Origin of the sequence: Oceanobacillus senegalensis, from assembly GCF_900176885.1 — a bacterium.
Lineage (GTDB): Bacteria > Bacillota > Bacilli > Bacillales > Amphibacillaceae > Oceanobacillus > Oceanobacillus senegalensis.
Map to the genome: position 1 here is coordinate 1,294,419 of NZ_LT839648.1, position 230,686 is coordinate 1,525,104.

The window sequence follows — 230,686 nt, forward strand, 5'->3', positions numbered from 1 at the left end:
CAAATAGCTGCACATGAAGAAGTTATTCCAATTGAAGAACAATACCAAATTTGTGAATATGCACGGGAATTAACGTTAGATGAAAAATATATGGTAGGTCGTGTCATTGCAAGACCATTCATTGGTGAACCTGGAGCATTTGAACGGACGTCAAATCGACATGATTACGCACTTAAACCTTTTGGTAGGACGGTAATGAATGAATTAAAAGATAGTAATTATGATGTCATTGCTTTAGGGAAAATCTCAGATATTTATGATGGTGAAGGGGTAACCAAGGCAGTTCGCACGGTAGACAATGATGATGGAATGACTAAATTAGTAGAATCCTTAAAGAATGAATTTAGAGGCATCAGCTTTTTAAATTTGGTTGACTTTGATGCTAAATATGGGCATCGTCGGGATCCAGAAGGGTATGGAAAAGCACTAGAAGAATATGATAGGAGATTGCCTGAAGTATTAGGTTTACTTAAAGAGGATGATTTGTTAATGATAACTGCCGATCATGGAAATGATCCCGTTCATCACGGAACAGATCATACACGTGAATTCGTTCCACTACTCGTTCATCATCAAAATATGAAAGAGGGGAAAGAGCTTCCAATCAGAAAAACGTTTGCTGATGTTGGGGCAACCATTGCCGATAATTTTCAAGTGAAGATGCCTGATTACGGAACCAGCTTTCTTCACGATATTAATTAATATTTTTCAAAAAGCACAGAAGTTTTCTGTGCTTTTTTATTAGTTATACTAAGAAGGGTGTTATCTAAAATTTTCTTTCAATTTTATATTAAATGCAAAGGTAATTGCAAAAAAAGATAAATGTTTTATAGAGTATATTTCCTATTCAACATGGAAAAAATAAATGTATATTGATTGTTGGAGGTAAAATGATGAAAAAATTTATTGTATTGGTTAGCATCCTATTTTCATTTTTGTTGGTCACAACTCCAGTATTTGGGGAAGAAAAGAGGGACGGGGAGAGTGGTTCCGTCAATTTAGCTCCCGATGCAAAATCAGGAATTTTAATAGAAAGAGATACTGGATCTATCCTATATAATAAGAATGCCCATGAGAAGCTTCCACCTGCTAGTATGACAAAGCTTATGACTCTTTTGTTAATTATGGAAGCTATTGATCAGGGGGAACTCAAAAAGGATGAAATGATTCGTATTAGTGAACGAGCAGCATCCATGGGTGGTTCCCAAATATTTCTCGAAGCAGGAGAAGAAATGTCGGTAGATGATTTACTAAAGGGGATTGCTGTAGCTTCAGGTAATGATGCCAGTGTTGCTTTGGCAGAAAGGTTAGAAGGTAGTGAGGAAGCTTTTGTTAAAAAGATGAATGAAAAAGTGAAAGAACTTGGGTTGGAAAATACAAAGTTCGAAAATTCAACTGGCCTGCCTGTTGATGACCATTATAGTACAGCATATGATATGGCTATGATTGCGAAAGAGTTGTTAAAATATGAGGATATTACCAACTATACCTCTATTTATGAAGATTATTTAAGAAAAGGCCAGGAGAATGAATTTTGGTTAGTTAACACGAATAAATTAGTAAGATTTTATCCTGGTGTAGATGGATTAAAAACTGGTTTTACCAATGAAGCCAAATATTGCCTTACTGCAACTGCAGAAAAAAATGATATGCGAGTTGTAGCAGTTGTTATGGGAGCTGAGACAACCAAGGAAAGAAATGCAACAATCTCCAATATGTTAGACTATGCCTTTAATCAGTATGAAACCAATCAACTATTTGAAAAAGACGAAAAGGTTTCTACCTTAGAACTATTAAAAGCAGATAAACAATCAGTGGATGTAGTTGTATCTGAGTCCGTTAGTACATTACATAATAAAGGAGAGTCAACTGATAAGGTATCAACAGAAATTAGCATGAATTCGGATTTAGTATTGCCAATTAAAAAAGGAGATCAAGTAGGAGTATTAACGGTGAAAAATGGGGATGAAAAAGTATCCGAGGTTCCACTGACTGTCATGAGTGATGTTAAGGAAGCTTCTTATTTTACATTACTGAAGCGCACGCTGCGAGAAATGGCGAAATATTAATAACATCTTCTAGTTTCGGCGAAAAAGTACTTCTTTTGTCGCTTTGCAGGAATTGGCCCTAATGATAAAGAAAAGAATATAAAGAAGAATGTGAGGAGGAGATAGTTAATGGGGCTTCAATCAGAATTTGATGTAAAAGAAGATGTATTAATCGTTAGACTTTCTGGCGAATTGGATCACCATGAAGCAGAAAGCTTACGTGATAAATGGAAGGATATGATGTATACCAATCCAATAAAGCATGTCATTCTAAACCTAGAAAATATAGATTTTATGGATAGTTCTGGTTTAGGGGTTATTTTAGGAAGGTATAAAGAAGTATTACAGCTTGGTGGAGAGATGGTAGTATGTTCCATTTCTCCATCAATCAAACGTTTGTTTGAAATGTCGGGTTTATTTAAAATTGTTCGTTTAGAATCAAATGAAGCATTTGCGTTAGAAACTTTGGGGGTGGCTTCATGAAAAATGAAATGGTAGTTGAGTTTTCAAGTATAAGTGAGAATGAAGCTTTTGCTAGAGTGACAGTAGGTTCCTTTATTACTCAATTAGATCCGACAATGGACGAATTAACGGAAATTAAAACAGTAGTATCTGAAGCTGTAACAAATGCAATTATTCATGGTTATAATAATGAACCTGATCATAAGATTATGATTAAATGTGTAATCGATAACGGAGAAATCGAATTAACCATTAAAGATAATGGAATTGGGATTGGTGACATTGATCAAGCGCGACAACCACTATATACTTCCAAACCTGAACTTGAGCGATCCGGAATGGGCTTTACCATCATCGAGAATTTTATGGATTCTGTTAAGGTCACTTCTTCTCCTTCTGAAGGTACAACGTTATGTATGAAGAAGCAACTTGTAAATTCAAATACGGTTTATAATTAGGAATGTGCCAATGAATGTTAATGTAAAAAATAATAATAAGGGTGAAGAGACTTTAACAGATGAACAGGTGAAAGAATATATTTATCAGAGTCAACAAGGAAATAAGGATGCTCGTGATATTTTGGTGGAAAAAAATATTCGCCTTGTTTGGTCTGTAGTTCAGCGTTTTATCAATCGAGGATATGACCCAGATGACCTATTCCAAATAGGCAGTATTGGATTAATTAAGTCCATTGACAAGTTCGATTTATCTTATGATGTCAGGTTTTCCACATATGCTGTCCCAATGATTATTGGTGAAATACAACGTTTTATTAGAGATGATGGCAGTGTGAAGGTAAGTCGCTCATTAAAAGAAGTGGGCAATAAAATTCGAAAAAAGAAAGATGAACTAACGAAAGAATTAGGAAGGTCTCCAACCATTAATGAAATTGCGGAAGAACTTGAAATAACACCAGAGGAAGTTGTACATGCTCAAGAGGCAGCGAAATCACCGCATTCAATTCATGAAACAGTCTTTGAAAATGACGGAGATCCGATTACATTATTGGACCAGATAGCTGATCAAGATACTAAATGGTTTGATAAATTAACGTTGCAAGAAGCAATTAAAAATTTAAGTGAAAGAGAAAGGCTAATTATATATTTACGTTATTACAAGGACCAAACTCAGACAGAAGTTGCCGATAGATTAGGTATCTCACAGGTTCAAGTTTCTAGACTTGAGAAGAAAATATTAAAAGAGATGAAAGGTAATATGGATCTATAATGAAACCAATTCAAAAGACATCATCAACATGGTTGATGATGTCTTTTTTTTTATTATGGTTTTTCAGTAAAACTGATAAAAATTATCGTCTTGGTTCATACTAAGCTTACAGTAACATGATAAGGATGGGATGGCCTGTGACAAACCTCGTATACTTACGCATGAAAAAGAATGTAAATATCCAACAAATGCGTGAGCTTCTCTTGGAAGATATCGCCCATATATCGAGTTCGGATTCTAAGCTAAAACGTAAATTAGAGAAAACACCAATTTATCGTATCACCAACAAGGATAAAAACCTTGTAGTTATTGACAGTATGTTGATTATAGAGCATTTGAATAGGGTTTATCATTCAATTGAATTACAACTTATCGGTCCGAGCCAAACCATTGTAAGAGTAATTTCAAAAAAATCATCTACCCCCATCTTGATAGTTGCTTGTGTATGGTTACTTTTGTTTATAGGGACTGCGATGACAATAATGAATTTTCATTACGATGTAAGCATGCAGGAGGTACAACAAAAACTGCATCTTCTTTTGACAGGTAAGGAAAATGAATACCCATTATGGATTCAGGTACCATATTCCATTGGATTAGGACTTGGAACACTTGTTTTTTTTAACCACTGGTTTAATAAGCGATTTAATGAAGAGCCTAGCCCTTTAGAAGTAGAAATTTTTAACTATCAACAAGACCTCGATAATTATTTAAATCACCATGAAAACAAGTTTAATGATAGAAATCATTCTTCATAAACTCTTTCAAATAGTTATCGGATTTAGTGGAGGTCTTGCTGTGGGTGGTGGCTTTGTTGCATTTATTACTGTTTTGGGTATAATTCCAAGGTTAATTCAGTTAAGTAAGACTTATAAATTGGTCAAGGTATATACTGCTAGTATCATCATTGGATTATTGTTTGGCACATATCTCTCATTTGCAGATGTAAACTTGCATCAGCCTGTATTTTTATTGACAATATGGGGGTTATTCCATGGTATTTTTAATGGAATGCTCGCGGCTGCCTTAACAGAGGTACTTAATGTTTATCCTATTTTAACAAGAAGAATTCGATTAGAAAGAAGTCTTCTTATTTTACTAATGGCAATAACATTCGGGAAAATTTTTGGGTCCTTGTTTCAATGGACCATATTCGTTAAGCTGTAATGAAAATGGAGTGAAACATTTTGGCGAAAACAAATAATAAAGTACCTGTTTCAACAAATATAACGAAGAACCAAAAGTATATGGAGCAAAAAGTAGGACTTGATGTTTCTTTTGACGCGGGATTTCGAGAACTAGTTATACTTAAGAAAAAAGTACAATTATATTATGTTACAGGTCTATGTGATACTGCATTTATTCAGGAATTAATGGACAAATTAATTGAAATCAATGATTTCGAAAGTAATATGAGAAAACTACCAGAAATTATTGAGAACCGTTTAGTACATCAACAAGTCACCCCTGTAGAAACGATGGATGAAGTGGTTGACCAGATATTGTCTGGATTAGTTGCTGTTTTTGTAGACGGGGGAAAAAAAGCATATATTATTGATGTAAGAAGTTATCCCGGAAGAGCGCCACAGGAACCGGACACAGAAAAAGTTATCCGTGGTTCTAGAGACGGTTTTACTGAAAATATTATAGAGAATACCGCTTTAACAAGAAGACGTCTACGTGATGAGCGTCTACGTCTTGAAATGTTAAAGGTCGGTGAACGTTCTAAAACAGATGTATGTGTTAGTTATTTACAGGATGTTGCCGATGAGGGACTTGTTGAAGTGATCAAACAAAAAATTGAAGAAATTGAAGTTGATGGAGTAGCCATGGCGGATAAAACTGTTGACGAATTCTTTATCGAAAGAAAATGGAATCATTACCCGTTAGTGAGATATACAGAAAGACCAGATGTGGCTGCAAGTCATTTGTTAGAAGGTCATGTTATCATTATGGTTGATACTTCACCTAGTACCATCATATTACCGACCACGTTTTTTCACCACATGCAACATGCAGAGGAGTTTAGACAAGCACCATCAGTTGGAACATTTGTAAGGTTCATTCGGTTTTTGGGTGTATTTGTATCCATGTATTTATTACCACTTTGGTTGTTGTTTGTTCTAGATCCAACGATGCTGCCTAAAGATTTATCTTATATCGGTCCCAATGAGGAAGGCAACATTCCTATTATGGTTCAGATAGTTTTAGCAGAGTTAGGGATTGAATTTTTGCGAATGGCCGCAATTCATACACCAACCCCGTTGTCCACTTCGATGGGTTTAATTGCGGCTGTACTAATTGGTCAAATTGCCATTGATGTTGGTATGCTTAGTCCCGAAGTCATTTTATATGTTTCAATTAGTGCAATCGGCTCCTATGTAACACCAAGTTACGAGTTGAGTGTAGCGAATAAGTTAACGAATATCATCTTAATCATAGCGGTAGGTTTTTTCGGGCTAAAGGGTTTAGTAATTGGTTTTCTCATTCATATACTCTACTTAGTTCAGTTAAAGTCTCTCAAAACACCCTATCTATGGCCCTTTATCCCGTTTAACCCTAAAGCAATGCTTCATATACTATTTCGCATACCGATTCCATATGCAAATACTAGACCTAGCATTGTTCATCCGAAAAATAATTATAGACAACCTAAATCTAAATCGTAATCCGGACAGGCTATTTATTTTCGCAAGTTAGGGACAGTAATAGCCCCACTGATAGAAGATTCACTTTATTTTGATGTAATAATATTAGAGCTAACATTATGTTAGCTCTTTCGTTTTTATCTACTGTATGGTAAAGTATTTTTATTCATTTTATTAGAAAAATCGGGGGAATTTATATGATTATTGAAAATCATCCGTTTCCTGTCAATAAGAATGGGCATTTGGAAATAGGTGGGTTAGATACGATAAAGTTAGCGGAAAAATATGGAACACCACTATATGTATATGATGTGTCAATAATTAGAGAGAACGCTCGATCATTTGTCGAAACATTTGAAAAGTTGGGCGTATCTGCTAAGGTTGCATACGCAAGTAAGGCATTTTCTTCGATTGCTATGTTGCAAGTGGCAAAACAAGAAGGTTTATGTTTGGATGTTGTATCAGAAGGAGAATTATATACTGCATTACAAGCGGATTTTCCTACAAATAGAATTCACTTACACGGTAATAATAAGAGCCGAAATGAGATTGCGATGGCTTTTGAGTATAATATAGGATGTATTGTTGTAGACAATTTTCATGATATTGAGTTAATCGATAATGTAGCTCAGCAATATAATAAATCAATGGATGTGCTTATGCGTGTTACACCTGGCGTTGAATCACATACACACGAATATATAATGACTGGAAATGAAGATTCAAAGTTTGGTTTTGATCTGCAAAATGGACAAGCAGAGCAAGGATTTAAACAAATGCATGAGAGCGAATTTATTCAACTTAAAGGGCTTCATTGTCATATTGGATCACAGATTTTTGAGACGGAAGGGTTTAAAGTAGCTACTAGTATGCTCTTTAAGGAGCTTGCGAAATGGAAGGAGAACTATAATTATATTCCCAAAGTACTAAACCTTGGTGGCGGATTTGGAATTCGTTATACAAAAGAGGATAAGCCACTGCCACATCACGTATATGTTGAAAGTTTAATTGAAATAGTTAAACAGCAAGCAAACGTATTAGGCATACCTATGCCAGAGGTTTGGATTGAACCAGGAAGGTCTATCGTTGGGAATGCAGGAATCACATTATATACGGTAGGTGCAATGAAGGAAATTCCAGGTATTCGAAATTACGTCTCCGTTGATGGGGGAATGACAGATAATATTAGACCAGCATTGTATCATGCAAAGTATGAAGCTGTTATAGCTAATAAAGTAAATAAACCACTAAAGAATGAAGCATCTATAGCAGGAAAGGCTTGTGAGTCAGGGGATATGTTAATTTGGGATTTACCTGTTCCTGAGTTAGAACACGGAGATATCTTAGCCGTTTTTTCAACAGGGGCATACGGATATTCCATGGCAAGCCATTACAACCGTATTCCTAATCCTGCTGTCGTCTTTGTAGAGAATGGGATTGATAGAATAGTTGTCAAACGGGAAACTTACAAAGACGTAACACGAAACGATTTGTCATATGAGTGATTCATAAAGTAACAATACTATGAATTAAAACGATGAAATGATAAAATAAATATGATTTTAAAACGTTACAAAAGGAGAAATTAGTATGGCGAAAAAAGGATATATTTTAATGGAAAATGGAAATAAAATTGAATTTGATTTATTTCCAGAGGAAGCACCAGGAACAGTTGAGAACTTTGAAAAATTAGCAAATGAAAACTTTTATGATGGTTTAACCTTCCACCGTGTTATTCCGGGATTTGTTAGTCAAGGTGGCTGCCCAGTTGGAAATGGAACTGGAAATGCTGGATATACGATAAAATGTGAAACAGATAATAATCCTCATAAGCATCAAGAGGGATCATTATCAATGGCTCACGCAGGTAGAGATACTGGAAGTTGCCAATTTTTTATTGTTCATGAATCACAACCACATCTAGATGGTGTTCATACTGTATTTGGTCAAGTAACATCAGGGATTGAACATGCTAAGGCAATGAAAAATGGCGATGTAATGAAGGAAGTAAGGGTATATTCAGCATAATTTCCATCTTTACATAAGGAAATTAATTGGATGATTTATCTTTTACTATATTTAATTTTTATTGTTGCTCCTTTTAGTATATTTTTTCATGAAATAGGGCATGCAATAGGTGCAAGAACTAGGGGGGCAGATTTCATTCAATTGTCCATTGGCCAAGGAAAAAGATTAGTAACCCTTGGTGATCAGAATTTTCAGATCATTGTACATTTATTCTACTTCATGGGTGGGCTTACAATTAGTGAAAAAAGCCCATCCTATAAAACGAAAGATGTAATTATTCTTACATTGTTGGGACCTCTAGCAAATGGCATAATAGCTATTCTATTAATTCTGTTTTATAGAATGGGACCTTCGTTGTATATTGAACTAGCAATTTGGTTTAATTTATGGCTGATGATTGTTAATCTCCTACCTATTAAGTTGAAGGATAAATATACGGATGGTTATATTATCTTTAAACGAATATGTCGTCAATAAGTATAAATTAACTAGAACTGGTTATACTATTTTTCTAAACTGGTTGCTTTTATATATCGTTATTTGACAAACATGATAAATAATGTATAAATATATATATACTTCTATTAAGAAGTTAGAACTCGCTGTTTTATCCAGAAGAGTTATTCTAATAGTCTTATATTAAGAGGGGTCTTTATGTTAATTCGTTTTAAAAAGAATATGGAGAAGATTGCAATGGGATTACTGTCTTTTATGCCCGATGAAAAAAAAGACGTAAAAAAATTGCAGCAGACAATTAAGGAATACGAGACCAATCCTGATTGGCATCTTTTTTTGTGGAAAGAAGATGATGTACTAGGGGCAATTGGTGTCAGAATAGAAGACAATGTTGATGTTGTAATTCAGCATGTTTCCGTTAATCCGTCTCACCGAAATATGGGGATTGGCAAGAAAATGATAAATGAAATAAATCGACAATACCAGGATAAATATACTGTTAATGCAAGTGAGGAAGTACAGGAATTTTACCAAAAATGTAACTCGAAACATGATCAAAATGAAAACAGTAATAAAAAATAGCCAGCCCTAATTGAAGGGCTGGCTTTTAAATGGTAAAGCTTTGTTTATATGATCTTAGAACCAAGCAGCACCAACGATAATTAAAAGAATGAACAACACTACAATTAACGCAAATCCTCCGCTATATCCATGACTCATAAAGAATTCCTCCTTTTTCTTCTTTGAATAAATGTTTTATGGTAACATTTATCTTACGTTAATAACCTATGTAAGCATTCATCATGGTGTATAGGCGAATGTTACAATATAGATGATTTGCAAAAAAAGTGAAGCCTCAATCAACGGGGGTGTGTTTTAATCCCCATTGATGCGAAGGAACAAAGACCAAAAACGGCACATCACGTGGCAAATCGTTTGTGACTTACGTTCTGTAGGTTCAAACGTATCAGGAGTTTGCTGGCTTTTTGCCCCAAATTAAATTTCTTGAATATCTTGAAACCTTCTCGTTAAGGAGCTTACGACATCTAGGAAATGCTAGTGCCAACAACGCCGCAAAGGCTTTCGGTGGGACGAGTAACCGCAGTCTCTGGACGTGGTGTTTTTCTCGTCTGCCAGTAAATCACGTGATAAAGAGAGGAAGAAATTCAATGAATCAAGCCTATCAGGTTAAATTAGATGCTTTTGAAGGTCCGCTTGATTTATTACTCCACTTAATTAATAAATTTGAAATCGATATTTACGATATACCGATGGCCGAGCTTACAAAACAATACTTAGATTACATTCATACAATGAAACGTCTAGAATTAAATATTGCCAGTGAATATCTTGTTATGGCTTCGACACTTGTTGCAATTAAAAGTCAAATGTTATTGCCAAAACAAGACTTAGCTGATGAAGAAGCAGAAGAATATCAGGAAGACCCAAGAGAAGAATTAATGGGTAGATTGATTGAATACAGGAAATATAAAGAAGCAGCAAGTAAACTTAAAGCAAGAGAGGAAAAAGCAAATCAGATTTTTACCCGGTCACCAACTGTATTTAAAGAACTGCATCAAAAACAAAAAAATACAATGGTACCTGGTGAAGTATCTGTTTACGATATGTTAAATGCACTTGGTAAGATGTTTGAAAGGAAAAAGTGGAATGAACCACTTGATACAAAGGTTAGCCGTACAGAAATTCCAATTGAACAGCGAATGACAGATGTTTTGAAAATGGTAAGGAAAGCAAAAAAAGGTATCGCTTTTGATCAACTATTTCCATATCCTTCACGAACGCATATTGTTATTACCTTTATTGCCTTATTGGAGTTAATGAAGGATCGTGAGGTTTACTGTAAACAAGAACATCATTTTGACACATTGTATGTATTTAGTATGGAGGAATAATCGTGGAAGTCGCAGAGTTAAAGGCAATCATAGAAGGTTTACTTTTCGCAAGCGGTGATGAAGGAATCACTGTTAAACAGCTCCAAAAAGTTTTAGGTATATCAAAAGAGACTGTTGATCACTTGCTTGAAGAATTAAAATATGAGTATGAACGTAGAGATCGTGGCATTATGATAATGTCATCCAATGAAGTACTACATTTAACTACCAAACCGGAACACAGTGATTATTATAAAAAACTACTTGAAGTTCCTCAATCAAGTAGAATGTCACAGGCTGCACTAGAGACGTTAGCTATAATTGCTTATAGGCAGCCTATCACTAAAACAGAAATTGAGGACATAAGAGGTGTAAAAAGTGATCGACCTATTCAGACATTAGTCACAAGGTCACTCATTGAAGAAGTTGGTAGAAAAGAAAGTGTTGGAAAACCAATTTTGTTTGGAACGAGTAAAGAATTTCTAACTTATTTTGGTTTAACCTCACTAGATGAACTACCACCGCTACCAGATACAGACGAACCAGAAGATATTAATCAAGAAGCCGACCTTTTTTTTGAAAGGTTTAATGATGAGTTAGAATAGAATATGGATTTTCCTAAGTGGCAGCTTTTTAGTAGACTCACACAATGTGTATTATGTGAAGTAAAATACGCTCCGGAATTACACACCATTAATTTTGTGCTATACAAGTATTATGATGGTTGATTGGAATGGAGGGTATAGACTCCTTGAAAACATGTGACGCTGACGAATTCTTACTTATTGTGAGGGAATAGAAAGTGTCAAAAGACTTCAAAGCAGTGGATATTACGGAAGCTGAAGCAGTACCCTAATGTGCACTACTTCCGGAGCGAAAATCAACAAATGCAGAAATCGAGTTACGACCCAAACCCCATCTATTGCGAATGTAGAACTACAAAATAGAAGGGAAAAAAGTATCAAGAAACCTTGTATCTAAAATGATGCAAGGTTTTTTTATGTAAGATGAAGTAGCAATATTAGGGGTTCGTTTTTGCAATCACAATCGCTTTTGATAGGCATATGCTACGAAAAGGGGGTGTAGTAATGGAAACTCAACTAAACTATCTAAAGCAATTAGATGAATGGGGAGAGGCAGTAAAGGAGTCCATTTATTTAACAGAGTTAACAGAAAATGAACAATCTCGTTGGATGGAGCAAATTGTAGTATTTCAGGAAGAAATAAAAAACTGTTTAAATAAAAATAACGTAACTGACAGTGAATTAAGGATTCTACAGAATAAAGGGAAAAAGATTAATGATGGGTTGATGCATAATTATAATAATGAAAGTGTTTCTTATGGCAAGCATCAACTGCCGCCACTACCATATTCTTATGATGCATTAGAACCTTATATTAGTAAGGAGATTATGCGATTACATCATGATAATCATCATCAATCCTATGTTGATGGATTGAATAAGGCTGAGAAAGAAATATATGTGAAGAATGGTGAAAATAATCTTTTAAAACATTGGTTAAGAGAACAGGCTTTTCATGGTTCTGGCCATTATCTGCATACCATCTTCTGGAATAATATGACACCTGATTCTACGAAACATCCCATAAAGGAACTGAGGAATCAAATAAATCAAGACTTTGGATCCTATCAAAAATTTAAAAACTTATTTACAAAAGCCGCTACATCTGTAGAGGGAGTTGGTTGGGCAGTATTAGTGTGGAGTCCTAGAATGGCTAAGCTAGGCATACAATCCTTTGAAAAGCATCAACTCTTTCAAATTGCAGATACCATACCTTTACTTGTGCTCGATATGTGGGAGCATGCATACTATCTACAATACCAAACAGATAAAGAGAAATATGTAAAAAATTGGTGGAATGTTGTGAATTGGGAAAACGCTAATCAGCGTTTTCTAATGGCAAAGCAAGTGAAGTGGGAAAAATATTAAATATTTAGCAATCTAAGGTTCTCTCTAGATATGGTGTGGTATAGAAAATGCTCATATAGCATATAATCTTGCATATTATATAAAGACACCATATCTGTGGGAGGACAGCAGAAAATGAAAATGAGATATGTTTTTTTAATCGTATTACTAATATTTTCTCTATTTTTATCCCCTTCAAATGGACAAGCTGCACCTGGAGTATCTGCAAATAACGCGGTACTAATTGAGCAATCAACAGGTCGAGTATTGTTTGAGAAAAATGCTTATGATGAAGAGTCAATTGCTAGTATTACAAAAATAATGACTGCTATTATTGCGATTGAATCAGGGAAGATGGATGAAAAGGCAACAGCAAGTAGAAATGCCATCAATGCAGAAGGTTCATCTATTTATTTAGAGCAAGGGGAAAAAATGAAGATTGAAGATCTTGTGTATGGTCTAATGCTAAGGTCTGGAAATGATGCTGCAGTAGCTATAGCCGAACATGTAGGCGGGAGTGAGGAGGGCTTTGTGTTTATGATGAATGAAAAGGCCGAGTGGTTAGGCATGACGAATACACATTTTGATAATCCTCATGGGCTTGATTCGGACAATCATTATTCTAGTGCCTATGATATGGCTCTGCTTACACGTTATGCAATGGAAAATGAAAAGTTTCGAGAAATTACTGGTACGAAAATGTATAAATCAGATGATAGAACATATAGTTGGAAAAATAAGAATAAACTTTTAACACAATACTATGAATATAGTACAGGTGGTAAAACGGGCTTTACTAAAAAGACAGGAAGAACTCTTGTGAGTACTGCTAGTAAAGGTGGAATGGATTTAATAGTCGTTACTTTAAATGCACCTGATGATTGGAAAGATCATATGTCTTTGTTTAATTGGGCGTTTGAGAATTATAACATGGAGTCTATTAATGAAGAAGGAAAAGTAAAGTTTAATTTAATCAATCTTGATGAATCTATAATTGGATATGTTCGAGAAACAATACGTTACCCACTTACAGAAGAGGAACAAGGTAATTTAACTTTAAAGAATTTTATTTTAAAAGATTTTGAAGGAACAGAGTCATCCATTATTGGAAAAACAGAATATTATTTAGCAGATAAAAAAATATTTGAAACACCAATTTATGCAGATAAATCCAATGGGGATACCAATAGTTTTATCGATGATATGCTTTTATTCTATAAAAAATTAATAGGGATGTCAGAATATGGTTAATTTAATTTGGGCGTTTATGGCAATTGTAGGGATTGTTTTTGCAATGCTTAATGGAACAATAGATGAAGTAAATAAAGCGTTATTCGAAAGTGCTGATGAGGCTGTTAAACTATCAATAGGATTAATAAGTATTCTAGTATTTTGGTTAGGGATTATGAAAATCGCTGAAGAGGCCGGAATTTTAAGAATATTGACTCGTATGTTACGTCCTATAGTCATAAGGATTTTCCCTGACATACCTAAAGATCATCCTGCACTCGGTTATATTTTATCTAATTTCACAGCAAACATTTTTGGACTTGGTAATGCTGCAACACCTTTAGGAATTAAAGCGATGGAGCAGATGAAGGAATTGAGTGGTTCAGATACCGCTTCTAGGTCCATGATTACATTTCTAGCTATAAATACTGCAGGTATAACGATCATTCCGACAACTGTCATTTCTATACGAATGCAATATGATTCTGCTTCTCCTACAGAAATTGTTGGGACAACCATAATAGCTACGGGCACATCATTAGTTTTTGCACTATTAATTGATCGTTTTTTCTATTATCGAAGTCTTAGGAGGAAGGATTAATGGGAATAATTACTGCATTAAGCACTTGGATTATCCCCTCGTTTTTATTAATTGTCCTATTGACTGCAGTATGGAAAAGAATACCAGCGTATGAGTTATTTGTGGAAGGAGGAAAAGAAGGTGTTAAAATGGCATTTTCTTTACTTCCTTTTTTAGTTGGTATGCTTGTTTCTATCTCCATTTTAAGAAGTTCCGGTGCTTTAGAAGCCTTTATTAATTTTATATCACCATTTCTAACATGGATTGGAGTACCACCTGACATTATTCCATTAGCACTGGTTAGGCCTATATCAGGAAATGCAGCCCTTGGTGTTATGTCAGAATTAATTGCAACACATGGTCCGGACTCATTTATTGGTAGACTCGCTTCAACCATGCAGGGTAGTACAGATACTACATTATACATTTTAACTGTTTATTTTGGGGCAGTAGGAATAAAAAGGATGAGATATGCAGTAAAGGTTGGACTATTAGCAGATTTAGTTGGTATAATTGCATCAATCATAATTGTTACCCTTGTATTTGGGTAAAGCTAATAAGTAGCGTTAACAATATGTTAACGCTATTATTTATGTATAAAAATAAATTAGAGTATGGTGATAAAAATGACAAACAACTTGGAAAGACTTCAGAAAGTAATAGCACAAAGTGGTGTTACATCAAGAAGGAAAGCAGAAACACTAATTACTGACGGTAAAGTGAAGGTTAATGGAAAAGTCATTACAACTTTAGGAACCAAAGTGTCAAGGGATGATAAAGTGGAAGTGAATGGAGTCCCACTAGAAAAGGAAGAACCTGTTCACTATCTAATGTATAAACCTCGTGGTGTAATTTCAAGTGTAAAAGATGATAAAGGACGAAAAGTGGTAACAGATATACTAGGTGAAGAGGTAGAGGAGAGAGTATTTCCAGTAGGAAGGTTGGATTATGATACCTCTGGAATTTTATTGTTAACAAATGATGGAGAATTTGCTAATTTACTAATGCATCCAAGGTATAAGATGGATAAGATTTATGTTGCTAAGATCAAAGGATTACCTACAAAATCTGACTTAGCAAAGCTTAAAAAAGGAATTAAGTCGGGAGAAGATGTTTTAAAGGCAGTACGTTACCGGGTTTTATCTCAAGATAGAAAAGCGGGTACTACTATTTTAGAATTAACATTACATGAGGGAAAAAATAGACATGTAAGAAGAATGATGGAGGGTTTAGGATTTCCTGTTGCAAAACTAAAACGAGAACGATATGGATTATTAACATTAGATGGTCTTAAACCTGGTGAATATCGTCCATTAACACCAAAAGAAGTCAAACAGATGTATAATCAAGGACAGAAAATTGTTAAATAATCGTCATATTTGGTATTTTTTAACATGATATAATTGGTAAAGGAGTGTGACGAAATGAAGATAGAAAAGGCTAAAATTTCTAAGAGAAAGAAAAAAAGAAATCGATTAATATATCGTTCTGCCATATTAGCTATATTAGTTGGGGCAATTATTTTCGCCGTTGTTTCTAATTCACAAGCGGATAATTCAATTTACCGTGAAGGGGATATGGCACCAGACTTTCAATTAACTCAGGTTAATAATAATAACGAATTAGAAACCATCCGGCTTTCTGATCTAAGAGGAAAAGGAGTTATGCTGAATTTCTGGGGGACTTGGTGTAAGCCATGTGAAGCAGAAATGCCATATATGCAATCCTTATATCCTGAGTATAAGGAGAAAGGAATTGAAATCGTTGCCGTTAGTCTAGATAATACAGAATTAGTAATCCATAATTTTATTGATAAATATAATTTAACATTTCCTGTTCCACATGATACGACAGGGGAAGTGATGGATTTATATAAGGTTGGTCCTATTCCGAGTACCTTTTTCATAAATCCAGAAGGGGAGATTGAGGAGGTTGTTAATGGTGCCCTTACATTAGAAAGGCTGGAAGAATCACTTAAAAATATCTTACCAAAATGATATGCTCGAAATTTTGATACAACTGTGAGGGGATAACATGAAAGAAATAAAATGCGATTGTGGGCATGTGAATCCGTTAGGTACTGTGTTATGCGAATCTTGCGGTAAACCAATTGAAGGGAACCAGCATATTGATGGGAATCAGGATAAAAAACTATTGAATATGCGCTATGACGGAACTGCCCGACGTTCAAAAACTTATAATAAATCACTAATTGATAGAATTTGGAGTTTTTTCTCCTCCGTTAAGGTAGGGGTATGGTTAATTGTTTTAGCTTTAATTGCTTCCATGATTGGAACAATCCTTCCTCAAGAGATGTACATACCAGCTAATGCCCCAAATCGTGATCCGGCTGTCTTTTATCAGGAGCAATATGGAATCTTTGGTCGTATATTTTATCAATTTGGTTTTCATAACTTATATTCTTCGTTATGGTATTTGATTTTAATTGGTCTAATAGGTGTATCGTTAGTAATTTGTAGCTTGGATAGATTTGTTCCATTGTATAGAGCTTTGAAACATCAAAAGCCTAAGAAACATAAATCCTTTTTAAGTAGACAAAGGTTATACAGTGAAACCGAAAAAGTAACAGACGATGAAATAGAGGAAATTAAGTCAAAACTAAAAGCAAGACGTTATAAACTTACAGAGGAAAATGGACATATTTTAGCAGAAAAAGGCAGATTTTCGAGATGGGGACCTTACGTTAACCACATTGGACTGATTATTATTCTTTTAGCTGCCATTTTAAGAAGTACACCACTATTTTATATGGAGGAGTATGTTTGGGTTCGGGAAGGGGATACTATGGTACTCCCGGGGTCGGAAGGTGAATATTACGTCGAAAACAAGGATTTCATTTTGGAAACACATGATGATGAGAGATTTAAAGAAGCAATAGCCCAAGAAGGAATGGTAGCTAGTAACTTCCAAACTAATGTAGTTGTTTATAAAGCTGAGAGGCCAATACCAGGAGCTGAGCCAGAATTGGAACCAATTGTGGAAGATTCTATTCGTATGAATCAACCATTGGAATTTGATGGGTATGAACTGGTTCAATCTGGATATCAATTAAATGAATTCTCGAATATGACGTTTAAAATCCATGAAACAGAGGATGAAAGTGAGGAATCTTTAGGTACCTTTACTGTAGATTTAAGAGAACCAGAATCAGAATTTGTTTTAGACAATGGATTTAAAGTAGTGTTAGACCAGTATTATCCGGATTATTATCTAGATGATAACGGTATTCCTGCTTCTGAAACGAATTTCCCAAGGAACCCTGCTTTTGTGTTTTTTGTATATCCTCCCGGCAGTGACACACCGGAAGTAAGCTTCCTTGGTATAGGTAGAAATATTGATGCTACAGGTGAAAATGATTACAAACTAGGTATTCAAGATTTTGAAATGCATGATGTTAGTGGTTTAACATTTAAATATGATCGTTCATTACCTTTTTTTGGGATTGGAGCTACTATCTTTATGATAGGGGTTATTCAAGGAATGTACTGGCAGCACCGTAGAATATGGATTAACCGAACGAAAGATGGGAATGTGCTAATGGCTGCACATACAAATAAGAATTGGTTTGGTATCAAGAAAGATATTGAAAATGTAATAGAAAATACTAATCTCAATATGGTAGAAGATCAGCAGGAATTAGATGAAAAAGAGAAATAATGCGGATATACTGGCATGGTCGGGACAAACAAGGAGGATTTGTTTATGGATTTATTAAATATTAGTAGTACAGCGCTGTATACAGCGTTTGTACTCTATTTAATTGCAACCTTTTTCTTTGGAGCAACAATTAGAGATAAACGGACAGACAGTAAAAAAGGGAAAGCAGCAACAATAGGAATGGTATTAACGGTTATCGGATTACTTTCTCAACTTGTCTATTTTATTACGAGATGGATTGTGAGTGGACATGCCCCTGTTAGTAATATGTTTGAATTTCTAACGTTCTTAGGTATGGCACTTGTTCTTGGCTTTATTATACTTTATGCGTATTACAAGCTAAGCTTTCTAGGATTATTTGCTTTACCGATTGCAATGATTATCATTGCTTACGGAAGTATGTTTCCTACTGAAATAGCACCACTTGTACCTTCACTGCAAAGTCACTGGTTATATATCCATGTTACAACGGTGGCAATAGCACAAGGTATTCTAGGGATTAGCTTTGTGGTAGGTTTAATGTATCTTATCAAGCAGATTGATCAAACTGTACGCAGCAAAAAAACAAGTTGGCTAGAATTTGTCCTTTACATATTATTCGTATTTATTGGATTCGTTGTTATTACAACAGGATTTAATATAGCAAACTATAATGCAGTATTCGAATATCAATCGGGGACCCAAACAATCACAACTGAATACCATCTACCTGCTATAGCTGCTCCAACTGATGGAACATTGATGACAGATGGAGTTATGAAACCATTATTTGAAACTCCTAGTTGGTTTCAAGGAGAAGATGCTGGGAGAAAGTTTAATACTGTTATATGGTCATTTATTTCAGGGACCATTATCTATCTTTTTACCCGATTAGTTATTAGAAAACGAGTAGGGGCTGCTTTGCAACCTTTACTCCGTAATGTTAAAGCTGACTTACTTGATGAAATTGAATATCGTTCTGTCACTATCGGATTTCCAGTTTTTACATTAGGTGGCTTAATCTTTGCTGCAATATGGGCGGAAATTGCTTGGGGCAGATTTTGGGGCTGGGATCCAAAAGAAGTATGGGCTTTAGTTACTTGGTTGTTCTATGCTGCTTATTTACATTTGCGCCTTTCAAGAGGATGGCATGGAGAAAAGTCGGCATGGTTAGCTGTTATTGGATTTGGAATCATCATGTTCAATTTAATTGTAGTTAACCTTGTATTAGCGGGGTTACATTCTTACGCTTAACGAAAACATAAACGTGGAAGAGGTGCCATTTCGTTCATTAATCTTCTTGTTAGGTTATTGACGGAGTTAATATTAGTAGACGGGGTTATAAGAGTAAACTCTTACCTCGTCTTTTTCTTATACATTTTCTTATTTTTAGATTATACTTTTAAGTAGATAGAGAATGAGGAGGGGGATTTAATTGGATCAGGAAATAAAAATATTAGTTGTTGACGATGAAGAAAGAATTAGAAGACTCATCCGAATGTATCTAGAGCGAGAAGATTATATAGTTGAAGAAGCGGATAATGGGAAAGATGCTTTAGACATGGCTTTAAATGATAATTATGATGTTATAATCCTTGATATAATGATGCCAGAGATGGATGGTATTGAAGTGTGTCAGGCATTAAGAAAAGAAAAAACAACGCCGGTTATTATGTTAACTGCCAAAGGAGAGGAATCTAATCGAGTACAGGGTTTTGAAGTTGGTGCGGATGACTATATTGTGAAACCATTTAGCCCTAGGGAAGCGGTTTTAAGGGTAAAAGCATTACTTAGAAGAGTATCAGCATCCTCTTTCCATGATAAGGATGTAGCACCGAAAGACTTATTGGTTTACCCTCATATAACTATTGACTATGATGCGCATCGTGTGACTGCCGATGGTCAGGAAGTGAGTCTAACACCCAAAGAATATGAACTACTTTGCTTTTTAGCAAAATCCCCAGACAAAGTATTTAATAGGGAGTTACTTCTAAAAGAAGTGTGGCAATATGAATTTTTTGGGGATTTACGAACTGTTGATACCCATGTTAAAAGGTTGAGAGAGAAATTAAGCAAAGTTTCTAAAGAAGCAGCAAAAATGATTGTAACCGTTTGGGGAGTCGGTTACAAGTTTGAGGTAGATGATAAGTAATGTTTTGGCGAAGTGTTGTTGGAAAACTAGCAATAACTATTTTATTGCTAGTTTGTTTTGTACTATTTATCTTATCTATATTTTTACTTCAATTCTTTGAGAATTTCCATGTAAATAAGGCTGAAGAAGATATGATGCAGACAGCAACGAAGATTTCATATTTAATTGAGCAGCAGGAAGATGAATCACTCATCCATGAAACTGCAGATCTAATAAAGGATCCATCAAGTCGTGTAGCAATATTATATCCCGATGGTGAATTGTGGGTTTCACATAGTATTGATGATCGGTTAGAGAGTTTTGAAGAAGATTGGATACAAGAAGATCAAGATCTTTTAGAGGTCTTATCTGATAATCAAGAATTAAAAAAGGAAATGAAGTTACCGGATAATCATCTACAAGTAATGGTTGTTGGGAAGCCAATAAAAGATAATGGTGGGATATTTGTATACCAATCATTGGAAATAATAGACCAAACAAAGGTAGAAACTAGAAAGATAATTTATTTAGCAGCTGGTATTGCGCTTATCTTAACCACTTTTTTTGCAGTCTTTTTATCTACCCGTATTACTTCACCGCTTATTAAAATGAGAGAAGCAGCACATGAGTTAACAAGAGGAGAATTTAATACGAAAGTACCAATCTTAACACATGATGAAATTGGTGATTTAGCAATAGAATTCAATAGAATGGGGCGTCAGCTCAAATTTCATATCAATGCCTTGAGACAGGAAAAAGAGCAATTTTCAAGTATTGTCTCATCCATGGCTGATGGAGTTGTTACACTAAATCGTAATGGGGATATGATTGTAACGAATCCCCCAGCAGAAAAATTTTTGGATAACTGGTATTTTGATAACAATATTAACACCACGAATACTAAACAAAAGCTTCCAACAGAGCTTCAAGAAGTATTACAAGAAGTGATTGGGGGAGAAGATGAGGTATTACGTGAAATCAATATACAAGGAAGAAGTTATGTTATGTTAATGACCCCACTTTATGATGGAGAGCATGTTCGAGGTGCGGTTGCTGTTATCCGAGATATGACTGAAGAGCGCAGGTTAGATAAATTACGTAAAGATTTTATTGCGAATGTATCTCATGAATTACGTACACCTATTTCCATGCTACAAGGTTATAGTGAAGCAATCGTTGACGATATTGCTGAGAGTAAAGTGGAGAAAAATGAACTAGCTAAAATAATTCATGAAGAATCATTAAGGATGGGACGTTTGGTTAATGACCTTCTTGATTTAGCCAGAATGGAAGCTGGTCATATTCAACTAAATGAAGAAGAAGTTGAAATTGAAACTTATGTAGATCGTATTATGAGGAAGTTTCAAGGAATCGCACGAGAAAATAAAATCGAATTAGTGTTATCCAAAAGTATAACCAGGGAAACAGCCACACTTGATCCCGATCGTGTTGAACAGATTTTTACAAACTTAATTGACAATGCAATCCGACATACTCCTGAAAATGGATTCGTAAAGGTTAATGTGCGGAATAACGAAAAGGACTTTGAAGTAGCAATTGAAGATAATGGTAGTGGTATTCCTGAAGAAGATCTTCCTTTTGTATTTGAAAGATTTTATAAAGCAGATAAATCTAGAACAAGGAATAAAAAGAAAAAAGGAACTGGTTTAGGCCTCGCAATTGCTAAAAACATTGTAGACGCACATAAAGGTTATATAAGTGTTAAAAGTAAAATCAATCAAGGAACAACATTTAGTTTCAAAATCCCTCATAAATTAAAGAATTGATTTGTTTTTTATTACTTTTGTGATAAAATTTACGTGTCATTAAATTGAATAGGATTTATTTTTAAAGACGGTGCATGGATGCTTAAAAGGGAATCTAGTGAAGATCTAGAACTGTCCTCGCAACTGTAATTGATGTACGAAAAAAGCAATGACCACTGTATGGAAACATGTACGGGAAGGGGCTTTGAGTAGGCTAAAATCAAAAGTCAGTAGACCTGCCGTTTTTAATGTTTCTTAAGCTTCGAGGAAAAGCAATGGAGATATTCGAATACATAGGAGATTTATAATATTGTTCGTTTGTCAAAAAAGCTGACTCGATTTACGGGTTAGCTTTTTTGGATTACCTTAAAATTTTATGACAAAAATACATATAAAAGGAAGTGGCAAAAATGAAGAAATGGAATGGTCTAATCATCGTGTCAATTATGATTATTTCGATTGGCTTACTAGCAGGTTGTTCTTTTGGTGAAGAAACGGAGGATAACGGCGCTTCTACAAGTACGACAGATAGTACACATTCTACAGAGGTACCAGAGAATCATGTACGAATTACGGTTTCCATTAATCATGGAAATGAGTTCATTACGGAAGAAGAGATTCCTATTGAAGATGGGGATATTTTATTAGATGTGATGGAAGAAAACTTCTATGTTGAACAAAAAGGTGGCTTCATAACTTCTATTGAACGTGTGAAGGCAAGTGATGAAGAAAAAACTGCTTGGATGTATTATGTAAATGGTGAGATGCCTACTGTAGGTGCTTCGGAATATGAATTATCTTCCGGTGATAAAATTGTTTTTGATTTACAATCTTGGGAATGATAATCATTGAATACATATAAACTAACTCTTTTAGCCTTGCTTGCAACATTAGCAGTAGTTGGTCGGTATGTTTTTCAATTCTTACCGAATATACAGCCGGTAACCGCATTGATTATTATTTGTGGTTTTTTACTTGGGCCAATAGAAGCTATAATACTCGCCTTTCTCGTTACCTTTTTATCTAATATGCTGTTAGGACTTGGTATCTGGACGGTCTGGCAAATTATCGCATGGGCAATCATCGGTTTAATCAGTGGACTGTTTGGAAAGAAAAAGAAATCATTCTCGTTTCCTATATTAATAGTTATTGGTATCGTTAGTGGTTATTTTTATGGATTTATTATTTCACTAACTACTTATCAGATTACTGGTCAGTTTTGGCCTTATTATTTTGCAGGACTACCTTTTGATACAAGCCATGCCATTGGAAATGTCATTTTTATGATTTTCTTCTATCCAGTCATTTCTCATTTATATAAAAATTATGCCAAAAATCATTATTAGTGAACAGTAGAGGAATCGCCCTCATAGATAAAGAACACCAACAACCTGGTACCTGCGTATTTACTCGTCCCGACAAAAGGCCTTTGATTGGAATAGCGTCTAATATTTTAGCCTACTTACAAATACCGACTAGCTAATAGTTGGTATTTTTTTCAATTTCAATTATAGTAATAATGGATTCAAAACGAATTTGTTTTATTTTTGTAACCTTTTTGCAATATAAAACGACTAATGAACTGAACGGAGGTTCTTTATGAAAGCCGTCTTTGATAAGCTGTATGATGATTATCATCGGGATTTATACCAATTTATATTTTATATGGTTAAAGATAAGAATTTAGCAGAAGATCTCGTTCAAGATGTGTATGTAAAAGTATTAAAATCTTACTCCTCTTTTAAGGGGGAAAGTAGTGAAAAGACTTGGTTATTCTCTGTTGCAAAACATGTGACGTATGATTACTTTCGGAAAAAGAAGAGAAAGTCCCAGCGCATATTTGATTTCTTTGATTGGACTGAAAAAGGGGAGACGATTCAGGATCAAACCCCCCTACCAGAGGAAATTGCGGTTCAAAAAGATGAGATGAAAAGAATTTACACTCTATTAGATAAATGTACAATGGATCAAAAAAGCGTGATTATATTAAGGTTTATTCAATCTTTTTCCATTCAAGAAACTGCAGAAATTTTAAATTTTAGTATAAGTAAAGTAAAAACTGTACAGCATCGGGGACTTAAAGCATTGAAAAAGCATATCGAAAATGAAGAGAAAGGAGGAGGGACTAATGGATAAAAAACATAAAGAACTTCTTGATTCATTAAAAAATATGCCAAAAGTTGAGGACGACATGGATAAAAATGTGCTTTATCAAGAGATTACCTCTAAACTAAATAGGGATGATCAGCACGTGAAGTTTAATAAAAAGAATAAGTTAGTCCCCATTTTAGGATCTATTTTTGCAGTTATTTTAGTTATTTTTATACCTATTATAATGAACAATTCTTCTTTTCAAACTACCGACGAGAATGTTGAACAAAATTTTATGGTTCAGGAGGATTCGATGATTGAAAAAGAAGAAGAGCAAACAGAGGGCAACCAAGAATCGAACGATATAGATACACCTATTCAGGAAGATGAATTTCAGATTTATATGGACAGAGATCCCAAAAGCGATAAACTTGTAATAGATTCTGTTGAAGAGGACACAAATATTATTTATGCAGCAATTTCGGATGAACAATTTCAATATGCTATACCGATTTCTTTTATCGTATCTGATTCTGAAAATATAAATAATCATTATAATCGTCTAGAGGAATATCTTAATCAAAGTAATCTAACTACAACGGATTACTTATTAAAAGGTGTTAAATATAATTTTCAAGATACTTCTGGAGAAGTGGAGATAATATTACCAGAGAATTTTGAAATAGAAAGCTCTGCGCAAGCAAATATGTTTGAAAGAATGATTGAGACGATGTTTGCCCCCATTGGAGTGGAAAAAGCTACCTTTCACTCTGAAAACAATGAAGGTGTAGATTTAGGACCATTTGGTAAACTAAAAGAAATGCCTCTCGAAAAAGAAAGTAAAGCAAGCTATAAGCTTTACAAGGATCGATTTTTAGTACCAATACCACATGATCCAAACAGTACGGTTGAGGATGCATTAGTGGAAATGAAAAATAATCAAGAAGCATTTAACATGGTTCGGACCATACCAGAGAATATCCATTTTTCCGTTCAATCTTCTGAACAAGAATTAATCCTAAATTTTACAGACAAATCTTCCATAGGTCATAACCAGCAAACACAATATATGGTAGAAGCAATTCTAATGACAGCAAAAAGTTATGGATATGACTTTGTGAACTTTAATGAAATGCCAGTAGAACAGCTTGGGGATTATAATTTTAATGAGCCAATTAAGGTTCCAAATGCTATTAATCCGTATGATATCAAGAATGAGTAAATATATTTATAGTACTTGTAAGAACAGTGTATATGAAAAAATCCGCATGTATTTACTAATAGAATTGCGTTTTATCAATTAAATTATTTGCCAATATAAAAAAGGTGCTCTTGAAATTTATTTTCAATAGCACTTTTTTATTTCTTTTATGTAAAGTATAATATGATGTAGATTATTCATCGAATTTTAGAGGGTTACCATGAAAAGCGTACTTAGATATTTTTATGGAATCAGTGGGACAACCTTCAAACGCATCAAATACGTCATCCTCAAATTCATATGGAACGGAGTTAACACCTTGGTTGTTGTCAAGTTTAACAAACGAAATTCCTTCATCATCATAGTCGAATATTTCTGGTGATGCAACTCCACAAGCCCCACATGCAATACATGTTTCTTTATCCACAATTGTATAGATAGGCAATTTTACTTTCCTCCTATATGTGTGAACAACCTCTATTTAAAACAGCAGATTCCTAACATACTGTTCTTTACTTATTTTAATTTGAATTCATAGTTTATACAATGCATCACTATAGGATTTTATAGCATAAAGGAGAGGTGTATAACAATGATTTATGATTGGATCTTACTAACATGCTTTAAAAATATTAATGGCGAACGGACTTCTTCCAGCATTTATCATCTATTAAAGGGGAAACGCTCTATTCAAACGGTGCAGGATGCCCATTTGTTTAAACTGGATTCTTTTTATGGAATATATAAGCGATTAAAAAAAAATAGGTTTGACGCAAAAATTGAAGACCTAATGCAAAATCGGTTAATCGAATGCAATTATAATGAAAATGATATGACTTTTACAATTACAACCTCAGGTGAGTCATTTCTAAAAAATGCTCAAATACATAATAAATTTAATGGGCTTTTATACTACGAAAAGTCGGACATTTTTACACATCGGCTTTTATTACTTATTCAAACGTTAACGAATAGCAAAATGGGATTTTTTTCTTTTATCCCCGTCATTAACTTACCTGAAGTAGAACGATGGGTAAAAGTTCATTACAAGAAGATGAAGGGAAAAGAATCCAAACTACTTCAAAAAATATACGATGAGCTTACACAAGTACTCTGTCTGTTTACGGATAAAGAATCATCCATTTTTGTTCAAAGATTGACAGGGTATGAAAATTACGGTATGAGTGTTTACCAATTATCGGAAATTTATGATATGACAGAAGATGATGTGTATCTACTTCTAGAAAGTATGAATCATCAAATATTAAAAGAAGTTGAATCTAATCCAAACGGTTTTTCTTTTCTATGGTATGTGATTAAAGATTTATTGGCAAAAAACCATTTAACACAATCAGCAAATGAAACCTATCAATATCTAAAGAATGGCTTTACTGCCGAACAAATTGCATATAGAAGAAATTTAAAAGTAAATACGATTTATGATCATATCGTTGAAATTGCATTGTATACGGATTATTTTCCGATACGAGATTATGTAAGTGAAAAGGTGCAAAATGAGATAATGGAAGCTAGAATACAAGCAGATTCTAACAAATTAAAGGCTATTAAAAAAATCGTGAGTGCGTCTACTAGTTACTTTCAAATTAGATTAGTTCTTGCTATTGAAAATAAATTACAAAAATAGGGTGGTTAGATTGATTTCAGGTATTAATCTCGAAGAAGAATTACAGCGATATTTTCATTTTTCATCCTTTCGTAAAGGGCAGAAAGAGATTATTGAGGATGTTTTGCGAGGAAAAGATGTTTTAGGAATATTACCAACAGGCTCTGGAAAATCTATTTGTTACCAATTACCAGCCATTCTGTTAGAGGGATTAACCATTGTTGTATCCCCTTTAATATCATTAATGCTAGACCAGGTAAGGCAGTTAAAAGCAAATCATTTTAAAAAAGTTGTTGCATTAAATAGCTTTATGAATCCAAAAGAACGTCAGTTTGTCTATAGAAATCTACATCAATATAAATTACTTTTTATTTCACCAGAATTATTACAGCATAATGAAATTATGACACTATTAGAAAAACAAAAGGTTAGTTTATTTGTAGTAGATGAGGCGCATTGTATTTCACAGTGGGGTCATGAATTTAGGCCTGATTATTTAAAGCTAAGTACAATTATTGAAAAGTTAGGGAATCCTCCGACACTAGCATTGAGTGCAACTGCTACACCAGCCGTACAGGAGGACATTATTTCTTCATTAAAAAAACCTGAAATGGTAAAGCAAATTTATCCCATGGATAAACCTAATATTGCTTTTTGCGTAAAGAAATTGGAACATGACGAGGAAAAAAATCAAATAATGATAGATTTGCTATCTTCTTACCATGTACCAACGCTCATTTATTTTTCTAGTCGGAAAATGGCGGAAAAAATAATGAAATTGTTATCAGATAAACTTGAACACTTACGTATAGCCTTCTATCATGCAGGAATGGAGGCGATGGACCGAATTGCTATTCAACAGCAATTCATGAACGGACAATTAGATGTTATTTGTTGTACGAGTGCTTTTGGAATGGGCATAGACAAAAGTAATATTCGTTTAATCATTCATTATCATTTTCCATTACAGATTGAGTCTTATATTCAAGAAGTTGGTAGAGCCGGCAGGGACGGAAAATCAAGTGTTAGTCTACTGCTATTTTCTAAACAGGATATAAGTATGCCAAACAACATCATTAAGAATGAATTGCCTGATGAAAGTACTTTATCTCGAGTTTATCAATATCTATATACACTTTCTTTAGAGAGAAAGGATTTACCACAAGATGAGGTCCAGACAGAAAATATTCTACAAATAAATGAAATTCAATGGAGATTTTTAAGATATCAGCTAGAAAAAAATGGTATTATAAAAGGAAATGCGATATCCCCTTATAATGATAAGTGGAAAGGTATTTTTCAGAATATATTACAAGTCATTACAACACGTGTTAAACTAAAAGAAAGAAAACTTACTGAAATGCTACGATGGATACATGAAGAGGAATGTTTACGAGAAAACCTTTATAAAAACTTCCAAACTACGTGTAGTGAATCTATATTTCAATGCTGTAGTAATTGTGGATTTAAATGGTCTGATTGGTATCCTGAAGAAACGAACAATAGCATTACCCAAGAGATGAGTTGGAGAAAACAATTAAAGAAAATATTATTAATTGGTGACTTAGATGAAACAACGTGAGATTATTAAACAATTATCAGATAAGGAATTAAAAAAGCAATTATTTTTATCACAGGCTATATTATTGGGCATAGCCATTCTTTTAAGCCTGATTTTCTTTAACTCTTTTTCTGACTGGTTGGTATATATTGAGTGGAATGAAAAGGAAGTTCTTCTCTTTGGCATCATTCCTGGTTTAATCATCGTTATATTCGATTTATTTCTCATGAAAATATTCCCGAAGCATGCATTAGACGATGGAGGAATAAATGAGCGAATACTTCGTGGGCAGCCAATCGGTTTTATATTTTTATTATCTATTTTTGTATCTATTAGTGAGGAACTGTTGTTTAGAGGCGTTATTCAAACAACCTTTGGTTATATTGTTGCAAGTGTAATTTTTGCACTTGTCCATTTCCGTTACTTAACCAAGCCAATATTATTTGTCTCTATTGTTATGGTGAGTTTTATAATTGGTTACTTATTTGAAATTACAGAAAATATTCTAGTAACCATCTTTGCTCATTTTACCGTTGACTTTTTACTCGGATTAATTATTCGCTTTAAATAGTGAGGTGTATGAAAATGGAGAATGATCAAGCCAATGAATTAAGAAATTTGTTTGAAGAGATAATAAAAGAGGAATCAGCTCCAGAAAATATGCACATAGAAAAAGAAGAGCCTGATGTTTTAAATCTGCCTCCAAGAAAAGAAATCCATAAAAGTAGTAATCGTACACAAATTAAAGTAAAAAAACCTTTCATGCGATTTCTATTCGTTACCCTGGTTCTTTTCACCATAATATTGGTAACTTATTATTATGTAGGAGATACAATTGTCCAGTGGTAAGAAACTAGAAGGAACAAGTTAGGAAAAATTCCCAGCTAACAGATAAAACTATATAAGGAAGATGGATTGTGAAAAGATTTGGTTTCGTTACTGTTATAGTATTTCCTATATTATTATTTTACATGATTTATAAAGCACATCGTGATAAAATTAATTACCAGACAGTGATAGACGAGAAGTTGCCAACTGTCTTTGAAGGTTTTCGTATTTTTTTTATCTCCGATATACATAAGAGGCGAATTAAAAAAACAACATTAGAAAAAATTAGTGGGAATATAGATATTGTTGTTATTGGAGGCGATTTAACAGAAGGGAATGTTCCATTTAAACGTACAGAAGAAAATTTAGAACTCTTAAAAAGATGGAATGTCCCTGTTTTTTTTGTTTGGGGAAATAATGATTATGAAAAGGATTATAATCAGTTCCTTGCCTTACTTGAAAAAGTGGGAGTCACTGTTTTGTCCAATTCTAGCAAAAGTATTGTTAAAAATAATCAGGTTATGACGATTATTGGGTTGGATTGTTCTACATATCGAGATACTCGAATAGATTTGGCATCACATGAAACGGCTGGACAATATAATGTATTGCTGACGCATATGCCATCTTCCTATTTTCAACTAAACAATGGAGATAGGCTAAATATAAATATTGTATTAGCAGGACATACACATGGCGGACAAATTCGTATTTTTGATTTAGGTATTTATGAACCCGGGTCTATTATGAAGTATCAAAATGCATCTGTTTTAATAAGTGAGGGATATGGCTATACATTATTACCATTTAGACTAGGTACTAGCGCGGAATGTCATGTAGTCACCATTAGAACATACGTAGAAGATCCCTAATCGAAGGGAACTTGATGTCTTAAGGCGGCGGTTACTCTCATCACTGAAAATATTATTTGTCATAACGCCAGCACTAGTACGTCTTGTTCGTCAACGATACCTTGAGAGTGGATAATAAAGAAAAATTCAAGTATAAGGGGTTTTTGGCATATATTGTATCAAGTATGTTTTCTTACTTTAATAAGTGATTTGAGGAGGATACTAGTATGCGATTTGAACGTTTGTCTGATGATCAATTTACGATATTCTTACCATTTGATGATTTAGTGGAACGAGGGTTTACTACGAAGGACATATGGGATGATGCATCAAGTGTCCGTAATTTATTTAGTGATATGATGTATGAGGCTAGTTCTGAGTTGGGTTTCGAGTTGGGTGGAATGCTATTAGTACAGGTTCATCTAATGCAGGCACAAGGGATGCATGTAATCGTTACCCAAACTTCTGAAGATATAAGTTGGGATGAGGAGTTTGTAGAAATGAAGGTTACATTGGATGAAAGCCAAGAACTAATCTTTTCATTTGCAGACTTTGAACATATTATTGAAGTATCCTCTTATTTATCATCTATCAATATAAATGGTGGTCAAGTTTATAGCTTTGAAGACCGATATTATATGTTATTTACAGAAGAACATATTCAGGAACAAATAAGAGAAGATGTAATCGCGATATTATCTGAATATGCATCACCAAGTATTCTTACTTCCCATCGTATATTAGAATATGGTAAAACGATTTACTCAGAAAATGCCGTTAAACAAATAATCGATGTTTTTTATTAGCAACGAAGAGATTGTGGTATAGCTAACAGAGGAGTGCGTATTATGAAAATTGCTGTTTTTTATGGAGGAATATCTAAGGAAAGGGAAGTTTCTCTTTCATCGGGAAAAGGTATTATAAATGCTCTGACAAAAAAAGGTCATGAAGTAGTAGGAATTGACTTTCAACCAAACCAAATGAATGAAATATTAAAATTAGATGTTGATTTAGTATTTATCGGGTTGCATGGTAAGTTTGGTGAAGATGGAAGAGTTCAAGGATTATTAGACATGTTAGAAATTCCTTATGTCGGGTCGGGAGTTTTGGCATCCGCATTAGCCATGGATAAAGCTAAAGCGAAACAAATTTTTGAAATGAATAATATTCCTGTAGCAAAAAGTAAAACCTATAGGATGTTAGAAAAATGGAATGTTAAACAAATGGTTGCATCTATCAAGGAGGTTTTCAAACCTCCATTTGTAATTAAACCAAATCAAGAGGGGTCGACACTAGGGTTATCAATAATAAAAGAGATTGATGATATTGAAGAGGCGGTATCAAAAGCTTTAGAAAGTGATGATACGATTTTAGTTGAGGATTACATTCAAGGTAGAGAACTCACTGTTCCTGTATTAGGGAAACCAGGAAGTGAGAGGGCACTGCCAATTATCGAAATCATTCCTAAAAACCCTATTTATGATTATGAATCTAAGTATGCTCCAGGTGGAAGTGAACATATTGTGCCAGCGAAACTTAATGAGAAATTAACGAAAAAAATACAGGAATATGCTGTTTTAGCTCATCAGGTATTGGGATGCGAAACTTATTCGAGAGTAGATTTCATTCTTTCTGAAGATAATACACCTATAATATTAGAAGTGAATACATTACCAGGATTGACACCAACAAGTCTTTATCCGGATTCTGCAAAAGCAATCGGAATATCCTATGAAGATATGGTGCAGAAGTTTATTGATTTATCTGTTAATTGAATCGTTTTAAGAGGTTAGTTTCTTTTATTGCATAATTTAATTGAAAGTGTATACTAATCATTGAACAGAAAGTTTTAAAACATTTATGCATATTGTAGGAGGTAAATTCATGGTAGCCGATCAAGCCGCAGATTCTAGCAATATAAATCAAGAAAATATGGATGTTTTAGTGTCAACACGAACTGTCATTAAAGCTGCATTGGAGAAGTTAGGTTACCCAGAAGAAGTTTATGATTTATTAAAAGATCCGATGAGAATGATGACTGTTAGAATACCGGTAAGAATGGATGATGGATCCACCAAAGTATTTACTGGTTATCGTGCCCAGCATAATGATGCGGTTGGACCTACAAAAGGTGGAATACGCTTTCATCCAAAGGTAACCGAAAATGAAATTAAAGCGTTATCTATTTGGATGAGTTTGAAAGCAGGCATTGTTGATTTGCCTTATGGTGGAGCGAAGGGTGGTATTGTATGCGATCCTAGAGACATGTCTTTTCGAGAACTAGAGGGGTTAAGTCGTGGATATGTACGTGCTATTAGTCAAATTGTAGGTCCAACAAAAGATATTCCAGCACCGGATGTATTTACAAATTCCCAAATAATGGCTTGGATGATGGATGAATATAGTCGAATGGATGAATTTAATAATCCAGGGTTCATTACAGGAAAACCAATCGTTTTAGGTGGCTCACATGGTAGAGAAACTGCTACTGCAAAAGGAGTTACTATTGTACTTAATGAGGCCGCAAAGAAAAAAGGAATTGATATAAAAGATGCTAGAGTTATTGTACAAGGCTTTGGTAACGCAGGTAGTTATCTATCTAAGTTCTTACACGATTCGGGTGCGAAGGTTGTAGGAATTTCAGATGCTTATGGAGCCTTGTATGATCCAGAAGGTCTTGATATTGATTATTTATTAGACAGAAGAGATAGCTTTGGAACTGTTACGAAATTATTCAATAATACTATTTCTAATAAAGAGCTTTTAGAAGAAGACTGTGATATATTAGTTCCTGCAGCTGTAGAAAACCAAATTACGAAAGAAAATGCACATAGAATTAAAGCCAGTATTGTTGTGGAAGCTGCAAACGGACCGACAACAATGGAAGGTACAAAGATTTTGAGCGATAGAGGGGTTCTATTGGTTCCAGATGTATTAGCTTCTGCAGGTGGGGTTACGGTATCTTATTTTGAATGGGTACAAAATAATCAGGGTTATTATTGGTCAGAAGAAGAAATTGATCAGAAATTGAACCAAATTATGATTAAATCCTTTAATTCAATTTACAATACCGCCGAAACTAGACGAATAGATATGCGACTTGCTGCTTACATGGTTGGAGTAAGGAAAATGGCAGAGGCTTCACGTTTCCGTGGTTGGGTCTGATTGGACTATCCTTATCACCTGAAGATTATGCTTCTATCTAAACAAAAAATAAGACGAAAAAACTCTTATCGTATATAATAAGGTAGGAGTTTTTTTGTGTTGATAAGAAGAACTAACTTAAACTTAAATAGGAATAGTGTCGCGTACTTATAAAATGTGCATATACGCTTAAAATTTTTTGTTTAGATAACATATCTCTTATATATAAAGAAGAAGGAAGTGATTTTTTGCAACATGAGAAAATTATCATAATTGGTGGAGGGCCATGTGGAATGTCTTCTGCGATTGAACTACAGGAATATGGTTTTGATCCACTAATTATTGAAAAAGAAAATCTAGTCAATACCATTTATAATTTTCCAACCCACCAAACTTTTTTCAGTTCTAGTGATAAATTGGAGATTGGACAAGTACCTTTTATTACTGAAAACAAAAAGCCTGTTAGAAATCAGGCGTTAGCTTATTATCGTGAAGTTGCTACTAGAAAAAATCTCCGGATGAATACTTTTGAAAAAGTCCATCATGTGCGTGCTTTGGAAAATGGAGGGTTTCTGGTTCAGTCAGTAAATAAAGATAACAAAGAAGTATCATATTCTGCGGATAAAGTAGTGATTGCTACTGGTTATTATGATCAGCCTAATTATATGAATATCCCAGGAGAGAATTTAAAAAAAGTAATGCACTACTTTAAGGAAGCGCATCCTTTTTATAACAAAGATATCGTGGTTATCGGCGGGAAAAACTCAGCTGTTGACGCCACTTTAGAACTCCATAAAGCAGGAGCAAGAGTAACTGTTTTATATCGTGGAGAAACGTATTCGAAAAGCGTTAAGCCATGGATTTTACCAGAGTTAGATTCGTTGGTCCGCAAAGGTTTAGTTAATATGGTTTTTCGTTCTAGTGTAACAAATATAACAGAAAATACTGTTTCCTATGAAGTTGATGGTGAAACGTATACGATTTCAAATGATTTTGTATTTGCGATGACGGGTTATCGTCCAAATGTATCCCTTCTTAAAGAAATTGGTGTTCACGTAGACCCTAATAATGGTATACCTTCATTTAACGAAGATACTTATGAAACAAATATCCCAGGCATATATATTGCGGGAGTAGTAGCGAGTGGCTTTAATAACAATCAGATATTTATTGAAAATGGTCGTTTTCATGGGAAAGCCATTGCAGAATCAATTCGTAAAGAGATGCAATAAAAATAGTAGGATATCCTGCTATTTTTTTGCTTAAGAACTATAGTATAAAATCGTAGTAGCAAGATATGTCTTTCGCTACGGAGGGCCGACGCCGTTTTCTAAGGTCCCTATCCGTAGCGGAATTCAACATGTGCCAACATTAAGCTGAGTTACTGCGCAGCATATGGATTTAGTAACTAAGCGACAATATTATTATGTTATAAACATTTTTTTGATTAATTCTACATCTTTTGACATTTCTAATGCTATGATTAATTTAATTCTAGCCTTGGGTCCAGTAAGTCCATCCGCAAATATAATACCTAGCTCATTTAGCTGTTTTCCACCTCCGTCATATCCATAGGCTGGCTGGACATTTCCTTTAAAGCACCTGGATACTAGAACAACAGGTATTCTGTCTTGAATTATTTCTTTTAATGCTTGCACTGTATCTTTAGGTAAATTTCCTTGGCCAAGTGCCTCTATGACGATTCCACGTGGGTTTGATTTATGAACGGCTTTAAATAATTGTTCATTCATGCCACTATAGGCTTTTAAAAGTATCACATCGTCATTGGACATGTTATTTATTTTAAAAGTTGTATGGGATAAGCGCGTCCGATGAAAAATAATTTTTTCTTTTGTAAGTATACCAATTGGCCCAAATTGTGGACTTTGAAATGTAGCAACATTACTCGTTGAAGTTTTTGTAACATTTTCTGCCAAATGAATTTCATCATTCATGACAACAAGTACTCCTTTTTCTCTTGCCTCACCCTCTGATGCTACTCTTATGGAAGAGAGTAAATTATGCAACGCGTCAGACCCAATTTCATTCGAAGATCTCATAGCACCGGTTAGAATGACAGGTTTATTCGTTTTTAGAACTAGGTCAAGGAAATAGGCCGTTTCTTCTAATGTATCCGTTCCGTGTGTTACTATAAATCCATCATAGCTAGGAATTAATTTTTCGATTTCATTAGCCAATTTCAACATATGTTGAGGTGTGATTTGCGGGGAAGGTAAATCGAATAATACTTGTTCATCGATGATTAAACTATCAGTGAAATGCTTTGAAATATTTGATAATGGGTGTTCCTTAACAGGTCTTATTTCTCCTGTTTCTTTATTTTCAAGCATGGATATGGTTCCACCAGTATGTATAATTAAGATTTTTTTCAAAATCATCCCTCACTATCATTAAATGTATTTTCAATATTTCTACCCCATGATACGATTATAATATTGTATGGGAAAGAGGTAAATAATTATGATTGCTGTATTATCTGCAGGGTTAGCGCCAGCTTTTGCACTTATGTCTTATATATATTTGAAAGATCGTGTAACAGAGCCCCTTTCCTTAATTATAAGGAGCTTTATTTTAGGTGCGTTATTAGTTTTTCCAATAATGTTTATCCAATATGCATTAGCGAGTGAAGAGATAACGGTTAATCGGTTTATAGAAGCATTCATTTTTGTTGCATTACTAGAAGAATTTATTAAGTGGTTTATTTTTATGTTTTCCATTTACCATCATTCCGAGTTTGATGACCATTACGATGGAATTGTATATGCGGTGTCTATTAGCTTAGGCTTCGCATCTTTAGAAAATATACTTTATTTATTAACAAATGGATTAGAATACGCTTTTCTTCGAGCCTTTTTTCCTGTTTCATCTCATGCTCTGTTCGGAGTGATTATGGGATATTATTTTGGCAGAGCAAAAATGACAAGTCATCATACAAATAGTAATCGTTTATTTGCATTACTCATTCCATTTTTACTGCACGGATTATATAATTATATACTAGCAATAGTGGCCAATAATTGGATATACTACTTGTTCCCGTTTATGATTTTTCTATGGTATTTTGCTTTACATAGGATGAAAGCAGCTAAACATTCCTCCAGAATTTAATATAAAATTAAATTTTTTTAAAACCCTCTGTATGGAATTCCATACAGAGGGTTTTGTTATGAGGAAATATTTGAAGTAATTTTATCGCTGGTTAAGGGTTAGTAATACCTCCACTTTAAAAATAGAGGCTTATTCATTGTATGTATGCATAAAAAGGATATTTAATCAAAAAATAGATATCACAATACTAAGAGTATCAGGAGGAAAAATGATGATCTTTAAGCGAACATATTTGATGTTTATAATTTTTTGTTCTATGTTCATTGTTTTAGAAACTAGTCATCCAACACACGAGGTTCATGCATTCAGTAATCAGGTTATTCAACAGGGTGCAACTGGTGAAGATGTAATTGAATTGCAGGCTAGATTGCAATATATCGGATTCTATAATGGAGAGATTGATGGGGTTTTTGGTTGGGGAACATATTGGGCACTACGTAATTTCCAATATGAATTCGGAATAGATATAGATGGTTTAGCTGGTCAAAAAACGAAAGATAAATTAGTGGAAGTGACAAAATATGATAAGGGGTTTGTAAAGGAGCAAATTTCTAAAGGCAATAAATTTACTCATTATGGTGGGGTAGATAAGAAAAAGCAATCAGCACCACAACCAAAAAAACAGCCTAGTGGGAATAAAGGACAAGCTCAAAAACAAGAAGCTGATAAAGAACAACAGGACAACGGGCAGGCTCAGCAACAAAATGGTGAAACAGAAGGAGATGCTGAAGCAGAAGGACCAAGCGCTACAGCAGTAAATGTTCCACAAGGTTTTTCACAAAATGACATTCAATTAATGGCTAATGCCGTATATGGTGAGGCTAGAGGGGAGCCGTATGAAGGTCAGGTTGCCGTTGCAGCAGTGATCCTTAATAGGGTAGAAAGTCCATCATTTCCTAATACGGTTTCAGGGGTTATTTTTGAGCCAAGGGCTTTTACTGCGGTTGCAGATGGCCAAATTTGGCTTACACCAAATGAAAAAGCAAAGCAAGCTGTATTAGATGCTATCAATGGTTGGGATCCTACTGGTAACGCAATCTATTATTTCAATCCAGACACAGCTACATCTAGTTGGATATGGTCAAGACCACAAATTAAGCGTATTGGTAAACATATATTCTGTAAATAGGAAGGTGAATTAGAAATGGTTAGGTGGATAATAATAGCAGCTCTTAGCCTTGGAATTGCTGGAACAGCCTTTTGGGGCTATCAGGAACATCAAGAAAAAAATGCAATCCTTATACAAGCTGAAAATACGTATCAAGGTGCTTTCCATGAACTTGCCTACCATATGGATTTATTACATGATGAGATAGGTACAGCTTTAGCAATGAACTCAGATAAAAGCTTATCACCACAAATGGTGGAAATTTGGCGCTTAACTTCAGAAGCATCTTCCAATGTTGGTCAGCTACCTTTGGGGTTATTACCATTTAATAAAACGGAAGAATTTCTTTCTCAAATAGGTGACTTTACGTACCGCACAGCAGTAAGGAATCTAGATGATGAACCATTAAGCAAAGAGGAGACCGAAACATTACAAAACTTATATGAACAATCTGCAGAAATTGAACATGAATTAAGGAAAGTTCAACACCTTGCACTAGAAAATAACTTACGTTGGATGGATGTGCAATTAGCACTCGCAGATGAAGATCAACAAGTTGATAATACAATAATTGATGGATTAAAAACAGTTGAAAAATCGGTTGAAGGATTTTCAGAGTCAAATGTTGACTCCCCTATTATAGGAACCTCTTCAAAGGAACATAAGTATCTATTCTTAAGTGATAAAAAAGAAATATCTGAGTCTGAAGCAAGAAAAATTAGTCAGAAACTATTTAACTTAGAAGACGGTTCCAATATTAAAATAACAGAGAGTGGTGATGGGGCCGACTTACCAATGTATAGTGCATCTTATACGGATGGAGATTTTCATGCGTATATGGATTTATCCAAACAGGGTGGACACCCTATTTCTCTGTTGGTAAATAGGCCTATCGGGGAAAAGCAGATTAGTTTAAATGAAGGCATGGAAAAAGCAAAGCAATATATTGAAAAATTAGGGTATGAGGATATGGTGTTATTCCAAAGTAGTGAATACGGTAAAACAGGAGCCTACTCTTTCCTTCATAGTGAAGACGGTGTTCGTGTATACTCCGATGCACTAGAGGTAAAAGTAGCACTAGATAATGGCGAAATATTGGGTATAACAGCACGTAACTATTTAATGAATCATAAGGAAAGAGATATACCTGAACCAAAATTATCTGCATCAGAAGCAAAAGAAGTTGTGAATTCAAAAGTTGATATTAAAGAAGAATTTTTATCTATTATTGATAACGATTTAGGAGAAGAAGTATTAACTTATGAATTTTTAGGAGTTTATGGTGATGATACGTATCGAATATTCATTAATGCAATGGATGGTAAAGAAGAGAAAATCGATAAATTAGGTGGAAGTGAAGTTAATTATGCTATTAATTAGGGAAAGGGTTTAAGACCCTTTCCCTTTCTCTATATTTCTGTAATAATAGAAGTTGTTCAAATAATTCGGTGAAATTGACACAGTAATTTTTGCTGGTTTACTTGTAAAAAACGAACCTTTAAAAAATAATCGTAGTGCAAGTGCTAAATTTATAAAATATAATATAATAGACCTGTGTTAGTGATACTATATCTGGAAAAAGATAAGATGTCGTGAATACAACGGAGGGAGTTTGTAAGAATTGATGGATCTATTGATATTGCTATCCACAGTTTAATTCAAGAGTTTAAACCATTTACAACGGTTATTCATAATATTAGCGGTGGTGGACTACCTGTAATTGTTCCATCGTTTGAAGGGTTAACTATTGGGGATTATGGTTTTACCTATTAATTCCACTTTATACCATCATGTAAAAGCAAATTCTGAGATTGTTTTTCTTAAATCGCTTAAAATAATATTCAAACAGCTTCCTTAAAGTTTACAGATATAACGGATAAAGATAAGTAAAGTATAAGACGTTTCTGCATTATTAAACAACGTAAAGTCAGCAAGAACTGCAATAGGCTTAATACATTAGACCTTTAAATTCTATGTATGTTATTATTTAAATTAGATATGTTAAGGTATAAATAGCATATTCTATTATAATTTTTATAACTATGATTTGTTTTGATGAGAGGAATGAAGAGCATACATGAAAGATAAGAAAATAGCCATTGCTATTGATGGTCCCGCAGCTGCCGGGAAAAGTACCGTTGCGAAAATCGTTGCGGAAAAGCTTTCATATATTTACATCGATACAGGTGCCATGTACCGTGCACTAACTTTAAAGGCATTGAATCAAGCGGTAGAATTAAATGATGAAAAGAAAATATATGAATTATTATTACATACTAAAATCGAACTTAGTCAAGAGAATAAAAAGCAAATTGTACGATTAGATGGTGTTGATGTTACAGATGAAATTCGTACACAATTAGTTACCAATAATGTTTCTTATATAGCTAAACTACCAAGTGTCCGAAAAGAAATGGTTAAACGTCAACAGGAGCTAGCCAAAAGCCTTGGTGTTGTTATGGATGGAAGAGATATCGGAACGCATGTACTCCCAGATGCTGAAGTTAAAATATTTTTAATAGCTAGTGTTGAGGAACGTGCAAAGAGAAGATATGAGGAAAACATGTCTAGAGGTATTCACTCTGATTTAGGTGTTTTAAAGGAAGAAATAAAGAAAAGGGATGATATTGATTCAAAAAGAGAAGTATCTCCATTAATTAAGGCAGAGGATGCAATTGAAGTAAATACCACTTCTTTATCTATTGATGAGGTTGTGCAACAAATATTACATGCTGTTACAAATTACATAAAGCATAATGCTGAATAAAGAGGAGTTAGAAGATGCTTTATAAAGTTGCAAAGTCGCTTGTGTCTGTGATTTTATTCCCATTGTACCGTATTAAGGTAATTGGTAAAGATAACATCCCTAAAAATGGGCCAGTTCTTATTTGTTCTAATCATATTTCAAATTTTGATCCACCAGTTGTTGGTATTACTTCCCCAAGAGATATTTACTTTATGGCTAAAGGGGAATTATTTGAGAAACCTTTTTTGGGAAGATTATTAAAAGGAATTCATGCCTTCCCAGTAAAACGTGGTCTAGCCGATCGTAATGCTCTGAGGATGGGACTTCAAATTTTAAAAGAAGGAAATACATTAGGACTATTCCCTGAGGGGACAAGAAGTAAAACAGGAGAAATAGGTAACGCCTTAGCGGGCGCAGGTTTTTTTGCGCTTCGTTCAAAGGCAGATATAGTCCCATGCGCTATCGTGGGACCCTACAAGAAATTTCAACGTCTTACAGTTATATACGGTAAGCCCATTAACATTCAGGAATATCGTTCAAAAAAAGCTTCTGCACAAGAAGTAGCTGATTTAATTATGGATGAAATTAAAAAATTGAAGGAAAATTATCAGAATCAAACAACTTTACTTGACAAATAATTGTAATTATTAGAAGTTATAAAAAGAATAGGTTTTTTATTTATTTGTCATTGTAACTTAGGAGGCTATGGATATGAGTGAAGAGAGTAAAGAACTAAAAGAATTAAAGGTTGATGATACAGTTACAGGTACTGTTGTAAAATTAGAAGAAAAGCAAGTATTGGTCGATGTTGGGTATAAAACAGAAGGAATTCTGCCAATAAGTGAGCTATCTAATTTACATGTTGAATCAACGAAAGATGTAGTGAATGAAGGGGACGTATTAACACTAAAAGTAAAAAAAGTGGAAGACGATGAAGTGATTCTATCGAAAAGAGCAATTGACGCAGAAAAAGCTTGGGATGAATTAGAAGAGAAATATAATAATAACGAAGTATTTGAAACAGTGGTTAAAGAAGTTGTAAAAGGTGGGCTTGTTGTTGATGTAGGATTACGTGGTTTTATTCCGGCTTCCCTAGTAGAAACATACTATGTTGAGGATTTCTCCGATTACAAAGGGAAAACATTAACAGTTAAAATTGCTGACTTGGACAAAGAGCAAAATCGTATTATTTTATCCCACCGTGCTGTCATTGAGGAAGAATTAAACGAAAAGAAAAATGAAGTACTTCAATCTATTGAGCCTGGACAGGTATTAGAAGGGACGGTTCAACGACTAACCAATTTTGGAGCATTTGTTGATATTGGCGGTATAGATGGATTAGTTCATATCTCACAATTATCTCATGAACATGTTGAAAAAGCTTCTGATGTTGTATCAGAAGGTGATAAAATTAAAGTAGAAGTATTATCTGTTGATCGTGATAGTGAACGTATTTCATTATCTCACAAAAATACATTACCAGGACCATGGACAAATATAGATGAGCGCATTTCTAGCGGTGACATATTAGATGGTACGGTGAAACGTTTAGTTAACTTTGGCGCATTCGTAGAGGTATTACCAGGTGTTGAGGGACTGGTACATATTTCCCAAATTGCAAATCGCCATATCGGTACACCTCAAGAAGTATTAGAAGTAGGGCAAACAGTTAAAGTAAAAGTACTAGATGTCAATGAGAATGAGGAACGTATTTCACTAAGCATTAAGGAGCTTGAACAAGAACAAGAAGTAAAAGAAATCAAGCAATATGAGAAGGATGAAGATCAATCAGGATTCCATTTAGGTGATTTAATTGGTGATAAATTAGACAAGTATAAATAATATTAGAGGGTCTTTCTTGTATGGGAAAGGCCCCTTTTTTTATATATTTTTTAATGACAAACACAACATTGTATAGATTAAATAAAATCCTGTCATAATGCTTAATAGACAGGAGGCGTATGTTTTGGAGGAGGGTATGTTATTTTTTTGGTTTAGTTGGATATTTTGGATTCTTGTTACCTTTTTTATGAATAGAGGAAAATTACGCACTTATTTAGCTTATTGGATACTGCTGTCCATTATTGTTTCTCCTTTTTATGTAGTAATTGGTCAGTATTTCGTTCACCTTACTGTTATTATTCTTTTATTAGGAACAATGGTACTTATCGCGAAGCAGCCTCGTATACCATACTATTTATTTGCTTCCTTTACAGTCACCATCGGTTATACAGCTTTATTATTATGGGAGAAAATTTCTCCTATTTGGCTAATTATACCTAGAACTTTATTAATTGCAGTTATTATTGGATGTTTAGTAAGTATACTTTCTAGTTACTTTCATAGCCGGATTAGTATCTGTTTATTTGGTTTTTTAAGTGGTGAGATAATTTATAGTCTTATCTTGTATAGTTATGGGTTCCAAGAAGAAATTGGAGAAATGCAGTTTTTAGATACATTGCTTAGCACACTTTTATTATTGACGATTATAGACATACTATATAAAGGGAAAACGAAGCTGTCTAGATACGTAGCAAAATTACAAACAAAATTTGAGGTGGCAAAATGAATGAATATATTTATCCAATTATTTTTGGAGTAGCTATTGGTACCATTTCTCGAATATTGATGCTCAGAACTGATTACAGGCAGTATCCAACCTATTTACATGGTAAGACCATTCATGTTTCCCTAGGATTTATTGCTGCATCTTTGGGAGCCTTGATTGTTCCAGCAATAATGGAGGAACAGTATACGGCAGTAACCATACTCACAGTTGCAGCTACTCAATTTAGAGAGGTTCGAAACATGGAACGAAATACCTTAAAGGAAGTGGATGGCTTTGAACTTGTTTCACGAGGAAAGACGTATATTGAAGGGATTGCTTTGTCCTTTGAAAGTAGAAACTATTTAGTAATTGTAACGGCTTTTATTGTAACACTTGTATACATACTTAGTAATTTTATTTTTGCTGTAATAGCGGGAATTATTTCTTTTATTTTATCTAAGAGGTTGATGAGTGGCTCTACATTGAAGGATATAGTGGAAATTGAAAATCAAGAAGTCCATTTTGATGGCGCAGGTTTATATGTCGATAATATTTACATCATGAATATAGGACTGCCTGAAAGACAAGAGGAAATTCGTAAATATGGAATGGGGTTTGTTTTAACCCCTAAAGATATGAATACAATCACTACAATCGCCAATTTAGGCCAAAGACAAGCAATATTACATGATTTATCCGTTGCTTTAGGGGTATTTCGAGATTCAGGTACACCAGCATTAACCCCCTTAATTAAGCGAGATTTAGATGATGGTCGATTAGGTGTTTTCATATTACCTCAAGTAAGAGACGTTAATAAAGCGAAAGAAATATTAGGTGCTGTGCCAGTACTGGAGAGTGCGATTAGAATGCCTTCTGAATCAACAAAGCATAACAAGGAGGTGCACAACAAGTGAAAATTGAAAAGGCGATATTAGCCGTAATTACACTGAACCAATCTAAAGTAGATGGTGGTGCACCTATTTTTATCTGCGAAACAAAAGAGGAGTTAGAGTCAGTGGCAGCAAATTTAGAGGCAATCACTGACGGAATTGCCCATGCATTAAGTGAAGAATTGTTCATTATTGTAAAGCATTAAATATTAACAATACCCTATATTCATTGTTAATATTTTCTTCTTTTGCTAGAATATATTAAGTTAAAGTATGCGAAAGAGAAAGGAAACTCTTTTTATGAGGAAATCAGTAGTAGCAATTGTAGGAAGACCTAATGTAGGAAAATCAACAATATTTAATAGATTGGTTGGAGAGAGAATTTCTATTGTTGAGGATATACCTGGTGTAACTAGGGACCGGATATATTCAGAGGCAGAATGGCTTAATCACAAATTTAATCTGATTGATACAGGTGGGATTGAAATAGGTGATGAACCTTTGCTTGTTCAAATGCGTGAACAGGCGGAGATAGCTATTGATGAAGCAGATGTTATTATCTTCTTAGTAAATGGGAAGGAAGGGATTACCGCCGCAGACGATGAGGTGGCAAAGCTTCTTTATAAGTCTAATAAACCAATTGTTCTAGGAGTTAATAAAATAGATAATCCCGAAATGCGGGAAACCATTTATGAATATTATTCATTAGGATTTGGAGAACCATTTCCTATTTCAGGATCTCATGGTTTAGGATTAGGGGATTTATTAGATGAAGTTGTTAGCTATTTTCCAGAAAAAAATAATGAAGAAAAAGACAAAGATACCATATATTTTAGCTTAATTGGCAGGCCAAATGTAGGGAAATCCTCGTTGGTGAATGCGATTCTAAATGAAGAGCGTGTTATCGTCAGTGATATGGAGGGTACCACAAGAGATGCCATTGATACGCATTTGCATAAAGATGGACAAGATTTTGTCATAACGGATACAGCTGGTATGCGTAAACGAGGAAAAGTTTACGAATCAACAGAAAAATACAGTGTACTTCGTGCCCTAAAAGCAATAGAACGCTCCGACGTAGTTCTAGTTTTACTCGATGCTGAAACAGGAATTAGAGAACAAGATAAGAAAATTGCAGGATATGCTCATGAAGCAGGAAGAGCGATTGTAATAGTCGTAAACAAATGGGATACTGTGGATTCAAATGAAAAGGCGATGAAAGAATTTGAAACGAAAATCAGAGCTCATTTTCAATTTCTTGATTATGCTCCAATTGTTTTCTTATCTGCTAAAACGAAGAAGAGACTGCATACATTAATACCTGTTATTCAAACAGCTAGTGAAAATCATTCGAAACGTGTACCAACGAATGTCTTAAACGATGTAATTATGGATGCATTGGCAATGAATCCAACCCCGACTGTAAAAGGGAAAAGATTAAAAGTATTGTATACGACTCAAGTAGCCGTGAATCCACCAAGCTTTGTTGTCTTTGTTAATGATCCAGAATTAATGCATTTTTCATATAAACGCTTTTTAGAAAATAAAATAAGGGACGCATTTGGCTTTGAAGGGACTCCAATTAAAATATTTGCACGTAGACGTGGGTAGAGGAGGAGAAACATGGATAGAGTAGCGGTATTAGGTGCCGGAAGCTGGGGAACTGCATTAAGCATTGTACTTGCAGATAATGGGAATGACGTTCATTTATGGACTCATAAAAAGGAACACGCAGAAGAGATTAACCATTCCCTTATGAATAAGAAGTACCTTGACGTAGAGCTTCCCGAAAGGATTCAGGCCTATTATAATCTTGAAGAAGCAATACGTGATGTAAAAGCTGTTGTACTGGTTGTTCCGACAAAAGCCGTTCGTGAAGTTTGTCAAAAATTAAATCATCATATGGATTCATCCATTACTTTAATACATGCCTCAAAAGGAATCGAGCCTGGTTCGTTAAAAAGAGTCTCACAAATGATTGATGAAGAACTAAGCAATTATCATTATAATGATATTGTGGTTTTATCTGGACCTAGCCATGCAGAAGAAGTAGCATTGAGGCATCCGACTACGGTTACAGTTGCGTCTTTAAATGTAGATAATGCGAAAATTGCCCAGGATTTATTTATTAATGAATCCTTTCGTGTATATACATCAACCGATATTCTAGGAATTGAGCTTGGTGGTGCTTTAAAGAATATTATAGCATTGGGTGCAGGAATTTCCGATGGCCTGGGATATGGTGATAATGCTAAGGCTGCATTAATTACAAGAGGATTAGCTGAAATAGCAAGACTTGGAACTAAGTTAGGTGCTGACCCTCTAAGCTTTTTAGGATTATCAGGTGTCGGTGATTTAATCGTAACATGTACTAGTGTCCATAGTAGAAATTGGCGGGCAGGTAATTTATTAGGTAAGGGCCATCCTTTAGATGAAGTATTAGGGCAAATGGGTATGGTTGTAGAAGGGGTTCGGACTGTAAAAGCAGCCTACCAGTTTGCTAAGGAGCAATCAGTTGAAATGCCTATTACAATGGGGATATATCAAATTTTATTTGAAGGAAAAGACCCCAAAGATATTGTTGAGCAGCTAATGAGTCGTTCAAAACGAGAAGAAATGGATGATATTTCTCAATTACTTTATAAGCGCTATACAGAATAACACTAAAGTATACTTCTTGCATATACTATGTTGAATCAACATTGCTATGCAAGGAGGAAAGAGTGTGAATAATTTTCAAAAAGGACTATTTGATAAAATACAACAAAATGCCAATATTAACCCTGAAGAAGTTTTCAAAGTAGCGGAATCTGTGAAGAATGCGGATTTTTCGGATGAGCGTACTGTGCGTAATTTGGTTCGTCATCTAGCGAAAATGGCTAATAAGCCTTTATCAAAAGAGAAAGAAAACCGTATTGTTCAATCAATCGTTAATAATAAAATCCCAACAGATCCACAATCTTTAAATAATTTATTTAAAAAATAGCGATTCATGGGCAAGTGAGGATACATTAAGTCTTATACACGCATAAAATAAATCGCACAAGCATTCAAAGATAGAGCCTGCATGGAAATTTATTTAGTCAAATCCGAGATGGAGCTAGCCCCTTTCATCTCGGTTTTTTATTGTTTTTTTGGATGAGACCCTCTTTTTGTATAATTAGTTTTTTCGTTGCAATGAAAAGAATACGTTCATTCATTAAACTTCTGGGTGTTGATTTCCATTACGAACTGTAGCCTTATCCGTGAGCACGGTCATCCTTCGTAGCGGAAAAACGGATGCTTAACAGTAATCACGTACCAAATGTCATATCGTATTAAATTAATGAACATTATATAAATTTTATGCGAAACTATTAGAAAACCTCCAAGGTAATAAGTTGTTAACATACATTTTAATACGTGGAATAGGACTTGCTGTGTTATAATACGATTTGCATAGAAAAAAACAGGGGTGAAAAATATGTCGATTTCCATGCTTAAGATGTATATATCCTTTGCTGGAATGATTTTCTTATTTTTAGCAATGGGATTAATATACCTTGGTAGGCACAAGCTAAAGGGCTGGATTGCAAGGATCGTTTCATTATTAGCATACATTTGTTTAATTTTGGGTGGTTTTATCATTCTTTACATAGTATTTAGTGGTCCGACTAGATAAGCAAATCATATAAGAGGTCGTTCAAAGAAAGGAAGGCTTAACTTGAAAAAGCATACATATTTTTTTCTCTTCATCTTAGTCATGTGTATGACTGTTCTAAGTGGATGTTTATACCCGGATAATGAGCTCGCTAAAAATCAAGCTTCCTATGAGGAGCAAATAGAACGAGTCCAATCTGCAGTGGATCAGTACCGAGAAGTTACAAATGGATTAGTTCCAGTAAAAACAAAAGAAAATGAAACACCAATTTTTCGGAAGTATCTAATTGATTTCGTCCTGTTGAAAGAACGTGGTTTTTTATCGGAAATTCCAGGAAATGCCTTTGAAAATGGTGGGATTTATCAATATGCGCTTATAACTCCGGAGGATAATCCTAGAGTAAAACTAATTGATTTACAGCTCGCCGAAGCTATTCGTAGCGTGAATTTAAGGGTGAACACTTATCGGAATGAGCACCTATACCCTCCATTTGGTGAAAAGGTTGCAAAAGATGTCTATACTATTGATTACGAAAAAATAGGCTTAGACTCTATGCCTACTATAGAAAGCCCTTATTCACAGGAAATGCTTCCTATCATAATGGATGAGGATGGAAAACTATACATTGATTATCGCATTGATTTAAATCAAGCGTTACAAATGTATCAACACGAATACAAGGAAGGGGATGATATTCGCTATTTACTAGCTGAAAATACCCCATTTTTACCTGCGTATTCCCTGCCATACACTATTCAGGATGGAGAACCCATATTTTTATCAGAAGAAAATTAAATATTCATAATCCCTCCCTTGTGACATATATTGTTGCAAGGGATTTATTTTATTTATCATTCATTATTTTCTATCTTGGATTCCAATTTTACTTTTGCAATGATTTTTAAGTCATATTTTGATAGGACAACATCATAGACTTGTAATGTCAATTATTCGTAGTTTATTAAAGTTAGTATTCAAGATCGGGAGGGGATCTTTTGGAGAAAATTGATATTTTTAAAGATATTTCCAAGCGGACGAACGGGGATATTTATTTAGGTATTGTCGGGGCAGTTCGCAGTGGTAAATCAACATTCATAAAGAAGTTTATGGAATTAGTTGTATTACCAAATATTGAAGATGATGGGGAGAGAGAAAGAGCACAGGATGAACTTCCGCAAAGTGCAGCAGGAAAAACAATCATGACTACTGAACCAAAATTCATTCCGAACCAAGCTGTTTCTGTTAATGTCGAAGAAGGTTTGGATGTCAATGTTAGACTAGTAGATTGTGTGGGATATGCAGTTGAGGGGGCAAAAGGATTTGAAGATGAAAATGGACCAAGAATGATTAATACACCTTGGTATGAAGATCCTATCCCTTTTCACGATGCAGCCGAAATAGGTACGAGAAAGGTTATTCAAGAGCATTCCACAATAGGCGTGGTTGTTACTACTGATGGTACAATCGGTGAAATTCCTCGAACTGATTATATGGAGGCAGAAGCGAAGGTTGTAGAAGAACTCAAAGAAGTTGGTAAACCATTTATTATGGTTATCAATTCCACAAGACCATCAAGTCAGGAAACAGAGCTTCTTCGTACTCAATTATCAGAGGAATATGATATACCGGTTCTTGCTATTAATATTGAGTCCATGTCTGAGCATGATGTAAATAGCGTTTTACGTGAAGCCTTATATGAATTCCCAGTATTAGAAGTAAATGTAAACCTACCAAGCTGGGTCATGGTGCTAAAAGATAACCACTGGTTAAGAGAAAATTATCAAGAAGCAATTCAAACAACTGTAAAGGATATCAAGCGATTACGAGATGTTGATCAAATCGTCGGTAATTTTGATGAATATGATTATATTGAAAAGGCAAACCTCGCTGGTATGGAGATGGGAGATGGTGTAGCTGAGATTGATCTACATGCTCCTGATTATCTGTATGATGAGGTCTTAAAAGAAATTGTTGGTGAAGAGATTAGAGGAAAGGACCATCTTCTTGAACTAATGCAGGATTTCGCCCATGCGAAAAGAGAATATGATCAAGTAGCAGGTGCCTTACAGATGGTAAAACAAACAGGATATGGAATTGCTGCCCCAAGTTTAGAAGATATGGTATTGGATGAACCAGAGATTATTAGACAAGGACCTCGTTTTGGGGTTCGATTAAAAGCTGTAGCTCCATCTATTCATATGATTAAAGTTGAAGTAGAATCTGAATTTGCACCAATAATTGGTACAGAAAAGCAAAGTGAAGAGCTAGTTAGATATTTAATGCAAGACTTTGAAGAAGATCCATTATCTATTTGGGAATCTGATATCTTTGGAAGATCATTAAGCTCCATCGTTAGAGAAGGAATTCAAGGAAAAATCTCGTTAATGCCAGAAAATGCTAGGTATAAACTTAAAGATACATTAGAAAGAATTATTAACGAAGGCACAGGTAGTTTAATAGCCATCATTTTATAGCAGCTTATTATAGGCTGCTTTTTTGTTTTGTCTATTTTGTGGATCATCTTCTTTTGTTTCCTATATAATGGTTTATAATGGTTAAAATATCAAGAAACAAAGAAGGAATTCAATCGAATACGTCGTAAATATATAATGAAAGGTTTATAACAGCTGTAATTAGAAATAGACAGGAAAATATTAAATGTAATACAATCTTTTTCCATTAGATTAGAGATTTTTTGGTAATAAATATGCAAGAATTGGATACTTATTGTTGAATTTTAGCGCAATCTCAGTTATTATAAGCCTTGTCATCGAATCATTTTCGGTGACAAAACGTATAAAAACAGGCAAAATAGTGAACAAATGATGTTAGATTAGTTATTTTGTTCTGATTTCTATAGCACGAATCGGGAGGAGGTGAATGTCATGAATAAAACAGACTTAATAAATGCAGTAGCTGAAAAAAGCGAGCTTTCTAAAAAGGATGCAACAAAAGCTGTAGATGCAGTTTTTGAATCTGTCATGGATTCACTTAAAAACGGAGAAAAAGTACAACTAATTGGCTTTGGTAACTTTGAGGTACGTGAACGTTCAGCACGTAAAGGTCGTAATCCACAAACTGGTGAAGAAATCGAAATTCCTGCAAGTAAGGTTCCAGCATTCAAACCAGGTAAAGCCCTTAAAGATGTAGTAAAATAATAAATACATAGGGCAAAGGGTACGTTTCATAACGTACCCTTTTTCTTTTAACATCTTAGAAGCACAAATATTATCATGTAGTAGTTGGACAAGTAAAAATTGCAAACCTAGTATAATGAAAACGAATAGGACCTAACTAAAAGATATCATAGATGTTATAGTTAGAGTGTAAGAGTAAAAATTTTAAAGGCGGTGTTAAAATGAGTGAAAAAACATATAATCCTGATTTCTTTGTCATTAAGGCTCTAGAGGATGGAGTCAATGTTATTGGATTAACAAGAGGGACAGATACCAGATTTCATCATTCGGAGAAACTAGATAAAGGTGAAGTAATGATTGCTCAGTTTACAGAACATACATCAGCAGTGAAAGTTCGAGGAGATGCTCTTATACAAACTAGTCATGGTGAAATGAAGACATTATAAAATGAAATATAATTTAAAAGAAACATTTGGTTCATGTTAGAAATATGCTATAATAACTAGAGCAGTTAAAGAGTTGGAGAAAGGCTTTAGGTGATTTGTTTGAATACATCTAGCATGAATATTCGATACTTAAAAGAGCAGATAGAACAAAAATTAAACCAACCTTACATAGAGAAATTTATTGGCAAGCCAACTATTGATGAAAATAAGCTTATGGTACTAAAGGTGTTAATTGAAAATAAATCATCTTTATCAAAGTCAAAAAAAGAGCAATATATAATAACAACAATGCTTGTTCAAATTGCCTTAGATATACATGAACAGGTTCCTATCACATTTGAAGGGATTAGCACTGACAGTAAAATTGCTAATCAATTACGGGTTCTAGCGGGAGATTATTATAGTGGGCTCTACTATTTTTTACTTGCAGAAATAGATGAATATGATTTTATACATACATTAGCATCGGCTATTAAAGAAATAAATGAAAATAAAATGAAATTGTACCATCTAGAAGATATCAACTTGGAAGAGTTGATAGAACTAATTGGTCATTTAGAAGGACAACTTATTTTTTATGTTGCAGATTATGTGAAAGATACTTCATTAAATTCTCTAGCAAGTGAATGGTTAATAGTAAATAGGTTGATGAAAGAAAAACAGAATGCAAAGCACAAAATTGAATCAACGATTTTAAATAAATGGAGTCACTGTTTTGGTAGTTCCTCTACGTTTATTAATAAAGCAGATACGCTTATAGAAGAGAAAGCATATAAGATTAAAAATTTATTGAATGAATGTTCAGATCAGCATCAATCATTGAAGAATTTTATTAATGATCAGTTTAATAGAGAATTCAATTTAAAAACCTCAATCGTGGAAGAAGGATAGGAAATGCAAGAACAATCAAAAGAACAGCGAGTTCATCATGTATTTGAAAAAATTTATGACAACTATGATTCGATGAATTCCATTATTTCCTTTCAGATGCATAAATCATGGCGACAGGATGTTATGAACCGGATGAAAGTAGGGAAAGGTACTAAAGCACTTGATGTATGCTGTGGTACAGGTGATTGGTCTATTTCATTGGCTGAATCTGTTGGGGAGAGTGGAGAAGTAATAGGATTAGATTTCAGTAAAAATATGTTATCTGTTGCTGAACAAAAAAAACAGAATTTAAAAATGGATAATTTAGATTTAATTCATGGAAATGCCATGGATTTACCATTTGATGATAATTCTTTTGACTATGTAACTATCGGATTTGGTTTACGAAATGTTCCTGATTACATGACCGTTTTAAAGGAAATGCACCGAGTTGTAAAGCCTGGAGGGAAGGTGGTATGCTTAGAAACTTCACAGCCTACTGTAATTGGTTTTAAGCAATTATACTTCTTTTATTTCCGATTCATTATGCCGTTATTTGGTAGACTGTTTGCGAAAAGTTATAAAGAATATGCTTGGTTAAATGAATCAACAAGAAAATTCCCTGATAAAAACAGATTATATCAAATGTTTTTAGAAGCTGGATTCTCACATGTAGAACTAGAAAGTTATACAGGAGGAGTAGCAGCAATGCATATGGGGATTAAAGAGATATAACGATGTACACGTTCTAGTTTGTTAAGAATGTGTAACTTTAAGTGACTATAAAGGTGAAACACATGAGACTTCCAAAAACATATGGATATTTAAAAAAAGATTTAGACTTTATTGAAGCATCATTACATAAAACGATACAAGCTAAGCATTATATTTTGCGAAACGCTTCTACGGATTTATTAGATGCAGGAGGAAAAAGAATTCGTCCTGTATTTGTTTTGCTATCAAGTCAATTGGGTGAATTTGATATGGAGAAGGTGCAAAAAGTTGCAGTTTCATTAGAATTAATCCATATGGCAACATTAGTCCATGATGATGTTATTGACGAAGCAGAACTAAGAAGAGGGAAAACAACGATAAAAAAAATATATGGTAATCGTGTGGCCATGTATACTGGAGATTATATATTAGCAAGAGCCCTAGAGGAGATTTCATCTTTAAAAGATTCGAACGTACATCGTATATTATCAAAGTCGATTGTAGAGGTTTGTATCGGTGAAATCGAACAAATAAAAGATAAGTTTAATTGGAAGCAAAATCTACGAACTTATTTGCGGAGAATAAAAAGAAAAACCGCATTACTTATTGCTACCAGCTGCCAACTCGGTGGAGTTATCGCTGGTTTATCAGAAAAAGAATCCAAAAAATTATATCAGTATGGTTATAATATCGGAATGTCCTATCAAATCATCGATGATATTTTAGACTTCACTTCATCTGAAAAAGAGTTAGGAAAACCAGCTGGAAATGATTTGCTACAAGGAAATATAACATTACCAGTACTATTCGCTATGGAGGATGACGATTTTTCTTTGAAGTTGAAAGAAACATTTAATAGTGATGAAATAGATCCTCAAGATGAAATGAAAGATATCATTCAAGTATTACATGATACAGGTGCTATTCAAAAATCTTATCAATTAAGTAATTTATACTTGAAAAGGGCTCTACACACCCTAAAAGACCTTCCAAATCTTAGGGCAAGAAAAACATTAGAGGATATTGCAAAATATATAGGGAAAAGACGTTCCTAAACTATTGTTATTTTCTAATTAATTTGTTACGATTTAAAGGTCGGACTAGTATACATATTTGAAAATGGGGTGTAATAATGGAGAAAACATTTTTAATGGTCAAACCAGATGGGGTACAAAGAAATTTAGTAGGAGACATAGTTAGTCGCTTTGAGTCAAAAGGATTTAAGCTTGCTGGAGCGAAGCTTATGCAAATCTCAAAAGAGACAGCGGAAACGCATTACGGGGAACATAAAGAAAAGCCTTTCTTTGGTGAATTAGTAGATTTTATCACTTCTGGACCTGTTTTTGCAATGGTTTGGGAAGGGGAGAATGTAATCGCTACAGCACGTAATATGATGGGAAAAACAAACCCACAAGAAGCTTTACCAGGAACAGTACGTGGTGATTTTGGGCTTACAGTTGGAAAAAATGTTATCCATGGATCTGATTCCCCCGAAAGTGCAGAACGCGAAATTAATTTATTTTTTGAAAAAGAGGAAATCCTATCATATCAAAAACAAGATAGTGAATGGGTCTATTAGTTTCAAAGCAAGCCTCCGTTAATCTGACGGAGGTTTTTTAAACTTGAAAAGAGGAAAAAAATTGGTAGACGAATATTGTATGTTTATAAAGCAAATACATAAAAAACTAGGGATAGATTTAAGCAAATATAAGGAAAATCAGATGAAGAGGAGAATCACAACTCTTAGAGCTAAACGCGGTTTCTCAGATTTTAAAAGTTATTATGATAGTCTAATGAATGATAAGAATGCCTCATAAAAAAACTTACATCGATTGTTAAGAAAGAAATAATTCACTCATAGAATTCTAAATATTAAAATTTACTATATTTTTATCACAAATGAACAAAGTTATGCTATAGTAATTAGAAAATATCAAGCATTCTAAAATATATTGCGGTAAAGGAGAATATAAATGCGTTATTTAACAGCTGGAGAATCTCACGGTAAACAACTTACAACTATTATTGAAGGGATTCCGGCAAGAATGCCTATTACGAAAGATGATATAAATAAGTCTTTACGACGTAGACAGGGTGGTCATGGTCGAGGGAAAAGACAACAAATAGAAAAGGATTTAGTGAATATTACAGGTGGCATCAGGCATGGGTATACACTTGGATCACCTATTTCACTTGTAATTGAAAATGATGACTTTAAGCATTGGACAGATATTATGGGAGAAGACCCTATAGATGAAAATACTCAGGTAAGAAGAGTAGTTTCTAAACCAAGACCGGGACATGCTGACCTTAATGGTGCATTAAAGTATGGTCATCGGGACATGCGAAATGTTTTAGAGCGTTCTTCTGCTCGCGAAACAGCTGCGCGTGTTGCGGCTGGTGCTGTAGCAAAAACGTTGTTGAAACAACTTGGAATTGAGGTTTGCGGTTACGTAAAAGAAATTGCAGGTATACGTGCTAAGGAAATAGATGGTCTTTCCATTGACGAAAGAAGAGAAATTTCAACAAATTCTCCTGTGATGGTATTGGATAAAGATGTAGAAAAGCCTATGATGGACAAAATTGATCAAACAAAAAAAGAAGGCGATTCTATTGGCGGAGTTTGTGAGGTTTATGTTGAAGGGATGCCTGCAGGAATTGGATCATATGTTCATTACGACCGAAAAATAGATTCAAGAATTGCTGGTTCTGTTATTAGTATTAATGCCTTTAAAGGGGTAGAATTTGGGATAGGCTTTGAAGCTGCACAGAAATATGGAAGTGAAGTGCACGATGAAATAGCATGGAGCGAGGATAAAGGTTATTACCGAACTTCGAATCGTTTAGGTGGGCTTGAAGGTGGAATGACTACAGGCATGCCTATTGTTGTTAAAGGTGTCATGAAACCAATTCCAACATTGATGTTAAAACCACTTGAAAGTGTTGATATTGAAACAAAAGAACCATTCAAAGCTACCGTTGAGCGGTCTGATGCATGTGCTGTGCCCGCTGCTTCCGTAGTAATGGAACATATTGTTGCATTTGAATTGGCAAAGGCAATTACAGAACAATTTCCAAGTGATCAATTTTCGACTCTTAAAAAGGCAATAGATGATTATCGTGAAGAAATAAGGTGTTTCTAAATGGAAGAAATCACAGTTCAATCAAGTTCACATTCCTATCAGGTTGTTATAGGAGAAGGTGTTCGTTTTAATATAAGCGAATACTTGCCAAAGAATTATTCATCTATACTGATTATTACCGACGATAGAGTAGCGGGCATGTATTTGTCCGCTATAAAAAATAGTCTTCCTACTGAAAATGTATTTGAATCTATCATCTCTTCTGGAGAGCAATCAAAAAGTGTCGATGTTTTCTATCAGCTACATACGGATGCCATTCAATATGGCCTTGATCGAAATTCGTTAATTATTGCTCTTGGGGGCGGAGTAGTTGGTGATTTAGCAGGATTTGTCGCTTCTACATATATGCGTGGTATTGATTTTATTCAGGTCCCAACAACGATATTGGCACACGACTCAAGCGTTGGTGGGAAGGTTGCAATCAATCATGAACTCGGTAAAAATATGATTGGTAATTTTTATGCTCCTGTTGCTGTTATCTATGATGTAGAAACACTTCATTCACTTAGTGAAAAGGAAGTCCGCTCAGGGTTTACAGAGATAATAAAAGAAGCATTAATCTCTGATGAAACTACCTTTACACAACTGATGCATATAAACTTAAATGAAATCTCTAATCATCAATTACAAAAGTATCTATCTTATGGAATCATGGTTAAGGCTAAAATCGTAGAGGAAGATGAGAAGGAAAACGGAGTTCGTAAATATTTGAATTTAGGTCATACTCTTGGACATGCAATTGAAGCAGAGCTAGGTTATGGACAAATTACTCATGGGGAAGCTGTTGCTATTGGATTAATATTTGCTCTCTATGTTAGTAATGAAGTTTACTCAATAGATTTGCCTGTTGATACTCTTTATACATGGCTTAAAAAGAATAATTACCCACTTTCATTGAAGAATTTTAATATACAGAACTTCATTCAACGAATGAAGTCCGATAAAAAGACAACGAATAAGACTATTCAAATGGTTTTATTGGAAGAGATTGGAAGTCCTACAGTTTATGAAATTTCTGATGAGAGATTAGAGGAATATTTACAATCATTTTCTGAAAAGTTGGTGAAAAAATGACTAGAGGAATTCGTGGAGCCACTACTGTTACTCATAATGATGAAAAAGAAATATTAAAGCAAGCTAAGGATTTAATAGTAGAAATGATAGATATGAACAATGTACAAGCAACAGATGTATCGCATGTTTTTATTTCAGTTACAAAAGATTTAAATGCAACTTTTCCGGCTAAGGCCTTAAGAGAAATTGATGGATGGAAATATGTTCCTGTTATGTGCATGGCGGAAATTGATGTACCACATGGCCTTAAGCAATGCATTCGAGTAATGATGGTTACGAATACAAATAAATCGCAAGAAGAAATAAAACATATATTTAAAAATGAAGCAGTTAAATTGAGACCGGATTTAGTTAAGGGTGATTAGATTTGAAACGAAAAATTTTAATAGCAGGACTTGGACTTATTGGCGGATCATTAGCAAAGTGTGTCAATGAAGATGACAAATATCATCTAATTGGTTATGACGTGAATGAGGAGACTTTGGAATATGCATCCATACATGGTATGGTACAAGAGACATCGAACGATTTTGAGGATGCCGCAAAAAAGGCGGATATTATTTTTTTATCAGCTCCTATTTCAGAAACTATTCGTTTATTGAAACGGTTAGATACTATTGAATTAACCAAAGACGTAATTGTTTCTGATGTTGCATCTGTAAAAAGCTCCATTTTAGAAGTAGCAAGGAACCTATCTAATCCAAGGATTACGTTTATTGGTGGACATCCTATGGCTGGTTCCCATAAAAAAGGAATAGAAGCTGCTAAGGCTCACTTATTTGAAAGTGCTATATATGTATTAACACCAACTGCAAATGCTGATGAAGAAAAAGTTAATACATTAAAGGAGATTTTACAACATACTCAATCAAAATTCGTTGTTTTAAACTCTGATGAACATGATGAAATGACAGGAGTTGTTTCTCATTTTCCGCATTTAATTGCTTCTTCTCTAGTACACCAAGCTAAGAATTGGCAAGAGACCCACGCATTTTTACCTAATCTAGCAGCAGGTGGATTTCGCGATATTACTAGAATTGCCTCTAGTAGTCCAGAGATGTGGCAGGATATTTTTTACCATAACCGTGATAAATTATCGAAGCTATTGGAAGAATGGATTGACGAAATGCAGGGCCTGAAAGAGTTAATAGAGAATAACGAAAAGACAAAGCTAGTTACATATTTAACAAACGCAAAAAATTATCGAGATGGGTTGCCCGTTAAAGAAAAAGGTGCTATTCCTTCTTTTTATGACCTTTATGTGGATATCAGGGACCAACCTGGGGCAATTGGTTCGGTTGTCTTACTTTTAGCAAATAAAAAGATTAGTATTAAAAATATCGAGATATTGGAAATTAGAGAAGGGATTACAGGTGTATTGCGTTTAAGTTTCTCAGCCAAGGATACACAGCTGATTAGTTTGGATATCCTTATAAATCATGGTTATGAGGCTATGATTATGGAATAACAGTCAATAAAGGAAGTGGAAAAATGGGAGAGATAACGTTAAAACCTTACGAAAAGGAACTAAATGGCGAATTAGAAGTACCAGGAGACAAGTCTATTTCTCATCGTTCCGTTATTTTAGGATCGCTTTCTAGTGGGGTAACGAAGGTTACTAATTTTTTAGAGGGCGAAGATTGTATGAGAACAATAAAAGCCTTTCAATCCATGGGTGTTTCTATTCAAAAGGAGGGAACATCACTTACTATAAACGGACAAGGTGTTTCTGCTTTGAAAGAGCCCACAGTTCCACTTGATTTTGGAAATTCTGGAACGACAACAAGATTGATGCTCGGAATATTAGCTGGATTAGACTTTTTTACAACAATTTATGGTGATGCTTCATTATTGAAAAGGCCAATGGATCGAGTGGTTAATCCGTTACGAAAGATGAACGCATCCATAGATGGTAGGAATGATGGAAGACACCTTCCACTTTCAATCCGGGGTCAGGTATTAGAGGGAATTTATTATGAGTTGCCAGTAAAAAGTGCTCAGGTGAAATCGGCCATTTTACTAGCAGGACTTTTGGCAAATGGAAAAACCGTTGTTACGGAACAGGTACAAACAAGGGATCATACGGAGAATATGTTAGAGGCATTTGGTGCTGATATTTCAAGGGATGGTTTAACTACTACAATAACAAGTAACCAACCATTAAGAGCAACGGATGTACAAGTACCGGGGGATATTTCTTCTGCTGCTTTCTTTTTAGTTGCAGGTTGTATTGTTCCAAATAGTAGGGTTGTTTTAAGAAATGTTGGCTTAAATAAAACGAGAACAGGGATTATTGATGCGCTTCAAAAAATGGGAGCAACTATGAAAATAGAAAATGAAACAGTTACAAGCGGAGAAGCAATGGGTGATATTGTTGTTGAAGCTTCTTCTTTACATGGAACAGAAATTGAAGGAGAAATCATTCCTAGATTAATTGATGAAATACCGATTATTGCACTTTTAGCAACACAGGCAGAGGGGAAAACGATTATCAGGGATGCCGAAGAGCTTCGAGTAAAGGAGACAGATCGAATTGCTGCCGTGGTAGACGTACTATCCACTTTAGGTGCTAAAATCGAGGCTACAGAGGATGGCATGATTATTTATGGTAAAACACAGCTAACAGGTGGAAAAGTCTCCTCTTATGACGATCATAGAATAGCAATGATGGCTACCATAGCATCTTTAGTAGCAAAGGACGAAATTACCATTGATGACATTTCTTCTATAGCTATTTCATATCCTAGTTTTTTTGAACACTTACAATCTATAACAAGGAAATAAAGCTCAAGTGCCCATACAAGCTAAGATTGTGAAATTGATATAAGTACGTCTATATGTCGAGCAGGATGTGGCTATAACTTAATACAAGAAAATATTAACCGTAAATTTATAATTTCCAAAAGAAATGAAAAACCTGTCTAACAGCAGGTTTTTTCATTTCTTTTGGCATTTTGTTATAATAATAGAATAGCTTTATTAGGAAGATAGAATAGAAAGGATGTTCTAAAATGGACACCATTACAGAAATATATCAATTAATTGAATACGGTGAGACAGAAAAGGCATTAAAAAAATTACAACAAAAAGAAAAAACGGCAACGGATGATGAAACGTTCACGATTGCTCAAACATATATACAATTAGGTTTCTTAGAGGAAGCGCAGATTCTTCTTAAAGAATTACTAAAAAAATACCCAGAGGAAAGTGATTTAAAAATTACCCTTGCAGACATATATATAGAACTAGAACAGGATGAGGAAGCAATTGAATTACTACTAGAAATTGATGAAAACGATCCATCCTTTACTCAAGCTTTGGTTCAATTAGCTGATCTTTATCAAGCACAAGGACTATTCGAGGTCGCTGAACAAAAGTTATTAAAAGCGAAGCAAGTGGAACCGAATGAAGAAATCATTGATTTTGCTCTTGGTGAACTTTACTTTTCTATTGGTGAATATAAAAAAGCTATTCTGTATTATGAAAAGGTACAAAGAAAGACAAGTCAAGTAGCAAATGTTTCGATTAGTGAAAGGCTAGGAGAATCTTACTCTGCATCTGGGGAATATGAAAAAGCGTTGACTTATTTTACAGAAAACGAGAGCAACGACCCTGATAATTTATTTCGTTATGGAATTACTGCATACCAAGCGGACCGTGTCGATATAGCGATTAATGTATGGGAGAGGGTAATAGATCTAGACCCATACTACTACACTGTTTATTACCAATTGGCTTTAGCTTATGAAGAGGAAGGAAGATTGAACGAGGCGTACGAAACAGCGAAAAAAGGTGTCCAACTTGATGAATATAATAAGGAATTATATTTATTATCTGGTTCATTAGCACACAAACTAGATAAAGATAAAGAAAGTATTCAATTTGTAAAGGAAGCAGTCGCACTGGAACCAGATTATAAGGAAGCCATATTGTTCCTTGTTGAACTATATAAGGCAGTTGATGACCATGAAAATATAATTGATTTACTTAATGAAATAAAAAGTACAGGAGCGAGTGACTCTTTATACGAATGGGAATTGGCACGAGCATATAATGAAACAGAATCATATGATTATGCATTAAAACACTATAATGAAGCATATAATACTTTAAATCATGATAGCGACTTCGTGAAAGAGTATGGATATTTTCTAACAGAAGAAGGGAGAGTGGAAGAAGCAATACCTGTATTAGAATCCTATTTGTCTTTAGTACCATTAGATAATGATGTCGAAGAGTTTATTAATCGATTAAAATTAACAAGGCAGGATTTTTGAGCTGTTTGATCATGAAAAGGTAAGGAGGAAATAAAATGGAAACCCCCATCTCCTCAATAGACAAAAAGAATTTCATACAATGGTTTTTAAAACATTATCAGTTGAAGAAAAGGGAAAGTGTTTGGATATTAAATTACATTCTAAATCATAATCAATTATTGAAAAAAGTACATTTTGTTAGGGACGTTAAATTTTGTCCTAGAGGGATTGTTATTACCTCTCAATGTTCATCTGAAGTACCTTTTCGCTTCTACAAAAATCATTTAGTAACAACTGATGCAGAAAAGTCCTTTCACGATATACGATTAAACCAGGATGAAGATTTGTTTATTCAACTTAACTTTAATAAATCCCATCAGAATTCATTTTATGCTTCTGTTTTAGAGGAAAACCCTTATGTGCCCGATGATTATTTTGTGACTAAGAAAGATAAAATATTAGCAGAGAAGCTTCTGGATAAGACGGTTTTTGAATATAAAAAGAAAAAGTTACAAATGGAAATAGACCGAGCACTAGATGAATTGAATCAAGAGAGATTTATAAAACTGTCCAATAAATTAAATGAGTTAGAATCCTCCTATACTAATCAACCTAAATTGCAAAAGCAATAAGGTTGATTTTTTTTGCCTATTTAATATATTATCTATAGATGATGATAAGGAAAGGTGGGAAGAATATGCAATGGAGAAAAAAAGATATATCTCAATATTTAAAGGCAAAAGAATATATAGATACAGTAATTATTCCTTTAATGCCAATTCATATGTCAGATGATCAGGTGATAGAGAGGGATTCGTTTCAGAATGAAGTATTAACGGTGTTCACCAATGAATTGGAAAGAGAACTATCGGGCAGAACTATGTTAATCCCAAGTTATCATTACATAAAAAAAACGGAGATAGAAAATGAAAAAAATCGTCTAAATGGTTGGGTGGAGAATATGAAAGAACAGCCATTTACACAAATCTTTCTTATCACGTACGATTCAAGATGGAAAAAAATTGAGAGAGAACTGGATGGAACATTAATTTGGCTTCCTGCCATACAAACAGGAGATTTACAGTCTAAGGAACTACAGCAGATGATACGTGAACAAGTAAGTCAGATTGTAGAATTAATTCGTTCTTATTGGTAACCTAGTAAAAGAATAAAATTATATGTATAATTTCTATTTAATTAAATAGTGATTTTTTTTTACAAATTGTGTTAATTACTTAAGGTTATTTATTGAAATAATAAATAGATTGCGCTATCATTGGTATTGTCCTAGTAATCTGTTTATATGAGTATGTCTATGATAATGTAAAAGAGGGGGGAAAAATCATGAGTGACAAAAAGCAACAAGTATCCCGCAGACAGTTTCTAAATTATACGCTTACAGGTGTAGGGGGCTTTATGGCGGCAGGCTTATTAGTATCACCATTAAGAATGGCTATTGATCCTGTTCTAAAAGAATCTTCTGCTGGTGAGTTAGTGAATGTTGGTATATCAGTAGATGAAATTACAAATGACCCACAACGTGTGGATTGGACAATTGAACAAGTAGATGGATGGTATGAATCTGAACCAAGTCGTTCTGCATGGGTATATAAAGATGATAATGGAGACATTATCGCATTATCTCCAATATGTACACACCTTGGCTGTGTCGTTTCTTGGGAAGGTAGCGAAGACTACCCAAACCAATTCTATTGCCCATGTCACGATGGAAGGTATGAAAAAGATGGAACTAATGTGCCAGGAACTCCACCATTAGCTCCTTTACCATTCTACGAGCATGAGGTTCGTGATGGAATCTTGTTCTTAGGAAATACAATATCAAGAGAGGGGGCGTAATTACCTATGCTACAAAAATTTTATGATTGGATAGATGACCGTATAGATGTTACGCCTATTTGGCGCGATATTGCCGATCATGAAGTACCAGAACACGTTAATCCAGCACATCATTTTTCAGCATTTGTCTATTGTTTTGGTGGATTAACTTTCTTCGTTGTTGTTATTCAAATTCTTTCGGGAATGTTTTTAACTATGTATTATGTTCCCGATATTGAAAATGCTTGGAAGTCGGTATATTACTTACAAACAGAGGTTGCTCACGGTCAAATCGTACGAGGCATGCACCATTGGGGAGCAAGTGTTGTTATAGTAATGCTTTTATTACATACACTCAGAGTATTCTTCCAAGGAGCTTATAAAAAGCCACGTGAGTTAAACTGGATAGTCGGTGTATTGATTTTCTTTGTAATGCTAGGATTAGGTTTCACAGGTTACTTATTACCATGGGATAACAAAGCATTTTTCGCTACTCAAGTTGGTTTAGAGATGGCACAGCAAGTTCCATTTATAGGGGAACAATTAAAAATACTGTTAGCTGGTGATGCAAATATTGTTGGTGCGCAAACGTTAACACGGTTCTTTGCAATCCATGTATTCTTCTTACCAGGTGCATTATTTGCACTTCTTGCAGTACACTTTATCTTAATCCGTAGACAAGGAATTTCTGGACCACTATAAAAAGGAGGGAAAAGCGAATGCATAAGGGTAAAGGTATGAAATTTGTTGGAGACTCACGAATCTCTGCTGAAAAAACATCACAAGTACCAAAAGATTATTCTGAATATCCTGGTAGAACGGAAGCTTTTTGGCCCAACTTTTTATTAAAAGAATGGTTAGTAGGTGCAGTATTTTTGGTTGGTTTTCTTTGCTTAACATTAGCTCATCCATCACCATTAGAAGGTGTTGCTGATCCTACAGATGCTGCATACATACCACTACCAGACTGGTATTTCTTATTTTTATACGAACTATTAAAGTATGAATTTGCAAGTGGAGATTTTGTTCTTTTAGGTATGCTTGGGATACCAGGTCTTGCTTTCGGAGCACTTTTACTTGCGCCGTTTTTGGACAATGGTCCTGGACGTAGACCACATCAACGTCCTGTAGCAGTTGGTATGATGCTTCTTGCGTTAGTATCTGTTATTTGGTTAACATATACTTCTGCGTCTCATGTTGATTGGGAAGCACGTGCGGAGGCAAATAAACCAGTTCCAGAGTCTTCTGTTGAAGTGGATACATCACATGAAGGATATGAAGTATATCAAAATAGTTGTGCTTCCTGCCATGGAGGAGAATTGGAAGGCGGTGCAGCTGCACCAACATTAGTTGGTATAGAATATTCAGCAGAAGAAATTGCTGATATAGCTGTGAACGGTATGGGTGGAATGCCTGCGGGTATTTTCCAAGGTTCTGACGAGGAATTAGAACAGCTTTCAGATTTCATTATTACTGTGAATGAATCAGCAAAATAAATAGTAAAAACACCTTCGCTAAACTAATGGTGAAGGTGTTTTTTACTATCTAATAAGGAATGATTAAATTGATACGATACATATTGCTAGATAAGCGTTTCTTAATTTTATTGTTTGTAATTAACTTACTTGGAACTATTTATGGCTACATATGGTATGAGAGTCAGTTATCCGTTACACCAGGGATCTTTCTCATATTTGTACCAGATAGTCCAACGGCAAGTTTGTTTTTTACTATTTTTCTTTTATTTTTCATTTTCGGAAAACATGTTCCTTATATTGAAGCATTAGCAATTACGTCGTTATTTAAATATGGAATTTGGGCGGTTGTCATGAATGTCCTAACCTTACAAATTCAGGGTTCCATAGGTTGGCAAGGATATATGCTAATGGCATCTCATTTCGGTATGGCTCTCCAAGCTTTACTATATGCACCATACTATAAAATTAAGTTTCGTCATGTTGCAGTTGCAGCCATTTGGGTGTTACATAATGATATCATTGATTATGTTTTTGGAATGATGCCAACATATTCCTTATTAATAAATTACATAAACGAAATTGGATACTTTACATTCTGGTTAAGTATAGTCTCTATAGGGATAGCTTTTTGGATTATGAATAAGAATGCTAACAATCCTAGGTAATAGGGTTGGTTATATATTTGTACATTCAATCATACATTATGGAGTAAGACGTATGTATGTGAGGTGATCTCTATGGAAAACACAAAAAAGCTTCAAGTTTTATTGATATTCATCATCGTCATAGGGATGCTACTATTTTTTCAATTTGAAACTTATACAGTAAAAGCGAGTCCAGTAGAAACACCTGTTGAAACTAATTTTGATTGGTCTCCATTGATTTGGGCTACAATTATTATTGCTGGAAGTATAGGAATTACATTATCTTATGTTAGTTGGAGAAAATATAAAGGGGAGCAAAAAGAGCACAATAAAAGGAAGGACAAAATGATTGACTAGAAACGCATTTTTGACTAAAATTGACCTTAATAAAAGTTTTTAGAAAACACTGGAGGAATGCAAATGCTAGGGTACTTAATTTATTTTGCCCTTTTAATTCTTATCCCCTTATGGGCACAAGGCAGAGTAAAACGCACATATAAAAAGTATTCAAAACAACCAATCTCTTCTCATATGTCTGGAGCCGAAGTAGCTAGAAAGATACTAGATGACAATGGGTTGTACGATGTTCAAATCGAGGAAACTCGGGGAATGTTGTCAGACCATTATGATCCAAGAAAGAAAGTAGTACGTCTATCAACGGATAACTACCATGGTCGTTCGATGGCTGCCTCAGCAGTTGCAGCTCATGAAGTTGGTCATGCTATTCAGGACCAACAAGAATATGCTTTCTTGAAATTCCGTAGTGCTCTTGTACCTGTAGCTAATATTGGTTCTAATCTATCTATGATACTCATTATTGCTGGGATTATTTTTAGTGCAGCAAATTGGATTCTACTTGGTATCATTTTTATGTCAGCAGCAGTATTATTCCAACTAGTGACATTACCAGTGGAATTTGATGCCTCAAATCGAGCAATGGGGCAGATGGTTTCAACGGGTATTATCCGGAATAATGAAGAAAGAGAAACGAAAAAGGTTTTAAATGCAGCTGCTATGACTTACGTAGCTGCAGCGTTAGTGGCCGTAATGGAATTGGTTAGATTTGTATTATTATACATGGCTACAAGTGAAGATTAAAAAAAGGATGGCGATTGCCATCCTTTTTTAATCCACTTTAATAGGATTTTTATTTTCGTCCAGAGTGAATCCTTCCCCTAACACATCGTGTACGGTTGTTACAGCAACAAATGCATGTGGATCAATGCTATGAATAATATTTTTTAAGCGTACTATTTCATTTCTACCAATAATACAATATAAAACATTCCGTTTTTCACCAGAATAACTACCATGTCCGTTTAAAACGGTTACTCCACGATCCATTTTTTTCATAATTAAATTTGCAATTTCCTCACTGTGGTCAGAGATTATAGTTGTTCCCTTAGCTGAATAGGCGCCTTCCTGGAGAAAATCAATAACCCTAGCACCTACATAGACAGCAACTAATGTATACATTCCCTCATCCAATTCAAGTATTACAAAGATAGAGGTTGTTATTACCACTAAATCAAATAAAAACATGGTTCTCCCCATACTCCAACCGGCAAATTTATTTACAAGTCTAGCTATTATATCTACGCCACCGGTTGTTCCTCCATACCGAAATATAATCCCTAAACCGATACCTATAAATACTCCGGCAAATAGTGCAACTAAAAGCATATCTTCCTGTAAATTAATTTGGAATTGATATTTCTGAAACAATCCTAAGAAAATAGAAACAGATAACGTTCCGATAATGGTATATAAAAATGTATTTCGCCCCAAAAACTTCCATCCTATAAAAAATACGGGGATATTCAGTATAATATTAGATATTGCAGGATCAATCTGCCATAAAAAGAATAACAATAATGTTATCCCTGTAAAGCCTCCTTCTCCAAGGTTATGCTGCATATTAAAATGAACGATTCCAAAGGAGAAAATAGCGGCTCCTAGTAGGATAAAGATAATATTTTTAATTCTTAAACCATAGATCATTATTTTCATCTCCCTTATCTTACCATTTCCATTCTATAACAATCTTATTATTTTTATTAAAGGTTATAAAGTATATGATTTGTCAAAGTAAGCTCAATTCGCTAACATGAAAGAGATGATAAGTAAAGGGTGATTCATATTAGTAAACCAAATTACAATACAGAAGAAATGCAAAAAAGAGTAGATGATTATATATCTCAATTTAAAGAAGGATATTTCTCTCCTTTAAGCTTAATGGCTAGGTTGACAGAGGAAACCGGTGAACTAGCAAGAGAGATAAATCATTACTATGGTGAAAAACCGAAAAAGAATACAGAGCAGGAGAAGACGGTGGAAGAGGAGTTAGGAGATGTCATTTTTGTTCTGACTTGTTTTGCTAACTCACTCGATATTGACCTATCAGAAGCCTTTCATCTTGCAATGACAAAATTTGAAACACGAGATAAAGACCGATGGACACGAAAAGACTAATTAGAGGAGGTTCTTATATGATTAACGTAATAATTGCAGGCCCAAGAGGTAAAATGGGGAAAGAAGCGGTAAGTATGGTACATAACGAAGGAAGTTTTAGATTAGTTGCGTGTTTAGATCGCAAACATAATGGGGAAACATTGAAGGATGTACCTGGGTTACCTGATATAGATGTGCCTGTTTATGAAAATGTAACAGAATGCTTTCAGGAAGTGGAAGCAGATGTTCTGGTCGATTTAACCATTCCAGAAGTTGGTTATTTACATACAAAAACAGCATTAGAACATAATATACGACCTGTGGTAGGTACAACGGGATTCAGTAGCGAGCAAATTACTGAACTTAATCAATTAGCTAAAAGCAAAAACTTAGGAGCAATTATTGCACCAAATTTTGCGATTGGTGCTGTCCTTATGATGAAATTCTCACAAATGGCAGCAAAATACCTTCCAGATGTTGAAATCATTGAAAAGCATCATGATAATAAATTAGATGCACCATCTGGATCAGCTGTAAAAACAGCAGAAATGATTACAGAGTCTAGAGAAATGAAACATCAAGGACATCCAGATGAAAAAGAGACGATTAATGGAGCAAGAGGTGCTGAACTGGACGGGATGAGAATACATAGTGTACGTCTTCCAGGACTTGTTGCCCATCAGGAGGTTATATTTGGAGGTCCAGGCCAACTATTATCCATTAAACATGATTCCTTAAACAGAGCATCTTTCATGGACGGGGTGAAATTCTCAGTTGAAAAGGTAATGGAGTTAAATGAGCTCGTTTACGGGCTGGAAAATATTATTTAATGTATTAAAATGCGAGAATTCTTTGAAAAGGAAGAAATGACAATGAGAATAGGAATTACGTGTTATCCTACAGTAGGTGGTTCAGGGGTAATTGCTACTGAACTAGGAAAAATGCTAGCAGAAGAAGGAAATGAAATTCATTTTATTACCTCAAGTCTTCCTTTCCGTTTAGACAAATTGTATCCGAATATTTTTTACCATGGAGTGGAATTGGGACAATATCCTGTTTTCCAATATCCACCATATGATTTGGCATTGGCAACAAAAATGGCTGATGTCATTGATCAAGAAGAATTAGATATTCTTCATGTGCATTATGCGGTTCCACATGCAATCTGTGCAATTCTAGCAAAAGATATTGCAGAAAGAGATGTCAAAATTATTACGACACTTCATGGTACGGATATAACTGTTCTAGGTGTGGATCAGACATTTAAAAAGATGATCAAATATGGTATTGAACATTCAGATGCGGTGACAGCTGTGTCTAACAGTCTCGTTCAACAAACGAAAGAAATGATATCAACTGAGAAGGACATTTCTGTGATCTATAATTTTGTAAATGAACAAGAATATTTTCCTAGATATCATTCACCTCTAAAAGAACAATACGGAATAAAAGCGAATGAAAAGATAGTCATTCATATATCCAATTTCAGAAAGGTAAAACGAGTACATGATGTTGTATATACGTTTCAAAAGGTTGTACAATCGGTCGACAGTAAGTTGATTTTGGTTGGGGATGGTCCAGAATACGCTTCAACCCTCCAATTGGTTCGCGATTTAGGTATAGAAAATGATGTCTTATTTTTAGGTAAACAAAATAGTATAAGTGAAATTCTATCTATTTCGGATTTATTATTATTATTATCTGAAAAGGAAAGCTTTGGACTTGTATTATTAGAAGCCATGGCTTGTAAGGTACCCTGTATTGGAACGAATATCGGTGGAATACCTGAAGTTATTAAGCATAAAGAAACAGGATATATAGTAGATCTGGGAGATGTTGAACAAGCATCTGCTTATGCAATTCATTTATTAAAGGATAACTCCAGGTTAAAACGATTCTCAGAAAATGCTTATTCGTATATACAAGCTCAATTTAAATCAGAGCAAATTATTCAGCAATATATCGATTTATATCACGAAGTATTAGAAAATGGTGAACAGCATGCTAGATGAATTATTTAAACAGGCAAGATATATTATCGAAACAATAGAGAATCATCATCATCAAGCATATTTTGTTGGTGGTTGTGTACGGGACTTGTTGTTAAAACGCCCTATTGGAGATATTGATATAGCTACTTCCGCATCTCCTGAAATCATTCAAACCATTTTTGATAAGGTTATTCCTGTTGGTGTGGAACACGGGACTGTTGTTGTTGTTCATGAAAATGTAACTTACGAGGTGACAACCTTTCGTGTGGAGGGGGAGTACTCAGATAAAAGGCATCCGGATTCCGTCACGTTCATTGATCAAATTGATAAAGATCTGGAACGTCGTGATTTTACGATAAATGCCCTAGCAATGGATGCAGATGGAAATATCATCGATTTATTTGAAGGAAAAAAGGATTTAGAGAAAAGGATTATTCGTACGGTAGGCGATGGAATGGAACGGTTCCAAGAAGACCCACTTCGTATCATTCGAGCTTTAAGGTTTTCCAGTCAGTTAGGCTTTCAGATTGACGCGAAAACACTGGATCAAATGCAGACATTAAATCACGAGATTTCTAGTCTGGCTGTCGAAAGAATTATGAGAGAAATGGAGAAATTTTTCTCTGGAAACGATATTGAAAATGGGCTTGAATATCTTAAGATTACGGGGAGCTATAAATTCTTACCCGTATTTCATGAAAAACCATCTATTATTGATAAATTACCTTCTTCCATTACTCCTTTCATGTCATTTGGGGAAGTAATTGCATTATTTCATATGCTTGATGAAGATATTAGCATTTCAAAATGGGTCAAGGCATGGAAAGCGTCAAATCAAATGAAACGTGAAGCGACATCCATCGTTCAAGCTATTCATTATTATTTACAAAATGGTTTAGACCGATGGTTGCTTTATAAGTTAGATTCTTCTTACTATAGAGGGTTCGTACGAGTCCTAAATACCTTATGGACTGGAAGTGTTCAACTAAACAAATTGGAAAGAATGGCGAAAACTATTCCTATCCAATCTAGAAGGAATCTATCAATAAATGGGAATGATTTAATCTGTTGGTTTCCAGATAAAAGAAAAGGACCTTGGATTCAAGAAATGCTAACAACTATTGAAAAACAAGTTGTTTTTGGTAACGTAAAAAATCATAAATCTGATATAAAGGAGTGGATAAAAAATGGAATCCACCCGAAATAAATTGATAGAAATTCTTTCAAACAATAAAGATCAGTACATCTCCGGACAAGATTTATCGGAAAAACTGCAGATCTCTAGAAGTGCAATTTGGAAACATATGAATGAATTAAAAAAAGACGGATATGAAATTGAAGGAAAGTCTAAAAAGGGATACCGAATTATTCAGTTTCCTAATAAATTGAGTGAGAATACGATTAAATGGGGACTAAAAACCAATTGGTTAGGAAAAGAGGTAATACACCGTGAATCTGTTAACTCTACCCAAATTATTGCCCATGATGCTGCACGTGACGGGTTTCCAAATGGAACGATTGTTGTAGCTGACGAACAAACAAAGGGTAGGGGGAGAATAACTAGAAGCTGGCATTCTAGGAGAGATAAGGGAATGTGGCTAAGTATGGTTTTAAGACCAGAGATTGAGCCTAATTTAGCCCCGCAGTTAACATTGTTAACGGCAACCGTTTTAGCAGAAGTACTAGAGTCCTACACAAACATAAAGCCACAAATTAAATGGCCAAATGACATCTTGGTGAACAAACGAAAAGTGGCTGGTATTCTAACTGAGATGCAAGCTGAGCAGGATAGGATATGGTATGTGATTATTGGAGTTGGATTAAATGTGAACCACAATGAAAAGGAACTTTCTGAAGTTATTAAAAGAGAAGCAACATCATTAAAATTAGAGACCAATAAGGAATGGGCTTTAAAAGAAATTATTCAGGAATTTCTACATACATTTGAAAAAAGTTATGAATATTACTTAGAAAACGGATTTTCTAATATTAAGCGTAAATGGGAACATTACGGGTTTAAAATTGGTCAGGAGATATCCATAAAGACTTTTAATGAAGAATGGAATGCGCCTTTTTTGGGAATAAGCGAAGATGGTGCACTAGTAACTAAAACAATAGATGGTAATACAACAAAGCTATACTCTGCAGAAATTGACTGGTTTCGTTGAGTAGAAACAAGAAGGTAGAAGTTGACGTCACATCGTTTCCTGATATGATGAAGAAAATAGATGTAGTAAGCCATAAATTTTATTTTTAAAATGTATGACAATGAATAAAACAATGGAAAGTAGGAGCAACTATAATTAGGGCGATGTGATAGGGGATATACTATAATATTATTCATTTAGTGCCCTATATTTTTACTTCTTTAGGCTTTAGAAAGCTAGGTGGATGATTATGAAAAATAAATATGTTGTAATCGATTTGGAGACAACGGGCCATTCTCCTGCCAATGATGATAGAATTATTGAAGTAGGGCTTGTAGTGATTGAAGATGATCAAATAAAGGAAACAAAATCAACCTTTTTTAACCCGAATAAATCCATACCACCATTTATATCTAATCTAACCGGAATCTATGACTCGGATGTAAAAGATGCACCAGTATTTCATGATAAAGCGGATAATATTATGGAAGCTTTTGAAAATAGTTATTTGATTGCACATAATGTTCCATTTGATTTAGGTTTTTTAAATGCTGAATTAGAACTAAATGGAAGAGAAAAACTTACAAATCCAATTATCGATACAGTTGAACTCGCTCGTATATTATTTCCTCAAGCACCTAGTTATAAATTAGGACAACTGGCAGATTATTTGAATATTCATCACGATGATCCACATCGTGCTTTATCTGATGCAATTGTGACAGCAAAATTATTTTTGCGCTTAAAAGAAAAACTTTACACATTACCTTATGAAACAATCCATTATTTATTAAATCTAGAGAAAATGTTTAAATCTGACTTATATGCACTATTATATAAAAGACAACAGGATTTAGCTTTTTCAACGACTGATGAGAGACTGGAATCGTTTCATGGCTTAGCATTTAGAAAAACAGAGTCAATAGATGATATACCCCCTGCTGTTACTCAATCTTTTGGGGAGTATTTAGATGGGATTTACGAGGATAATGGAAAGTTAGAAATGTACAAGAATCATTATGAAAAAAGAAATGGTCAAAGAGAAATGTCAGAAATAATATATGATTCTTTCCAAGCGAAGGAACATGCTTTAATAGAAGCGGAAACTGGTACAGGAAAATCTTTAGCCTATTTGCTTCCAGCAATTTATGAGGCAGTCAAATCGAAACAACGAATAGTTATTAGTACATACACAACACAACTACAGTCACAATTAATGGATGAAGAAATTCCACTTATTGAGAAACTAGTAGACTTTCCGATAAAAGTTGCTATACTGAAGGGGAAAAATCACTATATTAGTTTAGAAAAATTTGCCCATGAATTGGTATCTAGCCAAGAGGATAATTATGATATTACACTAACGAAGGCAATGATTCTTGTTTGGTTAACGGAAACAGAGACTGGGGATATTGACGAAATCAATCTACCCTCCAGTGGTTATCTTTTTTATAAAAAGATTTCAACAGATGCAGAAGGGATGGTAGATCCTCATTCTCCTTGGTTTTCGAAATCCTATTATCAAAAGGCAAGAAAACGGGCACAGCATGCCAATATAATCATTACAAACCATGCATTACTTTGTACTGATATTTTTAATGATTATCAGTTTTTACCGAGCTATAAGAGAGTTATTATTGATGAAGCTCACCATTTTGAAGACACCGCATCACATCATTATGGACTGAAAATTGATTATATGAACATGCAATACGTATTAAATCAAATTGGTCATGCTGAGGATGACAAATCACTAGGAAAAATTTTAACGAATTATTCCATAGAACAAGACGAAATTTCATTAAAACAATGGGATGAAATGATTAATTCAGCAAAATATGAAGTGGAAGAGCTTTTTTCTACATTATCCCATTACGTGTTAAATAGACAAGAGAATGTTAAGTCGGTTAGTGATATAGGTAGAGTCCAATACCGGTTTGATGAAGAAAAAGAGGAAACAACAAAATGGAATGGTATTAAAGAAATTGTAACAAGATTAACGTTTTATTTCCGTGATTTAATATATTTTATTGCTGTGATTGAAAATTATTTAATCAAAACAAAACAAATTGATAAATATGACAAGGAAGATTTAACTGGTATCGCAGAGGTTTTACAGCATTTTATTGATAGCTTTGAAAAGTTATTCTTAATTGAGGGTTCTGTTCCACAAGTAAGATGGATTGAGATTGACAGGAAAGGAACGAATAATACCGTTTATTTATACTCAGAACCAACAGATATTTCGTTTTTACTAGCTGAGGAATTTTTTGAAAAAAAGGATAGTGTTATCTTAACTAGTGCAACATTAACAATAAATAAAGATTTTTCATTTATTCAAAAAAGATTAGGACTTCCTAGTAATCGTTTAGTAAATGAAAAAATTCATTCACCTTTTTCTTATAAGGACCAAGTACAATTAATGGTACCAAATGATTTTCCTGATATAAAATATGGAAATATGGATGACTATATATATGCAACATGTGAAGCAATTTTATCATTGGCTGATATTACGGATGGAAGAATGCTTGTATTGTTTACTTCCTATGATATGCTAAAAAAATCGTATAAATTATTAAAAGAAATGCTGGATACAAATAATTACATGCTTATAGGACAGGGTATAACTAGTGGTAGCAGAACAAGATTAAAGAAAAATTTTCAAACTTTTGATCAGGCAATTCTCTTAGGAACTAGCTCATTCTGGGAAGGGGTAGATATTCCGGGAGAAGACCTTTCATGTCTCATGATTGTAAGGCTTCCTTTCCAACCACCTGATCATCCTGTTTACCAAGCTAAGGCTAATTATATTAAAAAGAGTGGAAATAATCCCTTTATGGATTATTCCTTACCAAATGCAGTTATCCGATTTAAGCAAGGATTTGGTAGACTAATTAGATCTTCCAGTGACCGTGGAATTGTTTTTATCTGTGATGCGAGAATTAAAAAGGCTAGATATGGTAAATATTTCACAAATTCCATCCCTGAAGTACCTATAACCTACGATACAACCAATAGCCTTATGCAAAAAGCAAAAGAATGGTTTTAATAAGTAAAAAAAGGTTGTTCGTGACACAAAATATGTCTCTTCCCGCAGGATCCGTGTATATTTCCTCCGCTAGTGCTATAAGTTCTCCAATCTTAAAGGATAAGTTTTCTAGCTATCATGAGGGGAATTGAATTGACTCTTCCGGGAAATGCACGTATCCTGTAGGCCCTTTAGTGGCATCTACTTCAAGGAAACTAAAGTCATGCACTAAAGTGTGCGACTGCCTAATCAACGTGCACTATCAGAACGATAAAAAAACAAGGCAACAAAAATAGCAAAGAAAAAGTTAGCAAAAAAATTACTGATGCAATAACTGCATCAGTACAAGGAAGTAATAATGGTGTGGGCTGATATTTTTGTTGAAAGTATAAAATAAAGCAAATCATGCATAAAATTGGTATACTTTATTTGTGCTTCATCTTGTAATATCAACGTAATTATATTATTTGCATTTCTAAAAGGACTATGATTTACAAATTTTGATAATTGAAGCAATATTATCTGGAGGGGGAAATAATGGATAATCATAAGGTTGAAACATTATCAACAGTCAAACTCCAACATTCGTCAGAGCTTTATAAAATAGTCGATACGTTAAATCGTACATTAAAGGATGATGATTTAATGTTTGGCTTAGCATTGGATGATAAAAATGAAGAGCAAGCGATATTCACGATCTATCGGACATAAATGGTTACGGAGAAGTTTATGGTTGATAGTAGCTTTAATAATGATTAGTCTAATTTACGGAACCTATTTGTATAAAAATATTTATGATAAAAAAACAGATGGTTTTGAGCAAACCGAAAAGATTATTCTAGAACAAACTTCCATTACTGAAATTGATGACATAGATTTATTTTATGGAAACGAGGCATATCACATTGTGGTTGGTAAAAACGAAGAAAATGAAGAAAAAATGATCTTTTATCCATTGGAAGGAAAAGAAAAGAAAATCACCACTGTCGATACTTCAGAAATTATCCCTAAAGAGGATATAATAAATACATGGGAAAAAAATTGCGAGGGTTGTACTCTCGTTAAAATAACACCAGCTTTAATTGACGATAATATTTTATGGGAATTATCCTATCATGATGCAAAAAGCCGATATGTATTAGAATACGTATCCATATATAATGGTTCAAGCTTTGAGCAATATAGATTTGAAAGAATGTTTAACTAGAGGGGAGAACAATAAATTTATGCAATTATCAAAAAGAGTGGAGACATTAACACCGTCTTCAACATTAGCAATCACCGCAAAGGCGAAGGAACTAAAAAAACAAGGTCATGACGTGATCGGACTAGGTGCAGGTGAACCGGATTTCAATACACCTGAATATATTTTAGAAGCAGCTCAAGAAGCAATGAAGAATGGGTTGACGAAGTATACTCCCTCCGGTGGAACGGTGGAATTAAAGCAGGCTATTGTTAAAAAGTTTGAAAAAGATAATGAATTATCCTATCAGCCAGAACAAATTATAGTTACCTCAGGTGCCAAACATGCTTTATACACCTTATTTCAGGTTATTTTAAATGATGGTGATGAAGTGATTGTACCTGCTCCTTATTGGGTAAGTTATCCGGAACAAATTAAATTGGCTGGTGGAAAGCCTGTCATTCTTAAATCATTAGAAGAAAATGAATTTAAAATTACACCAGAAGAACTAAGAGCAGCAATTACACCGAATACGAAAGCAATAGTTATTAATTCACCTTCTAATCCAACAGGAATGATGTATACAAAAGAGGAGTTAGAAGCACTTGGTGACATTTGTTTAGAACATGGTATTTTAATCGTATCGGATGAAATTTATGAAAAATTAATTTACACTTCTGATCAGCATGTTTCTATTGCATCTATCTCGTCTGAGCTAAAAGAAAATACTGTAGTGATAAATGGTGTATCAAAATCACATTCCATGACAGGTTGGAGAATTGGATATGCAGCAGGTCCGCAGCTAATAATTAAGGCAATGACAAGTCTTGCTTCCCATTCAACGTCAAATCCAACATCAATTGCTCAATATGCTGCATTAGCGGCTTATGAAAATGATGACCAATCTCTTCAAGAAATGAATAAAGCTTTTGCTGAAAGATTAGATGCATTTTATGATTTAATTACAGATATACCAGGCATTACATGCATCAAACCTAAGGGTGCTTTTTATATCTTTCCTAACGTTTCAAAAGCTGTCGAAATGAATGGTTTTTCTAGTGTAGATGAGTGGGTTAATGCTATTCTTGAAGAGGAGAAGGTAGCTCTAGTTCCTGGTTCCGGATTTGGTTTTCCGGAGAATGTTCGTTTGTCCTATCCTCTTGCATTAGAAGACCTAGTTGAGGCAGCTAAGAGAATAAAACGATTTGTAATCAATCACCATTCCTAAGAAAAGGTAAGACGGAGGTATTATTTTTCAATGAAGACGACTATATCGCAAGTATCAAAACATCTAGAAGAAACAGTAACAATTGGTGCGTGGTTATCTAATAAACGTTCAAGTGGAAAAATTGCATTTTTACAGCTTCGCGATGGAACTGGATTCATGCAGGGTGTTGTAGTTAAAAATGACGTATCGGACGAAACATTTCAACGTGCCAAAAATCTAACACAGGAAACATCAATGTATGTAACTGGAAAAATTGTGGAAGACACGCGTTCACCTTTCGGCTATGAAATGCAGGTGAGTGACATTCAAGTTATTCATGAGGCTGTTGATTATCCGATTACACCTAAAGCTCATGGAACGGAATTTTTAATGGATCATCGTCATTTATGGCTACGCTCCAAAAAACAGCATGCGATCATGAAAGTTCGTAATGAAATTATTCGTGCAACCTACCAATTCTTTAATGATAATGGGTTTGTAAAGGTGGATCCGCCAATCCTTACAGGGTCGTCTGCGGAAGGGACTACTGAGTTATTCCATACGAAATATTTTGATGAAGAGGCATATTTGTCTCAAAGTGGACAGCTATATATGGAAGCTGCAGCAATGGCACTTGGAAAAGTCTTTTCCTTTGGTCCTACATTTAGGGCAGAAAAGTCGAAAACACGCAGACATTTAATTGAATTCTGGATGATTGAGCCGGAGATGGCATTTGTTGAACATGAGGAAAGCTTAGAAATTCAGGAAAACTATGTAAATTATGTTGTTCAATCCGTTTTGGAAAATTGTAAATTAGAATTAGGAGTACTAGAACGTGATACATCTGAACTTGAAAAAGTAAAAGCACCTTTCCCAAGAATAACCTATGATGATGCCATTAAACTTCTTAAAGAAAAAGGATTTGATGATATTGAATGGGGAGAGGACTTTGGTGCTCCGCATGAAACAGCAATTGCCGAAAGCTTTGATAAGCCGGTATTTATAACGAACTACCCTACAGAAATAAAAGCATTTTATATGCAACCACATCCGAATCGTCCTGAGGTAGTCTTATGTGCAGATTTAATTGCACCGGAAGGCTATGGAGAGATAATAGGTGGTTCGGAGCGTATTAATGATTTAGAATTAATGAAAGAGCGTTATGAACAACATGGTTTAACAGGGGAAGCCTATAAATGGTACTTAGAACTCTCTCAATATGGTAGTGTTCCACATTCAGGATTCGGTTTAGGCTTAGAAAGAACAGTTGCATGGATTTCAGGAGTAGACCATGTCAGAGAAACAATTCCATTCCCAAGATTATTAAATCGTTTGTATCCATAACATAAATAGGTAAATAATATATTGCTTATAATTTAATAAAATAAATCCCTTGCATATGCAAGGGATTTTCATTTGTACATTAAGAAAGACGTTCTAAGAGTTAAGAGAAATTTACTAGATTTTGTTATACTATGAATGAGGTGTCTATCCATGTCTAAATCAATTCCATATCAACAATTTTTTCTTGACCAACTACTTGTTCCTAATAAATTATTAACAACCTATAAGGAACTTGAATTGGATGAAAAGGAAGTTGTAGTTATTATTCAATTGTTATATTTCATAAAGGAGAATATCGACTTTCCGACTCCAAGTGACATTGCAAATCATATGACAATTGATGAAAAAGAATGTGCGCAAATCTTACGGAAGCTTGTACAAAAAAATGTTTTATCTATAGAACAGCTAGAAAATGAACAGCATATATTAAGTGAATCTTATTCACTAAATCCGCTTTTTGAAAGACTGTATTTCACAGAGGAAAAAAAGGATGAAGAAATTCAGGCAGATGGTAGTATTTTTATTCTATTTGAACAAGAATTCGGAAGGCCGTTATCCCCTTTTGAAATAGAGATGGTGAATAGCTGGCTTGATGAGGATAAAATTGAACCAGCACTTATCAAAGCTGGTTTACGTGAATCTGTGTTAATGGGAAAACTGAATTTTAAATATATAGACCGTATTCTTAGAGAGTGGAAGAAAAAAGGAATTCATACGGTTGAACAGGCTAGGAATGCTAGTAAGAACTTTCATCAAAATAAACAGGGGTTAGCCCCGAAACAGGAACCGACTAAAAAAAGAGACACATCCATTTATTATAACTGGTTAGAGGGGGAAGATTAATGTGTTAAACAAAAAGCAAATAAGATATTGTTTAGACCAAATGGCAGAGATGTTTCCAGATGCAAAAGGGGAATTGAATCATTCCAATCCGTTTGAATTAGTAATAGCGGTATTGCTTTCTGCACAGTGTACGGATAAGTTAGTTAATAAAGTAACAGCGGATTTATTTAAAAAGTACAAATCACCAGAAGATTATTTATCCGTTACATTAGAGGAATTGCAAAACGATATTAAATCAATTGGTTTATATCGAAATAAGGCAAAAAATATTCGAAAACTTTGTCAGGTTCTAATTGATGAATATGATGGGGAAGTACCAAGTAGTAAAAATGAGTTAATGAAATTAGCGGGGGTAGGAAGAAAAACAGCTAATGTAGTTGCTTCGATTGCGTTTAATGAACCAGCGATTGCAGTGGATACACATGTAGAACGCGTTTCAAAAAGGTTAGGGATTTGTAGATGGAAGGATTCTGTTATCGAAGTAGAGGAAACGTTAATGCGTAAAGTACCAAAGGATGAATGGAGTGTTACGCATCACCGGATGATATTCTTTGGGAGGTATCACTGTAAGGCAAGAAATCCTAATTGCCCAGAATGCCCATTATTGGATTTGTGTAGGGAAGGGCAAAAGCGAATGAAGAAAAGAGGAAAGCTGGAAAACGTAAAATAGGTCAACTCTTCTAAAAGAGTTGACCTATTTTTTATTCATCAGATTCTTCATTTTCCTGATTTTCTTGATTTTCGTTACGTGATCCCTCATTCTCTTCATTATTATCGTTTTCCGCATTACCATTATCAGAATCTTGTTCTTCTGTTGCAGGCTCTGCTTCATTTTCAGGATCAGGTACTTGATATTCGATTGTGCGTGTTTCACCTCTTATACCACTATTTGCTCCATTTTGCCCAACTGGTGTTACATGGATTGTATATGTTTCACCAGGTGTGACATTCGTTATTTCAATTCCTTGAGCTTCTACTAAGTTGGAATGCGACTGTCCATTTACTGTAACCTCAAACAGAGCGGGTGGACCATTATAGGACCAGTTCACATCGACTAGAGAACTTTCTTTTACAAATTGCGCTGTCAGTCCTTCGACAGCCTTAATATTCCCTTTGTTTTTATTATCCTCATTTTCATCAGAGACAGTTACAGTAGTAGAAGCAGGCTCACTCTGGCTGGAACCATTACTTACAATTACTTGTATCGTATGTTCACCGGGTTCTACTTCATTGATTTCCATCGATGTCTCCTCTGTTGAGGATAGCTCCTGCATTTCTCCACCGTCAACCGCAGAACGGACGGTAAAGCTAACATCTTCATCCGATTCGTAATCCCAGCTTACTTTAATTGCTTCTGATTCCTGATCATAGGAAGCTTTTAAGTCTGTTACTGGATCAAGCTGATCATATTTTTTAGAGACGCTATTAGGTTCTGTACCTTTTACAAATAATTCGGTTACGATTTCCGATGATGGAGTGTATTTACTTGGTTTTTTAGCCGGGTTAGAACCTTTTTCAACCTGCGCCTCTACAACAGAATCGGGCTTAGCGAAATCAGGTGTTTCCTTTCCTTCCGATATTTTTTTCATCGTATGTTTAAATAGTTGTTGTGATATTTTCGTGTATCCATTAGGTATGGGAGCCCTTGTCATCTTGTCATTCTCATCTACTTCATATCCTCCTGTCCAGGCTGCGATAGTATAGTTGGTCGTATAACCAGCAAACCATGCATCTGGAGAGCCAGATTTATTTTCCAAGTTAGTTGTACCTGTTTTACCAGCTATTGGTAATCCAGGTATATTTGCTGCGGTACCAGTACCACTTGTTACGACACTTTTCAGCATATCAGTGACCATATAAGCTGTGTAATCTTCCATCACTACTTCAGGTTCTGGAGTTAAATCCACGACTTCACCATCTGGGAATTCGACTTTCGTAACAGCATATGGCTCATTGTAAACACCCTCATTACCGAATGGACGATACGCACCAGCTAATTGAAGTGCATTGACATTCGTTCCTGAACCACCAATTGCATCTGTAAGAATAATTTGGTCCTCATGGAATTGGATCCCTAAACTTTCTGCAAAAGCTTGGACCTTATCGGCACCCACTTCTTCAAAAACTTTAATAGTTGGAACGTTAAGGGATTGCTGTAGTGCATATCGTGCTGTTATCCAACCAGCATGTGATCTGTTCCAGTTTCGAATGACTTGATTGGTTCCAGAAATTTCATACGGTTTATCGTCATTTATTTGGTGGTAGGTTGACATTTTATTGTATTCGATGGCCGGACCATAAGCCATTATCGGCTTAGCTGTTGATCCAAGTTGACTTCCATCTCCAATCGCATAATTATACAGCATTTGTCCATCTTCATCATTATTATTTCTCCGTCCACCAATGGCCTGGATTGCACCTGATTTCGTATCAAGTACAACCATCGCGGATTGAAGGTGTGGCATTTGTTCATTCGGATAGCTTATTGGATTTTCATCACTGTCAGATAATAGAAAATCTACATAATCCTGTGCATCACGATCTAATGTTGTGTGAATGACAAGTCCGTCTGTATCAATATCTGCTCCATCCAGTTTTTCTTTAACTTCTTTTCTAACTTGTTGAATGAAAGATTCATATGGTTCAGCATTAGGTTCTGATTCTATAAGCAGGGAGGCAATTTCAACTTCTCTAGCCTCATTTGCTTCTGCTTCCGTGATTTTACCATGTCTAACCATTAAATCTAATACCGTGTTCATTCTTTCCTTGGTAAGTTCAGGATTTTGAAATGGATTATAAGCAGTTGGACGCTGTGGTAATCCAGCTAAAATTGCTGCTTCTGGTAACGTTAACTCCTGTAAATCTTCTTTACCAAAGTATGTCTCCGCTGCTTGTGCGACACCATAAGAATTAGCACCGTAAAATATTTTATTTAAGTACATTTCTAAAATTTCTTCTTTGGAATACTGTCTTTCTAGTTTAAGTGCCATCCATTGTTCTTGTACCTTTAACTTCAGTTCTTTATCTGGGGTTAAAAATGATTTTTCAACCACTTGCTGTGTTATGGTACTTGCCCCCTCAGAACCAAAACCTTCCGTTATATTCGCAATGATAGCACCGCCAATTCTTTTAAGGTCGATACCAGGATGCTCAAAAAATCGTGCATCCTCTGTCGCAGTTACCGCATCAATTAAAACTTGGGGTAAATCTTCGTAATTTACTTTTTTCCGATTTGCACCCAATTCGGCAAACTTCTCCCCATCCTTATCTAATAGAACAGAAGCATAGGGGTCCTCTAACATAGCTGCATCGATATCAGGGGCAGTAGCTATCCAATAGGTTCCAACTGCTCCCGCACCAATTCCGATTGCTAATAATAAAAGTATTGTTGTTAATAAGATTTTTTTCCAAATAGGCTTATTGGTTGCTTTTTTTTGTTTTCGTCTTGCTGTACGAGTTTGGCCATTATCTGCCATAGCTCTTAACCTCCGTCTCTCTTTAATAAAACAATTTCAACATCATTTTTGAGTCTCATCCAAAATATAATTGATCAATAATAGACAAATAGTCCACCCGAGCTTGGTATTGAAAAGGTATGAGGAAACTAGTTTGTTTAATTTTTTCATAGGAGATAGATTTCTTTCCACCACTTAATTTGTCGCCCCAGAATTTAAAAAGTTTCTCTGCTTGCATGAGGAACGTTTCTTCTAAAGCTGAGAAACGTATAATAATAAAACAAATTCCCCCATGTTCCACAATGGATTTCATATGTTGTATTTGATGATTATGAATATTTGCTAGTGGAAAGGTTGTTTTATTTTTTGTTTCTTTTGCTTCAAAGTCTACATATTTTCCCCGATACAATCCATTATAATCGGTAGTAGAAGCTTGTTTAAAATATGCCTCTGTAATAACAGCAGCACTTCGCCTTGGATAGTTAACCTTTACGATTTGTACAGGTGTAGGCTTCTTGTGAATAATAGCTTTATCAATGTCTACATAGTATTGATTGGTTACATTAATATCTTCCTCCAAAGACATTCCACGATTACTAAAAATATTATTGGACCGTTTAGCAGACGATTCTTGGTTTTTGATTTTTTTCTGTCCATTTGGATAATTCATCAAAATATCCTCCTAATCAATACAGTATCATACCAAAAAAATGATGTATTGGTAACTTTAAACTTACTATCCCGACCAATCACCATTCTAGAAAGGATAAACTATACATTAATCCATTCTGTCTATATTATATAATAAAGTTAACAAATTCACATAATATAGACAATGAATATGAGTATTGATATAAAGATATCAATCGATGAAGGTATCTGTAGTAAATAACGAAAAAGGATTTGTTTTTACAACAAATCCTTTTTCGTTTAATATGGAAGCTTTGACTATCCACCATCATTAAGTAGATGGGCGATTAGGGCCGTTTAGCTTTTTATCCCCTTTTATGGCTTGATTAGCTTTCTTCTGCTGTTTTTCTTTCTTTAGAATTTCTTTACTTTTGTCCATTTAAAATACCTCCTTCCATTCTTATTGTGTCTAAATCCGTGAAAAAGATTAGGTTTTTCACTTCTTTTGTACGTTTTCTTCTAGTTTTGTCGAACGTGAAGGAGTTGTTATGGATATAGCGAAAATAATAATTAACAAATATGAAAATGAGGTGAGGATATGTCAATTGCAGCAAATAAGATAGAGACTTTTGTTGATGGTGTAGATAAGAAGCAATTCGAAGCATCCTTACATGACATTTCTGATCAAATCCGTTTGATGGATCAGAAGTTAATCATGAAGACGGAAACGGAAATTTCCAATCGGTACGAGAACCAGAAATACTCAATCGCAAAAACAAAGGAATGGATAAACCAGTTAAGATGATTATAGCTTTTTTATAGGTTAGTTTAGTATACTTTATAGCGTTTGTTGATGTAGTAGAAATAAATGTTCACCTTTAGAAAACAGCCTTTCTATAAAATATGTTAAAGTAGTAGTAACAGCATATAGATATATGCCTATTATGAAGTAGAAGGCGGAATCATAATGAATGTACAAGAACTGACCGTATCATTGCAACGAGATCTAGAACAATTAAAAAAGCGTTTCGATGAAGAAGAGCCACCAGAAAATATGAGAGATAAATCTTTCTTTCTAACCGTAAAGGAGCAAACGACTCCCATATTTGAACAGTTAGAAGACTGGGAAAGTAAGGCTCTAGCGATTGTTAAGAAAAGGAAGGTAACTATACATCCACAACAAGTTACCTCCACAAAAGAAAATATGGATTTACTTATCATGCATAGCTACTACAAAGACCTACGACGAAGAAGATATATGGAATACTATAAGTCGATTAAATACATTTTTGAACAATTATTAGCAGAAATGTCGTCAACATCTTGGACTGAAGAACAATAAGAAATAGAGAAGTAGGGAAGCTGAAATTCCAGTTTCCTTTTTTTACATAAAAATAAGTGGAGCTTGAATGGAATCCAGCATAACGTGTCGAAAAGTTCCCACGTAACATAGCGATACTTATGCTATAATAAAAGAATAAACAAACAAAAATATAAATAATTGGATCATATTTTTAGTGATTAACGATGAGGTGAATGAAATGAGTGTAAAAGGAGTTCGTTTAAACGGAAAAGATATTCTTGAAAAGGATTTTAAAACGGGAATGCGCGGTTATAATCAAGAAGAAGTTGATGAATTTTTAGATTTAATTATACAGGACTATGATGCTTTTCAACAAGAAATTGCTCGTTTACATCAAGAAATAGAAAAATTAAGGAAAACTTCTACAGAACAAACAACGAGATTACGATCTCCACAACAGCCGACACAGGTTAATTATGATATTCTTAAAAGACTATCTAATCTGGAAAAAGCTGTTTTTGGAAAGAAATTTGCTGATTCAGAAGGCTAAGTTTTTCCAACATGTACCATTGCATATTCACTATGTTCATGCTATGATAGGTACATAAATGAATTGTTAAATACTCAGGTAATCGCTGTATGACCTTTCATACAGAGGAAAGTCCATGCTCACACAAACTGAGATGTTTGTAGTGTTCGTGCTTGACGAATTCATAAGTCAAGGTAGTCTTTGGGCTAACGGCAGGAGAAGTTCCTAAGTCATTTGATATGGAATGATATCCTTGAAAGTGCCACAGTGACGATGCTAGGATGGAAACATTCTAGGTGGAACGAGGTAAACCCCACGAGTGAGCAACCCAAATAATGGTAGGGGCATCCTTTAGTAGGGAAATGAACCGAACGAGGGACAGGTCGTATGACTTGTAGATAGATGATTACACCCGGCGTACGAGGTTGACCGCCGCTTGCAGTACAAAGGGACAGAACATGGCTTATCGAGTATTTAATAGGTCACCATTAATTATAATAAGAAACAATAACGAAATCTTTTTTATAGTCTAGGCTATAGAAAAGGTTTTTTTATTTTATCGCGTCTTAACTAGCAGTTTACCCCCCACTTGGAGATGAATCGAAAATTTCAAGTGGGGGTAAACTGCCAATAAAGCCCTGATTCGTTCGACTAACATTCCGTGGAGGGATAGGATGCAGGTCTCTCTACTAAATGAATTTTCACTTTATCTATGGTAAACTATAATAACAAAATTGGAAATGAAAGGAATTATCTCATGCAAAATGTTACACTAATAGCCACTGCTGCAATGGGATTAGAATCTGTTGTAGCAAATGAAGTAAAAAATCTCGGATATGAAGTTCAAATAGAAAATGGAAAGGTTATTTTTAATGCTCCCATTTCAGCCATACCGAGATGTAATTTATGGCTACGGACTGCAGATAGAATAAAACTTCTTGTAGGTGAGTTTAAAGCAACTACATTTGATGAACTATTCGAATCAACAAAAAAACTACCTTGGGAAAAATATATCCCAGAGGACGGGCAATTCCCTGTTTCTGGTAAGTCCGTTAAATCAGAATTACTTAGTGTTCCTGATTGTCAGAAAATTGTTAAGAAGTCTATTGCTGAAAAACTAAAATTAAAACACGGTGTTGCTTATAAGATGCCTGAATCGGGTGCTATGTATAAAATCGAAGTTGCATTATTAAAGGATATAGCAACATTAACTATTGATACATCAGGGACAGGTTTACATAAAAGGGGTTATCGTGTTGGACAAGGAGAAGCACCTTTAAAAGAAACCATGGCGGCTGCATTAGTGCAATTAACGAACTGGAAACCCGACAATCCTTTAATAGACCCATTTTGCGGATCTGGAACAATAGCAATTGAGGCTGCATTAATCGGGCAGAATATTGCACCAGGCTTTAATCGCGATTTTGTATCAGAAGATTGGACGTTTATTAAAAGTAAATTATGGGATGAGGCCTTTGAAGAAGCGGAAGATAAAGCAAAATATGATCAACCATTATCCATAATTGGTTCTGATATAGACCATAAAATGATAAACATTGCTGAGAAAAATGCAATGGAAGCAGGTCTAGGAGATTTAGTCAGCTGGAAACAAATGCAAGTGAGAGATCTTTCTATCCGTGAAGATAATGGCTATATTATTGGAAACCCTCCTTATGGACAACGTTTAAGCGATAAGGAGACGGTTAAGGAATTGTATCAGGATCTTGGAACAATTATGAAACAGCATCCATCATGGAGTGTATATATTCTAACAGCTTATGAGCAATTTGAAAAAGAGTATGGGGAAAACGCAACGAAGAAACGAAAATTATTTAATGGATTTATTCAGACGAATTACTATCAATATTTCGGTAAAAAGATAAAGGGAGAGTAATAAATGGGGGAAATAAACCAACTTGAAGAATCTTTCTGGCAATATTTACGGGAAATGGATTCCTACCGTGAAATGCTAATGCTTACCTATTGGGATATGAGAACAAAGATACCAAAAAATGCTGTCGAACAGAGATCAGAAGTAGTAGGTTTTCTAGCAGAAAAACTGCATCATTTACAAACATCAGATCAAATGAAGCGATTTATAGATAAGCTAAAGTCATCGGAGAATGATCTTATTCAAAAGATAATTACTGAATGTGAAGAAATATATGATAAAAACCGCAAAATCCCTAATGAGGAGTACAAAGCATATGTCATGCTACAATCAAAATCAGAAGCGATATGGCAGAAGGCGCGAGAAAAGGCTGATTTTTCAATGTTTCAGCCTTATTTGGAAGAATTAGTGGAATACAATAAAAGATTTGCCAACTACTGGGGTTATGATAAAAATATTTATGATGCATTGCTACATAATTTTGAACCAGGTATCACTACGGAACTATTGGATGATGTTTTCCCAAAACTTCGTCATGCTATCATCAAGCTATTGGATAAAATAAATGCAAGCGATAATAAACCAAATGCTGCTGTACTTAAAGGGTATTTTCCAAAGACTAAGCAAAAAGAATTTACAATAAAGGTCTTAAAGGAGATTGGTTATAGCTTCGATAGTGGGAGGTTGGACGATACGATTCATCCATTTGAGATTACTCTAAATAGAAATGATGTTCGAATTACAACAAGATATGATGAAGAGGATTTTCGTATGGCTGTTTTTGGCACCATTCATGAAGCAGGACATGCCTTATATGAACAAAATATTAGTCCTAAATTAGATCGAACCCCACTAGCAACTGGTACATCCATGGGAATTCATGAATCACAATCCCTATTTTGGGAAAATATAATTAGTAGAAGTAAACCATTTTGGCAATATTATTATAAACAATTTAAAACCTATGCACCAGGAAACTTTCAGGATGTATCGATGGACGAATTCTATCGAGCGGTGAATGAAGTGAAACCTTCTTTTATTCGAATTGAAGCAGATGAGTTAACCTATCCATTGCATATTATGATTCGATATGAATTAGAGAAAGCATTAATGAATGACGAAATTAAAGTAGCGGATTTACCTCATTTATGGAATGAAAAGATGGTAGATTATTTAGGTATTGAACCACCAACAGACCGGGAAGGAGTGTTACAGGATATCCATTGGTCAAGTGGGGATTTTGGTTATTTCCCTTCCTATGCTCTAGGGTATATGTATGCTACCCAGTTCTATCATACGATGTCTAAGGAATTAGATGTGGAAGAGCTTGTGGCTACTGGAGAATTCGCACCTATCAATGAATGGCTATTAAGAAATATTCATCAATATGGTAAAACAAAAAAACCATTACAATTATTAGAAGAAATTACGAATGAGAAATTGAGTTCTGACTACTTAGTTGCTTACTTAACAAGGAAATATGTAGATATTTACCAAATACCTTAAGAGAAATATATACATCGTAGAAAGGTGAGCTTACTCCATGACTTATATCTGTTCAACTGGTATTAGTACACCAAAGTATAATATAAATCAACAAGACATCAAACATTTGGTTAAGGAAATTTTTCGTTATTCATCAAGACAGGTAGATAGATTACTACCCGTTTTTGATAATGCGGCGGTGAAAAACAGACAATTTGTTGTGGAGAAGTCATGGTTTCAAGAGGATCATTCTTTTGAGGAGAAAAACAGACTCTATGAGAAATTAGCTAAGGATTATTCATTAAAAGCTATTGATCATTGCTTACATAATCAGGACTTTTTAACAGACAAGATACCATATGAAGCAATTGATACCATTATTTTTGTATCTAGTTCCGGTATTGCAGCACCATCTATGGATGCTTATCTTATCAACGAACGCCCGTTCCGTTACGATATAAAGCGCATGCCTTTATGGGGGCTTGGTTGTGCAGGTGGCGCTATGGGACTATCAAAGGCATATGATTGGACGAATGCATATCCTGATAAGATTGCACTGGTTGTCTGTACTGAGCTTTGTAGTTTGACTTTTCAAAAGGGAGATATTAAAAAGAGTAATATTATTGGAACCGCTTTATTTGCGGATGGTATTAGTGCAACACTAGTTATTGGAAAAGATTCTCCTTACCGCTCCTATAGTAAGGGGCCTTCATTAAAAATTAAATCGACAAGTTCTTTATTAAAACCAAATAGTTCCTCTGTAATGGGATGGGAAGTCACAAATAAAGGGTTAGAGGTGATCTTTTCAAAGAGTATTCCATCGTTGGTTGAATCATTTTGGAAGGAACACGTGGAGTCCTTTTTAAAAGAGTTGGATATAAAAGAGGATGAAATCCATTCATATATTGCGCATCCAGGAGGAAAAAAAGTATTACAAGCAATGGAAGATGCATTACAATGCTCACGGGACAAACTAAAGCATTCTTATAAGGTTTTAAGTGAACATGGAAACATGTCTTCTGCAACCGTTTTATATGTTTTAAATGAATGGATGAAAGAAGGGATAAATGGAAATAATAAAAGCGTATTATCCGCATTAGGGCCTGGATTTAGCTCTGAATTACTATTATTGGAGTGGAATGAATGATGCAAATCTTTATGTGGCTTTTACTTGCTTTTATTATTTTACAACGGTTGGTTGAGCTGTTAATCGCTAGAAGAAATGAACAGTGGATGAGGGAACGGGGAGGAATAGAAATAGGATCAGAACATTACAAGTGGTTTTTCATTGTGCACAGTTGTTTCTTTATTTCTATCCTTCTAGAAGTATCACTACAAACAAATAGTGTGAGTGAACTAAATAACTATCTATTTGCTCTATTTCTTTTAACCCAACTAGCAAGAGTTTGGTGTATTCAATCATTAGGTAGGTTTTGGAATACAAAAATTATTGTTCTTCCTAATGTAGCTCTCGTTAAAAGGGGACCTTATAAATATATCAAGCATCCCAATTATGTGATTGTGGGCGTTGAGCTTTTTGTTATCCCACTATTGTTTGGAGCATACATGACGGCTGTATTGTTTCCACTATTTCATTTAATTTTATTGAAGATACGCATACCGGCAGAAGAAAAGGCATTGAAAAAAGTTAAAATGGGAAAATAAAAGGAGGACAGTACATAACTGTCCTTCTTTTATTTAATTATTACCGATTGGCCATGCAAATGGTGCTGATCCTGGTGGTGCATTTTGAATTATGTCTGCAATTGGTATAGTATAAGCAAATAGAATTAAAGCGATGGTTATACCAATCCATAATTTCCAGTTTTCTAACCACATAGGAGTTGGTTGCGCGTCTTTATCTTCCACTGCAATAGGGAACTCTTGATCTCCTTTAGGTGCAAAGAAGGCTAATTTGATAAAAATGTAAATCATGAGAATAATCGCGATAAAAAGGATGGAACCCCCGATTGCTTGAGCCATTTGATATGCTCCCCATTCTGCTACTTGTTCGGACCCATTATATGTTGAATAGGCTGAACGTCTAGGACCACCTAAAAGGCCCTGAATATGCATAGCACCAGACATGATGGTCATACCAACCGTCCAGAAAATTGTTTGTATAATACCTAGCCGGTTAATTGATTTTGTCAGTTTACGTCCAGTTAAATGAGGTACTAACCAGTACGTGATACCAAAAAAAGTAAGAATAACAGTTGTTGCCACTGTTAAATGAAAGTGACCAGTGACCCAAATGGTATTATGAATAACAGAATTTAATTGGTAAGAAGCATTAATAAGGCCTCCAGCTCCTCCAGGAATAAACGCTGCCATACCAATAAAAGGAGCTAGGAAACGCACATCTTTCCATGGCAGATGTTTAAGCCATCCAAATAATCCTCCATAACCTTTTTTACGACCGGTAATTTCAAACGTTGCAAACATAGAAAATGCTGTCATCAAACTTGGAATAACAACCATAAAGGTCAATGTTACTTGAATAAACTTCCAAGTTGTATCAAGCCCTGGTTCTGTCAATTGGTGATGAAGTCCAACTGGTATAGAGAAGAACAAAAATAATACAAAAGCTAATCGTGCTAGTGAATCACTAAATATTTTCCCTCCGATAATTTTTGGAATAATTGCATACCATGCCATGTATGCAGGTAATAACCAAAAATAAACTAATGGGTGACCGAAATACCAAAACAACGTACGGCTTAATAGAACATCTATGGTTGCAGCATATCCTAATGACCAAGGAATAAATTGGAATAAAACAGTTCCAGCTACTCCAAGTGTACATATAAACCACATGACCATGTTAATTACTACCATAAATGCTAGAAGCGGAGATTTTTCATTGGGATGTTTCTTTTTCCAAAGATATAGTTGTCTCCAATTAACGAAACATGAAATCCAACTTCCTACAATTACTAGAGCTAAACCGATATAAAAAGCAGGGTGCGCTTGTAATGGGGCATAGAATGTATAAAGTACGCTTGCTTTCCCATAAAGAACAGTAATTGCAGTTGTAAGTGTTCCAAATGTCATTACCCAAAAACCTAACCAAGCTACACGTTTCTGGGTTTCAGAGATACCCACTGTTTTTCCCATTAATGCATATTGGAATCCAATAATAAAGTATGTCGTTAGAACAAGCCCTAATATTACTCCGTGCACCGTTAATACCTGATAATAGTCAATTCCAGCTGGTAAGGTAAAATGACCTGAACGAACTAGTACTTGTAAAAGCCCCATTAATCCGCCGACAAATAATGCAATAAAGGCGAAGGTAATATAAGACATATAAAGTCTTTTTTCTGATTTTGATATAGTTAATGGAAATCTTGAGTCATTTCTAAAGTTTAATAATTTCTCAACGGCCATTATTCATACACCTCCACAGTAGCATACATCATATGATGGCCTACTCCACAGTATTCATTACATAGAAGTGTGTATTCTCCTGGGGTTTTCATTTCTACTTCCATACTGCTTATATATCCCGGCTCTACCATCATATTTGCATTGGTTCCAGCAATATTAAATCCATGGATAACATCAGGTGAGGTTGCTTGAATGAGAACAGTAGATCCTTTAGGAATTCTAATGTGTTTTACTGCATTTCCATCTTCGTCTTTTCCTAAATCATAATTAAAGGCACTAGCAACAACATTTAGGACATATTTCCCATCATCCACTTTCGTTAATCCAAGGTTCTCTGGTTTAAATGCTTCTTCCGCTTGAATGTTCTCTGGATCAATAGTAATTCCGTGACTTTGTGGATGTGTACCTAAATAAAATGCACCATATCCTAAAATGATTAAGAAAATTATTAATCCAGCAATACCAAAAGTGAGCCACCATTTTTCATATTTGTGTAAATGCATCTTATTCGTTCCCCCTTCAAACTAATTTTTTAACGCATCATCTTGAAAGAAATAACATAAATACGGCAACCCATGAAACAACAATAAACAATCCAACAAAAGTAACAGAAGTTAGGGTTCCTTTTAAATTCGGTTCTTTTTCTGAATGAGAATGATGTGGATGTTTCTTCGTACTCATTTTTTTCACTCCTTTGGTTCTAGGATTATCTATCTATTTCCATCATACACAATATAAGAATAGAATTTACAAGGTATGTAAACGTTTCACAATTTGTTCAATAACCTTTATTGGCCGTCTTATTGCAATTTTATTAACCTTTTAGTTAGAAAAGTATTTGAACATTTTGTGATAAAAAGAAAACATATGTTCGTTGTCGAGGCAAAAGTTACTATAGTTAGGAAAAGAGTCCATTGTTTAAGGAATTTATAGAAAATGGGGGAATGGATGTCTAGGGAAGAGCTTTTTCCCTAAAGAAATGCTGTGTTTCGCTTTACCATTAGTTGGCTTAGAAATAGACGGACCCCAATTACTATGCTTCATCTTTCGGTTCGTCAAACTAAGAAATGTATGATAATAGCTAGTATTATTTAAAAATAGGCACAAAAAAAGCGAAAACCTTTTAGATTTTCGCTTTTATATTATATAGTTGTTTATTTATTTTTTAGTAACATTTGCAGCTTGAGGTCCACGTTCACCTTCAACAATTTCAAAAGAAACTTCTTGACCTTCTTCTAAAGATTTGAATCCTTCTTCTTGAATTGCAGAATAGTGTACGAATACATCATTTCCTTCTTCTAGTTGAATGAAACCATAGCCCTTTTCTGCATTAAACCATTTTACTACTCCGTTTTGCATTTACATATCCTCCTAAAAACTTTCACGTAAAACGTGGTAATACAAAGTAGAGAAACAAAAACATTAATCTAAAAAGGCAACCTCCATTAGAAGTGTAGGATCACTATTACATCCACTTCTATAGGAAGTTGCCTGTCTATTAATGAATCCGTACATCTTCTTTGCTTATTCTTAATATAGTCCATTTGTAGACCATAGTCAAGAAAATACTACCATTTTTATGAAATTATCCGTATTATTTAAACATTAGTATGTAACTTTTAAAATGTGTTATATAATTTAGTCATTAAACAGTTTCAGGGGTGATTAAAATGAACGATAGGGAACAATTAAAGGCTATTAGACAGTATATTAAGAGTGTATTTAAGAATGATGTTTCTGGTCATGATTTTTATCATATGTCTAGAGTAGCGAAAAATGCTGTGCAGATAGCTGCATATGAAGATGCTGATTTATTTATTACGGAAGCGGCTGCCTGGTTACATGATGTAGGGGATCATAAATTGTTTGAAAATCCAAGTAAAGACATAGAGAAGATGAATGAATTCTTACGTACATTGGATATTTCCGAAGAACAAATCTCAGTCATTAACACTATTATTAATGAAATTTCATTTAGTAAAGGAAAAGTACCACAATCCTTAGAAGGAAAAATTGTACAAGATGCTGATCGCCTAGATGCAATTGGAGCAATCGGAATCGCTAGAACGTTTGCCTATGGGGGGTTTCATGGACAGTTAATTCACCACGATGAATTAAAAAACACATCCGTCCAACATTTTTATGATAAATTATTAACCCTAAAGGATACAATGAATACGAATAAAGCAAGGGCGATTGCCGAGGATAGACATGGGTTTATGGAAACATTTTTAAATCAGCTTGATAAGGAATGGTAGTTAAAAAGCCACATCCTTCTTTATGTATATACTTCCAAAGAAGAGTGGCTTTTTGATAAATTATTTTATTCTAATAAATTACAGTCGTCTTATCCGTAAGAGCAGCTCAATTATGGTTTGATTCGTTTAGCTCCTATATATTTTGACTCCCAGTAAGAGCTAATCATGTTACTGATGGTAACACCGGATGTGCTTCCAGCATGAATAAATTCTCCGCTTCCTTAGTAGATTCCTAGATGGGTTGGACCAGTTTTATAAGTTGTAAAAAACACGAAATCTCCTATAGAAGGGTTGGATACTTCATTTGTAGCATCCCATATCTCCCTAACTGCTTTTCTGAAGCTACTATTTTATTGGCTTCAGTTAATAGAAAAAATAGTATGATGGCTCGTCTCTCTTGTGTTACAATAAAGCAATATAAACTGAATAATAGTAGGGAATACATAGAAAATGGAGGGATTTCCCATGGCAGTAGGGGAACAAGCGTATTTAGACTTATGTCAATATATATTAGATAATGGGAATAAACGAGGGGATAGGACGAATACAGGAACATACTCTGTTTTTGGTCATCAAATGAGATTTGACTTGCAGAAAGGGTTTCCTTTATTAACAACAAAAAGGGTTCCGTTTACATTGATTGCATCCGAGATGCTGTGGTTTATAAAAGGCGATACGAATATTCGCTATTTACTACAACATAATAATAATATTTGGAATGAATGGGCTTTTGAAAAATGGGTTAATAGTAATGAATATCAAGGTCCAGATATGATAAATTTTGGTATTCGCTCCCAACAAGATGAAAAATTTAATGCTATCTATCAAGAGCAAATGAATCTTTTTAAGGATAAGATTTTAAAGGACGATGCATTTGCAAAAAAATATGGGGATCTCGGTTCTGTTTACGGAAAACAATGGAGAAAATGGGAGACATCACAAGGTGAAACCATTGACCAATTACAGCAAGTTATCCATGCCATTAAACATAATCCTACTTCCCGTAGACATATTGTAACGGCATGGAATCCTGAAGATATTCCGAATATGGCTTTACCTCCATGTCATACCATGTTCCAATTCTATGTTGCGGATGGAAAATTATCCTGTCAGCTTTATCAAAGAAGCGGAGATGTATTTTTGGGAGTGCCATTTAATATTGCTGGATACGCCTTATTGACACATTTAATTGCGCATGAATGCAATCTTGAAGTCGGTGAATTTGTTCATACTCTTGGTGATGCACATATCTATTCCAACCATGTAAAGCAAGTTAAAACACAACTAAGTCGTCATCCGAAGCCATTACCTCAGCTGAAGCTTAATCAAGAAAAGTCCTCTATTTTTGAATTTACTTTAGATGATTTTGAATTAGTCGGTTATGATCCACATCCGACGATAAAAGCACCGGTAGCAGTGTAAATAGATAGAGGGAGGATATTTTAGTGATTTCATTTTTAGTTGCTATGGATAGAAATCGTGTTATTGGTTTAAATAGTGATTTACCTTGGTATTTGCCGAGAGATTTAAAGTTTTTTAAAGAGAAGACAACTGGGCATACGATTATTATGGGAAGAAAAACATTTGATTCTATTGGTAAAGCACTTCCAAATCGGAAAAATATTGTTCTCACAAAACAAAACAAAAGTTTTCCCGAGGAGGTAGAAATCGTACAGAACCTATCTGATATAATTGATATGGAGAAAAAGAACCCGAATGAAGAGTATTTTGTAATTGGTGGAGGAAATCTCTTTTCTCAACTATTACAACATGCCGATCGAATGTATATAACTTTAATAGACGAAGAATTTAAAGGGGATACATATTTTCCTGATTTTCATGAAGAGGACTGGGTTCTATCCTCTAAAGAAAAGGGGACAAAGGATGAAAAAAATCCATATGATTATTACTTCCTTCAGTATGATCGTAGATAGTTATCGATTATTACTTGCCTATTGAAATATAAACTGTTAATATAAAAATAAATATGAACTAAAAGGTTTTCATTTATTTAATTACTAAATAAGAAGGTGTACATATGAGTCTAGCAGGAATTGGTGTACCAGGATTAATTCTTATTCTAATCATTGCTCTAGTTATTTTTGGACCAAAAAAGTTGCCAGAAATAGGAAAAGCTGCTGGTCAAACCTTAAAGGAATTTAAGAAATCTGCTAATGATTTAACCAGTGATGCAAAAGAAGAAATAAATGAAGCAAAAGAAATTGTTACTGATAAAGATACTAAATAATCTTTTGGAGTGTTGATTAATGAGCATTGGTTTTCCAGGCTTAATTTTAATTTTAATTGTTGCTTTGGTTATTTTTGGTCCTTCCAAGTTACCCGAAATTGGTAAAGCCTTTGGTTCTTCTTTAAAGGAGTTTAAAAAAGCAGCCCAAGGCATGAATGATGAAACGACAAGGAAATAAAGAATAGAGTGGAAGGTGTAGGGCTTTTGACCTTACATCTTCTTTTTTCGCTTAAAGGAGTTGTTCAAAAAAGTCCGGTAAAATGACACAGTGAATCAGGGAACCTTCGACTAGGTTTACGTCCTGTGACGAACGTCGAATTCACCACATCTAGTGGCAGCTCATAGGCTTGCTTTTCCGCATCTCATGTATCTTTTAATGTACACGGCACTCCTGGGAAAAGTAATACACTTATCCCGTGTGCGATGTAATACAGAGAAGCATTCCCTATGTTCAAAGCTTTTCCACCTCGAACTTCTTGGTCCTTTTTGAACACATACTTACATAAGGAGTGAATAATGTTGAGTGAAGGCAGTAAATCTCAAGAAAAAGAGATGGATGTTGTAGGGCATTTATCAGAACTAAGAAATAGAATTATTGTTACTGCTGTATTTTTTCTATTATTTTTTGTTGCTGGATTTATCTATGTAGAGGATATTTATTGGTTTTTTGCCAAGGACTTAGGATTTCAGCTTACTGCAATCAGTCCTGGTGAAATTCTTTGGTTATACTTTTCCATGGCAGGTCTTATTGCGATAGCCGGAACGATGCCAATTTTAGCTTTTCAATTTTGGTCTTTTGTGAAGCCAGGACTTACCCCTAGGGAGAGAAAAGTTTCCTTATCCTATATCCCTTTCATATTTATTTTGTTTATTATTGGATTAGTGTTTGGTTATTTTTTATTTACAGAGTTTATTATTCCTTTCTTATTGACTTTAAACAATGGCATGTTTGAAGTTATGTTTACCGTTGACCGATATTTCAAATTTTTACTTCGTGTTACATTACCATTAGCGATTTTATTTGAATTACCAATCATTGTCATGTTTTTAACAAATCTAGGAATCCTTACCCCGGATTTTTTGAAGAAAACAAGAAGGTATGCGTACTTTGTTTTAATTATAGTCAGTACAATGATTACACCACCTGACTTTATATTGCCGCTCCTTGTAGCGATTCCGTTAATTATAATATATGAAATCAGTATTGGATTATCGAAGCGAGTTTATCGAAAAAAATTGAAGCGGCATGAAGAATTTATGAGTGACAGTAATATCTAGCTATGGGGTGAAAAAGATGCGAACTTTTTACCAATTCTTAATGACTTTTCGAGGAAAAAATAAACCCGATGATCAAAGTAAGCTGGCTAATTGGGTATTCCATGACCATGATTTTCCTAAACACTCAACGGATTATTATGAAATAAGCAACTATTTAGAATGGAATAGTCCTTTTCCTAATGCATTAGTTGTGTTTGATGAAATTTGGGAAATGTATCATTTATAAAGGATACAAAAAAACTGTCTTGTTTTATTGCACAAGACAGTTTTTTTGTACTCTATTTTCTAAATTAAATGGGAAGTACTAAGCTTACAAAGAGTGTTTACATTATAGCGATAATCTTTTCAAAAGCAATATCCATTGTTGATCCATTTTCAAGTTGGAATAAAAGATGGGTATGAGTAGGGTGAGTTTTTTTGATTTTTCCTGTGTAATGATACTCTTTTGCATGGTCATAAATGGATATCGTAATCGTTTTATCATTCTCCAATGCATAAACTAAGCGATGGTTTATATCTTCCAACTGTTGTGGATCAAGTATCGGTTTAGAACGTTTCGTATCTTCTTCCCATAATTGATTTAATAATTCCACATGCTCAGGAAGCATTAAAGACGTCCATTTAATAGAACCTCTATCTCTTTGCATATAATCACCTCATAAATATTATAATCGAACATTTGTTCTTAATCAATATTGTTTAGTTATTAGGATATATTTTTCCAAAAAAATTTGTTATCCAACAAAGTTCTACAAACGCTTTTAGGAGAAATTGTAGGTTGTTGCGGTTCCCTGGGAAATGAAAGATTTACGTAATAAATTGCCGATAGATAGTAGGGGAAGACTTGAGCCTACACACATTAATGGAAAATACGTAAAATATGTTAAACCGTTTAATAAATTAATTCATGTGGAATGATTCTATAGATTGATATACAGTGTGTGTTCAATCGGAGGATAGACTAGACTTTTGAACAACCAACGTATACAGAAATAATCGAGGGGGGAGATAAAATGTTATTTCCAACTCAAAGGCCACACGAACGTTATCCGATGCGACAAAATAATTTTATGATGCCACAACAATCTCAACGAGTTCGAAATAATCCTTATTATAGGAATGGTGGGCAAAGGAGCGGTCATCAAGGTTTTCTTCAAAAAATGATTGGCATGCAACCAAATATTACTGAAGCTGCAAGTAAAGGAGTAGGGGGATTATCCAAAACACTAACAAACGTACAACAAGTATTGAATGTCGTGCAATCAACCGCACCGATTATTCAGGAATATGGACCAATGGTGAAAAACCTTCCTGCGATGTATCGAATGATGAAAGCATTTAAAGATATAGAGAAGATGGATGATCATAGTAATGAAACAGATTCACAAGAAACAACCACAAAGGATGATTCTTTTGAAAGTGAAAAATCAAATCAGTCTGACCATAATCCTACAGAGGGGAACAAAAAAAGATCATCTGGTCAGTCCCAACCTAAGTTGTATATTTAAAATGAAGCAGAGTACTTGATTTTTACAGTAAAAAAGGGAAAAATAGAACTAAATAATGCTGTAATGGAGGAATTAAAATGTCTTCAAATTTAGAAAAAGCAACATTTGCTGGTGGTTGCTTCTGGTGTATGGTTCAACCATTCGATACAAGACCAGGAGTTGAGAGTGTTATTTCAGGCTATACAGGTGGAGATGTTGAAAATCCTACGTATGAACAAGTCTGTTCCAATACAACTGGACATGTGGAAGCAGTTCAAATCACATTTGATCCTACTATCATGCCGTATGAAAAGCTTGTTGAAACGTTTTGGCAACAAATTGATCCAACTGATCCAGGCGGACAGTTTAATGACCGTGGGGAATCTTATCAAACGGTTATCTTTTACCATGATGAAACACAAAAGGAAATTGCCGAAAAGTCAAAACAAGATTTAGACAAAAGTGGGAAATTTTCAAAACCAATTGCAACAAAAATTTTACCTGCAAAAACTTTTTATCCAGCAGAAGAAAATCATCAGGATTATTACAAAAAGCAATCCTTCCATTATCGCTTATATAAGAAAGGTTCTGGGAGAGAAGATTTTATTAACAAGACTTGGGGTATGAAGGTAGACAAGGAATCCCTAAAAAAGAAATTATCCCCAATTCAATACCATGTTACACAGGAAAATGGTACAGAACGTCCTTTTCAAAACGAATATTGGAACAATGACAAAGAGGGTATCTATGTTGATATCATTTCTGGTGAGGTTTTATTTTCTTCCAGAGATCAATATGATGCTGGATGTGGCTGGCCAAGCTTCACGAAACCAGTTGACGGATATCAAGTAACAGAAAAGCTGGATCAATCACATGGTATGATTCGTACTGAAATTCGAAGCAGAAAATCTGACTCCCATCTTGGTCATGTTTTTGAGGATGGACCTAGAGAAGCAGGCGGACTCCGTTATTGCATGAATTCAGCAGCAATGAAATTTATCCCTAAAGAAGAAATGGAAGAAAAGGGATATGCAGAATATTTATATTTATTCCAAGAAAAAACAAAGTAGACGATAATATTATTATGTAAACTATAAATCGGAGTGATTCACTTATGATACATCTAAACTGGGAAAACAACGAAACGATTAAACAAGTGGAATGTGTCCACGCAAATGCTAAAAAATTTGTGGTCGATAATAAATTAACACCTGGTAAAACGTATGACGTAAAAAATGAAACAGATGAATTTTACTTTATTATAGATAACAGTAACCGTATTGGTGGATTTCTGAAGGATTATTTTAAAGAAATAAAATAACAGGGGACTGCCCCTGTTTTTTTTATAATACAAAGCATATTATAAAAATGATGGTTGTGCATAATTTTATATTAAGGAATGACCACGTCCACGACGCACGAAAACTATAGCGCATCCTGCTTCATTAGCATGACAATACAATAAATAAGGCACCAACACTGTTGTTTTCTATAGATATAAGTTAGCTAGCATGATTCCAAGGGTCTCCTCATAAATCTTTGAAAATTGACTGATAGGTAGAGGATTGATGCCTATCCCTAGTTCTATAGTAAAGCAAGGTTTCCGGAAGTCTTGAAAAAACCAATCTTTATAGCCTGCAAAACTATCTATATATCTTACTGGTCTATACCCACTAACTCTTGAATATTCATTTACAATGGTTTCTGATTCAGGTGGTTCCATACCTTGATAACCCCAAAAAATAACCTCTCCTTGTGTATGTAATGCATTCATCCTCTCAAAATTTCTATTCTGTGCCAGCCGTTCCATAGCAATTGCTTCTGGTTCTGATAATGGACTTTCTCCAGGAAAATCGCGAGGACCTGGAAATTCTGGTTTACGCGCTGCTTCTGTTTCCCATAATGCTGGATATTGATTGTTTAGATCGACTCCGTTTATATTTGCCTTCCAATTAGAAAAGTCTTCCCGTTGATTATTAATAGCTAGTACTTCTTCCTGTCGATTTTCCGCAGCAGAAGATCCATTTAGAACAAGATTTACTCCATCTGGATTTACCATGGGGACAAGGGACAGCCTTGTGCTCATAAAGAATGGATGCATATATAATCCCCGTGTTGGTGCATTATTTGAAAGCGCTAGAGCATATTGATTTAAAAATTTCATAATGACAGGAGTAGTAATCCATTCATTTGCGTGAAACGACCCATTGACATGAACTTGTTTTGTCCCTGTACCAATTTGTAATTCAACAAGGTTTTTTCCCAAGACCGAATTCCCAATAGTTTGATCAATAATAAATGGATAAATATAAAGAAGTTGTTGGATGTCATCTACCATTTTTTCATACGTATAGTTATTAACATCGTTTATAATTAAGTTTGTTACACGTTCTGGAATAACAAGTATTTGCCCAATTTGTAAATAGGCAGGCTGTATTCCCTGATTCATAAGCAGGAGCATGTCAAGGGGGATATTATAGGCCATTGCAATCGACCACAACGAGTCATTTGGCTTAACTGTATATGTACTAGCTATAAAACCTGGTATTTGAATTCTTTGGCCTACTAAAAGCTGTGTAGGGGAGATGGTTGGGTTCGAGGCTTCGATTAAGTATAAAGGAACTCTAAAAATTTGGCTGTAATGCCATAAAGAATCACCTGGACGGACGGTTATTTCCATAAGCTCACTCCCATTACTTCATTATACTAAATGTTATGAAATATCCCAAAAAAGATGATTCTTTTATTTTTTTTAGGAAATAAGTTATACTAAATTTTAGATAGATACTATTTTTTTATTTGTAGGAGGAGATTTCGTTGGCATTTATCATAACATCACCATGCAAAACAGAAAAAGCCGGAGAATGTGTAGAGGTTTGCCCAGTTGATTGTATTGAAGAGGGAGAAGATATGTTTTATATCGATCCTGATGTATGTATAGATTGCGGTGCATGTGAAGCTGTATGTCCTGTAGAAGCCATATACATGGAAGATGAAGTTCCGGAAGAAGAAGTTGGTTACATTGAATTAAACCGTAAATTTTTTGAAAACCGGTAAAAGGGAGCCACTATCATTTTTTGGTAGTTGGCTTTTTTGTCTATTTTCTACCAGATTGTTGTCTCAAATAATATATAGGTGTTCATAAGTTTGATGATAGTGATGCCGGCCGCCTTAAAGGTGCGCGTCGTGTATTTCTTAGGGTTTTAACGCACGATTACTATGAACAAACTGCTGCACATATTATTTCTACTGTGCCGGAGAAGGCAACAAAGTGTATATAAGCAGTCAATGTTTTACATATTTTTTCCTATTGTAGGTAATAATGAAGATAACTTATCAAGGGAAAGGATGATAATTGATTGACTGATAAAAATCTACCTCAATATACTGAAGCTTATTGGCGTGATTCGACTAACCTCGAGTCCTATTCCAGATTAACCGAATCTATTAAAGCAGATGTAGGAATTGTAGGTGGCGGGATTACGGGTATTACAACAGTATACTTTTGAAGGCCCCGCCAAAAAACCGTTATCAAGACGGAAATTAATTAAAAACAGCTCGTTTTAGGCTGTTTTTTATTTAAAATTATTAAGAAAAGTTTATACAAATTCAATAGAATTTCTAATTTACTAATTTTATACTATAATAGAGAATGTTATATATTTTATCAGGCTAATGGAGGGGAAAATATGAGAATTATTGTAGCAGGTGGAGATGGATTTTGCGGGTGGCCTACAGCATTATACTTATCAAAACAAGGCCATGAAGTAACCATCGTTGATAATTTAGTAAGAAGAAAGTATGATGATGAGCTACGTTCCAATTCTGTTACTCCAATCGCGTCATTAGAAGAACGTGTAAATAAATGGAAAGAAATGACTGGGAATGAAATAAAAACATTTATTGGTGATTTAAATCATTATGACTTTTTAAGTGAAGTATTCAGACAAACTGAACCAGAGGCATTTGTACATTTTGCAGAACAGCGATCTGCACCATATTCTATGATTGATAGAGAACATGCAGTGTATACCCAATCAAATAATGTGATTGGTAATTTAAATGTATTATATGCAATTAAAGAGCATGCTCCTGACTGTCATCTTATTAAATTGGGTACAATGGGTGAATATGGTACACCAAATATCGATATTGAAGAAGGATATATCGAAATCGAGCATAATGGGAGAAAAGATAAGCTTCCATATCCAAAACAGCCAGGTTCGTTCTACCATTTATCAAAAGTTCATGATAGTCATAACATTATGTTTGCTTGTAAAATTTGGGGAATTCGCGCAACTGATTTAAACCAAGGAATTGTATATGGTTTACATACAGATGAAACAGAATTACACCCTGTTTTGTTTAATCGAGTTGACTATGATGGAGTCTTTGGTACAGCATTAAATAGATTCTTGATTCAAGCTGCAATTGGTCATGACTTAACCGTATATGGCGAAGGTGGCCAAACAAGAGCGTTCTTAAATATTAAAGATACGGTTAGATGTATCGAAATTGCAGCAAATAATCCTGCTGATAAAGGTGAGTTTAGGGTATTTAACCAATTCACGGAATACTTCTCTGTAAAAGATCTTGCTGAACGCGTGAAACATGTAGCGAATGAATTAGATTTGTCTCCTGAGGTGGCTCATATTGAGAATCCAAGAGTAGAAGCAGAAAATCATTATTATCATGCTGTTAATACGAATTTAAGAGACCTAGGACTAGAGCCAAATCTATTAACAGATGACGTGTTAAAAGGTATTTTACAAGTTGCTTTAGAATACAAAAATCGTATTATTAAAGAAAATGTATTACCAACCGTATCATGGAAATAAGAGGGTGTTGGAAACGTTTTGAGAATTGCAATAGTCACAGAAACCTTTTTACCTTCTACAGATGGAGTCGTAACCCGCTTAACCCAGGCTATAAGATATTTTCGTAAAAATGGTCATGAGGTATTAGTGATTGCTCCAGACTTAGGTGTTACAGATTTTGAAGGGGCGAGAGTAGAAGGGATTAAACCAATAACATTACCATTTTATCGTTCTAAAAAATTTGCGATGCCGTCTAAAAAGGTGAAAGCATTGATAGAAGATTTTGAACCAGATGTCGTACATGCGGTGAATCCACTGCTAGTTGCGACATCGGCTGTCCGTTATGGAAATGAATTAAATCTTCCTTTAATTGCCTCCTATCACACCCATATACCAAAATATATGGATTATTACAAAATTTATAAACCAGCTAAACCAATTGTTTGGAAGTATATAAGGAAGCAACATAACGCAGCAGATATCAATCTATGTACCTCAGAAACGATAAAAAAAGAGCTCTTACAACAAAATATCAACAATTTATATGTATTACAGCGTGGTGTGGATGTGAAAAATCACCACCCAAGCTTTTACAGTGAAACGATGCGTAAACGTTTAACAAACAATGATCCCACGAAAAAATTACTCATATTTGTTGGTAGGCTTGCTATTGAAAAAGAAATACACAAAGTGAAGCCGCTTTTAGAAGCAAGAGATGATATTGCCCTAGCTATTATTGGCGATGGCCCAGAACGGGAAAATTTGATGCAGTTGTTTAAGGGATTAAATACTGTTTTTACAGGTTTTCTTCACGGTGAGGAATTATCACAAGCATTTGCATCAGCTGACGCTTTTATTTTTCCATCCGTCACAGAAACATTAGGATTAGTGATTTTAGAAGCGATGGCATCTGGTTTACCGGTAATCGCGGCAAAAAGCGGCCCAACTTTAGAGCAAATTAGAAACGAAGAAACCGGCTTGCTGTTTGAGAACGAAAACACAGAAAGCTTACTATCAGCAGTATCAGTGTTAGATCAGCAAGAAAAGCTTCATGAAATGAAACAACTTGCTCGTAATGAAGCTGAGAAATTCGCATGGGATAAAGCATCCAAAGAGTTATTAGACTATTATCAACATACAATTGAAGTACATCACAACCAGAGCTTTGCAATTTCGTAAAGCTCTGGTTTTATCTTTATAGAAGAGAAATTTCATGTGATTTTTTCACATATTAAAAGATCTAACGTAAATAAGATTAATGGGAAACTAATATTAATGATGCTGCTATTTATATTAGTTAGATCTAATGGATATGGAAGATGAAAAGATATAAATTGCAAAAAGTGCTAAACAGATAAATGTGCATTTAAATCGGATTTTTACGTGTAAGTAAATGAAAAGAACAAATGGATTAACGAATAATATAACATTACATTGCAAATCAACTGAACCACAATATACAATACAATGAATGATTGAAATGAACTTATTGATAAATTAATATATCGACATCCGAATTGAGTGTATAAGAAATTAAAAATCCCATTTTATCTCACTATCTAAAGTATACTTATGTTATGAGATTATTTTTTTACAACTTCCTATAATAAATATTATGTAAACTAGAAAAGAATTTTTTAAAAACCTACATTTAATAAAATCCCCTACCCTGTTTATTACTCTTAAAACGATATATTAACCCGTTTTGTTTATTTTTCAAAATGGGCTAATATATTTTACAACATTTATTTATGATTATAAGCAACTATAATAAATCGATGCTCATAGTTTAAAACATAGCCATTTGCTGTTAACTCTTTATAGGCATTTAATAATCGATCAAAGTTTTCCTTTACATTAAATGCTGGGAATTCCCACTCAATTACCTTTACATAGTAAATTAAGGCTTTCATATTAAAAAACTTTTGATATGGAAAATACTCATCAGCAAACATAATCTCAAAATCTCTTTTTTTAAGGTCACATAAAGTATTTCTCAAATTTAAATTTCTATATTGTGGTTGAAAATTTGGAATAAGCATATTTGATAAGCGGTTTCCATTTTCTCCACCAACCTGTTGCGTAATGAAAACACCGTTTGGTCTTAATACTCTTTTTATTTCATTAACATGAAATGATTCATGTCTATTAATTATAATATCGAAACTATTATCAACAAAGTCAATTATATCATCGTCAGCTATCGAAGCGAGTTTTATCCCTAAAGGAACTAATTTTCTTTTTAAAAGTTCAATATTTGGTTGCCAACCTTCTGTTACCGATGTTTTTTCATAAGGATGATTTAAGGACAGAAGAAATTCTCCACCTCCTGTACCCATATCAAGTAATTCTAAGTTTGAAGATAAATACTTATTTATAATTCTAGTAAAATCCCATGGGAGAGTTTCATTTTCCCAATCGTCCTTTATATGAGAAAAATCCCAACCTTCAAAGTTCACTTCTTCTTCGTATTTTAACCATTCCTTTTTTAACGCATTTATATTCATAATAATCATCCTCGACTTTTTATTTGTTATGCGGACGATACGATGCTTAGGTAAAGTTCGATACAGACTCCATCAGTAGTTAATTCGTTCCATTTAATAAGTTCCCTCCTTATGGAATAATCCATTAAACAAATTGCAAAAATTTCAAAATCATCTGTTCAATTTTAATATATCAAGCTTTAATTTAAAACTGCAATAAGTTCATTACAGAAAAAAGGCTACATCTTTTACGCAGTTAACCGACTCCAATGGCTCATACCTCGAATCGTTTTTTCGCATATACTATAAGTAAAAATGTATAACAAGAAGGTGATATAGTATGAAAGACAATCACTGTGAGAGCTGCAAGTCCTCCCCATGCAGTTGCCCTATTTATAAAAAGAATAAGATAGTAAATAATCCGTCCTATACAAATACGTTTAATCCAACGATTCACGTTCATCCAGTCGTAAGTTCATCGAATGAAAATATCGGCGAGCCTGCGTCTGTTGCGTCTGCGTTTAGAGCTAACAAAAGTGACAATCAACGTTATTCGACACCTGAAGATGATGTTGTGGTTTCTTTTGGAGTTGATCGGTTTGATTTGGAAAATGAATATAATAATCCAGTATTTACTCCAAATCAGGAAGGTGTCTACTCCATTAGTACAGAAGTAGGGTTCGTTCCCGATACGAATAACTATGATGCGGTACTAACTATAGAAGTCAATAATGAGATTGTTGCTTCTGATTTTCTGCGAAACGTAAGTGATATTCAAACCTTAAGTATATCCACAATTGAGGGATTGAATGCAGGAGATAATGTAAGCGTATTTTTTGAAGCTAGCGTAACCGGATATATTACACCCATTTTTAATATTGCATTTTTTGCAGCAGCGAGGTTCCCATTTGAGGGCTCCGTACCGCCGATATCCCCCACATCATCATCAACACTATTAAGTGATCATGAATCAAAACTACGCAAGATGAAGAAAAAACGATAGTTAAGGATAATAAGAAGTAAACATATTTCCGTTTTTAATATATGCAGCTGGTTTTAGAAAAATCGTATTCATTTACTCTCTTTTTCACATATATTTTTATAAAGGAGGAATGATTAACATGAGAAATGTAGATTGGTCTATGGTTATGTTTGTTATGGGCCCTATCTTGAACGATGCTTGGTTACTATGGGGGCTACCAAGAATATATTATTGGAATATGAAAAAAGAAAATAATACAGATGGCAATAATCATAATCGTGCAGCTTAAAGAAAGTAAGAAGATTCTTAATCGATTTTAAGATATCGATTAAGAATCTTCTTTGCCCGTTTTACGCATGAAAAGAAAACTAATGAAGTATAAGATGCTAGTGATTCCGGACCAAGCAAATATACTAGGAGTTAGCAGAAAATATATAGTTATTGGTAACGACCACAAAAAAGCAATAAACATGAAGTATACTTTATATGTTATGGTAGCAGCAATTGCTAAACAGCCAGGTAGAAATAACATAATAAATGTTCTTGCTATTGGTTCAAAATCACTTGTATTGAAGTAAGGATTATAAAAATTTAGTACAAACCACAGAATGATACTGGAGATTCCTGCAATTAATCCTAAAATTTGGGAAGTTTTTCTAACTTTACACCCTCCTTATCGATTAATACTTAAAATAATATTTCACTATTACCATTCCACTCGACTCGTACTTCTACTTCAAAATTCTTGATAATTTTAACATTGGTTGGATTTGCTCCATCATACCTTTTCAGAACACCAGCTTCATTCATGTATAGCCACTTCGCCAAAACCTCCTACATTAGTATCAACATCAGAAGTAATACTACAGGGGTTTCGAAGCATATTACATCTTATTATTTTAATATTTCTATAGTTAATGTACGAATACGAAATTCGCGTCATAAGAATCGATTTCTTTCCTCTGATGAGGGAATCATACATTTTTCTTTTTTGCCAAACCATCTATATCTATTTTTAGCAATTAAGTCATAGAACAAATCCCTAATAGGTCTAGGAATAAATCTAAAGAAGTATAATCCCTTCCATGGCCCCTTTAAGTACCTACAAACGCGGAGTGTGGCTTGATGATTTGACATAGTATTTGTAATCATCAATCAAGACAAAACTATCCATACCTTCAGGAGCATTATATTTATTCAATAGTTCTTTTCCAATATCGCTTTGTAATGAAGCGAACTTAAACGTTGCCTTAGGATCTCTTTTGATGATAAATTGAACACTCTTGTCACAAAAGTTACATTCTCCATCAAATAAAATGAGCATATCTAAACTAGTCCCCGCTTATTATCCATATGATCCCGTTTACTTTTTCTTTCCCGAACTGATACAATATGAGGATCTTCCCCATATTCTTTACGAAAGTTTTTTCTTGCTTCTGCAGGTGTTCTTGCATAGACGAACTTCATTTGATCTTCTCCATCTGTTTCTATTTGAACATGAAAACATTTTGCACCACATCTCAAGGGACTCCCTCCTCCCCATATAAATCTATACTATTTTATATCTATTCTATATCACTTTTGTAAAAACGAAAACAGTCTAGATCCATAATCAGACACGAGATTAATCCCAACGGAAGAACTTCTTTAAGTTTTTTAATTCAAATATTTATCTCAAACCATGATGTAGATAGTGAAAAAGGTATTAGGAAACTTGTCCTAATACCTTTTTCTTTAAAATAGTAACTCCCATTATTCTTTTGCAGACTTTTCTTCATCAGCGCCAATCACTTCATCATCCTGCTTTTCTTCATCCTCTTCGTTATCTTTTGATAAGAATTCACTTTTTTCAGGATAGAAATAATCGCTAGTATCAACAGGCTCCCAATGTTCATTCGGTGTATAGAAACGGAGTAAATCTCCATTTAGTACCTTATCGGATAATTCTAATTCATGATGAACGGTTTCTTTCAACTTTTTCATTTCTTCTGTTGGCTCGGTAATTTCTTCCTTCGTCTCATTATTATAAAAGATTCCATTTACATAGCTATATTCTTCTGTTATAAAGTCGCCATCCCTAAATGGAACATATTCCTTATGATCATCTGAGAACATATCTGTTCCGAATACAATATAATCTTGTGCATCTATACCAAGAATGTGAAGTAAGGTCGGCATGACGTCAATTTGTCCGGAATATTCATGGTTAATTCCTTGTCCATCCACTCCCGGTATACGTATCATAAAAGGAACACGCTGTAATTCTGCATTTTTTAATGGTGTAATTTCCTCACCAATAATCTCTTTCATCGCACGATTATGATTTTGCGATATACCGTAATGGTCACCGTAAATCATGATGATGGAATCTTCATATAAACCAGCTTCCTTTAGATCGTTAAAGAATTGCTCTAGTGATTCATCAAGATAACGCGCTGTCTGGAAGTAGCGATCCACTGAAGGATCTCCTGTTTCCGCTGGTTCAATAGTAGCCTCATCTTCATCAATGAGGTATGGATGATGATGTGTTAATGTCATCATATGCGCATAAAATGGTTGTTCCATGTTTTTCAGATATGGCATTGATTCTTTAAAGAACGGTTTATCCTTTAGCCCGTAGTTAATGACGTTTTCCTTACTCATATCATAGAAACTGTCATAATAAAATTCGTTGATTCCTAGACTCTTATAGACTTTGTCACGATTCCAGAAAGATTTTCCATCCCCGTGGAACACAGCACTTGTATATCCCTGGCGCTGATCTAAAATAGCAGGTAATGCTTGATAGGTATTACTTGCTTTCGTAGAAAATGCCGACCCCTGTGACAAACCATATAACGATGTGTCCATAATTAATTCAGCATCTGCTGTTTTTCCCTGTGCAGTTTGATGGAAGAAGTTATCAAAGTACGTGAAATCTTTACTTTCATCATGGACCAGTGAATTTAAGAACGGCGTTACCTCTTCCCCATGAAGTTTATAATCAATAAGAAAGGATTGGAATGATTCTAAGTGAATCTTAATAATGTTCTTACCTTCCCCAACTCCGAACAGCTCAGGATTTGGCTCAGCATATTTTGTCTTCGTGTAATTCTGTACCTCGGTTATATCATCACTATCCGCCAATACACGTTGTGTCGATGATTCAAAGCTTTGGATAGCATCATAAATAATAAAGTTATATGCTCCCAAATATTTAACCAAATAATTACGATCAAATGTACGCTCTAACAATTGTGGTCGGTCTTCTTCCGCTAAATAAAGGTTAATGGAGAATACCATCACACCTGTAAGCAATACTGCAAATGGTTGACGTAATTTTATCCGTTCGTTTGACCAATTTGATTTCATTTTATGATACAAGAAAATTAAAACGATGATATCTAGTGCATAAAAAATATCGTAAGGTGCCATTAGACTAATAATACTACTACCTAAACTCCCAAAGTTTTCTGTCTGCATCAAAGTTGCAATGGTAATGAAATCCATATTAAATCGATAAAATACGACATTAGCATACAGGATAAAGCCTAAAATAGCATCAATGATAATAATACGACGTCCAGCTTTTTTCCCTTGAGAAAATAATGCCAGTCCAATAAAGATTAAACCTGAGCTAAGTGGATTGAAAAATAGCAGGAATTCCTGCATGGCTCCACTAACTCCAAGTTCAAATTCTATTTTATAAATGGAATACGTTTTTAACCAAAATAGAAGTAGGGCAATCGCGAAGAATGCCATCCTCGTAGATATAATTTTCTTCAATTTTTTTCACCTCTAAGATTGCTGTTAAAATATATTGATTTTATTCTGTAACAAGATTAATAAAAACTAATTCTATAACACTAGCATTGGGGTGTCAATAGGCCTGTTAGTACAATTCCAAGGACATACTGAAAAATGAATAGCAGTAAAAACTCTCTGGCTTTTACTGCTATACTACTTCTATCATTCTACTACTTCCTATTATTCTTCGCCACTTTTATTTTCCTGTTTCATTTCAAAATACGTATCTAAAGCTCTTCTAGCGATATTGTGATGGGTTGGGTGACTAGTTCCCTTACCTGATAAAGGTACAATAACAGAAAAAGCTATTTCTGGATTATCATGTGGAGCATATCCGACCAAAATATGATTGGTTGTTTCTGCTAATAAACCACTACCATCCTCAGCGTATTTAGCTGTTTCCGCGGTTCCTGTTTTTCCAGCTGGTTTATAGTCTACCCCTCTAAAGTAGCTATATGCTGTGCCACCAGGTTCTTGGAATACTTGACGGAATCCCTCCTGTACGCGATCAATATAGCTCTCGTCCATCGTAACTTTATTCAGATATTCCGTCTTTACTGTTTGGAAAATAGGACCTAATTCTGTCTGTGATGGAATTGGCTCACGTACTTCCTTCAGAAAGTGTGGACGAACTCGATATCCGCCATTTGCAATAGTTGAAACATACTGTGCCAGCTGCATGCCAGTGTACTGATCAAACTGTCCAATTGCTTGGTACATCATCATACCAGATGTTAAATTTGTCCCTTGATATCCATTAGAATCATGTGGAAAATCAACTCCAGTTTTGACACCGAGACCGAACTGTTTAAAATAATTTCGAAATTCTCGAAAATCCTCGGTGCTAAAATTTTGCGGAATCCCTCCATCTGGAAATGGATATCTGTTTTCGCCCATCATTCGTAAAGCAGTGTAGAACATATATACGTTAGAAGATCTCTTTAATGCTGAAATATCATTCATAAGACCTAAACTACTCGTCCAGGATCTATAAACCGGTGAATATCGTGGCTGGAATGGCCGGTCAAAAAAGGTAGTACCCGGAGAAATGGCCCCGGATTCTAAACCAGCTAATATCGTAGCTCCCTTTACAACCGATCCAGGGGTATGTGAATCGGAAAATGCTCTAAATCCAGCGTTCTCATATTCTTTATCTTCTTTATCGTAATGTATGGCTGAAACGGATAACAATTCTCCTGTCTGAGGATTCATGAAAACAGCTATAGCATCTTGCAAATATCGATTTTCATAAGGATATTTTCTTTTTGCTGCCTGAAGTTCCTCTTTTACAATCTTATCTACCGCTTGTTGAAACTCCATATCAATTGTTAAAACAAGATCTTTTCCTCTTTGGCCTTCCACAACCGTTTCGGTACCTATAACCACTCCTTCTCTTGAAGTGGTGTATTGAATTTGCTCTTTTCTACCACGTAAAAGAGATTCATATTGTTGTTCGAGACCACTAGTTCCTACTCTATCATTTCTACTGTATCCTCTAGTAAGAAAATAGTCTTCCTTAGCTGCAGGAATTCCTTGTTCTTGTGTCGTAATTGATCCTAATATACTTCTGAGAGTAGAACCATATGGGTATTGACGATTCCAATCCGTTGTTGCATTTATACCTGGCAATTCACTCAGATGTTCAGATACTCTTGCATATTCTTCAGGAGTCACACCTTCATTTTTAACAATTTGTGGTGTCAAGGAATATGCCTTATCTAGCTCTCTTTTAATAGCAATAATTTCCTTATCTTCTAAAGTAAAATGACTAATCTCTTCTTCCGTTATCAAATCTAAGGTTTTATTATAAGCTTCTGCATTACTTAAATCTTCACGTTCTTCTGCTGATAATCTGCTGTCAGCTTCTTCTTTATTTAATAAATACCAATATTCCTTTAAATTTCTTTCTGTTAAAATATCATCGTAGTATGCCTCTGGGTCATCAACATCTTCCGGTACCATCGTAATGTATTTAGACAACTCTATAGCTACTTTTAGCCGTTCTTCTGCTTGCGTTCCCTTTTCCGGTGTATAAGTTATGGAATATACAGCATCATTGTCGACAATAAGATCATGATTCCTGTCATAAATTTTTCCTCGTGGAACCGGTATTTTTGTTACATCCTTAATGGTTCGATCTATCTCTTTTTGGAATTCTTCTCCATTTAGAATTTGAACAACACCCAGTTGTAGAATTAATACAGAAAACATAATAAATATGGCAAAGAACAATATATTAACCCGAATGGGAAGCTGTTTTTTCTTCCTTTGTTTCCTTTTTTTGCTCATTCCCCTTCTCCTTAATTTCATCGATTTCTTTTGGAATCTATTCTTTATATTAACATATTGATAGACTGAATAGTTATTTTAAAGTGTAGAAAAAGTAATCAATCGTCCCAGATTATTTGCAGTATAATAACCTTCATCAAATTCAATCCATAACATTTAGCGATAAACCAAAATGTATCCCCTCTTTAAACTTTCAAAGGGGTTTTCAATGATTGTTTTTATTTCTGCCTAGGTGGTTAATTGGCCTTTTATACATTATTTAGACCCCCAATTTACATGCTTTTTAGTGGAATCATTCCTATTTCCGTCTTAAAGTAATATAGAATGGCTGAATATAAATGGGATATTCACTACTTTTCTAGGGAAATTGGTTAAACTATACTTTGAATAGCATTGTAAAGGAGAATTTTATGAGGTATGTATATAGTGACATCATTCAATTTCGGGGAAGTCATTATGATTTTGGATATATGCAAGGGGAATTATTAAAGAATTCTCCGATTTTAGAGAACAGGAAGAAACAATGGAGTGCTAATAAGCGAAATTTTCATGTAGATGAAAAAATCGTAGTGGATACAATGAAGCGTTTTTCTCCAGCTATCATGGAAGAAATTAACGGACTCGCCGATTCATTAGCAATGAATACCAAACAGGCATTAATAGAATTTGGTGGATATTATTTAGAATATGGAAGAAGCGGCTGTTCTACCTTTTCTGGAGAAAACTTTCTAATAAGAAATTATGATAATGACCCTATCACATATGAAGGAAGGTATGTTGCTTATCAACCAACAGATGGAGGTTATGCAACCATTGGACCGACCATGCAAATCACCGGAAGAACAGATGGATTGAATGAAAAAGGCCTTGCTCTCGGATATAATTTTGTTCATCGTAAAAAATCCGATGATGGCTTCGTTTGTAACATGATTGGTCGGATTGTGTTAGAAAATTGCGCAAACACGAAGGAAGCGATTGATTTACTTCAAGAAGTCCCTCATAGGCATTCCTTTAATTATATACTATTGGATCACAGCGGGGAATCAACTGTTGTTGAGTGCTCTCCACGTAAAGTCACCTCTAGAAAATCGAATGCTTGTACCAACCATTTTGAAGTCTTAACTGATGAAAATCGGTACCGAATGGATGATTCCATTAAGCGAATGGAATCGATGCAAAAACAGGAAAGTGATATAACGGATGGATATAAAGCATTTCGTATGATGAATGATATCAATGGCGAGGTTTTTTCAACAAAATATGGAGCATGGGCAGGTACCATTCATACTACAGGCTATTTTCCAAAAGAATTAAAAGCATGGTTGTCTCTTGGTGGGGATCGACCACCATACATTGTTAATTTTAATGAATGGCTTCAGGGAAAAAACCTTCATGCAACAAAAGTAAAAGGTGAGCTTTATTCTCATTCTATCTTTGTAAATATGGAACGTCTGTGACCGTCACCTTTTTGACGTCCACAGACGTTTGGACATGATTAATACCATTCATATTCAAATACAACTAAAACATGCATGGTTTAATCCATATATTTTTTTAAGATTCGATCCACTGTGCCACCATAAATTTCACCGAAAAGATTTAAATGGACCAACAAATAATATAGTTGATATATATCTTTACGATCGTCATAGCTATCTGAAAGCGGGAAAGTAGCATGATAAGCTTGATAGAATTTCTTTGAAAAGCCTCCAAATAATTCCGTAAAGGCTATTTCAAATTCATGATCACCGTATAATATCGACGGGTCAATTAAATATGGGTTTCCATTATTGCCAACCATCCAATTCCCACCCCACAAATCACCGTGTAAGATGCTTGGTTTTGGATTCTTAGGAAGCCATTTATCTAACCTTTCCATTAGTTTCATTAAGTTTTTTTCTCTTTTTCCTGAAATTAAACCTTTATTACGCCCAATCTCGAGTTGACCTTTTAAACGATAATCACGATAGTAGTCGGTCCAAGAAGGAAGAATGGTATTTGCTTGTTTATGCTTGCCTATGTATGTAGTTTCTTCCCATCCAAATCCAGAAGCTTCGCTAAGGTGCAGTGTTGCTAATCTCTCTCCTAATAAGGAATCCGTATCATTATGTTTATTACCCTCAATCCATTCCAGCCACAACATGGGAATACCATCTTCTTCATATACCCCATATACGGCAGGTACATCAATCGTTTTCGTATCTTTTAACATAGAAAGACCTTTAGCTTCTATCGTAAAAAAAGATGGATCCACTTGTTTGTTTAGTTTCATGAAATATTCATTATTATTGGTTCGAATATAATAAGCTTCATTGATGTCTCCACCAGAAACAGGTTGAACATCAGTGAAGTTGTCGTTCCCTTCCATTTGATGTACTACTTTGTTCAATGTTTCTTTAAAGCTCAATCTACACTCCTCCTTCCCGTTAATGCGGAAACATAAATACCTATGACTATTCGATTTTACGATAGTCATAGGTACACCATTTTACTCTTCATCAAATAAATTCATGCTTAAATAACGTTCTCCTGTGTCTGGTGCTAGACAAACTACTCGTTTTCCCTTCCCTAGTTTTTTCGCCACTTCCATTGCAGCATAAACTGCTGCTGCCCCTGATGGTCCGATGAATATCCCTTCTAATCTTGCTAATTTCCTTAATGTAGTAATGGCATCATCGTCTTGGATTTTGATAATTTCGTCATATACGTTTGTATTCAAAATACTAGGAATGAAACCAGGACTAGTTCCAACTAACTTATGTTTTCCAGGTTTTCCTCCCGATAAGACTGGTGAACCCTGAGGCTCTACTACTGCTACGTGCAAATTAGAAATCCTTTCTTTTAATGTTTCACCAGTACCTGTTACCGTACCGCCAGTTCCAGCTGTGCATACGAAAGCATCTAATTGATCATCCATTTGTTCAAGAATTTCTTTTGCAGTTGTTGTACGGTGGATATCGGGATTTGCTTCATTTTCAAATTGTTGAGGAATAAAACTTCCAGGAATTTTTTCTTGAAGTTCTTTAGCCTTTCTTATGCAGCCAGGCATCTTTTCCTCACTAGGTGTTAAGACGATTTCAGCACCATATGCTTGGAGAATGTTTCTTCGCTCCATTGTACTGTTGTCAGGCATAACTAATATTGCTTTATACCCTCTTGCTGCAGCATTCATGGCTAAGCCAATACCTGTGTTTCCACTAGTAGGTTCAATAATGGTATCACCAGGTTTTATGTATCCTTCTTCCTCCGCAACTTTAATCATATTAAACGCTGCGCGATCCTTTACACTTTTACTTGGATTAAACATTTCTAGCTTTAGATAAATATCAGCTGCATCCTCTGGTACGATTTTATTTAATTTAACAATCGGCGTTTCACCAATTAACTCTGATACATTTTCAACCACTCTCACTGTTAAACCCTACTTTCTATTCTGTAACATCTATTATAATTTTACCTTTCATCATATAGTTCAATTATAACGGTTATCTTAGTTCATTTCCATTATTTATATTTATTCCCCATGGGTATACTCGGTTTATTCCTTTTCATGATTCACTTGTGGCGAATAACAAAATGTAGGTGCCTATCCCCATTGAATAATTTTAATACGAATGAAGAACGATAGGATTAAGATGAGGATAAATAGGAGGAGTCGTATGTCATGAAGGCTGTAACATACCAGGGAAAATATAATGTTGGTGTTAAAAATGTAGCTGATCCTGTAATAAAAGAAGCAGAGGACGTCATTATACGAATTACTTCCACAGCGATTTGTGGCTCGGATTTACATCTATACCAAGGGAATATGCCCATACCAATGAATTATATTATTGGGCATGAACCAATGGGAATAGTAGAAGAGGTCGGACCAGACGTAACAAAGGTTAAAAAAGGAGATCGGGTGGTTATACCATTTACTGTAGCCTGTGGAAATTGCCATTACTGTAACCAACATCTGGAAAGTCAATGCGACCATTCCAATCCACACTATGATTCAGGAGGATATTTTGGTTATACAGAGAAATTTGGAAATTATCCGGGTGGGCAAGCTGAATACCTTCGTGTTCCTTTTGGCAATTATACCCCCTTTGTAATACCTGAAGATTGTGAGCTCGATGATGAGCATCTCTTATTTTTATCGGATGTTCTACCAACCGCTTATTGGAGTGTGGAACATGCAGGAGTCAAGCCAGGGGATACTGTAATTGTTTTAGGATGTGGACCAATTGGGTTAATGGCACAGAAATTTGCATGGCAAAAAGGGGCTGAACGAGTAATAGCCATTGATCATTATGATTATCGTCTAAACCATTCCAAGAATATGAATAAAACAGAAATATTTGATTTTACCCAGTATGAAGATATGGGTGAGAAATTAAAAGAGTTAACGAAGGGTGGCGCAGATGTTGTTATTGATTGTGTTGGAATGGATGGGAAAAAGTCGCCACTAGAATTTGCAGAACAAAAGCTGAAGCTTCAAGGTGGGACGCTTGGTCCTATACAAATTGCGACCAAAGCAGTTCGCAAGGCTGGAATCGTTCAGCTAACAGGAGTTTATGGAGGTTTATATAATATGTTTCCACTCGGCCCCTTTTTTACGAGAAATATTACCTTAAAAATGGGACAAGCCCCTGCACGTGCTTACATGCAGGAGCTTTACAATCAAATAGTGGATGAAAAGTTCGATCCAACCGATATTATAACCCATTGCCTTCCATTAGATAAGGCAGATAAAGCTTATGATATGTTTAATTCGAGGACGGATAATTGTATCAAAGTAGTTCTTAAACCGTAGCTTTTAGTAATTTATTGAAATGATTAAACTCAAGCTCGGAAAATTTATGACGTACTTTGGCTTCATCCAATTGCCAAATGGCCTCATCAAGTGAACAGTTTACTGGTACATCACATTTAATCTCAGCAAGTGTTCTTGATAGATGTAGCATATCCAAATTATTTTTGATTTTTGTTTGAATCCCTTTTGATAGGTTATCTATATTTTCCAATACGTTATCAATGGATTCATATTCCTGGAGTAATTTTAGAGCTGTCTTTTCTCCAATTCCTTTTACTCCAGGATAATTATCAGACGTATCTCCCATTAAGCCTTTCATATCTATTATTTGTTTAGGAAAAACTCCTTTTTTCTCATAAAAGTTATCCATGGAAAATACCTCGTAATTCCCCTGTCCCTTACGCATAATAGCGACCTGAATATTTGTATCGACAAGCTGAAGAATATCCTGATCGCCAGTTAGGATAATAACCTCATGCTCTTTTGAATAGGATGTAGCCAGGGTTCCGATACAATCATCCGCTTCAAAATTCTCCAGACCAATATTCGGCATGTCAAATGCGCTAACAACTTCTTTAACTAAATCAAATTGCGGAACTAATTCCTCTGGCGGTGCATCACGATTTGATTTGTACCCGTCATATAGTTCTGTACGAAAAGTTTTACTTCCCATGTCCCAGCAGCAAATTGCATGGGTTGGTTCAAATTTATCCACTGCATCTAAAAAGTAACGCAAGAATTGATAAATACCGTTTGTCGGGATTCCTTTGGGATTTTTCATGAAGTTTCCTCTAAAGGATGTAGCAAAAAATCCACGAAATAACAATGCCATCCCGTCCACTAATAAAATTTTATTTTTTTCCACATTTACACTTCCTTAGATTCCATGCTTTTCTAATTCCGATTGTACGTTATTTTTCTTAGCTACTAGTACAGACATATCGAGTGTTGACTCCATCATTTCCTCATAATTTTTTACATGATTTTCGATAGAGCTGGTAGCAAAGTTCTTCATACGTTCTGCGATTTCTTTCCATTGCTCAAAATAACCATCCTGCATCACCAATTTATTTTGGTCGATATATTCCTTGGCAAACGGGGATAGGATGGAATACAATTGATCCTTCATTTGTTCCTTTTCATTCTTCTCAAAAAAGGCTTTTGTTCCTCTAAAAGTCGTTATAGCCTTATCAAAAACGGACAAATTTATTTCTTGAAAAGCTATCTGATATTTAGGTGTTTCTATATCCTGTTGAGGCCAGTTACCAAGGTCAAAAAGTTCATCCATTTCGATGCTACGACTTCTAATGGTTTCATAAAAATCATTAGCCGTTTCTTGCAAAAATGCTTCGAGTCGTAAGGATACGGCTTGCAATTCCTGATAAAGCTCATATCCAACATAATCTATTAAACTCTCCAAATTAGCCCTTAATTGACGATGTGCTTTTTTTCCTGACTCTGTGATGGTTGTAGGATTGAAATACTCCTTAAACATATCATGGAAACGAATACCTAATCTCTCATTTACATAATAAAGTTGCTTATCCATTTTATCACGAATCCGGTCATCATAGATAGATGTATCACTATTTACCAATTGTTCCCGAAGTGTATCCTTCTTCTCCGTTAGCTCTAGTCTTCTTCTTTCCTTTTCTGACTCATCCAAGTTCATCGATTGGATATAGTTTGTCAGAGCATGCAAGGTTCGTTTCATATCCCATAGTGCCGCATCAACTGTTAATGAAGCTAGGTCATGATTGATAAAGGAATAGAATGACTCTTCAAAAACGGTCATTTGTTCGTTTAATGCTAGCTTGTTTTGTTTTTCTTTTAATGATTGTTTACTAGAAACAGGATAAAGTCTAGGTAATCGAATCCCTAGTTCTAATAATTGTTCTTGAACATAGTCAACTACTAAAGAAAGTTCTTTTTCGTCATGAGCTAAATCTGCAGCATTGACCATAAAGAACATTTTATCTAGCTGGAATGCTTCCTTTACTCTGCCTAATTGCATCAGAAAGTCTCTGTCTGCACGTGATAATGCATGATTATAATAGGTTACATAAAGAATCGCATCAGCATGTTTGATATATTCAAACGCAACATTCGTATGGCGAGCATTGACGGAATCCGCTCCCGGTGTATCGACTAATGTAATTCCTTGATCGGTTAAAGCACTAGAATAATACAAATCTATAGATTCGATATAACATGCAATAGATTCATCGGTCACATAGGCTTCAAAGTCATCTAGCGTAATTTCAATTTGCTTTCCAATCGAATCCTTGTTTTGTTCGTAACCTTTTAAAAGAGCATGTAAATAGGATTGATACATTTTATTCAATTGATTGCTATTATGAATATTTTCCTTTTCCATCCACTGTAAAAGGGATTGGAATTCTGTTTCTTTTGGTGAAAACTTCTTCATCATCTGTTGCAAGTCATGTACTAACGTTTGGTCATCCTTTAAAGTAACAACAACCGTTCCATGCTTATATTTATCTGTTACAGGGCAAATTCGATTGACTGTAGCAGTAGTTGGATTTGGTGATACTGGTAAAGCATTCTCTCCAATTAAAGCATTAGCAAAGGAAGATTTTCCTGCACTAAAAGCACCAAACAAGGCAATGGTATAGGAGCGGTTCGTTAATCGCTTGCTTTTTTCCTTCAAGTCCTCTTGAAGTGTTTCGAATCCAGGTAAGTCACCAATACTGTTTATTGTTTTTTCAATACTACTTACAACTTCTTCAACGGATAATTGACCAGTGACTGTTTGCTGTGCAGTAGCATCTTCTCGTTTCCTTTCTACTGCTTCATCAACTTTATCTTTTACATTAAATTCAATAGGTTCATCCACGTGTTTAATATTTTGTAGCTTTTTATTTCTTGCAGATTCTATTCTCTCCCAATCGATTGCACTTGGATTTGGCTCGTCTAATAGAGTCTCCATGAGATGTAGCTTGTCTTTATATTCCTTATCCAACTGGTCTTTTTTCTGTTTATAGTTCTGTACTTGTTCTAACTGTGATAACCGATCCTTATAATCGTTTTCCTTCAGACGGTTCTTCTCTGATACTCTATTTTTAATTTGGGAAATGAAATCACTTAATTCCCGTCTATATTTATTTTTAATATCATTAGCTACCTCTTTGGTATAATTTAGCACATAATCTCCATTTACCTTTGCTCCAGGATTGATTAATTTGATTAAATCCCTTTCATCGTATTGTATCTCTAAGGACTGAACTTGTCCTAATAATTCCTGATCATTTATTTCGTGTTTATCCAATAACTGGCCGAACTTTTCTCTTAGTTTCCATTGGATGGATGCTTCCATTGTTTCTTGTAGTGGATGTAAAAATTCATCTAATCTTCTTTCTTTTTCATGCTGTGTCTTTTTCTTGGAGGAAAAAAAACCTACCTTAAAATTGCTTTGTTGGGACTCTAAAAATTCATGTGCTTTGTCTCTCAGTTTAGCTGGCATGAGATAAGCGTTACTTAAAGTACTTTGTAATTCTTCATTACATTCTCTTGCAAGACTACTAGCTTCACCTTGTAATGTCTTAAGATTTGTATGAATCTTTTCCATTTCATCCAAACGTTCTTCTAATTCCTTTTCATCTAAATCCGTATTTATCTGTGATTCATATGCATCCTTCAAGAATACTTTATGTTCTTCCACAACCTGCTTCAGAGAGCTGTTTATTTCAATTGGTTGATTAGGATCACGACTCATCATTCGAAAAAGTGTTTGTTGAATCTCTGCAAATTGATTGTTTTTGACGGTTGGGTCCATTAATGAAGAATAAAATACATTCACTGGTTTAATATTCCATTGATCAAAGGTTTGATAAATACTTTGCTGAAAATGTTTAAAGGTTAATTCTTCCTCATCATGCTTATCAATTTGATTGATAATGACATAGTAAGGAATTCCTTTTTCTTGAATGGACTGTAAAAATTGCAGGTTTACCTCAGACTGAACATGATTATAGTCCATTACATAAAATAGTACATCCACTAAATGTAAGGAAGACTCCGTCATAATTCGATCCGCATCATCCGCTGCATCAATTCCAGGTGTATCCATCAAAGCACAATGTGCCGGAATAAACTGCTCACCAGTACTTATTTCAATTTCCTTGATATCGTTCTTGTTTTTTGAATACTCCTTGATTTGATCGATATCATACGGTTCCTTAAATTCCAGGATTTCATCATTATATAAATATACCCGAGCAAAACCCTCACCAGATGTAATTTTTACTACATTAGCACTGGTTGGTATTGGGCTTTTCGGCAATATTTCTTCCCCAACTAATGCATTAATCATGGATGATTTTCCAGCCGAAAAGTGACCAGAAAAACTAATCAACCATTCATTTTTATCCCGTTTATCATACAAGTCTACTATTTTCTTAGCTGATGCGTGGTCTCCATTATCCATCATCAGTTTATAAAGAGCAGTTAAATGCTCTAATCCCATTGTTGATTTTTTACTTTTTATTTCTATACTATTCATGTCTGCCCCTTCTCCTTATCCCTAACTTATCAACTATTATACGGAAGTTAAGGCGTTTATTCTAGGGGTAGTTCCAAAAGTATGGTAAAAATCAGGAGTGAAGGCGTCTTATCACATCTAATGTCATGTAGCGAATGACATCTCCTCTACTTAGTATACCAATCACTTGTTTACATAATATTATTATTGTAAATAATAAGTTGTCTACTTGGATCTGCTCTCCCATGGTCACTATCACAATACGTACTTCTTCCTATTTTTCTAACAAAAGAAAAAGGAAACTAGATGCTTCTAGATTCCCCATACTAAACAAATATCCTCTATTAAACAGGATAAATCCCGTGCTTCCTTTCTACACCTGCACCAACAATATTCGTATCATAAAACGAAAAGCGTTTGATAAGCTCCTCTCTCAGTCGGTCAGGATCAATGATATCATCCACCACCAACTCGGATGCTAATCGATAAATATCAATTTCATCTTGGTACTCATTTTGTTTTTCTTTAATAAAGTTAACACGTTCTTCTTCAGGAAGTTTTTCTATCTGATTTGCATATACAGCATTAACAGCAGCTTCTGGTCCCATTACAGCAATTTGAGCATTAGGAAATGCTAGCACACAATCTGGTTTAAATGCCGGACCAGCCATGGCATATAAACCTGCACCATAGGCTTTTCTTACAATAACAGAAATCTTCGGAACCGTAGCCTCGCTCATGGCGTAAATCATTTTAGCACCATGCCTAATTATCCCTTGTCGTTCTACTTTTGTACCAATCATAAATCCGGGCACGTCTGTGAGAAATAGTAATGGAATATGGAAGGCATCACATAGCTGGATAAATTTGGCTGCTTTATCTGCCGAATCCGTAAAAAGCACCCCGCCTTTTACCCGTGGTTGGTTGGCGATGATGCCAATGGATTTTCCATTGACTCTCCCTAGCCCTGTTATTATTTCTGGTGCAAACTTCTTTTTTATTTCACAAAAACTGTTCTCATCAATAACCAAATCAATTAAATCATACATATTAAATGCTGCATTCTGACTAGGAGGGATTAATTCTGATATAGATTTCTCGGAATGCTTTGTATTTTGAGGCTGTTGTACCATTGGTTTGCTACGATAATTGGTAGGAAAATAGGATAAATATTTTTGAGCAAAGATAATGGCTTCTTCTTCGGATTCAACAGATACGTCGCCAACACCAGATACGGACGTATGCATCTTGGTCCCACCCATCTCTTCTAAAGAAACCCTCTCCCCGATAACCTTCTCAGCCATTCTTGGTGAACCTAAATACATGGATGCATTTCCTTCAACCATTACGACAATATCACAAAACGCTGGAATATAGGCACCACCCGCTGCAGAGGGACCAAATAACAAGCACACTTGAGGTACCCGCCCAGACAATTTAATCTGATTATGAAAGATTCGACCAGCACCACGTCTCCCGGGAAACATATCAATTTGATCTGTTATACGTGCTCCGGCTGAATCAACTAAATAAATCATCGGTATCTCTAATTTTAATGCCGTTTCCTGAATCCGTAAAATTTTTTCAACTGTACGTTTTCCCCATGAACCTGCCTTGACAGTTGAATCATTAGCCATGACACAGACATCCCGACCATTTATTTTTCCTATTCCTGTAACAACGCCATCAGCTGGTAGAGAGTCATCTATACCATTTGCAAAAAACCCATCCTCTATGGTCCTATCATCATCAAATAATAATTTCAATCGATCTCGTACAAACAACTTTCCTTTTTCATCATTGGATTGGTGATATTTTGGCTTTCCACCTTTTGCAATTCTCTCCCTTTCTTCCTGGAATCTATGCATGGACGACAAGTGATAACCTCCTTAACTATTATTCTATAATTGCAATAACATCCTCTTCGTTAACGAAATCACCTTCTGAAACTTTCATTAATACAATGGTTCCCGATTTCTCAGTAGTAACGGGGATCTCCATTTTCATCGATTCTAGAATGACAATCTCTTGACCTTCTTCTACTTGATCTCCTTCCCTAGCAACAACTTTCCAAATACTACCAGCCATAGCCGCTTTTATTTCTGACATTATTTATCCTCCTTTAAATAATGCTTATTCATAAAGCAAATTTTCAATCAGTTTATGAGGAATCTCTCTTAATACATTCTAGCAACCTAGTTCCCTGGCAATCACAAGCCTTTGAATCTCGGACGTTCCTTCACCTATTTCTAATAGCTTGGCATCACGTAAATATCTTTCTACCTCGTACTCTCTCATATAACCATTTCCACCAAGTATTTGGATGGCTTGATTCGCACATCTTGTTGCAGTTTCCGTGGCGAACAGTTTGGCATATGCCGCTTCTTTTCGAAAAGGCTTTCCCTGATCTTTTAGCCATGCTGCTTTATATACTATGTTTCTAGCAAGTTCCACTTCCATAGCCATATCAGCTAATTTAAATTGAATAGCTTGAAATTTAGAAATGGACTTTCCAAACTGCTTTCTTTCTTTCGCATATTGTAACGCCTTGTCTAAAGAGGCCTGAGCAATCCCTACCCCCAATGCTGCAATGGAAATACGTCCACCATCTAAGGTATAAAGAAATTGATGAAAGCCTTTATCTGGATCACCTAGAATATTTTCTATAGGAACACGAACATTTTCTAATACGATTTCTGCCGTATCCGAACCACGAACCCCCATCTTATCGTAATTACTGGAAATGGAAAGCCCCTTTGTATCCGTTGGGATAATAATAGAAGAGATGGTATTTTTTCCTTGTTTATTTTTACCTGTCACTGCTGTTACAATCAAGGTATCTGCATAACTAGCATTGGTGATAAAGCACTTCTCACCATTAATTACCAATTCATCTTTTTCGCGAATGGCTGTTGTTTTTGTTCCTCCGGCATCCGAACCAGCATTCGGTTCGGTTAAACCAAACGAGGCTAATTTTCCTTCACGAGTTAGTGGCTTTAAGTATTTTTGCTTTTGCTCTTCCGTACCGAAATAGTAGATGGGACTAGCCCCAAGGGATACAGCCGCTGCATAGCTTAACCCTGTACTCCCGCAAACGCTTCCAATTTCCTCTACACTAAGCGCATAGGAAATCGTATCTCCACCTGAGCCACCATACTTCTCTGGAAATGGTAATCCTAGAAGGCCCAAATTTCCCATTTGTTTAAAAATATCTATTGGGAATCTTCCTTCTTTATCAATCTCGATAGCTCTAGGTCGAATCACTTTATCGGCGAAATCACGAACCGTTGCTTGAATCATTTGTTGTTCTTTTGATAACTCAAAATCCATCGCAAAACACCTCTTTCATTTTGGCTTTTTCCGTTCTATTTTGTTGCTTTGATTTATGTCTTCACAACATTCTTCCAGAAAACAGCCATATTTTTTAGATAAACGAAACTAGGCAGCCCATCATAGGCATACCTAGTTTTTTTATTCAGTTCTGTATCTGAAAAGTGTTTTCCAGGTCATACAGAAAAGGCTTATTCTATTTTATTAACACATTACTCATTTGATTCATCAAATGGTTTAATATATGTGGATTCTTTCCAAACTTCCGTAACTTCACCGTGTGTATCACTATCAATGACAAAAGAACCATTACTGTAACGATCACTAACTTTCAATTCTAGAGGATTTAATTGATGGAATTCCCCATCCGTTGTTAAGAAGCCAATACTTTCATTCTCTTCTAAAACATAGAACCCTCTTATTCGGTGAGGCTTACTTTTAAGTTCGCGTAACATAGTTAGTCCACGCTTAGCTCTTGAAGATTTTTCAAAATCTTTTAATTTCATCCTCTTGCATGAACCACGCTGTGTAACGACTACGAGAGATGGATCTTCTGTCACATCTAACACCTGTCCATTTACCACATATTCGCCGTCTTTTAATTGGATGGATTTAACACCACCAGCACGTTGACCAACCACATTTATTTCTGACTCATGATACCATAAGCCATATCCCTTATTGGAAGCTATAAATACATCGGATTGACCTCTAGTTTGAAATACATTGACTACTTCATCATCCTTTTTCAAATTTAAGGCAATTAATGATTTGGAATGTCGATTCGCATTATATAATTTCATCTCACTTCGCTTCACCATACCGTTCTTCGTAAAGAATAGAAGGTAGGTATCGTCTTTAAATTCCCGTACCGGAATACATTGTACAACATATTCTTCTTTATCAAGTGTGGCTAAATGAGATAAATGCTGACCTAAGTCCTTCCAACGTATATCCGGCAGTTCATGAACAGGTATAGAAATATATTTTCCTTTGTTTGTAAATAGGAGGATTGTATCCGTTGTGTTTATCTCCATTAATGAAATGAGATAATCCTGGTCCTTTATGGCGAAATCTTCCCCATTGGAAGCACTGTAGGAGCGGAGACTTGTGCGCTTTATGTAGCCATCCTTTGTTACGGATACAAGTACATCTTCACTTGCAACCATAACTTCAATATCAATTTTGAGTTCCTCAATTTTATCTTCAATAGTTGTTCTTCTTTCCGTTGCAAATGTTTTCTTGATTCGACGTAAATCCTGCTTAATCGTCTGATAAAGCTTTTTCTCACTACTTAAAATAGCTTCAAATTTAGAGATTTTCCCTTGTAATTCTTTTGCTTCTTCCTCTAATTGTCTAATGTCCGTATTGGTTAAACGGTACAGTTGTAATGTAACAATTGCCTCTGCTTGTGCGTCGGTAAAACCGAATTCTGCTATAATTCGGTTTTTAGCATCTTGTTTATCTTTCGAGGCACGAATGGTTGCAATCAACTCATCAAGAATGGATATCGCTTTGATCAAACCTTCTACGATGTGTGCTCTGTCTTTAGCCTTTTTTAAATCAAATTCAGTTTGTCTGGTGACAACTTCTTTTTGGTGAACAATATAAGCATCTAGCATTTCTGGTAACGATAACAAGGAAGGAGTTCTATCTTTGATTGCTACCATATTAAAGTTATAGGTTACTTGAAGATCCGTATTTTTATATAAATAATTCAAGATACCTTCACTATTAATATCCTTCTTCAACTCGATTACGATTCGGAGTCCTGTTCGGTCTGTTTCATCACGAACTTCAGCTATTCCTTCTACTTTACGATCAATTCTAAGTTCATCCATTTTTTTAACCATATTTGCCTTATTCACTTCAAAAGGAATTTCTTCAATAACAATCTGTTCACGGCCCCCACGAATCGGTTCAATACTTGTTTTACCACGAACAACAATTTTTCCTTTACCGGTCTTATAGGCTTTCTTAATCCCTTCAATCCCTTGAATAATACCGCCTGTAGGGAAATCTGGACCTTTAATTACTTCCATTAATTCTTCCACCGTAACATTTGGGTTATCGATTTTCTTAATAACCCCATCAATGATTTCTGACAAGTTATGTGGCGGAATGTCAGTAGCATATCCAGATGAAATACCTGTTGAACCGTTTACTAAGAGGTTTGGGAATTTTGCCGGAAGTACAATAGGCTCCATAGTTGTTTCATCAAAGTTTGGGATAAAATCAACGGTTTCCTTGTCAATGTCACGTAATAACTCACTCGAAATGGAAGATAGACGTGCTTCAGTATAACGCATTGCCGCAGGTGGATCTCCATCGATACTCCCATTATTACCATGCATTTCTACTAATACATTTCGAATTTTCCAATCTTGACTTAATCGCACCATTGCTTCATATACAGATGAATCCCCGTGTGGGTGATAATTACCAATTACCACACCAACTGTTTTTGCCGATTTACGGAAACCTTTATCATGTGTATTTCTCTCTTCATGCATGGCATAAAGAATTCGACGCTGAACCGGCTTTAGTCCATCCCTTGCATCTGGCAGCGCTCTATCTTGAATAATATATTTACTATACCTTCCAAACCGGTCACCAATAACTTCTTCTAATGGAAGGTCAAGAAATTGTTCGGCTTCTGACAAATCAATTCCCCCTTAGTTTTTTGATATTTTATCGTTTTCTAAGATTGTTCCATCCTCTTCAAGCCCAAAATCAACATGTGATTCAATCCATTTTCTTCGAGGTTCCACTTTATCTCCCATTAATGTAGTTACCCGTCGTTCCGCACGCGCAAGATCATCAATGGATACTCGTATAAGTGTTCGGGTTTCCGGATCCATAGTGGTTTCCCAAAGTTGATCCGCATTCATTTCACCTAACCCTTTATAACGTTGTATTATATATCCATTTTTGAATGCTTTCGCAGCCTGTTTCATATCTTCCTCATTCCAGGCATAAGTAATCTTTTCTTTTTTTCCTTTTCCTTTGGAGATTTTAAATAGTGGCGGTAATGCGATATATACTTTTCCTGATTCAATGAGTGGGCGCATATAACGGTAGAAGAAAGTTAAAAGCAATACTTGAATATGGGCACCATCCGTATCAGCATCAGTCATGATAATCACTTTATCATACTGGACATCCTCCAAATTGAAGTCAGCCCCGACACCGGCACCAATGGTATGAATGATAGTTGATATCTCTTCATTCTTGAAAATATCTTGAAGCTTTGCCTTTTCCGTATTAACAACTTTTCCTCTTAAAGGAAGAATCGCCTGGAATTTCCTATCTCTTCCTTGTTTAGCAGATCCCCCAGCGGAATCACCCTCCACCAAATATAGTTCGTTTCGTTTCGGATTTTTGGATTGTGCTGGCGTTAATTTTCCACTTAGAAGAGTTTCTTTTCTTCGTTTTTTCTTACCAGTTCTGGCTTCTTCTCTAGCTTTCCGTGCAGCTTCTCTTGCTTCTTTTGCTTTGATGGCTTTTTTTACAAGCATGGAAGCTACATCCGCATTTTCTTCTAGAAAATAGGCAAGGTGTTCGGAAACAATGGCGTCTGCTACAGATCTTGCCTCCGTAGTTCCAAGCTTTGCTTTTGTTTGTCCTTCAAATTGAAGCTTATCCTCTGGAATGCGTACAGAAATCACTGCAGTCATTCCCTCGCGAATATCGGAGCCATCTAAGTTTTTATCCTTTTCTTTTAAAAGGGACGTTCTTCTCGCATAGTCATTAAACGTTCTTGTTATTCCTGTTCTAGCACCTGATTCATGCGTTCCACCGTCTCGTGTACGGACATGGTTAACAAAAGATAGCATGTTTTCTGCATATCCATCATTAAATTGGAAGGCAAAATCTACCTCTATGCCATCCTGTTCCCCTTCAAAAGATACAACTGGATGTAATGTATCTTTTTCCTCATTTAGATAATCAACAAAGGATTCTAAACCATTTGGATAATGAAATGTTTCGTCCTGGTCAATACGTTCATCTTTTAAGTTAATGGTCAGTCCTTTTAATAAAAATGCCGATTCTCTTAATCGTTCTGATAGTATTTCGCGGTCATAAGTTGTTACTGAGAAAATTTCTGGATCGGGTTTAAAATGAATAGCGGTTCCTGATTTTCTAGTCTTTCCTTTTTTTTCTAGGTTACCGACAGGCTTGCCACCATTTTCAAATCGTAGGAAAAATGTTTCCCCATCCCTGTGAATCGTAACCTCTAACCACTCGGAAAGTGCATTAACAACAGAGGCGCCAACACCATGTAAACCACCACTTGATTTATAGCCACCCTGTCCAAATTTACCACCGGCATGGAGGACAGTAAAGATAACCTCTGTCGTAGATTTACCGGTTCGATGCGTTCCAGTAGGTATTCCTCTTCCGCTATCTTCAACTGTTATACTATTATCTTTGTGTATCGTTACATTTATTTTATCTCCATACCCAGATAGTGCTTCATCAACAGCATTATCTACAATTTCAAAAACAAGATGATGTAGACCTTTACTGTCGGTACTTCCTATATACATACCTGGTCTTTTCCTAACGGCTTCTAAACCTTCTAATACTTGTATGGATTCGTCAGTATATTGGGTTGAATTCTTAGTCAATAAATGTTCTCTCCCCTCAAAACTACAACTAACATGCTTATTTTTTATAATAGAACAAATGTTTCGTATTGTAAAATACCCTGATATAATCATGTTTAGCGCAAATAGAGTCGATTATAAGTATACTATAATTCTAATTTGAATGCATAAAAATCAATAAGTAGGATGGAATTGCTCGGATAAAGTGAATCTTCAAATCAGTGGGGTTTTCTTTCATCCCCCACTTAATAGGATTCGTTTTTATCTCCATTTTTGAGGTGGGGTATGACTGCCCATTAACCTACGATAAACTTCTTACTGTTTTCGCATTATAAATGACAAATAAATTTTCTGCAAATAGCCAAAAAAAAGGGTGACTATATCTTGTCACCCTTTTCCTTATATTATTTAACCAAAACAGAATGAACTACTTTAATACATAAATCCATAATCACAGTAAAGTCACGTTCCTTTAGGTAATGATAGGCTTCTTCATTGACAATTCCCTGCTGTGCCCAAAAAATTTTAGCATTGGTTTGGGCTGCATCTTTTGCAATTTCCGGTAGATGCTCTGGTCTTCTAAAAACATTGATGATGTCAAATTTTTCAGGAATGTCTGTTAAGGACGAATAAGCCTTTTCACCTAGTACTTCATCAATGGTGGGATTAACTGGTATAATACGATATCCTATATCTTGCATAATTTTTGAAATTTGATATGAAGTACGTTCTGGATTAGCGGATAAACCAACAACTGCGATGGTTTTATGATTTTCTAAAATTTCCTTTAATGTTTCATTTGAAGGATTTTCCCAAGCCAAATGTTACAACTCCCTTCCATTTTCGATAAACACTTGTTATCATTTCTCGGTTGCTATATCTTAATAAGTATCGTTATGGTTTACTATAGCATAAATGGATGAAATATAAAGTGAATCTTTAATCAGTGCGAGTTTTCTTTCATCCCAACAATCGCACTTTTAGGGGCAACTTTACCACAAGGGGAATGACACAAAGCCTTCCCCTACCTAAAAGGAATCGTTTTTCCTCCATTTTTGAGGTGAGGGTATTACGGACCCTTAACCTGCGATAAAATAATTTTATAGGTATCCATCTCAATTTTTGGTAAAATAAAGATGGAGACTATTATATGGAAAGTAGGATGAAGTATGGAATATATTGTTTTTGCCATTATAGCTTATTTATTAGGATCCATCCCTTCTGCTCTCATCGTTGGGAAAGTAGGATATAAGATAGATATCCGCGAACATGGTAGTGGTAATTTAGGGGGGACAAATACTTTCCGGGTCTTAGGAAAGAAAGCTGGGTTAACAGTTACAATATCTGATATTTTAAAAGGAACTATTGCTGTTATCCTTCCACTTTTATTTGATGCAGATGTGAATCAGTTAATCATTGGTATTTTTGCGGTTCTCGGTCATACATACCCCATTTTCGCTAAATTTAAAGGTGGAAAAGCAGTTGCCACATCTGGTGGTATCATATTAGGAATCAATCCAATTCTCTTTATCATCATGGTTGGATCCTTTTTACTTACCCTTTATTTAACAAAATATGTATCTCTTTCTTCCATGATAACGGGAGTAGTTTCTGTCTTGGTTGCATTAGTCTTTCAGGATATTGGGATAGTCATCTTGCTATCTGCCTTAACTATTTTTGTTTTTTATCGTCATCGTGAAAATATTAAACGAATTCGACAAGGAACAGAACCAAAGATAAAATGGATGTAATAATGAAAATCATTCAAGACGTTCAGAAATAAGGTGAGCGAATGAAATATATTTTTATCGGGCTAATCAAATTTTATCGAAATGCAATTAGCCCTTTTACCCCAGCAACTTGTCGATTTTATCCGACCTGTTCCGCATATAGTTTAGAGGCATTTCAAAGGTTTGGATTTTTTAAAGGACTATTTCTAAGTGTAAAAAGAATAAGTAAATGCCATCCATTTCATCCGGGCGGTGTAGATTATGTTCCGGAAAAAACAGAGAAAAAGAACAAACGCAAGTCGTGAATCATCGATAGCGTTTGTTCTTTCTTTATTAACTATTTCCTTCCTATTGTTGTTTTGATAAAAAATTAGGGTGCAAGTATGTTTGATGCTCGAATCGATTTCCATCATAAATAACCCCATATCTACCATAGTAGAAAATCTATACGTACTATTTAAAGCAGGACAAAGTTCTTTAGAAAATGAGCTTTTCTTTTAATAGAGTCGAATAACCTTCACTTAAATGAACCATCTTAAATAGTTAATTTATACTAGTATCCAATAAAATATGGGATTACAAAGCACAACCTAACGCAGAAAAACACGAAGACTTCTGTAGGATGAAAGACCTGGGTGAGACAATGCGGTGCGTTAACTGCTGAATATTCGCAACAGCGCCTAGGAATTAAACCATTAAAAGCCTAAATTAAATCGTTCAAGCTGATCAAAATGTTTTTCTTCTTTAAGTACCATTTGTTGGTGTTCACCAAATAAATCGAAATGAGGATATTGTTCATCATTATGTATCCATTCCTGTTTTAAGCCATATTGCTTTCCCCATTCAATTAATCTCGCGATATCGCTACATCCTACTTTTGTAACGGTATAGCTGTCTGGAAACCGGTCGTCCATCCAATAGTGCGTGATGATAGCTACTTCTCCATTTTTAACTTTACGTTTCCATGCTTTTAGTTCATCTCTTTTTAATCCAAAAGCCATCATCATTCTCCTTCAATATGCTGTAAATACTTTTCATGCCACTCAGGAAAAGATTTTCTTAATGATAGTGGTCGAAATGTGTCTCTCTTAACAATGACATGCTTTGTAGTGCCAATCACCGCGATATCATCAGTTTCATTTTTAATATAGTAACCATAAACGGTTCGGAGTCCATCATACTGTTCTAGCCACGTTTCAACATATGCTTTTTCACCATATCGAATTGGTTTTTTAAAGGATATGTTTGCATCTAGTACAGGGGACACAACATTTTCCTTTTCCATTTCAGCGTAATTTAATCCAAGGCTTTCAATGAATTTGGTTCTTCCAATTTCAAACCAGACTAAATAATTGGCATGATAAACAACACCCATTTGATCTGTTTCTTGATATCTTACCTCAATTGGAGTTCGTATAGTACTCAACATCATTCCTCCTGATTCATCGCTACTATTTTATCATACCATGAAATTTTTCTACATTGTTTAATATCACTAGTATATGAAAACCCTCAAATCTAGTTGATTTGAGGGTTTTGTGGTTATTCCATATTCTTTTGATTCTGTGCTTCATCTTTGATTTCTTCGCGGAATCCTTGAATTGCTTCCTCACGACGTTGGTTTTTGGCCATAATATCTTGCTTATCCTGACCATCTGCGTGTTGCATCGTTTCCTCCGCTTTTTCCATATTTTGAATTGTGTCTTCCACCATGTTTTGCAGCTTTTCTACATTATCACTGCGATCATCTGGTTTTGGTTGCTGATTCTGTTGCTGATTTTTATGTGTCATTTTTATATGCTCCTTTCTATAAAAAACTATTTTTATTGTTTCTTAAATAGATGAACCTATACAAAAAAATTCCCTTTCATTGAGAAAGGGATAATACTTATGACATTGATAAAAAATATTCTTATTTTGCTTCTTTTAAAGATTGACGTGCCTTCTTTTCTAATTTTTCATCAATTTCGTCTAAGAGTACACTATCCTCCAAAATTTCTCTACGGTTCTCTTTAACGAGTTCTTCAAAAGTGAGCTTTTTTTTCAAAGAAATAGCGATTCACCCCTTTATCTTTTACATGAAGTATCGCCATTTCTTCCAAATTTTATAACTATTTTATTAATTATTCCAGCTCATCCATCCTTTGTACCGTAATATCAGCTTTCTTCCCTTTAGATTTGAAAAACGGACTTCTTCTCCTGCTAAGGTTCCAGTGTAAAGTCAGGTGGATTTCATTTCATTGATTGTAAAGGTGAATCAATCAGTGTTCCAAAAATGTTTATTGAAAATGAGAATGTTACAGGAACTACGATTACGGTTGATGGTGGATATACTGCTCAATAATTAATGAAACCCGATATGCGAATACTTTTTAATAAAACTCACATACTCTTGTCTATCAAAAAAGCCCATGTACGAATTGTACATGGGCTTAAGATCTTAGATTACGCTTCAATTGCTACTTTATCACGAAGTACCATTTGAAGGATACCACCATGACGGTAGTAATCAACTTCAACATCACTATCAAAACGTGCAATAGCTTGGAAGGTTGTTTCTTTTCCAGTTTCTTCATCAACAGCTGTTACTTTCACAAGATCATGTGGTTTCACATTTTCGTCGATGTCAACACTGAATGTTTCCTTACCAGTTAATCCAAGTTTATCTGCGTTTTGTCCTTTTTCAAATTGTAATGGTAGTACACCCATCATTACAAGGTTTGAACGGTGGATACGCTCGAAGCTTTCTGCGATTACAACTTTAATTCCTAATAGGTTCGTACCTTTAGCAGCCCAGTCACGAGAAGAGCCCATTCCATAGTCTTTACCAGCTAAAACAGCAAGGCCTGTTCCATCTTCTTGGTATTTCATAGCTGCATCATAAATAGGCATGACCTCATCTGTTGGCCAGTATGTTGTATATCCACCCTCTGTTCCTGGTGCTAATTGGTTCTTAATACGGATATTCGCAAATGTACCACGCATCATAACTTCATGGTTACCACGTCTAGAACCGTAAGAGTTAAAGTTTCTTGGAGAAACTCCTTTATCCTGTAGATACTTACCTGCTGGCATATCTTTTGCAATAGCACCAGCTGGTGAAATATGATCCGTTGTTACAGAATCTCCAAATTTACCTACCGCACGTAAGCCGTTTAAGGATTGAACGGTTCCTGGTTCTTTCGATAGTCCCTCAAAGAACGGAGGATTTTGAATATACGTAGAATCATCATTCCAAGAATATAATGGTTCATCCGTTGTATCAATAGCATTCCATTTTTCGTTGGAATCAAATACATCTTCATATTCTTTACGGAAGATTTCTGGTGTAACCACTTTTTCTACTTCATCTTTTACTTCTTGCATAGTTGGCCAGATATCATTCATGTAAACATCGTTTCCGTCTGCATCCTTACCGATAGGTTCTTTCGTAAGGTTGATATCTACTGTACCCGCAAGTGCATAAGCAACTACAAGTGGTGGTGAAGCTAAGTAGTTCGCTTTTACTAATGGATGGATACGACCCTCAAAGTTACGGTTACCAGAAAGTACGGATGATGCTAACAGATCATTATCTGCAATTGCTTTTTCGATATCATCACGTAATGGACCAGAGTTACCGATACATGTTGTACATCCATAACCAACTAAGTTAAAGCCTAATTGATCTAGATAATTTTGTAATCCAGCATCCTCAAGGTAACGAGTAACAACTTTAGAACCTGGTGCTAGAGATGTTTTAACATATCCAGGTACTTTTAGTCCTTTTTCTACTGCTTTTTTAGCGACTAAACCTGCACCTAACATAACGTAAGGGTTCGATGTATTTGTACAAGATGTAATCGCTGCAATAGCAAGTGCACCCGTTTTCATAACAGAAGAAGTTCCATCTGGATTTTGGATTGTAACTTCTTTATCAAATTCTGATTTATCAAAACCAAATCCTTGGTTACCTGCTGGAGCAGTTACTGCTTTATTGAACTCATCCTGCATTTTTGATAATGGAATCAAATCTTGAGGACGTTTCGGACCAGATAGGTTTGGTTCTAATTCAGAAAGATTGATTTCAACCACTTTTGTATATTCTGGATCTGCTTGATCTGCAGAATACCATAAATTGTTTGCCTTACAATATTTTTCAACTAATTCAATTTGTTCTTCGCTTCTTCCAGTTAAACGTAAATAATTTAATGATTCCGCATCAACTGGGAAGAAACCACAAGTTGCACCATATTCAGGCGCCATGTTGGAAATCGTTGCACGATCTGCAAGTGGCATATCTGCTAGACCAGGACCGAAATATTCAACAAATTTACCAACAACATTTTGCTCACGTAACACTTGCGTTACTTTTAACGCTAAGTCAGTAGCAGTTGTTCCGTTTGGAAAGCTACCAATGAATTTAACACCAATTACTTCTGGTGTAGGGACAAATGATGGTTGGCCAAGCATTCCAGCTTCTGCTTCAATACCACCAACACCCCAGCCAAGTACACCAAGACCGTTAATCATGGTTGTATGAGAGTCTGTACCTACTAAAGTATCCGGAAATGCATCATATTCCCCATTTTCATTTTCAATACCATGAACAACATTAGCAAGGTACTCAAGGTTTACTTGGTGAACAATACCTGTTGCTGGTGGAACAGCACGGTAATTATCAAATGCTTTTTGAGCCCAATTTAGAAACTCATAACGCTCCGCATTACGTTTAAACTCTAAATCCATATTTGCTCTTAGTGCATTTGCTGTACCATATTGGTCAACTTGTACAGAGTGGTCAATAACAAGGTCAACTGGAACCTCTGGATTTATTTCTTCTGGTTTTCCACCTAGATCAACCATTGCTTTACGTAAAGAAGCAAGGTCAACTACAGCTGGAACACCTGTGAAGTCCTGTAAAACAACACGAGAAGGTTTAAATGGTACATCCGAACCTTGGTCATTTGTTCCCCATTTTACAAGCCCTTTTACATGTTCATCTTTTATTTGGTGACCATCATGTTGACGTAAAACGGATTCTAATAGCACACGGATAGAGAATGGTAAACGATCAACATCGCCTAAACCAGCTTCTTCTAGTACTTTTAAATCATAATAATTATACTTTTTTCCATTTAGATCAAATTGCTTTTTTGCTTTAAAAGTATCTTTCCCCATATTACTGCCCCTTTCATTCTACTTTTATCGTTCAATATTCGACAAAAATAGTTCTCATGCAAAATACTCTGAAACTATAAAAATATTAAAATAGAAAACCTACACTTATATATTATCGGATAAATAGTCATTTGACAAATAATTTTGGCATGTCCTTTTATATTAAATACTTATTCAAAGTGATAAGTAAAAGATATCGGTTTGAAAGGCTTTTGATTCATAATAATTACTGAAGCCTTTCATATCGCGAAATTTGTCGAATGAATAGTGGTTGGAAAGCCTGTTTCCTAGAAAGGTATTGTTGAAAATAAACGTTAAAACAGAGGATACTTTAGTCATATTATCAAGATTTTAATCTCCATCATGGCAGATAGTTCCTTTTAGCTATCTTTAATCAATGCGAGGTTCTTTCATCCCCAACTAAACAAAGACTAAAGTCGTAACGTCCGCTGCAACGCTCTCCTCTAGACCTACGTCCTGTAGTCGGGAACGAATCGGGCTTTTAGGGGCCGTTTATACCACAAGAGTATAACACAAGGCCCTCCCCACTTAAATGGATTCGTTTTTCCTTCATTTTTGAGGTGAGGGTATTACCGCCCAATAACCTGCGATAAATCCAAAAGAAAAAAACATCTACAATTTTATAGATGTTTTTCACTGTCTGGTTTTGGGAAAATCAGCTTAAATATACTCCCTTGATTATTTTCTTTTTGTATAATTTCTAATCTACCGTGATGTTCTTCTAAGATTTGCTTTGAAATCATAATACCTAAACCAGTTCCATTTTTCTTAGTTGTGAAGAAGGGTTCGCCTAATTTATGTAAGATATCTTCTGGTATTCCCGGACCTTCGTCCATAATATGTATTTCTATACTTGAGGTATTGGATAAAACACGTATGGTTATTTCTCCCGGTTTATCCATGGCTTCGATTGCATTTTTAACCATGTTAATTAACACTTGCTTAATTTGCGATTTATCACAATGGATGTTAGCTGTAATAGGCTCTTGAATAATCAGCCCAATATTTTTTAATTTCGCCTGAGAGTGAAGTAGACTCACTGTATCGTCTATCATTTCTTTAATTGATTCTAACCGTTTAAAATCTGTAAGTGGTTTGGAAACAAATAGTAATTCTGAAGTAATTTTTTCCATTTTCTCTATTTCTTCAATCATGATTTTATAATACTCTTCTTTTCGATCCACACCAGCTTGTAATAATTGAAGAAAACCTTTAATGGATGTTAAGGGATTGCGTATTTCATGAGCGATACCCGCAGCCAGCTGACCTGCAACAGACATTTTTTCAGACCTAACAAGTAGTTCCTCTGTTTCTTTACGATCCGAAATATCTCTCAAAGTAATGACATAATAGCTTTTTTGTGTGTATTCATCAAATACTTTATTCGTCACAATATCTGTTGTCATTCGCTCTCCACTTTTATGAATGAGATCAACGGTAAAGCGTTGATTTTTGTTATACGTATCCTCATGATTTTTCTCGATATAGTTTCGTTCTTCCAGGGTAAATCTATCATACCAGAACGTCCCAACTAATTCGGATCTCGTATAACCTATTAATCTTTCTGCAGAATTCGATACAAAGATTATTTTTCCTTTTTCATCACAAACTTCGATTACCTCATTTTGATTATTTTCAATCCAATCAAGAATAGGTAAGGGTAGCATTGAGTAATTTGAAAAATATCCCTCGTCCACAGAACGGCCGGGAACGGTTTGACTTGAATCAACCTTGTTGTCTGATTTTACATTTTCAAAACTCATTACAACCTCCCCTTTTCTGTTTTATTTAATGTTCAATATACTATATGATAAATTAATATCGAATATGAAACTTGTTTGTCTTTTTTAACCATATTATAATTAAATTTGTAAATAATTCCTATTACTAAGTAATAATACTATAAATCATACTAAAAATAAAATAAATATTTTTCGAATTTACACGTATTTGTGTAAATTTACGTCAAACGAGAGGTTATAATTATTAATGACAGGGAATTTTCCCTTGTTTATTAAGTAATAGGTGGTTTTTAAAAAAATTAAAAAGATAAGGTGGAATAAATGGAAATAATTTTAGTTTTATGGGGCTTTCTTCTTATCAGTTTACTATCCATAGGTGGATTTTTTATGTTCCGTAAATTCCTCAAACAGCTTCCAAAAGAGGATGGAAAATCCGTTATGGATTGGGAAATTCATTACATTGAAGAAACAAAACATATGTGGAATGATAAGGAAAAGGATTTATTAGAAGAATTGGTTTCTCCTGTTCCAGAGCTTTTTCGAGATGTAGCCAAGCAAAGTATTGCAAGTAAAATTGGTGAAGTTGCTTTAAAAAAAGAGATAAAATCTATTAATCAGGATGTAGTCATCGAAGGATATATATTAGCAACTCCGAAACGAGACCATAAATTTCTACGGAAAAAATTGAAGGAAAAACAAATTGACGTTACACCATATGAGCATTTGTTTGCTCTATCTAAAGAGGGATACAAAACGAATTGGCAACGTAAATATAAAGAAGCCAATAAAGGATGAAATAAAATTTGGTCTATAAATAAAACTCCTATTCAAATTTTACGATTTTGTAAAATATAGAATAGGAGTTTTTAATTAGGAGGCCATTGTCTTTCTCAATTGCAAATATTGATAAAGCATACAAATTCTCCAAGTTCCAATCATGCCGAACGCTAATATAAAGAACATTCCAGACGTTTCCCCTAAGGATATGTAACTTCCGATAATTAATTTAACTACCAATCTAAAAGCTAATAAACTAAGTAGAATGATAGGAAATGCCTTGGAAGGTACTAGAAATATATCGGAACCTTTCACTTCAAATTTAGAAGTCTTAATTAGAAAAATAGAACAAATGATACCTACTACTAAAGCTTCCCAAACTTGCATCCATTCAATTCGAAACACAGGAAAGACAAACATAAGTGCACCTGTACTCATCGCTATTGGTGGTATAATAATTTTTTTAACGGAAGCAGGTTTTTTCGCAGCTTTTAACCGAACAATAATTGCAAGAATAGCCATAAATGCAAATCCTACAGTACTTAGAATTAACCATAACATCACAGATCACTCTTTCATTGCCCTATTGTTTTCTGTTAATAAATTGAAGAAAGTCCACCAAACAGATTTGTATGAGGTGGACTTTCCTATAAGGATAATATGGTATAGATACGACTAACCATTAACATGAATTCATTACGAAACTATGTAATGGATTAGAAAATAACGGTATGTATCCACATATAATCAACCATTATTGATCATCTGTAATCGTTAAAATAATTGTCATAACTACACCCACTACAGTTAGGTAAACACCTAAATCAAATAGCATAGCCGTTGCTAGTTCAACTTCCCCAAAGATTGGTAAATAGAAATATCCAAAAGTGTGAGACAAGAATGGAACATCAAATAAAAATGACCCAGCACTAGTTAATACAGCTGTTAACAAACCAACTGGAATCATTGTTTTAAAATTTATCGGCAGCATTTGGTTTACTGTTTTCATACCGTAGGACATATACAATAATAATATAGCTCCAGATGTCATTAGTCCCCCAATAAATCCTCCACCAGGTGAATTATGCCCAGCAAAGAATGCATAAACGCCAAATCCTAGTAATAGAAAGGAAATGAGGGATGTTGCTGTACGTAATATAAGATTGTTTGTTCCTGCCATTTGACTTACTCCTTATAGTTGATAATTTCACTCTATTTTAGTATACCACGTGTAAAAACGCTTTAAAAGCCTGAGAAACCAAAGAATCCTGCTAGAAACGCGGTTAGTTTCGTCATCCAATCAAAGAATAAAGCGATACCAGTAAATATCATGATGTATCCACCAATTTTTATTAATCGCTGACTATGCTTTTTAAACCAATTAAACTTACCAATGAATGTAGCAAGTACGAGAAATGGAATAGAAAATCCAAGAATATAACTAATCATCATGATTAATCCAACGTTAGGGTTTGTTGCAGCTAAGGAAAGGACAATAGCTAAAATCGGTCCTGTACAAGGCGTCCACCCCAAGGAAAATGCCATTCCAATAATAAAGGACCCGAAGAAACCTGCTGGACGGTTTTTAAATGTAATTTTTCGATCCTTCATTAAAAATTTGAAATTTAATACCCCAACAATCACTAGACCAAAGAAAATAATAAGGATTGCACCGATTTGTCTAATTAAATCTTGATAGGTTAGTAAGAAATCGGATATAAACGTTGTTGTAAATCCAATCATGATAAAGATACTGGAGAAACCTAGTAAAAAACATAGTGTATGAATGATTGCTTTTTTATTTAACTTTGTATTCTCATCTTTAATCTCACTTACACTCATTCCCGTAATATAAGATAAAAACACCGGAAATAAAGGTAATACACATGGTGAAACAAAAGATAAAAAACCTGCACCAAAAGCAAGGAATATATTTATTTCAGACATACGAAACCTCCTCTCTTTCTATTGTATCAAAAATTACCAAATTTAATTAGCATGATTATGACAAAATACGGAAAGATTAGGAAGTATTTAGGCATTAGATAAGCCAAATTAATCTAATCAATGTTTATTAGAATAATCGCCATAACCTTAAGGTTCTACCTATCCTTTAAAAGTCAATGTAGCCTCTTCTAATTACTAACGAAATTTGTCTTTCTAACACTGTTTGCATCGATGTATACGTTAGGTAAAATCATTCTTTTATGACTACTCCAACATTTTCAGTATTATTTATCAAATCTTTTGCCTTACAATAGATCAAAATATGTAATGCTTTTTCATCGTTTTTTCGTAAACCTTCCCAAACTATTCATTCCTCTTATTCAACCAAACAACAACGCAAAAAACCACTTTTTCTGGTAGAAAAAGTGGTTTATGTAAAATTAACCTTTTTTACAAGGAAAGATTAGGAAAACCCCTCAAATTAGCGTTCTATTTCTTTTTCGTATTCGTATCCATTTGATTGTTCATAGCACGCATCATTTGATTAATTTTCTTCTGTGATGGTTTTTGCCCCATTTGCATCATCATAGTACGTAGCATTTGCTCATTAATCGGAGGATTCTTTTTCAAGTAATCCATCATGTATTTCCGTGCAAGGAAAAAACCAAGAGCAACACCTGCTATTAACGCTGCTATAGCAATTAGTACGACCCAAATTGTAGCCATTTCAAGTTTCCTCCTTCGTGTTGTCTCTTATAAAGGTCGTTCAAAAAAGTCCGATAAAATGACATTACAATGTTGGTAGTATAGACGCCTCTACTAAGACAACCGATTACTACTATGTCTTATTTTTATCCACCTTTTGAACACACACTTATACAGTATAGTAAATCATTGACAAGAATACAATACTTGGTTCTTCTGTTCATCCCTTGGCATTTTCACAGGTGAAATCCATCCAAAATTACGATAGGAATCACCCACGACAAACATATACGGTTGATATAAACGTAAGATTGGAAATAATAATTCCTCAGCATCTTGCAAAGATTCACAACGAAATTTTATCTGTTTTTCACTTATATGTAAAGAAATATACTGCTTTCCACTATATATTTCCATATAAGTGCCATTTGTATGTACTTTCATATGTTTTTTCAAATGATTTTTTATATGAGTCATTAAACTGTCAATGTGAAAAAAATGTGTAATAAAGTTATATTGATTCTTGAGATCACTTCGTCTTGGAGTGTTCTCATATTCTTTAAAAAAGCGATAAAGGATATCACTTTTATGAAAATAATGGTTAGCAATTTCTTCTCTTATCCAATAAATAGAATACATATACATAGAAATTCCTCCCTTTTATTCTATTATACGTATCCTATCTAAAAATAATGTCATTTCTAGATGTAAACTATCACTAGTTTTGTCGATTAGGGATAAAAGAGAAAAAATAAGTAAAAATGACTAGAATTTGCTGTGAAAAAAGGTGGCCTCCACTCAGGAAAGCCACCTTCCTTTTTAAAATAATGACCTTATTTAACTAGGGATTCTACATTTTTAACTACATTTTCAACGGTGAATCCGTATTCCGCAATAACTTTGTCACCATTGGCAGAAGCACCAAATGTGTCAATTGCCATCACCATTCCATTGTCTCCCGTATATTTATGCCATCCTAAAGAAGTGCCCATTTCAATGGCAACACGGTTCTTCACTTGTGGTGGAATAACTTCATTTTTGTATGCTTCATCTTGTTTGTTGAAGCGATCCCATGAAGGCATGCTTACAACACTAGCGTCGATACCTTTTTCTTTAAGAGCTTTTTGAGCATCAACTGCAAGCGAAACCTCTGAACCAGTTGCAAGAAGAAGTGCGTCAGGTGTTTCTTTATCTGCTTTACTTACAACATAAGCACCTTTCTTCACACCTTCATATGCATTTTCTTTTGTACCTTCTAATGTAGGTAGATTTTGTCTTGTTAACACAAGAGCTGTTGGTGTATCTTGAGATTCGATTGCTAATCTCCAAGCTGCTTGTGTTTCATTTCCATCAGCTGGGCGAACAACAGATAGTCCTGGCATTGCTCGTAATGAAGCTAATTGTTCGATCGGTTCGTGTGTTGGACCGTCTTCCCCAACTGCAATGGAGTCATGTGTGAATACATAGGTCACAGGCATATTCATGATAGATGCTAGACGGATAGAAGGTCTTAAGTAGTCACTGAAAACAAAGAATGTTCCACCGAATACTTTTAATCCACCATGTAATGCCATACCATTTAATGCTGCACCCATGGCATGTTCACGTACACCAAACCAGATGTTTTTACCGGCGTAGTTTTCGCGAGAGAAATCTTCCTCTTCTTTCATTGTTGTTTTGTTTGAACCTGCTAGGTCCGCACTACCACCAAAGAAGTTTGGAACAGATTTCGATATAGCATTTAAAACTTCACCAGATGATGCACGAGTCGCTAGAGATGAACCTGGCTCATATACAGGTAGATCACTTGTCCAACCTTCTGGTAATTCATCGTTCATAGCTTGCTCTAATTCTTTAGCTAGCTCTGGGTATTTTTCTTTATATGTGCTGAATAAATCATTCCATGCAGCTTCTTTTTCTTGACCGTTTTTCACAATTTTCTCGTTGAAATCAGCATAAACTTCTTCTGGTACATGGAAATCATCATGAGACCATTCGTAAAATTCTTTTGTTAGTACTACTTCATCGCCTCCAAGTGGAGCACCATGAGACGCTGCAGAAGCTGATTTATTTGGAGAACCATAGCCAATAACCGTACGGATTTCAATTAGTGTTGGCTGGTCTGTGTTTTCTTGTGCAGCTTTAATTGCATTTCTAATTTCATCAACATTATTTCCATCCTCTACACGAAGTACTTGCCAGCCATATGCTTTAAAGCGTTCTTCTGTGTTATCAGAGAATGATTTATGCAAGTCACCATCTAGTGAAATGTCATTAGAATCATAAAGCGCGATTAATTTACCTAATTTTAAATGTCCTGCTAATGATGCAGCTTCATGAGAAATACCTTCCATTAAATCTCCATCACTAACTAGAGCATACGTATAATGATCTACAACAGAAATATCATCTTTATTAAATTTAGCAGCTAAATGAGCTTCAGCCATTGCCATACCAACAGACATAGCAATACCTTGTCCTAATGGCCCAGTAGTTGCTTCGACACCATCTGTATGATGTACTTCTGGGTGTCCCGGAGTTTTAGATCCCCATTGACGGAATTCCTTAATATCATCCATTGTTACATTATAACCAGATAAATGAAGTAAGCTATATAGAAGCATAGAACCATGGCCTGCAGATAGAACGAAACGGTCACGGTTAAACCATTTTGAATGCTTAGGATTATGATTCATAAAATCTGTCCATAATGTATAAGCCATAGGTGCTGCCCCCATAGGTAAACCAGGGTGCCCTGAATTAGCTTTTTCAATTGCATCGATAGATAATGTACGAATTGTATTGATGGATAAGTTTTCAATATTTGACATAATGATTGCTCCTTCCACTTGTGGTTTATGTACCCTTCCCTATTCTATACGGAAATGGCCGAAGTCACAAGTATTATTTGTTTGTTTCCCCAACTAATTAATCTTTCTTTATTTTCAGATAAATACTCAATGTTTTTTATTTCGGTCTTGCATATCACGAACTTTCTTCGGTGTCACATCATTCCCCCTAGGGTCAATGACAGTCATCGTTTTCATATGATTTTTAAAAGAGCTTCGAACATTTTTCAAATATTCTTCTCTTAGTTTTTTTTGCTCTTTCTTTTCTTTATCTGATAGCCCTTCACTTTTGGACTTTCTTGCTAGCTCATTGATACGGTTTAGTTTCTCTTTGGAAAGCATTCTATATTCCTTTCTATTTTGAAAATAATAGTCGTATTGTGCACATAAAATGTATTTTGTGCATGAAACGGAAATTTCAATCGTACATAATACCGCTACGGAAATAAATGTTCTATATTGATTGTTAATTCTTGTTGTGGGCAGTTTACTTCTTGAAAATAAAGTGACAAGACGTCGCATTTTTGTCGGCCTTTCATCCCCCACTGAAACGAAGGAACAAAGGGTATGCTATAGTAGAAATCAACGCACCTATTACAACACTAAAAAGAAAAAACAATCAAAACACAAAAAAAGCAAGAACAACGATCACTGTTCCTGCCTAAATATTACTATTCCACTCACAGATATTCAAGTCTCACGTATTTCCTGATACCTCCGATGTACCGTTGCTTTGGAAACATCGTATCCCATTCCATTTAATGTTTTAGTAATCTCTTCGAAGGTTAATTTATTTTGTCTTAACCGAACAACTTCTTCTATCGGAAAATCAACACGCTCTCTACCGTTAGCTTTATGTTGGTTGGATAGATTTTTACTAGGATTATATCCATTTTTAATGGCTCGTTTCATGCCTCGTTTAATTTTTGCATTATGTATTTTACGTTGGTATTCTTCAACGATTCCAACTATTTGTAATACCATCGAATCGGATTCTGAAAGTTCTAGCTCCCCATCATTTACAGATGTATATATAGGTATATCTAATTTATGTAACTGATGAAACAAGGCTATCTTTGTATTTCCCCGTCCCAGTCTTGTTTCATCCTGGATAAGCAGACAATCTGCTTCACCCTCTGCAAAATAATGTAATAATTGAAAGATGCCATCACGATCAATCTCATATCCACTCTCTTGTTCTTCTATGCAATCAACCACTGTTATATCATGTCTAGCTGCTAGTTTAACCAATTCCTCTTTTTGCCGAGATAAAGACGTTTCCTGTGTGGATTTATCTGTACTCACTCGACAATATATAATGGCTTTCATTTCTTCTACTCCTTATCATGCACTAAGTATCATAGATACATATAATAACACCAATGTTAATCCAAAAGAAACAATATAAAATAAGTCCGTTTTCGTAATATTTCCAAACATATAAAGTCCCCCTTTTAATAAAAACAGAACCCCTGTTCGATTCATTTATTTTAGTATAAACACGAACATATGGTCTTGTCAACCGTTTTTCGAACGAATGTTTGCGTCTACTTGTAGAAAATGGTAAACTAGCATTAATTAATCGTATGCGTGAGGTGTGTAGTAGATGACAAAACTTTCAAATAGGCAACAAATGATTCTTGATTTTATAAAAGACGAAGTAAATCAAAAGGGATATCCCCCATCCGTAAGGGAAATTGCGGTTGCAGTGGGATTAGCTTCTAGCTCCACTGTTCATGGTCATCTTGAAAGATTAGAAAGTAAAGGATACATAAGAAGGGACCCTACCAAACCAAGGGCGATTGAAGTACTAGATTCAGACGAAAACAATAATATTCCAAAAGAGGAAGCTCGTTATGCCCCTGTTATCGGAAAAGTAACCGCAGGACTGCCGATTACAGCGGTTGAAAATATCGAAGAATTCATCCCATTACCTAGCTCCACTGCTAGTCCGGATGATAATTTATTTGTATTAGTCATTGACGGAGAAAGTATGATAGAGGCTGGTATTCTAGATGGAGACATGGTTATTGTTAAACAGCAAAACACAGCCCTTAATGGGGAAATTGTCGTAGCCATGACAGAGGAAAACGAAGCAACAGTAAAACGTTTCTTTAAAGAGAAAGATCATATTCGCTTGCAGCCTGAGAACTCTACGATGGAGCCTTTAATTTATCAGAATGTAACGATATTAGGAAAGGTTATTGGATTGTATCGGAATATTCATTAATTAATATGCTATTTTCATAGAAATAGTGGAGTATGGATAGAATATAAAAAAAGCAGCAAGACCTAAAGAAATGGATCTTGCTGCTTTTTTCTCAATGTAAACATGTTTGCATTGACCTATTTACTAATCTACGTATATTTCTAGGACATTGGCTTTTAAAAATAATACTGGAAGTTAAGTTATTTTCTGCAACTCCCATGCAATATGTGCACTTTCTTCCAATTCTTCTAATGCAAAAAACGCTTCCATGATATCGTTTCCTGGTACAACCGGACCATGATGACTCAAAAGCCAGCCATCATTTTCCTTTACTCGTTTTTCAAATTCGTTAAACAATTCTTGACTTCCCGGTTTTTCATAAGGAATTAAGCCAACTGTTCCCAATTTCATTTTTAGATATGGAGTGTGATCCGGGATACAATCTGATTCATTTAAATCAGGCAAACAACTCCAAAGCACACTATACGTACTATGTACATGAAGAACTGCTCCTGTACTAGGTTTAGCTTGAAATACGGATAAATGTAATGGCCATTCTTTACTTGGCTTTTTTTCATTATATGGATTTCCATCCATGTCCATCACAGCAAACTCATCAGCTTTCAGTGTTCCAAAGCAGGTACCAGAAGCCGTAATATACATTTTATCTTCATGTACAAAGCTTAAGTTAGCAACACTTCCACTAGCTTTCCCACGTTGAAAAAGACTATGGGCAACCCAAATCGCATTATCCAGCTTTTTATCTAATGTTTTATCCATACTTACCACACTCTCTATTATTCTATTATCTATTATATGAAGGATAAGGCACGAGTGAAAAAATCAGGTTTTCCAAAGTTACCACTTTTCAATACCATTCGAATTCGATGATCCAGTGTAGGTATCATGATTGGCACTCCAGGTGCGATGCTCTTTCCAATATGGTATCCCGTATATCCGAGCCTTTTTGTTACAGCTCCACTCGTTTCTCCACCCGCAACAATAATCCGATGAAACCCTGATTCTACCGCAAGTTCGGCTAAATCTGCGGTTGCCTTTTCTAATTTTTCCGCAACTTCTTCTTTCCCTTGTTCCTGGATTCGTTTCACATTTTCAGGGGTGTCACTGCTATATACTAAGACGGATTCTTCCTTATTTTGAGAAATGACATTCCATATTCTCTCTACCGACTCCTCTCCAGTTAGCAATTTCATTGGATTCATAAAATAGGTTTTTCCTCCAGATTTTTGATATTCAGTAATCTGGTTTCGCGTCATTTCGCTGCAACTTCCAGCTAATATTAATGCTGGTGAATCAGAACGGTCAAATGGATGTGCTGCTATATTTTCTTTATACATTTTGGCCAATGGATATGCTAAACCACTGCCACCAGTAATAAGTTTTAGATTTCCAAATACCTCTACCAGTTTTTCCGCATCTTCCTCTTTCTCATAGTCTGGTACGATATAAAATTTGTAATCCTTATCATTTGATGTTTCTAATTCATCCACTTTATCCTTGGAAAGGGAGTCTGATAGTTTCACACTAGGAAACTTACTTTGCACATTCATTAATCGTACTAAATCACAATCCCACATCGGTGTAAGTGGATGATCCTTCATAGGACTCTCATGTAATGGAACGCCATTTACATATAAACAACCGTCCTTTACGGTACGCCCATTTACCGGAAGCGCAGGACAAAGAATCGTATATGGAACATCTAGCTCTTCCATTACCGCATCACAAATCGGCCCAATATTACCTTCAGGTGTTGAATCAAAAGTAGAACAGTATTTCACATAAAACTGTTGTGCACCCTTCTCTTTTAACCAGCTTATCGCCTCTAAGGAATCTTTAACCGCTTCCTTTGTATCTTGAGTACGGGTTTTTAAGGCAATGACACATACCTCTGCTTGGGGAATTTCATCCGAATCTGGAACGCCATTATATAAAATGGTACTTAGTCCACCTTTTACAAAAAAGGAAGCAAGGTCACTGCCACCGGTAAAATCATCTGCAATGCAACCAAAGCGCATTAGATTCACCCCTTATTTTTCAACTAATTCTTCCACGTCGTTTTTACGAACTTTGACACCTAGCAAATCTTCATAGAAACGAATCATGGCATGTTTGTAATAATCTCCTTGACCGGCATGTAATGCTAGTTGATAGGTTTGCATAGTTCCGCTTAATGTAGGTAGAGGAATTTCATATTTTACTAATACTTCTGCCATACTCTCCATATCCTTATATGCTCTCTCAAGTGAAAATCCATGTTCGAAATTCCCTTCTAAAACCTTTGGAACCAATGTTTTTGATGCAAAACTTGACCCAGTAGCGGTCATTAATACGTCCCCAAGCTTTTCGGGATCTAAACCAAGTTTAACACCAACAGGCATTAACTCACTAAAGCTTGCAACACAAATATTTAACGCACAGTTATTAATCATCTTTGTAAGCTGTCCAGATCCGTTCTCACCCATATAAAGTACCTGTTCACCCATTCTATCTAGCATAGGTTTTATTGTATTGAATACTTCCTCATTTCCACCACACATGATACTAAGGGTTCCAGCCATGCTTTTCTTCTGTTGACCGGATATAGGACAATCCAAAAATTCAATTCCTTTGGATTTACAGGTTTCTGCGATTTCTGTTGCCCCAATATAACTGATAGTACTAAAGTCAACAATCGTTTGACCTGGTTCCAGATTCTTTAAAAGTCCGTTCTCTCCTAAAATAACTTCTTTTACAATCTCTAAGTTTGGTAAACAAAGGAAGATATAATCACTATCTACTGTATCTATAATATTCGTAGTTGTTTGAATCCCTTTTTCCTCAAACTGCTTCAGTGCTTCTGGATTGGCATCACATACAAGATATCGAAATTCTCCTTCTTGTTCCCCTTTTGCAAGATTTAATGCCATCCCTGTTCCCATTACGCCTAAACCGATAAAACTTACTTTCATAAAAATCTCTCCTTTTCGTTTTTGAATGGTTTCAAGAGTTAGAAATACGCAAAAATAGTATCTTAACTCTTGGATGCTCCTTGTTATCAACCTTATTTATTTTAGCTTACTACCACACTAGTGATTGCCTTCACCGCTTCTTTAGGACTAGTCAAAACGGGTAGTCCTAAGGTACGGACCTCCTCTTCCGCAGCTGCCTGTGTTATCTGTGCAAGAATGATTACTTCGCACCCTCTTTTTTTCAATTCCGCTGCAGCAAGATAATTAAGGCGATGATGTTCTACCGTATTACCTGCTTTCAATTCAGTCATCGCCTCTGTCGTAATTTCTGTATCTATTTCCACTTCTTTCTCAAATTCCCCAGCAATAGCTTCTAACTGAGATTTGGTTAATGGTCCTGATGGTGCATTGGTTGCAACAACGCCGATTTTAGTATAATTATTAACTACCTTTTCTAACATCGGACGATCAACCGCCATGATCGGTACGGATATAAATGGCTTTACAGATTCTACGATAGGTGTTAGCACCGTACATGCGACAATAATCGCATCAACACCTGCGTCCTGTGCTTTAATGGCAATATGGACAAAATCTTGATGGACTTTATCGTCAATACCTTTTATTTGATTGGTATAATACTGAATATTCTCATCAACAAAATTTAAGACTGTTGCCTCTGGAGCTAGATTTTTGAATGCTGCATTTAAAGGCGCTACAGCATTACACGTTGCATGAATAATACCTATTTTCATCACGATTCTCCTTTTTAGAGTATTTCGCTAACCTGTTTATAGGACTCATTATTATCATTTTTCCTTTGGCCTTTTTTAGCTTGTTGTTTTTTTAGACTTTCAATCATCTCATCAATATCTAATATCTTTCCATTAAAATTCAATGTATTACTCAAACGGCTGATGTGTGGTTGTTTTAACATCGCTTCCTCTAAAATGTCTAAATTCCAGAAAATTCCCCGCTTATTTTCATCTGAAACTACTTTTTTATTTGCCATCACGATGACACGCTCAAAATTCGTAACCACAAATTCCATATCATGTGTGATGGTTATGATGGTTTTGCCTTCTTTTACCAATGCGTTAATAATGGAACCTAATTTTTTAATGGCTATAGAGTCCTGACCAGCTGTTGGCTCATCCAAAATAATTGTCCCTGTATCCATCGCGATTACTGAAGCAATGGAAACCATTTTTTTCATGGAATAAGGCAAATTGTACGGGTGTATATCTAAAAATGACTCGAGCCCCGTTAATTCTGCGGCCTTTTTCACGTTTTCATTCATCTTCTCTTCTGAAAACCCAAGATTTTTCGGACCAAACATGATTTCGCTTTTTACTGTCTCATGAAAAATTTGATCATCAGGATTTTGAAAGACATAGCCTACTTTTCTAGATATTTGAGCCGTTGTATAGTCTTTGGTATTTAAACCTTCGATGATGACATCCCCTTTTGTTGGCCTCAATAATCCATTCATCATTTTCACTGTCGTTGTTTTTCCTGCTCCATTTTGCCCAATGATGGCTACCGATTCTCCCTTTTCGAAGGACATGTTGACATTTTCAACAGCTGTAAAACCATTTGGATAAGAAAAAGTAACATCGTTTAACGTTAAAAAACTCATGTTTTCACCCCTTTTAATGCCAGCCATTGCTTCATAACTTTAATAGACTCATCTTCTGTAACTGGAATTTTATCCGTCTTCATATTGTGTTTTCGCATTTGTAAATTTAATTGGGTATACTGTGTTAACTCCACACCATAGTTTTGTGTATCCTCATTAGCTAGCAATTCCTCTGCTTTTCCTTGTTTCTTAATTTGTCCATCCTGAAGGACAACAATATAGTCTGCATATTCGGCAATTAACTCTATTTTATGCTCTACTAATATAATGGTTTTGCCTTTTTGTTTCATAATATCTATGGCTTTAAATATTTCCTCTGTACCCTGTGGATCTAATTGTGATGTTGGTTCATCAATAACGAGTATATCTGGCTCCATAACAATGATTGATGCTAAAGCCACTCTTTGCTTTTGACCACCAGAGAGCTGATTCGGATTTTTGTCTTGTAAATACTCAATCCCTAACAACTTAATAATGTCTTGAACTCGCTTTTCTATCACACTGACCTCAATCCCTAAATTCTCGAGTCCAAAAGCAATCTCATCAAAAACCGTTTCTTTTACCCCACTGATTTGAGTAAAAGGATTTTGGAAGACAAATCCCACTTTTTGTGAAATTTCACTTGTATCCCAATTACGAATATCAATTCCATCTATCAGCACATCACCATGAAGATCACCCTTATAAAAGTGAGGGATAAATCCTCTAATAACATTACAAAGTGTGGTCTTACCTCCACCATTGACACCAACTAAGGCATATAGCTTACCTTTCTCGATATCAAGGTTAATATCTCGCAAAACCTCATCATTCCCAGTAGGGTACTTGTATGATAGATTTCTTATCTTTACTTCACTCATAGGAAAAACCTCCAGATCAAGATGGATACGAATAGAATAATTACTACGCCTTTAATAAGGCTATCATTCTTTGTCTTTTCCAATTGATGTAGACTTGTCTTTTTAGTCCGGGCTGTAAAAGCTCTTGATTCTAGGGTAATTGCTTTCTCCTCAGTACTGGAAAAGGATGATAAAATCAAAGGAGTTAATGCTGGTATAAAGGCTTTCATACGTACGCTTAGCTTCCCATCCGTTTCCACGCCACGGGATCTTTGTGCATCCATTATTCTTATCATATCCTGTCTCATCTCAGGAATAATGTTAAATGCTGCGATTAGCGTATACGTAGCTTTAGGAGAGATTCCCGCTATTTCTAACGAACGAGCCAAATCCGTTATTTTAGTAATCTGGAAAAATAAAATTAGTGCTGATCCTATCGCCACAATTTTGGAGGTTAATTGTAAACTGAAAGTAATCCCTTCTTGTTTAATGGAGAATGAACCCCATGACCACAGTACGGTTTCTCCCGGATAGAAGAATGATTGTAAAAGAAAAATCATTATAACTATAGGAAGAAATCCCTTAAGGACGAAGTTTAAGAATAATTTTGACTTACCAACTAACATAGCAATGATCAAGCAAACAATCGGGATCATATATGCATATAGAAATCCTGGTAATAGAAACGATAGGATGCACAAAAACAAGGTGCAATAAAGTTTCGTCGTTGGATATAGGTTTAGAATATAGGATCTAAGATTTTCCACTTGTTTACCTCCCTTTCATTATTGGACTCAAGGTAAGTTGAATTCTATTAACCTGCTTTTTTGTTGTTAATATATAAAGAGCCATAATTTTGTTTAGAAAGGTATTGATCGGACATTTTTCGAACAACAAAGTAAGCAATAAACATAGAAAGTATTTTGTCAAAGCTTTCAACAAATAGTTTTTGTGTTACAACGGCTGTCCATATTTCCTGCCCTGAAGCTAATAGAAAGCCTGTGAAAGCGTCTGATCCAGTTCCGGATGCTCCTCCAAATACAATAACGGTTGTCGGTGTAGCAATTAGTATCGCAACAATTGCTACAATAAAACCAGTAATCGCGACCTTCCAAATCTTTGTTGTCATGCCCCTCTTAGCTAGAAGACCTACTACAATCCCTGAAGCCATAGAAACCGGTGCAAACGCTAACTGTGCAGGGTCAAATACCCCAAAAATCAATTTAGAGAGACCTCCTGTTGCCGCTCCAACCCATGGACCAGCTAACATAGCGACAATCATCGTACCAATTTGATTTAAGAAGATAGGTATCTTCAACAAATGGACCAATTCACCAGCAACTACGTTTACTGCAACACCAACAGGAATAAGCAAAATTGCCATAAGTGTAAAATCCTTTTTTATACCTTTCATATCTTTCCCTCCTCTAAATGAAGATGAATCTGATCATACATGTTGGTAAAGTAAGGTTCATATTCCTTTGCCAACTGTAGACTCAATTGACTTTTTTCAAGGATAGACTCATATTTATCTTGAACAGCTTTTAAGATGGCCTCTTCATCAAAAGTGACTATTTTTCGATCCTTAAGAACCCATTCACCCTTGACCATTACCGAATCAACGGAACTTCCATTCTCGTAATATACTAGTTGAGAGATGGTGTCTGCTTTTACAGCCAAGGAAGAGGATTGTTTGGTTAAACATACGATATCCGCTTCGAAACCTTGTTTAATTTTCCCACGCTGCTTCTCTTCACCTAACAAGTAAGCACCACCAACTGTAGCCATTTTAAAAACATCGATTGGCTCTAGCCATTCTCGGAAATCGGAATGTTCTTGTCGGCTATGCATGACTGCTGTTCTCATTGCTTCAAACAGGTTATGAGCAGTCCCGCAATTAGAGGCATCCGTTCCCAAAGCTACATTCATTCCTGCTTGTATATAGGATGAAATTGCCGCTTTCCCACTTCCAAGCATCATATTACTTACCGGATTATGAATAAGAGAAACGTCATGCTTTGCAAGATCTTTCACTTCATGTTCTTCCAGCCAAATAGCATGGGCCGCGGACAATCTTCTCGAAATCAACTGCTGTTCTTGTAATCTACCTATGATCCCACCAGGAAACGTCGAATCACCTATTTTCTTTTGGATTCTTGTTTCCAAAAGATGGGTATGAATCAATGCCCCTTCCTGATCGCTTAATTGCTTACATAACGCAAGCATTTCCTTGGAACATCTTTGTGGTGCATTTGGTCCTACTAAGATGTTGATTTTATTATTCCTTTGATGCCATTTCGTAAAAAGAGACTCATAAAACGCTTTCATTTCCTGGACTGAAATCGGAGTATTATAATCTAATTGTGTCTTTAAATCTCCTGGTAATTCTACGGGGAGGAAGTGATGATCCGGTACATCGTGCATCATGGGAGCAAACCCGACTCTAATAGAAGAAGTTTCATATGCTTTTAGAGCGGCTTCTGATCGTTTGATATGTGGAAAATGATCAATGCAACTAGTAACACCACTTCTGATCATGTCTATTGAACCTAAAAGCACGGCATGGTAAATATCGTCATCATCTAGAGAATGTCCGTATGCCGTTGTATACAGCGACCATATTTCTAATGGTAAATGGCTGGTAGTCCCTTTTAATAGATTGGAATAGGAATGATAATGTGCATTTGTCATTCCAGGCATGATAACCATTTCCGATCCATCAATTGTTTCCTTGGCACGAATCGGTGGTTCACTTTCTGGTGAATGTGGAATAACTTCCATAATAATTCCATCTTCCACCAACACACTCCCTTGGATCGTGCCTAAATTATCATCCATCGTGATGATGGTGGCATTTTTAATTAGAATTGACATAACTCCCCCCCTTTTTCTATAAGGCTATTTTTTTAGATACTGTTGTTTGTGTCGCGGAATAGATAGTATGTTCACTTACTTGTAAAAGATATTGGTATGGTGCTCATGTTGATTTCCTCTCCAGGCAGTCGCTTTCCGCGGGCGCGGCTTCAGGCTCCGTAGCGGAAGACCGCACTTCGGAGTCTTCAGACACGTGCTATTACCACAGGACAAGGAAGGCTTCGTCAGCGTTACACCTTCGTGAGAAAAAGTGTTTTTCTTTTTCAAGGAGTCGACTGGCCTCCCTCCATCAATCAGCTTAATAGTGGAAACATGTACTTTATTCAACTAATTTATATTGATCAAATGCTAGAAAGCTCAAGGCCAGCGAAGGAAATACACGAAGACTCCAGTGGGACGAGAGGCCTAGGTGAGACACCGTAGTGCGTTAGCACGAAGGTGGCTCATCAGCCGCCCACGGAAAGCGTAGTGTAATTCCGTAGCGGTATTTACGCACTAATTTTAGCACTCAACTGCATAGCAAATTAGCAAGAATATATACGAAAACAGCTATCTAAAAAAATGCTTTATTTAATTTTCGATCTTGTGTCTTCTAATGTAGCGATACGGTTGGCGAATTGTTTTGCTACGCTCTGTCCGTCCACTCCCATAAGAACGGAGCTGTTGGGTTCGGAATGACCCCATTGTCCTGTGAACTCTGCGACGGTTTGTCCAGCTGTCAATTCCCCTTTTGTCTCGATGGAAACAAAAGCTGGTTGCTCGTCAAATAGTTCTGGCCACAATGCGTATGCTACAGCGGGTACGTCGTTGAAAAAGACACCTGTTTCTGTTGCTGAAGATTGCTGTACTTTGACGTATGCTTTACGACGGAATTCAGCAGCTTCAAGAAGAAATGCTCCTGGTCGATTACCTGCTTCACGAATGTGGTCTAGGTTCTCTTTAGAAATTCGCACTTTTGTACATACATCAAGCCCAACCTGAACAATAGGTACACCGGACTCATACATCATTCGTGCTGCTTCCGGATCACTAGCTAAATTGAAGGATGCCACTGGGGAAAAGTTTCCGGATACACGGACAGCTCCGCCCATGACGATAATTCTTTTCACCTTCTCTGCAAGACTAGGATCGATAGAGAGGGCAAGCGCTACGTTCGTTACAGGACCTAACGCGATAATCGTTATTTCGTTTGGTGTTTCATTACAGCGCCTTACTATTTCCAGCGCAGCACTTGTCTTCTCTTCTGATATCGTCGGGTTTGGGGCCTCGACACCTCCAAAACCATTGTTGCCGTGAATGTGCTTGGCAAAATAGGCTTGACGCACAAGAGGTTTGCTAGCTCCTCGGTAAACAGGAATGTCTGTTCTTCCGGCTAGCTCAAGTAAGGATAGTGCGTTACGCGTCGAAGTATCTACCTCGATATTCCCATACACCGTCGTTAAAGCTTCAACTTGTAACTCCGGTGATGCGATGGCAAGATAGATTGCCGCAAGATCGTCAACACCTGGATCCGTATCAATAATAACTCGTTCTACCATAATCTCTTATCCTCCTCTTCTAAGTAAGTAAAGATAGGAAGAGGGGCTAACTTCCCCCTCCACTCCCTTCCATACTAGGAATCTATTAAAATGACCAACTTCTTCGTGCAGTTATGCTAGTTGAGGGTTTCTTTCTCTGTCTACACCTTCGCAAAAGCGACGCGTTTTCTCCTCATCTACTGGATTCGTCATGATATCATCAATTTTAGAACCGTAACCAAAGACTGCTCCATCTGCATGTTTGAGAAGATTCGCTGTCTCAACTTTCATTCCACTCCCAATAATAATAGGCACATCAGGTACCGCACGCTTAACTGCTGTTAAATTCTCAATGGATGGAGGCTGAGCCGATTCTTCTCCAGCAAGAATAAGTGCGTCTGCCATCCCACGATAAGCTGCATCACGAGCCACAACATCAATAGGACGTTCTGCTAACGGTGCAGCGTGTTTTGTCTGAATGTCTGCGAAAATTTTAACCTTATTCTCTAAACCAAGGAATTTACGATATCTCGCTACTAAGTGCGCTGTACCGTTGATGAGACCCTGATCCGTCACGTACGCATCAGTAAGAACATTAAGTCTGATAAAATCAGCTCCTACTGTTCCAGCAACTGCTAATGCAGATTTCCACGAATTTCTTAGTATATTAATCCCCATAGGAAGCTTCACTTCCCGGCGAATTTCATGAGCAATCATGGTCATCGCTGCCACTGTTTCTGGTTCCTCTGTTTCAGGATAAAACGGATAATCATTGAAATTTTCTACCATAACTGCACTAGCTCCACCCTTTTCCAAGCTTTTCGCATCACGAATGGCGGCTTCTAAAACCTGTTCCATATTCCCATCGTACAGTGGAGAGCCTGGTAGAGGCTGTAAATGAACCATACCCAATACTGGTTTTTCAACACCGAAAGTACTCTTTAATGAATTTGTCAAACTAAACTCCTCCTTATTTTATAGAACATTTTTATATAGCATGGATTTAACATGGTTGACTATTAGTCATATACTTTATTCAATTACATCCATAGGCAGTTTCACATCCGCATCCATACTCGGCGCCCTTAGTTGTGCTGTAAGTCCGCCATCGATGGATAAGATGTGACCTGTGATATATGAAGCTTCCGGTGATGCTAAGAAGCGAACACCTTGACCAACATCTTGAGGCATTCCAAGCCTTCCCAATGGAATAAGACCGTCTGGTGAGGATTCTTCCCCGACAGTAGTTCGGTTTTCTACCCACATAGCTCCAGGCATCACAGCATTAACTCGGATTTTCCACGGAGCCAGATCAAGTGCCATAGCTCGTGTAGCAGCCTCAATAGCACCTTTTGTCGCGTCATAAGCGACACGATTTCGGTGTGCACGTGTAGCTCCTCCAGAACTCATATTGATAATGTTTCCACCTTCACCTTGATGAACCATCGCCTTTGCCGCCATTTGGCTACAGTGGTATAGGCCATTAAGGTGGATATTCATTAGATTTTCCCACATGGAGTAGTCTGTCTGTAGGAAATGTCTTTCCGATAGCGGGCCGTGACCTATGCCTGCATTGTTAACAAGCACATCGATACCACCCTGGAAACCGTTGGCTACCTCGAACAGATTTTTTACATCATCACTTGATGAGACATCCGTATATACAAACAGCCCATCGCCACCTGATTCGATGATTTCTTGCACACATCGCTCACCGGCTTCCGCGTCAATATCTGCGATGACTACCGACGCACCAATCTCAGCAAAAGAAAGGGCTATTCCTCGGCCAAGTCCCTTTGATCCACCGGTCACGATAACGCGTTGCTTTACCTTATTACCCAATTTTATTCACACTCCTTCTAAGTACCGTTATTTAAGTGTTTGTGAAAAAGTAGGTTAACAATTCATTTATTTCCATTTAATCTCTGAATCTATTCAAACGCTAACCTTCTAACGTTCGAGATTTGAAAAGGTTAGATTCACATTACTGAGTATTGGTAATACTCAGTTTACAGAAATCCCATAATCTCCTAATTTCTTTTCAAACCATTTCTTCGTGTTTACAAAACTATTGCCAGCAAATTTCACAAGTGCATTGTCTAACGTTTAACCACCACCTTTAACACTTAGTAACATGTTCTCTATTTTGACTACTTTGTGAAGACAGATTTCTGTTCCAATTCTATTGTGGTATAATCCTCTAGTGTGTCAGAAAACCAACATTGTAAATCGGCTTCTCTTTTATGGAGATACATAGGCTTCCCATTAATCAATTTCATCGGTATATCGTGGCCAGGGATTAGAATATTTTCCGGCTTTTCTTTCCACAATTTCCATAGATAATCTATGGAACCTTGGCTTTCCGATAGATTTAACGTCATGTCCGCATCGCTTGATAAAAGTTCAGCTCTATTTTTTGCTGCATCACCACAAAATATCAAATCATAATCACCATTATCTACCGTGTAGGTTAGGTGTCCTGGTGTATGGCCTTTTGTTTGATGAGCAACAATCCCAGGAACAACTTCCTCAAGATGATCAACTAATTTTGTTTGTGGGGAACGATTTAATTCCTTTACATATAGTTCAGGTACATGCCATCCTCCCGCTGGTTCATTTAATGCCCACTCCATATCCACTCGCCCTACTACAATGGTTGCGTTAGGAAACATGGTCCAATTTACACAATGATCCCAATGCGTATGTGTCAATAAAATCATAGTTATATCATCTGGTGACAAACCTTTGTCATGTAACTTCTCTAATAGAAGTGGACGGACACCAAAACTACCGACGTCAATAATTATATTCTCATCGTTCTGCGACAGCAGTGCCACTGTACTCCAGCCTAACCCTCCGTGAGTTGAGGACTTTCCAGGAAACCCTTGGATAAATATGTTGTAATCAAACATTAGATTCCTCCTTTCATCTATGTAGTAGATTTAGAATAATAAGCCGCACATTTTACCAGAACATTATTATTATTCAGAAATTAATGCATACACGTTTATCTAAGTAATTGGTTTCATTTTTGACTAATCTACATTCACAAGTAGTTAAATCATTAAATTCCAGGAAAATATTAATTTTTTACTTCTGTCTATTATCTCGGTTTGAATCTATGCTTGGTAGATTATAGGATAGATCAACATTCAACAAAGTGATGTTTCAACTATATTTTTAAGAAGGACTAAAACAACTCCAGCAAAAAGCGAAATACTTTATATAATCAGTCTAGTTGTTATAGCTAATGAGGTTTTTGTGGAAACGTTTCCTTATTCAACTCAAATTATACATGCCCGGAAAATTAATTTCAAGTGTTTTTAGAAAATTTTAAAATAATATTTGATTACAAATTTATAGATATCCCGTAACAGCTGTGTTTCTACTCCCTTCACCCGGTACTGTAGGGTTCTGCAGTCGATTTTCTTTCCATAAACGTTGGGTAAAATACCAATGATTCTTTATATAATTGTTTTTCCTTAATTAATTTAACAATAATTTCTATAGCCCTTTGTCCCATTTCTTTAATGGGGGTATGAATGGTTGTCAGCATAGGTGACAATATTTCCGCATATTGTGAGTCATCAAAACCTACTACTGATAATTGTTCAGGAATATTAATGTTAAGCTCATTTGCCGCTCGATAAACCCCTACAGCAATACTATCGCTACCAGCAAATATTGCTGTTGGTCTTCTATTCTTCTGTAATAATTTCAAAGCATTTTTGTATCCACTTTCCATATAAAATTTATCAAATACAACATATTCATCATTTATGGAAATTCCGTTTTCATTCAATGCGTATTCATATCCTTTATGTCTTTCAACGGATGCATAAGATTCCTTCCCCCCTGAAATAAATGCAATATCCTTATGCCCTAAATCGATTAGATGGCTCGTTGCTTTATATCCACCATCAAAATTATCAACTAATACTTCATGCACATGTAAGTTGAAAATCTTACTTCCCAGAACAACTATAGGAAGATCAGGATATTTTTCTTTCGCATCTTTTATATTTTCAGCTTCGATTTCTGGAGATGAGAAAATGATTCCATCTACCCCTTTCGCAATTAGAAGATTGATATACTCTGCCTCTTTTTGCAAATTATTGTCCGTATTACATAAAAAGATATTAAATCCATGTTTACTCGCTTCATCTTCTACAGCTCTGGTCAGATCCGAATAAAAAATATTTTTAATGTCAGGTATGATTAACCCAAGCGTTAATGTTTGTTTCTTCGTCATTGCCGCAGCAAGTAGACTCCCTTTATAATCCAGTTTTTTTACTGCTTGAAGAACTTTTTCTCTTGTTTTTTCGCTTGTATATCCACTATTATTTAATACTCTCGATACGGTTGAAATTGCAACATTAGCTTCCTTAGCTACTTCTTTTATGGTTACCACGATAAAACAACTCCTTATGGAAACGTTTCCTTATATTATACATTTTATAATTCTTCAACATTCATAGATATCCTGCCTTTACAGGTCTATCTTGATGAGTATTCATGTTTCTTAACGGTATTAGAAATAAAAATTCTACCAATCCCTATTTTTCTATAATGCCTGTTTGTGACTATTATACTAAAAATTTAATTAGGACATACTATGAAGAGATAAAAAAAGAAGCAATAACCTGAAACAGGCTTTTGCTTCTCATTTTGCTATTAAGCCACTGAATAGAATATGAAAAATGGATACTATACCCCTCTTTTATTCCCCCATACAAAAGTATGTAGCTGTGGTAATACCCGAACATCTTTTAATTTTTCGTTTTGCATGACTTGATTAATCAAATGTTCATATTTAGAAATCAAATAGGCAACCAATTCCGATTGATCTTCTGTTTCCAAATCATCATTACCAACTTGAAGATAAAGTGGTACGTCTGGGTATCTCGTATGAATCTCTACTGCATATTCTAAATCTGCATCATCAAAAATAACAACTTTTAAACTAAATTTTCCCTTTTGATCCTGCGTTAATAATTCTATTATACGGTCGAGAATCTCATAGTTTGTTTTCATTAAGGAACTAGGGGGTTTAGGTGAAATGGTTAAGTCGTCAATTTCTGTAAACCAAGATTGCCATCTACTTCCCTGTGTTTCAAGTGCTACCTTAATCTGATTTTTATGCAATATATCTATTAAACTATCCATTTGAGGTAAAAGAGCTGGGTTTCCTCCAGAAATAGTTACATGAGAAAACGTCCTACCGCCTTTTTCCTTTAGGGATTCATATATTTCTTCAGCCGTCATCATTTGAATTGCCTTTTTTTCTGATCCATCCCAAGTGAATTTTGAATCACACCATGAACAAGAATAATCACACCCTGCTGTTCTTACAAACATGGTTTTCTGACCGATAACCATCCCTTCCCCTTGAATGGTTGGGCCAAATATTTCAAGTACAGGAATCTTTTTCATGCTTTTAACTCCTTTGGTCTGTAAATACAATAACTCGTTGGTGTTTCACGTAGAAAAACTTGTAAACATTTAGGGTTATTAGGTAATGAATCCAAATATTCCTGCACGAGTTCATAGATAGTTCTGGCTAATACCTCACTAGTTGGGAAAAATTCGGCATTCTCATTTGAGAATTTGTCGTCATCATTTAATAATCCGTGATCAAAGCGCTTATGAATTAAATCTTTGATTTTCTTAAAATTTACTAAAAACCCTGTATGATCTAATTTATCACCAGCAATTGTTATATTCGTAAAGTAAGTGTGCCCATGTGTTACCTGACATTTTCCTGCATCCTCATGTGGGATATAATGAGCTGCTGCGAAATGGAAATCCTTATTTATCTCATATTCGAAAGGATGCGTAACAGTAGGGTAAATTTGCTGCATCATAATATATTCCTCCCCAATATTAATATATTGCGAGGTTCTCTACACTCAAAAAAATGGCTGTTTCGTATATCTTATTGTTTTTGTCACAATCGAAGGATTATGCACAGTAACTTAATTTGTGCGAACATTGATTTCTGCTCCGGGTAATTACGGGCCTTAGAAACGAATTCAATCTACTCAGAAAAATTCACTTCCTTTAAAAAGAAAAACATTTTCTGCGTGCGAAAACGCTGTCGAAGCTTTCCTTGTCCTGCGGGTCTTCAGACATGTGCTTTAGCCGTAGGAGGTGACTACCTTCCGCTCTATCACCCATAACAAAAGTGGATATTAAAATAATTAGAGCACTAAGCAGCGGAGGAAATACATGGAGACTCCTGTGGGATGAAAAGCCTAGGTGAGACTATGGAGAGCGTTAGCTCGGAGCAGGCTCAGCAGCGCCCACGGAAAGCGTAGTGTATTTCCGTAGCGGTATTAATGTACCATCATATGCATGTCAATTTGTTAGATAACAGCCAAAAAAATAAACAACACTAAGTAAGGTGTTGTTTCGTCTCCTTAGTTTTTTATAGAGGGATGGAATTTCGAACCTCTTCCATATAATATTACATTAACCGTAACATAATGCTTCATCCTGCACAAGTTTCATGGAGAATACAAAAAATTTAAAATTGCAATTACAGGAATACTTCATATGTGTATCATATTAATTTATTCCAATCACCTTCATTAACAACAAAACTCATACGGATGTAGAGGCGGATTAGCAGGGAATTTCCATTTTGGTGTAAATCGTTTATCTTTCCAGTGCCAGGCACCCAAGGCTGCTGCACAGGCATCCATCGAATGGCTTTGTTTTGCAACAGCTTCTGGAATCCCGATAAGATTTTGTTGCTCTAGCCATTGGAGAAGAACCTTTCGCACTTCTAAGTCTTGTTTATAGGTTCGTACATAATCCATTTCACTTGATGACAACCTTGAACCAATCACCCCACCAGGATGCACCTCCACGATGGATATAGGTTGTGGGAATGATTGTGCTGCGATTTCTCTAGTAAGCTTGATTCCTCTTAATGTTAAGTAAACCATTCGATTTAATGTAGGAGGCATGATGGATCCTGATTTCATCCCGATTTTAACTATAAACTTTCTTAATGCACGATCCGATTCCCTGTCCCCTCCACCATCCTCATAGGACAAAGGAGCGTCGATACCGATGACGACTTCATCTAAATGTGATTGGGTGGTAACCTCATTTAAGATTTCTTCATCACTCATAGAACTTCTGTATTTTACAAATTTCAATTGTCTATCTTCAACTTCAAACACGGTAAGTACCGTATCCTTATGGTTACTAGGACCTGATAAATCTATTCCTATAACGCGCATCGAATCCTTCTTTCTGTATGTATACCTAAATAAAATCTGCATGAACGCCGTGTTTTAACCATTTCGCTGTCGGAGTTTTTGCAGTTAACATATCTTCTGGTGTGCCTTCAAATATAATATTTCCGCCTTTTTTTCCTCCACCTGGGCCTAATTCAATGACCCAATCGCTCGCCGCGATAAAATCTAAATTATGTTCAATAATAATAACCGAGTTCCCTTTGTTTACAAGCTTCTGAAATACGTCTAAGAGTTTTCCATAATCGTTCGTGTGCAGCCCTAAGGATGGCTCATCAAGTAGATAGATTTGTCCTTCCCTTTTTAAGTGACTCGCCAGCTTTAAGCGCTGGATTTCTCCGCCACTTAGCGAGCTTGTTGTCTGTCCTAAAGTGAGATATCCTAGTCCCACTTCCTTTAGCGTATTCACTCTTTTTATCATTTTTGGCATGCTAAAATACGTATTTGCTTCCTCTATCGTTAAATCTAGAATCTCTACTATATTTTTATCCTGATAACGATAGGACAGTGCTTTCTCTGAATATCTCGTACCACCACATGTTTCACAGGGGATGGTTACTGGATCTGCAAAGGCTACGTCTGGCTTTATGATTCCTTTCCCTTTGCAGACAGGACATGCTCCTAAAGAATTAAAGCTAAATAAGCCGGCTGATTGTCCTGTTTCTTTTGCAAATAGAGCACGAATATCATCCATAATTCCCATATAGGTAGCCAGTGTCGAACGGCTTGATCTCCCTATACTACCTTGTCCTACCTGGATTGTTTCTGGGTACCTTTCCTTGAATGCTTGCAACATGAGAGAGCTTTTACCTGATCCAGATACTCCGCAAATGGTGACAAAGACATTTTTAGGAATAGCTATGCTGATATTTTTTAAATTATGGTTACTTACTCCTTCTAGTGAAAAATAACTAGTCATCTCTCTTGGATGGTTGTTTAGTTTTAGCTTGTGGTTTAGGCTTGTGGCGGCATTGGAGGTTTTTAATCCTTCTAATTTCCCCTGATAGACTACTTCTCCTCCATGTACTCCTGCTCCCGGTCCCATCTCAATGATTTCATCCGCTTCTCGTATGACGGATAGATTATGTTCAATCACAATTACGGTATTATGCTGGTTTTTCAGACTTTTTAGCATATCGATTAGCATAGTTACTTCCTCTGGATGGAGTCCTGCACTTGGTTCATCGAAAATATAAGTGATGTTATTTAAACTACTTCCTAAATGATGAGCGATTTTGACCCGTTGCGCTTCACCACTAGACAAGGTACCCATTTTTCTGGAAAGGCTCAAATACCCTAATCCCATCTCTACTAGTCGGTTGATGTGTGGGATGGTTTGTTGGGCGATTGCTTCCCCCATCGGGTCCTTAATCTTCTCTAGCTCCTCTAGTAATTCCGTTAACTCTAATTGATCGTATTCCGCGATATTGTAACCATTGATTCGACATTCTAATACCTTGGGGTTTAGACCTGACCCTTGACAGGTTGGGCATAGGGTATGGCTGGATACGGCTAAAACATCATCCTGTGAGACCTGCTTTAGCTTCGAAACATCTCGATGGATATAGAGACGCGTAAATCGAGGCAATAGCCCATCCCACTCATGCTGTTGCGGTCCATGCTTAGTATGAAACGGCGCATAGACTGTTTCCCCTTCTTTGGGACCATATAATAGCAGATGACGCTTTTCTTCGGAATAGTCCTTTATCGGTTGATCTGGATCGAATAATCCGCATGTCATCATCCACCTTCCTTGCCACCCTGAAGGCGATAATGGCTTAAATCTCACCGCATATTCCCGTAGTGACCTATCAAAATCAATCATTTTATGTAAATCTGGCGCAATAACCTCCCCAAATCCACCACATTCCGGACAGCGACCAAATGAGCTCTGGCTCGAAAATTCAGTAGCAGAGCCAACTGGTGGATTCCCTATTCGGGAAAACAGAAGTCGAATCATTGGATGAATATCCATATAGGTACCAACGGTTGAGCGAGAATTGCCTCCCACAGGTTTTTGCTCGACGACAACGACCGGGCTTAAATGTTGCATCAAATCAGCGTGTGGCCTTTCATACCTTGGCATTTGATACCGGACATAGTGTGGATAGTTCAACGTCATTTGCCTTCTGCTTTCAGTTGCTAAGGTATCAAAAGCTACCGAACTTTTTCCCGAACCTGAAAGACCAGTAAATACAATGATTTTTTCTTTTGGTATGTTTAAATCGATATCTTTTAAATTATTTTCCTTCAATCCTCTTAAGATGATTTCATCCTTAATCTCTGACACTTTATCATCCCTTCTGGTTTTACTATTACGAAAGTGCCCTTGATACTTGCTGGATAAGACTAGCACTATTATATCCTTTTCCATCATTTAACATAATGATTAGGCATAAGAAAAGTACACGTTTATAATTAAAGTGTTTTTTATGTTGTAGGTGAAGGATGATGTTATAAAAATCGAATGTTAGGAAATGATTACGCAGAATGAAAGAAACACCCACTTGATATACCAAATACACATTGCGTAAAAAAACAATCTATTAGAAAACAGTCAATAAATAGGTACCGTTTATCTTCCCCTCTTATCCCACTTGTACCAGCTATAAAAGATAAGGACAGCAGTGATAGGAATAAAAGTAACGACCCACTCGTACTTCGTCGGAACAAGAAAAAGGAGTGGGGTAGAAAGGAAGATAACAGGTAGCACCCAAATGATCCACATTCTTACATATTTATTTTTAAAGCTAAGCTCAAACTCCTCCATCATCATTACCTCCTTAGCCTATAGTTCTTCTTTTATCGAAACAACCTGCGTTAATAACTTAAACTAATTATTTCAAAATAAGGAACCGAATTCAAATATTTTTTCAAAAATTAAGACACCTACCATTAGGATAGGCGTCTGTTGTTTAAAAAATTAATAGATAGATATATTTAAAATGTATTTTAGTTCTATAGGGTGATGGTCTAATGACTTTGAGCGTCCGATGACCGAATAGACAACGAATTTACTCCGTTTTTTCTTCAGGATAAACAAGTAAAGGCTCTGGCCAATCAAAATCTGGATCTGGACCATACAGTTCAACAATACACTTTAAATCAGCTCTGGTATCCCTATAATCATAGCGGAAATTCCGTCCCCAGTAACCATATTGTATTTGGTTTATTCCATTTTTCCGACAGAATTCAAGTGCACTCGAATAGGATTCGGTATCCAATGCCACATGATGAATACCTTCACCATGTTCTCTTAAAAACCCAGTATAATCACTGTAATCATCCAATGGTTCAATTAACTCCCATTGGACACCTCCAATGTCAGCAAGGGCTAAACGCATGGCATAATCCACTCGTTTACCATCAATACTCATATCTGCAACAGTATCTTTGTTAAATTCATATACTTTCCATGGTCCAATTCCGTATTTGTCGGCATATGTTTTTAACGTCTTATTTATATCTTTTACTACGACTCCAACCTGGAGGACATTTGTAAATGCTGGTTTACTTACCCTTGACTCTTCCGGATATACAAAAAGAGGCTCCGGCCACTCGAAGTCTGGGTCTGGCCCATATAGTTCAACAATACATTTTAAATCATTACTAGTATCTCTATAGTCGTAGCGAAAATTTCGTCCCCAATAGCCATATTGCATCGGGCCTATTTCATTATTCTGACAAAATTCAAGTGCACTAGAATAGGATTCGGTATCCAATGCCACATGATGGATACCTTCACCATGCTCTATTAAAAACCTGGCATAATCACTGTAATCATCCAGTGGTTCAATTAGCTCCCATTGGACATCTCCAACATCTGCAAGAGCTAAGCGCATGGCATAATCCACCCGTTTGCCGCCAATACTCATATCTGCAACAGTATCCTTGTTAAATTCATATACTTTCCATGGTCCAATTCCGTATTTGTCGGCATATGTTTTTAAAGTCTCATTCACATCTTTTACTACAACCCCAACCTGGAGTACTCCGGTAAATAATGGTTTCAAATTATTTCCTCCTTATTAATTTTGAGAGTTTGTGAATTTCTTAGGTCTCCAATATTCAATCCTTAAACTTAACCTTTTGAATATAATAAGGCGTTTCTTCCCATTATCTTTTTTAATCTATCGCCGAAGCACAGGTTTGGGTCATTACGATTCTCTTCTAGCAAACGCTACATGTCACGGATATTTGGTCTAGTTCTACTTCAAGATTTTCTTCATCTGCCCTGCACTTCTTCTATTACCTTTTACAGCATTCCAAGCTTTCTTCAGGTGATATACGATAGATCTATTTATGTCTATCTGATTTTTATAAAAATCATCTATTAAATCAGTAATCGATAAGGATCTTGTAGGTAATTAGCAATTTTACTTAAGAATTCTGCTGCAGGGGCACCATCAATGATTTGATGGTCGTATGATAAGCTTAATGGAAGTTTTCGTTTTTCTACAACTTCTCCATTGTCATTTAATTCTAGTTCTTTTTGTAATGCTCCAACTCCTAAAATTCCAACCTCAGGCGTATTAATAATCGGTGTAAAGTATTCTATTTCATAACCGCCTAAGTTTGTAATAGAGAACGTGGATCCCGTATATAAACTACCATTTAACGTTCCTTTTCTCGCCTCCGATGTTACTTTTTTAATAGCTGGACCGAGTTGTGATAGGGACATTTGATGCGCATCTTTTATAACAGGAACAACAAGACCTTCATCAATAGCAGTAGCCATACCGATATGAATCTCATCTACTTGAATATACTCCCCGTTATAGTACCAGGCATTCATCTCAGGAGTATCTGATAATGATAAAATTACAGCTCTAGTAAGTAATGTATTAATACTCAATTCCCCATTATCCAGGGGTTGCTTCACTTTTTCTTTCATTTCCGTTCTGAATTTCATCAGTTCTGTAATATCTACTTTTCGCTGATTTGTCACTTGAGCAGTTGTTTGAACACTTCGCATCATACGCTCAGCGATAGTTTTACGCATTCCTTTCAGCCCAGCCCCATATTCCATTTCAGAAGTGGTATTCGCAGTTGGAGCTGCAGGTTGTTGTGATACTGTTTTTTCTGTTGGTTGATATCGTTGAATATCTAACCGTGTAATTCTTCCGTTTCCACCTGTCCCATTTACATCGCGGATGTCAATACCTTGTTCTTCAGCCATTTTCCGAGCAACCGGTGTGATAAAAATACGTTCACCATCATTTGTTTTTGTTTGTTTATTTCTCTGAACGGAAGACACTGCTTCCACACTTTCCTGATTATGGTTGCTACCCTTTTCTTTCACTGATTTATCTTCTGTTTCTACAGTTGAATCAATTGTTTCTCCCTTTTCACCGATGTATGCCATCACTTCCTTACTAGGAATTACATCTCCTTCTTGGGAAGCTATCTTAATAATCGTTCCAGATTGAGGTGCTTCTACTTCACTTGTTAATTTCTCAGAACTGATTTCAACAATTGGATCACCTTGTTCAACTTGATCCCCTTCTTTAACAAACCAATGTTCAACTGTGCCTTCTGTCATGGTTAGACCTAATTTAGGCATTACAATTTCTGTAGCCATCATTTAACCTCCCCTATTAAGCTTTTAAATCATCAATGATTTCTGCAGCCTCTTTTAAGACTTTATCCGCATCTGGTATATATAGTTTTTCAAGACTAGTAGCAAAAGGTACTGGTGTATTTGGAGCACAGACACATTTAATAGGACCATCTAAGTAATCAAATGCTTTGTCAGATACCACCGAAGCAATATCTGTAGCCGTATTATTATGTGGATTCGCTTCATCAATAACGATTAATCTTCCCGTTTTCTTAACCGATTCAATGACCGTTTTTTGATCCCATGGAGCAACGGTTCTTAGATCAATGACTTCAACGGATACGTTATCTTTCTCTAAAGTCTCAGCTACTTCTAAACCGACAAATAGCATTTTCCCAATCGTAACGATTGTCAGGTCTTCCCCTTCACGTTTGACATCTGCTTCACCTATAGGAATAGTATAGTAATCTTCAGGAACTTCCCCTTTTGTGCCATACAATGTTTTGTCTTCAGAAAAAATGACCAAATTGTCGTCTTCTATAGATGATAAGAGTAGTCCTTTGGCATCGTATGGGGTTGCAGGAACGACCACTTTAACCCCTGGAATGGAGCCAAATATTCCATAATAGGAACCGGAGTGTTGAGCCGCAGCATTTGCACCAGCACCGTGCATGGTTCGAACAGTCATTGGAATTTTAGCCTTCCCACCAAACATATAGCGCATTTTAGAACCTTGTCCAAGAATGGAATCAAATGCAAAACCAATAAAATCATTAAACATTAATTCTGGAATAGGACGTAAACCGGTTACCGCCATTCCGACAGCTGCACCCATATACCCCATCTCAGAAATCGGGGTATCTATTACACGTTCATGACCATATTTAGGCATAAGACCTTTCGTTATTCCCATGGTTCCGCCCCATGCATCCACATTTTCTTCCTCTAAATGTTTAACATCAGCTCCACCTACAATATCTTCCCCAAGTAAAATAACATCTTCATCTTTTTCCATTGCTTGATCAAGCGCTTCATTGATTGCATTCATAAATAATTTTTCTCTACCCATAAATTTCTACCCCTTTCAAAAATTGGATATTTAGTCAGCAAAAACATCTTCATGTAACGCTTCAGGTTGTGGCTCTGGACTTTCTTTCGCGTATTTAACTGCTTCTTCAACGTCTCTTTTTGATTCTTCTCTTAAATCATCTAATTCCTCTTCTGTTAATAAATCGCTTTCAATAACGTAGTCTCTGAATACATCAAGTGGATCAACATCTGCCCATTCTTTTTCTTCACCAGAAGATGCTTTATATTTTTGTTCATCCCCTTCAAAATGACCATAATTTCTATAAGTCACGCATTCTATTAAAGTCGGGCCTTCTCCTTTACGAGCGCGTTCAATCGCTTCCCCAGCTGTTTCATAAACGGCAACGATATCTTTACCATTAACACGAACCCCAGGCATGTTGTATGCTACAGCTCTTTCTGCAATAGTTTGAGAACTAGAAGAATACCATTGAGGTGTTGCTTCAGCATAAAAATTATTTTCATTAACAAAAACAATGGGCAAGTTCCAAATAGATGCCATATTTAAACACTCATGGAATATTCCTTCGTTAGCTGCACCATCACCAAAGAAACAAACGACTACTTTGCCATTTTTCTTATATTTATTTCTCATCGCGGCACCAGTTGCTATACCAAAACCGCCACCAACCATTCCGTTTGCTCCGAGAATACCTTTATCGATATCAGCAATGTGCATGGAACCGCCTTTCCCTTTACCAAGTCCCGTAGCTTTTCCGAAAATCTCCGCCATCATTCCTTTTAGATTTCCGCCCTTTGCCACGCAATGCCCATGGCCTCGGTGTGTACTTGTAATATAGTCATCATCGGATAGGTGAGCACAAACACCAGTTGCAATCGCTTCTTCACCAGCATATAAGTGAACAAATCCAGGGATTTCACCGGCAGCAAAATATCGTTTCGCACTCTCTTCAAAATTCCGTATATCTTCCATGTTCTTATACATATCTTTGGATTTATCTTTTGTTAAATCTTTTACAGCTGTATCTGTTGATGTACGAACCTCTAAATCTACCAGTTCTTTGAATAACGTTTCAACATTAGGTGCTGATTTCGGCATTCCTTTTGCTTTTTCCATCATATTTATTCCTCCTAAATATATTAATCTATTATATTTTTAGCAGTATCTTGGATTAACTCGGATATGGTAGGATGAGCAAATACAGTATTAGCTAATTCATCAACAGTACCTTCCGATTCATATACTGCCAAGATTTGATGTAATAAATCTGCCGCATGTGAGCCTACAATAACCCCTCCTAATATTTCACGGTATCTCGTTTCGGTTATGATCTTTACAAAACCTTCTGTTTCAGTGGATGCGATGGCACGTCCATTAAATGAAAATGGCATTTGTTCAACCATGACATCATACCCTGCACTTCTGGCTTCTTCTTCACTCATACCAAATTCCGAAACTTCTGGTTCCGTGAACAGTGGTCTGGGGATGCTATTGGGGTTAACCGGCTTTTCTTTTTTACCACTCATGGCTCGTACCGCTTTTACCCCCTCAGCACTAGCAGCATGTGCTAGAGTATACCCGCCAATTAAATCACCAATAGCATATACGTCCTTTTCACTTGTTTCATAGTATTCATCTACTACGACAAATTGTTGTTTTCTATCTAATTGCAAGCCCATTGCTTTAGGTATTTCAAGGTTTTGGCGTCTACCTGTAGCGACTAGTAATCTATCAAATTCAACCTCCTTACTATCAGAAAGCATAACCTTTTGATCCTTCACTTCTTGAATACTAGCATTTGTCACTATATCTATGCCGATATTTTTTAACTTATTCTTAATCGTATTTCGAGCATCATGATCAATCGTTAATAGAATATCTGGAGCAACCTCTATAATTGTTACTTCTACACCAAACTTTTTAAGCGCAAAAGCTAACTCAACAGCAATAACTCCCCCTCCAATGGTTACAATCTTTTCAGGTAGTTCGTCCATGTCAAAAAAGGTATCTGTTGTCAAATAATTCACTCTATTTAAACCAGGAATATCTGGAACAAATGGATACCCTCCAGTAGCAAGGAGTATATTTTTTCCATAATATTCTTTACCATTTACTTCAAACGTATTTTTATTTACGTACTTCGCTTCTCCTTCAATAACTTGAATTCCTTTGTTTTTAAAAGTAGTAAGGATACCACTTTGTAACGTAGAAACTACTCTATTTTTTCTTTGAACAATAGATGGAAAATCAATATCTTCTACTGTTACAGTCAAACCGCTCTTGTTAGCTAATTCTACTGATGATAACCAATGACTATATTGCAAGTATGTTTTGGATGGAATACATCCAACATTGAGACAACATCCTCCAACAGCATTTTTTTCAATTACTGCTACTGAATTACCTAATTTGGCAGCTTCTTCTGCGGCTACATATCCTCCTGGTCCTGCTCCAATAATTAAAATATCAAAGTTTGCCAAGCAATCACCTCACCTAATTCTTATTAGTTATAATAAAATCCCTAGAGGAGTTGTCTGGAAGCGTTTTCACATCTTCCGATTTAATTGTAGCGAATATTCTATTAAAAAGCAACACTGTTCATAATCTTTTAATAAATATAAAATGAATCTAATTTATTAAAAGCAAAGAGTCTGAGACATAACTAAAGTGTTTAGAAGTGTTTAGCCCAAATTCGAACATTGTATCTTACTAGCGAAGGAAATACACGGAGACTCCTGCGGCAAGAAAAGCCTAGGTGAGACTACGAAGAGCGATAGCTCGAAGTAGGCTCAGCAGCGGCAGCGGAAAGCGTAGTGTATTTCCGTAGCGGATTATATGGACGACCATGTTCGGGTTTCACATTGATATAAACACTTTTGTCCCGGCCTCTTTTGTAGATTGATTATTGATTCATTTCATATTCAAAAATAGGTTTGTCATTATGCAACTTAACATGAATAGCAACATTCTTCTTTATCTTATTTGAAATGATATCTCTGGCTAATGGTGTTTCTAACTCTTGCGTAATGAATCGTTGTAACGGCCTTGCACCATAGATAGGATCATATCCATTTTCTGCAATCCATTGTATCACTTCTGAATCTACTACAATTTTCATTTTTTTGTCCGCTATACGACGATTTAACTCATGGATCATTAACTCTATTATTGGATACATTTGTTCTTTTAATAATGGGTTAAATATTAGGATTTCATCGATTCTATTTAAAAATTCAGGCTTAAAATGACCGCGTAGTTCTTGCGTTACATTATTTTTTACATCAGAAGAGATTTCCCCATTTTGTTCTATGGAATCCAATAACAATGAGGAACCCAGGTTACTCGTCATAATGAATATGGTATTTTTAAAGTCAACAGTCCTTCCTTGAGAATCTGTAAGTCTCCCCTCATCTAACACTTGTAGGAGCAGATGAAACACATCTGGATGGGCCTTTTCAATTTCATCGAGAACTACAATGGAATGCAATCGATGTCTTACTGCTTCCGTTAATTGACCGCCTTCATCATAGCCGACATACCCTGGCGGTGGTCCAACCAGTCTAGCTACTGCATGCTTTTCCATGTATTCCGACATATCAAGTCTTACCATATCTAACTCACTACCAAATAAAACCTTGGCTAAGCTTTTGGCAAGCTGTGTTTTTCCAACACCTGTTGGACCAAGAAATAAGAAAGATCCAGTAGGTTTGTTTGGATTTCCGATTCCTGCTCTTGATCGCAGGACAGCTTCGGATACTTTGGAAACGGCTTCATCTTGACCGACAATATGTTCACGTAGTTCCTCTTCTAGATGTAAAAGCTTTTCTCTTTCCTTTTCCATGATGCCACTTATTTTAATTCCGGTTAGTCTCTCTACTACGTTTGCAATATCCTCTTCCGTGACAACTTTATTTACATAGGTTTCCGAATTCGTTACAGATAATCTCTGTTCGTTTAAGACGCGTATTTTATTCTCCACTTCAGGAATGTTTATATGAGATAATTGAACAATCCTCTCAACATCATTTTCCCTTAAAGCCATTTCATATGACCTTTTCAATCTTCCCAAATTTTGTTTTTCCTCTTGAATGGCATCTAAAATGTTAAGCTCTTCTTTCCATTGTTGTTCCATCACTTCTCTTTCATTTTCTAATTCTGTTAGGTATCGATGAATGGTTGACATTTCTTCATTTGAATCATCAGAATTCATTTCTAGCTCGTATGATTTTATTTTTAACTGTACTATTTCATCCTTAATGTTCTGAATTGCTTTAGGAACTTCATTTAATGTAATGTGTTTTACGGCACTCGCTTCATCCATTAGATCAATCGCCTTATCTGGCAAGAATCTATCTGTTATATAACGTTTTGAAAGTTTTACAGCAGATTCCATCGCTTCTTCTGTAATGGTCGTTTCATGGAATAGTTCATAGCTTTGTTTTATTCCTTTTAGAATTTCCATTGTATCCTTGATGGATGGTTCATTTACCATAACACGTTGAAACCTTCTTTCTAACGCCTTGTCTTTTTCAATATTTTCACGGTATTCATCTTGAGTTGTAGCACCAATGCAACGAAGTTCACCTCGGGCTAGCATAGGTTTAAGAATATTCCCAGCATCCATCGAACCTTCCGTTTTACCTGCACCTACTATGGTATGGATTTCATCAATAAACAAAATAACTCGATTGTTAGAATCACGTACTTCATTCAATACTGCTTTTAGTTTTTCTTCAAATTCACCTCGGTATTTGGACCCAGATACTAAAGAGCTCATGTCTAAATTGTATACTCGTTTATCTTCCAGCATTTTTGGTACATCACCATCCACTATTTTTTGAACCAATCCTTCAACGATGGCAGATTTTCCAACACCAGAACTCCCAATAAGAATTGCATTGTTTTTATTTTTGCGTGTCAAAATACGAATAATATCTTGTATCTCGCTGTCCCTACCAACTACATGATCCATTTTCCCATCCTTATATCGTTGATTTAAATTAACAGCATACCTGTTCAGTGAATCATAAACCATTTCTTGATTTTGTGAAATTGCTTTTTTACCTTTACGAATCTTATTCAGTTTTTTATAAATGACTTCTTTATCCAGTTTCTTTTCATTTAGAAAAGAAGTAATAGGATTAAATTCCTGCTCCAAAAGCGCGATAATGAAGTGTTCTACTGTAACATAACGATCACGTAAACGTTCAGATTCCTTATTAGCATTGTTAATTAATTTTCTTAATCGTTGGCTTTGCTTTTCAGCATAGGCGATATCTGTACCGGATATTGTAGAAATTTTTTCAACTTCTTTATTTACAAGTTGAATAAACTCATTCATATCAATACCTAAACTCTCATAAAATTCATATGCAAAATGTTCGGGGTGTAATAAAGCAGACCAAACATGCGGGATATCTAATTGATAATTTTTATTTTTCTCTGCAATTTTTTTTGCCTCTAGTAACGCCTCTTTTACTGCTAGAGTTTGATCATTTGCCACATTAATCATTCCTTTTTCAGAATACAGTTAATTATGATTATTATAACAAAACTTTAAATTTTGTTCAGTGCGGAGTATGGTTTCACCAACAAAGCACCAACTAAATCAATCTGATTTCTTCATTTAAAGAATATCTGATTTTCGGAGGCCTGTTTAAATTCAAGGTATTAAGGGGATGATGTAAATAAATTCCATGTATAGAAAGGAGGCGTTGACATGAAGTCTATTTACTCCCTCAGCCTTTTCCTAGTGATTGGCTTAATTTTAGCAGGTTGTGGTGGCGAATCGGATAACGATGAAAACGCGAATGCCACAAAACAAGATAGTAAGGAGACCTCTGAAGTGAATGTTGCCGTTGTCGAAGGAGAAGATAGTGATTTAACATCTGGTGTCAATACGGTGATTACCTCACTGAAGCAATTGGATTCTGATATAGAAAACACTGACGACGTAAATACAATCAACGAATCGGGAAAAACGCTCGAGGAAGATTGGGACCGTATTGAAAAGAAAGTAGAAGAAAAATTTCCAGACCAATATATCAAAATTGAGGAAACCCTCTATCCACTTATTGCTGAAGCTAAAAAGGAAGAACCTGACATTAAAAAAATGAAAGAATGGATACAGACAACTTTAGATAGTATAGATGAACTGAAAGAAAGCTTAGGCTCACTGTAACGAATACATGTTTCACGAAGGGTTATTAGGATTAGTAGACAAATTAAAGGGAGTAAATCAACTGATATACTCCCTTTTTACATGGACGTTACTATATTTTGTTCTTTACGTTTAGGAAAACAGAGTCACGGGAAAAGTACTAGCAAGACATAGGACAAGGAGGAATAACATGAGAAAAAAAGACATGATCTATACAGTCCTTGGCGTAGCCGGTGTTGGTGCTCTTACCCACCTTATCACCAAACCGAAGAACAACGAAAGCGATGACAAGAAATTCAACGATGACCTTCCCATTAAACAGGCATTAGTACCAGAAGAAGATAATTTAGAAAATGCCAAGATGGTTTCGGAGGGTTCCCAGTTTGGGATTGAATATTACAATAAATTAAGATCGAATAGGGACAAGCAATACTTGTGATAGTTACAACTTTCATCGTATTACCTAAAATAACACTGAGACAGGGAAAGGTTCGTTGTCATAGTATACTAAAATTACAAATAATGTACCTATCCCTGTACCTTCTTACCTAAAGTAAGCCACCAACCAACCAATCAATTTCATAGTCAACCCCCAAGATTCCAAGAACAACTCCTTGTTTTAATGAAACGATTACCGATAGATATTAATTTAGCGTTGTTCTTATCCCTTCCAAAAAGAATATTAATACTTTCATTAATAGTTATTATATAAATCGGAAAGTGAATCTCAGTTCAAAAAGTGATAATTATTTATCAACTGGTAAATTTTACTAAGAGTTAGAACCAGTTACTAATCGATTTTTGATATACATTGCTCCGGACAATAACCTAAACTCGTTCTTATCCCCCTCTCTACATAACAGCATCGAAACCGATTTAATCTATCATCTTTTTAAATTTTAATATTCTTGTATATAGGTTGTCATTTTTTTCCATAGTTTTGATACAAATGTTTGCTAAACTTAAAAAAAGCCAAAATTGAAAGAAGATGAGGAAGAACACTAATAAAATTATTCTTTGGTAACGCATTGACCATCACCCACCTCTTTCATAAATATTGTCCGCTAGATTTTACTTCTAAAAATTAGAACAAGGAGTTGACTAGGATGGGTAATACTTATTCTAACATTTTAGTAGCTTTTGACGGATCTGAAGGAAGTGTTAATGCTTTAAAAGAGGCAGGAACGATAGCGAAATTAAGTAATGCTTGTTTAACTATTGTTTATGTACAGGACTACAAATCCACTTATGAAGTCAAAGCCCCACCAATGCACGGAGTAATAGCATCTGCCGCAACTATGATGAATCAAACAAATGTACATACAGAAACTTTCCCTGTAGAAAATAATTGGAACAATTATGAACATATGGCATACCAAACTGTTACTATTGCCAAAGCTAAGCTTATTGGTAGCTTAATCGATGTCAAAACTGAAATAATCACGGGTAACCCCTCAAAAGAAATATGTACTTTTGCTGAACAAAATAAGGTAGACCTAATTGTTATCGGACAACGTGGGGAAAGCAGTAAAAATAACTTAGTGATGGGAAACGTTAGCAATGAAGTTACCAATCAAGCAAATTGCCCCGTATTAGTCGTTAAATAGCTAGAAAAGGACGATGTTTATCCCCCCCTGCTATAAGATTGATATAGTAAATTGCTAGTAGCAGTAGCGTTTGGAAAATCTGAATTAACAATGTTAAGGAAATATGAAAAGCCTAATTTCTCAAAATAGATGCTGAGACATTAGGCTTTTTCGTTACTCCATAAATGGAGCGATTGCTCATAAATTGCTAAGAGAATTGGTAGGTCTTAACCCCTTTTCAAAAAGGGGATTTAATAAAAAGTAAATGATCTTATGGGAATCTAAGTTATTTATCCTGTGAAAGACGTAAAAGTGTACAAGCTAAAAAGACAGCAAGGATGTATGGAAATCCATATTTTTCCAATCCATCACTATAAAATATAAACATCCAAATCCCCAATATATCTGCAACCAGGCATCTAGTAGGAAATTTATATTTAAAACAAGCACGGTTCTAACTTCTCCCAAAATAGAGAAGCCAGAACCGTCCCCACTTATCCATCAGTAGACATAGAGGTTTTTTCCACCATACCATACAGCAAAATACTCCAATACAACTAATTACTGATTATATTTCCTGTTTCTTACACAGTCAGTTTACTCCTATAAATAACACTTATTTAGATCACTTCACTTTAATTATCTCTATCTCCCTTTCTTTCAATTCCCTTCGTAAAATTTTCCCACTGATTTTTGTTTTCGGTAATTCGTCTAGTATTTCGATTTCTTTTGGTGCCGCATGTGCTGCTAGATTACTTTTCACAAACGTACGAATTTCTTCTAAAAGCTCTTTTGACTCCACATACCCAGTTCGAAGCGTTATAAAGGCTTTTACAATTTCACCTTGAATGGGGTCTGGTTTACCGACCACACCGGCTTCCCTAACGGCAGGATGCTCAATTAACTTACTTTCCACTTCGAATGGACCAATTCTTTCTCCAGAAGAATTAATCATATCATCATTCCGACTTTGAAAAAATACATAATCCTCTTCATCCTGAATGGCTAAATCACCGGAAAGGTACCATCCTTCATACTTAAAATAATTAGCAAACTTTTCTTTATTTCCCCAAATTTCCTTCATTAATCCCGGCCAAGGGGTGCGGATAGCGAGTTGCCCGATTGACCCACGCGGCAATTCCTTCCCTTCTTCATCCAAAATACCAACCGTAATGCCTGGAAAGGCTCTGCCCATTGAACCTGGTTTTATTTCCTCCGATGGAAAATTAACGATTAAATGTCCTCCTGTCTCGGTCATCCACCATGTATCGTGAATACGAACACCTAATTTGTTCCATGCCCAATAAATGACTTCGGGGTTCAATGGTTCACCAACACTTAATACATGTCGAAGAGAAGATAAATCATATTTTTCCAATAATTCTTCTTGGTTTAAGAGCATACGAAATGCGGTTGGAGCACTGTACCATATGGTAACATTTAATTCATCGATTAACTGATACCAGTCTTCTGCCTTAAAACGTCCTCCTTGAATCACAATGGTTGCCCTATTTAACCATGGGGCAAATAGTCCATAAACACTGCCAGTTACCCAGCCAGGGTGGGATGTACACCAATACACATCATCATCTTTAATATCTAATACCCATTTTCCAGATATGTAGTGATGGACGACCGCTCGATGTGCATGTAATACCCCTTTTGGTTTTCCAGTAGATCCACTTGTATAATGAATAATTAATCCATCTTCTACATCAACCCATTCCACTACATCCCCATTAACAGCCTTAACTGGAAGGCTTTCGATATCTTCCACAAATAATATCGTTTCCAACGAAGGGATCTCATCTTGCGGTACTCGGTTGACCATTTCTTTATCCGTTATTAGGACCGTACCCTCACAGTCATTGATCCGATCTTTCACCGCTTCCTGCATGAAAGCTTCAAATAATGGACCAGCAATGGCCCCGATTTTGATAATTGCCAATATGGAAACATAACAATCAGGAGTTTTCGGGAGGAAGACAAACACTCTGTCTCCTTTTTTTACGCCATGATTCTTTAATACCTGTGCGTAATGATCCGTTTTTTCTTTTACTTCTTTAAATGTATAGGTTTGCTTTTCATCCCCATTTACATAGTGAAGGGCTATTTTATCTCCATACCCTTCCTCCACATGACGATCAATGGTTTCATATGCGGCATTTACCTTCCCATTCTTCTGAATAAAGTCTTTGCCAATATCATTCCAGGAAAATCCCTCTCTTATCTTCTTATAGTCAGATAGATTGTATGAGCTATTTTTTAACGGTGGAATCCGCTTATTTATTGTTGACATATATAACATCCCCCTTTAAGAAATCTGTATACTTGGTTTATTTAAATCTAGACTCTCTAAAATTTCTGCCTTATATGCTGCTAAGTGTTTACTCCCACGATCTCGCGGCCGGGTTTCCTTGATTTGGATCTCTTTATCCATTTCACCAGGTTGGCCCCTTAAAATAATAACGCGGTCACATAGATATGTAGCTTCATCAATATCATGTGTAACCAAAACAATAGTTGATTGATAGGTTTTCCAAACATCAAGCAACAAATCCTGGAGCTGCATTTTTGTAAAGGCATCCAGTGCACTAAATGGCTCATCTAATAAAAGGATTTCCGGTGACGTTACTAATGCTCTTGCAATAGCTACACGCTGAGCCATCCCACCAGACAATTGTCTTGGATAAAGATCCCCATTTCCCTCTAAACCAACGTTTTTTAAATACTCTTTTGCACGGGAAATCTTCTTCTTTTTATCCCCTTTTAGTCCAAAAGTGACATTATCCAATACGGTTAACCAAGGAAATAATCTTGGTTCTTGAAAAATAAATCCAGCTTTGTCATGAATTTCTTTTGTCGTATCCCCATTAATTGCAATTTCACCGTCGTAGCCACTATCCAATCCAGAAATAGCACGTAACAAGGTACTTTTCCCACAGCCACTCGTTCCTAGAAGCCCAATCATTTCACCAGGTTGTGCTGAAAACGAAATATTGTTCACCACTCTCTTTCCATCAAAGGTTCGACTGACATTCCTTAATTCTAAGCTCATCTCATCTTCCTCCTACCTTAGGTTTGACCAAAATTGTCCTGCCATTGTAATGCTCGCTCTTGAACGAGTTTCAGTACCCAATCTGAGACTTTTCCGATTATCGCAAACAGAATGATACTTGCGATGATTGTCTCAGGCGAGAGTGTATTCTGACCCAGTACAAGTAAATAACCTAATCCCTGACTTGCACCCATCAACTCAGCTGCGACAACAAACATCCATCCTAAACCAAGACCACTACGTAAACCGACAAGGAAAGAGGGTAACGCAGCCGGTAAAATGACTCTTCTTATTAATTGAAATGTATGTAAGCCATACATTTTACCAACTTCTATTAATTTACGGTCCACTCCAGTAATACCGCTCACTATATTTAAATAAACCGGAAAAAATACCCCAACTGCAATCATCGTTACTTTAGAAGGTTCTCCAATTCCCATCCAAAGAATAAATAACGGTACCCAAGCCAGGGATGGAATCGCCCGAAAAGCTTGTAACATCGGATCTAATAGTTGTTCTGCCTTTTTATAAAATCCGACTAAGGAGCCTAAAAGGATGGCAACAATCGTACCTAATACGAAGCCTGCCAACACTCGAAAAGTCGTTATACCAATATGGATCCATAAACTCCCATCCTGCGCCATTTCTCGAATGGTTTCTAAAATAGTTGTTGGTGCAGGGAGCTGATAAGCAGGAAATACGCCAAGTCTGCTAAAAATTTCCCATATCATGACAAGTGTGATTGGTAATATACTTCCTAAAATAATGGTCCTCCCCGTATTAACGTTTCTTTTTTTCCTTATGCTTTTCTTTTCTTTGATTTGGTCTTCAATAGGTACGGCTGACGTTAAGTTTCCTTCATATTTTGCCATGTTATTCTCCCCTCCAACCTATCTTTATTCTTGCTCGATTGTCTTTTTTGCAAAAGAAGGTTCAATAAGTTCTGAAGTAATTTTCTCTATATCCACTGCCGCATCAATCACTTCACCTTCCTGTAAAATCTTACCTGCTTCAACTAATGTTTCGTGATGAACGTCGCCCGGTACGGCTTGTGAAAAATCATTTCGTTCCAACTGTTTTTTGGCAACATCTAGTTCAATACTTGCTTCTTCCGCCAAAATCTCTGCTGCTTCCTCTGGATTATCGATGGTCCATTGTCTTGCACGTTCATAAACCTTAATTACCCTATTGACATAGTCGGGATAATGATCTGCAAAATCCTCTCTCACATTTAAAAACCCGTATGTATTAAAATCTGGGTTGCGATAAAATAATGTAGTATCTGATTCAATTTCCAGTCTTGCCATGTGTGGATCAAGTCCAGCCCATGCATCAACAGATCCCGACGTTAAGGCAGAAGCCCCGTCTCCGTGCTGTAGGTTTACAATCTCCACATCATCAGCTGATACTCCCTCTTCATGTAAGGAACGAAGTAAAAAGATATATGGATCCGTCCCGAGTGTCGCGGCCACCTGTTTTCCCTTTAAGTCTTGAACCGTTTCAATTCCAGAATCAGGATTTGCCACAAGTGCAGTCCATTCTGGTTTTGAATAAATATATACATTCTTTATTGGCGCACCATTTGCTTTCGACATTAATGAAGCGGCACCAGCAGCTGAACTAAAATCAACACTATTACTATTCAAAAATTCCAATGCTTTATTACTTCCTTGGCTTAGCACCCATTCTACTTTGATATCATCCTCCCTAAATTCTTCTTCCATCCAACCAAATTTCTTTAAAACTAGACTAGTAGGCGAATAATAGGCATAATCCAGTCTTATTTTTTCTGGTTGCCCCTCTGAACTTGCTGAAGAACTACAGCCTGCCAGTAACAAACCAAATACAATCATCCCCATTGTCAAGTACGTTAATTTTCTCATTTTTTACCTCCTCCTAATAGTAACATTCAAACATCTCTGCCATATAGGACCAAACGAACGGATTACCGAGTCGGCACAGTATAGATGCATTTATTACCTCCTTTATTTTATGCAATATAAAAACCCTCTTCCTATAAGAAGAGGGTTTTTATCATCATCACTCTTCTTATCTATCAGGATCTTCTCCTGCAGGAATTAGCACCTTACTAAGAAATTAAAGTAGGTTGCCGGGCATCGTCGGGCCAGTCCCTCCGCCACTCTTGATAAGAAAATATTTAATTACTTGTTAATTTAAATGTTAAAAAGATTTTAACACCACAAATTTTTAAAGTCAATAGTTCTATAGGAAATAAATGGAATAGGATGTCCGTCCCCCCAACGCTCTAAAGTGAGACGTTGGAGGAAAGACACCAATCATACGATTAGGAATACAATTTTTGATTCGCTGCCTTTTTCCCGTGCAAAGAATAATATAAAAAGATACACAAGAAAACAACAATGGCTGACATGAAATACAATCCACGGAAACCGAACAATGGAATGATGGAACCTAATATAAACGGACCCATTCCAACCCCTAGGTCCATACAAATAAAATAAGTGGAAGTCGCGAGTCCAATCCGGTGCTTTGGCGATTCTTTTATGGCAATAGCTTGAAAGCAGGACTGCATCGTTCCAAATCCAAGTGCAATGAACACACTTGCTAAGAGAAGGGTAAAACTATTGTAAGATTGACTGAGTATCAATAGACCAATCGCAAATGAAAGGATAGCTGGATAAATAACAAAATTATCTCCTTTTATATCTAATAATTTACCAGTGACAGGTCTCGAGATTAAGAGAACGATAGAATAGACAAGAAAGAAGAAACTTGCTGCTTCTGTTAGATTAATTTCCGTTGCATATGCCGTAATAAAAGACAAGATTCCCGAATAAATAAATCCCATGATGGTGATCATGAGTGAAATAGGGACGGCTTTCTTCTCAAAAAAGCTTAATAGCTTAAACCCTTTCAAGCTATTGTCCTGGTCATCTGTCATCACGGAGCGTGGAATTTTTAAAAATAATGAGATAATCACACTAATCATGGAAAGAATGGTACATAGGATAAAGATCATAGAGAAATCTCCATGCTGGCTAATATATAGGCCAAGAAATGGACCAATCGATGTTGCTAAAGTAGCACTTAATGAAAAGTAACTAATGCCTTCACCACGGCGTTCCTTAGGAATAATATCGATGATAACGGTTGCTAAAGCTGTTGTTGATATTCCAAACGCAGCCCCATGAATGAAGCGAATCAATAATAGTAGATACAGATTCATTTCTGTAAAGTATAGTAGGGTTGCCGCCAAAAATAAAAAAAGGCCTGCATATAGCACCTTTTGACGTCCAATGGTTTCCATATACCGACCAGTAAACAGACGAGAAAAAACGGCTCCAATGACGAAGATACTAGCTGCAAATCCAGCCATACTTTCTGAGGCATTAAATTGTTGAATGGCATAGACAGCTAATGTTGTCACTAATAAAAAATAGACTAATGCAATAAAAAAAGACGCGGCAGACATGATAATAAAGTCTTTCGTCCACAGTTTTGTTTGATTCAATGTTACTGCCTCCAACTCTGTTATATATTTATAGTACAAGCAGCATTCTAAAGAGGCTTCCTTTTCTTGTATCAATAGGCCACCTATCCCCTTTTTAAAATGGCTTCAATGTAATTAATTATAATACATTTTCCCATCTCTTCCTCAAATTATGTTTATTAAACAGGTAATTAAATCTCCTATTAAGCTTCTCATCACGTGATAAAACGAATTCTATTGCAAATAACAGTATACGTGAGGAGAATATTGGATGAATGTTGTGGCAGTATTTTAGGTAATGCTGTAGGTGGAGCATTGTTTGGCGGAGCTTCTATTATATGGCTTATGTGTTATATAAAAATAGATGTTTAGGATTGGTCCATTGAGGTAACTTCCTTGATTTATCCCATCTGTTGTTCATAATAAAAAGGGCCAAGAGTAGATCTCTAGGCCCTTTTTATTATGGTTTTTGTTCTGTCTCCTGCTCCATGTCATAAGATGGGTGGATAAGATGTTCTGTACATTCTGGACAAACGTCTAAAATGCGATAACGATTTTCCTCATGTTCCGTTTCTTCTACCCGCCCACATACCTCACAAACTCTTGGCATGGGCCCACACCTCCTAAGGTTACTATTCGTTTTCAGATTTGTTCACTTCATACCCTAAATCCTTAATGGCCTGTTCAAAGTCCATTAAGGATCCAGCGTCTTCATCGTAGTAAATAATCGCTTCATTTGTCTGGGTATTGATCTTGATATTACGTACACCCCATACATCATGGAGGGCTTCACTTACTTTTTTTTCATCTTCTTTTTTCAGCTGTGGAATAGATAGTTTGTGTGTAATCATGTGCATCCCCTTAACTTAAGAAGTATGTTTTTTGGATAATCCTTCACTCATGCCATTTAAAAATTGTACCATCGCATTCAAGGAATTACGGACTTTGATATCTTTCGCGGATTTATAAAGATTCCACATACCGATGTCTTCATTATAATTGGTTGTTTCAGCTACATTTTTTAACCCGTGATTGACCCCATTAAAGACCGTTTTAATTTGCTCTGGATCCATATCAGCAAGTAATTGAACCGTGCTCATTCCATTTTTGATAATGTTGTGCATCCCCGATTGATTCAATTGTTCGATAGCGATAGCGCCGACTTTTTCTCTCGTACGTAATAAACCTTTTAGCATATCAAGAACTCCAAATTGATGGAGTTCTTCTAATATAATGAGCGTGTCTTCAATTGCTTCCCGATTCTCAGCAATCTGTTTGATAATAGCTGCAATATCTTCTGCACGTTCTTCTTCTGCACTACGTTGGTTTTTCTCAATTTGCCTGATTGCCCTTGCCACGAAGACCACCCTCTCTTCTTAATACTTTCGGAATCGGAGTGAAATCATCCCTTCTCCATTTTCTTTCTACTTCCACACCAAGTTGTGGCTGTGGATGACCAAAACGATGATTATGTTTCGGTAATGGAGATTCACCTGATTTTTCAAGTACCTCCATTCTTACGGAGGCTTCCTTATAGTTTGGTGTATGTGTATCCTTATCGTAGTAACTGGATGTTAGTGCATTAACAGCTTTTTCATGTTCGGTTGTATTCATGGGCAAGTAGAGCTCATTGCCAGACACTCTTTCCGATACGAGTACACGAATTTTCACTTTTCCATAAGGGGAAATCAGGCGTACAAGGGAACCCGTTTCAATCTTTCGTTCCTTCGCTAACTCTGGAGAGACTTCCAGCCATGGTTCCGAAACTTTATGATTAATGCCTTCTGATTTACCTGTCATATTCCCTTCATGAAATTGCTCTAATAACCGTCCATTATTTAAATGAAGATCAAATTCATCCCCATATTCTTTTGGTGGCGTCCAATCAACAGGGAATAGTTTTGCTTTCCCATCTTTGGACTTAAATTCATCCTTATAAAGTAAGGCTGTGCTTTCTCCATTTGGTTTGACTGGCCAAATTTGGCTGTCCCATCCTTCTAAACGGTCATAGCTAACCCCAGCAAAGACAGGAGCTAATTTGGCAACTTCATCCATGATGTCGGATGGATGTTCGTATTTCCATTCCGCACCACATTGGTTCGCAAAGTCCTGGAAGATTTGCCAATCGGGTTTACAGTCGCCAAGAGGATCAAGCACTTGATAAAAACGTTGAATTCTTCTTTCCGTGTTCGTGAATGTCCCTTCCTTTTCCAAGCTTGGTGCAGCCGGCAACACGACATCTGCGAATTGCGCCGTTCTGGAAAAGAAAATGTCTTGAACGACAAAGAAATCCAATTTTTCAAAAGCCTCATGAACGAAATTGATATTGGAGTCCACAAGCCCCATTTCTTCACCAAATAAATACATTCCCTTAATTTTTCCATCCATAATACCGTCCACAATTTGATGGTTATCCAGTCCAGGTTGTTTTGGAATCTTGGTTCCCCATGCTTTTTCATAACGAGCTCGTACCAAATCATTTTCAATTGGTTCATATCCCGGCAGCCAGTTTGGCATCGTTCCAAAGTCACTCGCACCTTGTACATTGTTATGCCCACGTAGCGGATAAGCGCCAGCGCCATTTTTCCCAAAATTTCCGGTAACTAATAGTAAATTCGCAATGGCGGTGCTTGTATCTGTACCACCTACGTGTTGGGTCACACCCATCGCCCAAAGGATACAAGTTCCATTCGATTCATGAATCATTTCTGCAACTTTCATGACGGTTTCCTTAGAGAGACCTGTTACTTGTTCCGCATAGTCTAGTGTGAATTTTTCAAGCGATGTTTTATATTCTTCCACTTGATTGACACGTTCTTGTAAAAACTTCTTATCTTCCCAGCCTTGGTCAAGGATGTATTTCGTTACAGCAGATAACCATACTAAATCGGTTCCTGGTTTGGGATGGATGTATAAGTCCGCGCGCTCGGCTAATTCATTTTTACGTAAATCCGATACAATTAATTTCTGATCATGTAGTTTATGTGCGCGTTTTACTCTCGTTGCTAGAACCGGATGAGATTCGGATGGATTCGCACCAACAACAAGTACTAAATCAGCGGCTGCAATGTCCTCAATGGTTCCCGAATCACCGCCAATTCCTACTGTACGCATTAATCCAGCAGATGCCGGTGTTTGACAATATCTGGAACAGTTGTCCACATTATTGGATTCAAAAACAGAACGAGCCAGTTTTTGAAATAAGTAGTTTTCTTCATTGGTACATTTAGAAGAAGCGATAAAACCTAAACTATCGCCACCTTCTTTTACTTTAAGCTCCATAAATTTCTCTTTCATTAAACTCAATGCTTCATCCCATGTAGCTTCATGGAACGTATCCCCTTTACGAATCAGTGGTTTCGTCAGACGTTCTTCACTATTGACAAAGTCCCAACCAAATTTCCCCTTCACACACGTAGAAATCCCATTAACTGGTGCATCGCTTTGTGGCTGAACCCTTAAAATATCTCTGCCTTTGGTCCAAACTTCAAAACTACAACCAACTCCACAATAGGTACAAACGGTTTTCGTCTTTTCAATACGGTCTTCCCGCATTGCGGCTTCTACATTGGAAATCGTGAAAATTTCCTTATATCCTGGTTCCACTTCTTTGGTTAAATCAATCATCGGTTCTAAAATATTGTTTGGGATTCCCGTCATATAGCCCGCTTCCCCAAGCATGGATTTCTCCATTAGTGCATTACAAGGGCAAACAGATACACAGTGCCCACAGGAGACGCAGGAAGACTCATTGATTGGTACATCGTTATCCCAGACAACGCGAGGGTGTTCCCTATCCCAATCGATACTTAATACTTCGCTAACTTGTAAGTTTTGACAAGCTTCCACACAGAGTCCGCAAAGAATGCATTGATCTGGTTCGTAGCGATAAAATGGGTGCGAATTATCTGGTGGATAAGGTTTTGGTGTGAATTCATATTTCTGATGCTCCAGTTCCAGATACTCCGCCGTATTATGTACAACGCAATTGCCATTATTGTTGTCACAGACTGTACAATAGAGTTCGTGGTTTTCTAATATGCGTGACATCCCTTCCAACTGGGCCTCTTTGGCGTTTTCCGAGACGGAATTAATGACCATGTCTGGTTCTGCTGGTGCGGCACATGCGCGTTTTAGTTTCCCATTTACTTCCACAAAGCACGTGTCACAGGTTTGAATGGCTCCAACGCCTAAGTCTGGCTGGGAGGAACAAATTCCTGGTATATACACATTGCTTTCTAAGGCTGCTTCCAAAATAGACTGTCCTTGTTTGGCCGTTATCTGTTGATCATTGACCGTTAGTTGAAATTCATTATTCTCCACTACAATCACCACCTCATCGATTTTATTACCAATCATTATTGACTATTTTTGGAATTGTATTACAGGTAAGGAGGAAAATGTGGGAAATGGATGTTTAAGTAAAAAAAGTAAATGGCATAATAGCTTTGTTTTTGTAGTAAAATTAGATGAATCATTCGAGGGTAAGTTCTCTGTGTTTTCTTCATGAAGCATAGAACAACCATCGATGATAGAGCATATACTTTAAATAACATCAATAGTGAAATTGATTCTGTTAGTAAAATAGTGGGAGGTTGTATTATTATAGGATGTAATAATTCGCATATAGTAAGTCATTCCATTCCTGTAATGTTAATAAAAACAACAAATACGGGAGACTCTGATGCGACAACGTTTACAGTGGTGAATTTTTAAATGATGGATTTATATTCTAATTACGAAGAACTGTCACAAAACGAAGTGGAAGGTGTAGATTATGCAATAAGAACATACCTGTCTAAATCCTCTTTATGTTCAGCAATTGCTATTCATGGAGGTGGGATTGAACCGGGAACAAGTGAATTAGTAAGGGAATTGTGCGCTCGATTTTGGTTTGTTGGTTATGAGTTTGATGCGATGAAGAGTAGGAATAACAAGGATTTGCATATAACGGCCACTAATTTCGATGAACCAAAAGCCCTTGATATTGTCTCAAAAACGTTCCATACACTTTCTATACATGGCTACAGTGAGGATGAACGAAACACGTATATTGGTGGATTAGATAAATCTATGATTCATATTGTGAAAGAAGAGTTAACCAAAGCAGGTTTTCATGTTGACATTAATCCACCTGAACCTATTAATGGTAACTCATTAGAAAATATTTGCAACAAGAATAGAAGAAGGCAAGGTATTCAATTAGAAATCAGCACAGGGCAACGAAGAAATTTCTTTGCCAATGGTGACTTATCAAGACTCAATCGTGAAAACCCCGTACAAGATTTTTATGACTATGTCAACGCATTGGGAAATGCCATGAAAAGATGTTAAGTATGAGCCCCATTACGATTGTTACATCCAACAAGAATTATGAAAAAATAATAGAGTAATAATTTCAAAGGGAGCTCTTCTCTCCTGTCCTTTCGAATAGTGGCTGGGGTGATCAGCTGCTGGTAATCGATGAAGGTAAAATGATTGGCACTTGGACCCTTGTGAAAACGGGTGTAGCTATACCAAGATTAAGTTTACATTTAATTCACTATATCCACTATCTTTATATAGTAACGATTTTATTGTCAAGAGATGATCCCATTAGAATACAACCTTATTGTAATTCACTAATTTAAAGGGGGATACAAACTAGTTGAATAGGAACTATAGAAGAGATTCCTTGACAGGTTTTCATGGATTGACATGTATTTAGTCTATTCAACAACCATTCAAATATTAGCTTCAGCTAGTCTTCGGCCAACACATAGTGCCATAAAACAAACAGAGTGGCCTTCTATCAGCCACCCTGTTTGTTTTATATAGAAGTCTCTACTCGTTCCTTTGACAGACATGTTTTAAAAGTATAGGACATTTCCTAGGATGCCAGTACGTATTCTTCAGCTATTCTAAACTGTTATTTAATCTTCCCCTTTTCTGCTTCGCTAGATTGGTCAGCCAATTTATCTAGCAATGAGCTACAGCAATAGCATGCACCTTTCCGTAATACCAATACCCGATCCTCAGGAATCTCACTCACAAACTCATAATTAACATTTCCATCCACACCAGTAAACTCTCTAACTTTACTACCATCGAGCAGGGTGAAATACTTTCTTGCCACTCATCCTTATAGTCTGTCACTTCTACACTGCTAACAATTTGTCCCTAGATAGTCGCAAATTCCTGATGAGTTATCCCATCATCACTTGCCGCCGCAATGGCACTGAGTGATCGAACAGTGTAATCCATGGTCCGCATTTCATATTTCTCCTGAAGGTAATGAATCAGAACGTCGGCTAGTGGGACAAATTGCGATAAGATGTACTTTCCAGCCACCCCAAGCAGTACGTCTAGTGATAACGTGTTATTCCAGACTTTCCCTTTCACTGCGTCAATTAACTCTTGGTTAAAATCATACTCCCTTAAGCTGTTTCCAATGCTTTTCATTTAAGTAGGTGTCACTATTCCCTTATCTCTTTATATTTACAAAAAGTTTAATCCATTCCCTTTACAGTTTGCTTTCCTGAAAATACTTAACCTTACCACAAATTAATCTTCACCATACATTAAGTCATCTAACATTTCATTTTGTCGTTGTATTTCTTTATATCTTTCAAATCTATTCATTAAGTAATCAACAGAAAATTCCTTATTTTATACTAATTCACCATCAAACAGTCTTACCTTAGCACCAACATCTATCAATTCATTTATTAGATTTTTTAATTTTTTATCATTCTCATCATTTTTAAACACATGACATTCTATTATTGGATTACCATTTCCAATTCTTTTTTTATCTCAGAAAATCCTAAATTTGTATTTTTCCTTATAGTAGTTATATACTTCATTTGATTTTCAGCTTTTTCTATCACTAATAGTATTACAGACATATTTATATCCTCCTTAAAAATCATTATCTACTGATTCAATTAGTGGTTTACCAGGTAGACTTTTCCTATGGCTCCCACCATGCCATCGATACAAATGTTCTCTAAACGTTACCGGATATATAATTTCGCCTTTATCCGCTATTTGTGGATATTTAGATGCACCATAAGTATGGTGTCCAATCATAGTTTTACCTTTATATTTTGGTGCTTTACCACTTATTATTTCCATTGTTTGTTCATCCTCCGACCATTCCCTCGTTTAAAGAAATTGTACGTCAATGTAAATCAATAAAGTACAATATTGGGCTTACAAGAGTTATTTCAATCAATAAAATAATTAAAGTTTATTCGACACTCCTTATTAGAAAATACCTTAGAGGACACTAAATCCTCTAAGGTATCTAAGTTATAGTTGTGTCAGGCTTGTTATATCACAGTGTTTAATGGAAAATTTGTTAAAAAAGTCTAAGGCCTTTTTAGTTAATACTAACTCTCCTCTTGGGGATAGGCAAAAATCGTGTCCAGACCAATTATTGAAATTCTCTCCTTCTATTTCAACTGTACCAAGTGGAATAAATCTAGTAAAAGTAGGAAGTTCTTTATTGGGATATAATTCCATAAATACATCGGACATAGTTATTCGACATTTTTCTAATTTATAGTCTTTAAATTCACTCTTTTTTAATTCATCTTCTAGATTGCTTGATATTATAAAGACTGGTGTAGACTCTAAGAGGTCATCTCCTAGCCACCCCTCAAACTCATAATGCAAGAATTTTATTTTCCCTGATATACCCTCTTTTGCAACATCTTCTTCTGTTCCATAAATCGTTTGTTCACCATGACCCCCTGACACTTCTGGCTCTAAAAAATATAATATCATTAGTTATCGTCCTTTCTATATTTACTCATTTTTTATGGGTGGATTAAAGTTTTCACCATATTTTTTATCCAAATCAACCATATAGTTTATTATTTCTTCTTTTGTAGGATTAGGATTATTTCTGTAAAATCTATTCCAATCTTTTCTTATTTTTGATAAGTGTATATCACTGTTAATTTCCTTAGGTATTCCTCTGAGATTTTTTAGAGCATGAATTTCCTCAAGTGTAAACAAGTCAGGATATTTTTTAGAACTTGTTGCTCAATAGCATGATGAACTACAACACTTCCTTCAAGTTCAGGATATTCATCAAAAAATGTGTTTCTATAATTCTTAATATCTTTATTACTACCCATATTCGCGACATTCTCTACTTTCTTAGCCGGCACCCCATCCGCATCTACCTTAAGTATATCATCCACTTTCCTAAGCTTTAATACCTTCCCAACCGGAATTATCGAAGCTGTGGCGATGCCTCTATCAATGAGTGATGCGTCTGAACTAGTTAGCGTATTTACATCGTCTAATAGCATGAAGTCTGCTACTTCTTTGGCTCCGCTGGCTACGGTTGAACCAACATCCTTCACGCCATTCCATGTTTTTTCTAGGAAGCTTAATTCCCTTTTTATTCGCCGTTTTCGGTTAGAACCGTTACATATAGATTGTTTCCGGTTACATCCTTAGCAGCTGAAGAAATTAATTCTTGATATTGTTTTCTAATCCAATCTCGCTGAAATTCATTTTTACAATAAACAATGATGGTAGTATCTTTAATAAGTGCTTTGGTGTGTTGGAACCAAGCTTCATAAGCATCAGAAGATATTTGTTTAGAGATCAGAAGTAATACTTGATTCCAAAAATCATTGTTCGTTACATTTTTTATCTCGTTTTCCTCTAAAATGGGTGAGATTAAGATACTCAGTCCACTTTCTCCATGATCCCACATCTTAACCCATGGATAAGTGCCTTCAGGTAATATAAAAGTTCTTTCTTCAAGTGGTCTAATTGCTTCTTTGTTACCAATGCATCCATGCGAAAACGTAGTGGGATGAATATTTACAACTCTGTTTGTATCATTGTAATATTTAAATTTCAACTTACTCGCTCCCTAAGTATTTGATAGGTTCTGTATAACAAAATTAACCGTAAAAGTCTTACGGATTGTGTAAGGCAATAGGTTATGCTTATTAACATAAATCCTAATTTGGTAAATATAACATAATACTTGCAACTTTATATCGAGAAGAGGATATTACGAATCAGAATAAATCGTCACTCCTCTCATCCTGAAACCGCCCATACTCCTTCCAAAAATCCAATTCCACCGTTCCTGTTGGTCCATTTCGATGTTTGGAAATAATCACCTCTGTCATCGTATGACTTTCTATTTTTCTATGATAATAATCATCTCAATAAAGAAAGGCGATGACGTCTGCATCTTGTTCGAGTATTCCCTAAGATTCGACATCAGCGGGCATTTGTCTTGTCTCGATTCGACGCCTCGGGATAGCGGGACCTTTAATTCCATGGCAAGTAGCTTTAGCTCCCTGGTAATTTCCCCGATTTCTAAATCTCTGCTGTCCTTTCGAATGGTGGCTGGGGTGATAAGCTGTAGGTAATCGAGATTGATGAGATGATTGTCATTCGGATCCTTATGAACGGCATTCGAATGGTGGACCGAACCTGAGACAGGGTATAGCTCTAACCATGGTAAGGATTGGGGTGGTTGAGGCCTGATTTTAAGTTCAGTTATTTTTCTGTGCCGCTTTAAAATTCTTCTATGTAGAATCTATATTATTAGGATAATCTTAATGCTTATTAATTTATGATACGGTTCACCGTGGTTATTTAAGAGGCAAAAAAAAAAGAGGGCAGTTATCAATGAATACTTGATAACTGCTTCTTTAATGTTAATTCTTTTTATCTATTAGCCAAGAACCTCCTTCACCTTTCCTTTCCAATCATTCCGATGAATCAATCTCCATTCATGAAGATTGTTTTGTATAATTTCCGCTTTACTCATTTTAGATACATTCTCCCAATCACCTTTGACAACATAAGTAGCGTTACCTAAAGTTGCACTTTCAAAAACATAGATGTCCTTTTTTTCAAAACCAAACACAACATAACCAGAAAATCCATTCTGTCCAATTGCTTCAAAGTCAGGTTTATACTCAGCAATCGTTTCAAGCCTTTCCCAAATGACCATTTGCTTAGATTTTTTACTTGATTCAACTATTTCCTTAAAATGTTGCTTTCTCTTCTCCCATGGTAATCCATTACTTTCTAAGAAAATCCAGTTATAACGTTTTAACCGATTAGGTTTATAGTAAGAATCTAAGGATTCCGTAAATATTTCACACTTCCCAACCAACTCTAAGATAATGTTTGCTCCAACTGTTGCAAGCTCTAAATCTATTTCTTTATTAAATGTTTTGTTTATCAATAGATATAATTCATCATCTCTTTCTTCTAATACAATTTCAAATCCTGTTCCTGGTTCAAGTTCTTTTTTATAAACTTTACGTGGAATATCGACAAAATCAGTTACTTCTTCTGTTTTGTCCCTACCTCGGAACTCCCTCCTCGTTGAATACATAGAGATGTAAATTGTTTCTTTGGGTAAGTCCTTTCGAATATTTTCTTTCCCTTCAATGTTATAGCGAGTGAACCTACCAACTATAGGAGGAAACATTGCCTGTCCTGGTTCTAAAACAGGAAAACCTATTCCTTCGATTTGCTCTTTATTTTCGCTCGTAATCTTTAACCCTAATTTAAAGTTCCCATCAATTGACTTCACATACTTTTCAATTGATCTGATGTACTTTTTTCCTTTAATCATTTAGAGTATTCTCCTTTCAATATTAATTTCATTTTTATTTATAACTTGGTTCTGACTTCATCACTTCAATAAAAAAAGACAGCTCTAATTCATTTAGAAACTGCCTCTTCTATATCTGGTTGTTAATTCTTGTTTTAAGTTATCGGACAATTTCTTCATCCATAATACGCTTTCGACTTGCTGTCACTCTTTACTCTAATATACATCACCCCATCAAAAGTGACTCTTACAACTATAACTCTAATTTATATTCTTCTCCTTTATCTACTGCGTCAAGAAGTTCCAAAGTATGTTTGGAGTATTTATGCATCTCAGTTTTACCAGTCTTAATTAAAATATGATATTTATTATCTGTCTCTTTAATGTTTATCCCTTTATTCCTTTGTATTGATTCTATTAATCTATTTGCACTATGCCAATTCGAATATCCCAGTTGTTGACCAATCTGTGTTAAATTATATGGATATTGAAGGTTAAGTTGGCTTGGATCATCAAGCATAGCAACGCCATAAAGTTTTGGTAACGATTGTTCATCACTGACTGCTTTTTCGATTATATCGAAGTCTACCTCCACACTTCTTCTTGGAATATCGCTACGCACCAATTTATATGTTCTTGCAAGTAATGCTCTTAGAAGTTTTGGATGTACGTTATCCCATGCTTTGTTCGCACTGAATGCTTCATATACCCAATCGAAATTTTTAGTTTCTATATATTTAATTCTTACCTCTTTGTTATTTATGAATAATACTTTTTCTCTTGGTGGTATATCATTCTCTGTTATGTTTTTATTATACTCTAAGAAGTAAATGTTAGGAATTAAGTCACCATCTGTAGAGATGATTTCATCTATATCCGATAGTATTCTTTGAATGTTTTTGTCATTTGCACTATACCCAATAAAAACTAAAGGATGTTCTGCGAAAAAAGTTAATAGCTTTGCACTAAGATACTTCTTCTTCTTTAAAAATATCTCATAGTCCTCTTTATTGAATACCAGATCCTTAAACTCACTTGTACTTCCATGAATTTTAAAGATTTCACCAATAGACATTGTGTCAGGCTTTAATATTCTTTGTCCAATTATAGATTGATAGTCCGTAAAAACATTCTCGATAAACAGATCATAATTGGTAGTTATGATTGCATGTGGCTGTATCTCTTGCAGAAGTTCTATTTCTGTTCGATGATGCTCTGATTGCACACTATCAATACTATCTGGTGTAATTGAATCCAGTATAGAAGCTATCATAAACTTGATATATGATGATTTTGGAATAGATGCGTCAAACAGTTCATTAGGAAATCTATCTTTATTTTCCCATGCCCATTTTCGATAATAATTGGTATATTCACTACCTACCTCTTCTAACGAAACCCCGTCTTGTAAGTAATATCCTACTTCATGAGGTATATAAGGGCATTCTTTTTGCAGTCTTTCTAACAACTCAATCCAATTTGGTGCATCAAAATATCTTTTAGATAATCCCGATCCTATAAAAAGCACTGGCTGTGTACCAAGTTCATTTAAGCATTCTTTTATATCCGAGGTTACATCTGACATATAGTCACTGTAGTTCAATTAAAACACTCCTTTCCCTTCTTAGCAAAAATCTATCAATCAATATCATCAAAAATACTTAATTGCTCGGTGCTTTCTCCAATTTTCTCATTCTCGTCATGTTCATTACTATGTGTACCAATAATTATTCGCTTATAACTATCAACAGATTCTAATGCATCTTCTAATAGGTTTTCTTTATACAACGATACATAAAGTGCAACAGATTTTGCCTGGCAATTAATAGATTTCTGTGGGTTAAACTCTATATCTGTAAATGCGTTATACTCAATTACCTTATCTGCCAATTCCTTATTTAAAGCTAAAGCATTTATATACAACCAATCATAAAACAATGTTTTAGGTTCAAGATTCCACTTTCTATTAAAATATTGAAAGTATAACAAATCCCCACTATTTTTAATTCGTGGATCTTTTTTTGCCTCTTTTGATGTTTTTTCATAGAGATCTAAAAAAGGGCCACCTTTTTGAAATACTTTGCTTGCTTGAAAGGCAGTTTCAACACTAAATCTCCTACCGCTTTTTGCCGTTATTATTAAGTTAAATGCACTTAACGCTACACCCAATTCATCTTGTGACTTGCTCGAAATCTCTAATAACTTTAGTGATTCATCATACTCCTTTGTATTACGATGCAATGAATCTATTGATTTTTGTTTCTGTGTAATAGAAAAACCTGGAAACCAATCGAACTGAATCTCTTTCTCCTTAACAAAACTTTCTTTATACTTTTTTGCAATAAATACAGGTCTTTTAGCCATATATTCTCCTTATAACCTCCAATGCTCGAAATCGTGCCTATAACTATAAAGCCATGGTTCCACACTTGGTCTTACAGTTGAAGGAACTAAGTAACTATACTGGTTTAGTTTTTCTTCACTCACAAATGCAACTCCCCATATTAATTCTGGTTCTATCTTATCAAAAACCAACACCTCGGCTTGTGGATGAGTAGGAATACTACTTTTCAAGTTCAATTCATTTCTTGTTGGTTTTCCAGGATATTCATAATAAAGACGTTTTAAAGCGTCAACACCTTTTCTTTGATCTAACGGCATCGAAACTACTTTCCCACTGGCCGCATTTTCAACACAAAATGCACAGTCCTTCTCCCATAAAATCTTCTTTTTTATCCCTAAAACAACCCAATCAATATCTTGATTTTTGTCTCTATACTTATAAAACATCTGGTAATTTGGAAATTGTATCGATACACAATTAGCATCTAAACAGTTATCTAATCTGTATTCATCGTTGTTTATGTAATTCAATCTTCTTTGAGATAAAGAATCAATGGGTAATAATCCATTACTAAATATACTACTTAAATTTTCAATGCGAGTAAAATGAACTAAAGTTGTTATGTCTCTGTCTTTAACAAAGCTCTCAATTGCTCTTTCCTGAACCACATTTTTCATTAAATAAATCCCCCTAATTATGAATATTTTCTCTCTATCAATCTATAATTAAAAAACAAAAAGATAGGAGGTGTACCCATGAATAAAGACAACTTCACTACAATGAACAGCAAACAACGTGTAAAAGTTGTGAACGACCTTCTCCAAAAGGAAGGAAATGATTTGCGAAAGGTTGCAGATATCCTCAAAATCAAATACAGCACGTTTACAAAACTTATGCAGGAAGATGATTACGTGTATATTAAGAGATTAGGAATGTATTGTAAATTCGTTCAAGATGAAAGTTTAATAGTTGATGATCCTACATCAGATAGTGATGAAGTAGCCTTCATCAAAGAAAACTTTGCTATTTTGCAATCACTTATTGAAAGTAGAAAGGGCAACTATGACTTCATATTGGACAAGCGAATCTACCATTCCTCTTCTAAGACAGTAACCAAGAACTTCCGCATATCTGATGATATCTATAAACTATTTGCTAAAACCTGCGATGAACAATTTCCTCACCTTAAACTACAGGACATTATCGCCCAACTACTCCTCACCTTTACTGATCAATACGCCAACCAAAACAATATCTAAATAGAAAAAGGCAGTTCCTTTACATTAATCTGTTAGGAACTGCCTTCTGTTGTTATTTCTATGTTGTAATGCCGAGAAGTTCGCTATAGTTCTTTCACTATCTCTTCATCTAAAATTGCCTTTCTCTTTTCCCAATCTGGCATAAGAGAATAGAGCATGTTGTAAAATTTATCACTATGATCATTATACTTAAAATGGATTAACTCATGTAAAATAACGTAATCAATACAGTGTTTAGGTGCTTTTATTAGATTTAAGTTGAGAAGGATAGTGTTTGTATCCAATAAAGCTGAACCCCAACGTGCTTTCATCACCTTCATATCAACGGAGGGTTTTTCTACCCCATACTTTTCGACTAAAGGAAACAGCTTGTTTAACGACTCCTGAAATGTTTTCCGAGCCTTTTCTCTATACCATTCATCTAATAACTTAGCCTTTTTCTTAACATTGTCTGTATCATTTACAAAAACATAGATAAAACCTCTAAAATATTTTACTACTTCTTCATCCTTAGATTTTTGTACACGCAACCGATATTGTTTACCTAAGTATTTATACGATTCTCCGCTGACATACTCACGTTCACTTTGTTTCTCTGGTAGCACACATTCAAAACTTTTTACGTGTTTACTAATCCAAGCACTCTTTTTCTTTACAAACTCATAAATAAAACTTAGCGGAACATCTTCTGCGGCCGAGACTTCTACTGTCATATCGGGTTTTATATTTAGATTTACGTTCTTAACCTTTTTTCTTTCCACTATAAAATAAATTGTTTTGTTTCCATATTGAACTTGATGTAGCTCCATGCTGTTCACCCTTAATATCTTCTAAGAGCAACTGTTTTTATCTGCTCAATGATTTTATCGATTGTATCAAAATCCAAGTCCACGTTTTGCTCTTTAGAGAAATCGAATAATAGATCATCTAACTCTTGTGCAATACGATTATGGATTTCAATGTTATCATGCCAGTCTACTTTTTGGTGTTCTTTAATTATATTATCCATCTTTAAAGCCAAACCACCAAGGTTGTATTCTGCTGTTTCCTCTTTCACTTCACTCATAATGTCTTTTGTTACGCCATAGAATGCCTGTGCATTCCTATTCTCTTTGATTACGTCAGGGTAATCATCATCAGTTTCACCTTTACGGTAATCCTTCATGATATCCTTCATTCGGTTCAAATATTCTGCTTCTGATATGCGTTTATCTTTATATTCTTGTATAGCTTCCTGTATTCTTTCAGAGAACTTTTTATAGTAAGCGGGGTTTTCATCCCATTTGGCACTTACACTTTTAGATAAGCGTGTACGAATCGCATCTGCTTTTGCCCGCTTAGAATCTAATCTCTCTAATTCTTCTTCAAACGCTTTTTCGTTCAATATATCAACAGGGTTTGTAATACGGATAACTTCTTCTGCAGAAATGTAGTTATCCATTAACTTCTGCATCTTAGCTTCGTATTCTTTATGGTCTATGGTGTCTGAATATCGTAATTTAACACTTTTGCGAAGCTCTTGATAAAACTTTAGGTCTTTCTTGTATTTTTGCAACTCTTCTTGTGACAAGGCGTTATAAATCTTCTCTGATTCTAATGCAATGCCAAGGTTGCGGCCGAACTTACTTAATGTATCATAAAAGTCATTTCGCCTTTCTTCATCTTCAAGCCAAACTTCATATTCTTCGGTGTCCCGCTTGTTTTTGATAGGAGCAAAGATCTGTAATAGATCTGAATGGTTTTGACGCAATTGACCAATCACACTAATTACATCATGTATAGCACCTTCAATATCTTTAGGATCAAAGTTCTCTAATCCTGCCCCTGAATACATTTGCATTGCTTCATCCAATTTTTCTAATAAGCCTCGGTAATCTACTATAAAACCATAGTCTTTACCTTCATAAAGACGATTAACCCTTGCAATTGCTTGTAAAAGCGTATGCTCCTTCATAGGTTTATCTACATAAAGAACTGTGGCTCTTGGGGCATCAAAACCAGTTAAGAGTTTATCAACAACAATCAATAAATCAATTTCATCCCCATGAATGAATTCCTCTTTTATAGCATCTTCATAGGCTTCTGGCGTACCATATCGATCCATCATTCTCTTCCAAAAACGCTGTACTTTGTCCTTTGACTCTTCATCTACTGCTTCGTGTCCCTCTCTTTGATCAGGAGGAGAGACAACAACTGCACAGTTTATGTCTCCAAGTTCTTCAAAGGATTCTAAGTAACGGATTGCTTCAATCTTGCTATTGGTTGCAAGCATCGCTTTGAATTGACTACCTTGTGTCTTGTAGTTATCCAAAAAATGTTGGTTAATATCAAAAGCAATCATACTTATGCGTTGATTAGATGATGCTATTCTCTCAAACAAGCTCCACTTTTTCATAACATCATCTTTTTGCTCGTCATTCAAATTTCGAGTAATCATTTCAAGGCGGTTGTCAATTGCACGCTGATTTACTGATTGATCAACCATTTTCCCTTCATATAACAAAGGTACAATCGCTTTATCTCTAACGCCATCAGCAATGGTATAAGTATGAATTAGTTTACCAAACTTAATCATGGTGCTTTTTTCTTTTTTCATTAAAGGCGTGCCTGTAAAACCAAGATAACACGCATTCGGGAAAACTTTTTTCATTTTGATGTGGAGTTCCCCATACTGCGTCCTATGGCTTTCATCTACCAGTACAAAGATGTCTCTTGAATCTACTGGTTTTTGTTTGGTAGATGCTGTGTCAAACTTATGCACCAAGGTCGTTACGATATCAGCATTATTATCATTTATTAAATCAACCAAATGACTACCCGTTGTTGCCCTGCTCGCTTTTAACCTTGTATGATTAAATGTCTTATGAATCTGTTTATCTAACTCTACTCTGTCTGTTACTACTACTACCTTTGGGTTATAATTTGCTAACTCGGACATTATATATTTAGCTAACATAACCATTGTTAAACTTTTTCCAGATCCTTGCGTGTGCCAGATTACACCACTTTGTCGATTACCATTTTCATCACGTTCTTCAATGGTTTTTAGAATCTCCTTAATAGCAAAATATTGCTGATAACGTGTGACCTTCTTTTGATCCTTGTCGAAAAGAGTAAAGAAACGAGTTAGTTCTAATAGACGCTCTGGGTAGAATAAAGAGATAATATTTTTATCTTGTGTTGTTGGTAAACGATCAATGACCGTCTTATCTAACCAAGATTGTAACCAATCTTCTTTTTCTTCTTTCCACACTGACCAAAACTTTTTTGGTGTGTTTGTAGTAGCATACTTTGTTTCATTTTTATTAGTTGACATTACAATTTGGACGAACTTGAATAACTGAGGAGCATAATCTTTCCCTTGATTACGAACCATTTGACTTATTCCTTGTTCCATTGATATTGAAGCCTTCTTACATTCAATTACTACAAATGGAATCCCATTTACAAACAAAACTATGTCGGGACGGACAGTTCCTCGGCCATCCATACGTTCAACTGAAAACTCCTCAACAACGTGAAACTCATTATTCTCAAAGTTTTCCCAATCAATGTACTGAATGGTAAAAGACTTTTTAGAACCGTCTGGGAGGAATTCTGTATATGATCGACCTAACATTAGCGTTTCAAATATTTTTTCATTTGTTTTGATTAGACCATTAGTCAGTGGTTCGTCTAAGTCACGAATAGACTGTTTAATGTTAGAGTCACTAAACTTATACAATTCACCTTTATACTCATAATCATTAAATGATTGGAGTTTTTCTTTCAAAATATCAATAAGAAGGACATTATATAAGCTACCACGCATTTGTTCTGACCTTTCTTGCGATAGATATTGATATTCTAAATTCGTTAATAATTCAATTGCAGGATTTTGACTGATATAACGTTCATCAAAACTATTTATTCTTCTCACTTTTGCACCTCCACTCTGTTAAAAGTAATAAGATTATCACACCTTTACACGAACCTTCCCCGATAATAGCAATTGCATAAGACCTTTTTTCTGTTCTTTTAGATACTTCACTTGTTCTTCAATTAGTTTTATCTCTATGTCTGAATCAGACAAGACTTTTGCAATCGATTTTTGTTCATCTATAGAAGGTAATAAGACTTTTATTTTCATTACTTCATTTTTTGATATATTGAAACGGGTAGAGCCTTGTGCAAGGCTGTATGTCTTTCTTCTGAAATCATTACCTCTAAATAAATATCGTGCAAATTCTGGGATTAATATATCAAAGTTATTTAACCTGTAACCAAAACAAAAACTATTTAGATAAATTTCATCTACATCATCTAATAGTACAGAACTCATTCCCACTTCATCTGGCGTTTCGGAAGATGTTGTGAAAAATATATCTCCTCTTTTTGCAACATTTTGTTTTTCATCATTTCCGATTAAAACATAATCTACTTTGTCTATATTTATCTTTGAATCATCAAATATCGTCTTATATGGGATATATGGTTTCCCTTCACCAAAGTCACTTGCATTTTTACCTGACAATCCATTATAAGTTTTCCCTAAAAAACCTAAACTAAATTCTTTCCATTCATTTTTAAAGTCTGGTATCCTTACATGCCCTTTTAGCAATTTTTGCATTAAGCCTTGCTTTTGTTCTTTCTTTTTTTCTATTAGAGATTCTTTCATACTAATTGCTTCATCCCATGTAGATAGAATGGAAGCAATTTTTTGTTGTTCTTTAAGTGGAGGTAGTAAAATTTTTATATTACTCATATTTTTATGACCAACATGTGGCTGTCCACCAGAATTAAACATTCTCTGTAATTGATGCCAATAATAATTACTATTCAAAAAATACCAATAGAAATTATTTTCAATTTGTGATTGTTCAACTGATATTTTAAACATATTATTGCTTAGAACACCCTCTGCACCTCTAAATGCTTTACCTCCTGTATTTCCAGTATTAGCAACACATATATCTTCCGAATATACCTTATAATACTTATCGCTATCTTTTACAAATAACCTTTTGTTATCCGAAAAAAAGTCACTAATATATAAATATCGAATGTAACCCCTTTTTTCTTTAGATATTTGCTGACTATGGGGAATTTGGTAACCTTGTTTAAATGAAGATACATCTTCTAATTTTTTCACACTCCAATTAGAAGGAATTTTCTTTTGTTCATTTAACTTGTATCCATAGGGCAAATTATTCAAATAAGCTCCTTGTTCTTCGTTTGAAGTCATATTACCACCTACAATCCAAGATCTCTTAAATACTTGTCCATCTGTATTTCAATTTCTTCTATTTCTTGTTTTATACTTGTTATGTTTTCTTTTACACTATCCATATCTACAGGTTCTTCTTCTTCATAAGTATCTACATAACGAGGGATGTTTAAGTTAAAGTCATTATCCTTTATTTCCTCTAATGTTGCTACATAAGAATATTTTTCTTCACTTCTTTTATCCTCATAGGTATCAACAATCTTCTTAATATCTTGCTCTCTTAATTTATTTTGATTTTTACCTCTTTCATAATTACCTTCACTCGATGCATCAATAAATAAAACATCCTTCGATTTTCGGTCTTTTTTTAAAACCATAATACATGCAGGTATTCCAGTTCCAAAAAATAACCCCTCAGGTAAGCCTATAATAGCATCAAGTAGATTCATTTCTATTATCTGTTGTCGAATTTTGCCCTCACTTGATCCTCGATAAAGAACTCCATGTGGGACAATCGTAGCCATTCTACCGTCTTCTGAAAGTGAGTAAAGCATGTGTTGAACAAAAGCATAATCTCCTTTAGATGACGGTGGTACTCCCCAATCAAATCTTTGAAAAGGGTCAAGGCTTGCTTCCATTTTAAATTTTTTATCATTAGTTCCTTCTCCTGCAAAACCCATAGCCCATTTGTCCAATGAAAATGGGGGATTTGCCACAATCGCCTGGAATTTCATTAGCTTTTCATCTTCTAAATGTAATGGATTTGCTAAAGTATCCCCCCACTCTATCTTTGCATCATCTATTCCGTGGAGGTACATGTTCATCAACGCCAAAGAATGTGTTGCTCCGTTACGTTCCTGACCATATATTGCTACTTTTCTACTTGGAACCTGTTTTGCAACCTTAATTAACAAAGAACCTGAACCACATGTTGGATCATAGATTCGATCGTTTTCTTGCGGCCTTACTAATCGGGCTAATAGTTCTGATACCTCAGCAGGAGTGTAGAACTCCCCACCTTTCTTTCCTGCATCTGATGCAAATTGTCCAATCATATATTGATATGCGTTACCTACTACATCCTCATTTCCTATTTGCGATGGCCTTAGAGATAGATTATTAAAATCATCTAATAGAGAACGCAATATTGCATTTCGTTCTTTTGCCTTACCAAGAATGGATTCACTGTTAAAGTCAATATTACGAAATACGCCTCGAAGTTTCCCTGTATTTTCATTTTCGATTCTTTCCAATGCTTTATTTATAATTTCTCCTATTTCCGAGTCATTTCGTTTGCTATAAAGATAGTCAAATGTTGACTGTTCATCTAATACAAATCTTTCTCTTGATAACGCACGTTCAATACGGCGTTCATCACCATCATAACGTTTTGTATATTCTTCTAAATGCGCTTTATAAGTATCACTTAGATACTTGATAAATAACATTGTAAGAATGTAATCCTTATATGTACTTGAATCAATTTTCCCTCTAAATGTATCGGCCGCTTGCCATAATACATTATTGATCTGCTGTTGAGTTATTTTCTCTTCCATTTACTTTCCTCCTAATTCGTATCCTTTAATATTTGTCTGGAAATTCCTTTAAACCACACTTCTTTTTCCTCTAAAAGTCTCTTATACAGTAACTTTTCTTGCTGATGTAGCCTAAGTAGCTCTATGAATGCTTTTTGTTTTGATATCGTTGTCTTGACAACTGGTAATGCCTTTAATACATTTTTGTTTGTACTCGGAATGCGACTACCAGATTGTGACCGTTCCAATTCTTTTTTTACTTCAAATGTGTTTAAATACCATGCAATATATTCTGGTAGATATTTATTTATATCTACTTTAATAATGGCAAAGTATGATGGTATTAACAACCCATTATGTTCTTTCCCAATATACACAGAAGTATTTGGATGACTTAGACGCATCAATACATCCCCTTCTTTTGTAAAGTAATGATCATCTAATTCATCATTACTATTAAATTCCTCAAAAGAATCAGTATTGATGATACCTTCATCTGTAACGTTTTTCAGGGAAAGGAGCCTATACTTAGCCTTAATATCATATTCATCCTTGGCCTTCTTCCTACTTAACACAAGACCTGTTTTTATCCTTGCTATATCTCCAAGCTCCATATCACACCTCCCACATAAAATGTCAAATAGGGTATATAACATTTGTTAAATACAGTATATGACTTTTTTAATATGGAAGTCAACCAATCTCTTGTTATTTTTTCCAAAAATAAAAAAAGCCCCCTGTACCGAGAGCTAACTAACAATATTAATACCATTCTGTTCATCTACAATCGGATCAACGAGCAAGATTAATCGTTCAAAATGATCAATAATACTTGTTATACGTTTAAGCATATCGAAGTTTTCAGGATACGAAAAGATTATTTCATTTTGTTCCATAGCAAGCAGATTATACCTGACTTCTTTCTTTATGACCTGTAGTATTTTATTGTATATTTCTTGATGACGTTCATAGGATAACCTTAGTTTAAAGTAGCACCTTTCGTTTATATCTTTCAGACAAACAACATAGTCTAATCCTCCAACCCCCGCTCCAAAGACTATTTGGCGTTTGTTAAGGTTTGCTTTTGATCGATGTGCATTCAAGAAATAAGGAACTCTTTCTTTTAGACATCTAATAAAATATTTATTTACTCCTTTGATTGTTGTTAGAGGTTCAAATATGTCATCCTTCAATTTGCTTTGAAAATCAGACGGAATAATCTCAATAGCTTTAAATAAAGTCAAAATCGGTAGACCAACCTTTTGATTTTTTATATTGTTCCATACTTCAACCTGACCTTGCTTGTTAAGAACATCCAATTGAAAGAGACAACTGTTTGAAAGCAATACCATATAAAGATTGATAGGTTTAGCTACACTAAAATGTAGCAATTTGTATAATTTATGCATGCATTCTTCCTCAAAATCTGTAGCAATCCATAATATTATTCCTTCATCTATTGCTTCAATAATATTTTTCACCTTTTCATAATGCCTTTTGTCTGCTTTGGATAACTGTGTTTCAATATAAACAGGAAGGTTATTCACACAATGATATCCATACATATCAATATACATTTTGTTTTCATTTGTATTTTCATACCGTTCTAATTCAACATGTCTATAATCGCCACCTAAAAATTGTGAAATTAAGGATGGATTCTGCTTTAGAATTATATTTAAGATGAACTCCTTCCTTGATCCTTTAATACTCATGTCATTCCTCCCAAAATATAAAGAAAGAAGCTATTTAAGCCCCTTTCCTTACCTCTTCATCATTATCCAATATTTCATGTAGTCTACGTATCATCTCCCCTAACTGGAAAAATTCTTTAAAATCACACCGCTTGTCCAACTTATTTGCAATCATGTCAATAATGTCAACAAAACATGTTTTGGCATCAATGGATACATTATTGATACCCCTTATTGAGAAATTGTTTTGTAGAAGTATTGCATCAACCGATTTAGTTTCCGCTTCTTTTTCTTCAACCGCAATGTGTAGTAATTCCCACAAGTCAATCTCTAACGCCTCCGACAAAAGAATAAACAAACTGAATGTAGGATTTTTTCTCTCATATCTTTCTAAGCGGTTAATGTAACTGGCACTTGAATCGATTTTTTCAGCCAATTCTTTCAAAGAATAGCCCTTCTTTTCCCTTGCTTGTTTAATCTTAACTGCAAATTTAGACGAGATTGCCCTCTCTTTCTTATCTACTGGTAGTCCTTTATTATTCAATACGTTCAACTCCCTTGTTATCTATCGCAATTACGATACCTGTTTTTTATTGACTACTGTATTGTATTCTTTTACATCGAGTTCAATAACCGCCATTGTTAGGTTTATCCCCACTCGTTATAAAGAAACATAGCTATTTTCCCCAAAGACAAATACATGATAAGATTTGCCTTTATACTACCAAATGTTTGTTCGACACTGTTTGAAATTCCATATAGTGTAAGAATTCTTTTTATTCTTTTTAGGCAACAAAAACCCACCATAAAGAAATTGTTCTAATTGGTGGGCCGCATTTTCTATCAGTTCTATTTAGTATTATCTTGGAAATCTTTTAGTGGATTTATAATTGTAGAAGGGGCATTAGTATAGTTTTTTGGGATAAGAATGGGGTTAATGCCAAGGTCTTGTAGCATTTCCAAGCGACTATTCAATGTCTTTTTAGACATATTCTTTAATGGAGTTGAAACGTCATAGGAACTTACTTTTTTGAGGAAATCAACAAGTTTTCTTTTATATGAGGCTGATAGCGAGGAATCATAGATAATATTTCGAGCCTGATCAATTTTATGAAAATCACCTTTGAAGAAGATGGAGAATATGCGTTCATTAAAATATTCCTTATACATGTCATCTTTCATATACTCCCGCAACTTCCGAGAACGCTGACCAATCCTTTCTTGGTAATACATGTGGTCTTCCCATAGCTGTACTTCGAACCGTAAAATATCCTTTTCATAATACTTAGGAACCTCTCCTTTTGCAATTCTCTCTTCATTTTTCAAATAAACGGTAGATTTAATTGATCCAGACGTATGATCTACAGTAGTTTTATAGGGTTTATACTTCTTAGTCTCTTTATCTATATAACCGAGAATCTTATTTTGGCGTTTATAGATCCTTGTAGTTTTCTTGTATATATCCAGTAATAATTGTCTTATTATTTGATTATCGACAAATACATCATATCTATAATCAATTCGTTGCAATACATGATCATCATAAGCTGATGAATGTAAAAACAGATACAAAAGAATTTTTCTAATTTCCTCTTCCATTTTAGGGTAATCTCCTTCTGCAATATTCGGCTTGTTCAACAGCTCAATTGCATCAATAAACATGGATAGCTTCCACTGACCTTTTCCCATTGCAGATAAGCTCATAGTTACTCCTGGAAATCTACCTTCAATGAATTTATTCACCTCAAAGGATTTGATATTAAACCGCTTATTCAATTCCTGTACATCTTGATATGGAATTGGCAGATACATCTTCAATGTGTGAATCATTTTTATTCCTCCTTGTTATTTTGATAGCTGACTTGGGAGACATTTAATCCAGTACCAGTAAGGGATTAGCGACTCCTTTTTTCTCCCAACCCGACTATATTTATTTTCCCTTTACTTTAATATAAAGAGATAATTCACTTGTTAAAACCCTATAAATGTCTAATAACGTTCGAGTCTTTATTGTTATATTCAATAAAGAACCAACCATAAAATTTTTCATAAAAAAACGAGATAACTATAACTGTTATCTCGTTTCCATTATCATTCAATTTTTTCAATTATTGATAGATAGTCTATTTACCCCTATTTACTTCCTTATTTCTATCATCTTTATAGATAATCATTCGATAATCAGTCAGCGAGCCTTTATCTACCTTATATCTAATAGTTATCAAAAATATAGGTAATCACATTCTACTTCGTTTTTTTACTATTATCTTTGCTGTTAAAAATCCAATGACAGTAATGATCACAACAGATATTACAGCAACTATAAGTAGCTCCATGTTAATCCCTCCTATTTTTTTCTAATAGGGTTGTTCAGGCAACTACATCTTAGTTCTTATTTGATTCAAGTTATTCTCTGAGTGTTTGTTTTGAACTATAAGGAAGTATGTCAATAAGGTGCTGTAAACCCATATTGTAGACTAACGCAAGGCAGAGTGTGTCTCTCTGTTTGCTTTCTGGATCAAATGCAATCCCATCCCACAATTCAAATTTATTATCATATGGAGTTACTTTCTCCCAATCTTTCACTGTTAGTAAACTTCCATTCTTCATAGGTTCCAAGTGGTACATAGATCATCACCTCCTTACAGGATATTAAAGTAGACTCCTTATCAATTTAATAACTCGTTCATTTTCCTTTGACAGTTCTGATTTATAATTAGATGGAAATTTAGTAATTTTTCTCGCTTTTATTCTTTTCCTATTAGTATTAGTTACAGCGTTAGACTGCCTTACTTTTGATTCCCTTACTTCTTCATCCTGTACACCTTTTAGCTCTACTAATTCCAACCTATCGATAGATAGGACATGCAGTATGGTACTTATGTCAACATTGTTTTCAATTAACCGTATCATAATATTCTTAACTTCTTGCCTTGCCTCTTCAATGATATTTTCATTGTTACTTTTACTACTCATTTTCCCCATCCCTTCTTCTAATTGCTGACTTCTTCCCCAATTCAATACTCTTAGATGTGTTTTGGCATACACTTGCCAATGAATTTAGTAAAAAATAATTTACCATAAATAAAAAAAGAAGCACCTATCCTTATAGTCAGGATAAATGCTTCTCAATATAAACAGTTGCATTGGATTGAACCTCAACATCATTCATGCACCCTTTATTTCATTTCTAAGTGTAATATTGTTAATGTAATTTTAACCCATCTACATAAAGATTAATAGTAATTTTGGGTAAAGGGAACATGTTTTTGTATCCCTAATCACTTATCTCAATTTCCCAATCTTCTTCCGCAAAACCAATTTCCTCTATCTCTTTTTTAGAAAGCAATGATTCCTCAGCATTCGTTAATTTTCTTAGTACCGCTTCGACTTTTAAATAGTCATATATTTTTTGTTTTAGTGCCTCAATCATTACTCCATCTTTTGGGGTATTACTGAACCCTTTATTTAACTTTCTAAGTAATGTCTCGGTCTCTACCAAATTCAGCCTTAACGCTAAAGCAATACGAAATACCATATCTACTGATGGAGTTCTACTACCACTAACAAACCTACTAAGTGTAGACTCCTTTATACCACTTCGCCTTGATATTATTGTTTGGCTCAAATCTTTCTCCCCAATTAATTTGTTTAGGTATTGCTGAAAGCCCTCCCTTTTATCTTCCGTACTACTTCTTACCGCCTTTTCAAACTTCATGAAACTATCTCTGGAAAAAGTATGATCAAACGTAAAGTCTATTTCTGGTTCTACCAATATTTCATACGCATCTCTTATTTTCCTTAGCTCATTTACTAACTTCCCGTTTTCAAGAAGCAATTTAACATTAAGATAGAGTTTTTGTAACTCATTGCTCATTCTGTATCCCTCAAATTCTTGACAAAATGTCAACTAAGTAATTATTCATCTTGTTATACTTACATCGTAGCCAATAGAAAATGACTGCATACCTCTAAATCATACTTGGTTACAGAAAACAAAAAGGACAAAAAGGAGAATGACAATGGATTACAAATGTGCAATTTATGTACGCACCGCAACTATAAATAATGAAGGTCTGCTACAACATGGAAGGCAATTGGAGCTGTGCAAAAGATTCGTAAGAGACAATGGTTATGAATTATACAATATTTATCAAGATATCGTAGGAGGCTTAAAACTCAACCGTTCAGCTCTACAGGAGTTACTCAACGATGTGTCGGATGGAAAAATCAATACTATTGTAATGACCGATACAACGAGATTTGTTAGAAATCGTGGTTTACTAACGCTTATTCATAGCTTTCTGGAAGATAACAATATAAGAATCACTTCTTTAGACTAATTCCCCATTTTTATCACCATTTAATCAACTTCTACCAATTCACGCTCAAATCAGTTACAACATTCCCATTAACAAACAACAATATTTGTCACCATAAAGGAATATATGTTTCTATACAACAACTAACCTATGGACATATATTCCAAATCTTTTATACTACAAAATATAAGAGCAAGTTGCTCTTCCTCAAAACACAAACCTCACAACAAGAAAGGAAGCCCTCATGTGAAAAAATCCCTAAACATTGATTACAATGAAGAATTTGAAGAACAACTAATGACGGAAGAAGAAAAGGATAAAGTAAGAGCGAAGAAATTCATAAACTTGCTATCTGAAATGTTCTTAAAGTATGAATCTGAAATAGAAAAACAATTAATCAATAATCAAGGAGGAAATTAACATGCCAAGAGCAATTGGATACGTACGTGTAAGCACAAATAAACAGTTAGACAACACGTCTATTGAAAAACAAAAGGCAGAAATAAAAAGATACTGTGTGCAAAACAATCTTACTCTTGTCAAAATATATGATGAGGGGGCAAGATCAGGAGAAAATATGAAGGACAGACCTGTATTCAAGGAAATGTATCACCATGCGTTTGATAATACGGAAAAGATTGACTACGTTGTGGTCTTTAAAGCAGATCGTATTTCCAGAGATAACTTAGATGCTCTTTATATTTTCAAAAAAATGACTCAGGCAGATAAGCACCTTATTAGTATTGCGGATAACGTTAATACAAGAGATCCACAAGCAAAATTACTGTATCATATTATGGCTTTAGTAGCTGAACTCGAAAAAGATTTGATCAGTTTCCGTACTACAACAGGTATGGAAAAAAATGCGGAAGATGGTAAATTCAATGGAGGGAAAATCTATGGATACCACTCAGAAAACAAGGAACTGAAATTAGTCCATGAAGAAGCTAAGGTTGTACAATATATTTTTGAGAAATACACTTATGATCAATGGGGTTATCGTAAAATTGCCTCTAACCTTAACGACCAAGGTATCAAAACAAAGAATGATAAACATTGGACTATTACTGCGATAAAGACCATATTGAATAATCGCATATACAATGGAATGACCAAGTGGAAAGGTCAATACAAAAAGGGGAAACATGTGAAGATTATAGATGATGAACTTTGGCATCAAACACAAAAAATGCTTAAACTTCGAAGTAGTGAGCCAATAAAAGTTCACCCTGGTAACTATCCACTTTCTGGACTGATGAAATGCCCTCAATGTGGTTCTCCGATGGTACAAGGAAATAGTAGTCCTAAATACAAATATTATCAGTGTAGTAAAAATAAAAGTGGAGGTAAAAGCGTCTGTTCCTCAAATCTTGTCAAAAAAGAATATGCAGAAGAATTTGTATACACCCATCTTTTTGCCACAATAAAAAACCTCGATATTGCGACTCCTGTTTTTTCAACAACCAATTCCTCTCTAAAAAGTGAAGTTGAGCCTCTCGACGAGAAACTAAAATCCATGAAAAAGGAACTTAAAGATATCACTTTAGAAAAGAAAGACCTTATTAAAATGAAACGCAAAGGTACAATTAATCCTTTAACATTTGAGCAAGAAATGGCTGATACTCAAAAGGAAGAAGAACAATTGATGCAATTTGTTAAGGTTTTAGAAAGACAAATAGAACAACGGAAAAAGCCCAATTTAAACGAGTCGATTCTAATAACCTTTGAAAAGTTTGAGCTATTCTTTCATATGATGTCAGATGAAGACAAGAAAACGGTTCTTCATTCATTTCTTAAAGACATTCAGATAAACCAAGGTAAGAGAACAAAGGATCGTACGATTAAGAAGATCATTTACGACTTTAGCCTAAATAACATTTCAAATATAGCCTAAAGAGAAAGGAGAACATCCTTTCTCTTTTTTTATTTTCATATTAAACTACATATGAAAGGAGAAGATATATGAGTGAGATAAAACGTGTCGCAATTTATTGTAGAGTTAGTACAGAAGAGCAAGCAAGTGAAGGTTACAGTATCTCTGCCCAATTACAAACCTTACGCCAGTACACACAATTGTATGGTTGGCAAATAGCCGAAGAATATGTTGATGAAGGGATATCTGGAAAAAATATTAAAGGTCGCCCTGCTATGACAAGACTTGTAGCAGATGTGGAAAAGGATAAATTCCAGGCGGTTCTTGTATGGAAAATCTCACGTCTTTCACGAAATATGTTAGACACCCTCACCCTTTTAGATAAATTTGAGGACTATGGGGTTAAGTTCATATCATATTCTGAGAACTTCGATACAGGCTCACCAATTGGCCGATTGGTGGTACAATTAATGGCTTCCATTGCCGAGATGGAGCGTAATACGCTATCTGAAAACGTTAAGCTCGGAATGAAACAAAGGGCTTTAGAAGGCTCATGGAACGGCGGTGTTGTCTTTGGTTATGACACTATCGAAAAGGAACTTGTAATTAATCAAGATGAAGCTAAGGTAGTACAACTTATCTATCAATTGTATGCCAATGGTAAAGGTCTAAAAGCAATTGCTAATCACTTAAATAAAGCAGGATATAGAACAAAACGTAACCGTCACTTTTACATTAATGGGGTAGCAACCATCTTAGATAATGTGATCTACAACGGAAAAATTAGTTGGTTAAAGGTAGAGAATTGGGATACTAAGCGAAGAAGAGGTAAAAACCCCAATCCTATACTTGTTGAAGGTCAGCACAAAGCTATAGTTTCAGATGAATTGTGGAGTGTTGTGCAAGCAAGGAGGAAAAGTAAATCATTTAAACAGCGTCAATCACATGAACCGTTTTTACTCAGTAGCCTATTACGTTGTCCTGATTGCGGCCAAGGGATGGTTCCCTCTATTACTACATATACACGAAAAGATGGGACAAAACGAAAACACCGTTATTATGTTTGTGGTGACTTCCACAATAAAGGATCTTCTGCTTGTAAAGCAAACTCAATAAAAGCGTATGAATCGGAAGATGCAGTTATCAACAAAATTGATAATTTCCTTTCCAATAAGAAAAGGCTAAAAAAAACGCTACAAGATATAAACTCGAATTCGGTTGATTCTATTAGTCAGCTCAATAAAGAGTTAGAACAGATTGAAGATCAACTGCCTGAGATAGCGTTATTGCAGAACCGATATTTGGAAGCATTCGAAAAGAATACTCTTCCTACAGCAATTCTACAGGAAAGGTTACAGAAGGTTGCTAATGAAAAAGGAGAGTTAGAGCAAAGGAAAAACGAGATAACCATACAATTAGGTTCTACTGAAACGAAAATTATACAGCCAGAAATAATCGAAAAACTATTGGAGCGATTCCTCTTAATATATAAGGAAACATCAAGAGACAATAAAAAACATTTGCTTCAACTTCTAATTAACAAAATCACGATTATACAATTAAAGGAACGGTCACGAACGCTTAATAAGATTGAACTCGACTTTGACTTTACAGAGGTCAACATATCCAAGACCTTTACACTTATACACAAGCTGTATCGAGAAACGGATAAAGAAGATGGTTTTTCACAGCCGTTACCCGTTTCTGACAACAAAATCCCACCTTATTTACAACTTTTTTTGCCTCTATTTATGGTACGGTTCACCGCAATTAATACTAAATATCAATCTAGCTTCTAATAAAATGATAATCAATAGCTTTCTTCTCATTTCGTACAGGTGTTAAAGTTGTAAAAAAAATTAGTGTATCGTCCCATCAAGTTATATATTCGCCATTTTATTTCTATTAATACAACCGTTCCTTCCCCCACCCCACAAACTTAATAATTCTCCCCCCTAAAAGCAATTCCTTTATATTTTCCCCACTCTTCTTATATAATAATGACAAAAAGGTATAAATTGTAACAAAAAATTAAAACCAGTTACTATACCAATATCAATTAATTTACCTACTATGGACACAATAACCCATAAATACCTAATTCTAGAACATTTATTTTTCAATAACACGGGGGTGAAAAAATGGGAAAGCAGGACTATGCTTTTGCTTTTTTACAGGAGGAATTGCCGGAATGGGCACAGCTTGCGAAGGACTTTGAGAAAATGCTCTTTTCAGATATGGAAGCTGCTTTAATGAAAGCAAGAAAGCTAACGGAGCATTTGATCGAGGATGTCTATCACAAAGAAGACATCGATTATCCGGAATTTGCACGACATGCGGAAAGGGTTATGATTTTAAAGAACTCTGGAGTTATGGATGAAGAGCTATTTAAAGCGTTTGATCGTATTCGTCGCATGGGTAATGTTGCAGTCCATGATAAAAAGGCTCTTCCCTTCTCGGATGGATTAAAGGTTCATTTCAATTTATATACGATACTCAAATGGTATACAGAAGCCTATTTAAGTTTTGAAATCAAAGTACCCGAGTATCAGGATCCAAAGCCTGAGAATTTGGATGAAAAGATGGATGATAAGTTTAAACAGCTTTTGCAGGAATACCTGCCGAATTATCTAAAGGAATTAGGAAACTCTGTCGGGGATGCGCCCAATGAAGAAGAGGATACAGATCAAGAAGAGGATATGCCTTCCCTTCATGGTTCCAAGCTGCTTTATCAACTAAATAAACTAAGGGAATCATCCAGAGGGGCTGTAGAGGGCTTTAAGGGCCTTAGTGAATTTAAACAATATTTACATGTCAAGCGCCCGATTGAAGAAAAGCTGGAAGCTCATGTACGTGAATGTGCCACCGCCTCTGGCAGCAAGCTTATTTTTCTATGCGGAAGTGTCGGGGATGGAAAGTCACATCTTCTTGCCCAGTTATCGACTACCATGGGCGACGTTATGAATCAATTCGAGATACATAATGATGCAACAGAAAGTTTTGATCCGAAGAAAAACTCACTAGATACCCTAGCACAGGTTTTAGATGCCTTTTCTGATGAAAAGATTGAATCCAGTAATGAAAAGCGGATTCTAGCTATCAATTTAGGTGTACTTAATAATTTTATTGAATCGCCTTATGCGGATGAAAAGTACCAAAAATTAAAGGAGTATATTGTAAGCGCAAATGTGTTTGAATCCAATACCATTACAACGCCACAGGAAAATGAGCATTTTATTCTCGTTAACTTTGCGGATTATAAGACATTTGAATTGACTGTCGATGGTCCTAAGTCCTCCTACTTATCTGAGCTATTTCAGCGAATCACCCAAAAAACGGAGGATAATCCCTTTTACCAGGCTTATCTACAGGACCAGGAAGCATTAAATGTGAACCCAATCCTCATTAATTATGAAATGTTTTCATCTGAATCGGTTCAAAAACAGATCATTCAATTGATTATCAAAACCATTATAAAGGATAAGGTGATTGTTTCTTCCAGGGCTCTATTAAACTTTATTTACGATATTCTTGTCCCTCCATCTGTTGATGAGATACGGACATCCGACTTTATTGATATGCTACCAAGTCTATTGCCTAACCTATTATTCGAAGGGGGAGAAAAATCACACTTCCTAAGAATGATTGCTACGCATGATTTGATTCATCGGCGAGAGAAGGAGATAGATGAGAAACTTATTAGCTTGAATAATGCAGGAAGCTATTATCAATATTTTAGAGATGTTATTTACGACCCTGCTGCTCAAGATTGGATTACTTTACTGGAGCCTCTTGAGGAAGTAGCTTTACTTGATAAAGATACAAAAAGGGAATTGAGTGAGCTGTTTATTCGTTCGACATTCTTATACGAATCACATCTACAAAAAGCTTTTCGGGACCCTGTTTATGCCAACTATATGAAGTATTTATATGCATACAATACAGACCGAAAGCCAATGCTTCAACATCTTTATTATGAAATTGAAAAAGCTATTTACCTGTGGAAAGGTAGTCCAAAAAGCAATCATCTCTTCATTGATGATGAAAGCAATCGGATTCGAATTGCGGAGCCCTTACAGCTTAGAAAGTCACCCATTACGATTAAGAATGAAAAGGTGGAAGTGGTAGAACGGTTCACCCCTACTCTATTTCTTGGTTTCCGGTGTGAACCATACCCAGACGTTCAAAAAGTGGAGATTGACCTGCCCTTATATGAAATGGTCATCCGCGTAATAAATGGTTATCGTTTAAACAAGAAAGATCGTGAGGATTCGATTCAATTCATCGATTTCATTGATAAGCTCCTTCCTTATGGCAAGCAGCAGGAAGAAATCCTGATTATAGATAATGAACATCATTTGTCGTTCCGATTACAATTTGATTCTGATTTTGAGTCCTATTCATTTAGCAAGGAGCAGTGATGATTGTGAGTGCTTTAGAAGAATTACGAGATGCATTAAATGTGAAAGAAAAGAACGGGAAGCTTACCCTGAAACACAATATCAACAAAAAAACATCCTTCCTCCCCTTTCAAACGAGAAATCCAGAAAGGGCGAAATTCAAGAATGGTTTTGCACCTGTACTAGGGCAATTCTTCCGCTATGTGGAGGAGGTTAGTTCTACATTTGAATTGGAAAAGGAAGCGCTCATCTCGGAGATTGCAAAGGATGTCGAAATGGATGAAGCCGATCGTCCTCATTTCGAACGAATACTAGAAGATTATCTATTCCAGGACAATTCCATTCGGGTGTTCCATCCAATTATGTATAAATACATCCCTTTATCGGATTCAAAGGAAGCAAAAGGGGAAGGCGAAATTGCCCAGTATATCTATAATGCTCTATTAGAAAATGAGTCACAGGAGTTCAGTGAAATCCTTGAATTAAAGGGGAGTGAACATGTGTTGTCCCGGTTGATTCATCAGCATATGCCACAGCTCCCAACGGAACCTTCTTATAGAAAATATACGGCTTCGCTTCCGTTTATCCGAGAAACGTTTCAGGAGGACTTAAAGACTCTTTTAACAAACAAGGAATTTTTCATGAATCATATCCAGCTATTTTTAGCTTATTATTATTTTTATTCTGCTTCTCAATTGATATTAAAAATCAATCAGTTTGAGAAAATGGAATCTACATCCCCTACTCCTATTTATTACAATTTGGATTGGGAAGCCTCTAACCGTAATCGAATGGCAACTACAACAGGCTTTAAGGTTATTATGGAAAACTCCCGAAAGCTTTTAAGTCATGTCAATACGTTGGAGCACTTAAACATTATTATGCAAACTGAACAACGGAACTATCTGGAGCTTCATGAACAGTTTGGTGCCCTAGAGGAAAAGGAACAAACAAGAATCCTAGATGATGTATATCAATGGACCCTAGAATACTCAGAGATTGTCCTAGGAAATCAAGACGAAATTGAAGAAAAGCATACCTTTAAAGAGAGCTATAGGCAGCTACAGCAACAAATTTCAAAGGGGTTAAAGCTCGAAACGAAATATCGTTATGCCCTCGCTATTAATGAAATTGGTAAGGTATATTTTCTAAAAACACGAGGATCGCTTGGTAATACGTTAAATGTCACACAAGATTTTCTAATCCTATTAACCGCTCTATCTGTCAAGCAATCTAAAATTTCATTAAAGCAATTATTCGTTGAATTTGAAAAACGAGGCGTATTCCTGGATCGTTACTCAAAGGAGGAGGTTGTGGAATTGTTCAATAAACTAAACCTCATCGAGAAAAAAAGTGATAGTGGTGATGCACAATATGTTAAACCAATTTTATAAGTACATGGCAAAAAAACTGGTTACCTTTTTAGAAAATCAACAGCTAGTAGGAGGAGAGCGTTATTATCTACAGTTTGATGAAGAACAAAATGTGGAGGATTTTTATGCGACGTTAAAAGATTTACCTGAATCGGAATCCTTTCACTATCAGCATGAGCTGGGATCTCTCTATACCACCTTTTCTATTAATATTGAACAAGTAAAGGTTGTCGTCGGTGCTACAATCGATGAGATAACACCAGATTTCCTAGTAACCATACGGAATCTAGTCAGTGCCCAGGATGGGGAATGGGAAAATACAGCACTAATTATTATTTCTCACCTATCTCTTGATAGTATCCAGGGTGGGAGTAAGAATCTACAGCAAAAGAGTATGCCGTTTAATATCCAAAGCATTACCAATTACATAAAGGAAGAATTGGATTATAATGACAATCTTTCTACCGCAGAAAAAGAAATCATTAACTTTCATCTTGATAAAAAGCTGGAAGACATTGTCATCCAATCCTCCATCTGGGATTACGCAGATATCATTGCCCTAATAAATAAAGCGGAAATTGAAAAAGAGGATTTCAAATCGCTTTACCTGTTCCCTGACAAAGAATTGGGTAAGGATAACTACATGAAGCCGGCTGATATTCGTAGTCGTTTAGAGGAAAATAATCATTTATTTGAAAGAGTTCAGCGCATCCATGATTATGAAACGTTGGATTCGGAATTAGAACCATTATTTGATGAAAAAATGATTCCAAAACTAAAGCGAGAAGACTGGTATGAAAATGAATTTATGCCTGTTAAAAATGCCTATAACAATGTCAAACGTTCGTTAGGCTATTTGAGCAGCGAAACGAAGAAAATCAATAAAGGCATTGATTTTTGGGAGCGTCCACAGCTAGAAACAAGCGTAGGTCAACGGAAGCGCCATATTCTGATTTTCAACGAAGATAGAGAATCGGAAATTAAAATGCAATTTGAATTTGATGATTTCTTGAAGAAACAATTCATTCAACAGCGAAGTCAGCCTTATGCAGTAACGAATGGGAAGAAATTAAAAGTGACATTACCTGCATCAGATGAAATAACATTTTATCAAATAAAATACCAGCACAATAAGGAAACTCGCTCGAGCTATGAATTTAACTTCTGTATTGTCCCATTTGCATCGACCGAGCTAGAAGGCATTGAAGCTGTTTTTGAAGTGAAAAATAAATCCAATGAAAAAGGGATTTTCTTAAAATATCAAGGAGATAAAACAAACATCGGTTCTGGTGATAAGACAACTGAATATACCATTCAAGAAGCTTATGAAACCATTACTAAGGAAAAAGATGAAAAACTAATCCTAGATGTTGATGCAGGAGCCTGGGATGAGGATTCCCTTGAATTTACCATCAAAATCAACGGACACTTCCTCCCTATGCAATTTAAGGATACAGATACAAAATCCTATCCCATCCAAGCAAAACGAGTTTGGAAACTTAAACGGGAAAAGCAGGAGCATTTTTATTATGAAAATACTCGCCTGCGCTATGGAACCAATACGTTCTATCCACATGAAAATTTCAAAAAAATCCTTTCGTTTGAAAGAGAGTGGATTAAGGAGAAGTATTACTACCTTATCGATGGCGACCCAAAAGAGGATTTCCCTTTACCGAATAAAGTACAAAGGGCATATGGGGAGTATTTAAATTACTTCCATACCCATCAAAGGTTGCCAAGCTTAAGTTATATGGATGAAGAGCTTATTCCCCTTGCCGAACATTATGTAGAAGCTGTTATTGAAGAAATAAAAGGAATTGAAGAGCACTCTCTTTTGAATCAAGCACAAAAGAATCTATTTAAGCTGGGGATGCAGGTGGATAACGGAGAAATTTGGATGACTCCCGTACATCCATTGAATGTCGCCTATCAATTAACCTTAGAAAAGGAGAGCAAGGATGAGGAGTTGGATTACCCTATTTTGGACCGACTTCATCCGCAAAACCTGTTGCCGTTCCTTTACTCGGAGAACGACGAGCTATATCGCCCAACAATGGATTCCCCATTTGCGGAATGGTATCAATATGAACCAGAGCATCTAGTAACGGTAGGAACAGCAAACGAATTTTTAGCAACAGTGGTGGAAGAGAAAATCAAACAGTTTATCCGACATTTTGATTATCTGTTCCTGGAGAGCGCCCACTCTCCCCTTTTGATTAATGTTATAGAGATTCATAATGACAAGGAAGTTGTTCGTGGATTGTTTCACTTTTTAAAGAAATTACTAGAAACTAAGGGTCGAAGTGGCATGCTACCGATTGAAGTAGCGCTGTATCGAAATGCAGGACAAGCTCCAAGTGCATTTGAACTGTTTTCAACATTGCAGACTCCGGCAGAAATCGAGGCAGAGTTTAATATCAGCTTAAAATCTCGAGATTTCGATGAAGTAGATGTGTTAAGAATCATTCGAGAGCATATACACTACTTTAAAAATGATTTAACACAGAACACGGAATTTCAGTATGCTCATATTTCCTTCTTTAAGCTGCCTACCCAGGATATCGACGCTTCCCATCAAGTCGATAAAATGGAAACGGGAATTGCTTTAAATGGTTTGCTCTCTTCTGTAGTGGCCATTGCAAGTGATTCCGATTATCGCTCAGGATTCGGGCTGCTGAATGCGCCAGAGGACACGAATCCTTTAATCAATCTAGCTGCCTGCTATAACGAGCTTTCCTTTAACATGCAAAATGAAGGAAAAAATTCATACAGTAAGAACAAATCCATTGTCATGAGTACATCCACACAGGCCAAGGGATTACTAGAGAAGCTTTATGAATCATCGGCTTGGGTGACGTTTATCGACCCAGGTGTAGATCTTGAGTTTTTCCAAAAATCGAGTCAGAACTTATTAGTGATTCACTATAATGATCAACATACTTCTTCTGATCGTTATGATGCAATTACAGTAACAGACAAATCTGCTCAATATAAGAAAGTAATTTCTGATTATATTGGAGAAAAAGTGAAGATTACACCAGGAAATATCGATTTAGCAATTAAATCCTTTAATTCAATTAATGGCGAATGGCTCTTAAACATTATTGGTAGCAAGGGACATCTAGCACGGGAAAAAATAAGCCTAGTAGCTGCCATGAAGTACCTGGAAAATTATTTATATCATCCAAACATCACTTGGATTCCTGTATCATTAGAGGAGATTCTTCGTATCGCTTCCGCTGTCAAGCTGGATAAAAGTGAAGGCATCTTCTCCGCTAAGAATCTCAACTCTAGTGGAAAACATAGTGATGATATTTTAATGATGGGGATAGAGGAAATCGATGGGCAGCTCTATCTACATTTTTATCCAGTTGAAGTAAAGATTGGACGCTTACAAACGAAGAAGGCAAACATTCAAATTGACAAAACAACTAGCCTATTTCAAAGCCATCTAATCGATGAGCCTGGAGAGAGTAGTTTTAGAAAGAAATTTTTCCGCAATTTCTTTGCACAAATTTTATTAGCTAATGCGAAAAAGCTCCATTCCAATGATTTATGGTCCGATGAGAAATTTGAAGCCATCCATCAATTAAAGTCTCGTTTAATGAATGATGACTTCATAGTTGCTCAGCATCTGCAGCGCTTCATCGGTCAAGGTGCTGTACTGACATTTCGTAAAGATTATGGTTTTCGTACCGCAGAGCTTAATAATCAAATTTTGAAGCTTACCTTTATTGAAGAGGATGCTTATGCAGGGTTAGCAATCGATATGGAGCAAATTCTCGAGAAAATGCAAAAGGGATATATGGACTTTGTTCCCGAGGATATGCTATTTGCAGCTTATGACCCTGAGACGATAGATATATCTGTTAGCTGGACAACCAATACAAAGGATGACGAGCCCGAGGCTAGAGAAGACACTTTAACTAATAAGGAAGAGCCAGCAGAAGCCGATCGTCAAGCCGAACAACCTGATGTAGAGCTTACGGATAATTCAGATGACGTAGAGGAAATTGAGAATGAGTATTCTGGATGGATGCAGGATAATGAAACCTCTTACGAAAGTGTTATTGAGGATAGTCAAGTGGATTCTAATCAGGAAGAACACGTTTCAGAGGAACAAAACCATGGAATCGTCGACGAGGATACGCAACAAATAGGGCAGGAAACAGATCTAAGCAATATTCGCGTTCCTTTAGGAAAGATTTCAGGTTCGAATCGTACTCTCCATTGGGAATTTGGAAATCCTGGATTAGCGAATCGGCACTTATTTATCACCGGTCGTTCTGGCCAAGGAAAAACCTATTTTATTCAATGTCTGCTTTGGGAATTATCGAAGCACGGCATCTCTAGTATGATTGTCGATTATACGGATGGATTTAAGAAGTCTCAATTAGAGGACGAATTCAAGTACAAACTGGGCGATAATTTGGAGCAATTTATTGTCTTAAAAAACAAATTTCCAGTAAATCCGTTTAAACGAAATCTGAAGGAACTAGATGAAGACATTATTGTAGAAGAGGAAGACTCAGATGTAGCGGAGCGAATGAAAAATGTGATTAGCTCCATCTACACCACTCTTGGACCACAGCAGCTAAATGCCATTTATCAAGCAGTAATGAAAGGAATGTCGATTCACGGTGAGCAAATGAACTTGATTCATCTTCGGGAATTACTCGAGGAGGATGGATCAGGACCAGCAAAAACGGCGATATCGCAAATGAACCTTCTCATTGATAAAAATCCATTCAATTATGAAGAGGATTTTGATTGGTCGTTTTTAGAAAAAGAAAAAGGAAAAGTCTTTGTTGTGCAATTAACAGGATATTCACCAGATGTACAGAAAATGATTACAGAGTTCATACTATGGGATTTATGGTATTACAAGCTCCAGCATGGCCATAAGAATCTCCCCTTCCCTGTCATTCTTGATGAATCACAACGATTAGACTTTAGCGGAGACTCGCCAAGCTCCAAAATTCTGGTTGAAGGAAGAAAATTTGGCTGGTCTGGCTGGTTTGCAACGCAGTTTTTAAAAGGTGGATTCTCCACTGATCAGGTCAACCGACTACAAAATGCCGCTGCAAAAATTTACTTCTTACCAATGGAAAATGAAGTATCATCCATTGCGTCCACTCTGACACAAGATGCATCTGAGCGGAAAGAATGGGAAGTAAAATTAGCCAATCTTAAAAAAGGACAATGCATCATCTATGCACCGGCTGAGGATAGAGAAGGTAACCTCTTACCTTCTCGCCCTTATTTAGTGGATATTATGGGATTAGGAGAAAGATAGAAGGAACCCGATTCAAATTTATCTTAGATAACATTTGAATCGGGTTATTTATGACTCTAAATATTGATATGGTATATTTATGCGACGATTGGTTACCATACCCTATTAATACTAATTTAGGATTAACCCACCGGAAACATCAAGTGTATAACCTGTTATCCAATTTGATGCCTGCGAAGATAAAAATAGCACTGCCTCTGCTATATCTTCTGGTTCTCCCAAACGTTTAAGCGGAATCTTCTCTGCGCTATATGGCCACTCTTTTGTCATATCAGTATTTACAGGCCCTGGAGCTACACAATTCACATATACATTGTAAATAGCTCCATCATTTGCAAACCATTTTGTTAAAGATAGAACACCACCTTTAGCTGCTCCATAATGAGGTCCCGATAAAACTCCCCCCATTCTTCCAGCTATTGAACTAAGTGTAACAATTTTTCCTTTACCTTTCTCTTTCATAATTGGATAAACTTCCTTTAAGCACAGATAGGTTCCTTTTAAATTAACATCCTGAATAGCATCCCACTCTGAATCAGAAATTTCATAAAAACTTGCTTTGCTTGCAATACCTGCTGATGTCACTAAAATATCTATTTTTCCGTATGTTTCTTTTACTCTTTCAACCATCATCTTAATGTCTTTTTCACTTGTAACATCACAAATTACCCCTATAGCTTGTCCACCATTATCATTAATTTCAGTTACAATATTTTCTGGATTACGTATATCAGTAGCTACAATTTTTGCACCTTCCCTAGCTAGCGTTAAAGCAACAGATCTACCTATTCCACCTTCTGCACCAGTTACGATTGCGACCTGGCTGGTTAAATCTATTTTCCCACTTTTATTCATTAAGCAACACTTCTCCTTTTTACCCCAATTAATTATAATTTGAATTTATGGCTTTAAGATAATCTTCCCATGGCTAGATCTACTTTCAATTAATTTATGTGCTGAGTTAGCCTGTGACAAAGGGTAAGTAGCACCAATGGTTACTTTTAGTTGGTTTTGCCTGAGGTAATCTAATAATATCTGCATTATACTCTTGTTCTTTTCATGGCTATTTTCTCCTTTAAAATAGAATCCATTTACTTGTTGATTTTTAATCATTAAGTGGCGTGGATCAAAAAGAGTCTCTTTTCCGCTTGCACGTCCATAAACAACTATTTTTCCATTTTCCGCTAAACACTCTAAACTCTTATAAAATATCTCTTCACCTATTGAATCTAAAATAACATCTGCACCTCTACCAGACGTAATTTCTTTTACTAATTCGGGCCAACAACCATTAGCTTTATAGTTTACTAAATAATTCGCACCTAGACTTTTGGTAATTTCTAACTTTTTAGTAGAACTTGAAGTGGCAATAACTTTATCTGCTCCAAATATTTTCGCTAGTTGAATTGCAATTAAACCAACTCCACCAGCGGCAGCATGTACAAGAACAGTATTTCCCTTTTCTATTTTAGCTTGTTCCTTTAATATTCTATAAGCAGTAATGCCTTGCAGGGGTATGGCAACTGCTTGTTCATAGCTAATACCATCTGGAATGTGGACAGGAATACTTTCGTCTACTGCTAAATACTCTGCATATCCACCGTTAGTAATCAGAGACACGACTCTATCACCAGGTTTGAAACTCCTAACCCTCCTACCTACTTCTACGACGACTCCAGAGACTTCCATTCCTGGTATAAAAGGTAAGGGGGTTGGTTCTAGATATTTCCCTAGTCTTCTTCTCGTATCAGCAAAATTAACTCCTATAGCACAATTTTTAATAAGAACTTGATTTTCAGATGGATTCGGCTTTTCCATACTTTCTTCCTTTAATTGTTATAATGACCATATTTACGAATCCTTACAGCCTTCACAAACATACCTCCTTCACAATAAAACCGTTAACTCCCCTTATAAAAGCCCTAAAGCTATAACATTAAATGATTAGGATTCTCTAAAATCTTTTTTAAATCTGTTAAGAATGCTGCTGCAGGAACGCCATCTATTATTCTGTGATCAAAAGATAAACTGAGTGTCATCATAAATCTTAAAGCAATTTCACCTTGATGCACTACAGGTTTTTCAGTAATTCTACCAACACCAAGAATTGCAGACTCGGGTTGATTGATAATTGGAGTAAATATATCTATTTCATACATACCTAAATTTGAAATTGTGAAAGTCCCATTTTTCATCTTTTCGGGTGGTAGTTTACCATCACGAGCTAGCTTGGTCATTGTTTTACTTTTCTTTGTTAACGAAGCAAGTCCTTTTTCATTCGCATTCTTAATTACTGGGACAACAATGCCATCATCCAATGCTACTGCAATCCCGATATTAGTTTCTTTATGGTGAATAATTTCATCATCTATTAAAGAAACGTTAATATTCGGATGATTATTAATTGCTATCGCTGTAGCTTTAACGATTAATTCATTATAAGAAATTTTATACCCAGTTTGTGCTTCTACCAAAGGCATTATATCCTTACGTAATGAAACACAACGAGTCATATCTACTTCACACGACATTGTAACGTGCGGTGATGTAGATACACTTTGCACCATACGTTCCGCTATTAACTTTTCTGACACCCGTCATTACTTTTCTATCACTTTCTAAGTCTTTTACAGTATTTTCATTTAGAAGTTTGGATTCATTGTTAAACACATCTTCCTTTATAATTTTTCCATTGGCACCTGTTCCTTCAATTTTTGAGTAATCTAGATTCTGAGTATCTGCTATTTTCTTTGCTAGTGGTGTAGTTTTTTTCATATTTTCTTTTATATAATTTTCCACATCATTTTTCTGAATTCTACCAAGCGGACCCGTTCCACGAACATCATGTATGTTAATTCCACTCACCTCAGCCAATTTCTTAGCTGCAGGCGTTCTTCTAACTTTCCTACTAAAATTCATTTTTTCAACATCATATTCATCTAAATATTCCGATTTTTCTTCCCTTACTAAATTTACTGCTACTGCTGATTCACTATTTGGTGAACTGGTTGACTTATGTTCGATTACCTCAACTTCTTCCTGCATTTCGCCTATATAAGCAATCACTTCATGTACATTAACCTCTGTTCCCTCATCAAACAATTTTTCAAGTAAGATGCCTGATGCTTCTGATTCAATTTCTAGTATCATTTTATCCGTTTCAATCTCAGCTAACGGTTCTCCTTCTTCAACTTTTTCACCTTTATTTACTAACCATGTTACTATCGTGCCTTTTTCCATAGTAGCTCCCATTTTTGGCATTTTTACTTGCAAAGTCATTTAAAACATCCCCTTATCCAAAAACTAATTTTTTACATTCTTGTACAATATCATTTACTTGAGGGACAGCCGCCTTTTCTAAATTTGGATTATAAGGAATAGGTGTGGCAACACCACCTAAACGTTTAATTGGGGCATCTAAATAATCAAAAACATTACTCTCCCCTATCATACTTGCAATCTCCGCACCATACCCACTTCTTTTTACCGCTTCATAAACAACCATAACCCTACTTGTTTTCTTAACTGATTCTAAAATAGTCTCTGTATCTAATGGTACTAACGTCCGCGGATCAACTACTTCAACACTAATACCTTCCTTTTCTAAGATTTTAGCAGCCTCAAGAGAGCGATGAACCATGATACCAGTCGCTACTATGGTTACGTCAACTCCCTCTCTTACTAGTTTCGCCTTACCTATTAGAACTTCGTACTCTTCTTCTGGAACCTGATCTTTAGTGCCATAAAGAAGCTTATGTTCATAAAACAAAACGGGATTATTATCTTCAATAGCAGCTTTCATTAATCCTTTAGCATCATAGGCTGTAGACGGTTGCACTATTTTTAAGCCTGGTATATGTGTCATCCATGCTTCTAAGCTCTGTGAATGTTGCGCAGCAAACCCAGCTCCTGATCCACCAGGAAGTCTCACTACTAGAGGGACTTTGGCTTTGCCACCAAACATATAACGCATTTTTGCAGCTTGATTCGTAATATTATCCATCGCTATGGTTACGAAATCTGAGAATTGCAATTCAAGTATCGGTCGCATTCCCGTAGCAGCTGAACCAACAGCAGCTCCGCTAATTGCAGCTTCAGAGATTGGTGTATTCCGTACACGCTCTGGACCAAAAGATTCAATCATTCCTTTGGTAAGTCCAAATGCTCCACCATAAATACCAATGTCTTCTCCCATGATATAAACATCTTCATCTTTTTCCATTCTTTGAACCATTGCTTCTCTAACCGCTTCTAAATAAGTTATTTCTCTCATTTTCACACCCCTATTTATATGAATTTATGCATAAATATTATTTTCAAGTGAATCAATGGATGGCTCAGGACTATTTTCTGCATATTCCAGTGCCTTTTGAATTTCTATTTTTACTGTATTTTTAATCTCACTTATTTCATTGTCTGATATTAATTCATTTTCTTTTAATACAGATATTAGATTTTTAATTGGATCGTTATTTTCCTTCCAATAATTCTCTTCTTCACGTGTCCTATACTTTCGAGCATCAGTCCTTGAATGTCCCTTCCAGCGATAAGTCTTTGCTTCAATAAATGTTGGACCTTTACCATCCCTAGCTCTGTCAATCGCCTCTTTCGTGGTATTCATAACCTCAAACAAATCGTTCCCGTCTATAGTAATACCGGGTATGCCATATGAGCCACCGCGTTCAGAAATATTACTAATATTGAACATTTCATCCGTTCTTCCAGACATAGCATATTGGTTATTTTCACATAAGAATATTATTGGAAGGTCCCAAATGGAAGCAAGATTGAGTGATTCATGAAAAGCTCCCTCATTTGTTGCTCCATCGCCAAAAAAGCATACCACAACATAATTTAATTCTTTCATTTTGGATGTCAACGCAGCACCAACACCT

The 230,686-nt window shown here is 35.5% G+C and carries 234 protein-coding genes, 1 other RNA gene, 2 pseudogenes and 3 riboswitches (2 of these 240 only partly in view); of the genes and pseudogenes, 128 read left to right on the top strand and 109 right to left on the bottom strand.

Annotation, left to right across the window (positions count from 1 at the left end; translation table 11 throughout):
• The 12 genes from deoB to CAO17_RS06230 form a co-directional block, all read left to right on the top strand.
• Positions 1 to 702 carry the 3' portion of a phosphopentomutase gene (gene deoB, locus CAO17_RS06175; RefSeq protein ID WP_085991976.1) on the top strand. 477 nt of this gene lie to the left of the window's left edge, so only the last 702 of its 1,179 coding nucleotides appear in the window; its start codon lies off the left edge, out of view; the stop codon is at positions 700 to 702.
• 191 nt (positions 703 to 893) lie between these two features.
• Positions 894 to 2,069 (top strand): D-alanyl-D-alanine carboxypeptidase family protein, encoded by a 1,176-nt coding sequence (locus tag CAO17_RS06180; RefSeq protein WP_085991977.1) that lies wholly within the window; start codon positions 894 to 896, stop codon positions 2,067 to 2,069.
• 108 nt (positions 2,070 to 2,177) lie between these two features.
• A complete protein-coding gene (gene spoIIAA / locus CAO17_RS06185; protein WP_085991978.1) occupies positions 2,178 to 2,531 on the top strand; it encodes an anti-sigma F factor antagonist in 354 nt (117 codons plus the stop codon).
• The gene (gene spoIIAB, locus CAO17_RS06190) at positions 2,528 to 2,968 is read left to right on the top strand and encodes an anti-sigma F factor (RefSeq protein WP_085991979.1); all 441 of its coding nucleotides are present in this window, start codon (positions 2,528 to 2,530) and stop codon (positions 2,966 to 2,968) included. The genes spoIIAA and spoIIAB overlap by 4 nt, the downstream gene beginning before the upstream one ends.
• Before the next feature lie 10 nt (positions 2,969 to 2,978).
• Complete coding sequence (gene sigF, locus CAO17_RS06195; RefSeq protein ID WP_085991980.1) at positions 2,979 to 3,737, top strand: RNA polymerase sporulation sigma factor SigF; 759 nt, start codon at positions 2,979 to 2,981, stop codon at positions 3,735 to 3,737.
• A gap of 125 nt (positions 3,738 to 3,862) precedes the next feature.
• Complete coding sequence (locus tag CAO17_RS06200; protein ID WP_425435867.1) at positions 3,863 to 4,495, top strand: stage V sporulation protein AA; 633 nt, start codon at positions 3,863 to 3,865, stop codon at positions 4,493 to 4,495.
• Positions 4,473 to 4,904: a stage V sporulation protein AB gene (locus tag CAO17_RS06205; RefSeq protein ID WP_085991982.1), complete on the top strand. Its 432-nt coding sequence runs from the start codon at positions 4,473 to 4,475 to the stop codon at positions 4,902 to 4,904. The genes CAO17_RS06200 and CAO17_RS06205 overlap by 23 nt, the downstream gene beginning before the upstream one ends.
• Positions 4,905 to 4,924: 20 nt before the next feature.
• Complete coding sequence (locus tag CAO17_RS06210) at positions 4,925 to 6,406, top strand: spore germination protein (protein WP_281252919.1); 1,482 nt, start codon at positions 4,925 to 4,927, stop codon at positions 6,404 to 6,406.
• Between the two features lie 176 nt (positions 6,407 to 6,582).
• Positions 6,583 to 7,890: a diaminopimelate decarboxylase gene (lysA, locus tag CAO17_RS06215; RefSeq protein WP_085991983.1), complete on the top strand. Its 1,308-nt coding sequence runs from the start codon at positions 6,583 to 6,585 to the stop codon at positions 7,888 to 7,890.
• 85 nt (positions 7,891 to 7,975) lie between these two features.
• The gene (locus CAO17_RS06220) at positions 7,976 to 8,413 is read left to right on the top strand and encodes a peptidylprolyl isomerase (protein ID WP_085991984.1); all 438 of its coding nucleotides are present in this window, start codon (positions 7,976 to 7,978) and stop codon (positions 8,411 to 8,413) included.
• Positions 8,414 to 8,443: 30 nt separating this feature from the next.
• Positions 8,444 to 8,890: a M50 family metallopeptidase gene (locus CAO17_RS06225; protein ID WP_085991985.1), complete on the top strand. Its 447-nt coding sequence runs from the start codon at positions 8,444 to 8,446 to the stop codon at positions 8,888 to 8,890.
• A 177-nt stretch (positions 8,891 to 9,067) separates the two neighbouring features.
• Positions 9,068 to 9,451: a GNAT family N-acetyltransferase gene (locus tag CAO17_RS06230; protein WP_085991986.1), complete on the top strand. Its 384-nt coding sequence runs from the start codon at positions 9,068 to 9,070 to the stop codon at positions 9,449 to 9,451.
• Between the two features lie 54 nt (positions 9,452 to 9,505).
• Here the strand turns inward: CAO17_RS06230 and CAO17_RS06235 are convergent, their stop codons facing one another.
• Positions 9,506 to 9,589: a YjcZ family sporulation protein gene (locus CAO17_RS06235; RefSeq protein ID WP_060668722.1), complete on the bottom strand. Its 84-nt coding sequence runs from the start codon at positions 9,587 to 9,589 to the stop codon at positions 9,506 to 9,508.
• Between the two features lie 449 nt (positions 9,590 to 10,038).
• Between CAO17_RS06235 and CAO17_RS06240 the strand changes: the two genes are divergently transcribed.
• From CAO17_RS06240 to CAO17_RS06315, 16 genes are all read left to right on the top strand, one after another.
• On the top strand, positions 10,039 to 10,782 hold the full coding sequence (locus CAO17_RS06240; protein ID WP_085991987.1) for a segregation/condensation protein A: 744 nt from the start codon (positions 10,039 to 10,041) through the stop codon (positions 10,780 to 10,782).
• Between the two features lie 2 nt (positions 10,783 to 10,784).
• On the top strand, positions 10,785 to 11,366 hold the full coding sequence (scpB, locus tag CAO17_RS06245; RefSeq protein WP_085991988.1) for an SMC-Scp complex subunit ScpB: 582 nt from the start codon (positions 10,785 to 10,787) through the stop codon (positions 11,364 to 11,366).
• Positions 11,367 to 11,849: 483 nt separating this feature from the next.
• Positions 11,850 to 12,713 carry a superoxide dismutase gene (locus CAO17_RS06250; protein ID WP_085991989.1) on the top strand — a complete coding sequence of 288 codons (864 nt, stop codon included), beginning with the start codon at positions 11,850 to 11,852 and terminating at the stop codon, positions 12,711 to 12,713.
• Positions 12,714 to 12,833: 120 nt separating this feature from the next.
• Positions 12,834 to 13,943 carry a D-alanyl-D-alanine carboxypeptidase family protein gene (locus CAO17_RS06255; RefSeq protein WP_085994417.1) on the top strand — a complete coding sequence of 370 codons (1,110 nt, stop codon included), beginning with the start codon at positions 12,834 to 12,836 and terminating at the stop codon, positions 13,941 to 13,943.
• Positions 13,936 to 14,523, top strand: a complete 588-nt coding sequence (locus CAO17_RS06260) for a nucleoside recognition domain-containing protein (protein ID WP_085991990.1) — start codon at positions 13,936 to 13,938, stop codon at positions 14,521 to 14,523. The genes CAO17_RS06255 and CAO17_RS06260 overlap by 8 nt, the downstream gene beginning before the upstream one ends.
• Positions 14,523 to 15,053 carry a spore maturation protein gene (locus CAO17_RS06265; RefSeq protein ID WP_085991991.1) on the top strand — a complete coding sequence of 177 codons (531 nt, stop codon included), beginning with the start codon at positions 14,523 to 14,525 and terminating at the stop codon, positions 15,051 to 15,053. Before CAO17_RS06260 ends, CAO17_RS06265 begins: the two co-directional genes overlap by 1 nt.
• Before the next feature lie 87 nt (positions 15,054 to 15,140).
• A complete protein-coding gene (locus tag CAO17_RS06270) occupies positions 15,141 to 15,872 on the top strand; it encodes a pseudouridine synthase (RefSeq protein WP_179152016.1) in 732 nt (243 codons plus the stop codon).
• Positions 15,873 to 15,926: 54 nt separating this feature from the next.
• Entirely contained in the window at positions 15,927 to 16,499 is a 573-nt protein-coding gene (gene resA / locus CAO17_RS06275) for a thiol-disulfide oxidoreductase ResA (protein ID WP_085991993.1), read from the top strand.
• A 37-nt stretch (positions 16,500 to 16,536) separates the two neighbouring features.
• Positions 16,537 to 18,180 (top strand): cytochrome c biogenesis protein ResB, encoded by a 1,644-nt coding sequence (gene resB / locus CAO17_RS06280; protein ID WP_085991994.1) that lies wholly within the window; start codon positions 16,537 to 16,539, stop codon positions 18,178 to 18,180.
• A gap of 45 nt (positions 18,181 to 18,225) precedes the next feature.
• Positions 18,226 to 19,413: a c-type cytochrome biogenesis protein CcsB gene (ccsB, locus tag CAO17_RS06285; RefSeq protein ID WP_085991995.1), complete on the top strand. Its 1,188-nt coding sequence runs from the start codon at positions 18,226 to 18,228 to the stop codon at positions 19,411 to 19,413.
• A 181-nt stretch (positions 19,414 to 19,594) separates the two neighbouring features.
• Positions 19,595 to 20,311 carry a response regulator transcription factor gene (locus CAO17_RS06290; protein WP_085991996.1) on the top strand — a complete coding sequence of 239 codons (717 nt, stop codon included), beginning with the start codon at positions 19,595 to 19,597 and terminating at the stop codon, positions 20,309 to 20,311.
• Positions 20,311 to 22,077: an ATP-binding protein gene (locus CAO17_RS06295; RefSeq protein WP_085991997.1), complete on the top strand. Its 1,767-nt coding sequence runs from the start codon at positions 20,311 to 20,313 to the stop codon at positions 22,075 to 22,077. The genes CAO17_RS06290 and CAO17_RS06295 overlap by 1 nt, the downstream gene beginning before the upstream one ends.
• A 51-nt stretch (positions 22,078 to 22,128) precedes the next feature.
• Positions 22,129 to 22,314, top strand: a riboswitch (cobalamin riboswitch).
• A 152-nt stretch (positions 22,315 to 22,466) separates the two neighbouring features.
• Positions 22,467 to 22,898 carry a DUF4430 domain-containing protein gene (locus CAO17_RS06300; RefSeq protein ID WP_085991998.1) on the top strand — a complete coding sequence of 144 codons (432 nt, stop codon included), beginning with the start codon at positions 22,467 to 22,469 and terminating at the stop codon, positions 22,896 to 22,898.
• 6 nt (positions 22,899 to 22,904) lie between these two features.
• Complete coding sequence (locus tag CAO17_RS06305) at positions 22,905 to 23,402, top strand: ECF transporter S component (RefSeq protein ID WP_085991999.1); 498 nt, start codon at positions 22,905 to 22,907, stop codon at positions 23,400 to 23,402.
• Between the two features lie 253 nt (positions 23,403 to 23,655).
• Positions 23,656 to 24,192 carry an RNA polymerase sigma factor SigX gene (sigX, locus tag CAO17_RS06310; RefSeq protein ID WP_085992000.1) on the top strand — a complete coding sequence of 179 codons (537 nt, stop codon included), beginning with the start codon at positions 23,656 to 23,658 and terminating at the stop codon, positions 24,190 to 24,192.
• A complete protein-coding gene (locus tag CAO17_RS06315) occupies positions 24,185 to 25,369 on the top strand; it encodes a hypothetical protein (RefSeq protein WP_085992001.1) in 1,185 nt (394 codons plus the stop codon). Before sigX ends, CAO17_RS06315 begins: the two co-directional genes overlap by 8 nt.
• Positions 25,370 to 25,541: 172 nt before the next feature.
• Here the strand turns inward: CAO17_RS06315 and CAO17_RS06320 are convergent, their stop codons facing one another.
• Positions 25,542 to 25,793, bottom strand: coding sequence for a ferredoxin (locus CAO17_RS06320; RefSeq protein ID WP_085992002.1), 252 nt, complete (start codon positions 25,791 to 25,793; stop codon positions 25,542 to 25,544).
• 147 nt (positions 25,794 to 25,940) lie between these two features.
• Between CAO17_RS06320 and CAO17_RS06325 the strand changes: the two genes are divergently transcribed.
• From CAO17_RS06325 to CAO17_RS06365, 9 genes are all read left to right on the top strand, one after another.
• Positions 25,941 to 26,993 (top strand): YpbB family protein, encoded by a 1,053-nt coding sequence (locus CAO17_RS06325; RefSeq protein ID WP_085992003.1) that lies wholly within the window; start codon positions 25,941 to 25,943, stop codon positions 26,991 to 26,993.
• Between the two features lies 1 nt (position 26,994).
• Complete coding sequence (locus tag CAO17_RS06330) at positions 26,995 to 28,554, top strand: RecQ family ATP-dependent DNA helicase (protein ID WP_425435908.1); 1,560 nt, start codon at positions 26,995 to 26,997, stop codon at positions 28,552 to 28,554.
• Positions 28,541 to 29,104 carry a CPBP family intramembrane glutamic endopeptidase gene (locus CAO17_RS06335; RefSeq protein WP_085992005.1) on the top strand — a complete coding sequence of 188 codons (564 nt, stop codon included), beginning with the start codon at positions 28,541 to 28,543 and terminating at the stop codon, positions 29,102 to 29,104. Before CAO17_RS06330 ends, CAO17_RS06335 begins: the two co-directional genes overlap by 14 nt.
• A gap of 14 nt (positions 29,105 to 29,118) precedes the next feature.
• Positions 29,119 to 29,382: a hypothetical protein gene (locus CAO17_RS06340; protein WP_085992006.1), complete on the top strand. Its 264-nt coding sequence runs from the start codon at positions 29,119 to 29,121 to the stop codon at positions 29,380 to 29,382.
• Positions 29,383 to 29,450: 68 nt separating this feature from the next.
• Complete coding sequence (locus CAO17_RS06345; protein ID WP_085992007.1) at positions 29,451 to 30,233, top strand: metallophosphoesterase; 783 nt, start codon at positions 29,451 to 29,453, stop codon at positions 30,231 to 30,233.
• Positions 30,234 to 30,439: 206 nt separating this feature from the next.
• Positions 30,440 to 31,018, top strand: a complete 579-nt coding sequence (locus tag CAO17_RS06350) for a genetic competence negative regulator (RefSeq protein WP_085992008.1) — start codon at positions 30,440 to 30,442, stop codon at positions 31,016 to 31,018.
• 42 nt (positions 31,019 to 31,060) lie between these two features.
• Complete coding sequence (locus CAO17_RS06355; protein WP_085992009.1) at positions 31,061 to 31,987, top strand: D-alanine--D-alanine ligase family protein; 927 nt, start codon at positions 31,061 to 31,063, stop codon at positions 31,985 to 31,987.
• A gap of 109 nt (positions 31,988 to 32,096) precedes the next feature.
• A complete protein-coding gene (locus CAO17_RS06360; RefSeq protein WP_085992010.1) occupies positions 32,097 to 33,377 on the top strand; it encodes a Glu/Leu/Phe/Val family dehydrogenase in 1,281 nt (426 codons plus the stop codon).
• 227 nt (positions 33,378 to 33,604) lie between these two features.
• A complete protein-coding gene (locus CAO17_RS06365; RefSeq protein WP_085992011.1) occupies positions 33,605 to 34,588 on the top strand; it encodes a YpdA family putative bacillithiol disulfide reductase in 984 nt (327 codons plus the stop codon).
• A 192-nt stretch (positions 34,589 to 34,780) separates the two neighbouring features.
• Here CAO17_RS06365 and CAO17_RS06370 read toward each other — a convergent pair whose 3' ends face one another.
• Complete coding sequence (locus tag CAO17_RS06370) at positions 34,781 to 35,749, bottom strand: asparaginase (protein ID WP_179151896.1); 969 nt, start codon at positions 35,747 to 35,749, stop codon at positions 34,781 to 34,783.
• Positions 35,750 to 35,837: 88 nt separating this feature from the next.
• Here CAO17_RS06370 and prsW point away from each other — a divergent pair, with 88 nt between their 5' ends.
• From prsW to CAO17_RS06550, 36 genes are all read left to right on the top strand, one after another.
• Positions 35,838 to 36,485 carry a glutamic-type intramembrane protease PrsW gene (gene prsW / locus CAO17_RS06375; RefSeq protein WP_085992013.1) on the top strand — a complete coding sequence of 216 codons (648 nt, stop codon included), beginning with the start codon at positions 35,838 to 35,840 and terminating at the stop codon, positions 36,483 to 36,485.
• Between the two features lie 211 nt (positions 36,486 to 36,696).
• Positions 36,697 to 37,614 carry a spore cortex-lytic enzyme gene (gene sleB / locus CAO17_RS06380; protein ID WP_085992014.1) on the top strand — a complete coding sequence of 306 codons (918 nt, stop codon included), beginning with the start codon at positions 36,697 to 36,699 and terminating at the stop codon, positions 37,612 to 37,614.
• 15 nt (positions 37,615 to 37,629) lie between these two features.
• Entirely contained in the window at positions 37,630 to 38,973 is a 1,344-nt protein-coding gene (gene ypeB / locus CAO17_RS06385) for a germination protein YpeB (RefSeq protein WP_085992015.1), read from the top strand.
• Between the two features lie 697 nt (positions 38,974 to 39,670).
• Positions 39,671 to 40,360 (top strand): (d)CMP kinase, encoded by a 690-nt coding sequence (gene cmk / locus CAO17_RS06390; RefSeq protein WP_085992016.1) that lies wholly within the window; start codon positions 39,671 to 39,673, stop codon positions 40,358 to 40,360.
• 14 nt (positions 40,361 to 40,374) lie between these two features.
• On the top strand, positions 40,375 to 40,977 hold the full coding sequence (locus CAO17_RS06395) for a lysophospholipid acyltransferase family protein (RefSeq protein WP_085992017.1): 603 nt from the start codon (positions 40,375 to 40,377) through the stop codon (positions 40,975 to 40,977).
• Between the two features lie 73 nt (positions 40,978 to 41,050).
• Positions 41,051 to 42,181: a 30S ribosomal protein S1 gene (rpsA, locus tag CAO17_RS06400; RefSeq protein WP_085992018.1), complete on the top strand. Its 1,131-nt coding sequence runs from the start codon at positions 41,051 to 41,053 to the stop codon at positions 42,179 to 42,181.
• Between the two features lie 124 nt (positions 42,182 to 42,305).
• Positions 42,306 to 42,908, top strand: a complete 603-nt coding sequence (locus tag CAO17_RS06405) for a YphA family membrane protein (RefSeq protein ID WP_085992019.1) — start codon at positions 42,306 to 42,308, stop codon at positions 42,906 to 42,908.
• Positions 42,905 to 43,801, top strand: a complete 897-nt coding sequence (locus CAO17_RS06410; protein WP_085992020.1) for a YIEGIA family protein — start codon at positions 42,905 to 42,907, stop codon at positions 43,799 to 43,801. The genes CAO17_RS06405 and CAO17_RS06410 overlap by 4 nt, the downstream gene beginning before the upstream one ends.
• Positions 43,798 to 43,983 (top strand): capping complex subunit for YIEGIA, encoded by a 186-nt coding sequence (locus tag CAO17_RS06415; RefSeq protein WP_085992021.1) that lies wholly within the window; start codon positions 43,798 to 43,800, stop codon positions 43,981 to 43,983. Before CAO17_RS06410 ends, CAO17_RS06415 begins: the two co-directional genes overlap by 4 nt.
• A gap of 94 nt (positions 43,984 to 44,077) precedes the next feature.
• Positions 44,078 to 45,388, top strand: a complete 1,311-nt coding sequence (gene der, locus CAO17_RS06420) for a ribosome biogenesis GTPase Der (protein ID WP_085992022.1) — start codon at positions 44,078 to 44,080, stop codon at positions 45,386 to 45,388.
• A 12-nt stretch (positions 45,389 to 45,400) separates the two neighbouring features.
• Positions 45,401 to 46,438, top strand: a complete 1,038-nt coding sequence (locus tag CAO17_RS06425) for an NAD(P)H-dependent glycerol-3-phosphate dehydrogenase (protein WP_085992023.1) — start codon at positions 45,401 to 45,403, stop codon at positions 46,436 to 46,438.
• A 64-nt stretch (positions 46,439 to 46,502) separates the two neighbouring features.
• A complete protein-coding gene (locus CAO17_RS06430) occupies positions 46,503 to 46,763 on the top strand; it encodes a stage VI sporulation protein F (protein WP_085992024.1) in 261 nt (86 codons plus the stop codon).
• Between the two features lie 477 nt (positions 46,764 to 47,240).
• Positions 47,241 to 47,438, top strand: coding sequence for a DUF2768 domain-containing protein (locus CAO17_RS06435; RefSeq protein ID WP_085992025.1), 198 nt, complete (start codon positions 47,241 to 47,243; stop codon positions 47,436 to 47,438).
• A gap of 42 nt (positions 47,439 to 47,480) precedes the next feature.
• Complete coding sequence (locus CAO17_RS06440; RefSeq protein ID WP_245831773.1) at positions 47,481 to 48,212, top strand: hypothetical protein; 732 nt, start codon at positions 47,481 to 47,483, stop codon at positions 48,210 to 48,212.
• A 200-nt stretch (positions 48,213 to 48,412) separates the two neighbouring features.
• The gene (gene spoIVA / locus CAO17_RS06445) at positions 48,413 to 49,891 is read left to right on the top strand and encodes a stage IV sporulation protein A (protein WP_085992026.1); all 1,479 of its coding nucleotides are present in this window, start codon (positions 48,413 to 48,415) and stop codon (positions 49,889 to 49,891) included.
• 411 nt (positions 49,892 to 50,302) lie between these two features.
• Positions 50,303 to 50,575, top strand: a complete 273-nt coding sequence (locus CAO17_RS06450; RefSeq protein ID WP_085992027.1) for an HU family DNA-binding protein — start codon at positions 50,303 to 50,305, stop codon at positions 50,573 to 50,575.
• Positions 50,576 to 50,775: 200 nt separating this feature from the next.
• Entirely contained in the window at positions 50,776 to 51,000 is a 225-nt protein-coding gene (gene mtrB, locus CAO17_RS06455; protein ID WP_085992028.1) for a trp RNA-binding attenuation protein MtrB, read from the top strand.
• A gap of 114 nt (positions 51,001 to 51,114) precedes the next feature.
• Complete coding sequence (locus CAO17_RS06460) at positions 51,115 to 51,891, top strand: heptaprenyl diphosphate synthase component 1 (RefSeq protein ID WP_218775535.1); 777 nt, start codon at positions 51,115 to 51,117, stop codon at positions 51,889 to 51,891.
• A 3-nt stretch (positions 51,892 to 51,894) separates the two neighbouring features.
• Positions 51,895 to 52,605: a demethylmenaquinone methyltransferase gene (menG, locus tag CAO17_RS06465; protein ID WP_085992030.1), complete on the top strand. Its 711-nt coding sequence runs from the start codon at positions 51,895 to 51,897 to the stop codon at positions 52,603 to 52,605.
• 62 nt (positions 52,606 to 52,667) lie between these two features.
• Positions 52,668 to 53,639, top strand: a complete 972-nt coding sequence (hepT, locus tag CAO17_RS06470) for a heptaprenyl diphosphate synthase component II (protein ID WP_085992031.1) — start codon at positions 52,668 to 52,670, stop codon at positions 53,637 to 53,639.
• Between the two features lie 77 nt (positions 53,640 to 53,716).
• The gene (gene ndk / locus CAO17_RS06475; protein WP_085992032.1) at positions 53,717 to 54,163 is read left to right on the top strand and encodes a nucleoside-diphosphate kinase; all 447 of its coding nucleotides are present in this window, start codon (positions 53,717 to 53,719) and stop codon (positions 54,161 to 54,163) included.
• Between the two features lie 61 nt (positions 54,164 to 54,224).
• The gene (locus CAO17_RS06480) at positions 54,225 to 54,401 is read left to right on the top strand and encodes a hypothetical protein (protein WP_342744224.1); all 177 of its coding nucleotides are present in this window, start codon (positions 54,225 to 54,227) and stop codon (positions 54,399 to 54,401) included.
• A 156-nt stretch (positions 54,402 to 54,557) separates the two neighbouring features.
• The gene (gene aroC / locus CAO17_RS06485; RefSeq protein WP_085992033.1) at positions 54,558 to 55,727 is read left to right on the top strand and encodes a chorismate synthase; all 1,170 of its coding nucleotides are present in this window, start codon (positions 54,558 to 54,560) and stop codon (positions 55,725 to 55,727) included.
• Positions 55,728 to 56,801, top strand: coding sequence for a 3-dehydroquinate synthase (gene aroB / locus CAO17_RS06490; protein ID WP_085992034.1), 1,074 nt, complete (start codon positions 55,728 to 55,730; stop codon positions 56,799 to 56,801). It begins immediately after the preceding gene.
• On the top strand, positions 56,798 to 57,166 hold the full coding sequence (gene aroH / locus CAO17_RS06495) for a chorismate mutase (RefSeq protein ID WP_085992035.1): 369 nt from the start codon (positions 56,798 to 56,800) through the stop codon (positions 57,164 to 57,166). Before aroB ends, aroH begins: the two co-directional genes overlap by 4 nt.
• 2 nt (positions 57,167 to 57,168) lie before the next feature.
• Positions 57,169 to 58,269 carry a prephenate dehydrogenase gene (locus tag CAO17_RS06500; RefSeq protein ID WP_085992036.1) on the top strand — a complete coding sequence of 367 codons (1,101 nt, stop codon included), beginning with the start codon at positions 57,169 to 57,171 and terminating at the stop codon, positions 58,267 to 58,269.
• Positions 58,270 to 58,292: 23 nt separating this feature from the next.
• On the top strand, positions 58,293 to 59,585 hold the full coding sequence (aroA, locus tag CAO17_RS06505) for a 3-phosphoshikimate 1-carboxyvinyltransferase (RefSeq protein ID WP_085992037.1): 1,293 nt from the start codon (positions 58,293 to 58,295) through the stop codon (positions 59,583 to 59,585).
• A 227-nt stretch (positions 59,586 to 59,812) separates the two neighbouring features.
• A complete protein-coding gene (locus tag CAO17_RS06510; protein WP_085992038.1) occupies positions 59,813 to 61,078 on the top strand; it encodes a tetratricopeptide repeat protein in 1,266 nt (421 codons plus the stop codon).
• Between the two features lie 35 nt (positions 61,079 to 61,113).
• A complete protein-coding gene (locus CAO17_RS06515; protein WP_085992039.1) occupies positions 61,114 to 61,689 on the top strand; it encodes a ReoY family proteolytic degradation factor in 576 nt (191 codons plus the stop codon).
• A 65-nt stretch (positions 61,690 to 61,754) separates the two neighbouring features.
• Positions 61,755 to 62,213, top strand: coding sequence for a YpiF family protein (locus CAO17_RS06520; protein ID WP_085992040.1), 459 nt, complete (start codon positions 61,755 to 61,757; stop codon positions 62,211 to 62,213).
• A 188-nt stretch (positions 62,214 to 62,401) separates the two neighbouring features.
• Positions 62,402 to 62,914 carry a QcrA and Rieske domain-containing protein gene (locus CAO17_RS06525; RefSeq protein WP_085992041.1) on the top strand — a complete coding sequence of 171 codons (513 nt, stop codon included), beginning with the start codon at positions 62,402 to 62,404 and terminating at the stop codon, positions 62,912 to 62,914.
• 6 nt (positions 62,915 to 62,920) lie between these two features.
• Positions 62,921 to 63,595: a menaquinol-cytochrome c reductase cytochrome b subunit gene (gene qcrB / locus CAO17_RS06530; RefSeq protein WP_085992042.1), complete on the top strand. Its 675-nt coding sequence runs from the start codon at positions 62,921 to 62,923 to the stop codon at positions 63,593 to 63,595.
• A gap of 17 nt (positions 63,596 to 63,612) precedes the next feature.
• Complete coding sequence (locus tag CAO17_RS06535) at positions 63,613 to 64,389, top strand: menaquinol-cytochrome c reductase cytochrome b/c subunit (RefSeq protein ID WP_085992043.1); 777 nt, start codon at positions 63,613 to 63,615, stop codon at positions 64,387 to 64,389.
• A 68-nt stretch (positions 64,390 to 64,457) separates the two neighbouring features.
• Positions 64,458 to 65,036, top strand: coding sequence for a lipoprotein heptaprenylglyceryl N-acetyltransferase LhaT (gene lhaT / locus CAO17_RS06540; RefSeq protein ID WP_085992044.1), 579 nt, complete (start codon positions 64,458 to 64,460; stop codon positions 65,034 to 65,036).
• A 72-nt stretch (positions 65,037 to 65,108) separates the two neighbouring features.
• Positions 65,109 to 65,372: a sporulation protein YpjB gene (locus CAO17_RS06545; RefSeq protein WP_085992045.1), complete on the top strand. Its 264-nt coding sequence runs from the start codon at positions 65,109 to 65,111 to the stop codon at positions 65,370 to 65,372.
• A gap of 57 nt (positions 65,373 to 65,429) precedes the next feature.
• A complete protein-coding gene (locus CAO17_RS06550; protein ID WP_085992046.1) occupies positions 65,430 to 66,113 on the top strand; it encodes a zinc metallopeptidase in 684 nt (227 codons plus the stop codon).
• 27 nt (positions 66,114 to 66,140) lie between these two features.
• Here CAO17_RS06550 and CAO17_RS06555 read toward each other — a convergent pair whose 3' ends face one another.
• On the bottom strand, positions 66,141 to 67,016 hold the full coding sequence (locus CAO17_RS06555) for a YitT family protein (RefSeq protein ID WP_179151898.1): 876 nt from the start codon (positions 67,014 to 67,016) through the stop codon (positions 66,141 to 66,143).
• Positions 67,017 to 67,184: 168 nt separating this feature from the next.
• Between CAO17_RS06555 and CAO17_RS06560 the strand changes: the two genes are divergently transcribed.
• The 12 genes from CAO17_RS06560 to nth all read left to right on the top strand — a co-directional run bounded on the left by CAO17_RS06560 (position 67,185) and on the right by nth (position 79,882).
• Positions 67,185 to 67,487 carry a nucleotide pyrophosphohydrolase gene (locus CAO17_RS06560; RefSeq protein ID WP_085994421.1) on the top strand — a complete coding sequence of 101 codons (303 nt, stop codon included), beginning with the start codon at positions 67,185 to 67,187 and terminating at the stop codon, positions 67,485 to 67,487.
• Positions 67,488 to 67,504: 17 nt separating this feature from the next.
• Positions 67,505 to 68,296 (top strand): 4-hydroxy-tetrahydrodipicolinate reductase, encoded by a 792-nt coding sequence (gene dapB, locus CAO17_RS06565; protein ID WP_085992047.1) that lies wholly within the window; start codon positions 67,505 to 67,507, stop codon positions 68,294 to 68,296.
• 36 nt (positions 68,297 to 68,332) lie between these two features.
• On the top strand, positions 68,333 to 69,478 hold the full coding sequence (bshA, locus tag CAO17_RS06570) for an N-acetyl-alpha-D-glucosaminyl L-malate synthase BshA (protein WP_085994422.1): 1,146 nt from the start codon (positions 68,333 to 68,335) through the stop codon (positions 69,476 to 69,478).
• Positions 69,468 to 70,664 carry a CCA tRNA nucleotidyltransferase gene (locus CAO17_RS06575; protein ID WP_085992048.1) on the top strand — a complete coding sequence of 399 codons (1,197 nt, stop codon included), beginning with the start codon at positions 69,468 to 69,470 and terminating at the stop codon, positions 70,662 to 70,664. Before bshA ends, CAO17_RS06575 begins: the two co-directional genes overlap by 11 nt.
• Positions 70,645 to 71,625, top strand: coding sequence for a biotin--[acetyl-CoA-carboxylase] ligase (locus CAO17_RS06580; RefSeq protein ID WP_085992049.1), 981 nt, complete (start codon positions 70,645 to 70,647; stop codon positions 71,623 to 71,625). The genes CAO17_RS06575 and CAO17_RS06580 overlap by 20 nt, the downstream gene beginning before the upstream one ends.
• Positions 71,626 to 71,854: 229 nt before the next feature.
• Positions 71,855 to 74,656, top strand: a complete 2,802-nt coding sequence (dinG, locus tag CAO17_RS06585; protein WP_143833726.1) for an ATP-dependent DNA helicase DinG — start codon at positions 71,855 to 71,857, stop codon at positions 74,654 to 74,656.
• Between the two features lie 516 nt (positions 74,657 to 75,172).
• A complete protein-coding gene (locus CAO17_RS06590) occupies positions 75,173 to 75,346 on the top strand; it encodes a YpmA family protein (protein ID WP_085992051.1) in 174 nt (57 codons plus the stop codon).
• Between the two features lie 40 nt (positions 75,347 to 75,386).
• On the top strand, positions 75,387 to 75,842 hold the full coding sequence (locus CAO17_RS06595) for a cell wall elongation regulator TseB-like domain-containing protein (protein ID WP_245831775.1): 456 nt from the start codon (positions 75,387 to 75,389) through the stop codon (positions 75,840 to 75,842).
• 19 nt (positions 75,843 to 75,861) lie between these two features.
• Positions 75,862 to 77,046, top strand: coding sequence for a pyridoxal phosphate-dependent aminotransferase (locus tag CAO17_RS06600; protein ID WP_085992053.1), 1,185 nt, complete (start codon positions 75,862 to 75,864; stop codon positions 77,044 to 77,046).
• 30 nt (positions 77,047 to 77,076) lie between these two features.
• Positions 77,077 to 78,369, top strand: coding sequence for an asparagine--tRNA ligase (gene asnS / locus CAO17_RS06605; RefSeq protein WP_085992054.1), 1,293 nt, complete (start codon positions 77,077 to 77,079; stop codon positions 78,367 to 78,369).
• Between the two features lie 150 nt (positions 78,370 to 78,519).
• Positions 78,520 to 79,212, top strand: coding sequence for a DnaD domain-containing protein (locus tag CAO17_RS06610; protein ID WP_085992055.1), 693 nt, complete (start codon positions 78,520 to 78,522; stop codon positions 79,210 to 79,212).
• Between the two features lies 1 nt (position 79,213).
• Positions 79,214 to 79,882, top strand: coding sequence for an endonuclease III (nth, locus tag CAO17_RS06615; RefSeq protein ID WP_085992056.1), 669 nt, complete (start codon positions 79,214 to 79,216; stop codon positions 79,880 to 79,882).
• A gap of 31 nt (positions 79,883 to 79,913) precedes the next feature.
• On the opposite strand, the gene CAO17_RS06620 is transcribed toward nth, so the two are convergent.
• The 3 genes from CAO17_RS06620 to CAO17_RS21325 form a co-directional block, all read right to left on the bottom strand.
• On the bottom strand, positions 79,914 to 82,688 hold the full coding sequence (locus CAO17_RS06620) for a PBP1A family penicillin-binding protein (RefSeq protein WP_085992057.1): 2,775 nt from the start codon (positions 82,686 to 82,688) through the stop codon (positions 79,914 to 79,916).
• A gap of 55 nt (positions 82,689 to 82,743) precedes the next feature.
• Positions 82,744 to 83,337 carry a Holliday junction resolvase RecU gene (gene recU / locus CAO17_RS06625; RefSeq protein WP_085992058.1) on the bottom strand — a complete coding sequence of 198 codons (594 nt, stop codon included), beginning with the start codon at positions 83,335 to 83,337 and terminating at the stop codon, positions 82,744 to 82,746.
• A gap of 291 nt (positions 83,338 to 83,628) precedes the next feature.
• On the bottom strand, positions 83,629 to 83,736 hold the full coding sequence (locus CAO17_RS21325; protein ID WP_218775536.1) for a spore protein: 108 nt from the start codon (positions 83,734 to 83,736) through the stop codon (positions 83,629 to 83,631).
• Between the two features lie 159 nt (positions 83,737 to 83,895).
• Between CAO17_RS21325 and CAO17_RS06630 the strand changes: the two genes are divergently transcribed.
• The 8 genes from CAO17_RS06630 to CAO17_RS06665 all read left to right on the top strand — a co-directional run bounded on the left by CAO17_RS06630 (position 83,896) and on the right by CAO17_RS06665 (position 90,170).
• A complete protein-coding gene (locus CAO17_RS06630; RefSeq protein WP_085992059.1) occupies positions 83,896 to 84,102 on the top strand; it encodes a hypothetical protein in 207 nt (68 codons plus the stop codon).
• 162 nt (positions 84,103 to 84,264) lie between these two features.
• Positions 84,265 to 84,639, top strand: coding sequence for a DUF1798 family protein (locus tag CAO17_RS06635; RefSeq protein WP_085992060.1), 375 nt, complete (start codon positions 84,265 to 84,267; stop codon positions 84,637 to 84,639).
• Positions 84,640 to 84,838: 199 nt separating this feature from the next.
• Positions 84,839 to 85,150: a cell division regulator GpsB gene (gpsB, locus tag CAO17_RS06640; protein WP_085992061.1), complete on the top strand. Its 312-nt coding sequence runs from the start codon at positions 84,839 to 84,841 to the stop codon at positions 85,148 to 85,150.
• A 70-nt stretch (positions 85,151 to 85,220) separates the two neighbouring features.
• Positions 85,221 to 85,600, top strand: an RNA gene (rnpB, locus tag CAO17_RS06645) — RNase P RNA component class B.
• Positions 85,601 to 85,886: 286 nt separating this feature from the next.
• Positions 85,887 to 87,023, top strand: a complete 1,137-nt coding sequence (locus CAO17_RS06650; protein WP_085992062.1) for a THUMP domain-containing class I SAM-dependent RNA methyltransferase — start codon at positions 85,887 to 85,889, stop codon at positions 87,021 to 87,023.
• Positions 87,024 to 87,026: 3 nt separating this feature from the next.
• The gene (locus CAO17_RS06655) at positions 87,027 to 88,526 is read left to right on the top strand and encodes a carboxypeptidase M32 (RefSeq protein WP_085992063.1); all 1,500 of its coding nucleotides are present in this window, start codon (positions 87,027 to 87,029) and stop codon (positions 88,524 to 88,526) included.
• A 37-nt stretch (positions 88,527 to 88,563) separates the two neighbouring features.
• Positions 88,564 to 89,652, top strand: coding sequence for a type III polyketide synthase (locus tag CAO17_RS06660; RefSeq protein ID WP_085992064.1), 1,089 nt, complete (start codon positions 88,564 to 88,566; stop codon positions 89,650 to 89,652).
• Positions 89,652 to 90,170, top strand: a complete 519-nt coding sequence (locus tag CAO17_RS06665) for an isoprenylcysteine carboxyl methyltransferase family protein (protein ID WP_085994423.1) — start codon at positions 89,652 to 89,654, stop codon at positions 90,168 to 90,170. Before CAO17_RS06660 ends, CAO17_RS06665 begins: the two co-directional genes overlap by 1 nt.
• A 33-nt stretch (positions 90,171 to 90,203) precedes the next feature.
• Here CAO17_RS06665 and CAO17_RS06670 read toward each other — a convergent pair whose 3' ends face one another.
• The 4 genes from CAO17_RS06670 to CAO17_RS06685 form a co-directional block, all read right to left on the bottom strand.
• Positions 90,204 to 91,895: a b(o/a)3-type cytochrome-c oxidase subunit 1 gene (locus tag CAO17_RS06670; protein WP_085992065.1), complete on the bottom strand. Its 1,692-nt coding sequence runs from the start codon at positions 91,893 to 91,895 to the stop codon at positions 90,204 to 90,206.
• Complete coding sequence (locus CAO17_RS06675) at positions 91,895 to 92,398, bottom strand: cytochrome c oxidase subunit II (protein ID WP_085992066.1); 504 nt, start codon at positions 92,396 to 92,398, stop codon at positions 91,895 to 91,897. Before CAO17_RS06675 ends, CAO17_RS06670 begins: the two co-directional genes overlap by 1 nt.
• A gap of 37 nt (positions 92,399 to 92,435) precedes the next feature.
• A complete protein-coding gene (locus CAO17_RS06680) occupies positions 92,436 to 92,576 on the bottom strand; it encodes a cytochrome c oxidase subunit 2A (protein WP_085992067.1) in 141 nt (46 codons plus the stop codon).
• Between the two features lie 477 nt (positions 92,577 to 93,053).
• The gene (locus CAO17_RS06685; RefSeq protein ID WP_085992068.1) at positions 93,054 to 93,254 is read right to left on the bottom strand and encodes a cold-shock protein; all 201 of its coding nucleotides are present in this window, start codon (positions 93,252 to 93,254) and stop codon (positions 93,054 to 93,056) included.
• 311 nt (positions 93,255 to 93,565) lie between these two features.
• Here CAO17_RS06685 and CAO17_RS06690 point away from each other — a divergent pair, with 311 nt between their 5' ends.
• Positions 93,566 to 94,153 carry an HD domain-containing protein gene (locus CAO17_RS06690; RefSeq protein ID WP_085992069.1) on the top strand — a complete coding sequence of 196 codons (588 nt, stop codon included), beginning with the start codon at positions 93,566 to 93,568 and terminating at the stop codon, positions 94,151 to 94,153.
• A gap of 110 nt (positions 94,154 to 94,263) precedes the next feature.
• On the opposite strand, the pseudogene CAO17_RS21610 reads toward CAO17_RS06690, so the two are convergent.
• A pseudogene (locus tag CAO17_RS21610) lies at positions 94,264 to 94,452 on the bottom strand (C40 family peptidase); the annotation flags it as partial.
• A gap of 166 nt (positions 94,453 to 94,618) precedes the next feature.
• Between CAO17_RS21610 and CAO17_RS06695 the strand changes: the two are divergent.
• The 6 genes from CAO17_RS06695 (at position 94,619) to CAO17_RS06720 (ending at position 97,905) form a co-directional block, all read left to right on the top strand.
• Positions 94,619 to 95,575 (top strand): thymidylate synthase, encoded by a 957-nt coding sequence (locus CAO17_RS06695; RefSeq protein ID WP_085992070.1) that lies wholly within the window; start codon positions 94,619 to 94,621, stop codon positions 95,573 to 95,575.
• Positions 95,576 to 95,598: 23 nt separating this feature from the next.
• On the top strand, positions 95,599 to 96,087 hold the full coding sequence (locus CAO17_RS06700; protein ID WP_085992071.1) for a dihydrofolate reductase: 489 nt from the start codon (positions 95,599 to 95,601) through the stop codon (positions 96,085 to 96,087).
• Between the two features lie 104 nt (positions 96,088 to 96,191).
• Positions 96,192 to 96,401: a twin-arginine translocase TatA/TatE family subunit gene (gene tatA / locus CAO17_RS06705; RefSeq protein WP_085992072.1), complete on the top strand. Its 210-nt coding sequence runs from the start codon at positions 96,192 to 96,194 to the stop codon at positions 96,399 to 96,401.
• A gap of 19 nt (positions 96,402 to 96,420) precedes the next feature.
• Complete coding sequence (locus CAO17_RS06710) at positions 96,421 to 96,579, top strand: twin-arginine translocase TatA/TatE family subunit (RefSeq protein ID WP_085992073.1); 159 nt, start codon at positions 96,421 to 96,423, stop codon at positions 96,577 to 96,579.
• A gap of 338 nt (positions 96,580 to 96,917) precedes the next feature.
• Entirely contained in the window at positions 96,918 to 97,679 is a 762-nt protein-coding gene (gene tatC / locus CAO17_RS06715; protein ID WP_085992074.1) for a twin-arginine translocase subunit TatC, read from the top strand.
• A gap of 16 nt (positions 97,680 to 97,695) precedes the next feature.
• Positions 97,696 to 97,905 carry a YozE family protein gene (locus CAO17_RS06720; RefSeq protein ID WP_085992075.1) on the top strand — a complete coding sequence of 70 codons (210 nt, stop codon included), beginning with the start codon at positions 97,696 to 97,698 and terminating at the stop codon, positions 97,903 to 97,905.
• A 97-nt stretch (positions 97,906 to 98,002) separates the two neighbouring features.
• Here the strand turns inward: CAO17_RS06720 and CAO17_RS06725 are convergent, their stop codons facing one another.
• Complete coding sequence (locus CAO17_RS06725) at positions 98,003 to 98,326, bottom strand: YolD-like family protein (protein WP_085992076.1); 324 nt, start codon at positions 98,324 to 98,326, stop codon at positions 98,003 to 98,005.
• A gap of 366 nt (positions 98,327 to 98,692) precedes the next feature.
• On the opposite strand from CAO17_RS06725, the gene vrrA reads away from it, so the two are divergent.
• The 3 genes from vrrA (at position 98,693) to CAO17_RS06740 (ending at position 100,487) form a co-directional block, all read left to right on the top strand.
• A complete protein-coding gene (gene vrrA, locus CAO17_RS06730) occupies positions 98,693 to 99,187 on the top strand; it encodes a VrrA/YqfQ family protein (protein WP_085992077.1) in 495 nt (164 codons plus the stop codon).
• Positions 99,188 to 99,264: 77 nt separating this feature from the next.
• Positions 99,265 to 100,236 (top strand): peptide-methionine (R)-S-oxide reductase MsrB, encoded by a 972-nt coding sequence (gene msrB / locus CAO17_RS06735; RefSeq protein WP_085992078.1) that lies wholly within the window; start codon positions 99,265 to 99,267, stop codon positions 100,234 to 100,236.
• A 44-nt stretch (positions 100,237 to 100,280) separates the two neighbouring features.
• Positions 100,281 to 100,487, top strand: a complete 207-nt coding sequence (locus CAO17_RS06740; RefSeq protein WP_085992079.1) for a DUF6501 family protein — start codon at positions 100,281 to 100,283, stop codon at positions 100,485 to 100,487.
• A gap of 168 nt (positions 100,488 to 100,655) precedes the next feature.
• Here the strand turns inward: CAO17_RS06740 and CAO17_RS06745 are convergent, their stop codons facing one another.
• Positions 100,656 to 101,846 carry a M14 family metallopeptidase gene (locus CAO17_RS06745; RefSeq protein ID WP_085992080.1) on the bottom strand — a complete coding sequence of 397 codons (1,191 nt, stop codon included), beginning with the start codon at positions 101,844 to 101,846 and terminating at the stop codon, positions 100,656 to 100,658.
• A gap of 137 nt (positions 101,847 to 101,983) precedes the next feature.
• On the opposite strand from CAO17_RS06745, the gene CAO17_RS06750 reads away from it, so the two are divergent.
• The 4 genes from CAO17_RS06750 (at position 101,984) to CAO17_RS06760 (ending at position 105,162) form a co-directional block, all read left to right on the top strand.
• Positions 101,984 to 102,223: a 4Fe-4S dicluster domain-containing protein gene (locus CAO17_RS06750; RefSeq protein WP_085992081.1), complete on the top strand. Its 240-nt coding sequence runs from the start codon at positions 101,984 to 101,986 to the stop codon at positions 102,221 to 102,223.
• A 302-nt stretch (positions 102,224 to 102,525) separates the two neighbouring features.
• Entirely contained in the window at positions 102,526 to 102,675 is a 150-nt protein-coding gene (locus CAO17_RS20975; RefSeq protein WP_179151899.1) for a hypothetical protein, read from the top strand.
• Positions 102,676 to 102,855: 180 nt separating this feature from the next.
• Entirely contained in the window at positions 102,856 to 104,004 is a 1,149-nt protein-coding gene (locus CAO17_RS06755) for an NAD-dependent epimerase/dehydratase family protein (RefSeq protein WP_085992082.1), read from the top strand.
• Positions 104,005 to 104,022: 18 nt separating this feature from the next.
• Positions 104,023 to 105,162 (top strand): glycosyltransferase family 4 protein, encoded by a 1,140-nt coding sequence (locus CAO17_RS06760; protein ID WP_085992083.1) that lies wholly within the window; start codon positions 104,023 to 104,025, stop codon positions 105,160 to 105,162.
• 566 nt (positions 105,163 to 105,728) lie between these two features.
• Here CAO17_RS06760 and CAO17_RS06765 read toward each other — a convergent pair.
• Positions 105,729 to 106,490, bottom strand: coding sequence for a class I SAM-dependent methyltransferase (locus CAO17_RS06765; RefSeq protein ID WP_085992084.1), 762 nt, complete (start codon positions 106,488 to 106,490; stop codon positions 105,729 to 105,731).
• A 319-nt stretch (positions 106,491 to 106,809) separates the two neighbouring features.
• Between CAO17_RS06765 and CAO17_RS06770 the strand changes: the two genes are divergently transcribed.
• The 3 genes from CAO17_RS06770 to CAO17_RS06775 all read left to right on the top strand — a co-directional run bounded on the left by CAO17_RS06770 (position 106,810) and on the right by CAO17_RS06775 (position 108,029).
• Positions 106,810 to 107,472 carry a hypothetical protein gene (locus tag CAO17_RS06770; RefSeq protein ID WP_085992085.1) on the top strand — a complete coding sequence of 221 codons (663 nt, stop codon included), beginning with the start codon at positions 106,810 to 106,812 and terminating at the stop codon, positions 107,470 to 107,472.
• A gap of 118 nt (positions 107,473 to 107,590) precedes the next feature.
• Positions 107,591 to 107,740, top strand: coding sequence for a hypothetical protein (locus CAO17_RS20980; RefSeq protein WP_179151900.1), 150 nt, complete (start codon positions 107,591 to 107,593; stop codon positions 107,738 to 107,740).
• Positions 107,741 to 107,822: 82 nt separating this feature from the next.
• A complete protein-coding gene (locus CAO17_RS06775; RefSeq protein WP_143833727.1) occupies positions 107,823 to 108,029 on the top strand; it encodes a hypothetical protein in 207 nt (68 codons plus the stop codon).
• 109 nt (positions 108,030 to 108,138) lie between these two features.
• On the opposite strand, the gene CAO17_RS20985 is transcribed toward CAO17_RS06775, so the two are convergent.
• The 5 genes and pseudogenes from CAO17_RS20985 to CAO17_RS06795 all read right to left on the bottom strand — a co-directional run bounded on the left by CAO17_RS20985 (position 108,139) and on the right by CAO17_RS06795 (position 113,526).
• Positions 108,139 to 108,279 (bottom strand): hypothetical protein, encoded by a 141-nt coding sequence (locus tag CAO17_RS20985; RefSeq protein ID WP_179151901.1) that lies wholly within the window; start codon positions 108,277 to 108,279, stop codon positions 108,139 to 108,141.
• Between the two features lie 111 nt (positions 108,280 to 108,390).
• Positions 108,391 to 108,775 (bottom strand): annotated as a pseudogene (locus tag CAO17_RS06780) (thiol-disulfide oxidoreductase DCC family protein).
• A 2-nt stretch (positions 108,776 to 108,777) separates the two neighbouring features.
• The gene (locus tag CAO17_RS06785) at positions 108,778 to 108,975 is read right to left on the bottom strand and encodes a hypothetical protein (protein WP_085992087.1); all 198 of its coding nucleotides are present in this window, start codon (positions 108,973 to 108,975) and stop codon (positions 108,778 to 108,780) included.
• 228 nt (positions 108,976 to 109,203) lie between these two features.
• Positions 109,204 to 111,216 (bottom strand): lipoteichoic acid synthase, encoded by a 2,013-nt coding sequence (ltaS, locus tag CAO17_RS06790; protein ID WP_085992088.1) that lies wholly within the window; start codon positions 111,214 to 111,216, stop codon positions 109,204 to 109,206.
• Positions 111,217 to 111,417: 201 nt separating this feature from the next.
• A complete protein-coding gene (locus tag CAO17_RS06795) occupies positions 111,418 to 113,526 on the bottom strand; it encodes a peptidoglycan D,D-transpeptidase FtsI family protein (RefSeq protein WP_085992089.1) in 2,109 nt (702 codons plus the stop codon).
• 410 nt (positions 113,527 to 113,936) lie between these two features.
• Between CAO17_RS06795 and CAO17_RS06800 the strand changes: the two genes are divergently transcribed.
• Positions 113,937 to 114,983 carry a C45 family autoproteolytic acyltransferase/hydrolase gene (locus CAO17_RS06800; RefSeq protein WP_085992090.1) on the top strand — a complete coding sequence of 349 codons (1,047 nt, stop codon included), beginning with the start codon at positions 113,937 to 113,939 and terminating at the stop codon, positions 114,981 to 114,983.
• Positions 114,984 to 115,063: 80 nt separating this feature from the next.
• Here CAO17_RS06800 and CAO17_RS06805 read toward each other — a convergent pair whose 3' ends face one another.
• A complete protein-coding gene (locus CAO17_RS06805; RefSeq protein ID WP_245831777.1) occupies positions 115,064 to 115,933 on the bottom strand; it encodes a fructosamine kinase family protein in 870 nt (289 codons plus the stop codon).
• Between the two features lie 81 nt (positions 115,934 to 116,014).
• The gene (cysK, locus tag CAO17_RS06810) at positions 116,015 to 116,938 is read right to left on the bottom strand and encodes a cysteine synthase A (RefSeq protein ID WP_085992092.1); all 924 of its coding nucleotides are present in this window, start codon (positions 116,936 to 116,938) and stop codon (positions 116,015 to 116,017) included.
• 252 nt (positions 116,939 to 117,190) lie between these two features.
• On the opposite strand from cysK, the gene CAO17_RS06815 reads away from it, so the two are divergent.
• Positions 117,191 to 118,324, top strand: coding sequence for a zinc-dependent alcohol dehydrogenase (locus CAO17_RS06815; protein ID WP_085992093.1), 1,134 nt, complete (start codon positions 117,191 to 117,193; stop codon positions 118,322 to 118,324).
• On the opposite strand, the gene CAO17_RS06820 is transcribed toward CAO17_RS06815, so the two are convergent.
• The 8 genes from CAO17_RS06820 to CAO17_RS06855 all read right to left on the bottom strand — a co-directional run bounded on the left by CAO17_RS06820 (position 118,314) and on the right by CAO17_RS06855 (position 131,586).
• Positions 118,314 to 119,189: a 5'-3' exonuclease gene (locus tag CAO17_RS06820; RefSeq protein ID WP_143833728.1), complete on the bottom strand. Its 876-nt coding sequence runs from the start codon at positions 119,187 to 119,189 to the stop codon at positions 118,314 to 118,316. The two genes, CAO17_RS06815 and CAO17_RS06820, sit on opposite strands and share 11 nt — an antisense overlap.
• 12 nt (positions 119,190 to 119,201) lie before the next feature.
• The gene (locus CAO17_RS06825; RefSeq protein WP_085992094.1) at positions 119,202 to 122,846 is read right to left on the bottom strand and encodes a dynamin family protein; all 3,645 of its coding nucleotides are present in this window, start codon (positions 122,844 to 122,846) and stop codon (positions 119,202 to 119,204) included.
• 323 nt (positions 122,847 to 123,169) lie between these two features.
• Entirely contained in the window at positions 123,170 to 124,693 is a 1,524-nt protein-coding gene (locus CAO17_RS06830) for an acyl-CoA carboxylase subunit beta (protein ID WP_085994425.1), read from the bottom strand.
• 28 nt (positions 124,694 to 124,721) lie between these two features.
• Positions 124,722 to 124,934, bottom strand: coding sequence for an acetyl-CoA carboxylase biotin carboxyl carrier protein subunit (locus tag CAO17_RS06835; protein ID WP_085992095.1), 213 nt, complete (start codon positions 124,932 to 124,934; stop codon positions 124,722 to 124,724).
• 78 nt (positions 124,935 to 125,012) lie between these two features.
• On the bottom strand, positions 125,013 to 126,155 hold the full coding sequence (locus tag CAO17_RS06840) for an acyl-CoA dehydrogenase family protein (protein WP_085992096.1): 1,143 nt from the start codon (positions 126,153 to 126,155) through the stop codon (positions 125,013 to 125,015).
• Between the two features lie 212 nt (positions 126,156 to 126,367).
• Positions 126,368 to 128,818, bottom strand: coding sequence for a DNA topoisomerase IV subunit A (gene parC / locus CAO17_RS06845; RefSeq protein ID WP_085992097.1), 2,451 nt, complete (start codon positions 128,816 to 128,818; stop codon positions 126,368 to 126,370).
• Between the two features lie 12 nt (positions 128,819 to 128,830).
• A complete protein-coding gene (parE, locus tag CAO17_RS06850; RefSeq protein WP_245831778.1) occupies positions 128,831 to 130,786 on the bottom strand; it encodes a DNA topoisomerase IV subunit B in 1,956 nt (651 codons plus the stop codon).
• 383 nt (positions 130,787 to 131,169) lie between these two features.
• Complete coding sequence (locus tag CAO17_RS06855) at positions 131,170 to 131,586, bottom strand: CoA-binding protein (RefSeq protein ID WP_085992099.1); 417 nt, start codon at positions 131,584 to 131,586, stop codon at positions 131,170 to 131,172.
• Between the two features lie 348 nt (positions 131,587 to 131,934).
• Between CAO17_RS06855 and plsY the strand changes: the two genes are divergently transcribed.
• Together plsY and yidD are read left to right on the top strand one after the other, a co-directional pair.
• Positions 131,935 to 132,516: a glycerol-3-phosphate 1-O-acyltransferase PlsY gene (plsY, locus tag CAO17_RS06860; protein ID WP_085992100.1), complete on the top strand. Its 582-nt coding sequence runs from the start codon at positions 131,935 to 131,937 to the stop codon at positions 132,514 to 132,516.
• A gap of 41 nt (positions 132,517 to 132,557) precedes the next feature.
• Positions 132,558 to 132,800, top strand: a complete 243-nt coding sequence (gene yidD / locus CAO17_RS06865; RefSeq protein ID WP_085992101.1) for a membrane protein insertion efficiency factor YidD — start codon at positions 132,558 to 132,560, stop codon at positions 132,798 to 132,800.
• A 390-nt stretch (positions 132,801 to 133,190) separates the two neighbouring features.
• On the opposite strand, the gene CAO17_RS06870 is transcribed toward yidD, so the two are convergent.
• The 6 genes from CAO17_RS06870 to CAO17_RS06895 form a co-directional block, all read right to left on the bottom strand.
• Entirely contained in the window at positions 133,191 to 133,496 is a 306-nt protein-coding gene (locus CAO17_RS06870) for a hypothetical protein (RefSeq protein ID WP_085992102.1), read from the bottom strand.
• A 2-nt stretch (positions 133,497 to 133,498) separates the two neighbouring features.
• Positions 133,499 to 133,921: an acyl-CoA thioesterase gene (locus CAO17_RS06875; RefSeq protein WP_085992103.1), complete on the bottom strand. Its 423-nt coding sequence runs from the start codon at positions 133,919 to 133,921 to the stop codon at positions 133,499 to 133,501.
• Between the two features lie 116 nt (positions 133,922 to 134,037).
• Positions 134,038 to 134,286, bottom strand: a complete 249-nt coding sequence (gene tlp, locus CAO17_RS06880; protein ID WP_085992104.1) for a small acid-soluble spore protein Tlp — start codon at positions 134,284 to 134,286, stop codon at positions 134,038 to 134,040.
• A 121-nt stretch (positions 134,287 to 134,407) separates the two neighbouring features.
• On the bottom strand, positions 134,408 to 134,542 hold the full coding sequence (locus CAO17_RS06885) for an FbpB family small basic protein (RefSeq protein ID WP_245831780.1): 135 nt from the start codon (positions 134,540 to 134,542) through the stop codon (positions 134,408 to 134,410).
• A gap of 398 nt (positions 134,543 to 134,940) precedes the next feature.
• Positions 134,941 to 137,655, bottom strand: a complete 2,715-nt coding sequence (acnA, locus tag CAO17_RS06890; protein ID WP_085992106.1) for an aconitate hydratase AcnA — start codon at positions 137,653 to 137,655, stop codon at positions 134,941 to 134,943.
• A gap of 641 nt (positions 137,656 to 138,296) precedes the next feature.
• Positions 138,297 to 139,439, bottom strand: coding sequence for an ATP-binding protein (locus CAO17_RS06895; RefSeq protein ID WP_245831782.1), 1,143 nt, complete (start codon positions 139,437 to 139,439; stop codon positions 138,297 to 138,299).
• Between the two features lie 300 nt (positions 139,440 to 139,739).
• On the opposite strand from CAO17_RS06895, the gene CAO17_RS06900 reads away from it, so the two are divergent.
• Positions 139,740 to 140,213, top strand: coding sequence for a DUF2621 family protein (locus CAO17_RS06900; RefSeq protein ID WP_085992107.1), 474 nt, complete (start codon positions 139,740 to 139,742; stop codon positions 140,211 to 140,213).
• A gap of 75 nt (positions 140,214 to 140,288) precedes the next feature.
• On the opposite strand, the gene CAO17_RS06905 is transcribed toward CAO17_RS06900, so the two are convergent.
• From CAO17_RS06905 to CAO17_RS06940, 8 genes are all read right to left on the bottom strand, one after another.
• Positions 140,289 to 140,756, bottom strand: a complete 468-nt coding sequence (locus tag CAO17_RS06905) for a CcdC family protein (protein WP_085992108.1) — start codon at positions 140,754 to 140,756, stop codon at positions 140,289 to 140,291.
• Positions 140,757 to 140,949: 193 nt separating this feature from the next.
• Positions 140,950 to 141,375, bottom strand: a complete 426-nt coding sequence (locus CAO17_RS06910; RefSeq protein WP_085992109.1) for a Na(+)/H(+) antiporter subunit B — start codon at positions 141,373 to 141,375, stop codon at positions 140,950 to 140,952.
• A gap of 62 nt (positions 141,376 to 141,437) precedes the next feature.
• Positions 141,438 to 142,142 carry a cytochrome c biogenesis CcdA family protein gene (locus CAO17_RS06915; protein WP_085992110.1) on the bottom strand — a complete coding sequence of 235 codons (705 nt, stop codon included), beginning with the start codon at positions 142,140 to 142,142 and terminating at the stop codon, positions 141,438 to 141,440.
• A gap of 489 nt (positions 142,143 to 142,631) precedes the next feature.
• A complete protein-coding gene (locus CAO17_RS06920) occupies positions 142,632 to 142,868 on the bottom strand; it encodes a YneF family protein (protein WP_085992111.1) in 237 nt (78 codons plus the stop codon).
• Between the two features lie 165 nt (positions 142,869 to 143,033).
• Entirely contained in the window at positions 143,034 to 143,492 is a 459-nt protein-coding gene (gene sirA / locus CAO17_RS06925; RefSeq protein WP_085992112.1) for a sporulation inhibitor of replication protein SirA, read from the bottom strand.
• 188 nt (positions 143,493 to 143,680) lie between these two features.
• Positions 143,681 to 145,678 (bottom strand): transketolase, encoded by a 1,998-nt coding sequence (gene tkt / locus CAO17_RS06930; protein WP_085992113.1) that lies wholly within the window; start codon positions 145,676 to 145,678, stop codon positions 143,681 to 143,683.
• A gap of 126 nt (positions 145,679 to 145,804) precedes the next feature.
• Positions 145,805 to 146,038 (bottom strand): DUF896 domain-containing protein, encoded by a 234-nt coding sequence (locus CAO17_RS06935; protein ID WP_085992114.1) that lies wholly within the window; start codon positions 146,036 to 146,038, stop codon positions 145,805 to 145,807.
• 348 nt (positions 146,039 to 146,386) lie between these two features.
• Entirely contained in the window at positions 146,387 to 147,025 is a 639-nt protein-coding gene (locus CAO17_RS06940) for a YneB family resolvase-like protein (protein ID WP_085992115.1), read from the bottom strand.
• Positions 147,026 to 147,302: 277 nt separating this feature from the next.
• Here CAO17_RS06940 and lexA point away from each other — a divergent pair, with 277 nt between their 5' ends.
• Positions 147,303 to 147,926, top strand: coding sequence for a transcriptional repressor LexA (lexA, locus tag CAO17_RS06945; protein ID WP_085992116.1), 624 nt, complete (start codon positions 147,303 to 147,305; stop codon positions 147,924 to 147,926).
• Positions 147,927 to 148,100: 174 nt separating this feature from the next.
• Here lexA and CAO17_RS06950 read toward each other — a convergent pair whose 3' ends face one another.
• The 25 genes from CAO17_RS06950 to CAO17_RS07070 all read right to left on the bottom strand — a co-directional run bounded on the left by CAO17_RS06950 (position 148,101) and on the right by CAO17_RS07070 (position 177,125).
• Positions 148,101 to 148,685, bottom strand: a complete 585-nt coding sequence (locus CAO17_RS06950) for a class II aldolase/adducin family protein (RefSeq protein ID WP_085992117.1) — start codon at positions 148,683 to 148,685, stop codon at positions 148,101 to 148,103.
• 32 nt (positions 148,686 to 148,717) lie between these two features.
• The gene (gene otnK / locus CAO17_RS06955; RefSeq protein ID WP_085992118.1) at positions 148,718 to 149,944 is read right to left on the bottom strand and encodes a 3-oxo-tetronate kinase; all 1,227 of its coding nucleotides are present in this window, start codon (positions 149,942 to 149,944) and stop codon (positions 148,718 to 148,720) included.
• 12 nt (positions 149,945 to 149,956) lie between these two features.
• Positions 149,957 to 150,877, bottom strand: coding sequence for an NAD(P)-dependent oxidoreductase (locus CAO17_RS06960; protein ID WP_085992119.1), 921 nt, complete (start codon positions 150,875 to 150,877; stop codon positions 149,957 to 149,959).
• Between the two features lie 101 nt (positions 150,878 to 150,978).
• Positions 150,979 to 151,632 carry an aspartate/glutamate racemase family protein gene (locus CAO17_RS06965; protein WP_085992120.1) on the bottom strand — a complete coding sequence of 218 codons (654 nt, stop codon included), beginning with the start codon at positions 151,630 to 151,632 and terminating at the stop codon, positions 150,979 to 150,981.
• Positions 151,633 to 151,646: 14 nt separating this feature from the next.
• Positions 151,647 to 152,516: an energy-coupling factor ABC transporter ATP-binding protein gene (locus CAO17_RS06970; protein ID WP_085992121.1), complete on the bottom strand. Its 870-nt coding sequence runs from the start codon at positions 152,514 to 152,516 to the stop codon at positions 151,647 to 151,649.
• A complete protein-coding gene (locus CAO17_RS06975; protein ID WP_085992122.1) occupies positions 152,513 to 153,376 on the bottom strand; it encodes an energy-coupling factor ABC transporter ATP-binding protein in 864 nt (287 codons plus the stop codon). The genes CAO17_RS06970 and CAO17_RS06975 overlap by 4 nt, the downstream gene beginning before the upstream one ends.
• Positions 153,373 to 154,122: an energy-coupling factor transporter transmembrane component T family protein gene (locus CAO17_RS06980; protein WP_085992123.1), complete on the bottom strand. Its 750-nt coding sequence runs from the start codon at positions 154,120 to 154,122 to the stop codon at positions 153,373 to 153,375. Before CAO17_RS06980 ends, CAO17_RS06975 begins: the two co-directional genes overlap by 4 nt.
• A 47-nt stretch (positions 154,123 to 154,169) precedes the next feature.
• Positions 154,170 to 154,769: an ECF transporter S component gene (locus CAO17_RS06985; protein WP_085992124.1), complete on the bottom strand. Its 600-nt coding sequence runs from the start codon at positions 154,767 to 154,769 to the stop codon at positions 154,170 to 154,172.
• On the bottom strand, positions 154,766 to 156,229 hold the full coding sequence (locus CAO17_RS06990; RefSeq protein ID WP_085992125.1) for an amidohydrolase family protein: 1,464 nt from the start codon (positions 156,227 to 156,229) through the stop codon (positions 154,766 to 154,768). The genes CAO17_RS06985 and CAO17_RS06990 overlap by 4 nt, the downstream gene beginning before the upstream one ends.
• Before the next feature lie 566 nt (positions 156,230 to 156,795).
• Positions 156,796 to 157,767: a nucleoside hydrolase gene (locus CAO17_RS06995; RefSeq protein WP_085992126.1), complete on the bottom strand. Its 972-nt coding sequence runs from the start codon at positions 157,765 to 157,767 to the stop codon at positions 156,796 to 156,798.
• Between the two features lie 111 nt (positions 157,768 to 157,878).
• The gene (locus CAO17_RS07000) at positions 157,879 to 158,703 is read right to left on the bottom strand and encodes a BtpA/SgcQ family protein (protein ID WP_143833729.1); all 825 of its coding nucleotides are present in this window, start codon (positions 158,701 to 158,703) and stop codon (positions 157,879 to 157,881) included.
• 75 nt (positions 158,704 to 158,778) lie between these two features.
• Positions 158,779 to 159,588 (bottom strand): SDR family NAD(P)-dependent oxidoreductase, encoded by an 810-nt coding sequence (locus CAO17_RS07005; protein ID WP_179151902.1) that lies wholly within the window; start codon positions 159,586 to 159,588, stop codon positions 158,779 to 158,781.
• A 308-nt stretch (positions 159,589 to 159,896) separates the two neighbouring features.
• On the bottom strand, positions 159,897 to 160,658 hold the full coding sequence (locus tag CAO17_RS07010; protein WP_085992128.1) for an MBL fold metallo-hydrolase: 762 nt from the start codon (positions 160,656 to 160,658) through the stop codon (positions 159,897 to 159,899).
• A gap of 482 nt (positions 160,659 to 161,140) precedes the next feature.
• The gene (locus tag CAO17_RS07015) at positions 161,141 to 162,157 is read right to left on the bottom strand and encodes a LacI family DNA-binding transcriptional regulator (RefSeq protein ID WP_085992129.1); all 1,017 of its coding nucleotides are present in this window, start codon (positions 162,155 to 162,157) and stop codon (positions 161,141 to 161,143) included.
• A gap of 296 nt (positions 162,158 to 162,453) precedes the next feature.
• Positions 162,454 to 163,179, bottom strand: coding sequence for a 7-carboxy-7-deazaguanine synthase QueE (gene queE / locus CAO17_RS07020; RefSeq protein ID WP_085992130.1), 726 nt, complete (start codon positions 163,177 to 163,179; stop codon positions 162,454 to 162,456).
• A complete protein-coding gene (gene queD / locus CAO17_RS07025) occupies positions 163,176 to 163,610 on the bottom strand; it encodes a 6-carboxytetrahydropterin synthase QueD (protein ID WP_085992131.1) in 435 nt (144 codons plus the stop codon). Before queD ends, queE begins: the two co-directional genes overlap by 4 nt.
• Before the next feature lie 549 nt (positions 163,611 to 164,159).
• Positions 164,160 to 164,206, bottom strand: a riboswitch (PreQ1 riboswitch).
• 130 nt (positions 164,207 to 164,336) lie between these two features.
• Entirely contained in the window at positions 164,337 to 165,038 is a 702-nt protein-coding gene (locus tag CAO17_RS07030) for a DUF429 domain-containing protein (RefSeq protein WP_245831783.1), read from the bottom strand.
• Positions 165,022 to 167,301 carry an ATP-binding cassette domain-containing protein gene (locus tag CAO17_RS07035; RefSeq protein ID WP_085992133.1) on the bottom strand — a complete coding sequence of 760 codons (2,280 nt, stop codon included), beginning with the start codon at positions 167,299 to 167,301 and terminating at the stop codon, positions 165,022 to 165,024. Before CAO17_RS07035 ends, CAO17_RS07030 begins: the two co-directional genes overlap by 17 nt.
• Before the next feature lie 285 nt (positions 167,302 to 167,586).
• Positions 167,587 to 167,781, bottom strand: a complete 195-nt coding sequence (locus CAO17_RS07040) for a hypothetical protein (protein ID WP_085992134.1) — start codon at positions 167,779 to 167,781, stop codon at positions 167,587 to 167,589.
• A gap of 244 nt (positions 167,782 to 168,025) precedes the next feature.
• Entirely contained in the window at positions 168,026 to 169,024 is a 999-nt protein-coding gene (locus CAO17_RS21330) for a VOC family protein (protein ID WP_218775537.1), read from the bottom strand.
• 320 nt (positions 169,025 to 169,344) lie between these two features.
• Positions 169,345 to 170,592: a dihydrolipoamide acetyltransferase family protein gene (locus tag CAO17_RS07050; protein WP_085992135.1), complete on the bottom strand. Its 1,248-nt coding sequence runs from the start codon at positions 170,590 to 170,592 to the stop codon at positions 169,345 to 169,347.
• A 16-nt stretch (positions 170,593 to 170,608) separates the two neighbouring features.
• Positions 170,609 to 171,640, bottom strand: coding sequence for an alpha-ketoacid dehydrogenase subunit beta (locus CAO17_RS07055; protein WP_085992136.1), 1,032 nt, complete (start codon positions 171,638 to 171,640; stop codon positions 170,609 to 170,611).
• Between the two features lie 30 nt (positions 171,641 to 171,670).
• Entirely contained in the window at positions 171,671 to 172,606 is a 936-nt protein-coding gene (locus CAO17_RS07060; RefSeq protein WP_245831928.1) for a thiamine pyrophosphate-dependent dehydrogenase E1 component subunit alpha, read from the bottom strand.
• A 155-nt stretch (positions 172,607 to 172,761) separates the two neighbouring features.
• Entirely contained in the window at positions 172,762 to 174,102 is a 1,341-nt protein-coding gene (lpdA, locus tag CAO17_RS07065) for a dihydrolipoyl dehydrogenase (protein WP_085992137.1), read from the bottom strand.
• 422 nt (positions 174,103 to 174,524) lie between these two features.
• Positions 174,525 to 177,125 carry an ATP-dependent Clp protease ATP-binding subunit gene (locus tag CAO17_RS07070; RefSeq protein ID WP_143833731.1) on the bottom strand — a complete coding sequence of 867 codons (2,601 nt, stop codon included), beginning with the start codon at positions 177,123 to 177,125 and terminating at the stop codon, positions 174,525 to 174,527.
• A gap of 216 nt (positions 177,126 to 177,341) precedes the next feature.
• Here CAO17_RS07070 and CAO17_RS07075 point away from each other — a divergent pair, with 216 nt between their 5' ends.
• From CAO17_RS07075 to CAO17_RS07085, 3 genes are all read left to right on the top strand, one after another.
• Positions 177,342 to 177,803, top strand: a complete 462-nt coding sequence (locus CAO17_RS07075) for a hypothetical protein (protein ID WP_085992139.1) — start codon at positions 177,342 to 177,344, stop codon at positions 177,801 to 177,803.
• A gap of 169 nt (positions 177,804 to 177,972) precedes the next feature.
• Entirely contained in the window at positions 177,973 to 178,221 is a 249-nt protein-coding gene (locus CAO17_RS07080) for a hypothetical protein (RefSeq protein WP_085992140.1), read from the top strand.
• 667 nt (positions 178,222 to 178,888) lie between these two features.
• A complete protein-coding gene (locus CAO17_RS07085) occupies positions 178,889 to 179,389 on the top strand; it encodes a universal stress protein (protein ID WP_085992141.1) in 501 nt (166 codons plus the stop codon).
• A 604-nt stretch (positions 179,390 to 179,993) separates the two neighbouring features.
• On the opposite strand, the gene acsA is transcribed toward CAO17_RS07085, so the two are convergent.
• The 9 genes from acsA to fdhF form a co-directional block, all read right to left on the bottom strand.
• Positions 179,994 to 181,667 (bottom strand): acetate--CoA ligase, encoded by a 1,674-nt coding sequence (acsA, locus tag CAO17_RS07090; RefSeq protein WP_085992142.1) that lies wholly within the window; start codon positions 181,665 to 181,667, stop codon positions 179,994 to 179,996.
• Between the two features lie 15 nt (positions 181,668 to 181,682).
• On the bottom strand, positions 181,683 to 182,426 hold the full coding sequence (locus tag CAO17_RS07095) for an ABC transporter ATP-binding protein (RefSeq protein WP_085992143.1): 744 nt from the start codon (positions 182,424 to 182,426) through the stop codon (positions 181,683 to 181,685).
• A gap of 17 nt (positions 182,427 to 182,443) precedes the next feature.
• A complete protein-coding gene (locus CAO17_RS07100; RefSeq protein ID WP_085992144.1) occupies positions 182,444 to 183,298 on the bottom strand; it encodes an ABC transporter permease in 855 nt (284 codons plus the stop codon).
• A gap of 24 nt (positions 183,299 to 183,322) precedes the next feature.
• Entirely contained in the window at positions 183,323 to 184,309 is a 987-nt protein-coding gene (locus tag CAO17_RS07105) for an aliphatic sulfonate ABC transporter substrate-binding protein (protein WP_085992145.1), read from the bottom strand.
• Positions 184,310 to 184,472: 163 nt separating this feature from the next.
• Positions 184,473 to 184,579, bottom strand: a riboswitch (SAM riboswitch).
• Between the two features lie 152 nt (positions 184,580 to 184,731).
• Positions 184,732 to 185,994 carry an MFS transporter gene (locus CAO17_RS07110; protein WP_342744193.1) on the bottom strand — a complete coding sequence of 421 codons (1,263 nt, stop codon included), beginning with the start codon at positions 185,992 to 185,994 and terminating at the stop codon, positions 184,732 to 184,734.
• Positions 185,995 to 186,358: 364 nt separating this feature from the next.
• Complete coding sequence (locus CAO17_RS20995; protein ID WP_179151903.1) at positions 186,359 to 186,508, bottom strand: hypothetical protein; 150 nt, start codon at positions 186,506 to 186,508, stop codon at positions 186,359 to 186,361.
• A gap of 22 nt (positions 186,509 to 186,530) precedes the next feature.
• On the bottom strand, positions 186,531 to 186,749 hold the full coding sequence (locus tag CAO17_RS07115) for a heavy-metal-associated domain-containing protein (RefSeq protein WP_179151904.1): 219 nt from the start codon (positions 186,747 to 186,749) through the stop codon (positions 186,531 to 186,533).
• Between the two features lie 15 nt (positions 186,750 to 186,764).
• Positions 186,765 to 187,256 carry a helical membrane plugin domain-containing protein gene (locus CAO17_RS07120; protein ID WP_085992148.1) on the bottom strand — a complete coding sequence of 164 codons (492 nt, stop codon included), beginning with the start codon at positions 187,254 to 187,256 and terminating at the stop codon, positions 186,765 to 186,767.
• Positions 187,231 to 190,221, bottom strand: a complete 2,991-nt coding sequence (gene fdhF / locus CAO17_RS07125) for a formate dehydrogenase subunit alpha (RefSeq protein WP_425435909.1) — start codon at positions 190,219 to 190,221, stop codon at positions 187,231 to 187,233. The genes CAO17_RS07120 and fdhF overlap by 26 nt, the downstream gene beginning before the upstream one ends.
• A 396-nt stretch (positions 190,222 to 190,617) precedes the next feature.
• Here fdhF and CAO17_RS07130 point away from each other — a divergent pair, with 396 nt between their 5' ends.
• The gene (locus CAO17_RS07130; protein ID WP_218775538.1) at positions 190,618 to 191,232 is read left to right on the top strand and encodes a poly-gamma-glutamate hydrolase family protein; all 615 of its coding nucleotides are present in this window, start codon (positions 190,618 to 190,620) and stop codon (positions 191,230 to 191,232) included.
• A 574-nt stretch (positions 191,233 to 191,806) separates the two neighbouring features.
• Here CAO17_RS07130 and CAO17_RS07135 read toward each other — a convergent pair.
• From CAO17_RS07135 to CAO17_RS07185, 13 genes are all read right to left on the bottom strand, one after another.
• Positions 191,807 to 192,013 carry a hypothetical protein gene (locus CAO17_RS07135; protein WP_085992151.1) on the bottom strand — a complete coding sequence of 69 codons (207 nt, stop codon included), beginning with the start codon at positions 192,011 to 192,013 and terminating at the stop codon, positions 191,807 to 191,809.
• A gap of 44 nt (positions 192,014 to 192,057) precedes the next feature.
• Positions 192,058 to 192,339: a hypothetical protein gene (locus CAO17_RS07140; protein WP_085992152.1), complete on the bottom strand. Its 282-nt coding sequence runs from the start codon at positions 192,337 to 192,339 to the stop codon at positions 192,058 to 192,060.
• A 320-nt stretch (positions 192,340 to 192,659) separates the two neighbouring features.
• Complete coding sequence (locus CAO17_RS21850; RefSeq protein ID WP_281252924.1) at positions 192,660 to 192,785, bottom strand: hypothetical protein; 126 nt, start codon at positions 192,783 to 192,785, stop codon at positions 192,660 to 192,662.
• 13 nt (positions 192,786 to 192,798) lie between these two features.
• Positions 192,799 to 193,014 carry a hypothetical protein gene (locus CAO17_RS07145; RefSeq protein ID WP_085992153.1) on the bottom strand — a complete coding sequence of 72 codons (216 nt, stop codon included), beginning with the start codon at positions 193,012 to 193,014 and terminating at the stop codon, positions 192,799 to 192,801.
• A 177-nt stretch (positions 193,015 to 193,191) separates the two neighbouring features.
• The gene (locus CAO17_RS07150; protein WP_085992154.1) at positions 193,192 to 193,668 is read right to left on the bottom strand and encodes a hypothetical protein; all 477 of its coding nucleotides are present in this window, start codon (positions 193,666 to 193,668) and stop codon (positions 193,192 to 193,194) included.
• Between the two features lie 203 nt (positions 193,669 to 193,871).
• Entirely contained in the window at positions 193,872 to 194,255 is a 384-nt protein-coding gene (locus CAO17_RS07155) for a hypothetical protein (protein ID WP_085992155.1), read from the bottom strand.
• A gap of 38 nt (positions 194,256 to 194,293) precedes the next feature.
• On the bottom strand, positions 194,294 to 194,764 hold the full coding sequence (locus CAO17_RS07160) for a DnaA N-terminal domain-containing protein (RefSeq protein WP_085992156.1): 471 nt from the start codon (positions 194,762 to 194,764) through the stop codon (positions 194,294 to 194,296).
• Positions 194,765 to 194,927: 163 nt separating this feature from the next.
• Positions 194,928 to 195,041, bottom strand: coding sequence for a DnaB-like helicase C-terminal domain-containing protein (locus CAO17_RS21855; protein WP_281252925.1), 114 nt, complete (start codon positions 195,039 to 195,041; stop codon positions 194,928 to 194,930).
• 11 nt (positions 195,042 to 195,052) lie between these two features.
• Positions 195,053 to 195,457, bottom strand: a complete 405-nt coding sequence (locus CAO17_RS22015; RefSeq protein WP_342744225.1) for a DnaB-like helicase C-terminal domain-containing protein — start codon at positions 195,455 to 195,457, stop codon at positions 195,053 to 195,055.
• Between the two features lie 138 nt (positions 195,458 to 195,595).
• Entirely contained in the window at positions 195,596 to 196,510 is a 915-nt protein-coding gene (locus CAO17_RS07170) for a hypothetical protein (protein WP_085992157.1), read from the bottom strand.
• Between the two features lie 232 nt (positions 196,511 to 196,742).
• A complete protein-coding gene (locus tag CAO17_RS07175) occupies positions 196,743 to 198,074 on the bottom strand; it encodes an SIR2 family protein (RefSeq protein ID WP_245831784.1) in 1,332 nt (443 codons plus the stop codon).
• 53 nt (positions 198,075 to 198,127) lie between these two features.
• Positions 198,128 to 198,853 (bottom strand): DarT1-associated NADAR antitoxin family protein, encoded by a 726-nt coding sequence (locus CAO17_RS07180; protein WP_085992159.1) that lies wholly within the window; start codon positions 198,851 to 198,853, stop codon positions 198,128 to 198,130.
• Between the two features lie 9 nt (positions 198,854 to 198,862).
• Positions 198,863 to 199,510 (bottom strand): DarT ssDNA thymidine ADP-ribosyltransferase family protein, encoded by a 648-nt coding sequence (locus tag CAO17_RS07185; RefSeq protein ID WP_085992160.1) that lies wholly within the window; start codon positions 199,508 to 199,510, stop codon positions 198,863 to 198,865.
• 78 nt (positions 199,511 to 199,588) lie between these two features.
• Here CAO17_RS07185 and CAO17_RS07190 point away from each other — a divergent pair, with 78 nt between their 5' ends.
• On the top strand, positions 199,589 to 200,092 hold the full coding sequence (locus CAO17_RS07190) for a hypothetical protein (RefSeq protein ID WP_085992161.1): 504 nt from the start codon (positions 199,589 to 199,591) through the stop codon (positions 200,090 to 200,092).
• Positions 200,093 to 200,175: 83 nt separating this feature from the next.
• Here the strand turns inward: CAO17_RS07190 and CAO17_RS07195 are convergent, their stop codons facing one another.
• The 12 genes from CAO17_RS07195 to CAO17_RS07245 form a co-directional block, all read right to left on the bottom strand.
• Positions 200,176 to 200,901, bottom strand: coding sequence for a M48 family metallopeptidase (locus tag CAO17_RS07195; protein ID WP_085992162.1), 726 nt, complete (start codon positions 200,899 to 200,901; stop codon positions 200,176 to 200,178).
• 11 nt (positions 200,902 to 200,912) lie between these two features.
• Entirely contained in the window at positions 200,913 to 204,011 is a 3,099-nt protein-coding gene (locus CAO17_RS07200) for a type I restriction endonuclease subunit R (RefSeq protein WP_085992163.1), read from the bottom strand.
• Between the two features lie 36 nt (positions 204,012 to 204,047).
• Positions 204,048 to 205,316 carry a restriction endonuclease subunit S gene (locus tag CAO17_RS07205; RefSeq protein WP_085992164.1) on the bottom strand — a complete coding sequence of 423 codons (1,269 nt, stop codon included), beginning with the start codon at positions 205,314 to 205,316 and terminating at the stop codon, positions 204,048 to 204,050.
• An 8-nt stretch (positions 205,317 to 205,324) separates the two neighbouring features.
• Positions 205,325 to 206,854, bottom strand: a complete 1,530-nt coding sequence (locus CAO17_RS07210; RefSeq protein WP_085992165.1) for a type I restriction-modification system subunit M — start codon at positions 206,852 to 206,854, stop codon at positions 205,325 to 205,327.
• 11 nt (positions 206,855 to 206,865) lie between these two features.
• Positions 206,866 to 207,447: a restriction endonuclease subunit S gene (locus tag CAO17_RS07215; protein ID WP_085992166.1), complete on the bottom strand. Its 582-nt coding sequence runs from the start codon at positions 207,445 to 207,447 to the stop codon at positions 206,866 to 206,868.
• 135 nt (positions 207,448 to 207,582) lie between these two features.
• Positions 207,583 to 208,548 (bottom strand): hypothetical protein, encoded by a 966-nt coding sequence (locus CAO17_RS07220; protein ID WP_085992167.1) that lies wholly within the window; start codon positions 208,546 to 208,548, stop codon positions 207,583 to 207,585.
• 34 nt (positions 208,549 to 208,582) lie between these two features.
• Positions 208,583 to 209,071 carry a helix-turn-helix domain-containing protein gene (locus CAO17_RS07225; protein WP_179151905.1) on the bottom strand — a complete coding sequence of 163 codons (489 nt, stop codon included), beginning with the start codon at positions 209,069 to 209,071 and terminating at the stop codon, positions 208,583 to 208,585.
• A 305-nt stretch (positions 209,072 to 209,376) separates the two neighbouring features.
• Positions 209,377 to 210,357, bottom strand: coding sequence for a hypothetical protein (locus tag CAO17_RS07230; RefSeq protein WP_085992169.1), 981 nt, complete (start codon positions 210,355 to 210,357; stop codon positions 209,377 to 209,379).
• A 149-nt stretch (positions 210,358 to 210,506) separates the two neighbouring features.
• Entirely contained in the window at positions 210,507 to 210,635 is a 129-nt protein-coding gene (locus tag CAO17_RS21865; RefSeq protein WP_281252926.1) for a hypothetical protein, read from the bottom strand.
• Between the two features lie 298 nt (positions 210,636 to 210,933).
• A complete protein-coding gene (locus CAO17_RS07235; protein ID WP_085992170.1) occupies positions 210,934 to 211,155 on the bottom strand; it encodes a hypothetical protein in 222 nt (73 codons plus the stop codon).
• Between the two features lie 24 nt (positions 211,156 to 211,179).
• Complete coding sequence (locus tag CAO17_RS07240; protein WP_218775539.1) at positions 211,180 to 211,575, bottom strand: hypothetical protein; 396 nt, start codon at positions 211,573 to 211,575, stop codon at positions 211,180 to 211,182.
• A gap of 229 nt (positions 211,576 to 211,804) precedes the next feature.
• A complete protein-coding gene (locus CAO17_RS07245) occupies positions 211,805 to 212,404 on the bottom strand; it encodes a helix-turn-helix domain-containing protein (protein WP_085992172.1) in 600 nt (199 codons plus the stop codon).
• Positions 212,405 to 212,549: 145 nt separating this feature from the next.
• Here CAO17_RS07245 and CAO17_RS07250 point away from each other — a divergent pair, with 145 nt between their 5' ends.
• The 7 genes from CAO17_RS07250 (at position 212,550) to dptH (ending at position 225,791) form a co-directional block, all read left to right on the top strand.
• On the top strand, positions 212,550 to 212,870 hold the full coding sequence (locus tag CAO17_RS07250) for a recombinase family protein (RefSeq protein WP_179151906.1): 321 nt from the start codon (positions 212,550 to 212,552) through the stop codon (positions 212,868 to 212,870).
• Positions 212,871 to 213,095: 225 nt separating this feature from the next.
• Positions 213,096 to 213,269 (top strand): hypothetical protein, encoded by a 174-nt coding sequence (locus CAO17_RS21000; protein WP_179151907.1) that lies wholly within the window; start codon positions 213,096 to 213,098, stop codon positions 213,267 to 213,269.
• Position 213,270: 1 nt separating this feature from the next.
• Positions 213,271 to 214,743 (top strand): recombinase family protein, encoded by a 1,473-nt coding sequence (locus CAO17_RS07255; RefSeq protein WP_085992174.1) that lies wholly within the window; start codon positions 213,271 to 213,273, stop codon positions 214,741 to 214,743.
• A 68-nt stretch (positions 214,744 to 214,811) separates the two neighbouring features.
• A complete protein-coding gene (locus CAO17_RS07260) occupies positions 214,812 to 216,521 on the top strand; it encodes a recombinase family protein (RefSeq protein ID WP_085992175.1) in 1,710 nt (569 codons plus the stop codon).
• 342 nt (positions 216,522 to 216,863) lie between these two features.
• Positions 216,864 to 219,143 carry a DNA phosphorothioation-dependent restriction protein DptF gene (gene dptF / locus CAO17_RS07265; RefSeq protein WP_085992176.1) on the top strand — a complete coding sequence of 760 codons (2,280 nt, stop codon included), beginning with the start codon at positions 216,864 to 216,866 and terminating at the stop codon, positions 219,141 to 219,143.
• Positions 219,144 to 219,148: 5 nt separating this feature from the next.
• Positions 219,149 to 220,516, top strand: coding sequence for a DNA phosphorothioation-dependent restriction protein DptG (dptG, locus tag CAO17_RS07270; RefSeq protein ID WP_179151908.1), 1,368 nt, complete (start codon positions 219,149 to 219,151; stop codon positions 220,514 to 220,516).
• A gap of 4 nt (positions 220,517 to 220,520) precedes the next feature.
• Complete coding sequence (gene dptH / locus CAO17_RS21620) at positions 220,521 to 225,791, top strand: DNA phosphorothioation-dependent restriction protein DptH (RefSeq protein WP_245831785.1); 5,271 nt, start codon at positions 220,521 to 220,523, stop codon at positions 225,789 to 225,791.
• A gap of 111 nt (positions 225,792 to 225,902) precedes the next feature.
• Here the strand turns inward: dptH and CAO17_RS07280 are convergent, their stop codons facing one another.
• The 6 genes from CAO17_RS07280 to CAO17_RS07300 all read right to left on the bottom strand — a co-directional run.
• Positions 225,903 to 226,646, bottom strand: coding sequence for an SDR family NAD(P)-dependent oxidoreductase (locus CAO17_RS07280; RefSeq protein ID WP_085992179.1), 744 nt, complete (start codon positions 226,644 to 226,646; stop codon positions 225,903 to 225,905).
• Positions 226,647 to 226,691: 45 nt separating this feature from the next.
• Positions 226,692 to 227,609, bottom strand: coding sequence for a quinone oxidoreductase family protein (locus tag CAO17_RS07285; protein ID WP_085992180.1), 918 nt, complete (start codon positions 227,607 to 227,609; stop codon positions 226,692 to 226,694).
• Between the two features lie 110 nt (positions 227,610 to 227,719).
• Complete coding sequence (locus CAO17_RS21625; RefSeq protein ID WP_342744226.1) at positions 227,720 to 228,358, bottom strand: dihydrolipoamide acetyltransferase family protein; 639 nt, start codon at positions 228,356 to 228,358, stop codon at positions 227,720 to 227,722.
• On the bottom strand, positions 228,312 to 229,070 hold the full coding sequence (locus CAO17_RS21630) for an E3 binding domain-containing protein (protein ID WP_245831789.1): 759 nt from the start codon (positions 229,068 to 229,070) through the stop codon (positions 228,312 to 228,314). The genes CAO17_RS21625 and CAO17_RS21630 overlap by 47 nt, the downstream gene beginning before the upstream one ends.
• Positions 229,071 to 229,083: 13 nt before the next feature.
• Positions 229,084 to 230,064 carry an alpha-ketoacid dehydrogenase subunit beta gene (locus CAO17_RS07295; protein WP_085992181.1) on the bottom strand — a complete coding sequence of 327 codons (981 nt, stop codon included), beginning with the start codon at positions 230,062 to 230,064 and terminating at the stop codon, positions 229,084 to 229,086.
• Positions 230,065 to 230,088: 24 nt separating this feature from the next.
• A protein-coding gene (locus CAO17_RS07300) for a thiamine pyrophosphate-dependent dehydrogenase E1 component subunit alpha (protein ID WP_085992182.1) crosses the window boundary here: on the bottom strand, positions 230,089 to 230,686 show its 3' portion. Its footprint extends 386 nt past the window's final position; only the last 598 of its 984 coding nucleotides appear in the window; its start codon lies off the right edge, out of view; its stop codon occupies positions 230,089 to 230,091.

What these genes read in the sequence shown, in the direction of transcription:
- CAO17_RS07170 (WP_085992157.1), bottom strand. Translation starts at nt 196,510, where the DNA reads ATGATTAAAGGAAAAAAGTACATCAGATCAATTGAAAAGTATGTGAAG.
- CAO17_RS06650 (WP_085992062.1), top strand. Translation starts at nt 85,887, where the DNA reads ATGCAAAATGTTACACTAATAGCCACTGCTGCAATGGGATTAGAATCT.
- ccsB (WP_085991995.1), top strand. Translation starts at nt 18,226, where the DNA reads ATGGATTTATTAAATATTAGTAGTACAGCGCTGTATACAGCGTTTGTA.
- CAO17_RS06240 (WP_085991987.1), top strand. Translation starts at nt 10,039, where the DNA reads ATGAATCAAGCCTATCAGGTTAAATTAGATGCTTTTGAAGGTCCGCTT.
- CAO17_RS06220 (WP_085991984.1), top strand. Translation starts at nt 7,976, where the DNA reads ATGGCGAAAAAAGGATATATTTTAATGGAAAATGGAAATAAAATTGAA.
- CAO17_RS06200 (WP_425435867.1), top strand. Translation starts at nt 3,863, where the DNA reads ATGGGATGGCCTGTGACAAACCTCGTATACTTACGCATGAAAAAGAAT.
- CAO17_RS06990 (WP_085992125.1), bottom strand. Translation starts at nt 156,229, where the DNA reads ATGTCAATTCTAATTAAAAATGCCACCATCATCACGATGGATGATAAT.
- dapB (WP_085992047.1), top strand. Translation starts at nt 67,505, where the DNA reads ATGATTAACGTAATAATTGCAGGCCCAAGAGGTAAAATGGGGAAAGAA.
- CAO17_RS07050 (WP_085992135.1), bottom strand. Translation starts at nt 170,592, where the DNA reads ATGGCTACAGAAATTGTAATGCCTAAATTAGGTCTAACCATGACAGAA.
- CAO17_RS06725 (WP_085992076.1), bottom strand. Translation starts at nt 98,326, where the DNA reads ATGCAAAGAGATAGAGGTTCTATTAAATGGACGTCTTTAATGCTTCCT.
- CAO17_RS06225 (WP_085991985.1), top strand. Translation starts at nt 8,444, where the DNA reads ATGATTTATCTTTTACTATATTTAATTTTTATTGTTGCTCCTTTTAGT.
- CAO17_RS06935 (WP_085992114.1), bottom strand. Translation starts at nt 146,038, where the DNA reads ATGCTTTCCAAAGAGAAACTAAACCGTATCAATGAGCTAGCAAGAAAG.
- CAO17_RS06825 (WP_085992094.1), bottom strand. Translation starts at nt 122,846, where the DNA reads ATGAATAGTATAGAAATAAAAAGTAAAAAATCAACAATGGGATTAGAG.
- CAO17_RS06325 (WP_085992003.1), top strand. Translation starts at nt 25,941, where the DNA reads ATGATTTATGATTGGATCTTACTAACATGCTTTAAAAATATTAATGGC.
- CAO17_RS06590 (WP_085992051.1), top strand. Translation starts at nt 75,173, where the DNA reads ATGGATAATCATAAGGTTGAAACATTATCAACAGTCAAACTCCAACAT.
- aroA (WP_085992037.1), top strand. Translation starts at nt 58,293, where the DNA reads ATGGGAGAGATAACGTTAAAACCTTACGAAAAGGAACTAAATGGCGAA.
- CAO17_RS06905 (WP_085992108.1), bottom strand. Translation starts at nt 140,756, where the DNA reads ATGTTATGGTTAATTCTAAGTACTGTAGGATTTGCATTTATGGCTATT.
- CAO17_RS06555 (WP_179151898.1), bottom strand. Translation starts at nt 67,016, where the DNA reads ATGATCTATGGTTTAAGAATTAAAAATATTATCTTTATCCTACTAGGA.
- CAO17_RS06550 (WP_085992046.1), top strand. Translation starts at nt 65,430, where the DNA reads ATGCAAATGCTAGGGTACTTAATTTATTTTGCCCTTTTAATTCTTATC.
- CAO17_RS06995 (WP_085992126.1), bottom strand. Translation starts at nt 157,767, where the DNA reads ATGGTAGAACGAGTTATTATTGATACGGATCCAGGTGTTGACGATCTT.
- CAO17_RS07250 (WP_179151906.1), top strand. Translation starts at nt 212,550, where the DNA reads ATGGATTACAAATGTGCAATTTATGTACGCACCGCAACTATAAATAAT.
- CAO17_RS07085 (WP_085992141.1), top strand. Translation starts at nt 178,889, where the DNA reads ATGGGTAATACTTATTCTAACATTTTAGTAGCTTTTGACGGATCTGAA.
- CAO17_RS06350 (WP_085992008.1), top strand. Translation starts at nt 30,440, where the DNA reads ATGCGATTTGAACGTTTGTCTGATGATCAATTTACGATATTCTTACCA.
- dptF (WP_085992176.1), top strand. Translation starts at nt 216,864, where the DNA reads ATGGGAAAGCAGGACTATGCTTTTGCTTTTTTACAGGAGGAATTGCCG.
- CAO17_RS06765 (WP_085992084.1), bottom strand. Translation starts at nt 106,490, where the DNA reads ATGAATATAAATGCGTTAAAAAAGGAATGGTTAAAATACGAAGAAGAA.
- CAO17_RS21855 (WP_281252925.1), bottom strand. Translation starts at nt 195,041, where the DNA reads ATGACAGAGGTGATTATTTCCAAACATCGAAATGGACCAACAGGAACG.
- CAO17_RS07230 (WP_085992169.1), bottom strand. Translation starts at nt 210,357, where the DNA reads ATGATTCACACATTGAAGATGTATCTGCCAATTCCATATCAAGATGTA.
- CAO17_RS06655 (WP_085992063.1), top strand. Translation starts at nt 87,027, where the DNA reads ATGGGGGAAATAAACCAACTTGAAGAATCTTTCTGGCAATATTTACGG.
- CAO17_RS06675 (WP_085992066.1), bottom strand. Translation starts at nt 92,398, where the DNA reads ATGCATTTACACAAATATGAAAAATGGTGGCTCACTTTTGGTATTGCT.
- otnK (WP_085992118.1), bottom strand. Translation starts at nt 149,944, where the DNA reads ATGCGCTTTGGTTGCATTGCAGATGATTTTACCGGTGGCAGTGACCTT.
- yidD (WP_085992101.1), top strand. Translation starts at nt 132,558, where the DNA reads ATGAAATATATTTTTATCGGGCTAATCAAATTTTATCGAAATGCAATT.
- CAO17_RS07060 (WP_245831928.1), bottom strand. Translation starts at nt 172,606, where the DNA reads ATGTATAAGAACATGGAAGATATACGGAATTTTGAAGAGAGTGCGAAA.
- CAO17_RS06360 (WP_085992010.1), top strand. Translation starts at nt 32,097, where the DNA reads ATGGTAGCCGATCAAGCCGCAGATTCTAGCAATATAAATCAAGAAAAT.
- tatA (WP_085992072.1), top strand. Translation starts at nt 96,192, where the DNA reads ATGAGTCTAGCAGGAATTGGTGTACCAGGATTAATTCTTATTCTAATC.
- CAO17_RS06920 (WP_085992111.1), bottom strand. Translation starts at nt 142,868, where the DNA reads ATGGCTACAATTTGGGTCGTACTAATTGCTATAGCAGCGTTAATAGCA.
- aroC (WP_085992033.1), top strand. Translation starts at nt 54,558, where the DNA reads ATGCGTTATTTAACAGCTGGAGAATCTCACGGTAAACAACTTACAACT.
- CAO17_RS06230 (WP_085991986.1), top strand. Translation starts at nt 9,068, where the DNA reads ATGTTAATTCGTTTTAAAAAGAATATGGAGAAGATTGCAATGGGATTA.
- CAO17_RS06410 (WP_085992020.1), top strand. Translation starts at nt 42,905, where the DNA reads ATGAATGAATATATTTATCCAATTATTTTTGGAGTAGCTATTGGTACC.
- CAO17_RS07295 (WP_085992181.1), bottom strand. Translation starts at nt 230,064, where the DNA reads ATGAGAGAAATAACTTATTTAGAAGCGGTTAGAGAAGCAATGGTTCAA.
- CAO17_RS06690 (WP_085992069.1), top strand. Translation starts at nt 93,566, where the DNA reads ATGAACGATAGGGAACAATTAAAGGCTATTAGACAGTATATTAAGAGT.
- CAO17_RS06205 (WP_085991982.1), top strand. Translation starts at nt 4,473, where the DNA reads ATGATAGAAATCATTCTTCATAAACTCTTTCAAATAGTTATCGGATTT.
- CAO17_RS07130 (WP_218775538.1), top strand. Translation starts at nt 190,618, where the DNA reads ATGGATTTATATTCTAATTACGAAGAACTGTCACAAAACGAAGTGGAA.
- CAO17_RS07245 (WP_085992172.1), bottom strand. Translation starts at nt 212,404, where the DNA reads ATGAGCAATGAGTTACAAAAACTCTATCTTAATGTTAAATTGCTTCTT.
- CAO17_RS07055 (WP_085992136.1), bottom strand. Translation starts at nt 171,640, where the DNA reads ATGGGTAGAGAAAAATTATTTATGAATGCAATCAATGAAGCGCTTGAT.
- plsY (WP_085992100.1), top strand. Translation starts at nt 131,935, where the DNA reads ATGGAATATATTGTTTTTGCCATTATAGCTTATTTATTAGGATCCATC.
- CAO17_RS06525 (WP_085992041.1), top strand. Translation starts at nt 62,402, where the DNA reads ATGAGTGACAAAAAGCAACAAGTATCCCGCAGACAGTTTCTAAATTAT.
- CAO17_RS06695 (WP_085992070.1), top strand. Translation starts at nt 94,619, where the DNA reads ATGGCAGTAGGGGAACAAGCGTATTTAGACTTATGTCAATATATATTA.
- CAO17_RS06315 (WP_085992001.1), top strand. Translation starts at nt 24,185, where the DNA reads ATGGATAAAAAACATAAAGAACTTCTTGATTCATTAAAAAATATGCCA.
- CAO17_RS06895 (WP_245831782.1), bottom strand. Translation starts at nt 139,439, where the DNA reads ATGAGTTTTGAAAATGTAAAATCAGACAACAAGGTTGATTCAAGTCAA.
- bshA (WP_085994422.1), top strand. Translation starts at nt 68,333, where the DNA reads ATGACAATGAGAATAGGAATTACGTGTTATCCTACAGTAGGTGGTTCA.
- CAO17_RS06795 (WP_085992089.1), bottom strand. Translation starts at nt 113,526, where the DNA reads ATGAGCAAAAAAAGGAAACAAAGGAAGAAAAAACAGCTTCCCATTCGG.
- CAO17_RS20980 (WP_179151900.1), top strand. Translation starts at nt 107,591, where the DNA reads ATGAGAAATGTAGATTGGTCTATGGTTATGTTTGTTATGGGCCCTATC.
- CAO17_RS06740 (WP_085992079.1), top strand. Translation starts at nt 100,281, where the DNA reads ATGATACATCTAAACTGGGAAAACAACGAAACGATTAAACAAGTGGAA.
- CAO17_RS06975 (WP_085992122.1), bottom strand. Translation starts at nt 153,376, where the DNA reads ATGAGTGAAGTAAAGATAAGAAATCTATCATACAAGTACCCTACTGGG.
- CAO17_RS06340 (WP_085992006.1), top strand. Translation starts at nt 29,119, where the DNA reads ATGGAGAATGATCAAGCCAATGAATTAAGAAATTTGTTTGAAGAGATA.
- CAO17_RS06665 (WP_085994423.1), top strand. Translation starts at nt 89,652, where the DNA reads ATGCAAATCTTTATGTGGCTTTTACTTGCTTTTATTATTTTACAACGG.
- CAO17_RS07205 (WP_085992164.1), bottom strand. Translation starts at nt 205,316, where the DNA reads ATGACTTCAAACGAAGAACAAGGAGCTTATTTGAATAATTTGCCCTAT.
- CAO17_RS06335 (WP_085992005.1), top strand. Translation starts at nt 28,541, where the DNA reads ATGAAACAACGTGAGATTATTAAACAATTATCAGATAAGGAATTAAAA.
- spoIIAB (WP_085991979.1), top strand. Translation starts at nt 2,528, where the DNA reads ATGAAAAATGAAATGGTAGTTGAGTTTTCAAGTATAAGTGAGAATGAA.
- CAO17_RS06720 (WP_085992075.1), top strand. Translation starts at nt 97,696, where the DNA reads ATGCGAACTTTTTACCAATTCTTAATGACTTTTCGAGGAAAAAATAAA.
- CAO17_RS06425 (WP_085992023.1), top strand. Translation starts at nt 45,401, where the DNA reads ATGGATAGAGTAGCGGTATTAGGTGCCGGAAGCTGGGGAACTGCATTA.
- CAO17_RS06755 (WP_085992082.1), top strand. Translation starts at nt 102,856, where the DNA reads ATGAGAATTATTGTAGCAGGTGGAGATGGATTTTGCGGGTGGCCTACA.
- CAO17_RS06840 (WP_085992096.1), bottom strand. Translation starts at nt 126,155, where the DNA reads ATGGATTTTGAGTTATCAAAAGAACAACAAATGATTCAAGCAACGGTT.
- CAO17_RS06435 (WP_085992025.1), top strand. Translation starts at nt 47,241, where the DNA reads ATGTCGATTTCCATGCTTAAGATGTATATATCCTTTGCTGGAATGATT.
- qcrB (WP_085992042.1), top strand. Translation starts at nt 62,921, where the DNA reads ATGCTACAAAAATTTTATGATTGGATAGATGACCGTATAGATGTTACG.
- CAO17_RS06255 (WP_085994417.1), top strand. Translation starts at nt 12,834, where the DNA reads ATGAGATATGTTTTTTTAATCGTATTACTAATATTTTCTCTATTTTTA.
- CAO17_RS06870 (WP_085992102.1), bottom strand. Translation starts at nt 133,496, where the DNA reads ATGGCTTTTGGATTAAAAAGAGATGAACTAAAAGCATGGAAACGTAAA.
- CAO17_RS20995 (WP_179151903.1), bottom strand. Translation starts at nt 186,508, where the DNA reads ATGCCAAGAGTTTGTGAGGTATGTGGGCGGGTAGAAGAAACGGAACAT.
- menG (WP_085992030.1), top strand. Translation starts at nt 51,895, where the DNA reads ATGCAAGAACAATCAAAAGAACAGCGAGTTCATCATGTATTTGAAAAA.
- asnS (WP_085992054.1), top strand. Translation starts at nt 77,077, where the DNA reads ATGAAGACGACTATATCGCAAGTATCAAAACATCTAGAAGAAACAGTA.
- CAO17_RS06180 (WP_085991977.1), top strand. Translation starts at nt 894, where the DNA reads ATGAAAAAATTTATTGTATTGGTTAGCATCCTATTTTCATTTTTGTTG.
- CAO17_RS06900 (WP_085992107.1), top strand. Translation starts at nt 139,740, where the DNA reads ATGGAAATAATTTTAGTTTTATGGGGCTTTCTTCTTATCAGTTTACTA.
- CAO17_RS06300 (WP_085991998.1), top strand. Translation starts at nt 22,467, where the DNA reads ATGAAGAAATGGAATGGTCTAATCATCGTGTCAATTATGATTATTTCG.
- CAO17_RS07140 (WP_085992152.1), bottom strand. Translation starts at nt 192,339, where the DNA reads ATGAAAAGCATTGGAAACAGCTTAAGGGAGTATGATTTTAACCAAGAG.
- CAO17_RS06460 (WP_218775535.1), top strand. Translation starts at nt 51,115, where the DNA reads ATGAATATTCGATACTTAAAAGAGCAGATAGAACAAAAATTAAACCAA.
- sigX (WP_085992000.1), top strand. Translation starts at nt 23,656, where the DNA reads ATGAAAGCCGTCTTTGATAAGCTGTATGATGATTATCATCGGGATTTA.
- rpsA (WP_085992018.1), top strand. Translation starts at nt 41,051, where the DNA reads ATGAGTGAAGAGAGTAAAGAACTAAAAGAATTAAAGGTTGATGATACA.
- CAO17_RS07260 (WP_085992175.1), top strand. Translation starts at nt 214,812, where the DNA reads ATGAGTGAGATAAAACGTGTCGCAATTTATTGTAGAGTTAGTACAGAA.
- CAO17_RS21325 (WP_218775536.1), bottom strand. Translation starts at nt 83,736, where the DNA reads ATGGACAAAAGTAAAGAAATTCTAAAGAAAGAAAAACAGCAGAAGAAA.
- CAO17_RS06295 (WP_085991997.1), top strand. Translation starts at nt 20,311, where the DNA reads ATGTTTTGGCGAAGTGTTGTTGGAAAACTAGCAATAACTATTTTATTG.
- CAO17_RS06580 (WP_085992049.1), top strand. Translation starts at nt 70,645, where the DNA reads ATGGAATCCACCCGAAATAAATTGATAGAAATTCTTTCAAACAATAAA.
- CAO17_RS06395 (WP_085992017.1), top strand. Translation starts at nt 40,375, where the DNA reads ATGCTTTATAAAGTTGCAAAGTCGCTTGTGTCTGTGATTTTATTCCCA.
- CAO17_RS06835 (WP_085992095.1), bottom strand. Translation starts at nt 124,934, where the DNA reads ATGTCAGAAATAAAAGCGGCTATGGCTGGTAGTATTTGGAAAGTTGTT.
- sirA (WP_085992112.1), bottom strand. Translation starts at nt 143,492, where the DNA reads ATGTATATGTATTCTATTTATTGGATAAGAGAAGAAATTGCTAACCAT.
- CAO17_RS07220 (WP_085992167.1), bottom strand. Translation starts at nt 208,548, where the DNA reads ATGAGTATTAAAGGATCAAGGAAGGAGTTCATCTTAAATATAATTCTA.
- CAO17_RS06815 (WP_085992093.1), top strand. Translation starts at nt 117,191, where the DNA reads ATGAAGGCTGTAACATACCAGGGAAAATATAATGTTGGTGTTAAAAAT.
- CAO17_RS07115 (WP_179151904.1), bottom strand. Translation starts at nt 186,749, where the DNA reads ATGATTACACACAAACTATCTATTCCACAGCTGAAAAAAGAAGATGAA.
- CAO17_RS07075 (WP_085992139.1), top strand. Translation starts at nt 177,342, where the DNA reads ATGAAGTCTATTTACTCCCTCAGCCTTTTCCTAGTGATTGGCTTAATT.
- CAO17_RS06450 (WP_085992027.1), top strand. Translation starts at nt 50,303, where the DNA reads ATGAATAAAACAGACTTAATAAATGCAGTAGCTGAAAAAAGCGAGCTT.
- tkt (WP_085992113.1), bottom strand. Translation starts at nt 145,678, where the DNA reads ATGTCAAATATTGAAAACTTATCCATCAATACAATTCGTACATTATCT.
- CAO17_RS06250 (WP_085991989.1), top strand. Translation starts at nt 11,850, where the DNA reads ATGGAAACTCAACTAAACTATCTAAAGCAATTAGATGAATGGGGAGAG.
- CAO17_RS06610 (WP_085992055.1), top strand. Translation starts at nt 78,520, where the DNA reads ATGTCTAAATCAATTCCATATCAACAATTTTTTCTTGACCAACTACTT.
- CAO17_RS06680 (WP_085992067.1), bottom strand. Translation starts at nt 92,576, where the DNA reads ATGAGTACGAAGAAACATCCACATCATTCTCATTCAGAAAAAGAACCG.
- sigF (WP_085991980.1), top strand. Translation starts at nt 2,979, where the DNA reads ATGAATGTTAATGTAAAAAATAATAATAAGGGTGAAGAGACTTTAACA.
- acnA (WP_085992106.1), bottom strand. Translation starts at nt 137,655, where the DNA reads ATGGGGAAAGATACTTTTAAAGCAAAAAAGCAATTTGATCTAAATGGA.
- CAO17_RS07030 (WP_245831783.1), bottom strand. Translation starts at nt 165,038, where the DNA reads ATGCAGATTTTATTTAGGTATACATACAGAAAGAAGGATTCGATGCGC.
- CAO17_RS06710 (WP_085992073.1), top strand. Translation starts at nt 96,421, where the DNA reads ATGAGCATTGGTTTTCCAGGCTTAATTTTAATTTTAATTGTTGCTTTG.
- CAO17_RS06260 (WP_085991990.1), top strand. Translation starts at nt 13,936, where the DNA reads ATGGTTAATTTAATTTGGGCGTTTATGGCAATTGTAGGGATTGTTTTT.
- queE (WP_085992130.1), bottom strand. Translation starts at nt 163,179, where the DNA reads ATGAAAAAGATTCCTGTACTTGAAATATTTGGCCCAACCATTCAAGGG.
- CAO17_RS07255 (WP_085992174.1), top strand. Translation starts at nt 213,271, where the DNA reads ATGCCAAGAGCAATTGGATACGTACGTGTAAGCACAAATAAACAGTTA.
- CAO17_RS07145 (WP_085992153.1), bottom strand. Translation starts at nt 193,014, where the DNA reads ATGGAAATAATAAGTGGTAAAGCACCAAAATATAAAGGTAAAACTATG.
- CAO17_RS06970 (WP_085992121.1), bottom strand. Translation starts at nt 152,516, where the DNA reads ATGAGTTTTTTAACGTTAAACGATGTTACTTTTTCTTATCCAAATGGT.
- CAO17_RS07195 (WP_085992162.1), bottom strand. Translation starts at nt 200,901, where the DNA reads ATGGAGCTACATCAAGTTCAATATGGAAACAAAACAATTTATTTTATA.
- CAO17_RS06910 (WP_085992109.1), bottom strand. Translation starts at nt 141,375, where the DNA reads ATGGCAGGAACAAACAATCTTATATTACGTACAGCAACATCCCTCATT.
- CAO17_RS06830 (WP_085994425.1), bottom strand. Translation starts at nt 124,693, where the DNA reads ATGCATAGATTCCAGGAAGAAAGGGAGAGAATTGCAAAAGGTGGAAAG.
- CAO17_RS06685 (WP_085992068.1), bottom strand. Translation starts at nt 93,254, where the DNA reads ATGCAAAACGGAGTAGTAAAATGGTTTAATGCAGAAAAGGGCTATGGT.
- msrB (WP_085992078.1), top strand. Translation starts at nt 99,265, where the DNA reads ATGTCTTCAAATTTAGAAAAAGCAACATTTGCTGGTGGTTGCTTCTGG.
- CAO17_RS06635 (WP_085992060.1), top strand. Translation starts at nt 84,265, where the DNA reads ATGAATGTACAAGAACTGACCGTATCATTGCAACGAGATCTAGAACAA.
- CAO17_RS07215 (WP_085992166.1), bottom strand. Translation starts at nt 207,447, where the DNA reads ATGGAGCTTGGAGATATAGCAAGGATAAAAACAGGTCTTGTGTTAAGT.
- CAO17_RS06745 (WP_085992080.1), bottom strand. Translation starts at nt 101,846, where the DNA reads ATGGAAATAACCGTCCGTCCAGGTGATTCTTTATGGCATTACAGCCAA.
- hepT (WP_085992031.1), top strand. Translation starts at nt 52,668, where the DNA reads ATGAGACTTCCAAAAACATATGGATATTTAAAAAAAGATTTAGACTTT.
- ypeB (WP_085992015.1), top strand. Translation starts at nt 37,630, where the DNA reads ATGGTTAGGTGGATAATAATAGCAGCTCTTAGCCTTGGAATTGCTGGA.
- CAO17_RS06630 (WP_085992059.1), top strand. Translation starts at nt 83,896, where the DNA reads ATGTCAATTGCAGCAAATAAGATAGAGACTTTTGTTGATGGTGTAGAT.
- CAO17_RS06985 (WP_085992124.1), bottom strand. Translation starts at nt 154,769, where the DNA reads ATGAAAGGTATAAAAAAGGATTTTACACTTATGGCAATTTTGCTTATT.
- queD (WP_085992131.1), bottom strand. Translation starts at nt 163,610, where the DNA reads ATGATGCAGCAAATTTACCCTACTGTTACGCATCCTTTCGAATATGAG.
- CAO17_RS07175 (WP_245831784.1), bottom strand. Translation starts at nt 198,074, where the DNA reads ATGTCAGATGTAACCTCGGATATAAAAGAATGCTTAAATGAACTTGGT.
- dptH (WP_245831785.1), top strand. Translation starts at nt 220,521, where the DNA reads ATGGCAAAAAAACTGGTTACCTTTTTAGAAAATCAACAGCTAGTAGGA.
- CAO17_RS06520 (WP_085992040.1), top strand. Translation starts at nt 61,755, where the DNA reads ATGCAATGGAGAAAAAAAGATATATCTCAATATTTAAAGGCAAAAGAA.
- der (WP_085992022.1), top strand. Translation starts at nt 44,078, where the DNA reads ATGAGGAAATCAGTAGTAGCAATTGTAGGAAGACCTAATGTAGGAAAA.
- CAO17_RS07235 (WP_085992170.1), bottom strand. Translation starts at nt 211,155, where the DNA reads ATGTACCACTTGGAACCTATGAAGAATGGAAGTTTACTAACAGTGAAA.
- CAO17_RS06940 (WP_085992115.1), bottom strand. Translation starts at nt 147,025, where the DNA reads ATGAAAGCCATTATATATTGTCGAGTGAGTACAGATAAATCCACACAG.
- CAO17_RS06660 (WP_085992064.1), top strand. Translation starts at nt 88,564, where the DNA reads ATGACTTATATCTGTTCAACTGGTATTAGTACACCAAAGTATAATATA.
- CAO17_RS07190 (WP_085992161.1), top strand. Translation starts at nt 199,589, where the DNA reads ATGAATAAAGACAACTTCACTACAATGAACAGCAAACAACGTGTAAAA.
- spoIIAA (WP_085991978.1), top strand. Translation starts at nt 2,178, where the DNA reads ATGGGGCTTCAATCAGAATTTGATGTAAAAGAAGATGTATTAATCGTT.
- CAO17_RS21630 (WP_245831789.1), bottom strand. Translation starts at nt 229,070, where the DNA reads ATGACTTTGCAAGTAAAAATGCCAAAAATGGGAGCTACTATGGAAAAA.
- vrrA (WP_085992077.1), top strand. Translation starts at nt 98,693, where the DNA reads ATGTTATTTCCAACTCAAAGGCCACACGAACGTTATCCGATGCGACAA.
- resB (WP_085991994.1), top strand. Translation starts at nt 16,537, where the DNA reads ATGAAAGAAATAAAATGCGATTGTGGGCATGTGAATCCGTTAGGTACT.
- CAO17_RS06545 (WP_085992045.1), top strand. Translation starts at nt 65,109, where the DNA reads ATGGAAAACACAAAAAAGCTTCAAGTTTTATTGATATTCATCATCGTC.
- CAO17_RS06770 (WP_085992085.1), top strand. Translation starts at nt 106,810, where the DNA reads ATGAAAGACAATCACTGTGAGAGCTGCAAGTCCTCCCCATGCAGTTGC.
- CAO17_RS06560 (WP_085994421.1), top strand. Translation starts at nt 67,185, where the DNA reads ATGCAAAAAAGAGTAGATGATTATATATCTCAATTTAAAGAAGGATAT.
- CAO17_RS06535 (WP_085992043.1), top strand. Translation starts at nt 63,613, where the DNA reads ATGCATAAGGGTAAAGGTATGAAATTTGTTGGAGACTCACGAATCTCT.
- dinG (WP_143833726.1), top strand. Translation starts at nt 71,855, where the DNA reads ATGAAAAATAAATATGTTGTAATCGATTTGGAGACAACGGGCCATTCT.
- CAO17_RS07105 (WP_085992145.1), bottom strand. Translation starts at nt 184,309, where the DNA reads ATGAGAAAATTAACGTACTTGACAATGGGGATGATTGTATTTGGTTTG.
- CAO17_RS07080 (WP_085992140.1), top strand. Translation starts at nt 177,973, where the DNA reads ATGAGAAAAAAAGACATGATCTATACAGTCCTTGGCGTAGCCGGTGTT.
- CAO17_RS07285 (WP_085992180.1), bottom strand. Translation starts at nt 227,609, where the DNA reads ATGGAAAAGCCGAATCCATCTGAAAATCAAGTTCTTATTAAAAATTGT.
- CAO17_RS06965 (WP_085992120.1), bottom strand. Translation starts at nt 151,632, where the DNA reads ATGAAAATAGGTATTATTCATGCAACGTGTAATGCTGTAGCGCCTTTA.
- cmk (WP_085992016.1), top strand. Translation starts at nt 39,671, where the DNA reads ATGAAAGATAAGAAAATAGCCATTGCTATTGATGGTCCCGCAGCTGCC.
- CAO17_RS06235 (WP_060668722.1), bottom strand. Translation starts at nt 9,589, where the DNA reads ATGAGTCATGGATATAGCGGAGGATTTGCGTTAATTGTAGTGTTGTTC.
- CAO17_RS21850 (WP_281252924.1), bottom strand. Translation starts at nt 192,785, where the DNA reads ATGTCTGTAATACTATTAGTGATAGAAAAAGCTGAAAATCAAATGAAG.
- ndk (WP_085992032.1), top strand. Translation starts at nt 53,717, where the DNA reads ATGGAGAAAACATTTTTAATGGTCAAACCAGATGGGGTACAAAGAAAT.
- CAO17_RS06575 (WP_085992048.1), top strand. Translation starts at nt 69,468, where the DNA reads ATGCTAGATGAATTATTTAAACAGGCAAGATATATTATCGAAACAATA.
- CAO17_RS06960 (WP_085992119.1), bottom strand. Translation starts at nt 150,877, where the DNA reads ATGAAAGTAAGTTTTATCGGTTTAGGCGTAATGGGAACAGGGATGGCA.
- sleB (WP_085992014.1), top strand. Translation starts at nt 36,697, where the DNA reads ATGATCTTTAAGCGAACATATTTGATGTTTATAATTTTTTGTTCTATG.
- CAO17_RS07040 (WP_085992134.1), bottom strand. Translation starts at nt 167,781, where the DNA reads ATGGAGGAGTTTGAGCTTAGCTTTAAAAATAAATATGTAAGAATGTGG.
- CAO17_RS07150 (WP_085992154.1), bottom strand. Translation starts at nt 193,668, where the DNA reads ATGATATTATATTTTTTAGAGCCAGAAGTGTCAGGGGGTCATGGTGAA.
- CAO17_RS21625 (WP_342744226.1), bottom strand. Translation starts at nt 228,358, where the DNA reads ATGGTGCAAAGTGTATCTACATCACCGCACGTTACAATGTCGTGTGAA.
- CAO17_RS07280 (WP_085992179.1), bottom strand. Translation starts at nt 226,646, where the DNA reads ATGAATAAAAGTGGGAAAATAGATTTAACCAGCCAGGTCGCAATCGTA.
- lexA (WP_085992116.1), top strand. Translation starts at nt 147,303, where the DNA reads ATGACAAAACTTTCAAATAGGCAACAAATGATTCTTGATTTTATAAAA.
- CAO17_RS07095 (WP_085992143.1), bottom strand. Translation starts at nt 182,426, where the DNA reads ATGAGCTTAGAATTAAGGAATGTCAGTCGAACCTTTGATGGAAAGAGA.
- CAO17_RS06355 (WP_085992009.1), top strand. Translation starts at nt 31,061, where the DNA reads ATGAAAATTGCTGTTTTTTATGGAGGAATATCTAAGGAAAGGGAAGTT.
- CAO17_RS07180 (WP_085992159.1), bottom strand. Translation starts at nt 198,853, where the DNA reads ATGGCTAAAAGACCTGTATTTATTGCAAAAAAGTATAAAGAAAGTTTT.
- tlp (WP_085992104.1), bottom strand. Translation starts at nt 134,286, where the DNA reads ATGACACATAAAAATCAGCAACAGAATCAGCAACCAAAACCAGATGAT.
- CAO17_RS07100 (WP_085992144.1), bottom strand. Translation starts at nt 183,298, where the DNA reads ATGGCAAAATATGAAGGAAACTTAACGTCAGCCGTACCTATTGAAGAC.
- resA (WP_085991993.1), top strand. Translation starts at nt 15,927, where the DNA reads ATGAAGATAGAAAAGGCTAAAATTTCTAAGAGAAAGAAAAAAAGAAAT.
- prsW (WP_085992013.1), top strand. Translation starts at nt 35,838, where the DNA reads ATGATTGCTGTATTATCTGCAGGGTTAGCGCCAGCTTTTGCACTTATG.
- CAO17_RS06620 (WP_085992057.1), bottom strand. Translation starts at nt 82,688, where the DNA reads ATGGCAGATAATGGCCAAACTCGTACAGCAAGACGAAAACAAAAAAAA.
- recU (WP_085992058.1), bottom strand. Translation starts at nt 83,337, where the DNA reads ATGAATTATCCAAATGGACAGAAAAAAATCAAAAACCAAGAATCGTCT.
- tatC (WP_085992074.1), top strand. Translation starts at nt 96,918, where the DNA reads ATGTTGAGTGAAGGCAGTAAATCTCAAGAAAAAGAGATGGATGTTGTA.
- CAO17_RS06595 (WP_245831775.1), top strand. Translation starts at nt 75,387, where the DNA reads ATGATTAGTCTAATTTACGGAACCTATTTGTATAAAAATATTTATGAT.
- lysA (WP_085991983.1), top strand. Translation starts at nt 6,583, where the DNA reads ATGATTATTGAAAATCATCCGTTTCCTGTCAATAAGAATGGGCATTTG.
- CAO17_RS07185 (WP_085992160.1), bottom strand. Translation starts at nt 199,510, where the DNA reads ATGAAAAATGTGGTTCAGGAAAGAGCAATTGAGAGCTTTGTTAAAGAC.
- acsA (WP_085992142.1), bottom strand. Translation starts at nt 181,667, where the DNA reads ATGTCAACAATAAATAAGCGGATTCCACCGTTAAAAAATAGCTCATAC.
- CAO17_RS06510 (WP_085992038.1), top strand. Translation starts at nt 59,813, where the DNA reads ATGGACACCATTACAGAAATATATCAATTAATTGAATACGGTGAGACA.
- CAO17_RS06600 (WP_085992053.1), top strand. Translation starts at nt 75,862, where the DNA reads ATGCAATTATCAAAAAGAGTGGAGACATTAACACCGTCTTCAACATTA.
- aroH (WP_085992035.1), top strand. Translation starts at nt 56,798, where the DNA reads ATGACTAGAGGAATTCGTGGAGCCACTACTGTTACTCATAATGATGAA.
- CAO17_RS06915 (WP_085992110.1), bottom strand. Translation starts at nt 142,142, where the DNA reads ATGTCTGAAATAAATATATTCCTTGCTTTTGGTGCAGGTTTTTTATCT.
- CAO17_RS06670 (WP_085992065.1), bottom strand. Translation starts at nt 91,895, where the DNA reads ATGGCCGTTGAGAAATTATTAAACTTTAGAAATGACTCAAGATTTCCA.
- CAO17_RS06950 (WP_085992117.1), bottom strand. Translation starts at nt 148,685, where the DNA reads ATGGATAAAACATTAGATAAAAAGCTGGATAATGCGATTTGGGTTGCC.
- CAO17_RS06775 (WP_143833727.1), top strand. Translation starts at nt 107,823, where the DNA reads ATGAAGTATAAGATGCTAGTGATTCCGGACCAAGCAAATATACTAGGA.
- gpsB (WP_085992061.1), top strand. Translation starts at nt 84,839, where the DNA reads ATGAGTGTAAAAGGAGTTCGTTTAAACGGAAAAGATATTCTTGAAAAG.
- mtrB (WP_085992028.1), top strand. Translation starts at nt 50,776, where the DNA reads ATGAGTGAAAAAACATATAATCCTGATTTCTTTGTCATTAAGGCTCTA.
- CAO17_RS07010 (WP_085992128.1), bottom strand. Translation starts at nt 160,658, where the DNA reads ATGTTTGATTACAACATATTTATCCAAGGGTTTCCTGGAAAGTCCTCA.
- aroB (WP_085992034.1), top strand. Translation starts at nt 55,728, where the DNA reads ATGGAAGAAATCACAGTTCAATCAAGTTCACATTCCTATCAGGTTGTT.
- CAO17_RS06265 (WP_085991991.1), top strand. Translation starts at nt 14,523, where the DNA reads ATGGGAATAATTACTGCATTAAGCACTTGGATTATCCCCTCGTTTTTA.
- CAO17_RS06800 (WP_085992090.1), top strand. Translation starts at nt 113,937, where the DNA reads ATGAGGTATGTATATAGTGACATCATTCAATTTCGGGGAAGTCATTAT.
- CAO17_RS07210 (WP_085992165.1), bottom strand. Translation starts at nt 206,854, where the DNA reads ATGGAAGAGAAAATAACTCAACAGCAGATCAATAATGTATTATGGCAA.
- CAO17_RS06515 (WP_085992039.1), top strand. Translation starts at nt 61,114, where the DNA reads ATGGAAACCCCCATCTCCTCAATAGACAAAAAGAATTTCATACAATGG.